The organism is Roseibaca calidilacus (assembly GCF_001517585.1).
In the GTDB taxonomy this organism is placed as follows: domain Bacteria; phylum Pseudomonadota; class Alphaproteobacteria; order Rhodobacterales; family Rhodobacteraceae; genus Roseinatronobacter; species Roseinatronobacter calidilacus.
Genome location: NZ_FBYC01000004.1, coordinates 281,961 through 504,537, shown reverse-complemented (window position 1 = coordinate 504,537; position 222,577 = coordinate 281,961). Strand labels below are relative to the sequence as shown.

General features: G+C 62.3%; 226 protein-coding genes, 3 tRNA genes and 3 pseudogenes (2 of these 232 only partly in view). 112 read left to right on the top strand and 120 right to left on the bottom strand.

Going from position 1 to position 222,577, the window contains the following annotated elements; genetic code table 11:
• From pyrC to phnE (AWT76_RS05955), 8 genes are all read left to right on the top strand, one after another.
• Positions 1-156: the 3' end of a dihydroorotase gene (pyrC, locus tag AWT76_RS05990; RefSeq protein ID WP_072245540.1), read on the top strand. 876 nt of this gene lie to the left of the window's left edge; 156 of the gene's 1,032 nt are visible here — the last part of the coding sequence; its start codon lies off the left edge, out of view; its stop codon occupies positions 154-156.
• Positions 157-169: 13 nt separating this feature from the next.
• Positions 170-838, top strand: coding sequence for an orotate phosphoribosyltransferase (locus AWT76_RS05985; RefSeq protein ID WP_072245539.1), 669 nt, complete (start codon positions 170-172; stop codon positions 836-838).
• A gap of 71 nt (positions 839-909) precedes the next feature.
• On the top strand, positions 910-1,224 hold the full coding sequence (locus tag AWT76_RS05980; protein WP_072245538.1) for a hypothetical protein: 315 nt from the start codon (positions 910-912) through the stop codon (positions 1,222-1,224).
• 53 nt (positions 1,225-1,277) lie between these two features.
• Positions 1,278-1,973 (top strand): L,D-transpeptidase, encoded by a 696-nt coding sequence (locus AWT76_RS05975; RefSeq protein ID WP_072245537.1) that lies wholly within the window; start codon positions 1,278-1,280, stop codon positions 1,971-1,973.
• Positions 1,974-2,161: 188 nt separating this feature from the next.
• Positions 2,162-3,106: a phosphate/phosphite/phosphonate ABC transporter substrate-binding protein gene (gene phnD / locus AWT76_RS05970; protein ID WP_072245536.1), complete on the top strand. Its 945-nt coding sequence runs from the start codon at positions 2,162-2,164 to the stop codon at positions 3,104-3,106.
• Positions 3,107-3,180: 74 nt separating this feature from the next.
• On the top strand, positions 3,181-4,008 hold the full coding sequence (phnC, locus tag AWT76_RS05965) for a phosphonate ABC transporter ATP-binding protein (RefSeq protein ID WP_072245535.1): 828 nt from the start codon (positions 3,181-3,183) through the stop codon (positions 4,006-4,008).
• Positions 4,005-4,811 (top strand): phosphonate ABC transporter, permease protein PhnE, encoded by an 807-nt coding sequence (gene phnE, locus AWT76_RS05960; protein ID WP_072245534.1) that lies wholly within the window; start codon positions 4,005-4,007, stop codon positions 4,809-4,811. The genes phnC and phnE (AWT76_RS05960) overlap by 4 nt, the downstream gene beginning before the upstream one ends.
• A complete protein-coding gene (phnE, locus tag AWT76_RS05955; RefSeq protein WP_072245533.1) occupies positions 4,808-5,620 on the top strand; it encodes a phosphonate ABC transporter, permease protein PhnE in 813 nt (270 codons plus the stop codon). Before phnE (AWT76_RS05960) ends, phnE (AWT76_RS05955) begins: the two co-directional genes overlap by 4 nt.
• 136 nt (positions 5,621-5,756) lie before the next feature.
• Here the strand turns inward: phnE (AWT76_RS05955) and AWT76_RS05950 are convergent, their stop codons facing one another.
• From AWT76_RS05950 to AWT76_RS05935, 4 genes are read right to left on the bottom strand one after another with little or no spacing between them, the layout of a single operon-like run.
• Positions 5,757-7,115 (bottom strand): M16 family metallopeptidase, encoded by a 1,359-nt coding sequence (locus AWT76_RS05950; RefSeq protein WP_072245532.1) that lies wholly within the window; start codon positions 7,113-7,115, stop codon positions 5,757-5,759.
• Positions 7,112-8,410, bottom strand: a complete 1,299-nt coding sequence (locus AWT76_RS05945) for a peptidase M16 family protein (protein WP_072245531.1) — start codon at positions 8,408-8,410, stop codon at positions 7,112-7,114. Before AWT76_RS05945 ends, AWT76_RS05950 begins: the two co-directional genes overlap by 4 nt.
• A gap of 23 nt (positions 8,411-8,433) precedes the next feature.
• Positions 8,434-8,643 carry a helix-turn-helix domain-containing protein gene (locus tag AWT76_RS05940; protein WP_072245530.1) on the bottom strand — a complete coding sequence of 70 codons (210 nt, stop codon included), beginning with the start codon at positions 8,641-8,643 and terminating at the stop codon, positions 8,434-8,436.
• Positions 8,643-9,170, bottom strand: coding sequence for a DUF2975 domain-containing protein (locus tag AWT76_RS05935; RefSeq protein WP_141655893.1), 528 nt, complete (start codon positions 9,168-9,170; stop codon positions 8,643-8,645). The genes AWT76_RS05940 and AWT76_RS05935 overlap by 1 nt, the downstream gene beginning before the upstream one ends.
• 376 nt (positions 9,171-9,546) lie before the next feature.
• On the opposite strand from AWT76_RS05935, the pseudogene AWT76_RS05925 reads away from it, so the two are divergent.
• A pseudogene (locus tag AWT76_RS05925) lies at positions 9,547-10,704 on the top strand (IS3 family transposase).
• Positions 10,705-11,567: 863 nt separating this feature from the next.
• Here the strand turns inward: AWT76_RS05925 and AWT76_RS05920 are convergent.
• From AWT76_RS05920 to AWT76_RS05910, 3 genes are all read right to left on the bottom strand, one after another.
• On the bottom strand, positions 11,568-12,491 hold the full coding sequence (locus AWT76_RS05920) for an FAD:protein FMN transferase (RefSeq protein ID WP_072245527.1): 924 nt from the start codon (positions 12,489-12,491) through the stop codon (positions 11,568-11,570).
• Complete coding sequence (locus AWT76_RS05915) at positions 12,488-14,581, bottom strand: 4Fe-4S binding protein (protein WP_072245526.1); 2,094 nt, start codon at positions 14,579-14,581, stop codon at positions 12,488-12,490. The genes AWT76_RS05920 and AWT76_RS05915 overlap by 4 nt, the downstream gene beginning before the upstream one ends.
• A gap of 120 nt (positions 14,582-14,701) precedes the next feature.
• A complete protein-coding gene (locus tag AWT76_RS05910) occupies positions 14,702-16,447 on the bottom strand; it encodes a PQQ-dependent methanol/ethanol family dehydrogenase (protein WP_072245525.1) in 1,746 nt (581 codons plus the stop codon).
• Between the two features lie 212 nt (positions 16,448-16,659).
• On the opposite strand from AWT76_RS05910, the gene AWT76_RS05905 reads away from it, so the two are divergent.
• From AWT76_RS05905 to AWT76_RS05895, 3 genes are all read left to right on the top strand, one after another.
• Positions 16,660-17,631, top strand: coding sequence for an ABC transporter substrate-binding protein (locus tag AWT76_RS05905; RefSeq protein ID WP_072245524.1), 972 nt, complete (start codon positions 16,660-16,662; stop codon positions 17,629-17,631).
• 80 nt (positions 17,632-17,711) lie between these two features.
• Positions 17,712-18,446, top strand: a complete 735-nt coding sequence (locus tag AWT76_RS05900; RefSeq protein WP_072247519.1) for an ABC transporter permease — start codon at positions 17,712-17,714, stop codon at positions 18,444-18,446.
• Entirely contained in the window at positions 18,443-19,036 is a 594-nt protein-coding gene (locus tag AWT76_RS05895; protein ID WP_072245523.1) for an ABC transporter ATP-binding protein, read from the top strand. Before AWT76_RS05900 ends, AWT76_RS05895 begins: the two co-directional genes overlap by 4 nt.
• A 45-nt stretch (positions 19,037-19,081) precedes the next feature.
• On the opposite strand, the gene AWT76_RS05890 is transcribed toward AWT76_RS05895, so the two are convergent.
• The 4 genes from AWT76_RS05890 to AWT76_RS05875 all read right to left on the bottom strand — a co-directional run bounded on the left by AWT76_RS05890 (position 19,082) and on the right by AWT76_RS05875 (position 21,803).
• Positions 19,082-19,978 carry a transporter substrate-binding domain-containing protein gene (locus AWT76_RS05890; RefSeq protein WP_072245522.1) on the bottom strand — a complete coding sequence of 299 codons (897 nt, stop codon included), beginning with the start codon at positions 19,976-19,978 and terminating at the stop codon, positions 19,082-19,084.
• 23 nt (positions 19,979-20,001) lie between these two features.
• Positions 20,002-20,715: a cytochrome c-550 PedF gene (gene pedF / locus AWT76_RS05885; protein ID WP_342667159.1), complete on the bottom strand. Its 714-nt coding sequence runs from the start codon at positions 20,713-20,715 to the stop codon at positions 20,002-20,004.
• A 109-nt stretch (positions 20,716-20,824) separates the two neighbouring features.
• A complete protein-coding gene (locus AWT76_RS05880) occupies positions 20,825-21,349 on the bottom strand; it encodes a hypothetical protein (protein WP_072245520.1) in 525 nt (174 codons plus the stop codon).
• A gap of 25 nt (positions 21,350-21,374) precedes the next feature.
• Positions 21,375-21,803, bottom strand: coding sequence for a cupredoxin domain-containing protein (locus AWT76_RS05875; protein ID WP_072245519.1), 429 nt, complete (start codon positions 21,801-21,803; stop codon positions 21,375-21,377).
• Between the two features lie 147 nt (positions 21,804-21,950).
• On the opposite strand from AWT76_RS05875, the gene AWT76_RS05870 reads away from it, so the two are divergent.
• The 6 genes from AWT76_RS05870 (at position 21,951) to exaC (ending at position 27,833) form a co-directional block, all read left to right on the top strand.
• A complete protein-coding gene (locus AWT76_RS05870; RefSeq protein WP_072245518.1) occupies positions 21,951-23,120 on the top strand; it encodes an ABC transporter substrate-binding protein in 1,170 nt (389 codons plus the stop codon).
• Positions 23,121-23,131: 11 nt separating this feature from the next.
• Positions 23,132-24,106: a PQQ-dependent catabolism-associated beta-propeller protein gene (locus AWT76_RS05865; protein ID WP_072245517.1), complete on the top strand. Its 975-nt coding sequence runs from the start codon at positions 23,132-23,134 to the stop codon at positions 24,104-24,106.
• Entirely contained in the window at positions 24,106-24,837 is a 732-nt protein-coding gene (locus tag AWT76_RS05860; RefSeq protein ID WP_072245516.1) for an ABC transporter ATP-binding protein, read from the top strand. The genes AWT76_RS05865 and AWT76_RS05860 overlap by 1 nt, the downstream gene beginning before the upstream one ends.
• Entirely contained in the window at positions 24,834-25,628 is a 795-nt protein-coding gene (locus AWT76_RS05855; protein WP_072245515.1) for an ABC transporter permease, read from the top strand. Before AWT76_RS05860 ends, AWT76_RS05855 begins: the two co-directional genes overlap by 4 nt.
• A gap of 15 nt (positions 25,629-25,643) precedes the next feature.
• Positions 25,644-26,180, top strand: a complete 537-nt coding sequence (locus tag AWT76_RS05850) for an SEL1-like repeat protein (protein WP_072245514.1) — start codon at positions 25,644-25,646, stop codon at positions 26,178-26,180.
• 132 nt (positions 26,181-26,312) lie between these two features.
• Positions 26,313-27,833, top strand: a complete 1,521-nt coding sequence (gene exaC, locus AWT76_RS05845) for an acetaldehyde dehydrogenase ExaC (protein WP_072245513.1) — start codon at positions 26,313-26,315, stop codon at positions 27,831-27,833.
• Here the strand turns inward: exaC and AWT76_RS05840 are convergent.
• From AWT76_RS05840 to tnpA, 3 genes are all read right to left on the bottom strand, one after another.
• Complete coding sequence (locus tag AWT76_RS05840; RefSeq protein ID WP_420493657.1) at positions 27,799-28,980, bottom strand: IS256 family transposase; 1,182 nt, start codon at positions 28,978-28,980, stop codon at positions 27,799-27,801. The genes exaC and AWT76_RS05840 overlap by 35 nt on opposite strands.
• Positions 28,981-29,189: 209 nt before the next feature.
• Positions 29,190-29,537 carry an IS66 family insertion sequence element accessory protein TnpB gene (gene tnpB, locus AWT76_RS05835; protein WP_037967155.1) on the bottom strand — a complete coding sequence of 116 codons (348 nt, stop codon included), beginning with the start codon at positions 29,535-29,537 and terminating at the stop codon, positions 29,190-29,192.
• Positions 29,534-29,914: an IS66-like element accessory protein TnpA gene (gene tnpA, locus AWT76_RS05830; protein WP_141655992.1), complete on the bottom strand. Its 381-nt coding sequence runs from the start codon at positions 29,912-29,914 to the stop codon at positions 29,534-29,536. Before tnpA ends, tnpB begins: the two co-directional genes overlap by 4 nt.
• A gap of 130 nt (positions 29,915-30,044) precedes the next feature.
• Here tnpA and AWT76_RS05825 point away from each other — a divergent pair, with 130 nt between their 5' ends.
• Positions 30,045-30,746 (top strand): recombinase zinc ribbon domain-containing protein, encoded by a 702-nt coding sequence (locus AWT76_RS05825; RefSeq protein WP_082700122.1) that lies wholly within the window; start codon positions 30,045-30,047, stop codon positions 30,744-30,746.
• Here AWT76_RS05825 and AWT76_RS05820 read toward each other — a convergent pair.
• The 12 genes from AWT76_RS05820 to AWT76_RS16900 all read right to left on the bottom strand — a co-directional run bounded on the left by AWT76_RS05820 (position 30,717) and on the right by AWT76_RS16900 (position 39,359).
• Positions 30,717-30,793 (bottom strand) — tRNA-Arg (locus tag AWT76_RS05820). The genes AWT76_RS05825 and AWT76_RS05820 overlap by 30 nt on opposite strands.
• A 45-nt stretch (positions 30,794-30,838) precedes the next feature.
• The gene (locus AWT76_RS05815; protein ID WP_072245511.1) at positions 30,839-32,059 is read right to left on the bottom strand and encodes a cysteine desulfurase; all 1,221 of its coding nucleotides are present in this window, start codon (positions 32,057-32,059) and stop codon (positions 30,839-30,841) included.
• Complete coding sequence (locus AWT76_RS05810; RefSeq protein ID WP_072245510.1) at positions 32,059-32,634, bottom strand: YIP1 family protein; 576 nt, start codon at positions 32,632-32,634, stop codon at positions 32,059-32,061. Before AWT76_RS05810 ends, AWT76_RS05815 begins: the two co-directional genes overlap by 1 nt.
• A gap of 9 nt (positions 32,635-32,643) precedes the next feature.
• The gene (locus tag AWT76_RS05805) at positions 32,644-33,141 is read right to left on the bottom strand and encodes a hypothetical protein (RefSeq protein WP_072245509.1); all 498 of its coding nucleotides are present in this window, start codon (positions 33,139-33,141) and stop codon (positions 32,644-32,646) included.
• Between the two features lie 90 nt (positions 33,142-33,231).
• On the bottom strand, positions 33,232-34,521 hold the full coding sequence (locus AWT76_RS05800) for a SufB/SufD family protein (RefSeq protein ID WP_072247515.1): 1,290 nt from the start codon (positions 34,519-34,521) through the stop codon (positions 33,232-33,234).
• Entirely contained in the window at positions 34,521-35,282 is a 762-nt protein-coding gene (gene sufC / locus AWT76_RS05795) for a Fe-S cluster assembly ATPase SufC (RefSeq protein ID WP_072245508.1), read from the bottom strand. Before sufC ends, AWT76_RS05800 begins: the two co-directional genes overlap by 1 nt.
• A 13-nt stretch (positions 35,283-35,295) precedes the next feature.
• A complete protein-coding gene (locus tag AWT76_RS05790) occupies positions 35,296-35,610 on the bottom strand; it encodes a heavy metal-binding domain-containing protein (RefSeq protein ID WP_072245507.1) in 315 nt (104 codons plus the stop codon).
• On the bottom strand, positions 35,607-35,966 hold the full coding sequence (locus tag AWT76_RS05785) for a DUF2513 domain-containing protein (RefSeq protein ID WP_072245506.1): 360 nt from the start codon (positions 35,964-35,966) through the stop codon (positions 35,607-35,609). The genes AWT76_RS05790 and AWT76_RS05785 overlap by 4 nt, the downstream gene beginning before the upstream one ends.
• Positions 35,963-37,471, bottom strand: coding sequence for a Fe-S cluster assembly protein SufB (sufB, locus tag AWT76_RS05780; protein WP_072247513.1), 1,509 nt, complete (start codon positions 37,469-37,471; stop codon positions 35,963-35,965). The genes AWT76_RS05785 and sufB overlap by 4 nt, the downstream gene beginning before the upstream one ends.
• A 26-nt stretch (positions 37,472-37,497) precedes the next feature.
• The gene (locus tag AWT76_RS05775; protein WP_072245505.1) at positions 37,498-38,562 is read right to left on the bottom strand and encodes a cysteine desulfurase family protein; all 1,065 of its coding nucleotides are present in this window, start codon (positions 38,560-38,562) and stop codon (positions 37,498-37,500) included.
• Positions 38,563-38,618: 56 nt separating this feature from the next.
• The gene (gene iscR / locus AWT76_RS05770; RefSeq protein ID WP_072245504.1) at positions 38,619-39,077 is read right to left on the bottom strand and encodes a Fe-S cluster assembly transcriptional regulator IscR; all 459 of its coding nucleotides are present in this window, start codon (positions 39,075-39,077) and stop codon (positions 38,619-38,621) included.
• A gap of 144 nt (positions 39,078-39,221) precedes the next feature.
• Positions 39,222-39,359 (bottom strand): hypothetical protein, encoded by a 138-nt coding sequence (locus AWT76_RS16900; RefSeq protein ID WP_176699347.1) that lies wholly within the window; start codon positions 39,357-39,359, stop codon positions 39,222-39,224.
• On the opposite strand from AWT76_RS16900, the gene AWT76_RS05765 reads away from it, so the two are divergent.
• The 4 genes from AWT76_RS05765 (at position 39,358) to typA (ending at position 42,847) form a co-directional block, all read left to right on the top strand.
• Positions 39,358-40,017 (top strand): alpha/beta hydrolase, encoded by a 660-nt coding sequence (locus AWT76_RS05765; RefSeq protein ID WP_072245503.1) that lies wholly within the window; start codon positions 39,358-39,360, stop codon positions 40,015-40,017. The genes AWT76_RS16900 and AWT76_RS05765 overlap by 2 nt on opposite strands.
• 6 nt (positions 40,018-40,023) lie before the next feature.
• On the top strand, positions 40,024-40,347 hold the full coding sequence (locus AWT76_RS05760) for a DMT family transporter (protein WP_072245502.1): 324 nt from the start codon (positions 40,024-40,026) through the stop codon (positions 40,345-40,347).
• Between the two features lies 1 nt (position 40,348).
• Positions 40,349-40,951, top strand: coding sequence for a YitT family protein (locus AWT76_RS05755; RefSeq protein WP_072245501.1), 603 nt, complete (start codon positions 40,349-40,351; stop codon positions 40,949-40,951).
• A 75-nt stretch (positions 40,952-41,026) separates the two neighbouring features.
• Positions 41,027-42,847, top strand: a complete 1,821-nt coding sequence (gene typA / locus AWT76_RS05750) for a translational GTPase TypA (RefSeq protein WP_072245500.1) — start codon at positions 41,027-41,029, stop codon at positions 42,845-42,847.
• Positions 42,848-42,971: 124 nt separating this feature from the next.
• Here typA and AWT76_RS05745 read toward each other — a convergent pair whose 3' ends face one another.
• The 4 genes from AWT76_RS05745 to AWT76_RS05730 are packed head-to-tail and all read right to left on the bottom strand — an operon-like array spanning position 42,972 to position 45,975.
• Positions 42,972-43,811, bottom strand: a complete 840-nt coding sequence (locus tag AWT76_RS05745) for a RibD family protein (RefSeq protein ID WP_072245499.1) — start codon at positions 43,809-43,811, stop codon at positions 42,972-42,974.
• A complete protein-coding gene (locus AWT76_RS05740; RefSeq protein WP_072245498.1) occupies positions 43,804-44,586 on the bottom strand; it encodes a class I SAM-dependent methyltransferase in 783 nt (260 codons plus the stop codon). The genes AWT76_RS05745 and AWT76_RS05740 overlap by 8 nt, the downstream gene beginning before the upstream one ends.
• Before the next feature lie 3 nt (positions 44,587-44,589).
• Positions 44,590-44,985, bottom strand: a complete 396-nt coding sequence (locus AWT76_RS05735; RefSeq protein WP_072245497.1) for a 6-pyruvoyl trahydropterin synthase family protein — start codon at positions 44,983-44,985, stop codon at positions 44,590-44,592.
• Between the two features lie 18 nt (positions 44,986-45,003).
• Positions 45,004-45,975, bottom strand: a complete 972-nt coding sequence (locus tag AWT76_RS05730) for a zinc-dependent alcohol dehydrogenase (protein ID WP_072245496.1) — start codon at positions 45,973-45,975, stop codon at positions 45,004-45,006.
• A gap of 141 nt (positions 45,976-46,116) precedes the next feature.
• On the opposite strand from AWT76_RS05730, the gene AWT76_RS05725 reads away from it, so the two are divergent.
• Positions 46,117-46,854 (top strand): FkbM family methyltransferase, encoded by a 738-nt coding sequence (locus tag AWT76_RS05725; protein ID WP_245638777.1) that lies wholly within the window; start codon positions 46,117-46,119, stop codon positions 46,852-46,854.
• Here the strand turns inward: AWT76_RS05725 and AWT76_RS05720 are convergent.
• Genes AWT76_RS05720 through AWT76_RS05705 form a run of 4 tightly spaced genes read right to left on the bottom strand, consistent with a single transcriptional unit; the run spans position 46,844 to position 50,893 of the window.
• On the bottom strand, positions 46,844-47,644 hold the full coding sequence (locus AWT76_RS05720; protein ID WP_082700260.1) for an inositol monophosphatase family protein: 801 nt from the start codon (positions 47,642-47,644) through the stop codon (positions 46,844-46,846). The genes AWT76_RS05725 and AWT76_RS05720 overlap by 11 nt on opposite strands.
• Positions 47,645-47,649: 5 nt before the next feature.
• The gene (locus tag AWT76_RS05715; protein ID WP_072245495.1) at positions 47,650-48,528 is read right to left on the bottom strand and encodes a lysylphosphatidylglycerol synthase transmembrane domain-containing protein; all 879 of its coding nucleotides are present in this window, start codon (positions 48,526-48,528) and stop codon (positions 47,650-47,652) included.
• Positions 48,525-50,132 carry an alkaline phosphatase family protein gene (locus AWT76_RS05710; RefSeq protein WP_072245494.1) on the bottom strand — a complete coding sequence of 536 codons (1,608 nt, stop codon included), beginning with the start codon at positions 50,130-50,132 and terminating at the stop codon, positions 48,525-48,527. Before AWT76_RS05710 ends, AWT76_RS05715 begins: the two co-directional genes overlap by 4 nt.
• Positions 50,129-50,893: a CDP-alcohol phosphatidyltransferase family protein gene (locus AWT76_RS05705; protein ID WP_082700121.1), complete on the bottom strand. Its 765-nt coding sequence runs from the start codon at positions 50,891-50,893 to the stop codon at positions 50,129-50,131. Before AWT76_RS05705 ends, AWT76_RS05710 begins: the two co-directional genes overlap by 4 nt.
• 141 nt (positions 50,894-51,034) lie before the next feature.
• Here AWT76_RS05705 and AWT76_RS05700 point away from each other — a divergent pair, with 141 nt between their 5' ends.
• From AWT76_RS05700 to AWT76_RS05685, 4 genes are read left to right on the top strand one after another with little or no spacing between them, the layout of a single operon-like run.
• A complete protein-coding gene (locus AWT76_RS05700; RefSeq protein WP_072245493.1) occupies positions 51,035-51,598 on the top strand; it encodes a cytochrome b in 564 nt (187 codons plus the stop codon).
• Positions 51,595-54,009 carry a glucans biosynthesis glucosyltransferase MdoH gene (gene mdoH / locus AWT76_RS05695; protein ID WP_072245492.1) on the top strand — a complete coding sequence of 805 codons (2,415 nt, stop codon included), beginning with the start codon at positions 51,595-51,597 and terminating at the stop codon, positions 54,007-54,009. Before AWT76_RS05700 ends, mdoH begins: the two co-directional genes overlap by 4 nt.
• Entirely contained in the window at positions 54,006-55,535 is a 1,530-nt protein-coding gene (locus AWT76_RS05690; RefSeq protein WP_072245491.1) for a glucan biosynthesis protein, read from the top strand. The genes mdoH and AWT76_RS05690 overlap by 4 nt, the downstream gene beginning before the upstream one ends.
• A complete protein-coding gene (locus tag AWT76_RS05685; protein WP_072245490.1) occupies positions 55,535-56,587 on the top strand; it encodes a glycosyltransferase family 4 protein in 1,053 nt (350 codons plus the stop codon). The genes AWT76_RS05690 and AWT76_RS05685 overlap by 1 nt, the downstream gene beginning before the upstream one ends.
• 240 nt (positions 56,588-56,827) lie before the next feature.
• Here AWT76_RS05685 and AWT76_RS05680 read toward each other — a convergent pair whose 3' ends face one another.
• On the bottom strand, positions 56,828-57,856 hold the full coding sequence (locus tag AWT76_RS05680) for an NAD(P)/FAD-dependent oxidoreductase (protein WP_342667157.1): 1,029 nt from the start codon (positions 57,854-57,856) through the stop codon (positions 56,828-56,830).
• 59 nt (positions 57,857-57,915) lie between these two features.
• On the opposite strand from AWT76_RS05680, the gene mnmC2 reads away from it, so the two are divergent.
• Positions 57,916-58,569 (top strand): tRNA (5-methylaminomethyl-2-thiouridine)(34)-methyltransferase MnmC2, encoded by a 654-nt coding sequence (gene mnmC2, locus AWT76_RS05675; protein WP_072245488.1) that lies wholly within the window; start codon positions 57,916-57,918, stop codon positions 58,567-58,569.
• The gene (locus AWT76_RS05670) at positions 58,566-59,444 is read left to right on the top strand and encodes a DMT family transporter (protein WP_072245487.1); all 879 of its coding nucleotides are present in this window, start codon (positions 58,566-58,568) and stop codon (positions 59,442-59,444) included. The genes mnmC2 and AWT76_RS05670 overlap by 4 nt, the downstream gene beginning before the upstream one ends.
• A gap of 29 nt (positions 59,445-59,473) precedes the next feature.
• Here the strand turns inward: AWT76_RS05670 and msrB are convergent, their stop codons facing one another.
• The gene (gene msrB, locus AWT76_RS05665) at positions 59,474-59,917 is read right to left on the bottom strand and encodes a peptide-methionine (R)-S-oxide reductase MsrB (protein WP_072245486.1); all 444 of its coding nucleotides are present in this window, start codon (positions 59,915-59,917) and stop codon (positions 59,474-59,476) included.
• 114 nt (positions 59,918-60,031) lie between these two features.
• Here msrB and AWT76_RS05660 point away from each other — a divergent pair, with 114 nt between their 5' ends.
• Together AWT76_RS05660 and AWT76_RS05655 are read left to right on the top strand one after the other, a co-directional pair.
• Positions 60,032-60,406 (top strand): NADH:ubiquinone oxidoreductase subunit NDUFA12, encoded by a 375-nt coding sequence (locus AWT76_RS05660; RefSeq protein ID WP_072245485.1) that lies wholly within the window; start codon positions 60,032-60,034, stop codon positions 60,404-60,406.
• Positions 60,407-60,411: 5 nt separating this feature from the next.
• Positions 60,412-60,798 (top strand): DUF2155 domain-containing protein, encoded by a 387-nt coding sequence (locus AWT76_RS05655; RefSeq protein WP_072245484.1) that lies wholly within the window; start codon positions 60,412-60,414, stop codon positions 60,796-60,798.
• Here AWT76_RS05655 and aat read toward each other — a convergent pair.
• Genes aat through ribB form a run of 4 tightly spaced genes read right to left on the bottom strand, consistent with a single transcriptional unit; the run spans position 60,762 to position 63,541 of the window.
• Complete coding sequence (aat, locus tag AWT76_RS05650) at positions 60,762-61,400, bottom strand: leucyl/phenylalanyl-tRNA--protein transferase (protein ID WP_141655892.1); 639 nt, start codon at positions 61,398-61,400, stop codon at positions 60,762-60,764. The genes AWT76_RS05655 and aat overlap by 37 nt on opposite strands.
• Before the next feature lie 5 nt (positions 61,401-61,405).
• Complete coding sequence (gene nusB / locus AWT76_RS05645) at positions 61,406-61,873, bottom strand: transcription antitermination factor NusB (RefSeq protein WP_072245483.1); 468 nt, start codon at positions 61,871-61,873, stop codon at positions 61,406-61,408.
• Complete coding sequence (locus AWT76_RS05640; RefSeq protein WP_072245482.1) at positions 61,870-62,412, bottom strand: 6,7-dimethyl-8-ribityllumazine synthase; 543 nt, start codon at positions 62,410-62,412, stop codon at positions 61,870-61,872. The genes nusB and AWT76_RS05640 overlap by 4 nt, the downstream gene beginning before the upstream one ends.
• A 1-nt stretch (position 62,413) precedes the next feature.
• A complete protein-coding gene (ribB, locus tag AWT76_RS05635; protein WP_141655991.1) occupies positions 62,414-63,541 on the bottom strand; it encodes a 3,4-dihydroxy-2-butanone-4-phosphate synthase in 1,128 nt (375 codons plus the stop codon).
• 163 nt (positions 63,542-63,704) lie between these two features.
• On the opposite strand from ribB, the gene AWT76_RS05630 reads away from it, so the two are divergent.
• Positions 63,705-64,304: a holin-associated N-acetylmuramidase gene (locus tag AWT76_RS05630; protein ID WP_072245481.1), complete on the top strand. Its 600-nt coding sequence runs from the start codon at positions 63,705-63,707 to the stop codon at positions 64,302-64,304.
• Complete coding sequence (locus tag AWT76_RS05625; RefSeq protein WP_072245480.1) at positions 64,295-64,795, top strand: holin family protein; 501 nt, start codon at positions 64,295-64,297, stop codon at positions 64,793-64,795. Before AWT76_RS05630 ends, AWT76_RS05625 begins: the two co-directional genes overlap by 10 nt.
• Here the strand turns inward: AWT76_RS05625 and AWT76_RS05620 are convergent.
• Entirely contained in the window at positions 64,783-65,112 is a 330-nt protein-coding gene (locus tag AWT76_RS05620) for a DUF3775 domain-containing protein (protein ID WP_072247502.1), read from the bottom strand. The genes AWT76_RS05625 and AWT76_RS05620 overlap by 13 nt on opposite strands.
• A gap of 181 nt (positions 65,113-65,293) precedes the next feature.
• On the opposite strand from AWT76_RS05620, the gene AWT76_RS17175 reads away from it, so the two are divergent.
• On the top strand, positions 65,294-65,422 hold the full coding sequence (locus AWT76_RS17175; RefSeq protein ID WP_281179084.1) for a hypothetical protein: 129 nt from the start codon (positions 65,294-65,296) through the stop codon (positions 65,420-65,422).
• Between the two features lie 112 nt (positions 65,423-65,534).
• Here the strand turns inward: AWT76_RS17175 and acpS are convergent, their stop codons facing one another.
• The 6 genes from acpS to folK form a co-directional block, all read right to left on the bottom strand.
• On the bottom strand, positions 65,535-65,948 hold the full coding sequence (gene acpS, locus AWT76_RS05615) for a holo-ACP synthase (RefSeq protein WP_072245479.1): 414 nt from the start codon (positions 65,946-65,948) through the stop codon (positions 65,535-65,537).
• Positions 65,949-65,955: 7 nt separating this feature from the next.
• Positions 65,956-66,714 carry a pyridoxine 5'-phosphate synthase gene (locus AWT76_RS05610; protein WP_072247500.1) on the bottom strand — a complete coding sequence of 253 codons (759 nt, stop codon included), beginning with the start codon at positions 66,712-66,714 and terminating at the stop codon, positions 65,956-65,958.
• A gap of 63 nt (positions 66,715-66,777) precedes the next feature.
• Positions 66,778-67,368, bottom strand: coding sequence for a DUF2062 domain-containing protein (locus tag AWT76_RS05605; protein ID WP_082700120.1), 591 nt, complete (start codon positions 67,366-67,368; stop codon positions 66,778-66,780).
• An 87-nt stretch (positions 67,369-67,455) separates the two neighbouring features.
• Complete coding sequence (locus AWT76_RS05600) at positions 67,456-69,573, bottom strand: RelA/SpoT family protein (protein ID WP_072247498.1); 2,118 nt, start codon at positions 69,571-69,573, stop codon at positions 67,456-67,458.
• Positions 69,574-69,630: 57 nt separating this feature from the next.
• Complete coding sequence (gene rpoZ / locus AWT76_RS05595; RefSeq protein WP_072247496.1) at positions 69,631-69,993, bottom strand: DNA-directed RNA polymerase subunit omega; 363 nt, start codon at positions 69,991-69,993, stop codon at positions 69,631-69,633.
• A 72-nt stretch (positions 69,994-70,065) separates the two neighbouring features.
• Positions 70,066-70,689: a 2-amino-4-hydroxy-6-hydroxymethyldihydropteridine diphosphokinase gene (gene folK, locus AWT76_RS05590; RefSeq protein WP_082700119.1), complete on the bottom strand. Its 624-nt coding sequence runs from the start codon at positions 70,687-70,689 to the stop codon at positions 70,066-70,068.
• Between the two features lie 62 nt (positions 70,690-70,751).
• On the opposite strand from folK, the gene AWT76_RS05585 reads away from it, so the two are divergent.
• Entirely contained in the window at positions 70,752-71,324 is a 573-nt protein-coding gene (locus tag AWT76_RS05585) for a LabA-like NYN domain-containing protein (protein WP_072245477.1), read from the top strand.
• A gap of 56 nt (positions 71,325-71,380) precedes the next feature.
• On the opposite strand, the gene AWT76_RS05580 is transcribed toward AWT76_RS05585, so the two are convergent.
• Positions 71,381-72,154 (bottom strand): sulfite exporter TauE/SafE family protein, encoded by a 774-nt coding sequence (locus AWT76_RS05580; RefSeq protein WP_072247492.1) that lies wholly within the window; start codon positions 72,152-72,154, stop codon positions 71,381-71,383.
• Positions 72,155-72,342: 188 nt separating this feature from the next.
• Here AWT76_RS05580 and AWT76_RS05575 point away from each other — a divergent pair, with 188 nt between their 5' ends.
• Positions 72,343-74,019 carry an acyl-CoA dehydrogenase family protein gene (locus AWT76_RS05575; RefSeq protein WP_072245476.1) on the top strand — a complete coding sequence of 559 codons (1,677 nt, stop codon included), beginning with the start codon at positions 72,343-72,345 and terminating at the stop codon, positions 74,017-74,019.
• A gap of 49 nt (positions 74,020-74,068) precedes the next feature.
• Here the strand turns inward: AWT76_RS05575 and AWT76_RS05570 are convergent, their stop codons facing one another.
• Genes AWT76_RS05570 through AWT76_RS05550 form a run of 5 tightly spaced genes read right to left on the bottom strand, consistent with a single transcriptional unit; the run spans position 74,069 to position 78,473 of the window.
• The gene (locus AWT76_RS05570; RefSeq protein ID WP_072245475.1) at positions 74,069-74,485 is read right to left on the bottom strand and encodes a VOC family protein; all 417 of its coding nucleotides are present in this window, start codon (positions 74,483-74,485) and stop codon (positions 74,069-74,071) included.
• A 48-nt stretch (positions 74,486-74,533) separates the two neighbouring features.
• Positions 74,534-75,271 carry a proteasome-type protease gene (locus tag AWT76_RS05565; RefSeq protein WP_072245474.1) on the bottom strand — a complete coding sequence of 246 codons (738 nt, stop codon included), beginning with the start codon at positions 75,269-75,271 and terminating at the stop codon, positions 74,534-74,536.
• Between the two features lie 28 nt (positions 75,272-75,299).
• Positions 75,300-76,097, bottom strand: coding sequence for a transglutaminase family protein (locus AWT76_RS05560; RefSeq protein WP_072245473.1), 798 nt, complete (start codon positions 76,095-76,097; stop codon positions 75,300-75,302).
• A 5-nt stretch (positions 76,098-76,102) separates the two neighbouring features.
• Positions 76,103-77,044: an alpha-E domain-containing protein gene (locus AWT76_RS05555; protein ID WP_072245472.1), complete on the bottom strand. Its 942-nt coding sequence runs from the start codon at positions 77,042-77,044 to the stop codon at positions 76,103-76,105.
• A 4-nt stretch (positions 77,045-77,048) separates the two neighbouring features.
• Entirely contained in the window at positions 77,049-78,473 is a 1,425-nt protein-coding gene (locus tag AWT76_RS05550; protein ID WP_072245471.1) for a circularly permuted type 2 ATP-grasp protein, read from the bottom strand.
• Between the two features lie 364 nt (positions 78,474-78,837).
• On the opposite strand from AWT76_RS05550, the gene AWT76_RS05545 reads away from it, so the two are divergent.
• The 4 genes from AWT76_RS05545 to AWT76_RS05530 all read left to right on the top strand — a co-directional run bounded on the left by AWT76_RS05545 (position 78,838) and on the right by AWT76_RS05530 (position 81,623).
• Entirely contained in the window at positions 78,838-79,869 is a 1,032-nt protein-coding gene (locus tag AWT76_RS05545; RefSeq protein WP_072245470.1) for an ATP-binding protein, read from the top strand.
• A gap of 62 nt (positions 79,870-79,931) precedes the next feature.
• Positions 79,932-80,639, top strand: coding sequence for a phosphate signaling complex protein PhoU (gene phoU, locus AWT76_RS05540; protein ID WP_072245469.1), 708 nt, complete (start codon positions 79,932-79,934; stop codon positions 80,637-80,639).
• Between the two features lie 5 nt (positions 80,640-80,644).
• On the top strand, positions 80,645-81,337 hold the full coding sequence (gene phoB, locus AWT76_RS05535; protein WP_072245468.1) for a phosphate regulon transcriptional regulator PhoB: 693 nt from the start codon (positions 80,645-80,647) through the stop codon (positions 81,335-81,337).
• Between the two features lie 4 nt (positions 81,338-81,341).
• Positions 81,342-81,623: a GNAT family N-acetyltransferase gene (locus AWT76_RS05530; RefSeq protein WP_141655890.1), complete on the top strand. Its 282-nt coding sequence runs from the start codon at positions 81,342-81,344 to the stop codon at positions 81,621-81,623.
• A 126-nt stretch (positions 81,624-81,749) separates the two neighbouring features.
• On the opposite strand, the gene AWT76_RS05525 is transcribed toward AWT76_RS05530, so the two are convergent.
• On the bottom strand, positions 81,750-83,189 hold the full coding sequence (locus AWT76_RS05525; RefSeq protein WP_072245466.1) for an IS1182 family transposase: 1,440 nt from the start codon (positions 83,187-83,189) through the stop codon (positions 81,750-81,752).
• An 81-nt stretch (positions 83,190-83,270) separates the two neighbouring features.
• On the opposite strand from AWT76_RS05525, the pseudogene AWT76_RS17265 reads away from it, so the two are divergent.
• Positions 83,271-83,522, top strand: a pseudogene (locus tag AWT76_RS17265) (GNAT family N-acetyltransferase); the annotation flags it as partial.
• On the opposite strand, the gene AWT76_RS16895 reads toward AWT76_RS17265, so the two are convergent.
• The 6 genes from AWT76_RS16895 to AWT76_RS05490 form a co-directional block, all read right to left on the bottom strand.
• Positions 83,486-84,109, bottom strand: coding sequence for a DedA family protein (locus tag AWT76_RS16895; RefSeq protein WP_072245464.1), 624 nt, complete (start codon positions 84,107-84,109; stop codon positions 83,486-83,488). The pseudogene AWT76_RS17265 and the gene AWT76_RS16895 sit on opposite strands and share 37 nt — an antisense overlap.
• The gene (locus AWT76_RS16890) at positions 84,106-84,417 is read right to left on the bottom strand and encodes a hypothetical protein (protein WP_176699346.1); all 312 of its coding nucleotides are present in this window, start codon (positions 84,415-84,417) and stop codon (positions 84,106-84,108) included. The genes AWT76_RS16895 and AWT76_RS16890 overlap by 4 nt, the downstream gene beginning before the upstream one ends.
• A gap of 59 nt (positions 84,418-84,476) precedes the next feature.
• Positions 84,477-86,627, bottom strand: coding sequence for a selenide, water dikinase SelD (gene selD / locus AWT76_RS05505; RefSeq protein ID WP_072245462.1), 2,151 nt, complete (start codon positions 86,625-86,627; stop codon positions 84,477-84,479).
• Between the two features lie 163 nt (positions 86,628-86,790).
• Positions 86,791-87,507: an endonuclease NucS domain-containing protein gene (locus AWT76_RS05500; protein ID WP_141655889.1), complete on the bottom strand. Its 717-nt coding sequence runs from the start codon at positions 87,505-87,507 to the stop codon at positions 86,791-86,793.
• A gap of 387 nt (positions 87,508-87,894) precedes the next feature.
• On the bottom strand, positions 87,895-88,731 hold the full coding sequence (locus tag AWT76_RS05495) for an MBL fold metallo-hydrolase (RefSeq protein ID WP_072245460.1): 837 nt from the start codon (positions 88,729-88,731) through the stop codon (positions 87,895-87,897).
• 104 nt (positions 88,732-88,835) lie between these two features.
• Positions 88,836-89,141: a DUF6476 family protein gene (locus AWT76_RS05490; protein ID WP_072247490.1), complete on the bottom strand. Its 306-nt coding sequence runs from the start codon at positions 89,139-89,141 to the stop codon at positions 88,836-88,838.
• On the opposite strand from AWT76_RS05490, the gene AWT76_RS05485 reads away from it, so the two are divergent.
• Both AWT76_RS05485 and rpoH read left to right on the top strand, forming a co-directional pair.
• Positions 89,107-90,177 carry an RluA family pseudouridine synthase gene (locus tag AWT76_RS05485; RefSeq protein ID WP_072245459.1) on the top strand — a complete coding sequence of 357 codons (1,071 nt, stop codon included), beginning with the start codon at positions 89,107-89,109 and terminating at the stop codon, positions 90,175-90,177. The genes AWT76_RS05490 and AWT76_RS05485 overlap by 35 nt on opposite strands.
• An 87-nt stretch (positions 90,178-90,264) precedes the next feature.
• Positions 90,265-91,161, top strand: coding sequence for an RNA polymerase sigma factor RpoH (rpoH, locus tag AWT76_RS05480; RefSeq protein WP_072245458.1), 897 nt, complete (start codon positions 90,265-90,267; stop codon positions 91,159-91,161).
• Between the two features lie 286 nt (positions 91,162-91,447).
• Here the strand turns inward: rpoH and AWT76_RS05475 are convergent, their stop codons facing one another.
• The 3 genes from AWT76_RS05475 to AWT76_RS05465 form a co-directional block, all read right to left on the bottom strand.
• A complete protein-coding gene (locus AWT76_RS05475) occupies positions 91,448-91,762 on the bottom strand; it encodes a Dabb family protein (RefSeq protein WP_072245457.1) in 315 nt (104 codons plus the stop codon).
• On the bottom strand, positions 91,759-92,730 hold the full coding sequence (locus tag AWT76_RS05470; RefSeq protein WP_072245456.1) for a DUF3179 domain-containing protein: 972 nt from the start codon (positions 92,728-92,730) through the stop codon (positions 91,759-91,761). Before AWT76_RS05470 ends, AWT76_RS05475 begins: the two co-directional genes overlap by 4 nt.
• 69 nt (positions 92,731-92,799) lie before the next feature.
• Positions 92,800-93,036 (bottom strand): DUF1674 domain-containing protein, encoded by a 237-nt coding sequence (locus AWT76_RS05465; protein ID WP_082700117.1) that lies wholly within the window; start codon positions 93,034-93,036, stop codon positions 92,800-92,802.
• 46 nt (positions 93,037-93,082) lie between these two features.
• Here AWT76_RS05465 and AWT76_RS05460 point away from each other — a divergent pair, with 46 nt between their 5' ends.
• The 9 genes from AWT76_RS05460 (at position 93,083) to AWT76_RS05420 (ending at position 104,543) form a co-directional block, all read left to right on the top strand.
• A complete protein-coding gene (locus AWT76_RS05460; protein ID WP_072245454.1) occupies positions 93,083-94,351 on the top strand; it encodes an RsmB/NOP family class I SAM-dependent RNA methyltransferase in 1,269 nt (422 codons plus the stop codon).
• 91 nt (positions 94,352-94,442) lie between these two features.
• Positions 94,443-96,194, top strand: coding sequence for a heparinase II/III family protein (locus AWT76_RS05455; protein WP_072245453.1), 1,752 nt, complete (start codon positions 94,443-94,445; stop codon positions 96,192-96,194).
• A 21-nt stretch (positions 96,195-96,215) separates the two neighbouring features.
• On the top strand, positions 96,216-97,805 hold the full coding sequence (gene purH, locus AWT76_RS05450) for a bifunctional phosphoribosylaminoimidazolecarboxamide formyltransferase/IMP cyclohydrolase (protein ID WP_072245452.1): 1,590 nt from the start codon (positions 96,216-96,218) through the stop codon (positions 97,803-97,805).
• Positions 97,806-97,814: 9 nt separating this feature from the next.
• Positions 97,815-98,294: a signal peptidase II gene (gene lspA / locus AWT76_RS05445; protein WP_072245451.1), complete on the top strand. Its 480-nt coding sequence runs from the start codon at positions 97,815-97,817 to the stop codon at positions 98,292-98,294.
• A gap of 74 nt (positions 98,295-98,368) precedes the next feature.
• Entirely contained in the window at positions 98,369-98,902 is a 534-nt protein-coding gene (locus AWT76_RS05440; RefSeq protein WP_072245450.1) for a DUF3035 domain-containing protein, read from the top strand.
• An 81-nt stretch (positions 98,903-98,983) separates the two neighbouring features.
• Positions 98,984-100,312, top strand: coding sequence for a M16 family metallopeptidase (locus AWT76_RS05435; protein ID WP_072245449.1), 1,329 nt, complete (start codon positions 98,984-98,986; stop codon positions 100,310-100,312).
• Complete coding sequence (locus AWT76_RS05430; protein ID WP_072245448.1) at positions 100,312-101,607, top strand: M16 family metallopeptidase; 1,296 nt, start codon at positions 100,312-100,314, stop codon at positions 101,605-101,607. Before AWT76_RS05435 ends, AWT76_RS05430 begins: the two co-directional genes overlap by 1 nt.
• Before the next feature lie 39 nt (positions 101,608-101,646).
• Positions 101,647-103,485 carry a DNA mismatch repair endonuclease MutL gene (gene mutL, locus AWT76_RS05425; protein ID WP_072245447.1) on the top strand — a complete coding sequence of 613 codons (1,839 nt, stop codon included), beginning with the start codon at positions 101,647-101,649 and terminating at the stop codon, positions 103,483-103,485.
• Positions 103,482-104,543 (top strand): DNA recombination protein RmuC, encoded by a 1,062-nt coding sequence (locus AWT76_RS05420; protein ID WP_072245446.1) that lies wholly within the window; start codon positions 103,482-103,484, stop codon positions 104,541-104,543. The genes mutL and AWT76_RS05420 overlap by 4 nt, the downstream gene beginning before the upstream one ends.
• Here AWT76_RS05420 and AWT76_RS05415 read toward each other — a convergent pair.
• From AWT76_RS05415 to AWT76_RS05380, 8 genes are all read right to left on the bottom strand, one after another.
• The gene (locus AWT76_RS05415) at positions 104,540-105,307 is read right to left on the bottom strand and encodes a LamB/YcsF family protein (protein ID WP_072245445.1); all 768 of its coding nucleotides are present in this window, start codon (positions 105,305-105,307) and stop codon (positions 104,540-104,542) included. The genes AWT76_RS05420 and AWT76_RS05415 overlap by 4 nt on opposite strands.
• A complete protein-coding gene (locus AWT76_RS05410) occupies positions 105,307-106,317 on the bottom strand; it encodes a 5-oxoprolinase subunit C family protein (protein ID WP_072245444.1) in 1,011 nt (336 codons plus the stop codon). Before AWT76_RS05410 ends, AWT76_RS05415 begins: the two co-directional genes overlap by 1 nt.
• Positions 106,314-107,069: a 5-oxoprolinase subunit B family protein gene (locus AWT76_RS05405; protein WP_072245443.1), complete on the bottom strand. Its 756-nt coding sequence runs from the start codon at positions 107,067-107,069 to the stop codon at positions 106,314-106,316. Before AWT76_RS05405 ends, AWT76_RS05410 begins: the two co-directional genes overlap by 4 nt.
• A 367-nt stretch (positions 107,070-107,436) precedes the next feature.
• Positions 107,437-108,876, bottom strand: coding sequence for a hypothetical protein (locus tag AWT76_RS05400; protein WP_072245442.1), 1,440 nt, complete (start codon positions 108,874-108,876; stop codon positions 107,437-107,439).
• 191 nt (positions 108,877-109,067) lie between these two features.
• Complete coding sequence (locus AWT76_RS05395; RefSeq protein WP_072245441.1) at positions 109,068-112,514, bottom strand: pyruvate carboxylase; 3,447 nt, start codon at positions 112,512-112,514, stop codon at positions 109,068-109,070.
• An 87-nt stretch (positions 112,515-112,601) separates the two neighbouring features.
• Entirely contained in the window at positions 112,602-113,765 is a 1,164-nt protein-coding gene (locus AWT76_RS05390) for an alpha-hydroxy acid oxidase (protein WP_072247489.1), read from the bottom strand.
• A gap of 90 nt (positions 113,766-113,855) precedes the next feature.
• Positions 113,856-116,231, bottom strand: a complete 2,376-nt coding sequence (locus AWT76_RS05385) for an ATP-dependent helicase (protein WP_072247487.1) — start codon at positions 116,229-116,231, stop codon at positions 113,856-113,858.
• Positions 116,232-116,569: 338 nt separating this feature from the next.
• On the bottom strand, positions 116,570-117,010 hold the full coding sequence (locus tag AWT76_RS05380; protein WP_072245440.1) for a helix-turn-helix domain-containing protein: 441 nt from the start codon (positions 117,008-117,010) through the stop codon (positions 116,570-116,572).
• A 49-nt stretch (positions 117,011-117,059) separates the two neighbouring features.
• On the opposite strand from AWT76_RS05380, the gene AWT76_RS16885 reads away from it, so the two are divergent.
• The 12 genes from AWT76_RS16885 (at position 117,060) to AWT76_RS05320 (ending at position 125,070) form a co-directional block, all read left to right on the top strand.
• On the top strand, positions 117,060-117,272 hold the full coding sequence (locus tag AWT76_RS16885) for a hypothetical protein (RefSeq protein ID WP_072245439.1): 213 nt from the start codon (positions 117,060-117,062) through the stop codon (positions 117,270-117,272).
• Positions 117,269-119,281, top strand: a complete 2,013-nt coding sequence (locus AWT76_RS05370) for a transposase family protein (RefSeq protein WP_141655887.1) — start codon at positions 117,269-117,271, stop codon at positions 119,279-119,281. The genes AWT76_RS16885 and AWT76_RS05370 overlap by 4 nt, the downstream gene beginning before the upstream one ends.
• A 35-nt stretch (positions 119,282-119,316) precedes the next feature.
• Positions 119,317-120,090 carry an AAA family ATPase gene (locus AWT76_RS05365; RefSeq protein WP_072245437.1) on the top strand — a complete coding sequence of 258 codons (774 nt, stop codon included), beginning with the start codon at positions 119,317-119,319 and terminating at the stop codon, positions 120,088-120,090.
• Positions 120,090-120,425 carry a hypothetical protein gene (locus AWT76_RS05360; protein WP_072245436.1) on the top strand — a complete coding sequence of 112 codons (336 nt, stop codon included), beginning with the start codon at positions 120,090-120,092 and terminating at the stop codon, positions 120,423-120,425. The genes AWT76_RS05365 and AWT76_RS05360 overlap by 1 nt, the downstream gene beginning before the upstream one ends.
• Entirely contained in the window at positions 120,422-120,736 is a 315-nt protein-coding gene (locus AWT76_RS05355; protein WP_072245435.1) for a hypothetical protein, read from the top strand. The genes AWT76_RS05360 and AWT76_RS05355 overlap by 4 nt, the downstream gene beginning before the upstream one ends.
• Positions 120,723-121,136, top strand: coding sequence for a regulatory protein GemA (locus AWT76_RS05350; RefSeq protein WP_072245434.1), 414 nt, complete (start codon positions 120,723-120,725; stop codon positions 121,134-121,136). The genes AWT76_RS05355 and AWT76_RS05350 overlap by 14 nt, the downstream gene beginning before the upstream one ends.
• A 244-nt stretch (positions 121,137-121,380) precedes the next feature.
• Entirely contained in the window at positions 121,381-121,575 is a 195-nt protein-coding gene (locus AWT76_RS05345; RefSeq protein ID WP_072245433.1) for a hypothetical protein, read from the top strand.
• A gap of 142 nt (positions 121,576-121,717) precedes the next feature.
• On the top strand, positions 121,718-122,173 hold the full coding sequence (locus tag AWT76_RS05340) for a hypothetical protein (protein WP_176699293.1): 456 nt from the start codon (positions 121,718-121,720) through the stop codon (positions 122,171-122,173).
• The gene (locus AWT76_RS05335; RefSeq protein ID WP_072244193.1) at positions 122,170-123,087 is read left to right on the top strand and encodes a Mu-like prophage major head subunit gpT family protein; all 918 of its coding nucleotides are present in this window, start codon (positions 122,170-122,172) and stop codon (positions 123,085-123,087) included. The genes AWT76_RS05340 and AWT76_RS05335 overlap by 4 nt, the downstream gene beginning before the upstream one ends.
• A 12-nt stretch (positions 123,088-123,099) precedes the next feature.
• Positions 123,100-123,717 (top strand): phage virion morphogenesis protein, encoded by a 618-nt coding sequence (locus tag AWT76_RS05330; protein WP_072245432.1) that lies wholly within the window; start codon positions 123,100-123,102, stop codon positions 123,715-123,717.
• Positions 123,714-124,697 (top strand): phage protease, encoded by a 984-nt coding sequence (locus AWT76_RS05325; RefSeq protein ID WP_072244191.1) that lies wholly within the window; start codon positions 123,714-123,716, stop codon positions 124,695-124,697. The genes AWT76_RS05330 and AWT76_RS05325 overlap by 4 nt, the downstream gene beginning before the upstream one ends.
• A 1-nt stretch (position 124,698) precedes the next feature.
• Positions 124,699-125,070, top strand: a complete 372-nt coding sequence (locus AWT76_RS05320) for a hypothetical protein (protein ID WP_072245431.1) — start codon at positions 124,699-124,701, stop codon at positions 125,068-125,070.
• Positions 125,071-125,146: 76 nt separating this feature from the next.
• On the opposite strand, the gene AWT76_RS05315 is transcribed toward AWT76_RS05320, so the two are convergent.
• The 4 genes from AWT76_RS05315 to AWT76_RS05300 form a co-directional block, all read right to left on the bottom strand.
• Positions 125,147-125,575: a hypothetical protein gene (locus AWT76_RS05315; RefSeq protein WP_245638776.1), complete on the bottom strand. Its 429-nt coding sequence runs from the start codon at positions 125,573-125,575 to the stop codon at positions 125,147-125,149.
• Between the two features lie 75 nt (positions 125,576-125,650).
• Positions 125,651-126,019: a thiol-disulfide oxidoreductase DCC family protein gene (locus tag AWT76_RS05310; RefSeq protein WP_072245429.1), complete on the bottom strand. Its 369-nt coding sequence runs from the start codon at positions 126,017-126,019 to the stop codon at positions 125,651-125,653.
• A gap of 30 nt (positions 126,020-126,049) precedes the next feature.
• Positions 126,050-127,153 carry an alkane 1-monooxygenase gene (locus AWT76_RS05305; RefSeq protein ID WP_072247485.1) on the bottom strand — a complete coding sequence of 368 codons (1,104 nt, stop codon included), beginning with the start codon at positions 127,151-127,153 and terminating at the stop codon, positions 126,050-126,052.
• Between the two features lie 108 nt (positions 127,154-127,261).
• Complete coding sequence (locus AWT76_RS05300; protein WP_072245428.1) at positions 127,262-128,296, bottom strand: A/G-specific adenine glycosylase; 1,035 nt, start codon at positions 128,294-128,296, stop codon at positions 127,262-127,264.
• Positions 128,297-128,386: 90 nt separating this feature from the next.
• Here AWT76_RS05300 and AWT76_RS05295 point away from each other — a divergent pair, with 90 nt between their 5' ends.
• From AWT76_RS05295 to AWT76_RS05285, 3 genes are read left to right on the top strand one after another with little or no spacing between them, the layout of a single operon-like run.
• The gene (locus AWT76_RS05295) at positions 128,387-128,926 is read left to right on the top strand and encodes a DUF721 domain-containing protein (RefSeq protein ID WP_245638775.1); all 540 of its coding nucleotides are present in this window, start codon (positions 128,387-128,389) and stop codon (positions 128,924-128,926) included.
• Positions 128,923-129,576, top strand: coding sequence for a DsbA family protein (locus tag AWT76_RS05290; protein WP_072245427.1), 654 nt, complete (start codon positions 128,923-128,925; stop codon positions 129,574-129,576). Before AWT76_RS05295 ends, AWT76_RS05290 begins: the two co-directional genes overlap by 4 nt.
• 5 nt (positions 129,577-129,581) lie before the next feature.
• Positions 129,582-130,691 (top strand): CaiB/BaiF CoA transferase family protein, encoded by a 1,110-nt coding sequence (locus AWT76_RS05285; protein ID WP_072245426.1) that lies wholly within the window; start codon positions 129,582-129,584, stop codon positions 130,689-130,691.
• 2 nt (positions 130,692-130,693) lie between these two features.
• Here AWT76_RS05285 and AWT76_RS05280 read toward each other — a convergent pair whose 3' ends face one another.
• Genes AWT76_RS05280 through AWT76_RS05255 form a run of 6 tightly spaced genes read right to left on the bottom strand, consistent with a single transcriptional unit; the run spans position 130,694 to position 135,129 of the window.
• Positions 130,694-130,963, bottom strand: a complete 270-nt coding sequence (locus AWT76_RS05280; RefSeq protein WP_072245425.1) for an HPr family phosphocarrier protein — start codon at positions 130,961-130,963, stop codon at positions 130,694-130,696.
• A gap of 22 nt (positions 130,964-130,985) precedes the next feature.
• The gene (locus AWT76_RS05275) at positions 130,986-131,375 is read right to left on the bottom strand and encodes a PTS sugar transporter subunit IIA (RefSeq protein ID WP_072247481.1); all 390 of its coding nucleotides are present in this window, start codon (positions 131,373-131,375) and stop codon (positions 130,986-130,988) included.
• A 9-nt stretch (positions 131,376-131,384) separates the two neighbouring features.
• Positions 131,385-132,281 (bottom strand): RNase adapter RapZ, encoded by an 897-nt coding sequence (rapZ, locus tag AWT76_RS05270; protein ID WP_072245424.1) that lies wholly within the window; start codon positions 132,279-132,281, stop codon positions 131,385-131,387.
• On the bottom strand, positions 132,278-132,730 hold the full coding sequence (locus tag AWT76_RS05265) for an HPr kinase/phosphorylase (protein ID WP_072245423.1): 453 nt from the start codon (positions 132,728-132,730) through the stop codon (positions 132,278-132,280). The genes rapZ and AWT76_RS05265 overlap by 4 nt, the downstream gene beginning before the upstream one ends.
• 2 nt (positions 132,731-132,732) lie before the next feature.
• Positions 132,733-134,385, bottom strand: a complete 1,653-nt coding sequence (locus AWT76_RS05260; protein ID WP_072245422.1) for a sensor histidine kinase — start codon at positions 134,383-134,385, stop codon at positions 132,733-132,735.
• Positions 134,386-134,430: 45 nt separating this feature from the next.
• Positions 134,431-135,129 carry a response regulator transcription factor gene (locus tag AWT76_RS05255; protein WP_072245421.1) on the bottom strand — a complete coding sequence of 233 codons (699 nt, stop codon included), beginning with the start codon at positions 135,127-135,129 and terminating at the stop codon, positions 134,431-134,433.
• A 344-nt stretch (positions 135,130-135,473) separates the two neighbouring features.
• Between AWT76_RS05255 and AWT76_RS05250 the strand changes: the two genes are divergently transcribed.
• Positions 135,474-137,072, top strand: coding sequence for a phosphoenolpyruvate carboxykinase (locus tag AWT76_RS05250; RefSeq protein ID WP_072245420.1), 1,599 nt, complete (start codon positions 135,474-135,476; stop codon positions 137,070-137,072).
• Between the two features lie 82 nt (positions 137,073-137,154).
• Here AWT76_RS05250 and aroA read toward each other — a convergent pair whose 3' ends face one another.
• Positions 137,155-138,498 (bottom strand): 3-phosphoshikimate 1-carboxyvinyltransferase, encoded by a 1,344-nt coding sequence (gene aroA, locus AWT76_RS05245; RefSeq protein WP_072245419.1) that lies wholly within the window; start codon positions 138,496-138,498, stop codon positions 137,155-137,157.
• 134 nt (positions 138,499-138,632) lie between these two features.
• Between aroA and AWT76_RS05240 the strand changes: the two genes are divergently transcribed.
• From AWT76_RS05240 to folD, 5 genes are all read left to right on the top strand, one after another.
• Positions 138,633-139,655 (top strand): aspartate-semialdehyde dehydrogenase, encoded by a 1,023-nt coding sequence (locus AWT76_RS05240; protein WP_072245418.1) that lies wholly within the window; start codon positions 138,633-138,635, stop codon positions 139,653-139,655.
• A 182-nt stretch (positions 139,656-139,837) separates the two neighbouring features.
• Positions 139,838-141,514 (top strand): formate--tetrahydrofolate ligase, encoded by a 1,677-nt coding sequence (locus tag AWT76_RS05235; protein ID WP_072245417.1) that lies wholly within the window; start codon positions 139,838-139,840, stop codon positions 141,512-141,514.
• A gap of 139 nt (positions 141,515-141,653) precedes the next feature.
• Entirely contained in the window at positions 141,654-141,965 is a 312-nt protein-coding gene (locus AWT76_RS05230; RefSeq protein ID WP_072245416.1) for a chorismate mutase, read from the top strand.
• Entirely contained in the window at positions 141,962-142,837 is an 876-nt protein-coding gene (locus tag AWT76_RS05225) for a bifunctional 5,10-methylenetetrahydrofolate dehydrogenase/5,10-methenyltetrahydrofolate cyclohydrolase (RefSeq protein WP_072245415.1), read from the top strand. Before AWT76_RS05230 ends, AWT76_RS05225 begins: the two co-directional genes overlap by 4 nt.
• A 17-nt stretch (positions 142,838-142,854) precedes the next feature.
• Positions 142,855-143,748 carry a bifunctional methylenetetrahydrofolate dehydrogenase/methenyltetrahydrofolate cyclohydrolase FolD gene (gene folD / locus AWT76_RS05220; protein WP_072247479.1) on the top strand — a complete coding sequence of 298 codons (894 nt, stop codon included), beginning with the start codon at positions 142,855-142,857 and terminating at the stop codon, positions 143,746-143,748.
• A gap of 4 nt (positions 143,749-143,752) precedes the next feature.
• Here the strand turns inward: folD and AWT76_RS05215 are convergent, their stop codons facing one another.
• The 4 genes from AWT76_RS05215 to cysD all read right to left on the bottom strand — a co-directional run bounded on the left by AWT76_RS05215 (position 143,753) and on the right by cysD (position 148,063).
• On the bottom strand, positions 143,753-144,466 hold the full coding sequence (locus tag AWT76_RS05215) for an SDR family NAD(P)-dependent oxidoreductase (protein WP_072245414.1): 714 nt from the start codon (positions 144,464-144,466) through the stop codon (positions 143,753-143,755).
• Positions 144,463-145,152, bottom strand: coding sequence for an SDR family NAD(P)-dependent oxidoreductase (locus tag AWT76_RS05210; protein WP_072247478.1), 690 nt, complete (start codon positions 145,150-145,152; stop codon positions 144,463-144,465). The genes AWT76_RS05215 and AWT76_RS05210 overlap by 4 nt, the downstream gene beginning before the upstream one ends.
• 77 nt (positions 145,153-145,229) lie before the next feature.
• Positions 145,230-147,128 carry a sulfate adenylyltransferase subunit CysN gene (gene cysN / locus AWT76_RS05205; protein WP_072245413.1) on the bottom strand — a complete coding sequence of 633 codons (1,899 nt, stop codon included), beginning with the start codon at positions 147,126-147,128 and terminating at the stop codon, positions 145,230-145,232.
• Positions 147,128-148,063 (bottom strand): sulfate adenylyltransferase subunit CysD, encoded by a 936-nt coding sequence (gene cysD / locus AWT76_RS05200; RefSeq protein WP_281179116.1) that lies wholly within the window; start codon positions 148,061-148,063, stop codon positions 147,128-147,130. Before cysD ends, cysN begins: the two co-directional genes overlap by 1 nt.
• A gap of 50 nt (positions 148,064-148,113) precedes the next feature.
• Between cysD and AWT76_RS05195 the strand changes: the two genes are divergently transcribed.
• Complete coding sequence (locus AWT76_RS05195; protein WP_072245411.1) at positions 148,114-148,965, top strand: helix-turn-helix transcriptional regulator; 852 nt, start codon at positions 148,114-148,116, stop codon at positions 148,963-148,965.
• Positions 148,966-148,969: 4 nt separating this feature from the next.
• Here the strand turns inward: AWT76_RS05195 and AWT76_RS05190 are convergent, their stop codons facing one another.
• Both AWT76_RS05190 and AWT76_RS05185 read right to left on the bottom strand, forming a co-directional pair.
• Positions 148,970-149,362: a hypothetical protein gene (locus tag AWT76_RS05190; RefSeq protein ID WP_072245410.1), complete on the bottom strand. Its 393-nt coding sequence runs from the start codon at positions 149,360-149,362 to the stop codon at positions 148,970-148,972.
• Complete coding sequence (locus AWT76_RS05185; RefSeq protein WP_072245409.1) at positions 149,359-150,393, bottom strand: alkane 1-monooxygenase; 1,035 nt, start codon at positions 150,391-150,393, stop codon at positions 149,359-149,361. The genes AWT76_RS05190 and AWT76_RS05185 overlap by 4 nt, the downstream gene beginning before the upstream one ends.
• A 139-nt stretch (positions 150,394-150,532) precedes the next feature.
• On the opposite strand from AWT76_RS05185, the gene ftsY reads away from it, so the two are divergent.
• Positions 150,533-151,534: a signal recognition particle-docking protein FtsY gene (ftsY, locus tag AWT76_RS05180; RefSeq protein WP_072247476.1), complete on the top strand. Its 1,002-nt coding sequence runs from the start codon at positions 150,533-150,535 to the stop codon at positions 151,532-151,534.
• Positions 151,535-151,565: 31 nt separating this feature from the next.
• Here ftsY and AWT76_RS05175 read toward each other — a convergent pair whose 3' ends face one another.
• The 4 genes from AWT76_RS05175 to lptF form a co-directional block, all read right to left on the bottom strand.
• A complete protein-coding gene (locus tag AWT76_RS05175; RefSeq protein ID WP_072245408.1) occupies positions 151,566-152,801 on the bottom strand; it encodes a peptidylprolyl isomerase in 1,236 nt (411 codons plus the stop codon).
• A gap of 113 nt (positions 152,802-152,914) precedes the next feature.
• The gene (locus AWT76_RS05170) at positions 152,915-155,101 is read right to left on the bottom strand and encodes an LPS-assembly protein LptD (protein WP_176699344.1); all 2,187 of its coding nucleotides are present in this window, start codon (positions 155,099-155,101) and stop codon (positions 152,915-152,917) included.
• Positions 155,101-156,195, bottom strand: coding sequence for an LPS export ABC transporter permease LptG (gene lptG, locus AWT76_RS05165; RefSeq protein ID WP_072245407.1), 1,095 nt, complete (start codon positions 156,193-156,195; stop codon positions 155,101-155,103). Before lptG ends, AWT76_RS05170 begins: the two co-directional genes overlap by 1 nt.
• On the bottom strand, positions 156,192-157,292 hold the full coding sequence (gene lptF, locus AWT76_RS05160) for an LPS export ABC transporter permease LptF (RefSeq protein WP_072245406.1): 1,101 nt from the start codon (positions 157,290-157,292) through the stop codon (positions 156,192-156,194). Before lptF ends, lptG begins: the two co-directional genes overlap by 4 nt.
• A gap of 132 nt (positions 157,293-157,424) precedes the next feature.
• Here lptF and AWT76_RS05155 point away from each other — a divergent pair, with 132 nt between their 5' ends.
• Complete coding sequence (locus tag AWT76_RS05155) at positions 157,425-158,627, top strand: cytochrome P450 (RefSeq protein WP_072245405.1); 1,203 nt, start codon at positions 157,425-157,427, stop codon at positions 158,625-158,627.
• An 84-nt stretch (positions 158,628-158,711) separates the two neighbouring features.
• On the opposite strand, the gene AWT76_RS16675 is transcribed toward AWT76_RS05155, so the two are convergent.
• From AWT76_RS16675 to AWT76_RS05140, 3 genes are all read right to left on the bottom strand, one after another.
• On the bottom strand, positions 158,712-159,059 hold the full coding sequence (locus tag AWT76_RS16675) for an MmcQ/YjbR family DNA-binding protein (RefSeq protein ID WP_072245404.1): 348 nt from the start codon (positions 159,057-159,059) through the stop codon (positions 158,712-158,714).
• 4 nt (positions 159,060-159,063) lie between these two features.
• On the bottom strand, positions 159,064-159,447 hold the full coding sequence (locus AWT76_RS05145; protein WP_072245403.1) for a VOC family protein: 384 nt from the start codon (positions 159,445-159,447) through the stop codon (positions 159,064-159,066).
• Between the two features lie 158 nt (positions 159,448-159,605).
• On the bottom strand, positions 159,606-161,024 hold the full coding sequence (locus AWT76_RS05140; RefSeq protein WP_082700113.1) for an MORN repeat-containing protein: 1,419 nt from the start codon (positions 161,022-161,024) through the stop codon (positions 159,606-159,608).
• Between the two features lie 182 nt (positions 161,025-161,206).
• Here AWT76_RS05140 and AWT76_RS17230 point away from each other — a divergent pair, with 182 nt between their 5' ends.
• From AWT76_RS17230 to AWT76_RS05095, 9 genes are all read left to right on the top strand, one after another.
• Entirely contained in the window at positions 161,207-161,686 is a 480-nt protein-coding gene (locus tag AWT76_RS17230) for a hypothetical protein (RefSeq protein ID WP_342667155.1), read from the top strand.
• Between the two features lie 73 nt (positions 161,687-161,759).
• Entirely contained in the window at positions 161,760-163,424 is a 1,665-nt protein-coding gene (locus AWT76_RS05130) for an NAD+ synthase (protein ID WP_072245401.1), read from the top strand.
• Between the two features lie 156 nt (positions 163,425-163,580).
• The gene (locus tag AWT76_RS05125) at positions 163,581-164,594 is read left to right on the top strand and encodes an SPOR domain-containing protein (RefSeq protein ID WP_082700112.1); all 1,014 of its coding nucleotides are present in this window, start codon (positions 163,581-163,583) and stop codon (positions 164,592-164,594) included.
• A 10-nt stretch (positions 164,595-164,604) separates the two neighbouring features.
• Positions 164,605-165,780, top strand: a complete 1,176-nt coding sequence (locus tag AWT76_RS05120) for a D-alanyl-D-alanine carboxypeptidase family protein (RefSeq protein ID WP_072245399.1) — start codon at positions 164,605-164,607, stop codon at positions 165,778-165,780.
• A gap of 2 nt (positions 165,781-165,782) precedes the next feature.
• Positions 165,783-166,409 carry a dTMP kinase gene (tmk, locus tag AWT76_RS05115; protein ID WP_072245398.1) on the top strand — a complete coding sequence of 209 codons (627 nt, stop codon included), beginning with the start codon at positions 165,783-165,785 and terminating at the stop codon, positions 166,407-166,409.
• Positions 166,406-167,509 (top strand): DNA polymerase III subunit delta', encoded by a 1,104-nt coding sequence (locus AWT76_RS05110; RefSeq protein ID WP_072245397.1) that lies wholly within the window; start codon positions 166,406-166,408, stop codon positions 167,507-167,509. The genes tmk and AWT76_RS05110 overlap by 4 nt, the downstream gene beginning before the upstream one ends.
• Positions 167,506-168,294 carry a TatD family hydrolase gene (locus AWT76_RS05105; RefSeq protein ID WP_072245396.1) on the top strand — a complete coding sequence of 263 codons (789 nt, stop codon included), beginning with the start codon at positions 167,506-167,508 and terminating at the stop codon, positions 168,292-168,294. Before AWT76_RS05110 ends, AWT76_RS05105 begins: the two co-directional genes overlap by 4 nt.
• Positions 168,294-169,091: an MBL fold metallo-hydrolase gene (locus tag AWT76_RS05100; protein ID WP_072245395.1), complete on the top strand. Its 798-nt coding sequence runs from the start codon at positions 168,294-168,296 to the stop codon at positions 169,089-169,091. The genes AWT76_RS05105 and AWT76_RS05100 overlap by 1 nt, the downstream gene beginning before the upstream one ends.
• 1 nt (position 169,092) lies before the next feature.
• Entirely contained in the window at positions 169,093-170,022 is a 930-nt protein-coding gene (locus tag AWT76_RS05095; RefSeq protein WP_072245394.1) for an AEC family transporter, read from the top strand.
• Between the two features lie 99 nt (positions 170,023-170,121).
• On the opposite strand, the gene murJ is transcribed toward AWT76_RS05095, so the two are convergent.
• From murJ to AWT76_RS05080, 3 genes are read right to left on the bottom strand one after another with little or no spacing between them, the layout of a single operon-like run.
• On the bottom strand, positions 170,122-171,666 hold the full coding sequence (murJ, locus tag AWT76_RS05090; protein ID WP_072245393.1) for a murein biosynthesis integral membrane protein MurJ: 1,545 nt from the start codon (positions 171,664-171,666) through the stop codon (positions 170,122-170,124).
• Between the two features lies 1 nt (position 171,667).
• Positions 171,668-174,412, bottom strand: a complete 2,745-nt coding sequence (locus AWT76_RS05085; RefSeq protein ID WP_072247471.1) for a [protein-PII] uridylyltransferase — start codon at positions 174,410-174,412, stop codon at positions 171,668-171,670.
• A gap of 41 nt (positions 174,413-174,453) precedes the next feature.
• Complete coding sequence (locus AWT76_RS05080) at positions 174,454-175,623, bottom strand: penicillin-binding protein activator (protein WP_072245392.1); 1,170 nt, start codon at positions 175,621-175,623, stop codon at positions 174,454-174,456.
• 159 nt (positions 175,624-175,782) lie between these two features.
• Between AWT76_RS05080 and rsmI the strand changes: the two genes are divergently transcribed.
• From rsmI to AWT76_RS05060, 4 genes are all read left to right on the top strand, one after another.
• Positions 175,783-176,631: a 16S rRNA (cytidine(1402)-2'-O)-methyltransferase gene (rsmI, locus tag AWT76_RS05075; protein ID WP_072245391.1), complete on the top strand. Its 849-nt coding sequence runs from the start codon at positions 175,783-175,785 to the stop codon at positions 176,629-176,631.
• On the top strand, positions 176,628-176,981 hold the full coding sequence (locus AWT76_RS05070) for a YraN family protein (protein WP_072245390.1): 354 nt from the start codon (positions 176,628-176,630) through the stop codon (positions 176,979-176,981). Before rsmI ends, AWT76_RS05070 begins: the two co-directional genes overlap by 4 nt.
• A 73-nt stretch (positions 176,982-177,054) precedes the next feature.
• The gene (gshB, locus tag AWT76_RS05065) at positions 177,055-178,002 is read left to right on the top strand and encodes a glutathione synthase (RefSeq protein WP_072245389.1); all 948 of its coding nucleotides are present in this window, start codon (positions 177,055-177,057) and stop codon (positions 178,000-178,002) included.
• Positions 177,999-178,916, top strand: a complete 918-nt coding sequence (locus AWT76_RS05060) for an alpha/beta hydrolase fold domain-containing protein (protein WP_072245388.1) — start codon at positions 177,999-178,001, stop codon at positions 178,914-178,916. The genes gshB and AWT76_RS05060 overlap by 4 nt, the downstream gene beginning before the upstream one ends.
• On the opposite strand, the gene AWT76_RS05055 is transcribed toward AWT76_RS05060, so the two are convergent.
• On the bottom strand, positions 178,873-180,396 hold the full coding sequence (locus tag AWT76_RS05055; RefSeq protein ID WP_072245387.1) for a YifB family Mg chelatase-like AAA ATPase: 1,524 nt from the start codon (positions 180,394-180,396) through the stop codon (positions 178,873-178,875). The two genes, AWT76_RS05060 and AWT76_RS05055, sit on opposite strands and share 44 nt — an antisense overlap.
• Positions 180,397-180,570: 174 nt before the next feature.
• On the opposite strand from AWT76_RS05055, the gene AWT76_RS05050 reads away from it, so the two are divergent.
• The 5 genes and pseudogenes from AWT76_RS05050 (at position 180,571) to AWT76_RS05030 (ending at position 184,446) form a co-directional block, all read left to right on the top strand.
• Positions 180,571-181,449 (top strand): RNA polymerase factor sigma-32, encoded by an 879-nt coding sequence (locus AWT76_RS05050; RefSeq protein WP_072245386.1) that lies wholly within the window; start codon positions 180,571-180,573, stop codon positions 181,447-181,449.
• Entirely contained in the window at positions 181,446-182,240 is a 795-nt protein-coding gene (locus tag AWT76_RS05045) for a ChaN family lipoprotein (RefSeq protein ID WP_072245385.1), read from the top strand. Before AWT76_RS05050 ends, AWT76_RS05045 begins: the two co-directional genes overlap by 4 nt.
• A gap of 63 nt (positions 182,241-182,303) precedes the next feature.
• A pseudogene (locus AWT76_RS05040) lies at positions 182,304-182,945 on the top strand (phosphopantothenoylcysteine decarboxylase domain-containing protein); the annotation flags it as partial.
• Positions 182,942-183,406 carry a dUTP diphosphatase gene (dut, locus tag AWT76_RS05035; RefSeq protein WP_072245384.1) on the top strand — a complete coding sequence of 155 codons (465 nt, stop codon included), beginning with the start codon at positions 182,942-182,944 and terminating at the stop codon, positions 183,404-183,406. The pseudogene AWT76_RS05040 and the gene dut, both read left to right, overlap by 4 nt.
• The gene (locus AWT76_RS05030; RefSeq protein ID WP_072245383.1) at positions 183,406-184,446 is read left to right on the top strand and encodes a HesA/MoeB/ThiF family protein; all 1,041 of its coding nucleotides are present in this window, start codon (positions 183,406-183,408) and stop codon (positions 184,444-184,446) included. The genes dut and AWT76_RS05030 overlap by 1 nt, the downstream gene beginning before the upstream one ends.
• Here AWT76_RS05030 and AWT76_RS05025 read toward each other — a convergent pair.
• On the bottom strand, positions 184,438-186,366 hold the full coding sequence (locus AWT76_RS05025; RefSeq protein WP_072245382.1) for a bifunctional 2',3'-cyclic-nucleotide 2'-phosphodiesterase/3'-nucleotidase: 1,929 nt from the start codon (positions 186,364-186,366) through the stop codon (positions 184,438-184,440). The genes AWT76_RS05030 and AWT76_RS05025 overlap by 9 nt on opposite strands.
• Before the next feature lie 211 nt (positions 186,367-186,577).
• Here AWT76_RS05025 and nudC point away from each other — a divergent pair, with 211 nt between their 5' ends.
• From nudC to AWT76_RS05005, 4 genes are all read left to right on the top strand, one after another.
• Positions 186,578-187,513, top strand: a complete 936-nt coding sequence (gene nudC, locus AWT76_RS05020) for an NAD(+) diphosphatase (protein WP_072245381.1) — start codon at positions 186,578-186,580, stop codon at positions 187,511-187,513.
• A gap of 75 nt (positions 187,514-187,588) precedes the next feature.
• On the top strand, positions 187,589-188,254 hold the full coding sequence (pgsA, locus tag AWT76_RS05015; protein ID WP_072247469.1) for a CDP-diacylglycerol--glycerol-3-phosphate 3-phosphatidyltransferase: 666 nt from the start codon (positions 187,589-187,591) through the stop codon (positions 188,252-188,254).
• Complete coding sequence (gene moaD / locus AWT76_RS05010) at positions 188,251-188,502, top strand: molybdopterin converting factor subunit 1 (protein ID WP_072245380.1); 252 nt, start codon at positions 188,251-188,253, stop codon at positions 188,500-188,502. The genes pgsA and moaD overlap by 4 nt, the downstream gene beginning before the upstream one ends.
• 5 nt (positions 188,503-188,507) lie before the next feature.
• Positions 188,508-188,951, top strand: coding sequence for a molybdenum cofactor biosynthesis protein MoaE (locus AWT76_RS05005; protein WP_072245379.1), 444 nt, complete (start codon positions 188,508-188,510; stop codon positions 188,949-188,951).
• 136 nt (positions 188,952-189,087) lie between these two features.
• Here AWT76_RS05005 and rplA read toward each other — a convergent pair whose 3' ends face one another.
• The 11 genes from rplA to AWT76_RS04950 form a co-directional block, all read right to left on the bottom strand.
• Complete coding sequence (rplA, locus tag AWT76_RS05000) at positions 189,088-189,786, bottom strand: 50S ribosomal protein L1 (RefSeq protein ID WP_072245378.1); 699 nt, start codon at positions 189,784-189,786, stop codon at positions 189,088-189,090.
• 4 nt (positions 189,787-189,790) lie between these two features.
• On the bottom strand, positions 189,791-190,243 hold the full coding sequence (gene rplK, locus AWT76_RS04995; RefSeq protein ID WP_072245377.1) for a 50S ribosomal protein L11: 453 nt from the start codon (positions 190,241-190,243) through the stop codon (positions 189,791-189,793).
• Between the two features lie 111 nt (positions 190,244-190,354).
• Complete coding sequence (gene nusG, locus AWT76_RS04990) at positions 190,355-190,888, bottom strand: transcription termination/antitermination protein NusG (RefSeq protein ID WP_072245376.1); 534 nt, start codon at positions 190,886-190,888, stop codon at positions 190,355-190,357.
• A 144-nt stretch (positions 190,889-191,032) separates the two neighbouring features.
• The gene (gene secE / locus AWT76_RS04985) at positions 191,033-191,230 is read right to left on the bottom strand and encodes a preprotein translocase subunit SecE (protein ID WP_072247467.1); all 198 of its coding nucleotides are present in this window, start codon (positions 191,228-191,230) and stop codon (positions 191,033-191,035) included.
• Positions 191,231-191,282: 52 nt separating this feature from the next.
• On the bottom strand, positions 191,283-192,176 hold the full coding sequence (locus AWT76_RS04980) for a hypothetical protein (protein WP_072245375.1): 894 nt from the start codon (positions 192,174-192,176) through the stop codon (positions 191,283-191,285).
• Positions 192,177-192,202: 26 nt separating this feature from the next.
• A tRNA-Trp gene (locus AWT76_RS04975) sits at positions 192,203-192,278 on the bottom strand.
• A 40-nt stretch (positions 192,279-192,318) separates the two neighbouring features.
• Positions 192,319-192,996 carry a CatB-related O-acetyltransferase gene (locus AWT76_RS04970; RefSeq protein WP_072245374.1) on the bottom strand — a complete coding sequence of 226 codons (678 nt, stop codon included), beginning with the start codon at positions 192,994-192,996 and terminating at the stop codon, positions 192,319-192,321.
• A 74-nt stretch (positions 192,997-193,070) separates the two neighbouring features.
• Entirely contained in the window at positions 193,071-194,915 is a 1,845-nt protein-coding gene (locus AWT76_RS04965) for an ABC transporter ATP-binding protein (RefSeq protein ID WP_072245373.1), read from the bottom strand.
• A gap of 73 nt (positions 194,916-194,988) precedes the next feature.
• The gene (tuf, locus tag AWT76_RS04960; protein ID WP_072244306.1) at positions 194,989-196,164 is read right to left on the bottom strand and encodes an elongation factor Tu; all 1,176 of its coding nucleotides are present in this window, start codon (positions 196,162-196,164) and stop codon (positions 194,989-194,991) included.
• Positions 196,165-196,280: 116 nt separating this feature from the next.
• Positions 196,281-196,976: a hypothetical protein gene (locus AWT76_RS04955; protein WP_245638774.1), complete on the bottom strand. Its 696-nt coding sequence runs from the start codon at positions 196,974-196,976 to the stop codon at positions 196,281-196,283.
• Between the two features lie 30 nt (positions 196,977-197,006).
• Positions 197,007-199,310 carry a DNA topoisomerase IV subunit A gene (locus AWT76_RS04950; protein ID WP_072245372.1) on the bottom strand — a complete coding sequence of 768 codons (2,304 nt, stop codon included), beginning with the start codon at positions 199,308-199,310 and terminating at the stop codon, positions 197,007-197,009.
• A 161-nt stretch (positions 199,311-199,471) separates the two neighbouring features.
• Here AWT76_RS04950 and AWT76_RS04945 point away from each other — a divergent pair, with 161 nt between their 5' ends.
• Positions 199,472-201,319, top strand: coding sequence for a hypothetical protein (locus tag AWT76_RS04945; protein ID WP_072245371.1), 1,848 nt, complete (start codon positions 199,472-199,474; stop codon positions 201,317-201,319).
• Positions 201,320-201,368: 49 nt separating this feature from the next.
• Here the strand turns inward: AWT76_RS04945 and AWT76_RS04940 are convergent, their stop codons facing one another.
• Positions 201,369-201,617 (bottom strand): accessory factor UbiK family protein, encoded by a 249-nt coding sequence (locus tag AWT76_RS04940; protein ID WP_072245370.1) that lies wholly within the window; start codon positions 201,615-201,617, stop codon positions 201,369-201,371.
• A gap of 117 nt (positions 201,618-201,734) precedes the next feature.
• On the opposite strand from AWT76_RS04940, the gene lgt reads away from it, so the two are divergent.
• The 3 genes from lgt to pgeF are packed head-to-tail and all read left to right on the top strand — an operon-like array spanning position 201,735 to position 204,456.
• The gene (lgt, locus tag AWT76_RS04935; RefSeq protein ID WP_072245369.1) at positions 201,735-202,640 is read left to right on the top strand and encodes a prolipoprotein diacylglyceryl transferase; all 906 of its coding nucleotides are present in this window, start codon (positions 201,735-201,737) and stop codon (positions 202,638-202,640) included.
• On the top strand, positions 202,637-203,701 hold the full coding sequence (locus AWT76_RS04930) for a class I SAM-dependent methyltransferase (protein ID WP_072245368.1): 1,065 nt from the start codon (positions 202,637-202,639) through the stop codon (positions 203,699-203,701). Before lgt ends, AWT76_RS04930 begins: the two co-directional genes overlap by 4 nt.
• Positions 203,698-204,456: a peptidoglycan editing factor PgeF gene (gene pgeF / locus AWT76_RS04925; RefSeq protein WP_072245367.1), complete on the top strand. Its 759-nt coding sequence runs from the start codon at positions 203,698-203,700 to the stop codon at positions 204,454-204,456. Before AWT76_RS04930 ends, pgeF begins: the two co-directional genes overlap by 4 nt.
• Here the strand turns inward: pgeF and AWT76_RS04920 are convergent.
• Positions 204,453-205,583, bottom strand: a complete 1,131-nt coding sequence (locus AWT76_RS04920; protein WP_072245366.1) for a carboxylate-amine ligase — start codon at positions 205,581-205,583, stop codon at positions 204,453-204,455. The two genes, pgeF and AWT76_RS04920, sit on opposite strands and share 4 nt — an antisense overlap.
• 80 nt (positions 205,584-205,663) lie before the next feature.
• Here AWT76_RS04920 and AWT76_RS04915 point away from each other — a divergent pair, with 80 nt between their 5' ends.
• Positions 205,664-206,440, top strand: a complete 777-nt coding sequence (locus tag AWT76_RS04915) for a heme-dependent oxidative N-demethylase family protein (protein ID WP_072245365.1) — start codon at positions 205,664-205,666, stop codon at positions 206,438-206,440.
• A gap of 36 nt (positions 206,441-206,476) precedes the next feature.
• Here AWT76_RS04915 and AWT76_RS04910 read toward each other — a convergent pair whose 3' ends face one another.
• The 4 genes from AWT76_RS04910 to AWT76_RS04895 all read right to left on the bottom strand — a co-directional run bounded on the left by AWT76_RS04910 (position 206,477) and on the right by AWT76_RS04895 (position 210,790).
• Positions 206,477-206,770 carry a hypothetical protein gene (locus tag AWT76_RS04910; protein ID WP_176699343.1) on the bottom strand — a complete coding sequence of 98 codons (294 nt, stop codon included), beginning with the start codon at positions 206,768-206,770 and terminating at the stop codon, positions 206,477-206,479.
• 101 nt (positions 206,771-206,871) lie between these two features.
• On the bottom strand, positions 206,872-208,740 hold the full coding sequence (locus AWT76_RS04905; RefSeq protein WP_141655883.1) for a TadE/TadG family type IV pilus assembly protein: 1,869 nt from the start codon (positions 208,738-208,740) through the stop codon (positions 206,872-206,874).
• On the bottom strand, positions 208,727-209,269 hold the full coding sequence (locus tag AWT76_RS04900) for a TadE/TadG family type IV pilus assembly protein (RefSeq protein ID WP_072245362.1): 543 nt from the start codon (positions 209,267-209,269) through the stop codon (positions 208,727-208,729). The genes AWT76_RS04905 and AWT76_RS04900 overlap by 14 nt, the downstream gene beginning before the upstream one ends.
• A 144-nt stretch (positions 209,270-209,413) precedes the next feature.
• The gene (locus AWT76_RS04895) at positions 209,414-210,790 is read right to left on the bottom strand and encodes a Tad domain-containing protein (RefSeq protein WP_072245361.1); all 1,377 of its coding nucleotides are present in this window, start codon (positions 210,788-210,790) and stop codon (positions 209,414-209,416) included.
• A gap of 285 nt (positions 210,791-211,075) precedes the next feature.
• On the opposite strand from AWT76_RS04895, the gene AWT76_RS04890 reads away from it, so the two are divergent.
• The 5 genes from AWT76_RS04890 (at position 211,076) to AWT76_RS04870 (ending at position 217,375) form a co-directional block, all read left to right on the top strand.
• On the top strand, positions 211,076-212,506 hold the full coding sequence (locus AWT76_RS04890) for a Glu/Leu/Phe/Val family dehydrogenase (protein WP_072245360.1): 1,431 nt from the start codon (positions 211,076-211,078) through the stop codon (positions 212,504-212,506).
• A 314-nt stretch (positions 212,507-212,820) separates the two neighbouring features.
• Positions 212,821-213,924: an ABC transporter ATP-binding protein gene (locus tag AWT76_RS04885; protein WP_072245359.1), complete on the top strand. Its 1,104-nt coding sequence runs from the start codon at positions 212,821-212,823 to the stop codon at positions 213,922-213,924.
• A gap of 94 nt (positions 213,925-214,018) precedes the next feature.
• A complete protein-coding gene (locus tag AWT76_RS04880; RefSeq protein ID WP_072245358.1) occupies positions 214,019-215,119 on the top strand; it encodes an extracellular solute-binding protein in 1,101 nt (366 codons plus the stop codon).
• A 92-nt stretch (positions 215,120-215,211) separates the two neighbouring features.
• The gene (locus tag AWT76_RS04875) at positions 215,212-216,513 is read left to right on the top strand and encodes an ABC transporter permease (RefSeq protein WP_072247464.1); all 1,302 of its coding nucleotides are present in this window, start codon (positions 215,212-215,214) and stop codon (positions 216,511-216,513) included.
• Positions 216,514-216,523: 10 nt separating this feature from the next.
• Positions 216,524-217,375: an ABC transporter permease gene (locus tag AWT76_RS04870; protein WP_072245357.1), complete on the top strand. Its 852-nt coding sequence runs from the start codon at positions 216,524-216,526 to the stop codon at positions 217,373-217,375.
• Positions 217,376-217,507: 132 nt separating this feature from the next.
• Here the strand turns inward: AWT76_RS04870 and AWT76_RS04865 are convergent.
• The 3 genes from AWT76_RS04865 to AWT76_RS04855 all read right to left on the bottom strand — a co-directional run bounded on the left by AWT76_RS04865 (position 217,508) and on the right by AWT76_RS04855 (position 219,940).
• Positions 217,508-217,594, bottom strand: a tRNA-Leu gene (locus AWT76_RS04865).
• Between the two features lie 132 nt (positions 217,595-217,726).
• The gene (locus tag AWT76_RS04860; protein ID WP_082700109.1) at positions 217,727-219,349 is read right to left on the bottom strand and encodes a peptidoglycan-binding domain-containing protein; all 1,623 of its coding nucleotides are present in this window, start codon (positions 219,347-219,349) and stop codon (positions 217,727-217,729) included.
• 84 nt (positions 219,350-219,433) lie between these two features.
• The gene (locus tag AWT76_RS04855; RefSeq protein WP_072245356.1) at positions 219,434-219,940 is read right to left on the bottom strand and encodes a DUF2306 domain-containing protein; all 507 of its coding nucleotides are present in this window, start codon (positions 219,938-219,940) and stop codon (positions 219,434-219,436) included.
• Between AWT76_RS04855 and AWT76_RS04850 the strand changes: the two genes are divergently transcribed.
• The 3 genes from AWT76_RS04850 to ctaD form a co-directional block, all read left to right on the top strand.
• Positions 219,933-220,826, top strand: a complete 894-nt coding sequence (locus tag AWT76_RS04850) for a LytTR family DNA-binding domain-containing protein (RefSeq protein ID WP_176699342.1) — start codon at positions 219,933-219,935, stop codon at positions 220,824-220,826. The two genes, AWT76_RS04855 and AWT76_RS04850, sit on opposite strands and share 8 nt — an antisense overlap.
• Before the next feature lie 4 nt (positions 220,827-220,830).
• Entirely contained in the window at positions 220,831-221,481 is a 651-nt protein-coding gene (gene lipB, locus AWT76_RS04845) for a lipoyl(octanoyl) transferase LipB (protein ID WP_072245354.1), read from the top strand.
• A 239-nt stretch (positions 221,482-221,720) separates the two neighbouring features.
• Positions 221,721-222,577: the 5' portion of a cytochrome c oxidase subunit I gene (ctaD, locus tag AWT76_RS04840; RefSeq protein WP_072245353.1), read on the top strand. The gene runs 811 nt beyond the window's last position; the window shows 857 of its 1,668 coding nt (coding positions 1-857); its start codon is at positions 221,721-221,723; its stop codon lies beyond the right edge, outside the window.

The following is a 222,577-nucleotide window of genomic DNA, read 5'->3' as shown; positions in this document are numbered from 1 at the left end:
AACGGGCCTGCCTATTACCGTCTGCCGGTAAATTCCGGCACCATCACGCTAGAAAAGACCGACACCCCCGTCGCCTATCCCGCCAAGATCGAAACCGGCGCGGGCCCCGTGACCGTGTTCGACCCCGGTTTCCCGCTCTATTGGCGCGTTCTGTAACAAAGGCCCTGACATGATCCCGACCACCTATCCTGACCGCGCCACCGCCGCACGCCTGACCGCGCGGATGCTCCTGGACATCAAGGCCGTGCATTTCAACGCGGCCGAGCCGTTTACCTTGGCCAGCGGGCTGAAAGCGCCGACCTATATCGACTGCCGCAAGCTGATATCCTTCCCGCGCATCCGCAGCACGCTGATGGATTTCCTGACCTGCCGCGTGCTGGAAGATGCCGGGATGGAAGCGTTCGACAATATCGCGGGCGGTGAAACCGCGGGCATTCCCTTTGCCGCGCTTGTGGCCGAACGCATGGCGCTGCCCATGACCTATGTGCGCAAAAAGCCAAAGGGCTACGGGCGCAACGCGCGGATTGAAGGTGCGATGCATGAGGGCCAGCGCGTGCTTTTGGTAGAAGACCTGACCACCGATGGCGGGTCCAAGCTGAGTTTTGTCGATGCGATCCGCGACACCGGCGCGACCTGCGCGCATACGGCGGTGATCTTCTATTACGGTATTTTCCCGGAAACCGAGCCGCGCTTGGCAGAGCACGGGGTCAGCCTGCATTACCTGTGCACATGGTGGGACGTGCTGGCCGAAGCCCGGCGCGGAAACGATTTCGACACCGCGACGCTGGATGCGGTCGAGGCGTTCTTGCGCAACCCGCGCGACTGGGGCCAAGCCTGACACGCGCAAACGTGATCGGACCGGCTGCCGCGCCGCTTGCGCAGGCGCGCGTCGTGGCGCAGGGATAAACCATGCAACTTCGGTCTGCCCTTATGGCCCTGATGATGTTCCTGATACTGCCCTTGGGCGCGCTGAATGCGTGGCTTCCCGCCATGGCCGATAGCGCGCCGGCACTCCACCAGACTGCGGCGCAGAGCAAGGTGCAGACCCCACGCACCTGTCGCAGCGCGTTTCTGCCGGGGGCAAGCTGCGCCAAATTCCTAGATCTGGCCGCACAGCCAGAAGTCGACATACCGCGCAGCGCGGCATGGCTTTTGCCGCAGGCGCGCATCTGGCCGGTGCAGGATCGTCCTGCCCCACCCAAAGGACCACCTCGGACGGCGTGACATGGCATCGGCGCGCGACGCGCCAAACCCTGTGACATTCCGAAGGAATCCCCATGTTGACCCGCAGAGCTTTCACCACTTCGGTGGTGGCGCTTGGCCTATCGGCCTGCGCCAAACCCCAATCTACACCGGCCACACGGGCTGCGGCGCCGTCCAAGCCGCCACCTTTGCCGTCGTTCTACGACGCGATTGCGGACGAACCCTACCCGGTGCCTGCCATTGAACCCGGAACGCTGCCGCCGCGCCACTGGCGGCAGCAGGTGGCAAACCCTTGGCCAGAAAGGCCGGAAGGCACAATCATTGTGGACCCCGACGCAGGGAACCTGCATTTTGTGCAAACACGCGACACAGCGCTTCGCTACGGCGTCAGCGTGGGGGCCGAAGGTTTCGCATGGTCGGGCACGGCCCGCCTGCAATTTTGCCGCACATGGCCGCGCTGGAAAGTGCCCGATGCGATGATCGCGCGCCAGCCCGAGCTTGCGCCCTATTCGGTCGCCAATGGCGGCATGGCCCCCGGCCCCGACAATCCGATGGGCGCGCGGGCGCTATACCTGTTCCAGAATGGCAAGGACACGCTCTATCGCATCCATGGCGGGGCACAGGCGCGCGACATCGGGCGCGCGGTGTCTTCGGGCTGCATTCGATTGCTGGATCAGGATGTGATTCATCTGCATGAGATTGCGCATCATGGCGCGGATGTCATTGTGCTGCCCGCTCTTGCCCCCAAAGGGCTGACCCCGCTTTACTGATCGCGCGTCATAGCAGGCGGCAGGCGCGCCCCGGTCGTGGGGGCGCGCCCCAAAGACCCGTGGTAAACCGTGACAAGCCGTGTCAGCCGCCCGCGCAGACTGTCACGATAATGTCATGTCTCCGTGATGCCACTGTCAAAACACATCCCTACAAGCTGCGCCATACTGAAAACCTAGGGGAGACTACGATGTCCAAATTCCTGACCACGGTCGCGGCTGCTGCCTTGCTGGCCCTGCCTGCCACCGCTTTCGAGATCGACTCGCGCTACACCGACGCCGATGGTGACCTGATTGCCGATATCCCCACCGACGAATCGCAGTGGCTGGACCCGTCGACGCTGATCTTCGCATACACCCCGGTTGAAGACCCGGCCGTGTATGCCGAAGTGTGGCAGCCCTTCCTGGATCACATGTCCGAAGTGACCGGCAAGCCGGTGCAGTTCTTCCCGGTTCAGTCGAACGCCGCCCAGATCGAAGCAATGCGCGCAGGCCGTCTGCATGTTGCCGGCTTCAACACCGGGTCCAACCCGCTGGCCGTGGCATGTGCAGGCTTCCGCCCCTTCACCATGATGGCGCGCGCAGACGGCTCTTTCGGCTACGAGATGGAAATCATCACCTATCCCGGTTCCGGCATTTCCAGCGTCGAGGACATCAAGGGCCGTCAGTTGGCGTTCACCTCGGAAACCTCGAACTCTGGCTTCAAGGCCCCGTCGGCCATTCTGGCGTCGGAATTCGACATGATCCCCGAGCGCGATTTCACCCCCGCCTTCTCTGGCGCGCATGACCAGTCCATCCTTGGCGTGGTCAACAAAGACTATGATGCCGCTTCGATCGCCAACTCTGTCCGCAAGCGCATGATTGCCCGTGACGTGATCTCCGAGGATGGCTACGAGATCGTCTACACCTCGCAGACCTTCCCGACCACGGGTTACGGCACCGTTTACAACCTGCACCCCGACCTGCAGGAAAAGGTGAAAGAAGCCTTTGAAACCTTCGTTTGGGAAGGCACTTCGTTGGAAGAAGAGTTCAAGAACTCTGGCGAAGCACAGTTCATCCCGATCACCTTCCAGGAAAACTGGGCCGTGATCCGTCAGATCGACGAAGCAAACGGCGTCAGCTACACCTGCAACTAAGGTTTGCTGGCACTATGACCCAAGACAGGCAGGGTTCGCCCTGCCTGTTCTTTACTGTTTGAAAAGGGCGCAAGATGCTGAAAATCGACGGTCTGGGCAAGACCTACAAAACGGGTGACAAGGCGCTGAGCGATGTGTCTTTTGAAATCCCGAAAGGGCAGGTTCTGGGCCTGATCGGCCCGTCCGGCGCGGGTAAATCCACGCTTATCCGCTGCATCAACCGCCTTGTTCAGCCCACAACCGGCAAGGTGCTGCTGAACGACCTGAATATCACGGGCCTGCGCACCGGCGAATTGCGCCGCGCGCGCCGCCGGATTGGCATGATCTTTCAGGAATACGCGTTGGTCGAACGCTTGACCGTAATGGAAAATGTGCTGTCCGGGCGCTTGGGCTATGTTGGCTTCTGGCGGTCCTTCCTGCGCGCATACCCCGCCGCCGATATTGCCAATGCCTACCGCCTGCTGGACCGCGTGGGGCTGATGCAGCACGCCGACAAGCGCGCCGATGCGCTGTCGGGCGGGCAACGCCAGCGCGTGGGCATTGCGCGCGCATTGGCGCAAGACCCCGAATTGCTGCTGATAGACGAGCCAACCGCCAGCCTTGACCCGAAAACCAGCCGCCAGATCATGCGTCTGATTGTCGAGATCTGCCGCGAGCGTGGGCTGCCCGCGATCATCAACATCCATGACGTGGTGTTGGCGCAGCAATTCAGCGACCGCATTATCGGCCTTCAAGCCGGCCGCGTGGTGTTCGACGGCCCGCCATCCGAGTTGACCGAAGACGCGCTGACGCTGATCTATGGTGCCGAGGACTGGACCGCCATGCGCAAGGGGGCCGCCGAAGATGCCGCCGCAGAGGCCGAAGAGCGCGCCGAAGCGCAAAAGATGATGGGCGCACTATGAGCGACGCTGCCTACCCGACACAGTGGCGCCGCCCACCGATGATGGTCAAATCGCGCTTCTGGCGCATTGCATTGACGGTTGGTGCCATCATCTACCTTGTGCTGGCACTTGGCACGATTGAAGTGAACTATACCCGCGTGGTCGAAGGCCTGTCGCGCGCGCAACGCTTTATCGCGGGCTTCCTGCAACCCGATTTCACCTCGCGCTCGCGCGATATCTGGATCGGGATTGCCGAAAGCCTGACCATGACCTTCACCTCGACCGTGGTGGGTGTGCTGATCTCTATTCCCATCGGGCTGGGGGCCGCGCGCAATATCGCACCGCGCCCGGTCTATCTGGTTTGCCGTGCCATCATCGCGGTCAGCCGCTCGTTGCAAGAGGTGATTATTGCCATCTTCTTCGTGGCGCTGTTTGGCTTTGGGGCGTTTGCAGGCTTTTTGACGCTGTCTTTCGCCACGATCGGTTTTATCGGCAAGCTGCTGGCCGAAGATATTGAAGACATTGACGAAAGACAGGCCGAAGCCATACGGGCCACCGGCGCAAGCTGGGTGCAATTGGTCAATTACGGCATTCAGCCGCAGGTCATGCCGCGCCTGATCGGGCTGTCGCTGTATCGTCTGGACATCAATTTCCGCGAATCCGCTGTCATCGGCATTGTCGGCGCGGGCGGCATTGGCGGCACGCTGAACACGGCGCTGGGGCGCTATGAATATGACACGGCGGGCGCGATCCTGCTGATCATCATCGCGATTGTCATGGCGGCCGAATATTCGTCCGGCTACCTGCGGAGGTTCCTGAAATGAGCGTGACCGACGCGCAAACCCCGATCTGGCGGCATCGCACCCCCAAGGCCCGCCTTGCGCTGTGGGGCGGTTGGCTGGCCTGCGTGGCCCTGTTCGTCTGGTGCTGGGAGATGATGACAGAGCGCACCATGTGGGTCTTTGTCTATGATGCCCCGACCGCGGCAAATGACCTGCTGGGCCGGTCCTTCCCCCCGAAATGGAGCTATATCGAAAGCCTGCTCTGGCCCTTGTGGGACACGATGAACATTGCCACGCTGGGCACGCTTCTGGGCATTGTGCTGGCGGTGCCGCTGGCCTTTCTGGCGGCCAGCAACACCACGCCATCGCGTCTGGTGCTGCGCCCCATCGCGCTGTTCATCATCGTGGCGACACGGTCCATCAACTCGCTCATCTGGGCGCTGTTGCTTGTGTCCATCCTTGGGCCGGGCATTCTGGCCGGGATCATCGCGATCGGGCTGCGCTCGGTCGGCTTTATCGGCAAGCTGCTGTATGAAGCGATCGAGGAAACCGATGTGAAGCAGATAGAGGCCGTCACCGCCACAGGGGCCAGCCAAGCACAGATCCTGAATTATGCCATCGTGCCGCAGGTGCTGCCCAGTTTCTATGGTATCAGCGTGTTCCGCTGGGATATCAACATCCGCGAAAGCGCCATTCTGGGGCTGGTGGGGGCTGGTGGCATCGGGTTGCAACTGCAAGCCAGCATGAGCGTTCTGGCCTGGAACCAGGTGTCGCTGATCCTGCTGGTCATTCTGGGCACCGTGGTGGTCAGCGAATGGGTGTCGGCCAAGGTGCGCCACGCGATTATCTAATCGCCCCCCGATCTTTGCATGGCCGCATAGGCGAACCTGCGGTCAACACCCACCGACCATGGTGATGTGACGCCTTGTTGCCCCGGCAGGCTGGTGGTTTTGCCTGCCGGGGCAGTTTAGGTCTGGTCTACGAACGTCAGCAGTCTTTCGCGTCTTCAGCTTTTGCAATCACGCATGCCCCCGGCAGCGCATCCGCTTCGGGAGAGACGGCCAAGATGACGAAATCCTGCGCCTGTGGCCAATGGCCTTGCAACCGGTCGCGCAAGCTGGCCGTGGTGAGCGCATCACTCATTGCAACCATCGACAAGGAATGCCCGGCGGCAAAACCGTCCAAGGTTGTTTCCAGTTCCATCCCGCCCTGATCCACAACATAGTCTTGGTTTTGCTCGAACGCGGCGCGATAGGGCGCGACAAGGTCTTCAATCTGGCCCTCTGGGCCAGCCTCGCGAAAGCCTGCATAGGCGCTGTGCACCACGTCAACAGCCTCGGCCAGTTTGGTCGCATCCAGCGCGCCGGTCATAACCAGAAAGCGGTTCTCGCGCGTGTAGTTTCCGACCCCGGCGTCAAAGCTGTAGCTTGCGCGCAAACCATCGCGCACAGCGGCAAACAGAACACTGTCTTCGCTTGCCCCGAGCGCGGTGGTAAGGAGCAGATCTTCCAGATCGCCGCCGTGGCGCGTGGCAGGCAAGGGCGCGATAAAGGCAAGATGCGCCTCTGTCGCGTTGGGCAGATGCAGCAAAATCTGGCGCGGGCGATAATCCAACGTCATGTCGCGCGTGCCCGGCTGGCCTGCGGGCAAACCAGCCAATAGCCGGTCCAGTGCCGCGCCTGCCCTGTCCGGCGACAGATCGCCGATGACGATAACGGCCTCTGGCTGCGCGATCACAGTGCCGCTGTGCCAGTTGCGCACATCCTCAAGCGTCAGCGCGTCGAACTGCGCCCAGTCATCCAATGACAACAGCGCGCGCAGCGGATGATCCCCCATCACGGCCCAACGCAAGGCATCAAACCCTTGGTGGCTGGGCTGCGATCGGGCTTCCGACATGTTCTGCGCAAGCCCGGTGCGAATGCGGTCGAACCAATCCGCGTCAAGGCTGGGGCGGGTCAGATGCGCATTGGCAATAGTGATGGCTTCGTCGAAATCCTGTTTCCTGCTGACCACGCGACCATACAGATGGTCTGATGTTGCGAACAATCGCCCCTCGCCATCCATATCGGCGAAGCGCTCGACAACATCGCCAGCGGGGTAGCCCTCTGCACCGCCTGCAAGGATCAGATCGGCCCCGACATAGGCGGCCACCGGGTTATGCCCCGACCGCCAGCCCCAATCGCTGGGCCATGCGGCAAAAATGGCGGCATACTCATTGCCGCGCATCTGGATCAGGCGATAGGGTGTGCCATTCGGGCTGGTCTGCTCGGACGCGACAGGCGTCGTGTCCCCCGCGCAAAAGGACAGTCCAAGGACAAGCGGCAGGGCAAGGGCGAAACGGATCATTTCAAAAACTCCTGTGGGGCAATAAAAGCTATGGCGGTGCGACCGGGGCCTGCCAGCGCCGCAAGCAGGCTGTTCAGGCTGTCGCGGGTGATATCTGGCGCGATCTGTCGCAACGCGCGTTTGGATTGCGGCGCGCGCAGTGCCAGCGCGCGGTTCAAGGTATAGTCGGCCATCCAACTGCGGCTGGACTCGCGGTCGCCCCAGTTATGCCAATAGCCTTTCATCCGCTTCTTCACGCGCTGATAGGTCGGACCGGGAATGCCACGCGCGGCGCTTTCAGCCAGCGTCGCCTCGAATGCGGCGCGCAACTCTGTCAGGCTGACATCCGCATCGGGGCTGGCCTGAAAGCGCATCTCGATATGGCTTTCATCATGCGCGGTCAGAGTGAGCTGGTAGTCGCGCGCGATCCGCGCATCAAAGCGCAAAGGGCCTGCAAGCCCGCCGGGCAGATTGGTGTCAAGCATGTCGCGCAGGTGGTCAAGCTGCGCCGTCAACAGGTCGAACGGTACGGGCACATCCAACGCCACCACCCGCCGCCAGATCATGCGCGGTGCCGCGCGTTCGTCGGGAAATTCGGCCAGATGCACCAGTTCTGGCCCCATTTGGTAAGCGGATGGGGTATGGGCTTGGCCCGTCACCTCCAATTGCAGACCCATCAAGGCGCGCCAGACCTGCACCCGCCCGACATCGCCACGAAACAGAAAAACCGCATGTTCGGGGCGGTGCGTGGCGCGGTGGTAATCGCGTGCAGCATCATAGGTCAGCGCATCTATGTCCGCAGGTGCGCCTATAACCGACGGGCCAAGCCGTGTGCCTTCGTGCAGGATCGCCGACAGCGCTTCATCCGCCCGCCACGAGATACGCTGCCCGTGATGCATCTGATATTCGCGATGGATGATCTCGCGCTCTTCCTCGGCAAAGCGCGGGTCAAGCGCGATCGGGTCGAACACGCGCGCCAAGGTGGCGGTCAGTTGGGCCAAATCCTCTGTCTTGCCGCCAAGGCTGTAGAAAACAGTATATGGGCTGGTCCATGCGCCCGAATGCCGGTCCGGCCCCCGCGCATCTGCCCCAAGGGCGCTATACCACGCCAAATGTTCGGCATAATGGGCAAGACCAACCTGTTCGCCGGGGTCAAAGGGCCGCGCAATGCTCAAGATGACCTCGACCCGTCCGGGGGTATCTGTGGGGGTGATGTGATGATTGATGGCCCTGATGGGCTGCGCCATATACCACGCTGCCCCCGCAAGCAGGGCAAGGCCAAGGGCAACAGGAAGCAGTCTCTTGAAATAGATCATTGAAATCACCTAGAAATTACGGGTTACTCTTCGGGGACAGCCTCCAGCAGGTCGCCCGGTTGGCATTCAAGCGCGGCGCAGATCTTCGCCAGCGTTTCAAACCGAATACCGCGCACCTGACCAGTTTTCAGCAGGCTCAGGTTCTGGGTGCTGATGCCGATATGCTCGGCCAAATCCTTGGATTTCATCTTGCGCTTGGCCAGCATCACATCCAGCCGGACGATGATCTGCATCAGACAAAACCTTCGTTGTCATTTGCGATGCGAATCGCCTCGCGCATGATCCAGCCGACAAGCCAGAACATGGCCCCGCAAACGATCAGCCCAGCCGTGTCAGAATGAAAATAAAATCGCGGCGCCAGCGGCCCGGACGGGTTGTGCCACGAAAAGATCATCGGGGCGAGGCACACCATCAGCAGCCCAAGGCCGCCCGACAAGGCCGTGGCCAAACCCGCGAAACGAAAGCCGCGCGCAATGCGTTCGTCGAACAAGACGCCCTGCCGCACAAGGTTTAACACATAAATCGCCATGAAGACTGCGGCCAACCCCGCGATCACCGGCAACACCCATAGCACGGCCGCAACACCGCGCGTAAACGCCGTGATTTGCGCGGCAGGATCGGCATAGCGGCTTTCATACCAACGGTCGGGCGACCACAGCGCCTGATCCAGCGCGTCATGCCCGGTCACGAAGATGTAAAACAGGCAGAATACCCCCATTACGGGTAAAAGCGCGGTCGCCATATACTGAATGCGCTGCATCACATCGTCCTAAAAAATTCATGTTTAACGATAATTAATGATTGCAGAATGCGTGAACTCTTCGGCCCCGACAAGCCCGAATCCCACGCGTGTTCGCAAAATTTATGCGTTCCATGGAAGTGGATCGCGCCGGGGCCAAACGACACACCTACCCACGCAGGCAACCGCCCCCACAGGCGCATTTCGGCAAGTCTTTTGCATGTGTGAAAGTGGCGCACCGTGGCGGTAGAAGATGAGAACTGGCAAGTTGTTTTAAAACGGTAGGTTGGATTGTGCTTCAGATGGGTGATGATGGTTGAGCTACCCCCCGAAAACCCGACCCTGACGTAAGCTATGATTTGCTGTCTGCTGATCTTTGATGAGAAGGAGATCAGAGATGTCGAAACGAAAGCAGCATTCGCCTGAGTTCAAGGCGAAGGTGGCGCTTGAGGCGCTGAAGAGCGAGCAAACGGTGGCCGAGCTGGCAAGCCGGTTCGGGATTCATCCGACGATGATCCACACCTCGAAGCGGGCGTTGCTGGAAGGCGCATCCGGCGTGTTCGAACGTGGCGGCAAGAAGGCCCCCGAGATTGACGAGGAGCAGGTCAAGGAGCTGCCCGCCAAGATCGGGGAGCTGGCTGTGGCCAACGATTTTTTGTCCAGAAAGCTCAAGCCGTGGACCGGAAGGTGAGAAGGAAGATGGTTGAGCCCGCCAATCCCGACCTGTCGATCGACAAACAGTGCAAACTGCTGTCGATCTCGCGGTCGACGTTTTACTACCAGCCCACGGGTGAGACGGCGCTGAACCTGGTGCTGATGCGCCAGATCGACGAGCAGTTCCTGGAAACGCCGTTCTTCGGGGTGCGGCAGATGACCTGGCACCTTCGCAACGAGGGTCATCTGGTCAACGAGAAGCGCATCCGCCGGCTCATGCGGTTGATGGGGCTCATGCCGATCTACCAGAAGCCCAACACCAGCAAGTCGGCGATGGGGCATAAGACCTACCCCGACCTGCTGAAAGGGCTGCGCGTGATCCGCCCAAACCAGGTCTGGGCCGCCGACATCACCTATCTTCTCTTCCGATGCAGCGAGGCTTTTTGTATTTGGTCGCCATCATGGACTGGCACACCCGCAAGGTGCTGGCCTGGCGGATATCTGATACGTTGGAGGCTGACTTCTGCGTCGAGGCGCTAAACGAGGCGATCTACCGCTTCGGCCCGCCGAGATCATGAACACGGATCAAGGTTCGCAGTTCACGTCATTTGCCTGGACCGACCGGCTGCGCCGATCCGGCGTGCGCATCTCGATGGATGGCAAAGGCCGGTTCCTTGACAACATCTTCGTGGAACGGCTCTGGCGGAGCCTGAAATACGAGTGCGTCTACCTGCATGCCTGGGAAACAGGGTCAGAGGCAAAGGCGGGCGTCGGAAGTTGGATCGAGTTCTACCACCGAAAACGCCCATACTCCGCCCTTGGCGGCAGACCACCAGCCGCGGTCTATTGGCTGAGAGAAGACAGAAACCAAACCGATCAGCAGGAGCAAAGAGTAGCTTAAATTACGCTGAAAACTGTCCAAGGTTTGGGGAGTAGCTCAGAGAAATTTTCAGGGATTGCCCGGAGGATTACTCACTATTGTTTTTGCAGCCACGGGTACCCCGAGGCCGCAAAAACTTCGTTCGCGAGGGGGATACCCCCTCGACCCCTCCTCGCGATAAACCCTCGCCTGACGGCTTGGACTTATCGCTGCGACCAGCAACGTGCTGGACCCGTGAACCCTGTTTTTGGATGGATTGTCTTTTGTTTGGGGCTTTTCCTGTTTTGGGGATTTTCCGTTGAATGAATGGCTGCCCTTTTGATCTTGGTTGACCCAGTTGATCAGCGAAAAACGGTCTGGACGGCTTCGGATTCATGCCCCAACCTGATCGCCACCGAGGACAACATCGAAAATCTGGCGGATAGGCGGAAGGCGAGGGCGAGAGAACACTGACGATGAATTCACCATGACGGCCCTTCCCTTTACAGCCCCCTGCGATGGCGATGTCAGGATCAACGCACCCGGCCCATTCCGGTCGGTCGAGCTGATCCAAGCTGCCGCATACTTCGCTAAGGCCGCCTTTCAAACGCGGTTGCAATGATTCATGGCTTGAGCGACTAGCAGGATCGAGAACCACAATGTCAATCTTGTCAACAAGCTCGACGGGTAGGCTTTCTTCAAGTTTCTTCTCCAGATCAGAAGCTTGCAAGTTCCCGCGATTCTTCAGACCTGCGATCTTTTCTTCGGCGCCTAACCAGAGGACCAAATTGACACTTTGTTCTTCTGCTGTTGGACGTACGGGCCAAAGTGGCAACATTCTACGCTGCCCGAAGCGAGATTATCACGCCTCTTTCGTGGCTAACTTTTGCACTGCCGTTCTCATCTCAAAGCGGGATCGAAAATGCACGCTCGTTCCCCTGCCCATGGGCCACAAGCACCTGATGGACCTGTGGCAATTGGCGGGCGCAACGCTGAAGCTCTGCCGCGCGCATGAAACAGCCCGCTGTGGAAAGCCCGTCCGCGACAGCGGCAGACCGCGCGGCCACGGCCACGCTTGACCAGCGCGGGCGCAAATCGCCCTTGGGATGCAAAATATGATATGCACCCGCACCAAGGCGCAACGCCGCCGGGCTGGAGACAGCAAGCGCCATATCCTTCAGCTTCAGCGTTGCAAAATGGCCTGCCGTGGGATCGGACAGACCGATGCGCCATGGCCCGCCCAGCGTTGCCACCTCGCCAATATCGATCATCACGCGGGTCAATCCAGAGGCTTTCAGACTGTCCCTGACGGCATCCGTCGCGGCTCCTTGTGCAATGCCGTTGAAACTCAGCGCCTGCCCTGCATCCAGATGCAGGCCACGCTGCATCGGGGTTGGAAGCGCCAAGCGCCGCCATCCGACCAGCGCGCGGGCTGCCTCGACATCACCTCCGAACGCATGGGCATGCCACAGCGGCTGGATCGTGGGGTCGAACGCGCCATTGGTCGCGTGGTGCAACTGATCGCAAAGGGTCAGCAGGTTTCGCCAGCGCGCATCCAGATCAGGCAAGCCCCCTTGCGCATTCAGGCGCACCAGATCGGAGTCGAGCCGGAACAGGCTGAAGCGGCGCTCATGGGCTTCGATCTCGTGGCGCGCACGGGCCAGCGCGGGGCGGGTTATCTCTTCGGGCCCGTCCAGCGTGATCGACACATCTGCGCCGAAGGCCACGCCGTGCCATGTCAGGCGCGGCAATGGCTCACTGCGGCTGGACGCGGCCAAAGCGGCGCAGGCGGCGATGCTGAGCAGGCGACGGCGCGACAGCGTGCTCATGCCGGGGCCTCATGCGGTGGGGCAGAGAGGTCAGGGGTTGGTCGTCCGGCGCGGCGCGCGGCCAGAACCAGCGGCACGCAGCGTTTTTCATCGTCATGGATGGCCACGCAGTCAAGGCATTGGAAACATTCGGAATAGGCGATCTTGCCGGATTTCTCGATTGCGCCATACTGGCATTTCACCCGACAAAGCTGGCACGGGCTGCCACATTCCTTGCGCCGTGCGATCCAGTTGCGCCCGCGGATCAGCCCGCCGATGGCCATGACGGCTCCAAGCGGGCAGAGGTAGCGGCAAAAGCCCTTGAACAACACCATTCCAAGCGCGAGCCAGAACACGGCATAGGCCACAAAAACCCATTCCCGGACGAAAAACACGCTTATTGCGGTCTTGAAGGGCTCGATTTCAGCAGCAGTATCGACATGCTGCGGCGCGAAGGCAACCAGACCGACCAAACCACCAAGGGCCACATATTTCAGTGATTTCAGTCTCTTGTCCCATGCAGCGGACGGATTGATCTGTGGCAGGCGCAGCGCGCGGCCGAAGTGATGCGCGAATTCCTGCAACGCGCCAAAGGGGCATAGCCAGCCGCAAAACAGCCCCCTACCCCAGAGCACGAAGCCAAGCCCTGCCGCCGCCCAGACCATCAGCGAGAACGGGTCATAAAGCAGGAATGTATATGTGCCGCCTTCAAGGGCGGTGCGCAGCACGCCTAGCGGTGTCACGATGGACAATTGCCCCTGCCCCCAGAACCCCACAAAGCCTGTCATGACGGCCAGGATCAGCAGGCGCGCGGGCGTGAAATGGCGCCAGCCTGCGAAGCGGTTCATCCGTGCACCAAGCGCCCAGACCAGCGCGGCAAGGCCGATTGCCAGCGCGATCAGGTCAATCTGGCGATTATAGAGCGCTTCCAGCCAGGGCGGCATGGGCGTGACGACTTTTTCGCGCAGGAAGAAGCGATCATCAGTCTGGTGCTCCAGTTCAAGCTCCACCCGCCCGATTTCGGGCGTGATGAAGCCATGTTCACGCACAGCCTCAATGATCAGGGTGTAAGGCTCGGCGGGGTTGAAGCCCAGCCGCCGGTCGGTGCGCAGGATCATGGCGGTGCCTTCGGGCGCATCCGGGGCGAGATCGACCAGAAAATCGGCGTCGCGCAGCGCGATGGGAAAGCCGCCCTGTTCGGCCTTGATCTGATCGGGCGAGGTATTGCGCACGAAGGTGTCGCTGACCAGCCCATGACGGCCAGCATCGATCACGAGCAGGAATTCATCGGTGGGCGCGACACCGCGAAACCGTGTCATCTGGTCGATCGTGCCCTGATCGAGCGCCGCGCGGGCCAGTGCGGGCGGGGTCACATCGACCAGCCACAGGTCGAGATACAGCCCATCGGGGTCAGACTCCGCGACTGGATCGGAATAGGCCCAGCGCGTGCCCTGAAACATGGCGTCGATCTCGGCATTTGTGACGCGCAGATGGCTGGCCAGCCCCTGTTCGACCAGATCGGCCCATGTCAGCGGCTCGTCATGGTCGAAATCGGGCCGCGCGGCGGGTGCGGCAACCCGGCCCTGCATATGTTCGCGCGCGACCGCGTGGGCGGCGGCCATGATCGATTCATGCGCAATCCGCACCGAGGCGGTGGCCTTTGTGATCCCGTCGAGCGCGACCAGCGACGAGCCTGCATCCGCGCCGCCATAGGGCGTGCCGATGGTCATGGGCGACCAGATCGACTTGCCGGCATACTGCTCGAAAAACTCGCGAAACGGGCCTTCGCCCATGCCGGAAATGAAGATCGGCTCATTGTGATGGACCACGCGCACTGTGACGAAGGTGCCTTCCCGGTCCAGCACGACCAGCGCATTGACGGGGGCGCCCGCAAAGCCCGGCAGGGGCGCATAGGGCTGGGTGGTGAAGGCATAGCCCGCAGGCGCGCCACCGGAATTGACGACACGGTAAAGCCCCTTGTCATTGAGCGCCTCGCCCAGACCGAAAGGCGGCGGTACATGGGCCTGCATCTGCTCCGGCGTCAGCACTTGCGCCCGCGCGGGCAGAGCAAGCAGCAAGGACAGGATCAGGAGGCGCAGCATCGTCAGCATGAGGGTCAGGATATGTGAGGGTCGCGCCTGCGCATATGCGACTTTCGGCTATGGTGGCGGGACGGAAAAAAGACCCCGGCCACTGGGCCGGGGTCGTTGCAGATCATATCAAGGGCAGAATCAATCCGCCGAGGCCAGAAGCGCGTCAGGGATGCGGAAGGTCACGACCGACCCGCCCTGATTCAGATAAGCAACCTGTTGCGCGACTTCGCCCCCCCAGAGCGGCACAGCCCCGCCCCAGCCGGACACGACCGATAGCCATTGCACGCCATCTTCATCTTCCCAAGTGATCGGCTGGCCCACCACACCGGAGCCTGTCTGATACTGCCAGACGACATCGCCTGTTTCATCGTCGATGGCCTTGATATAGCCCTCTGGCGTGCCGTAGAAAACCAGCCCGCCTGCCGTGGCCATGGCCGAGCCCCAGAGCGGTGCGGCATTGTTGACCTGAAACTTGATTTCCATCGTGTTGGGGTCAATCGCCTTCAGCGCGCCGATATGGTCTTCAAACAGCGGTTTGATGGTGAAGCCCGCACCAAGGTAAGCCGCGCCCTGACGGTAGGTGATCGGCTCGTTCCAGATATCCATTCCCCATTCATTCGCGGGCACATAGAAATAGCCGGTGCGCTGCGAATAGGCCATATGCTGCCAGTTCTTGCCACCAAGGAAGCCCGGCACCGCCCAGACAACTTCACCACGTTCGCCATCTGCCGAGTCTGCCGGGTTGCCGGGACGGTTGTCCGGGTTGTAGATCGGGCGGCCATCTTCACCAATGCCACTGGCCCAGCTGATTTCCTCGACAAACGGCATCGCATCGACAAAGGCCCCGTCCTCGCGGTTCAGCAGGTAGAAAAAGCCGTTGCGATCTGCGGTGGCCAGCCGCCCGTTGCCATTCGCATCAGTGAAGGGAATGACTTCGTTCACACCGTCATAATCCCAGCCTTCCCAAGGGGTTGTCTGGAAATGCCACTTGATTTCGCCTGTGGCCGGATCAAGCGCCACACGGCTGGCTGCATAAAGGTTGTCGCCTTCGCGCAGGTGGCTGTTCCAAGGCGCGGGGTTGCCGGTGCCGAAAATCAGCGTGTCGGTTTCGGCATCATAGGTGCCGCCCAGCCAAGGCGCGCCACCCCCCGTCTTCCAAAGATCACCGGGCCATGAGGCGTTCAGCGTGCCGGTCATGGTGCTTTCTTCGCCGTTAAGTTCACCCATGTGACCCTCGATCACCGGACGCCGCCAGACCAGATCACCGTTTTCGGCGTCCCGAGCCTCGACTGCACCGACAATGCCAAATTCACCGCCTGAATTGCCGGTAATGACCAGCCCGTTCACGATAAGGGGCGCGGCCGTGTAGCTGTAGCCTTCGCGGTAATCGGCAATGCGCTTGTTCCAGACCACAGCCCCGGTTTCGCGGTTCAGCGCCACGATACGCGCGTCCAGCGTGCCGAAATAGATATTGTCGCCATAGATCGCAGCCCCACGGTTGATCACATCACAGCAGGGCAGAATCCCTTCGGGCAGGCGCGCATCATATTGCCACAGTTTACGCCCTGTTTTCACATCCAGCGCAAACACGCGACTGTAGGAGCCGGTGACATACATCACGCCATCATAGATCAGCGGCTGGCTTTCCTGTCCGCGCTGGCGTTCGCCCCCGAAGCTGAAGGTCCAGGCCGGGAACAGGTTTTGCACTGTGTCCTTGTTGATCTGATCGAGCGGGCTGTAGCGCTGCATGTGGCGGCCCATGCCATTGGTCAGAACGCTGGTTGTCACCACGTCATCTTGCGCAAGATCGGCCTCCGTGACCTGGGCCATGGCCATCGGCGCTGCCATGATCCCGGCGCACACGGCCAGCAGAAATCTGTTCATCCTTATTCCTCCCAACAGGCCGGGCATGGCCGGAAATCGGCAAAGCGCGGCAATTCAGTGTCGGGAAGTATCGCGAAACCGTGAGGATTGCGAAATTGGCCTTTCGTCTAACAAGCGTTTAATGCACCAAGCCGCCTCCGTTGGTCTTTGGTCGAATAGTCCGCGGGGCCATCTGCGCATAGGCTGCCTGCATCGGATCGGGAGGAAAGACCATGACACTATTCAGAAGCCTGAAACGCGCGACCCTTATGTTGGCCGTTGCCGTGACCCCGGCATTGGCGGAATTGCCTGTGCTGACGATCGCAAGCCAGGCGGGCGGCACAGTGGCATGGGAGCTTGACACCATCCGCCATCACGGCTTCGACGAAGCGCATGGCTTCCGGCTGGAGGTTCAGGAGGTTGCGGGCAAGGCGGCAGGCCAAATCGCCTTTCGGGGCGGCGAGGTCGATGTGATCGTTGATGATTGGATCTGGGTCGCCCGGCAGCGCGTGGCGGGTCATGATATCACCTTCATTCCCTATAGCCGCGCTGTGGGCGGTGTGATGGTGCCGCAGGACAGCAACGCGCAAGCCTTGAGGGATCTGACCGGCACCAAGATCGGCATTGCAGGCGGTCCGAATGACAAAAGCTGGATCATCCTGCGCGCCTATGCAGCACAACAGGGCTTTGATCTCTTGGCCGAGACCGAACAGGTCTATGGCGCACCGCCATTGATTTTCCAGACCGCGCGGTCAGGCGAGATGGGCGGAGCGATCAATTTCTGGCATTTCATGGCCAAGCAGGAAGCCGCAGGCATGCGCCATCTGATTTCGGTCGCAGAGGCTGCAGAAGCTCTTGGCATGGACCCGGCCATGCCGCTTCTGGGGTATGTGGTGCAATCGGCACTGGTGGCCGAACAACCTGAGCTGGTGGAAGCCTTCGCCAAAGCGTCGCGCGCGGCAAAGACATTTCTGGACAGCAAAGAGGCTGACTGGGACCGGCTCCGCCCGATGATGAATGCGGCTGATGAGGCGGAATATCAAAGCCTTGTCGCAGGGTGGCGTGCCGGCATTCCAGAAGCCGGGCCAGTTGACGAAGGATCGGCGCGTGCGATGTTCCGGCTGATGGTCGAACTTGGCGGCGAAGACCTTGTCGGCACGGCCACTGATCTGCCCGAAGGTGTGTTCGTGCTGCTGGGGTCGTAAGCGACGTGGCGCTGAGCGACAAGTCCAGTGTTGCAGGCGGGCTGGACGTTGTGACAGCATCCCGCTCGCTGTCTGATGGGATGGTGCGCGTGCTATCGCTTTCGGGCTTGCTGATCTTCTGGTGGGCGCTGGCCTGGCTCAAATCGGACCCGATAGTGTTACCTGGTCCGCAAATCGTGCTGCCCCGTCTTGGGGCCGAGGCTCTGTCGGGCGTGCTCTGGACGCATCTTGGCGCAACGCTGTGGCGTGTCGCGCTGGCTTTCTTGGCCGCGATGTCGCTGGGGCTGGTGCTTGGGATACTGATGGGGCTGATGCCCCGGCTGAACCGCTGGCTTGATCCGTGGCTGGTGTTTTTCCTGAACCTGCCTGCGCTGGTGGTGATCGTGCTGTGTTTCTTGTGGATCGGGCTGAATGAAACCGCCGCGATTGTGGCCGTGGCGATCAACAAGATCCCGCTGGTCACCGCGATGATGCGCGAAGGCGCGCGCGCGCTGAACGGCCCGCTTGCCGATATGGCGCAGGTTTTCGGCATGTCGCACATGGCGCGCCTGCGCCATATCCTGTTGCCCCAGCTTGCGCCGCATCTGGCCTCGACAGCGCGCTCTGGTCTGAGCCTGATCTGGAAAATCGTGTTGGTGGTGGAATTTCTGGGACGTGGACAGGGGGTCGGCTTCAAGATCCACCTGTATTTCCAGATGTTCGATGTCACCATGGTGATGGTCTATGCACTGAGCTTCATCGCGGTGATGCTGGCGATTGAAACGCTGATCCTGCAACCGCTGGAGGCCCGCGCACGGCGCTGGAGAGACGCATGAGCCTTCAGGTCGCCATCCGATTCAAGCGCTTCGGCGCTGCCACTGTCCTGCGCGACTTGACCTTTCAGGTTGCGCGCGGCGAGGTTCTGGCGGTGCTGGGGCCATCGGGTGTGGGCAAATCGACGCTTCTGCGCCTGATCGCGGGGTTGGATACAAAATTTGACGGCCAGATCCGGACCGAGGGGCGTCTTGCAATGGTGTTTCAGGAACCTGTCCTGATGCCCTGGCGCTCAGTGCTGGACAATCTGCGGCTGACCGCGGGCGTAGAGGCCGCGAAGGCCGAAGCGGCGCTTGCGAGGGTCGGGCTGGCGGGTAAGGGGGCGCTGTTTCCGGGGCAGTTGTCGCTTGGCCAGCAACGCCGCCTGTCACTGGCGCGTGCATATGCGGCCAAGCCCGATATTCTGTTGCTGGATGAACCGTTTGTGTCGTTAGACGAAGCTCTGGTGACAGATATGCTGGCACTTACCGAAAGCGTCCTTGCAGAGCAACGCCCTGCAACCGTGTTTGTCACTCATGCGCGCGCGGAAGCGGATCGCCTTGCCACACGACAGATTGTACTCTCGGCTCAGGACGCAGAACAACGCGTGTAGGCTATGTGCTCAGCACGCGCCCAAACTCAACCGGCACACACCCGCTCACCGACCAGGCGCGTCCCAGGTCAGGCCATGCGCACGGTAGATCGCCTCGACCCGACCATCGCGGACTGCGGCTGTGAGAATATCATCGACTTCATAGCTCAGCATCCGCGCGGTGTAAAAGGCCGTGGCGATCCCGATGGGCCATGACCCGATCGACAGCCCGGGCAGCGGCCCGCTCTCGACTGCAAACTCCGGGTCATCACGCAGAAAATGCTCCAGCCGGGCCCGAATGCCCATCACCGCTGTCACATCACCATCGCGCAACAGCGCAATCGCCTCTTCCAGCGTGCGCCGACGCGAAATATTGGGGATCAGCGCGCCCTGCTGCAACCCGGTCAGGTAGAAATCCGGCAGACTATGGTTTTCCACCGCGACTGTTTTCGAGGTGAAGCTGCCCGGCCACGGGGCCTCGTCGGGATATTCTGACACCCGGTAGGCAATGGCGACACGCTCTTGCGCATAGCGCCCGGTCAATCCGGCCAGTTCATTGCGGTAGTCCAGTTCGCGGTTATAGGGCACGCGCATCAACACATTGACCACACGTTGCCCCATATAGTGCCCACGCCAGACATAGTTTCGCAGATCTGTATCGACATTTTCATCGGCTGGCAGATCAATTACCCTCAGGTCTACCCCCAGACCATCGGCGATCAGTTGCGCAAGTTCCACATCGACACCGACCAACTGGCCCGCGCTATCGCGCCACGAATAGGGTGCAAAATCCTGATAGACGCCGATCTCGATATAGCCGCGCTCGATGATCGAGTCGTAGTCAATTCCGACCCGGTCGCGGCCTGAATCGTCTGACGGGTATTCACGGGCAAAAAGTCCCGACCCGGTCAGGGTCAGGACAGTCATCAGCACCAGGGCTGACAGGGAGGTTCCGAATGTCATTCACATCTCCGTTTTAATCCGGTCTAGCGCGCGACAGACAGCCCGATGGTTAGCGTTTCATCTGCATCACGCAAGAAGCGCTCGCCGCCGCGTTCCAGAATAACGGCCGCGCGCCGGGCAATACTGTCGGCCTTCGGCGCCCCTGACATCGTAGGCACCGCCAGAGCGATTTCCATAAGCTCGGCCTGCAATGCCTTGATTTCGGCGGCGTAGTCCTCTTCGGTTGCCGTGCCCGCTGCAATGGCTTCCTGCTTGTCGCGCAACCCGTCGCGAATTTCGCGCAGTCGGGGAATGAATTCGACGATACCATCGGGGTCGGGGCGGGTCTCTATAAAGGTGCGGATCGCCCACATGGCCTGTTGGTTCATCAAGTCCTCATAAGCGGGCATCCGATCACCGGAACCACGGCGGATGCGCTCCATGAACCATTCGTCATCCATTTCTTCAGCCATCAGGAAGCGCAGATCCGGGGCCAACCCGCCGGACACGACTTCGAGCCCATGGCAGCGCGCGCAGTTCTGGTTGTAAGCGCTGTCCCCGATGCGCAGCGCGCGTTCCCAATACTCACCCGCCGGGTCACGGAACGGGTTTTCAAACTCCCAACCGCCCGTCATTTCGGGCAAGCCTTCCGTGTTCACCGGTTGCGGTGCGACATCACCATGGGCAAGGGCCATGGTGGCGGACAGACACAGAGCAACTGTCGAGGTTATCACGGTTGTCAGGGGCGTTTTCATCATCTTTCCTCCGGTATTTGAAGCTTGGCACGACCCTACCGAAGCCATATTGCCTGCGCTATTCGACCATGGGCTATGCGACGAAGGGATAAGATTCGCCACAGATACAGCTTCATTCAACGCGGTCCAGGACAAGAATTTGTCCAACCATGCCCGGCAAGCGCTGTGTCGAGACGAATTCATGAATTCCGGCCATGTTCGGCGAGAAGGGAACTTGCGCGATCTCGCCGCGGGCAACCTCGAACTCGGCGATTACTGCACCATCGGGAGCACGGATTTCGCTCGGATGCTGTTCGCCATTGATGCCGAAAAACTCCAGAAGGACCGTTTCTCCGAGGTGCATGACCATCATGGACGGTGCCCAGAGATAGGTCCGCGCATACCATTCATTCTCCTCATTGGGTGGCTCCATCCGATACCCCCCCAGCGCAAAGAGGTCTTCGAAGCGTTCGAGAGTATCGGGATAGGCTGTGCGCTCGGCACTCCGGTAGATGCGATGCTCGAATGTGGTGATGGCAAATACGCGGTCGAAATCCGCATGGGCCAGAACCGGGTGTTCCTCGGCATGGGCAGGCGTCAGGCTGGCAATCGCACAGGCCAACGCCACCGCCAGAACCGGGCGGTGGGGGTGGGTCATGTTGACCTCCTCAGGAAATGGTCAATCATTCCACAACAAACGAGCCGCTCATCCCGCGATCTTCCAAACCCCGGCAATGAAAGCTGTAGGTGCCCGGACGGATAGGCACGAAGAAAAGATCGACCTCGCCATCGCTGTCCATTTCCAGCTCGTTCAACTGCGCGACCTTGATTTCCATGCCGCCCGCCTCGATCTTGCGCAGCCATGAATTCTTGAAGAAGGACGGGGCTTCCCAGTTGCATTCGTGCCAGCCCACGGCCTTGACGTTCAGGTGATAGGCTTTGCCAGTCTGCATCTGGAATTCGTTCGGCGTCATCCCGAAGCCGTTGTCGCCGGTGCCGACTTCGAGGGTTTCGAGCTGTTCGGGCAGCGATGAGAGATCGCCCCCGACGGCGTGTGCGGCGCTCGTCAGGGCCAGCAGGGATGCTGCGGCCAAAGTCGTGATGCGTGTCATGTCTGTCTCCTCCGGTTGCATGATCCGGGCAGCGTAATCAGCTTCGTGCGATTTCGGGAATACGACCATGGTGTATCGGACCAAAGTCCAACTTCGCGCCAGTGCAGTCGTCAGCTAGCGTGATGGAAGCCTTTGGGAGGAGGCCCCATGACACATATTCCCCTGCCCATTCCCGCAACCCTTGCCACGTTCGCTGCCACCACGGCGCTGGCAAATATCGACGTGCCGATTGCCTATCTGGAACTTCAGGTCGAACGCCCGCCGGTGCTGACCAATCTGGACCCGATCCCCGAGGATCTGGGCCGCATGGGGGCGCATCTGGGATTGGCCGACAATATCACGACAGGCGGGTTCATGGGGCACAATTACAGCGTCAGTGATGTGCTCGTGCCCATGGGAGATGACTGGCTGGAGGCCGGGCGCAGCGTGTTAGGCGACTATCGCATCCTCGTTGTCAACGCCCCTGCGGACGCGCTTCTGGCGCTGGCCGACCTGCCCGAAGCCGAGGGCGCGCTGATCTTCAACGCCAGTGCTGAAGTGGAAGCGCTGCGCGAAGGTGACTGCCGCGCCAATGTCCTGCACACCATGCCCAGCTACGCCATGCGCGCCGATGCGCTGATGCAGTTTCTGGTCACGAAACGCTGGAGCGATCTGGTCATGATCACAGGCCAGCGCGAGGGTGACATGGCATTCGCAGAGGCGCTGCGCAATTCCGCCACCAAATTCGGCGCGCGTATCCTAGCGGAAAAAGAATGGGACATGTCGTCAGACATGCGCCGCAATATCGGGCAGGAATTCCCGGTTTTCACACAGGATTTCCCCAACCATCATGTGATGCTTGTGGCCGATGAAGCAGGCGATTTCGGCCCGTTTCTGGAATTCAACGCATGGGAGCCGCGCCCTGTGGCGGGGTCCGCTGGCGCACGCCCGGATGCGTGGTCAGACCGCGTGGAAGCCTATGGCGCGGCGCAGTTACAACTGCGCTTCAAGCGGCTGGCCGACCGCCCGATGGGCGCTGTGGATTATGCCGCCTGGGCGGCTGTGCGGTCGGTCGGTGAGGCCGTGACGCGCACCGGCAGCAATGATGCGAATGAGCTCCGCGACTATATTCTGAGTGATGCGTTTGAACTGGCCGCCTTCAAGGGCGCGGCGATCACCTATCGTGACTGGAACGGCCAGATGCGCCAGCCGATGCCCGTTGCCACAAAAACCGCGCTTGTGGCCATGACGCCCATGCCCGGCTTTCTGCACGAAGTCAGCACACTTGACACGCTGGGGCGAGACCGCCCTGAAACGGCCTGCAAGGCCTTTGACTGAAAGGAAATAACATGATCCGCAGCACAGTTTCCGCGATTGCTCTGAGTGTCCTGATGGCCGGGCCGGCCATGGCGCAGGAAGTCTGGGTGTCAAACGAGCGCGACAACACAATCAGCATCATTGATGTGCCCACGATGGAGGTGATCGAGACGATCGAGGTCGGCGCGCGCCCGCGCGGGATCATGTTCAGCCATGATCACAAGGTGGCCTATCTCTGTGCATCCGATGACAGCACCATTCAGGTGATCGACGTGGCCACGCGCGAAATCTTGCACAATCTGCCGTCGGGCGAGAACCCTGAAACCTTTGCGCTGCATCCCGACAACCGCCATATCTATATCTCGAACGAAGATGACAACATCACCTCGGTTCTGGATGTTGTGGATCGCCGGATCGTCGCGCAAATTCCGGTGGGGGTGGAACCTGAAGGCAAGGCCATCAACCGCGCGGGCACCATCGCCATCACCACCTCTGAAACCACCAACATGGCGCATTGGATCAACACTGAAACCTTCGAGATTTTCCAGAACTCGCTGGTCGGATCGCGCCCGCGCCATGCGGAATTCACCAGCGACGACAAGCGCCTGTTTGTCAGTGCCGAAATCGGCGGTGGGCTGCATGTGTTTGACACGGAAACCTTTGAAGAACTGGCCGAAATCCGCTTTGAGATCCCCGATGTGCACCCCCATGATGTGCAGCCTGTGGGTTTCAAGCTGACCGAGGACATGAGCCGCGCCTATGTGGCCCTTGGTCCGGCCAACCACATTGCCGTCGTGGATGCTGAAACCTACGAGGTGCTGGGCTATCATCTGGTGGGTCGTCGTGTCTGGCACATGGCGATCTCGGATGATGAAACCAAGCTGTTTACCACGAATGGCGTGTCCGGCGATGTGACGATCATTGATCTGGAACGCGAAGAGCCCGTCAAGACCGTGAAGGTAGGGCGCTTCCCATGGGGCGCGGCGTATCGGCCTGCGGATAGCTGATGGGCGATCCTGCCGCGCTTGAAGTTGCAGAACTGAGCTTTCGCTACGGCAGGAAAGAGGCGCTTCAAAGCGTCTCTTTTTGCGTTCAGCCGGGGGAATTCTGCGCCCTGCTTGGCCCCAACGGGGCGGGCAAATCGACGCTCTTTGCGCTGCTGACGCGGCTGTTTGTGGCCCGACAGGGAAAGATTGCCGTGATGGGGCAGGATTTGCAGGCGGCCCCGCGTGCGGCGCTGGCGCGCATGGGGGTCGTGTTTCAGCAGATGACGCTTGATCTGGACCTGAGCGTGGCGCGCAATCTGGCCTATTTCGGCGCGCTGCACGGGCTGTCGCGGCGCGAGGCTGCATTGCGCGCGGGCGAGGTTCTGGAGCGGCTGGATATGGCGGAACGCGCGCGAGAGAAGGCGCGCGATCTCAATGGCGGCCACAGACGGCGGCTGGAGATTGCGCGCGCGCTGATGCACCGCCCGCGCCTGCTGTTGCTGGATGAACCGACCGTTGGGCTGGACGCACGCGCGCGTGCCAGCATCACCGCCCATGTCCATGCGCTGACGCGCGACGATGGGCTGGCCGTGCTCTGGGCCACGCATCTGGTGGATGAGGTAACCCCCGGTGATACCGTGCTGATATTGCATCGAGGCCAGATCGTGCAGCGCGGTCGCGCACAGGATATCACCCCGGAACATGGCCTTGCCGCGCATTTCATGGCACTGACCGAGGACACCGCCGCATGAGCCTCTACTTGCGCGCCATGACTGCGATTCTTGTGCGCGAAGCGCTACGTTTCGTCACCCAACGCGAGCGATTCCTTGCAGCACTTGTGCGCCCGCTGGTCTGGCTGATCGTTTTCGCCGCTGGCTTTCGCGCCGCCCTTGGCCTGTCGATCATCCCGCCCTATCAGACCTATATCACCTATGAGGTCTATATCATCCCGGGCCTTGTGGCGATGATCCAGCTTTTCAATGCGATGCAATCCGCGCTCAGCCTTGTCTATGACCGCGAAATGGGGTCGATGCGGCTTTTGCTGACCGCGCCGCTGCCGCGCTGGTGGCTCTTGTTCTGCAAGCTCTTGGCGGGGGTGCTGGTGTCGATCCTGCAAGTCTATGCCTTTCTTGGGATTGCCTATCTCTATGGCATCAAGCTGCCGTCGATGGGCTATGTCTGGGTCTTGCCCGCGCTACTGGTGTCGGGGCTGATGCTGGGGGCGGTGGGGTTGTTTCTGGCCTCGACCATCCGGCAGCTGGAGAATTTCGCAGGCGTGATGAATTTTGTCATCTTTCCGGTGTTTTTCCTGTCGACGGCGCTTTATCCACTGTGGCGCATGGCGGAATCCTCGACCCTTTTGCGCGATATCTGCGCGTGGAATCCGTTTTCACATGCGGTCGAACTGATCCGCTTCGCGCTTTATCTACGGCTGAATACTGAAGCCCTTGGCTGGGTCGCGCTGACCTTTGGCGTCTTCATGGCGCTTGCCCTTTGGGGATTTGACCCCGCCCGTGGTATCATGACCCGTAAAGCCCGCTGACCGAGAGGATCTGACATGCGACTGCTTGCCCCTTTGCTGCTACTGGCCCTGCCTGCCATCGCGGAAGAAGATTTCTCGCAATATGGCACCACAAACCCCGAAGAAATGACGCTGGAACGGTTGGTTGAACGCGCCAGGCGCGGGGACGTGGACATGATGGTCTGTGCCAACGGCTATCTGGCCACCAAGGCGGGCCGCCACGAACAGGCGCGCATCATCTTTGAAGCCTGCGCCGCTGCGGGCTGGACACAGGCGATGAACTGGATGAGCCAGCTTGATCACAACGGTCTGGGCGCCGATGAAGACCCCGACCGCGCGACGGAATGGAGCAGGCGGGCGGGCGAGATGGGCGACGCGGTGGGCATCTATAACCACGGCATCGACATGATCCGCGGGCGCGGTGTCGCGCGCGATGTCGAGGGCGGGCGCGCGCTGGTGGACCGCGCGGCAAATGAAGGACTTGGCATCGCGAGAAGGTTGCAAGCGGCTGGCTATGACCTTGATGAGGTTACACCGGACGCAGATGCGTGGAAATACGCGCCGATGTTCTAAACATCTATTAAGAATGAAGAAAATTACGACCAAAGTCGCGTAGACTATGGTCGCGCAGACATGCGCGGGCATCGTGAATATGGTGCGCGCATGCTGCCCCCGATGGGCAGTCTTTTCAGGAGGAGAGACCCCATGAACCAGATGACTCAGGCCGATTTCCGCGTCACATCGCCTTTCAAACAGCGCTACGACAATTTTATCGGCGGCAAATTCGTGGCCCCGGTGAACGGGCGCTACATGGACAATATCACGCCCATCACAGGCCAGAAAGTCTGCGAGGTTGCGCGGTCCGATCAGGCCGATATCGACTTGGCGCTGGATGCCGCGCATGCGGCCAAGGACGCCTGGGGCCAGACAAGCGTGGCGGAACGGGCGAATACACTTTTACGCATCGCAGACCGGATCGAGCAGAACCTCGACCTGATCGCAGCTTCCGAGACATGGGACAATGGTAAGCCCATCCGTGAAACAACTGCCGCCGATATTCCGCTGGCGGTCGATCATTTCCGCTACTTCGCGGGCACCTTGCGCGCGCAGGAAGGCACTATGTCGGAAATCGACAATGACACGGTAGCCTATCATTTCCATGAACCGCTGGGCGTGGTCGGCCAGATCATCCCGTGGAATTTCTCGATCCTGATGGCGGCCTGGAAACTCGCACCTGCCTTGGCTGCGGGGAATTGCGTCGTGCTGAAACCTGCCGAGCAGACCCCTGCCGCAATTCTGGTGCTGATGGAAGTCATCGCTGATCTGCTGCCCGCAGGCGTGCTGAATATCGTCAACGGTCTGGGGGCAGAGGCCGGTGATGCGCTGGCGCGCTCGAACCGGATTGCCAAAATCGCCTTCACCGGGTCCACCGCCACGGGCCGCAAGATCATGGAAGCGGCGACCGTCAATCTGATCCCGGTCACGCTGGAACTGGGCGGCAAATCCCCCAATATTTTCTTCAAAGATATCATGGCGGAAGATGACGCCTATTTGGACAAGGCGGTCGAGGGCTTCGTTCTGTTCGCCTTCAATCAGGGCGAAGTCTGCACTTGCCCATCGCGCGCGCTGATCCATGAGGATATCTACGAGGAATTCATCGCCCGCTGCATCGCGCGTGTGAAAGCGATCAAGCAGGGCGATCCGCGCGACATGACCACGATGCTGGGCGCGCAAGCCAGTCAGCAACAGCACGAGAAGATCCTGTCCTATTTCAGCATTGGCGTTGAAGAAGGCGCGGAAGTGCTGACCGGCGGGGCCTCGGCCAGAATGGAAGGCGATCTGGAGGGCGGCTTCTACATCGAGCCGACGATCCTGAAGGGCCATAACAAGATGCGCGTGTTTCAGGAAGAAATCTTCGGTCCTGTCGTTTCAGTGACGACCTTCAAGACCGATGAGGAAGCCTTGGCCATCGCCAATGACACCATGTATGGCCTTGGTGCTGGTGTCTGGACCCGCGACGGAACGCGCGCTTACCGCTTTGGTCGTGCGATTGAAGCTGGGCGCGTCTGGGTGAACAACTATCACGCCTATCCTGCCCATGCGGCTTTCGGCGGCTACAAGCAGTCCGGCATCGGGCGCGAGACCCACAAGATGATGCTGGACCACTACCAGCAGACCAAGAACATGCTGGTCAGCTACAACCCGAACAAACTGGGCTTCTTCTGACGCCTGACATGATTTTTGGCTCCGCCCGCGCACCACGGGCGGGGCTTGCACAGACTCCGGGCCGACGCTCTAAAGAAACGCGGGAAAGTTGGTGATAGATCAGCTTTGTGGCGGCCTCCACGGTCGGGAACGAGCCGCGCGTCTTAATGGATTTTCGGATCACCCGGTTCAGGCTTTCGATCGCATTCGTGGTGTAGATGATCTTGCGGATGGCCGGGTCGAAGGCGAAGAACGGGATCACCTCCTGCCACGCCCGCCGCCACGCCGGCACGATTGAGGCGTATTTTCCGGCCCATTTTCCCTCGGAGGCATCGAGCTCGGCCTCGGCCATATCGGCGGTCGGTGCGCTGTAAATCCGGCGCAGGTCAGCGGCCACGGCCTTGCGATCCTTCCAGGAGCAGAAGTTCAGGCTATGGCGCACCAGATGCACGATGCAGGTCTGAACCAGCGTTTCAGGAAAGGCCGCCGTGATCGCATCTGGGAAGGCCTTGAGACCGTCCACGACGGCGATCAGGATGTCCTGGAGCCCCCGGTTCTTCAGCTCGTTCATCACCGAAAGCCAGAATTTGGCGCCCTCGTTCTCAGCGATCCACAAGCCCAGGACTTCGCGGCTCCCGTCGCGGGTGACGCCAAGGGCCACGTAAACCGCCATGTTCTTGACCGTCCGGCTGTCGGCATCGCGGCTCTTCACCCGTAGCGCGTCAAAGATCACGATGGGATACATCCGCTCCAGCGCGCGGCTTTGCCATTCCCGGACCTCGTCCAGCACCGCGTCGGTGACGCGGCTGATCAGGTCAGGCGACACCTTCGGGCCATAGAGATCAAGCAGATGGGCCTGAATGTCCCGCACCGTCAGCCCGGCGGCGTAGAGCCCGATGATCTTGTCATCCATCCCGTCGATCCGGGTCTGGCCCTTCTTCACCAGCTCCGGCTCGAAGCTGCTGTCGCGGTCCCGGGGGAACGCCACCGGCAATTCCCCGTCCTGCCCTTTCAGCACCTTGGCTGATGTCCCGTTGCGGCGATTGGATTGGCTCGACGGCGCACTCTCGCCTTCTTCATAGCCAAGATGCGCAGTCAGTTCGGCCCCCAGCATCCGCTCCATGAGCTTGATCTTCAGCTCTTTCATCAGCCCGGCGTCGCCAAGCAGTGCCTGAATCAGCTGATCATGGACGCGCAACGTCGCCGATATCTTGGCGTTCTCTGCTGCGATCCGGGCATTTTCTGCCTGCAAAGCCGCGATCATCGCGCGCAATTCAGCGGGATCATCAGGCAGATTTTCGGCAGGTTCCGACATACACCTTATTACCAAAAATCAGGCTCAAGCGCCATATAAATAACGATAATTCGAGTGCAGAATTACCCCACGCGCGCTGGCGGCGCGCCCCAATCCGGACGTCGCCAGTCGATCCCTTCCCACAGCATCGCGAGCTGCGCTGATGTCAGCCGCATCGACCCATCTGCAGCATTCGGCCAAGGGAAGCGGCCACGCTCCAAGACTTTGTAGTAGAGGCAAAACCCCTGCCCATCCCAGAACAGAAGCTTGATACGATCCCCGCGTCGCCCACGGAACGCAAATACCGCACCATTGGCTGGTTTCTGACGCAACACATCCTGCGCCAAAGCGGCCAGCCCCGCGATTCCCTTTCGCATATCTGTGACACCACACGCCAGATACACACGCACACCAGTGCCGGGACCGATCATGTGGCGTCCACCGCGCGGATCAGCACCGACAGCGCAGTCGGATCAATCGTGCTTTCAAAATGCAAGCTACGGCCGCCACGCAGACGCAATTCAACTGCAACAGGTGGCGACGTTTCAGCGACCGTATCCTGCGCTGTCGGCACTCCAGCCGCTACTGACATATCCAAAGGGTAGAAAAGCGCCCCGGCATCCGGCGACCAAAGACCCTTCTTCTTCAGGTCGTGCCGCCAAGCGTAAATCTGCTGCCGCGTCACTTCATGGCGCTGCGCCACCTGCGTCACCGTTGCGCCGCCCACCCCGACCGACATGATGATCTCGAGCTTGTCCTCGTCACGCCAGAAGCGCCGTCGCTCCAGCCCAAGAATTTCACCACGCATCAATGACCCCGCATAAGACACGTCGTTAACGACGTAGTTAAACACGTGTCTTACATCAACGCCCCTCCGTCAGGCAGGCGCTTCCAATGGCGCGGTTACGGTCGTCAATGGCCCGACCTTCCTCGCAGGGCTGGCGAAATGCGGATATTGCGGGCTGGCCCTGATCCAGAACACCGGAAAAGGCGGTGCTTACCGTTATTACTGCTGTTCCAAAAAGCTGAAACAGGGTCCTTCGAGCTGTCGCGGATTGCGTATGCCGATGCAGAGCCTGGACAAAATCGTGATGGCGCATATTGAGGCTAATATCCTGCCGCCTGATCGTCTGGAGGATATGCTGAAAGATTACATCGCATCAGCCCGTGATCGCGAGGCGGCAACCAAGGCCGCCCTTACCCTAAAGCGCACGCAACTGACGGAAACCAAGGCGGCCATCACCCGCTTGCTGGAACTGGTTGAAAAGGGCTTGGCCGATCTGGAAGCCCCCGAATTCCGCGAACGCATGGTTGCCTTGCGGTTCCGCCGCGACGAACTGAGCACTGACATCACTGATCTAAATCGCCGCCTGAATGAGGAACGCCCCGACATCACCCGGGAAAAGCTGAAGACACTCTCAAACCTGCTGCGCAGACAGTTCGACTCAGGCGATCACCAGGTTCGGCAAGCCTATGCCCGCCTGATGCTCGACGAGGTGCGGGTATGGGATGGGGAAATCCACGTCACAGGATCAAAAAGGCGCCATGCAAAAAAGGCTTCTGACCCGACCGGCACCACTGCGCCCAAAGTTCTCTCTTTTGTTCGGAAATGGCGCACCCAAGAGGATTCGAACCTCTGACCTCTGCCTTCGGAGGGCAGCGCTCTATCCAGCTGAGCTATGGGTGCTCTGCCCTTCGTATAGGCGCGCCGACCCGCCGATGCAACGGGGTTTCATGCGAAAAGATCATGACACAGTTCCAGCCCGTCGATCAGCGCATCCACCTCATCGCGGGTGTTATACATGGCGAAAGACGCGCGGCAGGTGGCTGTCAGGTCCAGATGTTCCATCAACGGTCCACAGCAATGCTGGCCCGCGCGCACGGCAATGCCTTTTTGGTCCAGCACGGTCGAGATGTCATGCGCATGTGCGGCACCGTCCAGCACAAAGCTGAAGATCGCCCCTTTGCCCGGCGCATGGCCTTGCACGCTGACCCAGTTCAGCCCGGCCAGCCGGGTTTGCGCGTAATCGCGCAAATCGGCCTCATGCGCGGCGATCGTGTCCAGCCCGATCGCCATCATGTAATCAATGGCCACGCCAAGCCCGATCTGCTGCACAATGCCGGGGGTGCCGGCCTCGAACTTGTGGGGCGGGTCGTTATAGACCACGCCGTCGCGCGTGACCTCGCGGATCATGTCGCCGCCACCCATGAAGGGGCGCATCTGGGCCTGCCGGGCGCGGCTGATATAGATCGCGCCGGATGCGGACGGGCCGTATAGCTTGTGCCCCGTGATGGCATAGAAATCGCAGCCAATCGCCTGCACATCAACCGGCATATGCACGGCAGCTTGGCTGCCATCGACCAGAACCGGCACGCCCTTGGCGCGCGCGCCTGCACAAATTGCGGCCACATCGACCACAGTGCCCAGCACGTTCGACATATGCGTAACCGCAGCCAGCTTGGTGCGCGGGCCAATAGCGTCAATCACCGCTTGGGGGTCAAGGCTGCCATCGGCAGCGGTTTCGACCCATTTTATGACCACGCCCTGCCGCTCGCGCAGGAAATGCCACGGCACGATATTGGCGTGGTGTTCCATGATCGACAGCACGATTTCGTCGCCCGCTTCCATACGCGGCATGGCCCAACCATAGGCAACAAGGTTAATGCCCATGGTCGTGCCGGTGGTATACAGAATCTCTTCCTCATGCCCCGCGTTCAGGAACCGCTGCAATTTGCCACGGACGCTTTCATATTTGTCGGTCGCAAGGTTCGACAGGTAGTGCAAGCCCCGGTGCACATTGGCATATTCCTCGGCATAGCCGCGCGTGACCGCATCAATCACTGCGCGCGGTTTCTGGGCCGACGCGCCATTGTCCAGATACACCAGCGGCTTGCCGTTCACCTGCCGCGACAGGATGGGGAAATCAGCGCGAATTTTGTCTACATCCAGCATCACTGCATGTCCTGCGGAACGAGGCCCAGAAATGTCAAAACGATGGCAAACACCACCGCCAGCGCGAAAAACGCGAACACCGTGCCCACCGCCACCTTCAGGGCAGAGGTGAACCCGTGCAGCGCCATGGTGAAATTGACCAGCAACCACATGAAAATCGCCAGCGACGCCATGGTGACAAGGCCAAATAGCGGCGGCACCACCAGAAGCACGACAAGCTGCGCGATCTGCACCGCGATCATGACGAATTGCAACCACGCCAGCAGCAGCAACGCGTCAGGAAACGTTCCGCTGCCCCCCGCACGGCGACCAATGGTTTGAACAGCCACGACCAGCCCCAACAGGATCATGGTCTGGAACACCGCCATGAAGATCAGGCTGCCACCGAACGCGGCCTCGCCCAACAGCAGGACAGACGCCTGTCCCACCAGCACAGACAGGACCACGACAATTACGAAGCCCAGCCAACGCGCATCGTCGGGCGGGTTCATGTCCATGATCCGGGTGGCCGTGTCGCGCGGGGCGACCAACGTGTCCCGCATCAGCGCGGTGACCGAAGCCAAGGTCAGGTCCATGCTTTTCTCCTAGCCCAGCGAAATCGCAACTGCGCGCACCGCCGCAACAGTCCTTGCCAGAATGTAAAGGAACACCAGCAAGACCACAAACCCGAAGCCCTGCGACACAAGACCCAACCCCAAAAAGGCCGATAGCCCCCCTTGCAACAGCATCAGCGGTGTCACCGTCAGCAGAGACCAGAACAGCGCCAAGCGCACCAGAATGCCCGGCACATTGGCCCCTGACAGCCGCAAGCCCAGCTTCAGCACAGCGGCGCAGCCATACAGGATCAGCGGCAACAAGAACATAATGCCGAACATGGCGCCGCCCATGCGCTGCTCGAAGGTGACAGACGTGTCAATCGTAGCCGCGCGCGACAGGCCGGGCCATTGGGCAACGAAAATCAGCCCGCAGGCCAGCAGCGCGAAGAACATCACTTGTGGTTCGCGCAAATCGCCTTGCGCCAGCCCCCGCACCACGCCAGCCGGGTCACGGTAGCTGCGCAATATATTCTGCGTCAGGGACATTGCGCCGCCCGCTCCTGCTTCATCTTGCCCAAAATACTCCGGGGGAGTCTGGCCCAGGGGCCAGACGGGGGCAGCGCCCCCTACCCTGCATTACTTATGGCGCTGAAGCCAGGCTTCAAGCCGGTCGCGCAGGTCGCCCGCCAGATCGGGATCGGAAATCTCGTCCAGCGCTTCGGCCAAGAAAGCCAGCACCAACAACATCTTGGCTTCGGCTTCGGGAATGCCGCGCGCGCGCAGGTAGTAAAGCTGCGTCGCGTCAATCTCGCCAGAGGTCGAGCCATGGCTGCATTTCACGTCATCGGCGTAGATTTCCAACTCTGGCTTGGCAAGGAACTGCGCATCCTCGTCCAGCAGCAGCGCTTGGCTGATCTGGTAGCCATCGGTTTTCTGCGCCAGTCGGTCCACAAGGATCTTGCCTTGGAACACGCCCACCGCACCGTGACGCAGCACCTTCTTGTAAACTTGGCGGCTTTCGCAGCCGGGCGCGTTATGGGCCACGAATACCGTGTCATCGGCGTGGAACGCGCCGTCACCTACGCTGGCCCCGGCCAGATGGGCCGAACCGTCTGCCCCGTCCAGCCAGATTTGCGCCTCGTTGCGGGTCAACTGGCCATTCACAGTCAGGGTAAAGCTTTTCAGCTGCGCCCCGGCCCCAAGCTGCGCGAAAATATGCGCCGCGCCCAGCCTTGCATGGTCGCGGCCTTGGCTGCGAATATGGTGCAGGGTCGCACCATCGGCGATATCGGCCTCGATCACCGTGTTCGACCGCGCCGCCAGCGGGCCGTTTTCGAGCAGTGTCAGCTCTGCCCCGGCGTCCAGCCGAATGACATGGTGCAGCAGCGCATCCGCATCCGTGGCGCTGCGCCGATAGATCAGCGAGATGGGCTTGGCGGGCGTGCGCGTTACCCGGATCAACACACCTTGCGTGGCATAGGCGGTGTTGAAGCTGGCCAAGGGGCGCTCCACCGGGGTTTGTGCGCGCGCGTCCAAGGTGCCGAACACCTCGCGTGCCCAGTGCAGATCGCTGCGGGCGGCGTCTGCCAATAGTTCAATCTCGACCCCGTCCAGCGCCAGCGCGTCAGACGCCTCGGCATCGAAGACGCCATCGGTAAAGACCAGCTTCACCCGGTCGAACGCGTCGAATACCGGGGCTTCGTCGCTGGTATCCAGCAGGTCGGCATCGGCGATATCGGCCTCGATCAAGGCGCGCGGGTCCGTGTATTTCCAATACTCGTCACGCTTCAGCGGCGCGCCCATGTCGGACCAGCGCGCCAGCGCGGCCTCGCGGGCTTTCGTCGCCCAAGCGCCGCCTTCGGGCAAAGGGCGCACCAGCTCTGCCGCGCGCGCTTGCTTTTGCGCTTTCAGCTTCGCCTTGGGCATCATGCCTTTGCCTCCGCCAGCAGGTCGCCATAGCCGTTATGTTCGACTTCCAATGCCAGTTCGGGACCACCAGTTTTGATAATGCGGCCTTCGGACATGATATGCACCACATCGGGTTTGATATGGTCCAGCAGGCGCTGGTAATGGGTGATGACCAGAAACGCCCGGTCGGGCGCGCGCAGCGCGTTCACGCCGTCGCTGACCAGTTTCATCGCGTCCACATCCAGACCCGAATCCGTTTCATCAAGGATGCACATCTTGGGTTCCAGCATGGCCATTTGCAGGATCTCGTTGCGCTTCTTCTCGCCGCCGGAAAAGCCCACATTTACGGGGCGTTTCAGCATATCGGCGTCGATCTGCAAATCCTTGGCCTTGGCGCGGACCAGTTTCAGGAAATCGCCCGCCGACAGCTCTTCCTCGCCGCGCGCTTTGCGCTGCGCGTTCACGGCGGTGCGCAGGAAGGTCATGTTGCCCACGCCGGGAATTTCGACCGGGTATTGAAAGGCCAGAAACAGGCCAGCGCTCGCGCGCTCTTCAGGTTCCATCTCCAGCAGGTCTTCGCCTTCCAGCGTGGCGCTGCCTTCGGTCACTTCGTAGCCGTCACGGCCCGAGAGCACATAGGACAGCGTGGACTTGCCCGACCCGTTCGGCCCCATGATGGCATGCACTTCACCGGGATTGATGGTCAGCGACAAGCCCTTGAGGATTTTCACCTCTGCGTCGTCCTCAAGTTCGGCGTGCAGGTTTTCGATCTTCAGCATGGTTCCAGTTCCTTCAGTCTATTGTCACGGCGGTGCCGGAAATCGACACCATCAGCATCGAATCCCCCACCACTTCATAATCCAGATCAACGCCGACAACGGCATTCGCGCCCAAAGCGCGGGCGCGCTCTTCCAATTCGCGACAGGCCTCGGTCCGGGCGTCGGCCAGTTTGGTTTCATACACGCCAGAGCGCCCGCCAATGAGGTCGGTAATCGACGCCACGAAATCGCGCAGGAAATTCGCCCCCATGATGACCTCGCCCACAACCAGCCCGTGATAGGCGGTGATGCGATGGCCTTCGATGGTTTGGGTGGTGGTGACGATCATGGCAGGTCGATCCCAGTCGCTTGTTTTAATTCTCGTTTCCCATATGCGAGAGCCACTTCAAACAGCATCGAAACCGTTGCTGTGCCAGCGTTGGAGGCAGCAGCTTTAGCCTTTGCCCAAATGCTCTCAGAACGAACAGCCGCGATGAAGTCATGGCCGCGGTTTGTTATTCTGACAGTATTTCGATATCTGCCGCTGAGTTCGATCAGTCCATCATCGTCTAAGAGAAGCAGATGCCCGTATTCTACGCGCCCCTGATCGGATGAATCTTTGTCGACATCGACATGCGAAACATAATCCCTCTCTTGCTCAAGTTTGAACAAAAGCTCTCTTAAAAGATCAGCGTCACGCTTCACCCCACCGACCCCTCAAGCGAGATCGCAACCAGCGCCTGCGCTTCCATGGCGAATTCCATCGGCAATTCTTGGAGCACTTCCTTGCAGAAACCGTTCACGACAAGCGCGACCGCCTCTTCCTCGTCCATGCCGCGCTGGCGGCAATAGAACAGTTGATCGTCATCCACCTTGGACGTGGTCGCCTCATGCTCGACGCGGGAAGAAGCATTCTTCACCTCGATATACGGCACCGTATGCGCGCCGCACAGATCGCCGATCAGCAAGCTGTCACATTGCGTGTAATTGCGGCTGTCGCGCGCCTTGGGGTGCATGGACACCAAGCCGCGATAGGTGTTCTGCGCGTGCCCTGCGGAAATGCCCTTGGACACAATGCGCGATTTCGTCCGCTTGCCCAGATGCACCATCTTGGTGCCCGTATCGGCCTGCTGCCAGTTATTGGCAATGGCGATGGAATAAAACTCGCCCTGCGCATCATCCCCGCGCAGAATGCAGGACGGGTATTTCCATGTAATCGCAGACCCGGTTTCGACCTGCGTCCACATCACCTTGGCGCGGTCCTCGCGGCAATCGGCGCGCTTGGTGACGAAGTTGTAAATGCCGCCCTTGCCGTCTTCATCGCCGGGGAACCAGTTCTGGACGGTGGAGTATTTCACTTCGGCATCTTCCAGCACGACGATTTCCACCACCGCCGCATGAAGCTGCGCTGTGTCGCGCTTGGGCGCGGTGCAGCCTTCCAGATAGCTGACATGGCTGCCCTTTTCGGCCACGATCAGCGTGCGCTCGAACTGGCCGGTGTTTTCGGCATTGATGCGAAAATAGGTGCTCAGCTCCATCGGGCATTTCACGCCCTCGGGGATGTAGACAAAGCTGCCATCGCTGAACACGGCGGAATTGAGCGCGGCGAAATAGTTGTCATTCTGCGGCACAACGCTGCCCAGATATTTCTTGACGAGTTCCGGATGCTCCTGCACGGCTTCGGAAATTGAGCAGAAGATCACACCGGCCGCCGCCAGTTCCTTCTTGAAGGTGGTGCCGACGCTGACCGAATCGAACACGGCATCCACCGCGACCTTGCGCGGCGCATCCGCGCCTTCGACCCCGGCCAAAACCATCTGTTCTTTCAACGGGATGCCCAGCTTGGCATAGGTTTCCAGCAGCTTTGGGTCAACTTCGTCCAAGCTTTTCGGCTTTTCTTCCATCGACTTGGGCTTGGCGTAATAATATTGCTCTTGGTAGTCGATGCCCGGCACGTTCAACATGGCCCAATCGGGGCTTTCCATGGTCAACCAGCGGCGATAGGCCTCCAGCCGCCATTCCAGCAGCCATTCGGGTTCGTTATTCTTCTCGGAAATCAGGCGCACGATGTCTTCGTTCAGACCTTTCGGCGCGAATTCCATCTCGATATCGGTGTTCCAGCCGTGCTTGTAGGTGCCGGCCATGGATTGCACGGTTTCGACCGTCTCGCGGTCCACGCCATCACGCACTTCGGTATCCAATGCAGCCATGTCTTTCCCCTTTTCCTGCCGCGCTGTCAGGCCGCGCGCGCCTTGAACCGCCGATAGTCTTTCAGCCACGCCTCGGCAAAACGCAGCACATCTTCTTCCGTCACATCCGGCCCAAGCGAGACGCGGATCGCGCCCTGCGCCGTGGCCGCATCGAACCCCATCGCGCCCAGAACGTCCGACCGCCGCGCCTTGCCCGACGAACAGGCAGACCCGGCCGAAACAGCGAAGCCCGCAAGGTCCATCTGCATGACCTGCGTTTCGCCCTTCCAGCCCGGCGTGGCTAGGCAAAGCGTGTTGGGCAGACGCGGCGCGCCTTTCCCGACAGAAATAGTCATATCAGCGGCAGCGTCCAGAGTTTTTTCTAGAATATTTCTAATTTCAGAAACCCGATCCCAAACCCCGCCTGCCAGATCACGCTGCGCGGCCTCTGCCGCGGCACCAAAACCGGCAATGCCGATCAGATTCTCGGTGCCCGCGCGGCGGCCCATCTCTTGCCCGCCGCCCCGGATTTGCGCCGCAAGTTCGGTGCCGCGCCGCAGGATCAGCGCGCCGATGCCTTTTGGCCCGCCCAGCTTATGGGCCGAAACAAACCCCATCTGGACTCCCAACCAGTTGAAGGCGAAGGGGATTTTTCCGAAACCCTGCGTCAGGTCACTGACCGCCAGCCCCTCGGGCAAATCCTGCACGATCCCGGTTTCCGAATTGGCCAGTTGCAACGTGGCATGGGCGGGGTCGGGCACGTTTACGCGGCCATCCGCCCCGACCGCCAGCGCGCCATCGGTCCACGCGCGCACCGCGTCATGTTCAAGAAGCGCGCCGGACAGCCCACGCCCTGCCAAAGCCAAGGCCGCCGCCTCTGTCGCGCCAGAGGTGAACACGATATCCGCACCATCTGCCCCAAGGGCCGCACCAATCTGCGCGCGCGCCCGCTCGACCAACGCCCGCGCCGCGCGACCTTCGGCATGAACCGAAGACGGGTTGCCAACCACGTCCATCGCCGCCACCATCGCCGCGCGTGCTTCAGGCCGCAGCGGTGTCGTCGCGTTCCAATCCAGATAGACCCGCTTAGCCAAAGCCCAAGCTCCATTCATCCTTGCACAAATATCCCGGGGGAGTCGCGGCTCCGCCGCGACGGGGGCAGCGCCCCCTATTCATCCACCACTTGAAACAGGTTGGGCACGGCGGGGCATGGCGTCATCGCGTTTCCGGCCACATCCGACAGCCGCGCTTGGTGCAGAAACACATAGACATGCGCTGACAGCCCTTCCCATAACCGGTTGGTCAGCGATTGCGCGCGCGAGCCGGTCACGGCCCCTTTCGCCCCGGCGCCCTTGTCCATGGCGCTGACGGTTTCATCCACCGCTTCCAGAATATCTGAAACCCGGATCGAATCCGCCGCCCGCGCCAGCCGGTAGCCGCCGCCCGGTCCGCGCACAGAGGCAACAAGCCCGGCGCGCCGCAGCTTCACGAACAGCTGTTCCAGATACGCCAACGACACGTTCTGCCGTTCCGCGATCTCACCCAACGAGACAAGGTGGCCATCAGGGGCCAGCGCCAGATCAACCAGCGCAATCATCGCGTAACGGCCTTTTGTCGAAAGCTTCATCGTCAATATCCCCGTATCGCGCAGACAACCCTGCGCGAATGCTATCCGGTTGACCTTTGACACCCCCCGCCCTAAAGCTGCAAGCTGCCGTGGGTCTGCCTGATACGCCGCAACCCAGCGCCAATTTAGAATGGATCTAAAATATCAGATCATGAAAGTCAAGAACACCCCCGCGTGGTTCAGTCGCTTTTCCGGTGCCAGCCCCGAGCGCGCCCAAAGTTGCGCGCGACTGACCAGCCCCGCCCTGAACCATCCCGTCATCCCCGTATAAGGCTTCTCCATGCCAGAGATCATTTTCGCCGGCCCCGAAGGTCGCCTCGAAGGGCGCTTTCACCCGCAGCGCAAGCCAGACGCGCCGATTGCCATCGTGCTGCATCCGCATCCGCAATTCGGCGGCACCATGAACAACAAGGTGGTCTATAACCTGCATTACGCCTTTCACAAGATGGGGTTTTCGGTTCTGCGCTTCAATTTCCGGGGCGTGGGCCGCAGCCAAGGCGAATATGACCAAGGCGTCGGCGAATTGTCCGATGCGGCGGCCGCGCTGGACTATGTTCAGGCGCAAAACCAGAACACGCGGCATTGCTGGGTCGCGGGTTTCAGCTTCGGCGCGTGGATCGGGATGCAACTTCTGATGCGCCGCCCCGATATCACAGGGTTCGTGTCGGTCGCGCCGCCCGCCAATCTTTATGATTTCAGCTTCCTTGCGCCCTGCCCGGCTTCGGGTCTTGTCATCAACGGCACAGCTGATCGCGTCGCGCCGCCGCAAGATACCCGCACGCTGGTGGGCAAGTTGAAGGAACAACGCGGCATCACCATCACCCATGCGGAAATCGAGGGCGCGGATCATTTCTTCCAGAACGAGGAACACCATATGCAGCCCATGCTGTCGACGGTGACGGAATACGTCACGCGCCGCCTGACCGAAGGCACGCGGTAGGCCCGGATGCACTGGGTCTTTCTGGGCTTCGCCATCCTGTTCGAAACCCTTGGCACCACCCTGCTCAAGGCCAGCGACGGGATGACACGCGCGGCCCCCGGCATCGGGGCCTTTGCCGCATATGCGCTGTCCTTCTGGCTGCTGTCGCTGGCCTTGCGAATCATTCCTGTCGGCGTGGCTTATGCCATCTGGGCCGGGCTTGGCATTTGCCTGATCGCGGCCATTGGCTGGGTCATGTTCGGGCAAAAGCTGGACTGGCCCGCATTGTTGGGCATTGCATTGATCCTGTCGGGTATACTGGTCATCAACCTGTTCAGCGCCAAGGTCTGATATGTCCGCCCCCGTGCCGCATAGCCCGTTCGAAGATGCCCAAGGGCTGCTGGTGGGCAGCGCGCTGTGTGGCTTTGGAATACATATCCTTGCCAGCGCGGGCTTGGTAACAGGCCAAACGGCGGGGCTGGCGGTGCTGTTGTCCTATGCAACGGGCGTCGGCTTCGGCGCGATCTTCTTTGCCATCAACCTGCCCTTCTATTGGCTGGCCTATCGCCATCTGGGCCGCGCTTTCACGCTCAAGACCTTCGCCGCCGTGGCCCTTGTGTCAGGCTTTGCCGAACTTGCCGCGCGCCTTGTGCAGGTCATGCCAGCCCACCCCGCCGTGGCCGCCGTGCTGTTCGGGCTGGTCGCCGGGGCCGGGCTGCTGGCGATATTTCGCCACCGTGCCAGTTTGGGCGGTGTGGGCATTCTGGCCTATTACCTGCAAGAGCGTATGGGCTGGCGCGCAGGCTGGGTGCAATTGGCCTTCGACCTTGTTCTGTTCGGGGCGGCGCTTTTGCTTATGGCGCCCGATCTGGTAATGTGGTCCCTGTTGGGGGCTGCAATCCTGAATGCCATCATCGGGGTCAACCATCGGCGGGATCGCTACATCGCCACCTGATGCGACATTACAGGGCTGGCCAGAGGCCGCGCAATCGGCTAATGCGGCGGCGCAGCACAAAAAGGCACTTCTGTTATGGACCTTCGCAATATTGCGATTATCGCACATGTTGACCACGGCAAGACGACGTTGGTGGACGAACTTCTGAAGCAATCGGGCACCTATCGTGACAACCAGGCCACGACGGAACGCGCGATGGACAGCAACGATCTGGAACGCGAACGCGGGATCACCATCCTTGCGAAAGCCACCTCGGTCGAGTGGAAGGACACCCGCATCAACATCGTCGATACCCCCGGCCACGCCGATTTCGGCGGCGAGGTCGAGCGCATTCTGTCGATGGTCGATGGCGTGGTGTTGCTGGTGGACGCCGCCGAAGGCCCGATGCCGCAAACCAAATTCGTGACCTCGAAGGCGCTGGCGCTGGGGCTGCGCCCGATCGTGGTGCTGAACAAGGTCGACAAGCCCGCCGCCGATGCCGATAATGCTCTGGATCTGGTGTTCGACCTGTTCGCCAATCTGGGCGCAACCGATGAACAGCTTGATTTCCCTGTGCTTTATGCATCCGGCATCAATGGCTGGGCCGATGCCGAACTGGACGGGCCGCGCAAGGACATGTCGGCCTTGTTCGATCTGGTGGTGCGGCACGTGCCTGCCCCCAAGCAGGTGGCCGACCGTGACGCGCCCTTCCGGATGCTGGCGACAACATTGTCGGCCGACCCCTATCTGGGCCGCATCCTGACGGGCCGGGTGGAAGCGGGCACGCTGAAACCGGGCGAAACCATCAAGGCGCTATCGCGTGACGGCACCAAGATCGAACAATTCCGCTGCACCAAGGTGCTGGCCTTCCGTGGCTTGGGCCAACAGCCGATCGACGCTGCCGAGGCGGGCGACATCGTCACCATCGCGGGCATGACCAAGGCCACCGTGGCCGATACGCTCTGCGCGCTGGACGTGGACACCGCCCTGCCCGCGCAGCCCATCGACCCGCCGACCATCAGCGTGACCTTCGGGATCAATGATTCGCCGCTGGCGGGCCGCGACGGGTCCAAGGTGCAAAGCCGCGTCATCCGCGAACGCCTGATGCGCGAAGCCGAGGTGAATGTCGCCATCAAGGTCAGCGATACGCCGGGCGGCGACGCGTTCGACGTGGCGGGCCGGGGCGAATTGCAAATGGGCGTCCTGATCGAAAACATGCGCCGCGAAGGGTTCGAGCTGTCGATCTCGCGCCCCCGCGTGCTGATGCGTGAAGAAGACGGTCAAAAGCTGGAACCCATCGAAGAAGTCACCATCGACGTGGATGACGAATATACCGGCACCGTGATCGAGAAACTGACCGGCCCGCGCCGCGGCGATCTGGCGGAAATGAAACCCGCAGGTGCAGGCAAGACTCGGATCATCGCGCATGTGCCCTCGCGCGGGTTGATCGGCTATCACGGCGAATTCCTGACCGACACGCGCGGCACCGGCGTTCTGAACCGGGTGTTCCACGAATGGGCGCCCTATAAGGGGCCGATTCCGGGCCGTCGTCAGGGCGTGCTGATCTCTATGGAAGATGGCACCGCCGTGGCCTTCGCGCTGTGGAATCTGGAAGATCGCGGCAAGATGTTCATCAACCCGCAAGACCCGGTCTATCAGGGCATGGTCATTGGCGAGCATAGCCGCGACAACGATTTGGAAGTGAACCCGCTGAAGGGCAAGAAGCTGACCAACGTGCGCGCGTCGGGCACCGATGACGCGGTCAAACTGACGCCGCCAACCATCATGTCGCTGGAACAGGCCATCTCGTATATCGACGATGATGAACTGGTCGAGGTTACACCCAACGCGATCCGCCTGCGCAAACGCTTCCTTGACCCGCATGAGCGCAAGCGCCAGTCGCGCGCCAGCGCCTGACGCAAGATCGGCCTGAGATATGGCCATGTCTGACAATCCCCCGCGTGCGCCCTTATCCGGGCCGCGCGGGTTTTGTCATTCCATGCCCGGTTTCAGGCGGCTTTCGGACTGCCACCGCCGCGCCCTAGAAGCGCCGCGCGGTCCTGTCGGCAATATCGGTCTGATGCCAGTTTTCGCAGCGCTCGCGGGCAGCATCTGTCAGCGCGCAATTGAACAGGATATCCGAGCCCATATCGCAAACCTGCGTGTCTGGGCGCGGCGCATCGGCAAGGCTGCCGACCTGCGTGATACGGTTGAACCCTTGCGGTCCACCGCCGATCAGCAGCGGCGCGACGGCGACATGCAGATGCGATAGCAACCCGGCTTCGAAAAAGCGCGACACGGTGATCCCGCCGCCCTCGACCAGCACAGCATTCAGGCCAAACTCTAGCAAGGCTGACAGAATCTGACGCGGTGCAAGTGTGCCATCGGTCAGGCTGGGCAGGCGCACGATCTCGACCCCCTCTGGCCGGGCACGCGCCACCGTCTGCACGACAATCCGGCGCGCGCCATCGTCGCGCAATGCTGGGGCGTCATCGGGCAAGCGCCCGCGCGGGTCGATGATAACGCGCGCCGGGTTCTGCCCCGGACACAGCCGCACCGTCAGGCGCGGGTTGTCATGCAACGCCGTGCGCACCCCGATGACAACGGCATCGACCAGCGCGCGCAGCCGGTGCAAATGGCGCAGCCCGTCCGGCCCGGAAATATCGCGCGCATCGCCCGACACGGTTGCCACCCGCCCATCCAGCGATTGCCCGATTTGCCCGATGGCGATCGGCCCCATATCGCGCCGTGCAAGCGGGGCGTAGATGTTCAGGGCGGTCTGCTCCCCATCGGTCCAGTCGCCGCAACAGGCGCAGCCCTTCCCCGCGCGTATATCCAAAATACGCTGCCAGACCCGCGGGGTGACGTCAGCCTTATCCATGCGCTTTCCTTTCCGGTGCTTCCGGTGGCACAGCCAGCAAATCTATATGTCCGATCAGGGCTTGGGCGTGGCCCAGCGCGGCGTGGCGCGCGGCAAGCCAAGCCGGGCTGCCTGAATACCCCGCGCGGGTGGCAGCGGCGGCGATCCCGTCCAGCAGTTCTGCCTGAAGCGCGCGGTCTTGCGGGCCAAGCACCCATGGGCTTTGGGCCAGTTCGACCGTGTAACCTGCCGCTTGGAACAGGCGAGCCGCGCGCGTGGCGCCGTCCGGCCCAAGCGCGGGGCCAAAGCCCTTGTCGCTGCGCTGATCGGCGTTGAAGGCATGGGTTACATCGGCATCGGCTGGGTCAGGCGGGGTCCATGACATTGCCCCATCATAGCTAAGCGCCGCGTAAAACGGCAGCCCATGCTCTGCCAAACGCGCCACAAGCCCGCCCAACCAAGCATCCGACACAAGGTCCAGCAGCGCCGAGGCCGTGACAAGGGACGCGCCGTGCAACGGCAGCGCCCCCAGGTCGGTCAGGTCGGCCTGAATACAGGTCACACGCCCCTCCAGACGCGGCGCAAGCGCCAGCAGGGCAGGGTCATTGTCCACCAAGGTCCAGCGCGCCCGCAGGGGCTGTGCGGCTTTCATGGCGCGCAGGGTCGCGCCCGTGCCCGCGCCCAGATCGACAATCTGCTCGGGGCCAAGCGCCAAGGCACGCGCAAGCAACCCGGCATCTCGCGCGGCGCGATCTGCGGGGGCCCGCAAGCTTAGCCAGTCAGGCGCAAACCCCATGCGTTACACCTGCCCTTCGAACCAAGCACGCGCCATATGGCTTTCGTGCAGCAGGATGCGCAGCTTCTTCACCCGGCCCCCATCGTTCAGATCACCCGCCGCGATCCGCGCTTTCATACTGTCGAAAATATGCTTGCACAGAAATTCGGTCGTGGTGAATTTGCCTGTGAATTCAGGCACTTCGTCAAGGTTCTTGTAGCGCAAGGGCGCAAGCGTGTCGGCCAGCGCTTCGGTGGCAAGGCCGATATCGACGACCAAGCCATGCGCGTCGATGTCCTCGGTGTAAAAGGCGGCATCGACGGTAAACGTTGCGCCGTGCATGCCTTGCGCGGGGCCAAAGACCGGCGATGGCAGGGAATGGGCAATCATGATGTGGTCGCGAACTTCGACAGCGAACATGGGGCGTCCTTTCAAGGGTCAGGTATAGCGAATGCGGTGGCACAACGTGGCCGGGTCGGCCAGAATGGCGGCATAGTCGCGCGGCAGGTCGGCAAAGGCGCTCTCGCCCGAGATCAGGGCATCCAGCCGTGGATCGGTCAGCATGTCGAGCGCCTTGGTCAAGCGGCGGCGGAAATCCCAGCGCGGCAGACGGTCGGGCGGCACCGCGCCCACCTGAGAGCTGACAAGCCGCAAACGCTGGCTGTGAAACCGCCCGCCCAAGGGCAAGGCCACCGGTGTGGCGCCGTGCCAGCTTGCCTCGACCACCGTGGCACCCGGCCCGGCATGCTCTAGCGCAAGGGCCAATCCAGCGCCCGAAGCAGAGGCATTCACAATGACGTCATATTCGCCAGATAGCCGGTCTGGCGCGGCAAAATCGCAGCCCAAGCGCGCCGCCAACTCCCCGCGCGCCGGGTCCAGATCGCACAGCGTGACATCGGTTCCGGGCATGGTGGCAGCAAGGTAGCCGACCAGCGCACCCACCACGCCCGCGCCGATGACCGCCACCCGGTCGCCTGCGGACATGGCACTGTCCCAGACCACGTTCAGCGCGGTTTCCATATTGGCCGCCAGAACCGCACGGCTGGGCGGCACACCCTGCGGCAGCGCGATGGTGTTGTCCGCTGGCAGGCGAAACATGTCCTGATGCGGGAACAGCGCAAACACCATTTCCCCGGCATTTGGCCCTTCTGCACGCTCTGCAACGGCGCAATAGCCATATTTCACGGGAAACGTGAATGCGCCTTCCTGAAAGGGCGCACGCATCCGGTCTTGTTCGTTAGCGGGAACATTACCTGAAAGCACCAGACGTTCCGTGCCCCGGCTGATGGCACTGAACCGCATATGCAACAAATCGCCCGTGCCAAGCTCGGCGGGCAGCAGGCATGCTTCTCCCGGCGCTTTGATCCAAAGCGCGCGGGGAGCGCGAGTGTGGTGCAAGGCCTGCGTCATGGTGCTCCTTTTGGTTACCGAACGTAGTTAGGGCTTGACCCGCCTGTGCCAAGACTGGGCCATCTTGAAAAACAGTGGCGCACTGGCTGGATATATTGGCAATGGGCCTAGTTAAACGGTGTCTGAAGCAGGGGGTGCGCGGTGCAGTTGAGCAGTATTCTAGGCGTCTTGCGGTCGGTGGTGATTTACTACAACCCGGCGCTGATGCGCAGAAACCGCGCCTTATATCGCGAGCTTATCGGACCGGGCGACCTAGCCTTTGATGTGGGCGCGCATGTGGGCACCCGCGCGCGGGCCATGCGGCATTACGGGGCGCGCGTGATCGCCTTCGAACCGCAGCCGGTCTTTGCGCGTTTCCTGCGCTGGGCCTTGCCGCGCGATATCGTGCTGGTTGAAGCTGCGCTGGGCCGGGCAGAGTCGCGCGCGCAAATGGCGGTATCGCGGCGCCATCCGACCGTGTCCTCCTTGCGCGACAGCTTGCCCGACGAGGCCCGCGCCATGCCCGGCTTCGAACATGTCCGCTGGGACAGTCGCGCCGAAGTGCATGTGACCACGCTGGATGCGATGATTGCCGCGCATGGCCTGCCGCGTTACATCAAGATCGACGTGGAAGGCTATGAGGCAGAGGTGCTGTCCGGTCTTAGCCAGCCGGTGGACCTTGTGTCTTTCGAATACCTGCCGGGCCTGCCGCAGGCCAGTGCGGCGGTGTTGGCGCGTCTGGCAGAGCTGGGCACTTATGAATTCAACGTGGTGCGGGGCGAGAATGCGGGCTTTGACTGGCCCGACTGGCGCGACCTTGCGCAACTGCGCGCATGGCTGGCCCGACAGGCACCCGATAGCGGGTCGGGCGACATTTACGCGCGGCGGATCACGACGTAACGTCTTGGCCCGCGCGCAAAATTTGCGCGAAAGGCTGGAACACACCCGGCGCCGCAGTCAGCACCGTGCCGGTCTGTTCGGGGGGCAGGCCGGGGTCCAGCCCCGCGACAACCGCGCCCGCCTGTTGCAGCAGAACCAGCCCCGCAGCAATGTCCCAAGGCTGCAAGCGGCGCTCCCAGAACCCGTCCAGCCGCCCGCAGGCGACATAGGCCAGATCCAGCGCCGCCGCCCCCATCCGGCGCAGGCCCGCGCAATGCGGGGCAAGCCGGGCGATATCGGCGGCATGATCCGCGATATGGTCCATGGTCCCAAACGGAATGCCGGTTCCGAACAAGGCATCGCGCAGGATAGCGGTGTCAGAAACCCGGATCGGCGCGCCATTCAGCCACGCGCCCTGCCCCGCCAAGGCGCAGAAACATTCATCACGCGATGGGTCATAGACAACACCCATGATGCGCATGCCATCGACCTCTAGCGCGATGGATACTGCCCAATGCCCGATACCGCGCAGGTAATTGGTGGTGCCATCCAACGGGTCCACGATCCAGACCTGCGACGCGGCGCGCGGGGGCGTGCCGGTTTCCTCGCCCAGCCAATGGTCATCGGGGCCGCACAGGCGCGTGCGCAACAACGATTCGGCGCGCAGATCGGCCTCTGACACGAAATCCCCCGCTCGTTTGCTGCGCGGGGAAAGCCCGTCTTGCCCCTGCCGCATCTGAAGCAAAAGCCTGCCTGCGTCGCGCGCGGCAGCAAGGGCGGCGTCTAGCGCCGGATCGTGTGGCATGGCCATTGTGTTCATGTCCTCAATTTGTCACGCCGCGCGCCCCAAAGGCGCTGCGCCAAAGGCACAAGCCCGCTCAGCGCCGCAAGAACGGCACATAGCCCGAAGGCGACACTTGCCGCCACCGCGTCGGATGCGGACACACCCACCAGCGGCCACAGCCCGGCTGCAAGCCCTTCGCGCAGGCCCCAGCCATTGACGGTCAGCGGCACCAGCATGGCCAACAAGGTCAGCGGAATGACGAACAGCGCCTGCCCCATGTCCAGCGACACACCAACCGCCCGCGCCGCCGTCCAGACGCCCAGCAGGTTGCAGGCCAGCACCAGCGCGCTGAGCCCGATCTGTGCAGCCGCATGGCTGCCCCATGCCCGATGCAGCAAAGCGCGCCAGCGCCGGGGCGTGACGCCGATCAGCGCGGCAAGCACCGCCGCGCTGCCGATCAGCACCGCAACCGCTGCCGGGGCGCCAAAGCGCGTGCCAAGCCACCAGCACGACCCTGCAAGGCCGACCAAAAGCAGCGCGATCTGTCCGGCCAACCGCTCCAGCACCACAGAGGCGGCGGCGGGGCGCCACCCCCCCATGCTGCCCCGCGCGCGCGCCGCACGGCCCAGATCGCCCATGACCCCCCCCGGCAAAAGCGTATTGCCCAGAACCGACAGGTGGTATTCCGCAATTGCCCAGCCGCGCGGGACGGGCGTGCCCAGCGCCTGTGCGGTCACCTGCCAGCGAAGCGCCGACAGCCATATTTGCGCAACCAGCATCAGCGCCGCCAACGCCACCCATGCGGCATTGGCCGTGCTCAGCCGCTCTAGCAGCAGGCTTGGTCCCGCAAGCCAGACCACCGCCGCCAGAACCGCCAGCGTGGCCATCGCGCGACATGCCCGCGCGCTCATGGTGCGGGCTCTGCACTCAGGCGCGACAGCAACAGGTCGCGCAGCGCATCCATGGGCAGGCTTGGGGTCGCTGGGTCGGGCAACAGCCCTGCGGCCCAATCCAAACCGTCAAATCGGGCCACAAGGTCGGCCGGGCCGATGATGTGCAACGGCACATCGAACCCCTCCACCCCCGACACGAAGCGTGCCGGTTCATGGTCGCCCATGACCACGATCAGCGGGGCGCGGTCGCCTTGGCGCGCGGCCCAATCCCCGACGGTTTCAAGGCTGTAATCAATCGCCTGCCGAAACTGGTCGCGCACCCGGTCGTGATCGCGCCAGACGACCTCTGGCGGATCACCCGACAGCGCCCATTGGTCGAATTCCTGCCCGTCCCCCAGCGTGTCCCATGGCAACAGTTCGGGCACCGGCACCCAAGGCGCGTGGGACGAGACGAGCGCGATCTGGGCCACCAGCGGGGCGCGGTCGGGGCGCGACAGCTCCAGCCGCTCGAAAGCCGCCAGCGTGAACTGGTCGGGCATCGTCACCCAATTGAATGGCTGGCCCTGATAGCCAAGATCATCTGCGTTATAAATCGCGTCAAACCCGAAATAAGACCCTTCCGGCCATGGCAACACATGCGCCGGCATGATCGCCACATTACGCCGCCCGGCTTGGGCTGCGAAATGAAACAAGGTCCGGCGCGGGCTGGCCAGAAGCGCGCGGTAGCGCGATTGGGTGTCCAGCCACAGGCCAGAGGCGACAGAGCCATGTGTCAACCAGCTTTGCCCGCCCACCATCGGCGCACGCGCCCAACCCGAGCGCATGGCCATCCCGGCCTGCGCGATTTTGTCCTGCGCCTTGCGCAGGGTGTCACGGTGGGTCTGGGCATATAGCGGGTTGTCATGGCTGGAGCGGCCATAGCTTTCAACATAGATCAGGATCAGGTCACGCGGGCCAAGCGCGTCCAGTTGCGGGGCGCGGTCGCGCATCGGATCGCGCTGCGCGGCTTGTGCAAAGCGTGCAAGATCCTGCCGCGCGATCAGCGCCTGTTCTGCGCGTTCCAGCCCGACCCGCGCGGTAAAGGCCGCGCCGGGTGGGTCGATCGCCTCTGGCAAGGACCACGCGCCGCGTGCCGCGCCGATCTCTGCCACGGCAACGGCAGCGGTCACCGGGGCAAGCGCCAAGGCCAGAATGCGCGCCGCCCGTGGCAAGCGCAGCGCGGCCAAAACGCCGGTGGCCCACCATAGCCCCCATGCAAGACCGCCCAGCGCCAAAACCGCCGCGCCCAGTGCCAACCATGCCAGACCGGCACCAAGGCTGCCTTCCGCCAGCATCCATGCGGCGGGCAAAAGGTGGTAATCCACAACAAGGTTGAAACCCCGGTTGAACGCCATGAAGGTCGCGAAATCGGCCAGTTTCAGCAACAAGATGACCCAGACCACCGCAATCAGCGCGATGCGCAGTGCCGTTGCCGCCCGTCCCGACCCCAGCGCCAGCAACGCCGCCACGATGACCGGCAATTCCAGCGGGAAGACCGCCAGCGCACCCCATGTCATCGCCTGTGGATGGTTGGGCTGGACCAGCACCAAATACAAGATGGCCAGAGCCGCGCCAAGTTTCATGGCTGTCGTTCCGCCTGCGCGTGTAGGCTCCGGATATCATACAGGAAAGACGCCAGCACGACCGTCAGAATCGCAAGGCCCAGACCCTGCGCCAGCGCCCCGCTTAGCACCGGCAACAGCAAACAAACCTGCCCGCCCATTTGCAGGCCTGCCACGAAACGGCGGCGCTGTGACGGCGCAAGCGGGCCGTGCAACCATGGCCAGACAAGCCCGCCCAGCAAAAAGATCGGGCGCAGCAGGCCCAGAAGCAAGAACCATGGCCCCACCTTGTCGAGCGCAACTGCAAGCGCGGCCATCACCAGCGCGAAGGCCACGTCGGTTTCCACGTCCAGCCGTGCCCCGAAATGCGAGGCAAGCCCGGCACGGCGCGCAGCCCACCCATCGACCCCATCAAGCGCCAGCACAAGTGCTGCCAAAGCGGCAAGCGGGTATCCAAGCACGGCCAGCGCATCGGGCACAGCCAGCAACCCGGCAAGCGCCGCGATGACCGCACCGCGCATCAGCGTCACGATATTGCACATCCCCAGCCGCGCGTGCGGATAGGCCAGCCGTTGAAATCCACGCAGCACCAGCACGCCGGCGGGCAGCACCATGCAGGCTGCCAGAAGTGCCGCAACCGCCGCATGCTCTGCGCCACCGTGGCTGGCCAGACCGAACGCGCCGCCCGCCGCCAGCGGCAGGCCGGCCGCGACAGCAACCCAAGCTTGCCGCAAGGCTTGCGGGGCAACGGTGGTGCCAAAGGGTTTGTCGGGTCTTGTCATGCTGTGTCGATTTAGCCCATCGACGCAAGGATCAATGCCGAAATTGGCCTTAAACCCGCACGATCACGCGAGTTTGCCTTTTCCGGGCGCGGCCTAGCTTTTACGCGAGATGTAGCACGTTCCACACCGCCGGGAGCATCCATGACCGACCTGACCTTCAGACCGGCCCGCTATGCCGCCACAAGCCGCGCCCTGCATTGGATCGTCGCGGTACTGGTCCTCACGACACTTCCCATCGGGGTTGTGATGTTGCAGGATGGCCTTTCGCGCGATTTGCAGAACACGCTGTTCATACTGCACAAGAATGGCGGGGTTTTCATTTTGGCGTTGGTGGTCTTGCGGCTGGTATGGCGGGTCTGGGCACCCGCGCCGCCACTGCCTGCCAGCGTGCCGCCACTGCAAGCGCGCATTGCGCGGCTGGCGCATGGCGCGCTTTATGCCCTGCTGCTTGTCATGGCGATCAGCGGCTATATCCGTGTCCGCGCGGGCGGTTTCCCGATAGAGATGCTGGACGCCATCGGCTTTCCGCCCCTTGTGCCGCGCTCGGATGCGCTGGCGGACACGGCGAAATGGGTCCATGGCACGGCGCGCTATGCCTTGGCGGCCCTGATCTTGGCGCATATCGCGGCGGGGCTGAACCATCTGCGCCTGCGCGATGGGGTGTTTGACCGGATCTGGCCCCCGTTTGGGCGCGGTCGGGTATGAGCCGCGCATCGCTCCCCTTTGTCGGTATCCTTGGCCTGACCGCAGGGCTATCTGGGCTGTTCTGGGCCGGAATAGACCATGCGGCGACCGCGCCCGCGCTGGCTGTCATGGTTTCTGTGTTATTTGCCGCGAATGCATTGGCCTTGTCCGCGGCGGCTGTCACCGCCCTGCTGGGCCTGCGCCAAGCCGGACCTTTGCCCGAGGTCAGCACCACCCCGGATGACCACTGCGCCGTCTTGTGGCTGATCTGCGGCGAAGCGCCGGACTCCTTGGCCGCGCGTGCCCGCGATTTCATGACCGCCCTGCAAACCCGCCCAGAGGCGCTGCGAACGCAGGTTTTCATCCTGTCTGACACCGCCGATGCAGATGCGGTCGCGCTGGAGCGTGACCTGTTCGGCGCGCTGCCCGGCGTGATCTACCGCAACCGCGCGGCGCCAAAAGGGCGCAAGCCCGGCAACTTGCGCGATTGGCTGGCCGAACATGGTGACGATTTCGACACAATGCTGGTGCTGGATGCCGATAGCAGCCTGACCGTGGAACGGCTGGCCCGAATGCGCCGGATCATGGCGCGCAACCCGCGACTTGGGCTGTTGCAGGCCGGGATCGCGCTGCGCCCCGGCCCTACCCGGCTGGCGCGGTTGCAACGCCTGTCGGTGCGGATGACAGGCCCGGTTTTTACCAGCGGGCTGGCCCAGATCAGCGGCGCCTGCGGCAATTACTGGGGGCATAATGCCCTGCTGCGGGTTGCGGCCTATCGCAAGGTGGCCGATCTGCCCGCCTTGCCCGGGCGCGCGCCTCTTGGCGGGCCGATCCTGAGCCATGATTTCGTCGAGGCTGCGCTTATGCGCGCTGCCGGGTGGGACTTGCGCATCTGCCCCGACATGCGCGGCAGCGCAGAGGACGCGCCCACCACCACAAGCGCCTATACCGCGCGCGACCGTCGCTGGGCGCAGGGCAATCTGCAACATATGCGCTTTGTGGGCGCGCGCGGGCTGCATGTCGGCAGCCGCCTGCATTTGTTGGCTGGCATTCAATCCTACCTGTCCGCGCCGATCTGGCTGGCGCTGGTGCTGCTGCTTGGCTCTGGCGCGGTCCATGCCCGGCCCGAAGCATGGGTTGCCCTAAGCGCCATGCTAACGGTGCTGCTGGTGCCCAAATTGGCCGGATTGGCCCGGTTGCGCCGCCTGCTTGCGCGCCGCCCCGGCACTGTGCTGCGCGGGTTCTTGGCAGAGTTGGCCCTGTCAACGGTCATCGCGCCGATCTGGATGCTGCGACGCGCCGGGCATGTCGCGGCCGTGCTGGCCGGGCGCGATGCTGGCTGGCAGCCATCCGGCATAGCACGCGCGCGCCGCGACACACCCGGACGCAGCGCGCAGGTTGCGGGGCTGGTGATCTTGCTGGCCGTCACCCTGCCGCAGGCTCTGCTGGCCTCTGGTGCTAGTGCGGCACTGTCGGGCGCGATGGTTCTGCCGGTGGTCGTGCCGCTGCTGGCCGCGCCTTGGCTTTTGGCCTGGTTTGATGCCCCGGCGCGCCCCAACGCGGTCGCCGCCTATTACGACACCAGCACAAAGCGCTTTCTGGTCGTTGGCGGCAGTGGCAAGGCGTTGGCGATTCACCGACCGCTCTGGGCCGATGGTGTTACAACCTCGGAACAAGCGGCTGCCCATGTCAACACGCTGATCGCCAAGGCTGCCGAGCAGGCGCTGGGACGTGTGCCAGAGCACCTGTGCGACCTTGGCTGTGGCGTGGGCGGGACGGTGTTTCAGCTGGCGCGCCGCTGGCCGGAGACCCGCTTTTCGGGCCTGACCCTGAGCGCCGAGCAAGTGCGCCTTGCGCGGGACCATGCCCGCGCGCAGGGGTTGGCCGAGCGCTGCCATTTCCTGCAAGCCGATTTCACGCGCCATGCCAGCCTGCACAAGGCCGACGTCGCGGTCGCCGTCGAAAGCCATGTCCACGCCCCCAGCGCCGAGGCGTTCTTGCGCGCGGCGCTGGACCATCTGGCCCCCGGCGGCGTGCTGGTGTTGGTTGATGACATGTTGGCGGACATAGATGCACTGCCCCCAGACCACGCCCGGTTGATCGACAGTTTCCGCAAGGGCTGGCGTCTGGGCCATGTCAGCGCCAGCCGCACCATTGCCGCGCAAGCCGAAGAGCTGGGCTATGACCTGCTGGCAGAGCGTGACCTAAGCCACTATCTGCACCTGACCCGCTGGCGGGACCGCGCCTTGCGGCTGGCCGGGCCCATGGCAGAGCGCTTCGGGCTGCATGGGCATCCGTTGTTTTCCAACATGATCGGCGGCAATGCCCTGACCGAAGCCTACCGACAGGGGATCATGCGTTACACGCTTCTGGTTCTGCGCGCCCCGCAGGCGGCGCGCCTGCCCCAAGATAGGACGGACACGGCAGCATGAAACGGCGGGCCTTTTTATGGGGCAGCGCGGCCAGTCTGGCGCTGCCGCCGGTGATGTCGCGGGCGCAGGATCAGGACGCCGAACACCGCCTGATCGAAACCGCGCGGGCCATCGCGGGCCGCCCTTACCGCCCCGACACGACCAAGCTGTCCGCGCCCTTTGAGCGTGCCAACTATGACAGCTATCGCGGCATTCGCACGCGACCGGGGGTCAGCGGCGATCTGGCGCTGGGATCGGACTATCGCGCCGACCTGTTGCCACCGGGCTGGCTGTTTCGTGAACCCGTGGCGATTGGCCTTCCGGGGCATGACACGCGCTTCTCGCCTGCGCTTTATACATTTGACCAGCGGTATTTTACCGCCGATGCCGCCACGCAAGATGCCGCAGATATGGGCTTTTCCGGGCTGCGCTTGCGCCATAGGCTGAACGTGCCCGACCGTTGGGATGACGTTCTGGTGTTGCAAGGCGCCAGCTATTTCCGGGCGCTTGCCAAGGATACGGTCTATGGCCTGTCAGCGCGCGCACTGGCGCTGGGCACCGGCGGGCCTGCGCCAGAGGAATTTCCGCGCTTTACCCGGATCGAAGTGTTCGGCACGCAAGCTGACCTGCGCTTTGGTTGTCTGATCGACAGCACGCGCGCCAGCGCCGCGCTGGTTGCCACGCTGCGCCCCGGCACGCGCACGGTTCTGGAGTGCGCCTTGCACCTGTTCCCGCGCGTGCCGCTGGCGGATGCCGGGATCGCCCCGCTGACATCCATGTTCCAGCACAGTGACATGGGCCCTGCCCGGATCGACGATTTTCGCCCCGCCGTGCATGACAGCGACACGCTTGTCATCGACAATGGCGCAGGCGAACGGCTATGGCGCCCGCTGGCCAACCCGGCGCAGGTGCAGATGTCGGCCTTTTCAGATTCCGGCCCGCGCGGTTTCGGGCTGGTGCAAATGCCGACCGATTTCGAACGGTTCCGAGATCAGGAAGGGGCCTATCACCGCCGCCCCTCAGGGTTTGTCACGCCACGGGGCGATTGGGGCGCAGGTGCGGTGATGTTGCTGGAAATCCCGACCGAGAACGAATTTGCCGACAATATCGTGGTGTTCTGGCGTCCCGACCGGGTGCTGGACCCCGGCGCACATCGTTTCGACTACCGGCTGGACTTTACCGCGCCCGGCCCGGCCACATTGCCGCCGCGGCCGGAACCGTTATCGCCCGTGCGCAGCGCTTCGGGGCTAGAGCCGAATGCAGGTGATGCCCGGCTGTTTGTCATTGACTACACCGAAACCGGGCCAATGCCCGATATGTCGGGCGCGCGGCTAGAGGTGGCGGGCGCTGCACCGGGCGCGGTCACGGGCGAAGCGCTCTACCCGTTGGCGGCGCGGGCGGAAGGCTGGCGCGCGAGTTTCGTCTTCACACCCCGCCCCGGCCAAGAGGTCGCGGAATTGCGCTTGCGCCTGCGCGCGCAGGATGGCACGCCACTGGCACCGGTCTGGCTGCACCGCTGGACCCGAACCGTGGACGGGGGTGTCTGATGCAACTGGCCTTTGCCATACCGGGCGACCCAGAGGCGCGCACCGGTGGCACGCTTTATGATCGCAAGGTGATTGACGCCCTGCGCGCTGCCGGGCAGGACGTGACGCTGATAGCGCTGCCCGGGGATTGGCCGAACCAGACCAAGGCGCAAGAAAGCGCGGCCTTGGCGCGCTTGGGAGCGCTGCCCGCCGGGTGCCCGGTGGTGATCGACGGTCTGGCCTTTGGCGCCTTTTCCGAAAGATGTGTCGCAACGCTGGCGCGCCCCATGATTGCGCTTGTGCATCACCCGCTTGCGCTGGAGCCGGGCCTGTCGCCCGATCTTGCCACAGACCTGCACGCGCGCGAGCGGGCGAATTTGGCCTATGCAGCGCAGGTGGTCGTGCCCTCAGCGCATGTGGGCGGGCTGCTGCGCGACCAGTTCGGTGTGCCAGCCAGCCGCATTCATGTCGCCCATCCGGGCTTCCAGCCTGCGCCCCCGCGCGCCCCTGCCGCCACTGACGGGCCGCCGCTGATCCTGTCGGTCGGGCTGCTCTGCCACCGCAAGGGCCATGACGTGCTGTTGCGCGCGCTGGGTGCGGTTGCCGATCTGGACTGGCGCGCGGTGATCGTGGGCCGCCACCATGAGGCCGACCATGTCGCAGAATTGCAGGGTCTGCGCAGGGCGTTGGGCTTGACCGACCGTGTCATGCTGCCCGGTGAACTGGACGCCGACGCTTTAGCCGCGCTTTATGCCCAAGCCAGCCTGTTTGCGCTGGCCACCCGCTACGAGGGCTACGGCATGGTCCTGTCAGAAGCGCAACAGCATGGCTTGCCGGTGATTTCCTGCGCCACGGGGGCCGTGCCCGAAGCGCTGGACGGCAGTGGCCTGCTGGCCCCGCCGGGTGACGCGTCCGCCTTCGCCGCCCATTTGCGCGCAGTCCTCAGCGATGCTGACCTGCACGCGCGGCTAAGCGCGCAAAGCCTAGCGCGCGCCGCCTGTCTGCCCGGGTGGAAGGACACGGCCAGCATTCTGGCAGGGGCGGTCAAGGCTGCATTGTCACCGCAGGGTTAGCGCCATAGGCCATTGCTTCTGACACATGGCCCCGCCGAAGCAAGGCAATCGCGCCAAATACCAGAAACAGCAAAGCGGCGAGAAGGCATGGCAAGGAAGCTAGATGCCGCCCGGTGGGCTGCCGACAATGTGTTCGTATCAAGATCCTCTCTCGCAACGAATTCATGGTGCTGCGGCTAAGCTTAGCCATTTCGGCACTAATTGCATGTTTTGCCTGCGGCGCGGCTTTGCCCGACCCGGTTAGGCAACCAGCCCGAACCCGTCTGGCACGCGGTCGCGCCGGTCCAGAACCAGATCGGCCATGATCTGCGCCAGCGCCGGTGCCATGGCAAAGCCGATCTTGAAACCGCCGTTGAATACGAAATGCCCATCGCGGCCCGGCCATGCCCCCATCAGCGGGGCGCGCGATTGGGCGCGCGGGCGCACCCCGGCCCAGCGCGCGATGACTGCGGCTTTTGCCAGTTCGGGACAGGCGGCACGTGCACGGGCAAGAAGCGCCTCGCATTGCGCATCGGTCGTGTCGGGGGCGTCGAATTCGCGCTCGCTGGTGGACCCGATGGCAACTGTCCCATCGGCATGGGGCACAATATGCAGCCCTTCGGCAAAAACCTGCGGCAGGTTTGGGGCAGCATGGGCCAGAAGCAAGGATTGCCCTTTCACCCCGCCGCCCATGTTGCGGGCCAGATCGCGGGACAGGTCCGCCAGCCCCTCATACCCCGTGGCCCAGATCACGGTGCCGCCTTGGGGCGAGTCACCTTGTTCGACCGTCACACCTTGGGCGGACAGCGCCGCCACCAGCGCCGCGCCTGCCCGGCGCGGGTGCAGCCGCGCGGTCAATGTGTCATGCACCACAAAGCCCGAGGGCGCGTCCACCGCCAGCCCCGGCGCATCCGCCACGGGCAGCACGCGCCATGTGGCAAAGCCCTGCCACAGATCGCGGGCCTGCGCTTCGCGTGAGCGGGCCAGATCGACCGCGCCATGCGCCAAGGGCTGCACGCGCCCCGTGCGGGCATAGCCCGGATCGACGCCGCCGCGCGCGGCGATATCGGCCCAGTAGTGTTCGGCCATGCGCAGGGCTTCGAACTGCATGGCTTTCTTGGCGTTCCAGTTCTCTGGCACATGCGGGGCCAGCGCGCCGACAATCCCGCCGCTGGACCCGGCACCGGGGGCGCGCTTTTCGATCACCCGCACGCGCGCACCCCGGTCAGCGCAGGCCAGCGCCACCGTCAGACCGAAGACCCCTGCCCCCATGATCGTCACATCGGCCATTGTCATTTCCCTGCGTCCCCGCCATGACTTGCTGAACATGTGACATAAAGCAGACGCCCATGCAGGACCAGAGCGCAGAGTTGGAATGGCGGGACGGGACGATCCCGGTGGCGCGCCGGTTCGATGACCCGTATTTCTCGCTGGCCGATGGGCTGGCGGAAACAAGGCATGTGTTTTTGGCCGGAAACGACCTGCCCGCGCGTGCGGTCCCCGGTTTTCACATTGCCGAATTGGGCTTTGGCACCGGTTTGAACCTGCTGGCCACGGTTGCCGCGTCGCCCCCTGTCCCGATCCGCTACACCAGTTTCGAAGCCTTCCCCATGACCGCGGCTGACATGGCCCGCGCCTTGGCGGCCTTTCCAGAGCTGGAGGCAAGCGCGCTTGTCACCGCATGGGCCAGCGGGGCGCGCGCCTTCACGCTTGGCGCGGTGGCGGTCGAGGTGATCGTGGGCGACATCGCCACCACCCTGCCGGCATGGCAAGGCCGCGCAGATGCATGGTATCTGGACGGGTTTTCGCCAGCCAAGAACCCCGAGATGTGGGCACCAGAGATCATGGCAGAGGTCGCGCGCCACACCAATCGCGGCGGCACATTCGCCACCTACACGGCGGCAGGGGCGGTGCGCCGGGCTTTGGCGGATGCAGGTTTTAGCGTTACCCGCGCGCCGGGCTTCGGGCGCAAACGACATATGAGCCGGGGCATCCTGCCATGACCGAACAGGACACCACCAAGGGCATCTGGCTGATGGTCGCGGTCGCGCTGATCTTCGCGCTGCAAGACGCGTTCTCGCGGCATCTGGCGGGCGAATACAACGTGCTGATGATTATCATGATCCGCTATTGGTTCTTCGGGGCCTTCGTGATCGCGGTGGCCACGCGCAAGGCCGGGGGGCTGCGCCGCGCGGCAGCCACCAAGCAACCCATTGTCCAAGCTTTGCGCGGGCTGATTCTGGCGGCAGAGGTGTGCGTCATGGTCACGGCTTTCGTGCTGCTGGGCCTGACAGAGGCGCATGCCGTATTCGCGGTCTACCCGCTGCTGATTGCGGCGCTGTCCGGCCCGATCTTGGGCGAAAACGTCGGCTGGCGGCGCTGGGCCGCAATTGGCATCGGGTTCGTAGGCGTGCTGATCATCTTGCAACCGGGCTATGGCGTGTTCCAGATTGAAGCGCTTGTGCCCTTGCTGGCTGCGACCATGTTCGCGCTTTACGGGTTGCTGACACGCTATGTCGGGCGGCAAGACCCGGCGGCGGTCAGTTTCTTCTGGACCGGCACGGTGGGCGCGGTCGCCATGACCGCCGTGGGCATCTGGTTCTGGGAACCGATGGCGCCGGGCGATTGGGTCTGGATGGGGGCGCTTTGCGTCAGTTCCGCCTTCAGCCATTTCCTGCTGATCCGCGCCTATGAACTGGCAGAGGCCAGCGCGGTGCAGCCCTTTGCCTATTTGCAACTGCCCTTCGCGACCGGCTTGGGGATTATGCTGTTTGACGAAACCCTGCGGCTGAACGTGGCCCTTGGTGCGGCGGTCGTGGTCGGCGCGGGCGTGTTCACGCTCTGGCGCGCACGGCAAGCGGGCAAAGCGCCAAGTTAGGCGCGGGTCATGGGCGGCGCGCGTCGCGCCTACCCCTCGACCTGATCCAAATATGCGCCATAGCCCTCTGCCGCCATCTCCTCGCGCGGGATGAAGCGCAGTGACGCAGAATTGATGCAATAGCGCAAACCACCGCGGTCGCGCGGTCCGTCATTGAACACATGGCCCAAATGGCTGTCGCCATGCTTGGAACGCACCTCGACCCGCCGCATGCCAAGGCTGTTATCGGGCAGCTCTGTCACATGCTCAGGCTCGAGCGGTTTGGTAAAACTGGGCCAGCCGCAACCCGATTCGAACTTGTCGGATGACGCGAATAACGGCTCTCCCGAGACGATATCAACATAGATCCCCGCGCGTTTTTCGTCATTGTACGCCCCCGTCCATGGGCGTTCGGTGCCGTTTTCCTGCGTCACGCGGTATTGCTCGGGGGTTAGCGCATCGATCACTTCGGGGCGGCGTTCGTATTTGGGCATGGCTCTCTCCGGTTTCCATACTAGATTTAGCCCCGCCGCGCCCGCGTGCAAGGGTCTGGATTTCCGCCCTTGGCTGGTGCATAAGCGGGCAAACATGACCGGAACAGGTGCCCCATGAAATTCCTGCTGCGCTTACTGACATGGTGGAACACATCCACGCTGAACACCGCGTTCTTCACATGGCGTAACGGCGTGAAAGTGGGCGAAGACGATCAAGGCAATATCTTCTACCAAACGCGCGACAAGAAGAAGCGCTGGGTCATCTATAATGGCGAATCTGAGGCCAGCCGCGTCTCGCCTGACTGGCATGGCTGGCTGCACCATACATGGGACGAACCGCCAACCGACAAACCATTGCCCCACAAAGCATGGGAAAAGCCGCATCAGGAAAACCTGACCGGCACCGCGCTGGCCTATGCGCCCGCCGGGTCCATTCGTCGTGCGCAGCCGACCGAGCGCAGCGACTACGAGGCCTGGAGCCCGGAATAACCCCCATGCGTGCCCTTGTCCTAGCCATGGTCTGCGCTTTGGCACCCGCCACACTGCCCGCGCAAGACATTGCCATTCCCGGCCAGCCCGAACGCGTGCTGACCGGCGAAGGTGCAATGTTGCGCGGCTTGGACAAGGTAGCGGGCAACAGCCGCGATATTCGGCTGATGAATGGTGAAAGCGACATGATCGGTCATTTACAGGTCACGATGTCCGAATGCCGCTACCCCGATGACAACCCGACCGGCGAAGCCTATGCGTGGATAGAGGTGCAGGATACCCGCGCGGATGCCCCGCTATTTGCCGGGTGGATGATCGCCTCTAGCCCGGCGCTAAGCGCGCTGGATCATGCCCGTTACGATCTTTGGCTTCTTAGCTGCATCACGTCCTGAACGCTGGGCAGCGGGTGGGCGCGGATATCGGCCCGCAGTTTCAACGCCTGCGCCAGAGCTTTGCGATACTCCATGCGGGGAATTTCCACACCGCCCAAGCGGGCCAGATGGTCGTTCAGGTATTGCGTGTCGAACAGCACGAAACCGCAGCGCTTCAGATGCGCGACCAGATAGGCCAGCGCGACCTTGGACGCGTTGGTGCGGCGCGAGAACATGCTTTCACCGCAGAACGCGCCGCCAATGGCCAGCCCATAGATGCCGCCGATCAGGTCGTCCCCGTCCCGAACTTCCAGCGCATGCGCATGGCCCATGCGGTGCAGCGCGGTGAACAGGTCGTTGATCTCTGCATTTATCCAAGTGTTGTGGCGGTCGGCGCAGCCATCAATCACAGCTTCGAAATCGGTGTTCAGCGTGACGTGCCATGGCATATCGCGGATGTGTCGCGCTAGCGACCGTGACAGGTGAAAGCCGTCAAGCGGCATGATCCCTCTGGCGACCGGGTCGAACCAATACAGCACCCGCCCCTCGCGGCTTTCGGCCATCGGGAAGGTTCCCAACCGATAGGCTTCCAGCAGCATTCGCGGGGTCAGGCGCAGATCCATTGGGCCTAGAACTCGTCCGCGCGCACCTCGCGCGCCATGTGGTCCAGAACCGCGTTGACGAATTTCTGCTCGCGCGAGTCGGGGAAGAAATCGCCCGCCAGCGTGACGTATTCGCTTAGAATAATGCGGGCGTCGCGCTCTGTGGTCAGCAGCTCGGCCCCGGCGGCGCGGAACAGCGCGCGCAAGGTCGGGTCAATGCGGGCAATCGGCCATTTCGCCACCAGCGCACGGTCGGTCAACTGGTCGATGGCCGCCTGACGGTCCACGGCGGCTTCGACTACGCGGCGAAAGAAGTTGATATCGGCTTCGGCCCATGCCTCGCCCTCGACCTCTATGCCGATGCGATGGTCCTCGAATTCGCGCAGCACAGTGCCGATGGCACTGTCAGAGGCTTCCATCTGGAACAGCGCCTGCACGGCATAGAAACGCGCAGCGCTGCGCAAAACACGGCGGGCTTTGGAATCGAGCTTCATAGCTTGTCCCCGCCAGTCGCGATCTGGAATTCATCTGCCTTTGGCATGAAGCCCACGCTACGCTTCGTGCCGCCCCAGCGACGTGCCAGTGCGATCAGGTGCAACGCTGCGGCCGCAGCACCCCCGCCCTTGTTCTGGCCAGCGGCGTCGGCGCGAACCTCTGCCTGCGCGCGGTTTTCCACGGTCAGAATGCCGTTGCCAATGCAAGCCCCTTGCAAGCCCAGCAGCGTAATCGCGCGCGAACTGTCATTACAGACCGTGTCGTAATGCGTCGTCTCTCCCCGGATGACGCAGCCCAAGGCCACGAAGCCGTCGAAATCTGACATGCGAAACGCCTGCCCGATGGCGGTGGGCACTTCCAGCGCGCCGGGCACTTCGATGGTGTCATGGGTGCCGCCGACCGCTTCAATCTCTGCCCGCGCACCGGCAACCAGTTGATCGGCGATGTCCTTGTAATAGGGTGCCACCACGATCAGCAGTTTTGGGGCGCGGTCAAAGGACGGGCGCGGCAAGCTGTAATGGGATTCGTTTGCAGCCATGTCAGGCGCCTTTCCGGGGTGGGATTTTGCGGGTGCCGACAATGGACAGACCATAGCCTTCCAGCCCGACCACACGCGGGGTTTTGGAATTGGTCAGCAACACAAGGTCGTGCATGCCCAAGGATGACAAGATCTGTGCGCCAAGCCCGTATTGCCGCAAGGTCTGGGGCGAGGCATCGGACATCGCCATCTTCATATGCGTGTCGCGCAACAGCACCAGCACGCCGCGCCCTTCATCCGCGATCAACTGCATTGCGTCGGAAAACTCGCCCGCGCGGCCCGGACCACCGGTGCCAACCATGTCCAAAAGCGGATCGAACGCATGCATCCGCACCAGCACCGGGTCGGGCGTGGTGATGTCGCCTTTGATAAGCACGACATGCTCTGCGCCTTGGGTGGTGTCGGAATAGACCCGCATCTGCCATTCGCCCCCGAATTCCGAGGTGATGACCTGTTCCGCCATCTTGCGCACAAGGTTGTCGTGGCGGCGGCGATAGGCGATCAGGTCGGCAATCGTGCCGATCTTGATACCGTGTTTCTGTGCAAAGGCCACAAGGTCGGGCAGACGCGCCATGTCGCCGTCTTCTTTCATGATCTCGCAGATCACGCCAGACGGGTTCAGCCCCGCCAGCCGCGAGATATCGACCGCCGCTTCGGTATGGCCCGCGCGCACCAGCACGCCGCCATCGCGCGCGCGCAACGGAAACACATGGCCGGGCGTGGCAATATCGGCCGCGCCCTTGGACTGGTCAATCGCCACCGCCACGGTGCGGGCGCGGTCATAGGCGGAAATACCCGTGGACACGCCTTCGCGCGCCTCTATCGACACAGTGAAGGCGGTTTCATGGCGCGACGAATTGCTGGAGGCCATCAGCGGCAAGCCAAGCTGGTCAATGCGTTCGCCCGGCAGGGTTAGGCAGATCAGCCCCTTGCCATGGGTCGCCATGAAATTGATCGCCTCTGGCGTGGCCATCTGCGCGGGAATGACCAGATCGCCCTCGTTCTCGCGGTCTTCGTGGTCCACAAGGATGAACATCCGGCCCTTGCGCGCTTCCTCTATGATCTCTTCGGTCGAGGATATGGCGTCACGCCAGCTTTGCTCGACCTCGCCGGGCTTTTCATATTGCATCTTGCGCGCTTCCTTATCTGCCTTGCGGCCCAGATAGCCCAAAGCCGGGCCTTGGAAAAGGGGCATCGCGCCCGGCGCCAAGGTTAACGCGGCGTGCGCGCCGTTCAGCGTCGGTTTGCCCAAGACTGGCAAAACACAGCATCCCGCACCGGAGCTTGCCGCCATGACCAGCGTTCAAAACCTAGCCGAGCAGATCGTCGCCCGTGAAGGCGGTTTCGTCAATGACCCCGATGATCCGGGTGGCGCGACCAATTTCGGCGTAACCCTGCACACGCTGCGCCGCCTGCGCCCGCACCAGCAGGTCTGCGTGGACGATGTGCGCGCCCTGACCCGCGACGATGCCGTCACGATCTATGTCGAGCATTATTTCACCCGCCCCCGCATTGGCGATCTGCCCGAACCGCTATGGGCCACGGTGTTCGACATGTATGTGAACGCAGGGGCCAATGCGGTGCGCATCTTGCAACGCTTGTTGAATGAGATGGGGCAGGATGTGACCGTGGACGGCGTGATCGGGCCGCAAACGATTGCCGCCACGCATTGGGCTTTCGACATGGCCCCGAACCATATGGTCGATGCTTACGGCATTGCACGGCGAGACTATTACTACCGCATCGCCGACCAGCGCCCGGCCAGCCGCAAATTCGCACGCCGGCGCGATGGCGGCAAAGGCGGCTGGATCATACGGGCCGAAGAATTCATCAGCCCGCGCTACCACCTGACCGACGCGCAGCACCGCGCGCGCACCGGGGCATGGGCATGATCCGCTCACTCTTCGGGGCGCTGTTCGGGTCCGCGGGCGGCGCGCGCGCCCTAAGCGATGGTGTGACCAAGGTCGCCGAAGTGTTCCGCCCCAATGCCACCCGCGCGATGGAATTGGACCATGACGCCTATACCGCCGCCCATGCCAGCCATCTGGCCGAATTCCAATATGCGCGGCGGGGCAGGTTCGACACTTTCGTAAACGGGTTGAACCGTCTGCCCCGGCCCATGCTGGCCATCGGCACGCTGGCCTTGTTCGTTTACGCCATGGCCGACCCGGACGGCTTTGCCCGGCGGATGCAGGCTTTGGCACTGGTGCCAGAACCCTTGTGGTGGTTGCTGGGCGCGGTGGTCGCGTTCTATTTCGGCGCAAGAGAGGCGCATCATGCCCGTCTGGGCAAGTTCACACCACCGCCCCTGCCCCGCAAATTGCCCGACACAGCCCCCGGCAACCCAGCGCTGGCCGATTGGAAAGCCGCTCAGGACCCTTGACGCAGGAAATCTTCTTCCTCGCCGCTTGGGTCCAGCCCCAGTTCTTCCAACCCGTTTTCCAAATTCTCGGCCAGATGTGGCATGCCCAGCAGGTAATCTGCTGTGGGCGTGGTTGCTTCCGCTTCGGCGGTGGCGACGGCCTCGGCATATTCATCGGCCTCGAATGCGCCGCGCCCGATCCAAGCCACGGCGGTCAGGCTGGCCTGTTCATCCGAATTCAGCGCATCGATAAAGGCATGGGCCTCGTCCTCTCCGACCGCGCCTTCGCGGGCCAAATAGATGATATGCACAATCTTGCGCAGGCTGATTGAAAGCATCGCACCCTCCGTTCTTGAACGCTGATGATGGCGTATCGTCTGGGGCCGCGCAATCGCAATCGGCATCAAGCGCGCGGGCCGTGCCGCGCATTTTTCATGCTCGCGCCATATCTGTGCCGGATTCGGGCACGATACACAGGGGTGTCGCAACAGCAATCACAGTCGAAGGAGCGCACGAAACATGCCCTATGATACACATAATCGCTGGGTCCATGGCGTTCTGGCAGAGGCCTCGCAAGCCTTGCCCGCCCTTCCATGGTCACGCGCGGCGAAACGCGCCAGACGGCTGGCTGTAGCACGCTCACATTAACCAGTAGATTCCTGTTTTCGTAAGCATTGATTTTAACGAGTGATTTGACGTCAAATTTTGAGTGCGATTACCAAAGGCGCCCCCCTTTCGGGGCGCCTTTGTCCTGTTTGGATCACATCACATGTTGGTCGAGGGGCCGGGCTTCGATCACGACAAATGCCTGCGCCCAAGGATGGTCATCTGTAATGGTGACGTGAATCACCGCCCGATGGCCCGGCGGGGTCATCTGGCGCAGGCGGTCTTCGGCCCAGCCGGTCACATGCATGACAGGCTGGCCGCTGCGCAGGTTCGTCACCCACATGTCGCGCCAAGCAATGCCCATCGACAGCCCCGTGCCCAGCGCCTTGGAACAGGCTTCCTTCGCGGCCCAACGCTTGGCATAAACGGCAGGAGCATCGCCTTGTCGGGCAGCGCGCGCCAATTCGTCCGCGGTAAACACCCGGTTTCGGAACCGATCGCCAAAGCGCGCAAGCGTGCCCGCAATCCGGTCGATATTGGCAAGATCGCTGCCGATGCCAAGGATCATTGCCGTCTCAGTCGCGGGCCAGATTCATCAGGCGGCGCATTTCGGCCAGCGCGGCTTCCAGCCCTGTGAACACCGCCTCGCCAATCAGGAAATGCCCGATATTCAACTCTACCAGTTCCGGAATGGCCGCGATCGGGCCAACATTGTCGAAATTCAGCCCATGACCGGCGTGAACCTCTAGCCCGAGTTCATCGGCCAAGGCGGCGCAAACGAACAGGCGGCGCAATTCGGCATCGCGCGCGGCAGTGTTCCCGGCTTCCACATGCTCGCAATAAGCGCCGGTGTGCAATTCGACCACCTGCGCGCCAACGCGCGCGGCGGCTTCGATCTGGGCTTCATCGGGGGCCACGAACAGCGACACCCGGCTGCCAGCCGCGCGCAACGGGGCGATGTAGTCGCGCAGACGTGCCTCGTCGCCCGCCACGTCCAGCCCGCCCTCGGTCGTGCGTTCTTCGCGGCGTTCGGGGACAATGCAGATAGCCTCTGGCCGATGCGCCAACGCGATTGCGGCCATCTCGTCGGTCGCCGCCATTTCAAGGTTGATGGGAATGCTCACCGCCGCCTGAATGGCGGGCAGGTCCGCGTCGCGGATATGGCGGCGATCTTCGCGCAAATGCAGGGTTATGCCATCCGCCCCGGCGGCCTGCGCCAATTTCGCCGCACGCACCGGATCGGGCATCGCACCGCCACGCGCGTTGCGCAACGTGGCCACATGGTCGATATTGACGCCAAGGCGCAACATAGTGTCGGATGTGGAATCGCTCATCATCGTCCCCGCTGGTTTGGTGCCTAACATACGCCGCGCCATGGCAAACTCAATGGTGTGCGCTCAATTGCGCTGGCCGGTTTTCTGCGCCGCACGTCGGGCGCGCTCGAACCGCTTTTGCAGCTTGCGCTCGCGGCGAGCCCGGTAAGCGCGGATAATCGGCAGCGACACCGCATAGGCAATCACGCCAAAGATGCTGCCGACAACAAGCCCCCCCAGCATATAGGGCAAAAACACTTCTGCATAAAAGCTGCGTGTCTGCTCCCAGCTGGCCGTCGCTGGCGTGATCAGCGCATGAAGATTGGCCATGGTTTCGGTCCAGACACTCTTGAAGCCCGACATCACCCGGCGCGGTGTGGCCATATGCCCCTGCCCCAGAATGAGGCTGCCAGTTTCCATGGCGCCGACCACGATAAGTGGGAAGGTGAACGGATTGCCGAAGAACGTGCCCAAAAGCGCCGCCAAGATATTGCCGCGCAATACCCAGGCCAAGGCCGCCGCCGACAGAAAGTGAAACCCGAAAATCGGCAGGAAGGACACCATCACCCCTGCGGCAATCCCCTTGGCAATACGCTCGGGTCGGTCGGGCAAGCGGCGAAGGCGGTGCCAGACATAGCTGCCCGCCCGCTGCCAGCCCCCGTCAGGATAGGCCATGTTCTTCAACCACTGAAGAAAAGATCGAGGGCTGCGTCGTTTGAAAACCACCCGGTAAGCCTTGGTTTCGCGCCTGCTCTGGCGCGTTTAGGGTCGCTGTGAAGGATCGCGCACTCTGGCGATTTGCGCAACTGCCGTTTCGGCTTCAAGCGCGGTCATCACCTGATGCAGATGCGAAACGCCGCGCAGTTCCACCATAATACGCAGCAAGAAGAAATCCGGCTTGCGGTCCAAGAACCGCAGGTCCGAGATATTTGCCTTATGCTCGCCGATCAAGCTGCACACGCGGCCCAGAACGCCCGCGTCGTTGGAAATGGTCATTTCCAGCATGACCTCGTATACTGACGGGTGGGTGCCGTCCTGCCAGCGCAGTTCAACCCAGCGGTCGGCCTGATTGTCGAATTCCGCCAGCGCCTCGCAATCCATGCTATGGGCCACGACACCCTTGCCGCGATAGGTGATCCCCACGATCCGCTCGCCCGGAAGCGGCTGACAACAGGCGGCCCGCCGAAAGGACTGGTCCGCGGCAAGACCAACCACGGGGCGCGTGGCGTCCACCTCGGGCTCGACTTGCACACCTTCGGGATACAGCGTGCCGACCACTTTGCGCGCGCTGATCTCGGCAGAGCCGACCTGCGCGCGAAGTTCGGATTCAGACGCAATGCCCAACATGCGCGCGGCGGTGGCTATGGCTTTGCCAGTCATCTCGCGGCCAATCGCGTCGAACGCAGCGCGCAAAAGCTCCGTGCCAAGCCGCACGAAGCGTTCGCGGTCCTCGTCTCGCAAGGAACGGCGAATGGCGGATTTTGCGCGCCCTGTCACCACAAGGTCGATCCAGCTTGCCTGTGGGCGTTGCCCCTCGGCGGTAATGATGACCACCGATTGCCCGTTGCGCAGCCGCGTCCAAAGCGGCACGCGCAGCCCATCCACCTTGGCCGACACGCATTTGTCGCCAATGCGCGTATGAATCGCATAGGCAAAATCCAGCGGCGTCGCCCCGCGCGGCAGCTGGATTACATCGCCCTTGGGCGAGAAACAGAACACCTGATCGGAATACATCTCCAGCTTGACATGTTCGAGGAAGGCGCCGTGGTCCTCCTCGTTCTGCAAACCTTCGGTCAGCGTGGCGATCCAGCGTGCGGGGTCCACCGCGAAAGGGTTTTCCGACCGCGCGCCATCACGATACGCCCAATGCGCGGCGACACCCGCTTCGGCCACTTCGTGCATCTCGCGCGTGCGGATCTGGATTTCCACACGCTTGCCGTCGCGGCCCGACACCGTGGTGTGAATCGACCGATACCCGTTCGATTTCGGTTGGCTGATATAATCCTTGAACCGCCCCGGCACCGCGCGCCACCGCTGATGCATGATGCCCAGCACCTTGTAGCATTCGGCCACATCGCCAGTGATGATGCGAAATCCGTAAATGTCCGACAGGCGCGAGAACGCAAGTTCTTTCTCCTGCATCTTGCGCCAGATGGAATAGGGTTTCTTGGCGCGTCCGTAGACATCGGCCTCGACACCTGCGCGGTCCAACTCGGCGCGGATGTCGTTGCTGATGCGATGCACCACATCGCCCGCTTCGCGCTGCAAGGTGATAAACCGGCGCAGAATGGAATTGCGCGCTTCGGGGTTCAGCACGCGGAAGGACAGGTCTTCCAGTTCCTCGCGCATCCATTGCATACCCATGCGACCGGCCAGCGGCGCGTAGATATCCATCGTCTCGCGCGCCTTTTGCGCCTGCTTTTCAGGCCGCATGGAACGGATGGTGCGCATGTTGTGCAGCCGGTCCGCCAGCTTGACAAGGATCACCCGCAAATCGCGTGACATGGCGATCAAGAGCTTGCGGAAATTCTCGGCCTGCTTGGCTTCGGACGAGGAAAGCTGAAGATTGGTCAGCTTGGTGACACCATCCACCAATTCGACGATCTCGGTGCCAAATAGGCGCTCAACCTCTGAATAGGTGGATTTGGTGTCTTCGATCGTGTCATGCAGAAGCGCTGTGACAAGGGTCGCGTCATCCAGCCGCATTTCGGTCAGGATGGCGGCAACAGCGACCGGATGTGTGAAATACGGCTCGCCCGAATGCCGGAACTGGCCTTCATGCATCGCCTCGCCATAGGCCCAAGCCCTGCGCACAAGGTCTTGGTTGCAACCGGGATTGTAGTTGTGGATCAGGGCGATCAGGTCATCAACTGCGATCACCGGCACCTCTTGTGGCAAGGCCCGATAGGATGGGGCGAAACGGCCAAGGCGCGCGCCTTACCCGTTTTGCTGGCTGTGCACTTCCATCAAGGCGCGCAGCATTTGCTCTTCGCTCATGTCGCCGTCGGTCGGCTTGTCATCAGAGGACGCCCCCATCAACAGCGACATGTCGTCATCTTCGGGCAGATCGACCTCGATCTGGGTCTGCAAGCTTTCGATCAACCGCTCACGCAATTCATCGGCGCCTTGGGTTTCTTCCTCGATCTCGCGCAGGGCAACGACCGGGTTCTTGTCGTTGTCGCGATCGACAGTCAACGCGGCGCCAGCGGCAATTTCGCGTGCGCGGTGCGCAGCAAGAGCCACCAGTTCAAACCGGTTCGGGACCTTGTCAACGCAATCTTCGACGGTTACGCGTGCCATCGGTGCACTCCATATCAAGCTGGGCAGGAAGCGGCCTTCTACCGCCCAAGCAGACATAATACAAGGGCCGAATCATTCTGTCAGCGGTTGGATTTGCGCAAGCTCGGCAGGGTCCAGCGCAGCATGCATCTGGCGCACCGTCTGGCCTGTGACCGGATGCACCCAATCGGGCGCGACATCCATCAACGGGACCAGCACGAAACCGCGTTCATGCAGGCGCGGATGCGGCAGGATCAAGTCCTGCGGCGCGCGCACGGCCTGCGCTTCGGGCGCCAATGCGGCCCAATGGGCGTATCCGGCACGGTCGGGCAAGACTTGATCGCCATAGGCCAGAAGGTCGATATCAATCACCCGCGCCCCCCAGCGGACCTGCCGCACCCGGCCCATGCGGACCTCTATTTGGTGCAACCTGTCCAACACCTCTGACGGAGAAAGCGATGTGCGGCACCGCACCGCCGCATTCACGAAATCCGGCCCTGCGCCGGGAGGAAAACAGGGCGTGCCATAGAGCCGACTCTGTGATAGTACTGCTAAGGTTTCAGTAACCAATTCGGAAATAGCCGAAACCACCTGTCCTTTTGGGCTATCCATTTGCCCCGGCAAGTTGGCCCCAATTGCTACCAAGACCGAATTGCATTCTGTCACGTTCGTCACGATAATCTCCTTATGAATGTGCCGAACTGGGATACATAACATCCGGTTGTATAAGACCGCACTCAATAAGCGGATATCGGCACGCCACCCTTAAGGAAGTAGACATGTTTTACAAGGACGAGCGTCTTGCGCTCTTTATTGATGGTTCCAACCTATACGCTGCCGGCAAGGCGCTGGGGTTCGACATCGATTACAAGCTGCTTCGGCAGGAATTCATGCGCCGTGGCAAATTGCTGCGCGCCTTCTACTACACCGCGCTTCTGGAAAACGACGAGTATTCCCCCATCCGCCCGCTGGTGGATTGGCTGCATTACAACGGTTACAGCATGGTGACGAAAGCTGCCAAGGAATACACTGATTCCATGGGCCGCCGGAAGGTGAAGGGCAACATGGATATCGAACTGGCGGTTGACGCAATGGAACTTGCGCCGCGTCTGGACCATGCAGTGCTGTTTTCCGGCGATGGCGATTTTCGCCCGCTGGTGGAATCGCTGCAACGTCAGGGCGTGCGTGTTTCTGTCGTGTCCACCATTCGCAGCCAGCCGCCGATGATCGCGGATGAACTGCGCCGTCAGGCCGACAATTTCATCGAGCTTGACGAATTGCGCGATGTTATCGGCCGCCCCCCGCGCGAGCCGCGCTATGATGCGCAATCCGAACGCGCCGAGGTCGAATAAAGCACCCAAAAGCCCGCCTTTCGGCGGGCTTTTTTGGCCCGTTTACGCAGCCCCGGCTAAAACCCAAGGGCGCGGCGCAGCAGGTTCAGCCCCAGAAACACCATCATGACCAATGTCCAGCGCCGGAAGCGCGCGGCATCCAGACGGTCCTGAATGCGGTATCCGATGGCCAAGCCCAACATCGCAGGCACCACCAACAACGCCGAGAAAGCCAGACTCTGCGCCGTCAACACGCCCGATGCCGCATGTCCTGCCACCATGGCCACCGCCCCCACGAGGAACACCACGCCAAGAATGCGAACCATGTCGTGCTTGGACGTATCGAGCGCGATCAGATAGGCCATGATGGGCGGCCCCCAGACCCCGGACAATCCGCCATAGGCCCCGCCAATGGCCCCGCTAATCCACTGCCCACGGCGCCGATGCGCGACCGGCACCACGATTGTCTTGCCAGCAAGTTGCGACAGCGCAAACAGGCTGATCGGAACACCAAGGATTGCCAGCAAGATCGGCTCTGACACGAAAGGAACAAGCTGCGCGCTGACCAGCAGGAGCAGCACCATCACCAGCAACATCCGCCAGAACACTTGCACAGAGCCCAAAGCCGCGCGCCAGCCTTGGCGCAAGGCTTGGCTAAGGTTGGTAATAAGCGTGGGCAGGATCAGCCCGGCCAAAGCCAGTTCCACAGGCATCAGGCTGCCCAAGCCAGAGATCATGATCATCGGCATGGCAAAGCCCAGCGCACCTTTGACCACCCCGGCAAAAAGCGTGATTGCAACCGCACCCGCAAGCATGGCGACCGTCAAGACATCTGGCAGAAGTGCAAACATTTGGCAGGCTTCCCCATTTTTTGATATGCTATACAGGTGAAGCATCGGCGCTGCACGCCCGAAAAGCGGTGCGACATTTTTGGCAAGTTTTGCCGCATCGATTGAATTTTTCTTGCTCTGGCGTAGCGAAGGCTCTATGTCATGCTGCAACTGCAAAGATTGATCCCAACCAAATGTGGAGAGTGACCATGCCCCATGATGGCCAGACAGTGCCCACGACCCTGCTGCCCGACCTGCTGGCGCTGACACGCGCCGCGATTGCCCCGGCAGAGGCTGTGCTGGGCAAAGCGACCGAGGCGCTGCGCAGCCGCGTGGCCCCGGCGGGCAAGGTCGATGCAACCCTGCTGGAAGCGGATCAACACGCGGCACATGGGCTGGCTTGGCTTGCGACCTATGTCGAAAGTCTGCGCCAGATGCAGGCTTGGGCCGATGCGCTGCACACCGAAGGCCGCTTCGGAGAGATGGAAGCCCTGATCCACCAGATCGCTTTTGGCGAATATCTGCAACAGATCGCCGGTGGCATCCCGATGAACCAAGGCGAAATCGTGCGCATGGCCGATATGGGCTTGGACTGGACCGACCTGTCGGAATTCCAGACCGACGCGGTGCGCAGCCTGCGCGAAAGCGGCAACACAGATGCCGCGCGCCTGCGTCTGGTCGCGCTGATGCGCGAGAACCATGGCCGCGCGACCTTTGGCGCAACCGGTCTGGATGAAGAACTGGAAATGATCCGTGACCAGTTCCGCCGCTACGCGGACGAACAGATCGTGCCCCACGCGCATGAATGGCACCTTAAGGACGAATTGATCCCGATGGAGGTCATCGAACAACTGGCCGAAATGGGCGTGTTCGGCCTGACCATTCCGGAAGAATTCGGCGGCCTTGGTATGCCGAAATCCGCCATGGTGGTTGTGTCGGAAGAACTGTCGCGCGGCTATATCGGCGTGGGCAGCCTTGGCACCCGGACCGAGATTGCCGCCGAATTGGTCATCTGCGGCGGCACGCAGGACCAAAAAGAGCATTGGCTGCCCAAACTGTCCTCGGGCGAGATTTTGCCCACCGCCGTGTTCACCGAACCCAATACCGGGTCCGACCTTGGCGCATTGCGCACCCGCGCGGTCAAGGTGGGCGATGATTGGGAAATCACCGGCAACAAGACATGGATCACCCATGCCGCGCGCACCCATGTCATGACCGTGCTGGCGCGCACCATCCCCGACACGCAGGATTATCGCGGGTTGTCGATGTTCTTGGCCGAAAAAGAGCCGGGCACCGATGAGCACCCCTTCCCCACCCCCGGCATGACCGGTGGCGAGATCGAGGTGCTGGGCTACCGCGGCATGAAGGAATACGAACTGGGCTTCGACGGCTTCAAGGTGAAGGGCGAGAACCTGCTGGGCGGCGTCGAAGGCCAAGGCTTCAAGCAGCTTATGCAGACCTTCGAGTCCGCCCGCATCCAGACCGCTGCCCGCGCCATTGGCGTGGCGCAAAACGCGCTGGAAGTGTCGATGCAATATGCCGAAGACCGCAAGCAATTCGGCAAATCATTGATCGAATTCCCCCGCGTGGCCAGCAAACTGGCGATGATGGCGGTGGAAATCATGGTCGCGCGCCAGTTGACCTATTTCAGCGCCGCCGAAAAAGACGCCGAGCGCCGCTGCGATCTGGAAGCGGGCATGGCCAAGCTGCTGGGCGCGCGGGTGGCATGGGCTGCCGCCGATAACGGTTTGCAGATCCATGGCGGCAACGGCTTCGCGCTGGAATACCAGATCAGCCGCATCCTGTGCGACGCGCGCATTCTGAATATCTTTGAAGGTGCCGCCGAAATTCAGGCGCAGGTCATCGCCCGCCGCCTGCTGGGCTGACCTTCACGAAACCGAAAACACCATTCCCCGCAAGACGTTGCGGGGATTTTTACACCGCCTTCGCGCCGGTTAAATCCAGCATCCAAGGCGTGCCGAACCGGTCGGTGAACATGGCAAATCGCTCGGACCACATGGTTTCGGATGGCGCCATGGCAATGTCGCGCGCATCTTTCGCCAAAAGATCGTGCAACCGGTCGAACTCGGCCAGCGATGTCACCTCTATATGCAGCCGCATTCCTTGCGGGCGCTCGTAATACTCCGCCGGGTTGTCAGAGGCGTAGATCATACCCCCATCAGTCTGCACCGCCATATGCATGATCATCTCGTCGCCGCCGGGCATTTGATCCTCTGGCGGGGCATCGGAATTGCGCATAACGGCAACCACCTTGCCGCCGAGCCCGTCTGCATAAAGCGTCATCGCTTCAAAACAATCACCTTGGAAAAACAGATAGGGTGTAGGGTGCATGGACAACCCCCCGGAAATAGAGGCCTAGCCTAGCACGATATGCGCGTTTTAGGACGTGAAACTAAAATCCGGCAAACTGTCGAGCGCGGCTTTCAGCTTGTCGCCCCAATCTTGTGACACGGATTGCAGATATGGGTCATCCAGCGCAATCCGCCCGGTGCGCCCGGTGGTCAGGCTGTCGGCGGGATAGAAATGATAATCAAACGGCGCGCCCACACTTAGATTGGCCTTCACGGTGGAATCGAAGCTGACCAGAAGCAGTTTCATCGCCTCCTCAAAGCTCATACCAGCGTCAAACGCCCGCACAAGGATGGGACGGCCATATTTGGTCTCACCAATCTGGAAGAAGGGTGTGTCGGTGCTGGCTTCGATAAAGTTACCTTCCGGATAGACAAGGAACAGGCGCGGCGGGCTGCCCTTGACCTGACCGCCGACCAGAAGCGTAGCCTTGAACGCAGATTCAGATTGCAGGCCGCCGGAACTGTGCTGGCCGATCACCTCGCGCAGGGTTTCGGCCACCATGCGCACCGCTTGGAACATGGACGGCACGCTCAAAAGCGCAGGCGTGCGCTCGTCGGGTGATTTGGCGCGCTCTTGCAGCAGGCTGACCACGGCTTGTGTGGTGGCCAGATTGCCTGCCGACATAACCGTGATGACGCATTCGCCGGGGTTTTCCCAGATCGTCATCTTGCGAAAGGTCGAGATATTGTCCAACCCGGCATTGGTGCGGGTGTCGGACATAAAGACCAACCCGCGCTCAAGCACCATACCCACACAATAGGTCATGCCCGTTATTCCTTGTTACCTATGGGCGCTACTGTTGCGCGACATCTATGCAAACGCTCAACGATTCTGCCGATCCGCCCGCATATCGCCCAGATACAGGCGCGGCTTCGGTATAGTCCAGCCCCGTCGCAACGCGCACATAGCGCATGTCGGGCGATTGCCCGTTCGATATGTCAAAACCCACCCAGCCCAAGCCATCGACATGCGCTTCGGCCCAAGCATGCATGGCGTCTTGGGCGGTCTGGTCATCCAACATCAGGTAGCCAGAGACATAGCGCGCGGGCACACCCAGACGGCGGGCACAGGCGATGAACACATGGGTATGATCCTGACAGACACCGCGCTCGGCCGCGATCGCGTCTTCCGCGCTCCAACTGGATTCCGAGGCACCGAGTTCATAGGCGATCCGCTCTCGAATGCCCGCGGACAGCTCGTGCAAGCCGGCAAGGTCGGCGCCCGCCCCGATATCGCGCGTCAATGCCCGGACACCTGCACGGGCCATCGTGCGCGGTGTTTCGCGCAGGTATAGCCACAAGGGCGCAGGCCCCCGATGCGGGCCGACAACGCCAGAATCGTCGGATAACTCCACCTCCCCGCGGCTGGTCACGGACAAGGTCTGCGTGCCGGGCTCGAAACTAACCAGTTCGACGATATTGTGATGGTGGTCTAGGTAGCTCACTTCCTTGATCCCGCCGGTCACGTCAATTTGCCAGTTCAACACATTCTGAAATCGCGCCGCTTTCGGCGTTTTTCGCAACTGTTGCAGACCGTAGCTGACCGGGGTTTCAAAAGAATAAACTGTCTGATGTTCGATTTTCAGGCGCATGGCACTCACTGGTAAAAGCGGAAGTCGATCTCGATCTGCCGGGCGATCAGGCCCAGTTGACCAAGGATTTCCTCGATGAATTCATGCAGGCCGCATTCGAACACGGCACCGATGTCATGGCTTAGATACTGGCGTTCCAGATGGTCAACCATAGCCATAGAGGGCAATTGCCCGTCCACCCCCTTGTGCAGGTAGCGCAGGTTAGAGCGCAGTTTATCCACGCAAAACGCCAAGGAGCGCGGCATCCGCTTGTTCAGGACAAGGAATTCCGTAATCTCTGCCGGGCCGCCGCCCGCGCCATATTCCATGCGAAAGCCGCCGCGCGCCGACACTGCGCGCAAGATGGTTTCCCACTGCACATTGTCCAAAGACGTGCCCACCGCGCTGACAGAGGGCAAGAGCACATAATATTTCACGTCCAGAATGCGGGCGGTATTGTCGGCGCGTTCCAAGAAGGTGCCAAGGCGCACGAAATCATAGATTTCATTGCGCAGCATGGTGCCATGCGTCATGCCGCGCACAAGCGAGGTGTGCTGGCGGATATCGCGCAGCACATCGGGCAGGTCGCGCTCGGACACTTTGCGCGCCAGCTTCTCGCGGATGCGCATATAGGCGGCATTCGTCGCGCTCCAGACTTCGCCGGTCAGGGCGGTGCGCACCAAACGCGCGTTTTGCCGCGCGGATTCGATGCAGGACAGCACAGAGGACGGGTTCGCCTTGGAGCGCAGCATCCAATCCACTGCCGCATCGCGCGTGACCGCATCATATTCGCGGTCAAATGCGGATTTCACGCCCCCCGCTTGCAGAATGGATGTCCATTCGCTGTCACCTGCTTCCAGACGGGTCAGGGCAATGCGCTGGCCTGCTTCGATCAGGCGGGCGGTGTTTTCGGCGCGTTCAAGATAGCGATACATCCAGAACAGGCCGCCGGCGGTTTTTCCTAGCATTGCGTTACTCCTCCAGCACCCAAGTGTCCTTGGTGCCCCCGCCTTGGCTGGAATTGACCACCAAAGAGCCCTTTTTCAGCGCCACCCGCGTCAGACCGCCGGGGGTAATTTTAACCCCTTCGGGGCTGACCAGCACGAAAGGCCGCAGATCGACATGGCGCGGCGCAAGGCCAGAGCGCGCAAAAATCGGCACGGTCGATAGGCTGAGCGTGGGCTGCGCAATGTAATTTCCGGGCCGCGCTTTCAGCTTGCGGCGGAATGCGGCGATTTCCTTCTTGCTGGCGGTTGGGCCGATCAACATGCCGTAGCCGCCGGAACCGTGCACTTCCTTCACCACCAGATCTGCCAGATTATCCAGCACATAGGCCAGATCACCGGGTTCCGAACAGCGCCATGTCGGCACGTTCTGCAACAAGGGCCGCTCGCCCGTGTAGAATTCGACAATATCCGGCATGTAGCTGTAGATCGCCTTGTCATCGGATATGCCCGTGCCCGGCGCGTTGGCTATGGTGATGCCGCCCGCGCGATACACATCCATGATGCCGGGAATGCCCAGCGCGCTATCGGGGTTAAAGTTCAGCGGGTCCAGAAATTCGTCATCCACCCGGCGATAGAGCACATCAACCGGCGTGTAACCGCGTGTGGTGCGCATGGCGACGCGCCCATCGACCACGCGCAGATCGTGGCCTTCTACCAGCTCAACCCCCATCTGGTCGGCCAAGAACGCATGTTCGTAATAAGCGGAATTGTAGATGCCCGGTGTCAGCACCGCAACCACGGGTTTGCCCGATGTCCCCGATGGCGCGCAAGCCGCCAGCGAACGGCGCAGGTCCAGCGGATAGTTTTGCACCGGGCGCACCCGGTTGCGCGAAAACAGTTCCGGGAACATCTGCAACATCGTCTCGCGGTTTTCCAGCATGTAGCTGACCCCCGAGGGCGTGCGCGCATTGTCTTCCAGCACAAAGAATTCGCCGGGGCCTGTGCGCACAAGGTCGATCCCCACGATATGCGTGTAAACACCGCCGGGCGGCTGCACCCCGATCATCTGCGGAAGATAGGCTTCGTTGGCCGCAATCATTTCTTCGGGCAAACGTCCTGCCTTCACGATCTCTCGATTATGGTAGATATCGTGCAAGAAAGCGTTGATCGCCCGCACCCGCTGCTCGATTCCACGCGACAGTTTGCGCCATTCATTGCCAGAGATGATACGCGGGATAATGTCGAAGGGGATCAGACGTTCTTCGGCCTCTGCCCGGCCATAGACATTGAAGGTAATGCCGGTCAGGCGAAAAATCTCTTCAGCCTCGCGTTGCTTGGCGCGCAAGCGTGCGGGGTCTTCTTCGGCGAACCATTCGTGGAAATCTTGGTATGGGCTGCGAAGGGTCGCATCATGGCCCCACATCTCATCGAATGTTTCCCCATCACTCATGAACGAACCCCTCTGTCCGATGCCCGTTGGCAAGCACGCCCTGCCCACTTAGTGAACTGTTCATCACCTTTGATGGGTTGTAAATGCCCATGCGCCGTGTTTCCCCTTTGCGCGAAAAAACGGCACGGCTTGCCAAAGAATTCGGCAATCCCGTTACTGCAACCCTACTGCCCGCCCCGCGCCGCCCAGCACAGACGGCCCGATCAAGGCGGCATTCGGTATAATTGTCATCGTTTTGTTACAATAATTCATGAAACAGTTGCATGTGTCTCAAATCCATAGCCAAGCCTCGTTGCCGCCCTGACAAAGCACCCGCATTCCGCCCCGCGCGCCCTGTCGCCCCGCGCCCAAAAAGTTAGACGCCATGTCGCCAACAGCTTTTACCGCCCTGCTTGAAGCCTTCAACGAACCGGTCCTTGTGGTTCGGCAGGATGGAACTGTCGAAACCGCGAACACCGCCGCGCTGGAATTGTTCGGCAAACGGATATTGGGCGCGCAGCTTCGGGCGCTGCTGCGCCAACCGGATGTGACCGCCTTGCTTGAGCGCATGATCGCAGGCGCGGAACAGGGCGCCGCCGCATATGCGACCTCTGACTCGAGTGTCGAACGGCACTGGCAGGTCACCGCCCGGCGCATGGATGCTCAGGCTTTCGTGGTCAGCCTGCGTGACACGTCAGAATTGGAAGCGGCCGAAGCACAGCGGCGCGATTTCGTGGCCAATGTCAGCCATGAATTGCGCTCGCCGCTGACGGTTCTGGCGGGATTTCTGGAAACCCTGCAAGGGGCTGCCGCTGATGATCCGCAAGCGCGCACGGAGTTCTTGTCGATCATGCAGGCCGAAACCGAACGCATGACCGGGCTTGTGGCGGACCTGCTGTCACTGTCACGGGTCGAGGCCAGCGCCCGCATCCGCCCGCGAGAGCCTGTTGCAATTGACATGGTGCTGCATGCGACCTTGGCCGCGCTGCGCCCGCAGATAGAACAAGCGGGCCTGAATGTGACATGCGACCTGCCCGACGACCTGCCCCCGGTGCCGGGCGATTACGATCAGCTTGTGCAAGTTTATCACAACCTTGTGGAAAACGCCCTGAAATACGGGGCCGATGGCGGCGAGATAGAGATTACCGGCGTGATCGTGCCGCGTTTGCCGGGGCTGGATGGCCCTGCCCTGCGCCTTGCTATCCGCGACCATGGCGAGGGGATTGACCCGATTCACATCCCCCGCCTGACCGAACGCTTCTACCGGGTGGACCGCGCGCGCTCGCGCCAAAGCGGCGGCACCGGACTGGGGCTGGCCATTGTCAAACACATTCTGGGGCGGCATCGCGGACGGCTGATTATCCGCAGCCATCCCGGCGAAGGCTCGACTTTCGAAACCATTCTGCCGCTAAGCTGACAACTGTCACGCAAACGTCACATATAGGCGTTAGGGCTGCACCACGCAAAAGGATTCACCTCATGGAACCGCATATCGCCTCTGCCTTTGATAAGGATTTGGAAACTATAAACCTGAGCGTTCTGCAAATGGGCGGACAGGTTGAAGCCGCGATCCTAGATGCCGCGCGCGCGCTGGAAAGCCGCGACGAGGAACTGGCACAGGTCGTGGTGGACGGTGACAAGGCAATTGATGCCGCCGAAGAAGAAATCAACAATCAGGTCGTGCGCCTTCTGGCGCTGCGCCAGCCGCAAGCGGGCGATCTGCGCACCGCCGTCGCGGTCATGAAAACCGCGGGCGATCTGGAACGCTTGGGCGACTATGCCAAGAACATGGCCAAGCGCGTGCCGGTTCTGGCCGCCAGCCCAATCATTGACGGGGCCGCGGGCGCCCTGCGCCGTCAGGCCCGACTGGTCGGCCAGATGTTGACCGACATGCTCGACGCTTTCGCGCGCGGCGACACCGATCTGGCGCGCGATGTCATCACCCGCGATGTCGAGGTTGACGACATGACCAATGCGCTGTTCCGTGAGTTCATCACCCATATGATGGAAGACCCGCGCAACATCACGCCCTGCCTGCATTATGTGTTCATCGCCAAGAACATCGAACGCATGGGCGATCTGGTCACGCATGGCGCGGAAAACATTATTTTCGTGACCGAAGGCGAAACCGGCATCGAACGCGACAAGGGGCATTCCACCGCCACCATCGCCGCGCCCAAGGACTGAAACAGATGGCCGACGCAGATACGCCGCTGGTGCTGATCGTCGATGACGAACTCGCCCAGCTTGCCCTACTTAGCTACAACCTGAAAGCCGCCGGGTTTCGGGTTGCAACGGCCAAAGATGGGGATGAGGCGCTTCTTGCGGTGGCCGAACAGGGGCCTGACGTGATCTTGCTGGACTGGATGCTGCCGCGCCTGTCGGGGCTGGAAGTCTGCCGCCAGCTCAAGGCCACGCCCAGCGGGCGCGAAGCCGCGATCATCATGGTCTCTGCCCGCTCCGAGGAAGCCGACCGCGTGCGGGGGCTGGAAACCGGGGCGGATGACTATATCGTGAAACCCTATTCCGTGGCCGAACTGGTTGCGCGTGTGCGTGCCAATTTGCGCCGCTTGCGCCCCACGGCCTCGGGGCAGGCGCTGCAAGTGGGCGATATCCGGCTGGACCCGGACAGCCACCGCGTAACACGCGGCGAGCAGGTGCTGCATCTTGGCCCGACCGAGTTTCGCCTATTGGGCGCGCTGATGGAACGCCCCGGCAAAGTCTGGACCCGCGAGGCGCTGCTGGACCGTGTCTGGGGCCGCGACATCTATATCGACACCCGAACGGTCGATGTGCATGTCGGGCGCCTGCGCAAGACCCTGCTGTCGCAAGGCGGCGAAGACCCGATCCGCACCGTCCGCGGCGCGGGCTACGCGATGGGCTGACCGCTTGGTGCAGCTTCGCCCCGCTGGCATGGCAGATGCCCCTGTCCTTGCCGCCCTATCGGTCGAAACATGGTTGAACACCTATATCCGTGCGGGGCTTGGCCCGGTTATGGCGGAGTATGTTCTGCGCGAATTCAGCCCCGAGGCCATGGCGCAGGCCATCAGCGCCGAACAGATCACGGTAGCGCAGGGCGATGGCGGCATCACCGGCTATGCCCGCGCGCGGCACGATCAGGCCGCACCGGGCGGAGGCTGTGTAAAAACCCGACCATATCTGCGAGTTTGAGTGCGGAAATAGCGTGGGACGCGATTTGCGGCCGAATTGGTCGCAAACCCTTTTCTGGGCGCATTTGGGTGCGAAGAGAGCAGATTTGGGGACGATATCGGTAATTATCGACAGGCATTCCCCCTTTCACCCCGGGATTGCGACCATCAGCCCCTTGATCCCGACCAAGGCGACCATTCGCTTGATGTTGTAGGCCAGCACATTCAGCGCCATTTCGGTACCCACGCCACCCAGCCGCCGGGTCAGGAAATGGCAGGGTCCGGTCCAGGACTTGATTGTGCCGAACGGATGTTCAACCGTTGAGCGGCGCACATTCATCGGGGCGGCCGGGCTGCGGCGGCGGGCATTCGAGGCTTCGACCAGATGTTCATGTTCCCATCTTGAGACCCGCCGCTCATATCCTGTGGTGCAACGTTTCTTGATCTCGCAACTCTTGCAGGCGTTTGTCCAGTAGCGCCGCATCTGCAGCCCCTGCTGTTCGGTGGTGGTGCGATGCGTCAGCGCCTGCCCAGCTGGACAGCGATAGACATCATTCTCATGCTCATACGCGAAATCGGCCTTCACAAAACGTCCCTTTGAGCGGGCGCCGGATGTGTCCGATCGCGGCACAGTCGCGGTGATGCCGGCCTTGTGACAGGCGAGAATTTCAACGCCGCTGAAATATCCTTTGTCCGCGATGATGTGCAGCTCCTCACGCTGCAATGCAGCTTTTGCCTGTGTGGCCATCTTTGTGAGCAGGTCCCGGTCATGCCCCTTGTTTGTGACCTCATGCGCGACAATCAGATGGGTTTCGGCATCAACCACGCTCTGGACGTTGTAGCCGACATGCCCGCTGTGCTGCGCGCGTGTCGCCATGGCGCGCGCGTCAGGGTCGGTCAGTGATATCTGCCCGTCAGGCGCATCGGCCAGTTTCTCTTCCATCGCTAGCAGGCGCTCGATCTCTTTGCAGATGCGGTGATATCGGCCGGTCAGATGCGCGGCACGCTCGGCGCGCGCAGCACCGGTTTCCTGACGATCAATCCGGTCGGCCTCCTCGATATAGCGGCCAACCTCGGCTTCCAGATGCGCCATGCGGCTGGCGATCTTGCCCTTGGTGAAGTTCCGGTCGCGATTGTTGACCGCCTTGAACTTGCTACCATCGACGGCCACGACCTCGCCCTTTAGAACGCCGATCCGGCGGCACAATTCAACGAATTTTGCGCAGGTCTTGCGGATGGCCGGCCCGTTCTGACGCCGGAACTCCGCGATGGTCTTGTGGTCGGGCACCAGCCGACCGGTCAGCCACATCAGCTCGACATTGCGCCCTGCCTCGCATTCCAACCGGCGGCTCGACGGGATCCGGTTCAGATAGCCGTAGATGAACAGTTTCAGCAACACTGCCGGATGATACCCAGGCCGCCCCGTGCGCGCAGCGGCATGGCGTTGAAACCCAAGCGCGCCCAGATCAAGCTGGTCAACGAACAGATCGACCACGCGAACAAGATGATCTTCCCCGATCCAGTCATCCAAGCGCTCAGGGAAAAGCGTCGTCTGATCCCGGCTGATGCCCTCAATGAAACCTGCCATCCGAACCCTCCAAACCATGGGTAAGCATAGCATAAATCTGGGTTTTTACACAGCCTCGGCGGGGAGTGTTACGGCACCGAACTTGTCACGCTGTATATTCGGCCCGCCATGCACCGGCGGGGCATTGGGCGGGCCTTGCTGTCAGAACTTGCAACACAGGCTGGGCATAAAGGCAGCCCCGCACTGTGGCTCACGGTAAATTGCAAGAACCAGCACGCGCAGGCCTTTTATGCGGCAAATGGTTTCGCGGTCGCCGGCAACACCAATTTCATGCTGAACGGCCAAGCCTACCCAAATTACCTGCTGCGGCGCGACCTGACCCTCACCGGGTAACGCCGCCGCACCCGTTGCACCAGCAGCACTGCCGCGCCCAAGCCAAGCCCCAGCGCCAGCACCAATCCCGACCAGTCCACGACGATCGGGATCAACGCGTCAAGGCGTCCGGCAAAAGCGTAGCCCAGCCCAACATAAAGCGCGACCCAGACCGCTTCTCCCAAAGCGCCCCAAAGGGTGAACCGTTTGCGGGGCAGATCCGCAGCGCCTGCGATCAGGTTCACATAAGGCCCCAAGGGCGAGAACAGCCAGCGCGACAGGAACACGCCTATCCCGCCATGGCGCAGCACCGTGGCCCGCGCCCGCGCGATCACCCGCGCCCGCGATGGGCGGTTTTGCAGCCTTGCGATCAGCGTCGCACCCCCGGCCCGGCCAATCTGGAACCCGGTCTGATCTCCGATCATCGCGGCGATCCATGACACTGCCAGCACCTGCCACAGCATGAAATCGCCCGAAGCGGCAAAAGCGCCCGCGCCCAGCATCAGCACAGAGGCCGGGATCGGCAGCGCAATGCAGGACAGAAAGACCGAGGCGGCGACCACCCACAGCCCGTAATTGGACACAAGTGCAAACAATGTGTCCGTCACGGCACAGGCTCTGCCCGGTGCGCGGCAATATCCGCGCGCAACTCTTCCAGCAACAACGGCAGCGGAATATTCTGTGCCTTGGCCAGTTCCGCCAAGGTGATCCGCCGAGCGGGTCCGTCCGGCCCAAGCATCAGGCTTTGCCAGACCACCTCTGACGGCACATCCCACGAATGCGCGACAAAACGCGGGGTCATCCAACCGGCCAAATGCGGATCGGATGGGACCGCGCCCCAGTGCGAAACCGCGATGGCCAAGCGCAACGCCGCGATCAGCGCCACGACAAGCGCGGCACCGATAACCAATGTCACGACCGGTGCGCGGCGCCACAGGTGGTGTATCCTGCGGCCAAACGTTGGGCTGCGCCGGGTCATGGCGCGCAGGGCACGACATGACCCACATGTCGCGCGGGCGCCCCGGCCTTGGCGAGTTCCGCCAACACGGCCTCTGCCTGCGCTGCCGGGACCGCCGCCAACAGCCCGCCGCAAGTTTGCGGGTCGACCAGCAGATCGGCCAGCGGCCCGTCCCATTCGGGCCGAAGCGCCGCGCGGTTGGCAGGCGCAAGGGTGGACTGCACGCCTTGCCGCGCCAGCCCCTCTGCGCCTTCCAGCACCGGCAAATTGGCGTGGTCAAGCGTTGCGGTCAGCCCCGCGCCCAGCATCTCGGCCAAATGCCCGGCCAGCCCAAAGCCGGTGACATCGCTCATGGCGCGTGCAACCGGCGCAAGGATCGCGGCATCGCGCCCCATGGGCCGGGCCATGTTGGCCACGCAATTTGCCCAGACAGGGCCCAGCAAGCCCGATTTGGGGCGCGTGATCTGCATTTCGGCGGCAAGGATAATCCCGGTGCCCAGTGGCTTGGTCAGGATCAGCGCATCGCCCGCCTGCGCGCCGCGCTTGGTCACGGGGCGGTCACAGCACCCGGTTACGGTGAACCCCACCGTCAACTCGGCCCCCATGGTCGTATGCCCGCCTCCCAAGGCAGCCCCCGCCGGGCCAAGCACAGATTGCGCGCCCTCCAAAATCTCTGCCAGCATGCGCTCTGCGACCGTGTCGGACGCGCGCGGCAGGATGATCTGCGCCAGGGCCAGCTGCGGCGCAGCCCCCATGGCCCAGATATCGCCCAAGCTGTGAATGGCCGCCAGCTGGCCCATGCGCCACGGATCGCCCAGAAAAGCGCGCAGATGGTCGGTGGATAAAACCTGCACGCCTTGTGGCCTGCGCAGAATAGCGGCGTCATCGCCAGGCGACAGATCGGCACTCTGCCCCGGCAGGCATGCCAGCCCCCGGCCCAGCGCACCTGCGGGCAATTTCGCCCCGCAACCGCCGCACATGGGCTTTGCGCCCATCACCGCGCCCAGATCGCGCGGCCGCAAGTCGGGCAGCTTGGGCGCGGGCATGGCGGGATAGTCGCGGAACTTGGCCATGAAGCGCGCGTCGATAGTGTCTTTCAGCCACCACAACCACGCACCGCCGCTGCGCAGGCCGAATTTCTCGGCCAGCGCACGCTTGTCGCCCAAGGATGCCAGCTTCAGATAGTCGCGCTGCGGCTGATAGCGGCGCAAGGGCGCGCCCGACGCCCGCGCGCGCAGGTTGTGAAACAGATAAGGGGCCTCACGCACGGCATAGACGCCCGATTTGGGGCGCGGCGCATGGGACAGATGCGCGCAATCGCCGACCGCGAAGATATCGCGCGCGGACGATTCCAGCGTCGGCCCGACCGTGATGAACCCCTCATGCAGGTCCAGCCCGGTCTGCGCCAACCAGCCTTGCGGGCGCGATCCGGCCACGGACAGCGTGAAATCGGATTGCAGCCGCGTGCCATCATCCAGCACGACCGCATCGGCCTCCAGCCGCACGGGCGCGGCGTTCAGATGCAGGCCCACACCGTAGCGCCGCAGCGCCGCGATCATGCCCGCGCGCGCTTTTGGCCCCATATTGCCCAAGGGCTGCGCGTTGCGGTCAACCACGGTGATGGTGGGGCTGCGCCCGGTCTGCTGCATCCGGTAGGCTTGCGCAAGCGCCAGTTCCACGCCGCCCACGCCGCCGCCGATGATGACAAGGTTGGGGGCTTGCGGGGCGGTTTGCAGGAAATGTTCCCACCGCGCGGCATAGCCCCCCAAGGGTTTGGCGCTTACACCATGGGCGATGAACCCATCGACCTGCGGCAGATCGGACGTGATGCCAATGTCGATAGAGGCAATGTCGAACGCCGCTTGCCGCCCGCTGGCGAGCGTCACGGTCTTGGCTTCGGGGTCCAGGCCCACCGCCTTGTCCAAGATCACATCTGCGCCGGCAAAACGGCACAGGCGCACAAGGTCGATCATGATTTCGTCGATAGTGTAATGCCCCGCGATGGCACCGGGGAGCATGCCGGTATAAGGCGCGATGGGGCTGGGGTTGATGACCCGCAGCCGCACCCCCGCCATGGGCTTCATCCCCCATTGCCGCAACACCAGCGCATGGGCATGACCGCCGCCGATGAGCAGGATGTCGCGGGTGATCGGGAAGTCTGGCTGCATCTGTGGCCCCTTGGTTTCGGGTATGCTTACGCCGAAGGGGGGACATATGCGAGGGGCGGAATGTCACAAGATGGGGATGGGGGGTAAGGTGTGACAGTCTGCTAAGCGGACGGAGCGGACATTATCGAATGCATGAACAGAGCGTAGTGGTAGTTTGTTTACCTCAAGCGGCGCGGATCAGATTGAGGGGCCAACTGACTTCGTAAACAGCCACTCCTTCAGCTTTGGCCAGCGTCCTAACAGTTGGTGGAATTCGTTCTGCCACAAGGACACCGTTGAGCCGACCATGTGCGAATTTGTCTTGCTTGCCGAGTGCGAGCAGATAGTCAGCCACTTGGCGGACAGCCGCAGGCTTTGCTTCGGCTCGTTTTAGCTCGAAGATGAGCCAGTCTCCGGTCATTCGGTCACGGGCAAGAATGTCGATTCGCCGCGAAGTAAGGCCGCCGTCCACAGGGAATTCGTCTTGCACAACATCGTAGCGAGCACTCCAAGGTGTCTGATCCCAGTTCGTGAGTATCTCGCGCTGAATCACATACTCCGTTGTGAAACCCACACCATCATGGGCGTTACGGTTAAGAGCAAGGACTGAGTGGTCGAATCCCGACAGCGCTTCAAGTGTTGAGATCACATGTTGACGCGTTACGACAAGATGGCCCGCTGTCTTGTTGCGTCCTTCGAAGACGAAAGGAAGTTCTGCTGCGGCAAACTGCTCGTGATATTTTCCATTGAAAACAGCATGTCCGTAGTCGCCCCTGCCCGCGCGAAAAGTGTCAACTGCGAGAGACCACTGCCCCCCCGACCCCGGCGAGAACGCAAGGTAGACGACCCCCCTCGGGTTCGGCCAGCGGGCATTTTGGCGAGGATGTTCATCGCGGATCATGCAGTCCAAACCACTCGCGAATGCTGTCTCAATCAGCTGTTCGACGGGCTTGGTGAGACGCCAATTTCGGGCGACGTAAGCCACTGCTCCTTGTCGCACGAGAAGGCCGCCCTCTACTTCCTCGACCTCAATCCCATTTGAATATGCCCTGAACACCACGTCTTCCTCATGCAACTCTCGGTAGCAAGTTGACCTATCGTGATTGTTAACACCCAGCGAACACGGAAGCTAGAATGCGCTTTCGTCCCAATCCAGAGAATTCTCGGCACGGCACTTCCAAGCAAAGGTCGCTTGCACTTCCTGACAGGCAGCTCTGGGCTCAAGGCGATCTCCATCGTCAGCCGCGCCACCGCCCGCGACGGCACTGGCGCGGCTTTGCGCGAAACCTCAAACCCCCGGCACCAGTTTGAACCCCAGCCCTTCGCGCTTCAGCCTGTTAAACGCGGGCGACAGGAAGTGCCCGCCGGTGAACAGTGCGCGGTCGGCGTAGATCTCTTCCAGCACCTGCCGCCGCGTGTCGCGGGCGGTGTTCATGTCGATATCAAAGGAAATCGCCACAGTCGGGTCGGCCAGTTGCAGCGCGGGCGCGTGGATGATGTCGCCCGCGTGGATCAGCATCTCGCCGCCCGACTCCAACCGCCATCCGGCGTGGCCCGGCGTGTGGCCCGGCAGGTCCATGAAGGTCAGTCCCGACGCAACTTCGGACCCGTCCCGCGCCATGACCAGACGGTCATCATAGGCCGCCAGCACCGCCTGCGCCAGTTTCGCCCAATCGGCAATGCCCGACAAAGCGCGGCGGAAATGCGCGTCATCCGACCAGAAGGCGCGGTCGGCCTCTGTCACATGCAAGGTCGCGTTCGGGAAGACCGCCGCCCCATCTGCCGTAATCATCCCCGCCACATGGTCGGGGTGCAGATGCGTGGCGATCAGCGTGTCCACATCATCTGGCGCGACGCCCAGTTCCGCCAGCCCTTCGGCCAGATGCCCGCAGGCCGGGCCGAACAGGTCGCGCGGCCCGGCATCTGCCAGAATGGTGCGCCCACCCATGCGGATCAGGACCGCGTTGAAATTCGTCTCTATCTGCTCGGCCCCCGCTTCGGCCAGCAACGCGCCGATCTGCGCCGCGTCGGTTTCGGGAAACAGGTCGGGCGTGAAACTGGTTGCGCCATCGGTGATGATGCTGACCTGCGCGTCGCCAATGGTCTGGGTGATGGTGCGGCTCATGGGTCCTCCGGGGTTTTCGTGCCATGGTAGAGGGCTGCGCGCGCCGCTTCAATGCCGCTGTTGCGCGGTTGGTTTATGAGCCAACACCACGCACGGTGCCGGGGTCAGGGCAGCGTGATCCGATGGGCAAGCGCGCCGGTGTCGCGGTCGAACAGCAGAATTTCATCCGCTACCAGCACCAGCACCCAGTCGCGCGCAAGGGTCACGGCCTCTGGCGTGGTGTCTGCGGGCAGGTCTATACTGTCGGGCAGGGCGACAGGCGCGGGCGTTTGCGTGATCCGCGCCACCAGAAGCCCCACGATCAGAACCACCCCCACGATCATGACACTGGTCAAAACCACCACCAACCGCTTGACGAAACGGACGTCGGGGGGCATGGCGGTTGTTTCATCTTCTGGGGGCATGGACATGGCGCAGGCACCTTTCACCGAATTGCAGGTCGTGATCGCCGCGGACCCGCCTGCACGGCTTGATAAGGCCTTGGCGCGCGATGTGCCAGAGGCGGCGGCACTGTCGCGCTCACGCCTGATGCGGATGATTGCCGAGGGCTGCATTTCGCGCGAGGGCGTCGTGGTGGATGACCCGCGCGCGAAAGTGGCAGAGGGCGATGTGCTGGTCTTGCGGCTGGAAGCCGCGGCAGAGGTCGAGACCGTCGCGCAACAGATCGCCTTGGATGTGGTCTATGAAGATGCGGCGCTGATCGTGGTGAACAAACCCGCGGGCATGGTGGTGCACCCTGCTCCCGGCTCGCCCGACCGCACCTTGGTGAACGCGCTGCTGCACCATTGCGCCGACAGCCTGTCAGGCATTGGCGGCGAGAAGCGGCCCGGCATTGTCCACCGCATTGACAAGGACACCTCTGGCTTGCTGGTGGCGGCCAAGTCGGACCATGCGCATCATCACCTTGCCGCGCAATTCGAGCGCCACAGCGTGATGCGGCGTTACCTTGCCCTTGTGCATGGCCTGCCCGATGCGGGTGATCCGCGCCTGCGCGGCGTGCGCGGGGCCAGTTTCGAGGCCGGGAATATCCTGAAGATCACCTCGCAACTGGCGCGGCACAAGACGGACCGGCAAAAGCAGGCCGTGGTCTGGTCGAACGGGCGACATGCCGTGACGCGCGCGCGGGTTTTGGCGGGCTATGGCACGCCCCCTGCCCTGTCGCTGTTGGAATGCTGGCTGGAAACCGGGCGCACACATCAGATTCGGGTGCATCTGGCCCATGCGGGGCATGGGCTGGTGGGCGACCCGGTCTATGGCGGGCGCCGCAAGCTGTCGCCTGCGGCCTTGGGGGAAGAGGCGGTCGCAGCGGTCGGCGCGTTTTCCCGGCAGGCCCTTCATGCCGAAACTTTGGGCTTCGAGCATCCCGACACGGGCGAGTCGATGGCGTTTCACGCCCCCCTGCCCAAAGATATGCAGGCCTTGATCGCAACGCTGCCCAGCGCCTGAACGCTTAACGGATTTGTTACGCTTTGTTGCAACACTTGAAGCCGCGCGGGCCGGGGCTTACTTGCGGGGCCTGACAGGAGGGTTCGAATGTCCAGTTACGCAAACCTACCGGCCCCAAGCCCCGAACAGGGGTTGAACCGTTACTTGCAGGAAATTCGCCGGTTCCCCATGCTGGAACCGGAACAGGAATACATGCTGGCGAAACGCTGGGTGGACCATCAGGACACCGATGCAGCGCATCAGCTTGTTACCAGCCACTTACGGTTGGCAGCGAAAATCGCCATGGGGTATCGCGGCTACGGCCTGCCGCAGGCAGAGGTGATTTCCGAAGCAAATGTGGGCCTGATGCAAGCGGTCAAGCGGTTCGACCCGGAAAAGGGCTTTCGACTGGCCACCTATGCGATGTGGTGGATTCGTGCCAGCATTCAGGAATACATCTTGCGGTCGTGGTCGCTGGTCAAACTGGGTACAACCAGCGCGCAAAAGAAGCTGTTTTTCAACCTGCGCAAGGCGAAGAACAAGATCGGCGCGCTGGAAGATGGCGATATGCGGCCAGAGAATGTGGCCCGCATTGCCACTGAACTGAATGTGACCGAGGAAGAAGTGATTTCGATGAACCGTCGCCTGTCGGGCGGGGATTCGTCGCTGAACGCCACGGTTGGGTCAGAGGACGGGACGGCAAGCTGGCAGGATTGGCTGGAAGATGAAAGCGCCAATCAGGCAGAGGATTACGCCGAACGCGACGAGTTGGACCTGCGCCGAGAGTTGCTGGCCGCAGCTATGGACGCGCTGAATGACCGCGAGCGCGATGTGTTGTCCCAGCGTCGTCTCAGCGATGATCCGGTCACGCTGGAAGACCTGTCGCAACGCTACGACGTGTCGCGCGAACGCATTCGGCAGATCGAAGTGCGCGCTTTCGAGAAGCTGCAAGCGCGCATGCGCACGCTGGCGCGCGAAAAGGGCATCTCCGTTCCCGTGTCATAATCTGGCGCACAGGCGCCGACTTTCAGTTGGCGGGGCTCTGCGCGGCGCATGTCACGGCGATTGGAAACGCTTTTCGGAACCAAGGTGCATTGGGGCAGGTCGATGCCTGACGCGCGCTGTTTGAACATTTGACGAATTCGGTGTCGATGCACTGCCGAGCATCAACACCCCGGCGAGCGGACCGTGTTTGGTCGGCTGGGTTTCATCAACTTGGGCCGGCCCGACTGGGTTGCGGCGGTTTCAGGGCTTTGGCCGGGTGGCCGACACGGATTGCGCCGCGCCAACGCTATTGCGGCACCTCAATATCCAGCACGATCAGCCCGTCCAACCCATCTTGCGCAAGGGCAACAAGTTGCGCGCCCAACGCGCGGTGTTCGGGGTCTTGCGCATAGGCGTCGAGTGCGGCCCAATCGTCAAAATCTATGGTAAACCCGTGCCCGTAGCCGCGTTCCATCTGTTCGGGGCTGGCAGAGCGCCCAGCGCAGAAATTGCGCGCGCCGGGGTGGCACGCCACCACGGCCGACAGCCCGGCATAGACAGCCGCGATGGCGGTTTCCTGCACGTCCGGCTTCAGCCGTGTCAGCACGATATGCCGGATCATGGCGCGACCATCCAACGCCCATTCGGGTGAAAGGCGTGAAACGCGAAGGCGAAGGGGATGTCATGTGCCACCGGGCGCCCCCGCGCGTCCGACACGCGGACATTGCCCACCTCGCGCCCCGCGCCAATCTCACGCGTATCCAGCGCCGAGGCTTGGCCCGCGCGCCATGTCAGAACCATGCCGCCTTCCCGCAATTCGCCCGCCGCGCGCAGCCGCTCTAACGGCCAAGCCCGGTCGCCCACACGCACCACGCGCGCCAGCGGATGAATGCCATGCGGCGGGTCCTCACCACGATACATGAACGGGCGGTCCGATGTGTCATAGGCGGCATAGGGGTTTGCGCCATAGCGCCGGGGCGCGGGGGGTTCATCCATAACCAGCCCATCCGGGTAGGCGGCCAGAAAACTATCCCAGCTTTCCATCCATGCCGGAAGCTGCGTCAGCCTTGCGCCCTGCATCTGCCCCACAATCGAATTTGCCGTGGCCTGCTGCCACCAGCTTTCGGTCTGCCGGTCATACATGATCATGTCGGAATGGCGCAGCTTGCCAGAAACACCAAAGGTCAGCGCCGTGCCATCCACCCGCGCATCGAACACCATGCCGGTATTGCACAAGGGGCAAAATGTGACGGCAATAGGCTGCCCCGCGACCACGTCATTGACGATTTCATGCCACATCAGGTAGCGCAGCGGGTAGGCGCGGGCGGGGGCACCTTCGGGGGCATAGGTCATGACAGGTTCGCGCGGCGACAGGCGAGTTTCATCTGCCGCCGCCAAGAAACGCGGCGCATCAATGGCCGGAATGCCATCCTTGGGTGGGCCGCCCGACATAATCTCGGAAAACGCAACGCTGGCGCGGGCGAAATCGGTGTTGGGCCATTCAGCTTGCCAACGGGCAGGATCGGCCATGGCCGGTAGGGTCAGGGCCAGAGTAGCAAAGGCCAAGATCAAGCGGCGCAAGGGGGTCATGGCGGCATCTCCGGTTGCGGTCTGCTGCCCCGTTCTACGCCGGGCCGTGCGCAGATGTTACGCGCCGCGTCAGAAATCTATGGCAATGCCTTTTTTTTCCCAGTCGCCATAGCGGATGGGTTCGGGGCCTTTGCGCCCGCCAAGCTCGCGTGGCATCTCTATCGCAGCTTCGGCCGCGCGGCGCGCATCCGCTTCGGCCAGCGCGCGTTGCGCGGCTTCGGGCAGCTTGGCACGGCGGGTGGCTTCGTCTTCGGGCGCGGCGTCTGGGGTGTCGGGGTGATCGGTCATGGTCGCTCTGCTTGTCATGGCGTCTTGCCTGATATACCGCAGCCGCAGGAAAGGACAAGAAACCATGCCAGATGCCCAGCCCTCGCACGCCCCCCGCGCTGCCGCGCATGCGCTTGTCATGGCGGTCGTGTCCGAGGCGCGCAGCTTGGCCGAAGTGCAGCCGCGCCCCTATGCCGCACTGCCGCCAGAGGGGCAGGCCCGTGCGTTGCGCTTGGCGTTGGCCGGGTTTCGCCACCATGGCCGCGCCGACCATTTGCTGCGCGGGCCCCTGCGCAAAACCCCGCCCGAGATCGTGCTGTGGGCCTTGCGGCTGGCTGTGGTCGAGATGGGCGCAATGCAGGCCCCGGCGCATGGTGTCATCAACGATACGGTCGCGTTGCTGAACCGGGTCGCGCCGAAATTTGCCGGGCTGGGCAATGCCGTGCTGCGCCGCGTGGCAGATGGCTTGCCCGGCGCTTGGGCGGCGGCCCCCGCGCCCCGTTTGCCCGGTTGGCTGCGCGGCGCGTTGCAAAACGCCTACGGCAATGCCGCGACGGTAGCGATTGAGGCGGCACAGGAAATCGCGCCGCCGCTGGACCTAAGCCTGCGGGGCCCCTGCCCCGAAGGACTGGACGGGGTGAGTTTGCCCACCGGCACGCTGCGCCTGCCCGCGGGGCAACAGGTCAGCGCGCTGCCGGGCTACGCGGCGGGCGCGTTCTGGGTGCAGGATGCCGCCAGTGCCTTGCCCGCGCGCTGGCTGGCCGGACATGCCCGCGTGCTGGACCTATGCGCCGCCCCCGGCGGCAAGACCATGCAGCTTGCAGCGCAAGGCGCCGATGTGACCGCGCTGGACCTGTCGGATACGCGGCTGGAGCGACTGCGCGCGAACCTGTCACGCACCGGGCTGGCCGCGACGGTGGTCTGTGCCGATGCGCTGACATGGACCCCCGACCAGCCTTTCGACGCGGTGCTGCTGGATGCGCCCTGTTCGGCCACTGGCACCATCCGCCGCCATCCGGAACTGCCGCTGCTGAAAACCAAGGAGGGGCTGCACGCCTTGCGCGATCTGCAAACACGACTGTTGGACCGGGTGCTGGACCCGGCAAGCGGTCTGGTCAAACCGGGCGGAGAGGTGGTTTACTGCACCTGCTCGCTGCTGCCTGCCGAGGGCGAGGAGCAGATCACCGCCGCCCTGCAACGCCACCCCGGCGCGCGGTTGCTGCACCGTGCAATCACGGGCGTTCCACCGGCATGGCAAAGCCCCCAAGGCCCGATCCGCACCCGCCCCGATTACTGGCCAGAACATGGCGGGCTGGACGGGTTCTACATGGCGCTGATTGCGACATCGGCATGACCGCAGCCGCGCCAATTTCGGTGACAGCGCCGCGCAAGGGCGGTATGCTGGGCCTGCGAGTGACAGGCACGCCCGCAAGACGACAAGGGACATGGCACAGGTGAGCAGGCCGGCGTCAACAGGAACCGAGCGCATCAGCGCCATGGACAGGCTGGCCGCGCGTTGGCTGGGCCGGGTGCGCGCGCCCGTGGCCATCACCTCGCAACCCGAACCGCGCAGCCTTGGGATGTTTGCGCGTGGCCAACAGATGCTCGCGGGCAATTTCTTGGTGGCCGGAGAGTTGCTGAACAGCCAAGGCACGGTCCCGTTCGACGCCAGCACCCCCGAAGCGGTGGATGAATTGCATGGCTTCGGGTGGCTGGACCATCTGGCCGCCGTGGGCGACCGGCCCGCACGCCAGCTTGCGCAAGCGGGGCTTGGCGATTGGGCGTTTCGTTTCGGGCGCGGTGGCGGTCCGGGCTGGGCACCGGGGCTGGCAGGGCGGCGGCTTATCCGGCTGATCAGCCATGCGGTGTTCGTCATGCAAGGTGCCACCCAGCAGGACCAGACCGCCTTTCTGCGGATGTTGGCGCATCATGCGAATTTCCTGCGCAGGCGCGCGGCCCATGCCGCCCCCGGTCTGCCCCGAATAGAGGCCCGCACGGGGCTGCTATACGCCGCCTTGTCACTGGAAGGCTGGCAGGACCGCGCGCAAGGCGTGATAACAGCCTTGGCGCGCGATTGCGCCGACCAGATCGGGCCGGATGGCGGCATTGCCACACGCAACCCCGAAGAATTGCTGGATGTGTTCGAATGCCTTGGCTGGGCAGGCCAGCTATTGGCCGAAAATGACCAGCCCCTGCCCGATACCTTGATCGATGTCATGGGCCGCATGGCCGGTGCCTTGCGCTGTCTGCGCCATGCCGATGGCGGGCTGATGCGCTGCCATGGCAGCGGGCGCGGGCGCGACGGCGCATTGGCCGCCGCGCTGACCGCGCAAGATGCCTTGTCGGGCCTGCCCCCGGCCCCGGCCCCGGAACAAAGCATGGGCTATATTCGTCTGGCCGCGGGCCGCACCAGCGTGATTGCCGATGCCGCCCCTCCGCCGCTGCAAGCCGCGCCCGGTCGCGCCCATGCTGCAACATTGGCGTTCGAGCTGACCTCGAACCGCCGACCCGTAATCGTGTCATGCGGCGATGGGCGCAGTTTCGGCCCGGAATGGCACCGCGCCAGCCGCGCCACCGCCAGCCATTCCACGCTGGCACTGGATGGGTATTCTTCAGCCCGCTTCGGCACACCCGGCGGGCGGCGGCTGGAACTGACCGACGGACCGCGCCATGTGGGCGTAGAGTTCCGCCACACCCCCTATGCCCGCGCGGTCGCGCTGTCCCATGACGGCTATGGCGAAAGCCATGGGCTGGAACATCTGCGCTATCTGGACCTGTCCAAGGATGGGCGCGTGCTGTCGGGCGAGGATATGCTGATCGCCTCTGGCCGGGCCGCGCAAAAGCGCTTTGACGAGGTTCGCACCCGGCTTGGCGGTGCCATCCCTTATGCGCTGCGCTTCCATCTGCACCCAGAGGTCGAGGCATCGCTGGATATGAACGGCACGGCCGTATCCTTGACGCTGCGCTCGGGCGAGATCTGGGTCATGCGCGCCGAAGGGGCGGCACTGGCGCTGGCACCCTCGGTCTATCTGGAAAAGGGTCGCATCAAACCCCGCGCCACACAACAGATTGTGTTGTCCTTGAGCGCAACAAGCTATACCAGCCAAACCAACTGGACATTGGCCAAGGCGCATGACACGCCGACCGCCTTGCGCGACCATGCGCAAGACGAGCTTTTGGCCGTGCCAGACCTGTGATGTTGTATAAGGACTGCCCCGATGACCGACCTTGTTCCGCTAAAACGCGCGCTGATCTCTGTCTCTGACAAGACCGGGCTGATCGACCTTGCCAAGGCACTGGCCGCGCGCAAGGTGGAACTGGTTTCGACCGGGGGCACCGCGCGGGCGCTGCGCGAAGCGGGGCTGGCGGTGCAAGACGTGTCGGACCTGACCGGCTTTCCCGAAATGATGGACGGGCGCGTGAAAACCCTGCACCCCATGGTTCATGGCGGGCTGCTGGCCTTGCGCGACAATGAGGAACATCTGGGCTCGATGACCGCGCATGGCATCAAGGCCATCGACCTGCTGGTGGTGAACCTTTACCCGTTCGAGGAAACCGTCGCGCGCGGCGCGGACTATGCCGAAGCGGTCGAGAATATCGACATCGGCGGCCCCGCCATGATTCGTGCCGCCGCCAAGAACCACGGTTTTGTCAGCGTCGTGACCGACCCCGAGGATTACATCCCGCTGCTGTCGGAACTGGACACGAACGAAGGCCGCACGCGCCTGACCTTCCGCCAGACGCTGGCGCAGCGCGCCTATGCGCGCACGGCCGCCTATGATGCGGCGGTTTCGACATGGATGGCCGGGGCGCTAGACACCCCTGCCCCGCGCCGTCGCGCCTTTGCAGGCACGCTGGCGCAAACCCTGCGCTATGGTGAGAACCCGCACCAACAGGCGGCCTTCTACCGTGATGGCAGCGACCGGCCCGGCGTGGCCACGGCCAAGCAGCATCAGGGCAAGGAATTAAGCTATAACAACATCAACGACACTGACGCGGCGTTCGAACTGGTGTCGGAATTTCTGCCCGCAGATGGCCCGGCCTGCGCGATCATCAAGCACGCCAACCCCTGCGGCGTGGCGCGCGGCGCAACGCTGACAGAGGCCTATAGCCGCGCCTATGATTGCGACCGCACCTCGGCCTTTGGCGGCATCATCGCGCTGAACACGCGGCTGGATCTGGAAACGGCACAGGCCATCACCGGCATTTTTACCGAAGTGGTCATTGCGCCGGGTGCTGATGACGACGCGATTGCGCATTTCGCCACCAAGAAAAACCTGCGCCTGCTGACCACCAAGGGGCTGGCCAACCCGGCGGCAGGCGGTCTGGCTTTCAAGCAGGTCTCGGGCGGGTTTCTGGTGCAGGACCGCGACAATGGCATGATCGGGCCGGACGATCTGCGCGTTGTCACCAAGCGCGCGCCCACCGACGCCGAACTGGCCGATATGCTGTTTGCGTGGAAGGTCGCCAAGCATGTGAAATCGAACGCGATTGTCTATGTGAAGGACCAAGCCACCGTGGGCATCGGCGCGGGCCAGATGAGCCGGGTCGATTCGACCCGCATCGCCGCGCGCAAATCGCAAGACATGGCAGAGGTGCTGGGGCTGGACGCCGCCCTGACCCAAGGCTCTGTCGTGGCCTCTGACGCGTTCTTCCCCTTTGCCGATGGGCTTCTGACTGCCGCCGAAGCGGGGGCAACCGCGCTTATTCAGCCCGGCGGTTCCATGCGCGACGAAGAAGTGATCGCCGCCGCAGATGCGGCAGGGCTGGCCATGGTCTTTACCGGGCAGCGCCATTTCCGGCACTGAGGGGGCGTGATGAAAGCGATGATCGGCACCGGCGCGACCATTCTGGTCGCCGACCAAGCGACCAAATGGTATATTCTGGGGCCCTTGGCGCTGGACCAGCGCCTGTTCGTGCCGGTGCTGGACCCTTATGTGAATTTTGTCATGGCGTGGAATACCGGCATTAATTTCGGGCTGTTCGGGTCCGAATCCGACGCCATGCGTTGGGTGCTGATCGCACTCGCACTTGCGATTTGTGGCTTTGTTCTTGTCTGGCTGAAACGCGAAGGCGCGCCCCGCAACATGCAGATTGCTACGGGGTTTCTGATTGGCGGGGCCATCGGCAATGTCATTGACCGAATCCGCTTTGGCGCAGTCGCCGATTTCTTGAATGTCACCTGTTGCGGGTTCAGGAACCCGTATGCGTTCAACATCGCGGATATCTCTATTTTTCTGGGCGCGGCGCTGCTGATCTTGTTCGCGGGGCCACGCGAAAGCGCCCGGCGCAAATAGCGCAACGCAAGGGCGTGACGTCGGCGCAGTGATGCGCTAAACAGTTCTGGCAAAGGGCATTTGGGGAAACGATAATGGCACTCCGGCATGGGATCTTGGCGATTGCGGGCTGCGCTGTTCTGGCGCTGGGCGCCTGTTCGGATACGGACCAGCCCATTCTGATGCACGCAGCCGCGCAAGACCGCGAACCCGACGAATTCGGGATTCTGCCCACCAAGCCGCTGGAAATGCCCGATAGCCTTGCAGACCTGCCCGCGCCCAACCCCGGCGGCGCAAACCGGGTTGACCCGCAGCCGCGCGCAGATGTGGCGCGCGCGCTTGGTGGCAACCCGGCCCGCGCCATGGCCGGGGGCGGTGTCGATGGCGGCATCGTGAATTATGCAGCCCGTTTCGGGCGCAGCGACGGGATTCGCGACCAGCTTGCCGCCGAAGACCTGCAATTCCGCCGCGACAATGACGGGCGCCTTCTGGAACGGCTGTTTTCCGTGAATGTCTACCACAATGCCTATGAAGGCATGTGGCTGGACAAATATGCCGAGTTGCAACGCTGGCGCCGCGCCGGGGTGCAGACGCCCAGCGCCCCGCCAGAAGGCCAGCAGGCAGAGTAAGATCGCTCTCACATTCGTGTTTCGGGGCTTGAATGCGGGGCAATCCGCAGTAGCTATGCGCCAGATGCGAAAGGAACGATAATGCGGAATGTCATTGCAGCAGTTGGCTTTATTCTGACAGCTTGCGCGGCGCAGGCCAGCACGGTCACCCAAGGCTCGCTGGAAAACGGCATGGACGTGCTGGTGATCGAAGACCGCCGCGCGCCCGTTGTGGTGCATATGGTCTGGTATCGTGTGGGCGCGGCAGATGAACCCGTCCTGAAATCCGGCATCGCGCATTTCCTGGAACACCTTATGTTCAAAGGTACGGATGATCTGGCCCCCGGCGAATTCTCTGCCGTGGTCGAAGCCAATGGCGGCCGCGATAACGCTTTTACATCATGGGATTATACGGGGTATTTCCAGCGCGTGGCCTCTGACCGTCTGGGGTTAATGATGCAGATGGAAGCCGATCGCATGACCGATCTGACCTTGTCGGAAGCCGAATGGCGGCCAGAGCGCGACGTGATCCTGAATGAACGCGGACAGGTCGTGGAAAGCGAACCGGGGCGGGTGTTCAACGAAGCCATGATGGCCGCGCTGTACCAAGCGCACCCCTATGGCACCCCGATCATTGGCTGGCGGCATGAAATGGAAACGTTGAATGGCGACGATGCCAAAGCCTTCTACCGCCAGCACTACGCGCCCAACAACGCCATACTTGTGGTCGCGGGCGATGTCGATTTTGACGAAGCCATGGAGCTTGCACGCACCCATTACGGTCCGATCCCGGCCAATCCTGACGTGACCACACGCGCCCGCCCGATGGAGCCACCCCACACCGCCGCACGCCACCTGACACTGGAAGATGCGCGCGTGGGAACGCCCTATGTCAGCCGCATGTATCTGGCACCCACCCGGCACAACACCGAAGAGGCCGCGGCCCTGCAAATACTCGCGGCGCTGCTGGGCGGCAGCGCGTCAACCTCTGTTCTGGAACGAAAGTTGAATTTTGAACAGGGCGTGGCGCTGTCGGCTTGGGCCAATTACAGCGGCATGGCGCGTGATTATGGCACATTCAGCGTAGGGATCGCGCCGGTTGACGGGGTATCTTTGGAAGATGCCGAGGCCGCGCTTGACGCCGCGATTGTTGAATTTGTGGAAGAGGGTGTCGACCAGAAACAATTCGACCGTGTGCGCCGACAGATCCGCGCCTCGGAAATCTATGCGCTCGACAATGTGCAGGGCCGCGCGCGGCAATACGGCGTTGGCTTGTCGGTGGGCCTGAGCGTGGACGAGATCGACGACTGGATCGATGCGCTTGAAGCCGTCACACCAGAACAGGTGATCGAGGCCGCCAACCTGCTTCTGGACCGTAAAAGTTCCGTCACCGGCTATCTGACCCGCCCCGAAACAGAGGCTGTGAATTAATGCGCTTGATCCTTGCAATCTGCCTGCTCTTCGCCTCGCCCTTGCGCGCCGAGGTGGATATCACCCCAGTCACCAGCCCCGGCGGGTTGGAAGCGTGGTTGGTTGAAGAACGCTCGATCCCCATCATTGCCGTGGACCTGATTTTTGAAGGCGGCGCAGCGCTGGACAGCGACGAAAGCCTTGGGGCGGTCGCTTTCATGACCGCGCTCTTGAACGAGGGCGCGGGCGAGATGGATGCGCAAGGCTTTGCCATCCGGACGGAAGAATTGGCCGCGCGCATCAGCTTCGATTCGGGGCGCGATACGGTCAGCGTATCGGCGCAGTTTCTGACCGAAACCGCAGAGGAAACGATCGCGCTTCTGAACACCGCCCTGACCAAGCCGCGCTTTGACGCCGACGCCATAGAGCGGGTGCGCGCGCAACTGGTCGCCAGCCTGCGGCGCGATGCGCTGGAACCGAACGCCATTGCGAGCCGTGCTTTTGCCGAAGCCGCTTATCCCGACCATCCCTATGCGCGCCCGTCCGATGGCACCGCCGACAGCGTCAGCGAATTGACGCGCGACGACCTTCGCAAGGCGCATCAGGCCGCGATCACGCGTGATCGGGTTCATATTGGCGTGGCGGGCGATGTTGACGCCGAAGCCCTTGGTCCGATGCTGGACGCGCTGTTCGAAGACGTGCCCGAAAGCAGTGTTCCGCTACCCGGGCGCGCAAGCTTCGCGGCCCAGCCCGGCGTAACCCATGTGCCCTTTGACGGCCCCCAATCTGTGATTGCCTTTGGCCATCGCGGTATCCCGCGCGATGATCCCGATTTCCTGACCGCTTTTGTGGTCAATGAAATTGTGGGGGGTGGCCGGTTCGGCACGCGCCTGATGACAGAACTGCGCGAAAAGCGCGGGCTAACCTATGGGGTTGGCGCGTTTTTGGCCTCTGGCTTTCTGGGCGAAAGTTATCAGGGCCGGTTGTCGGCCAGCAATGCCGATGTGGCCGAAGTGATCGACCTGATCCGCGCTGAATGGGAAAAACTGGCATCAGACGGCGTCACGCAAGAAGAGCTTGGGCGCATCCAGACCTATCTGACAGGCGCCTACCCGTTGCGCTTTGACGGGAATGGCGCGATTGCGGGCATCATGGCGTCAATGCAGTTTCAAGGCTTCGACGTGGATTATGTCAACATCCGCAACACGTTGGTTGAAGATGTGACGCTGGAAGAGGCCAACGCCATGGCGCAGCGGCTTTATGATCCAGAGGCCTTGCGCTTCATTGTTGTTGGGCAGCCCGAGGGCATAAACTAAGCTTGGCAGTGCCTTTGGGGGCATGCTATATCCTGTAGCATGAACCGACCCAACCGCAATATACGGCCAGAAATTCGGCAACTTGATGAAGCTGCGGTCAACCGGATCGCGGCTGGCGAAGTTGTGGAACGCCCGGCTTCGGCGGTGAAGGAACTGGTGGAAAACGCGCTTGATGCCGGGGCAACACGGATAGAGGTGGACTATGCCGATGGTGGCAAAACCCTGATCCGCGTGCGCGACGATGGGTGTGGCATGGCAGGGGATGACCTGCCACTTGCACTTTTACGACATGCCACCAGCAAGATCGACGGGTCTGACCTGTTGAACATTCATTCTTTCGGCTTTCGGGGCGAAGCGCTGCCTTCGCTTGGCGCCGTGGGACGATTGCGGATTGTCAGCCGCATGGCGGGAAGCGACGGCGCAACCATCGCGGTTGAGGGCGGGCGCATGACCCCGGTGCGGCCCGAAGCCGCGCAATATGGCACTGTCGTCGAATTGCGCGACCTGTTCCACGCCACCCCGGCACGGCTGAAATTCATGCGCTCTGACCGGGCCGAAGCGCAAGCGATTGCCGACACGGTCAAAAGGCTGGCCATGGCGGAACCCTATGTCAGCTTTACCTTGTCCGATGTTTCGGACGGTGATTCCCGCAGCATTCTGCGTCTGGACGCGGCCCAAGGTGCGCTGTTCGATGCACTGGAAGAGCGGTTGGCCGCGGTCCTTGGCCGCGAATTTACCGAGAACGCGCTGCGGATTGACACCGAGCGCGAAGGGTTGCGCCTGACCGGTTTTGCCGCCCTGCCCACCTATTCGCGCGGCGCTGCGGTTGCACAGTATTTCTTCGTTAATGGCCGCCCGGTGCGCGACAAGATGCTGCTAGGCGCTTTGCGCGCGGCCTATATGGACCTGCTATCGCGCGATCGGCACCCGGTTGCCGCATTGTTCATAACCTGCAACCCGGAACTGGTGGATGTGAATGTGCATCCGGCGAAATCCGAAGTGCGCTTTCGCGATCCGGGGCTGGCGCGCGGGCTGGTGGTCAGCGGGTTGCGCCATGCGCTTGCTGGGGCCGGGCACCGCTCCAGCAGCACCAACACGGGCGCTATGCTGGGTGCGTTTCAACCAGCGGCTGCGCGCACCTACCAGATGGACCGGCCATCGGGGGCGGCGCGCGCGACCGCCTATCAGTTGCAGGCGCCACAGGGCATGGCCGAAAGCGCGGGGTTCTGGGACGCAGGCGCGACCATGGCCGCGCGCAGCGATACCGCGCCCGACATACCGGCCCCCCCCCCGAGTTTGGCACCTCTTGGCGCCGCGCGCGCGCAGTTGCACGAAAATTACATTATCGCGCAAACCGAAAGCGGCATTGTGATTGTCGACCAGCACGCAGCGCATGAGCGGTTGGTGTATGAAAAGCTGAAACGGTTGCGCGCGAAAAACGGCGTGCCCTCGCAAGCGCTTCTGATCCCTGAAATCGTGGAATTGTCCGCAACCGAAGCCGCCACATTGCTGGAAATCGCACCGCAACTGGCCGTGCTTGGGCTGGTGGTGGAAGCATTTGGCGGCGCGGCGGTCATATTGCGCGAAACCCCTGCCCTTTTGGGCGCGATCGATGGCCGCGCGCTGATCCGCGACATTCTGGACGAATTGGCGGATCAGGGGGCTTCGACCGGGCTGGAGGCACGGATTGACGCGGTGCTGTCGCGCATGGCCTGTCATGGATCTGTCCGCTCGGGCCGCCAAATGCGCCCAGAGGAAATGAACGCCCTGCTGCGCGAGATGGAAGCGACGCCGCATTCCGGCCAGTGCAATCACGGGCGACCCACCTATGTGGAATTGTCGCTGGCCGATATTGAAAAGCTGTTCGGGCGGCGATGAGTTTCGACCCGCAGACTTGGCCGGTGGACCCGTGGTTGGTGGCGCTTGCGGTTTTGGGGTTGGTCGTGTTGTGGCGCGTGGCCCGCGTGATGGGCGATCTGGCGGCCCGGCTTTCGGCGCTGGACACGCGGTTGACCCATCTGGCCGACACGCAAAACCAGCTATCGGGTGGGTTGGCGCAGGTCGCGCATGGGCAAACACAAACCGTTGGGCTGGTCGAATCGCGGCTGGCCGATCTGGGGCGCTACATGGGGCAATCGCTAGCCGGGTCCGCCGAAAGCACGGCGGCCAGCGTGGGTGCGCTGCGCGAACGCTTGCAGGTGATTGATGCCGCGCAGGCCAAGATAGAAGCGCTGTCGTCGAACGTGCTGGGGTTGCAGGATATCTTGTCGAACAAGCAGGCACGCGGGGCCTTTGGCGAGGTGCAGTTGGAAGCGCTTCTGTCCGACGCGCTGCCGCCCGATGCCTTCAGCCTGCAAGCCACCTTGTCGAACGGGCGGCGGGTTGATGCGCTGATACACATGGCCCAACCCATCGGGGTGGACGCGAAATTCCCGCTGGAAGCCTATCGCGCGCTGATCGCGGCCCCGGATGACAGCGCGCGCACCGCCGCGCGCCGGGCCTTGGCGCAGGCGTTGCGGGCGCATATTCGCGCCATTTCGGAACGCTACATCCTGCCCGGCGAAACCGCCGAAGGTGCGCTGATGTTCCTGCCCTCGGAAGCGGTCTATGCAGAATTGCATGCCACCTTGCCCGATGTGGTGCGCGAGGGTTTTGCCGCGCGTGTCTGGGTCGTGTCGCCCACAACCTTGATGGCCACGCTTATTACGTTGCGCGCGACGCTCAAAGACACCCGCCTGCGCGCCGAAGCGCAGGCCGTGCGCCGCGAGATTGCCCTGATGGCCGCCGATGCCGAACGCCTTGGCGGGCGTGTGGCCAAGCTGGAACAGCATATTCAGCAGGTGCAGGGCGATCTGGGCGAGATTCGCATTTCCGCCGACAAGATCACCCGGCGCGGCGCGCGGCTGGACAGCTTCGATTTTGCGCAAGGCGGTTAGCCGCGCGCACCGTCGAATTGCGCCAGCGTCACACCTGCGTCTTGCAGTGTATCGCGCAGCTTTTGCGCCGCAGCCACGGCAGACGGCCCATCGCCATGCAGGCAGATCGTGTCGATGCGCGCGGGCAGATGCGTGCCCTGCGCCGTGATGATCGCGCCCGCCCGCAGCATGGCCAAGATGCGCGCGGCCATCTCATCGGGGTCATGCAGCACCGCGCCGGGCTGGCGGCGGTCCATCAGCAGGCCATCCTCGGTATAGGCGCGGTCGGCAAATATTTCGCAGGCCATGCGCGCGTTAAGTGCCCGCGCGGCGCGCTCTTGCGCGGTGCCGGAAATGACCATGATAATGATATCCGGGTCCACCGCCAGCGCGCCCTCGTAACAGGCGGTTGCCAGTGTTTCATCTTCGGCGGCCATATTGGCCAGTGCGCCATGCAGCTTCAAGTGGCGCACCTGCCCGCCCGCAGCCCGCGCCATGGCTTGCGCCGCCCCCAGTTGGTAAGCGGTCAGGTTGCGCGCGGCGGCGAGTGATATCTCCATCCGTCGCCGCCCGAAGCCTTGCAGGTCGGGCAAGCCCGGATGCGCGCCGATCCCAACGCCGTTGCGCGCGGCCTGCGCCATTGCCGCAGCCATCACATCTGGGTCGCCCGCGTGAAAGCCACAGGCAATATTGGCCGAGGTGATGATGTCCAGCAGCGCGCCATCCGCGCCCATTGGCCAAGGCCCGAAGCTTTCGCCCAGATCGGCATTCAGATCGACACGCATCAGCGCTCCTCCAATTCATCGCCCGCGGTCACGCCGCTGACCAGTTGATAGCGCAGCAAATCGGGCATGTCGCGCGGGTCGCGCAGCAGCGGTTGCAGCGCGCGCGACAGGCCCGCGCGGCGCGTGGCTTCGGCCCGTTCCAGTGCTGCGCCTTCTTGTAGCGACACGAACCGTAGCTGAAACACCGCCCCCGGCCCAGCGCGCAGCAGCTTGGGCAGATCGCAAGGCAGCACCGTGCCAATACGCGGATAGCCGCCCGTGGTCTGGCATTCGGCCAGCAGCACATAGGGCATACCATCGCCGGTGATCTGCACATCACCCGGCACGATGGTTTCGGACAGAATGCTTAGCCCCGCTTCGGTGGCGAAACCGTCGCCCTGCGGCACCAGCCGTTGTCCCATCCGGTTGCCGCGCGCATCCTTGGTGAAGCGGCTCGTTTCCAGCCGGGCAAGGGCCTCTGGCCCGAACAGGGCGGTTTGCAAGCTGGGCACAAGGCGCAAGCCGTGGTCCATAGGCGCGCTTGGCAATGCCAGCCCGGTGCGCTGGCCCGCGTCGGGGCCAACCGCGATCGTGTCACCCGCCTGCACGGCTTGGCCAATCCCGGCGGCCAGATGCGCGCTGACCGCGCCAAGCTGTTCGGGCAAGCGCAACCCGCCGCCGACATGCAAATACCCAAAACCGCCGCGCAAAGGGGCGATATTCAGCCGCGCGCCCTTGGGCAGCGCATGGCTTGCGCCCCAGACCAGCGGCGTGCCATCGCGCGTAGCGCGCATCTCGGCCCCGGTCAGCGCCACGCGCATTGTGGCCGAAACGGTAAGCGCCACAGCGCCGCCTGCCAGTTCCAGAACCGCGCAGCTGTCAGACTGGCCCAACAGCGCCGCCCCCTCGGCCAAGGCCAGCAGGTCGGCGGCCCCGCCGCGCGACAGCCCCTGCGCCAGATAGCCCGGGCGGCCCTTGTCCTGCACCGTCACGCCGGGGGTTGCCTGAAGGATGCTGAGCATTCGGGTCATGCCAGCGCCTCTGCCACAGCGCCACCGTCAGGGGCCGCGCGCAGGCGGTCCAGATCATGGGCGGGATGGAACAGCACCTCATCACCGGGGCGCAGCAGGAAGGGGTCTGGCGTATCCGGCCGGAACAAGCGCAGCCCGGTCTGGCCAATCTGCCGCCACCCGGTCGGCATGCCCACGGAAAACACGATAAGTTGCCGGATCGCCACCACCAGCGCGCCCTGTGGCACCAAGGGCGTCAGGCTGGTCTGGCGGGGAATATCCCAGTTTTCGGGCAATTGCCCCAAATAGGGCTGGCCCGGGGCAAAGCCGATGGTCTGCACCCGCACGGGGGCCGCGCAGAGCGTGGCAATCGCCTGTTCCACCGATTGCCCGGCCAATGCCGCCGCGTCCGCCAGATGCGGACCATTCTTACCCCCGAACACCACCGGCACGCGCCACAGCCGCCGCCCGCCGGGCAAGGGCGCATCATACCAGTCGCGGCTGGCCAGCAAGGTTTCCAACCGCGCGCGCAAGCTGTCATGGTCGCTGCCCGCAAGGTCAAACCGCAAAAAGGCAGAAACCAGCGACGTGGCGCATTCTTCAACACCGGGCCAGTTCTCTCGCTCCACAACCGCGCGAAAGGCGAGCGCTGCACGATTCGCGCGCTCCTCCAGACGCCCGGCAAAACTGACCAGAAACCCATCCACACCCACAGTGCGGATGGCCGGATAGCCCGTGTCTACGGGGGGGGCGGACGGGGTTGTGACGGTCATTGCATGGTCCTTGCGCCAGAGGTCAGGCTGTTTGCAGGTTTGCATCTAATGCTGACAGCGCCCGGGTTGAAGCAGCGGTGCTGGGTTGGGTGCTGTCAGGCTATCGCCAAAGCCTGCGCGAACCAACAGTTGCGCCCTGATTTGCTGGTGGCAAGACCTTGGGCGGAGGTTTGCATCCGGGCAGTCCGCGCAACAAGAGTTGCCGATGCTCGTCGCAGGGCAAACACGCGACCAGCTTAGGGGGCAAATGCTGCGATCTGGCCCAACTTGCGGCGGGTGCCCGCATTGGCGAAATGACTGGGCATTGCCGTGGCACACGGGGTCCAGCACAGAAACCCGGCGAGACAGAATGCGCCGGGTCAGTTTTCTAGCGGGTCGCGAAGGGTATTTTCAAACCCAGCGTGCCGATAGTGCTGTCCAACCCATTGCCACGCAACGCGCGCATCTGTCCCACGCCCACCGACAGCGCCAGCCGGTCGGTGATACGGTAGTCAATCTCAGCGCGCAGGCTGCCCAGAACGCCACCGGCCACGTTGACACCGCCACCCCCTGCGGCCCCGACATGCCCTTCCAAAGACACGGCCCAGCGCGGGGTGATGTCGAACTGATAGCCAAGCCCCAAAAGCCCCACCGCATAGCCTGCAACCCCGCCATGCAGCGCGGTCTGGCCATTGCCGGACACATACAGGTTCTGGCCCAGAAAATAATCGAAAGAGCTTTCCTGCATCACGATGAAACTGGCGGTATTGCTGTTCAGGAAATAATTGCCACCGGTCTGCTGCACCGAGATGCCGCCACTATAGGCCCAGCGGTTGGGGCGTTCGCCCAAACCCTCATCGCCCCGCGTGCGGGCAAAATTGCGCAGAATCGACAGCGACACAGCAGCGGCGCGGAAATCGCCCGTTGGCGCGGCCTTGCCGCCGATGGACAGTTGCGCATCCAGCGCCCGCGTGACCGGCAGGCTGACACCCGCCGACGCTTCTATCAACGGCCCCGCGCCCGTGTCGACCAAGCCACCGCCGCCAAAGCCGACACCGCCTTCGATGAACAGCGTGGTCGGGCCAAGCGCGAAATTGCGCCGTAGGCCAGCCATGACCTGCATATACCCCTGTGCCCCAGAGCCCGCGCCATCGGCCCCAAGGCTAAGCTGCGTGTTTTGGCCCAAGCCATACAAAGCGCGCGCGCCCACCAACACAACGCTATCCTGAGGGTTGCCGTCGCGGTTCAGGACGCCGTTTTGCGGGGACAGGGCCGTGACAGTGCCGCCCGCGGCATCCAGCTTGGCATCCCAGCCGCCGGGCGTTTTGGTGCCGATCTGGCGGCGCAGCCCAACCCCGAAGGCCGGCCCGTCAATTGGCGCGCCATCGATCGAAATCCACGCGCCTGTCAATTGCACCGCCCAAGACTCTGCGATCTGGTAGTCCAAGGCCAGCCCCGCGCGGACCATGGTGCCATCGCCAATCACCTGCGCCGCACCGCCCCCACCGCCGATGAAGCCAGAGGCCGACAGCGACAGCCCGGTCGACAATGGCAGGCGCGCGACACCTTCGAAGCCCCAGAAGAACGCGCCCCCCGCATCGCCCAGCGCCCCGGAGTAGAAACTTTGCCCAAGGCTCAGCGTCTCGGAGAACTGGTAGCCGACATACAATCGGTTCAACCCTTCGATCAGGGTTTGCGGCGACGACAAGCGTTCGAACCCGGTCTCGACACTAAGGCCTTGGGCCGAAGCCTCTTGCCCGGTCAAGGCACCGCCAAGGGCAAGCGTCAGGGCCAAAGCCTTGGCAGGGCGGGTGCAGGGAATCGGCATCGCTGTATTCCTTTGGGCGTATCTGTCTTTAGCCAGCGGCAGTAAATAAACTTACGTCGTCATGGGTAATACATCCGTTTCAAACGGCCTAGCCCCAACCGTTGTTTTCAAGGTCTTTTATCCCTGTTCAGCCATGAAAAAGCCCCGCGCGGCGGATTTGCTGCGCGGGGCTTGGGGGAGTCGAGGTTCGCTTATTCCTCGAATTCGATCAGCAGGTCTTTGGCTTCGATCTGCGCGCCGGGTTGGACATGCACGGCCTTGACCACCGCGTCGCGGTCGGCATGCAGGCCGGTTTCCATTTTCATCGCCTCGATCGTCAGCAGCAGATCGCCCGCCTTGACCTTCGCGCCCGGCGTCGCGGCCACGGTGGCGACAGCGCCGGGCATCGGTGCGCCGATATGGGCGGGGTTCGACATATCTGCCTTCAGGCGCTGTGCGGTCTTGGCCGCGATTTCGCGATTGGCCACGCGCACCGAACGGGGTTGGCCGTTCAACTCGAAGAACACCTTCACCTCGCCATCATCGCCGGTTTCCCCCACGGTAATCAGGCGGATTTCCAGCGTCTTGCCGGGGTCAATTTCGGCGGAAATCTCCTCACCCGGTTCCATCCCGTAGAAGAAGGTTCGCGTGGGCAAGGTCCGCACCGGACCATAGATGCGGTGGCGGCCCATGTAATCCAAAAACACCTTTGGATACATCAGGTAGCCGTTCAGATCCTCATCATCAACATTGAACCCGTCTAGATCTGCGATCAGTTGCGCGCGCACCTCTTCCAGATTGACCGGGGCCAAATGCTTGCCGGGGCGGTCGGTGATGGGCCGCTCGTCTTTCAGCACCTTGCGTTGCAGCGCTTCGGGCCAGCCACCGGGGGGTTGGCCCAGATTGCCCTTCATCATGTCCACGACGGAATCGGGGAAGCTGACATCCTTGGCAGGGTTTTCCACGTCATCGCGTTTCAGACCTTGGCTGACCATCATCAGCGCCATGTCGCCCACGACCTTGGACGATGGCGTGACCTTGACGATATCGCCGAACATCTTGTTCACATCGGCATAGGTCTGCGCCACTTCGGGCCAACGTTCTTCCAGCCCCAAGCTGCGCGCCTGCGCTTTCAGGTTGGTGAACTGGCCACCGGGCATTTCGTGCAAATACACTTCGGAGGACGGCGCCTGCTGCGCGCTTTCGAACGCGGCATATTGCAGGCGAACCTGTTCCCAGTAATCCGAAATCTGCCGGATCGCGCCCATGTCGAGGCCCGTGTCACGCTCGGTAAAGCGCAAGGCTTCGACAATCGACCCCAAGGTCGGCTGGCTGGTATTGCCCGAAAACGCATCCATTGCGGCATCGGCGGCATCGACACCGGCTTCGGCGGCGGCCAGAATGGTCGCACCGGCAATGCCGCCAGTGTCATGCGTGTGGAAATGGATAGGCAGGCCCACCTCTTCCTTCAGCGCCTTGATGAGGATGCGCGCACTGGCAGGCTTGAGCAGCCCCGCCATGTCCTTCAGCCCCAGAACATGCGCGCCCGCGTCGCGCAGGGCCTTGCCCATTTCGACATAGTATTTCAGGTCGTATTTCGCGCGGTCGGGGTTCAGGATGTCGCCGGTATAGCACACAGTGCCTTCGCAGACCTTGTTCGCCTCTATCACGGCATCCATGGCGACACGCATGTTCTCAACCCAGTTCAGGCTGTCGAACACGCGGAACACATCGACCCCGCTGGCAGCGGCTTGTTTGACAAAAGCCTGCACCACGTTGTCGGGGTAATTGGTATAGCCCACCCCGTTCGAGGCGCGCAGCAACATCTGCGTCATAAGGTTGGGCATGGCCGCGCGCAGGTCGCGCAGGCGCTGCCATGGGCATTCCTGCAAGAAGCGATAGGCCACATCAAAGGTCGCGCCGCCCCAGCATTCCATGCTGAACAGGCTGGGCATCATATGCGCATAGGCAGGTGCGACCCGGATCATGTCGATGGACCGCATTCGCGTGGCCAAAAGCGATTGGTGCCCGTCGCGCATGGTGGTGTCGGTCAGCAGCAGCTTCTTCTGCGCCGCCATCCAGTCGGCCACGGCCTGCGGACCTTCTTCGTCCAGAATTTGCCGCGTGCCGCGCGGCGGCGCTTCGGTCGAAACCTTGGGCGCAATCGGGGTTTTCAACCCGGCGGGCGGCTTGGCGCGACCCTTGGTTTCGGGGTGCCCGTTCACGGTAATATCCGCGATATAGGTCAGAACCTTGGTGCCCCGGTCCCGACGCTTGCGGAAATTGAACAGCTCATCCGTGGTGTCGATGAACTTGGTCGTATAGGTATCGTTCAGGAATGTCGGGTGTTTCAGCAGGTTCTCGACAAAGGCGATATTGGTGCTGACCCCGCGAATGCGGAACTCGCGCAAGGCGCGGTCCATCCGCGCGATGGATTCCTGCGGCGTCGGCGCCCAAGCGGTGATCTTGACCAGAAGCGAGTCGTAATAGCGCGTAATCACGCCCCCCGCATAGGCCGTGCCGCCATCCAAACGAATGCCCATGCCGGTGGCAGAGCGGTAGGCGGTCAGACGGCCATAATCGGGGATGAAGTTGTTCAGCGGGTCTTCGGTCGTGATCCGGCACTGTAGCGCGTGGCCCGACAAGGTGACATCCCCCTGAGACGGCGTGCCCGTCGCATCCGACAACGTCGCGCCTTCAGCAATGCGGATCTGCGCTTTCACAATGTCAATGCCCGTCACTTCTTCGGTGACGGTGTGTTCCACCTGAACGCGGGGGTTCACTTCGATGAAGTAGAATTTCTCATCGTCCATATCCATCAGGAATTCGACGGTGCCTGCGTTCTGATAGCCCACGGCGCGGCCAATCTTCAGGCCCAGCTCGCAGACCTCTGCGCGCTGCGCTTCGGTCAGGTAGGGGGCAGGCGCGCGTTCAACCACTTTCTGGTTGCGGCGCTGCACGGTGCAATCGCGCTCATATAGATGATACAGGTTGCCATGCGTGTCGCCCAGCAACTGCACTTCCACATGGCGGGCGCGCAGGATCATCTTTTCCAGATAGCCCTCGCCATTGCCGAAAGCGGCCTCGGCCTCTCGGCGGCCCTCGCGGACCTTCGCCTCGACCTCGTCCTCGGACAGGATCGGGCGCATACCCCGACCGCCGCCGCCATGGCTGGCTTTCAGCATCAGCGGAAAGCCCACCTCGCGCGCCATGGCCTTGACCGCGTCCATGTCATCGCCCAGCACCTCGGTTGCGGGAATAACCGGCACGCCCGCCGCAATCGCCACTTTCCGCGCGCTGGCCTTGTCGCCAAGCGCGCGCATGGTTTCGGCCTTCGGCCCGATAAAGGTGATCCCGTTAGCCACGCAGGCATCGACCAGTTCGGGGTTTTCCGACAACAGCCCGTAGCCCGGATGCACGGCATCCGCCCCGCTGGCCTTGGCCACACGAATGATCTCGTCAATCGACAGATAGGCGGCGACCGGTCCCATCCCCTCGCCAATGCGGTAGGCTTCGTCTGCCTTGAAGCGGTGCAGGCCCAGCTTGTCTTCTTCGGCATAAACCGCAACCGTGCGTTTGCCCAACTCATTGGCAGCGCGCATGATGCGGATGGCGATTTCACCACGGTTCGCGACGAGGATTTTCTTGAACTCGGCCATTTCGGTCCTTTCCGGAGAGGTATGGCTAATTTTATTGCGTGTATTAGACAGATTATTGCGCGCAGGTAAAGCGCCCGTGAGGTTCCGTTACATTTCGTCGCGCCTGTCTTGACGTGGCGCAAGCTGGGTTGCGACCTGTTCGGGGCGGGTTGCGCCCATCTGCACCATGTTGGCGATCAGGTCATCTTGCAACAGCGTCGCAAGATGATCCGCACCCCCTGCCCCCAATGCCCCAAGCGCGTAATGCCAGCCCCGCCCCAGCATGGTGAAATTCGCCCCCAGCGCCAGCGCGCGCAGGACATCAAGGCCAGATTCAACCCCGCCATCATAGATCAGCGGCATGTCCGGGCCAACGCTTGCACGGATGTCTTGCAGCGCATCCAACGCCGCCAATGCACCATCAAATTGCCGCCCGCCATGGTTGGACACCCAGATCGCATCGGCCCCTTCTGCGCGCAGGCGGGGCGCATCCTCCGGGTCCAGCACGCCCTTGATAACCAAAGGACCGTCCCACATGTCGCGCACCGCGCGCAGATAGTCCCAATCGGGGGCGGCGCGCAGCAGATAGCCCGGATGCGCCGTAGACGGCGCGTTGCCGTCAAGCTTCAGATATTCCTCCATCAGCCGCAGGCGGGGCGTGCCCGCACGCAGCGTGCCCAAGCCCCAAGCGGGACGCTGCGCGACTTGCCACAGCATTGATGGCGTAACTTTCGGTGGAATGGCCAGCTGCGCGCGCAACTGCCGTTCGCGCCGCGAGGGGCCGGGCAGATCGACCGTCAGCACCAGCACGCGAAAGCCCGCATTTCGCGCACGGGTCAGAATATCGGCCCGGATCGACGGGTCTTTGGGCGGATATAGCTGGAACCAACCCATGTCCCCCGCAACCGGCCCGATGGTTTCGGGCGTTTGCGTCGCCACCGTGCTAAGCGAATAGGGAATGCGCCGCGCTTGCGCCATGCGCGCCAAGGCGGCTTCGGCCCCCGGCCAGATCAGCCCCGACATGCCCACCGGGGCAACCCCCACGGGCATGGCGTAATCCTGCCCCAGAAACCGCGTGGTCAGGTCCGGCGCGATCGGCCCGCGCAGGATGGCGGGGCGGAATAACACCCGCTCCAGCGCCGCCCGATTGCGCGGCTTGACGGATTCGCTGCCGGTGGCGCTGTCCAGATATTCCCACACGAACCAAGGCACCCGCGCCTTGCAGGCGGCTTTCAGGTCAGACAGCGCGGGATATTTCTGGGCCGGGTCCATGGCGCGCATAAAACGCGGGGAAAGCCGGATTGTAAACCGTGACATGGCAGGCAGGGGCACCCACCCTTGGTCAGCCCCTTCGCCTTCAGGTCAGAAGGGCACATCCCCCGCCGCTGCATCGGCATCTTGCAGATAGCCCGCCATGACATGCCGGGGCGAAGATTTCTCAAACTCCACGAACAGCTTGTCACCATCGACCGAGGCCACGCGCCCATAGCCGAATTTCTGGTGGAACACCCGTGCGCCCACATCGAACTCGGGCACAACCGTGCCATGCACCAGCTTGGGCTGGCTGCGTTCGGCGTTTTGCAACCGCCGCCAACCGGGCGAATTGTAGGCATCAGCCTTGGAGGCGCGTTCTTCGACCGCGCTGCCAAAGCCCGTGCTGCCCATCCCCGCACCGATCCCGCCATAGAGGCCCGGGGGCGTCAGCACCTCGACATGATCGCCGGGCAATTCATCGACAAAGCGCGAGGGCAGTTGCGACTGCCATTGCCCGTAAACCCGGCGGTTCGCGGCGAAGCTGATGGTGCAGAGCTGCTCGGCGCGGGTGATGCCGACATAGGCCAAGCGGCGTTCTTCTTCCAAGCCCTTCTGGCCGCTCTCATCCATCGAGCGTTGCGAGGGGAACAGCCCTTCCTCCCATCCCGGCAAGAACACGGCAGGAAATTCCAACCCCTTGGCCGCGTGCAGCGTCATGATGCTGACCTTGTCTTCGGCCCCGTCGCTGTCATTGTCCATAACAAGCGCGACATGTTCCAAAAACCCTTGCAGGTTTTCAAAATTCTCCAGCGCCTTGACCAGTTCCTTCAGGTTGTCCAACCGCCCCGGCGCTTCGGGCGTCTTGTCGTTCAGCCACATCTCCGTGTAGCCGGACTCTTCCAGAATTTGCTCTGCAAGCTCAATGTGGCTGCCGGGGGGGGCATCTTCCGACACGGGTTCAATCAGGGCATCATCCTCTGGGACAAGCCCCAAACCCAACACGGCCCGGTGCCAGCGGTCCACCCCGTCCAGAAAGGCGCGCAACTGGCCCGCGCCCCGGCCCTTGATCTCTCCCGCGTCGATGGCAAGGGCAGCCCCCTGCACCAGCGGCACATCATTGGCGCGGGCATAGCGCTGGATGGTCTGTTGCGCCTTGTCGCCCAAGCCGCGTTTGGGAGTGTTGACCACGCGCTCGAATGCCAGATCATCGGCAGGGCTGACAGCCAGCCGGAAATAGGCCATGGCATCGCGGATCTCCATCCGCTCGTAAAAGCGCGGCCCACCGATCACGCGATATGGCAGGCCGATGGTCAGAAACCGATCCTCGAAGGCGCGCATCTGGTGGCTGGCGCGCACCAGAATGGCCATCTGTTCCAGATTGAAGGGCTGCAATCCGCGCGTGCCGCGTTGCAAATCCTCGATCTGCTCGCCGACCCAGCGCGCTTCTTCCTCGCCATCCCAATGGCCGATCAGCCGGACCTTCTCGCCCGCTTGCGCTTCGGTCCAAAGCGTTTTGCCCAAGCGGTCCTGATTGCCGGAAATGACCTGCCCCGCAGCGGCCAAGATATGCGGGGTAGAGCGGTAATTCTGCTCCAGCCGCACCACCTTGGCACCGGGAAAATCACGTTCAAAGCGCAGGATATTGCCCACCTCTGCCCCGCGCCAGCCATAGATGGATTGGTCATCATCCCCCACGCAGCAGATATTCTTGTGCCCCGCCGCCAGCAGGCGCAGCCATAGATACTGCGCAACGTTCGTGTCCTGATATTCGTCCACAAGGATGTATTTGAAGCGGCGGTGATAGTCTTGCAGCACATCCGGGTGCGCCTGAAAGATCGTCACGCAATGCAGAAGCAGATCGCCGAAATCGCAGGCGTTCAAGGTTTTCAGCCGGTCCTGATAGGCGGCATAAAATTCTGTTCCGCGATTGTCGAAAGCACCCGCTTCTGACGAAGGCACCTGTTCCGGCGTCCAAGCGCGGTTCTTCCACTGGTCAATGATATTGGCCAGCAGGCGTGGGGGCCAGCGTTTTTCGTCAATATTCGCGGCGGCGATGATCTGTTTGAGCAGCCGCAACTGGTCGTCCATGTCCAGAATCGTGAAGCTGGATTTCAGCCCAACCAATTCGGCATGCCGCCGTAATAGCTTGGCGCTGATGGAATGGAACGTGCCCATCCACGCCATCCCTTCGACCGCGTCGCCCAGGTAGCCGCCCACGCGCAGTTTCATCTCGCGCGCGGCCTTGTTGGTGAAGGTCACGGCCAAAATTTGCGACGGAAAGGCGCGGCCCGTGTTCAGCAAATGCGCGATGCGCGCGGTCAGGGCCTTGGTCTTGCCCGTGCCCGCGCCTGCAAGCATCAAGACTGGGCCATCAAGCGTTTCGACCGCTTCGCGTTGCGCGGGGTTCAACCCATCCAGATACGGGGCTGGGCGCGCGGCCATGGCGCGGGCGGACAAGGGCAAGTCGGTGTTGAAATCGGACATGGGCGAAGCATAGCGCGGGGACAAGGCGAAATAAAGCCGATGTTCAGGAATTGTTCCAGAGAATTTCGCCTTTGTCAAAAACGTGGCGTGTCGTCTTGCACCAATGCTCCAAGATCACAGCGCGCGGCACTGTTGCCATCTTGTGGAATGTTGAAGCGGAACTTATGAAACTGCAACGAGCGGCACCAATGAAACTGCAACGACACTTACCTAAAGCTTTGAAAATAAAGGGCTTATAGTGCGCGAACGTGTCCGCAATGCATTGGATACCCTTGTTTTGTAAGTCATTGATTTATTGAGCTAAGTGGCGCGGGTTTAACCACTTGCGGCCATGCGGCCTAGTTCGGCTTCCGGGGATCGTGGAGCGAGAGCAAGGCGCGATACTTCTGGGTGGCGTTATTCGCGATGCGCATTGCGAACGCTTCGGGCTCGCTTCCATAAATCTTGCCCTGGTCGATGACCGGTTTCCCTGATGAAGTGTCTCGGACCATATCACAAAGATACTCGCGCACCGCCTGCCAGACCGCTTGCGAAACTATGTCCGCGTGGTCTGTTCGGTGCCATTCTTCGTCACCGAGCAGCCAATCCACCGAGACATCCAAACCGATTGAAAGGGCCATCAGCGCATCTATGCCCGGCTTGTGACCCTTGAAGTAGTTTTCGAGGGTTCGCGGCGGTAGGCCGCACAGACGGGCCATCTCAGCCTTGGAGATGCCGCGCTCTTCCCTGATCAAATCAAGCCTCTGACGAAAGCCCTCGCTCCAAACGTCATTACCCATTGCGCATACTCCAAGTTTGGTGCATATTGCTCCACACTAGGAGCGAAGTATGTCACAGGCTAGCACACCAACCGAACTGACGGAACGGTATAATGCGGTACGCGGCGCATTCACCGCTCAAGGAAGCAGCCTCCACCAGTGGTGCAAAAGTCACGGTGTGAACCATCAGAATGCACGGAAAGCGCTGATCGGGCAGTGGCAAGGACCGAAGGCAAGTGCGCTTGTCGAACAAATTCTCAAAGCCTCAGGTTTCGAAAAATGAACGCCTTTATGGATGCCAACGCCTTTTCGGACGTTAGCGGCCTTTCCGCGCGGCACGCAAGGCGCATCCTTGGGGAAGCATCGAAGGGTGAGGTATTCCAAGGTTGCCAACTTGAGGTTCTTGCCACCAGTGGCCAGGGTGGCGCTGGCGGCAGGCAATACCTTGTCGCGCTGTCCAGCCTTCCCGCTGAGATGCAAGAGCGGGCGAAATCCCTCGATCTTCCCTTGCGAGCGCCGTTCGACCGGCTTTCCCATGGTGAGATCGCTGAATGGCAGCGCGAAGAGGCGAAGTTCCGGCTGCATGTCATCAGCCCGGCGATAAACACCACACCAAGGAGCTCTGAACGCGCTCAGGCGCTCAAGCAGATTGCCAAATGCACCCATCGCGACCGCAACGGCGCGGCAAAGACGGTTTCTGAGCGCACGGCGCGGATTTGGCTTGATGCCTATGAGGAAAAGGGCCTTTCCGGCCTTGTCCCGAAGGCCTCGCCCGTTCGGGGCGCGCGCCGAGTGCTGATTTCTCGGCGATGGGATGCCGAAATCGACCTGGACAACACGGCACGGGCGACCGTCGCTTCAGAGCTGGAGCAGTATGGCCGGGACGGGACGGCGGCGGGCTGGTCAACGCGGACCGTCGCACGGCAGTGCGGCCAGAAGCTGGCCGAACTGTCGAAGAAGCATGGATCGCAGCTTTCCCGGCAGAAGCTGACCGCGATTTGCGCCCTGACCAAGAAGTGGGCGTCCCGGTTCGATGAGTTCCGGCGTGTTGATCGCTTCCGCCACGATAACAAGGCATGGGATGACCGCGACAAGCCCCGGATACTCCGGAAGCTGTCTGATAAGCCCATGGATGTTGTTTTCGGCGATGTTCACCCGATCGACATTGACATGCGGCTACCTGACAACCCGAAGCGTCAGCTTCGCCTGCGCTTGATTGCCTGGATGGACGATGCCACCCGGTTCATCTGGGGCAAGCTCGCCGCATTCGGCCCGGGAACCGGTGTTCGAAAAACCGACATCGCCGATAGCCTCTACGATTTGGTGGTCAGCGAGCAGGGTGGCGGATTGCCCGTGACCTTCTACTTCGACAATGGCGGTGAGTATAACGATGTAGCCAAGGCTATCGCGGATTTCCCAGAACTGTCAGGCTTGATATCTGGTCGCGGCCATATCCGTGCCCAGCCGTACAATGGTGCTGCAAAGCCCATTGAGGGCACCTTCAGGATACTCGAACAGAACTACTTCAGGTTCCTTCCAGGCTGGATAGGCGGGGATCGTAGCAACAAGAAAACGCAGCAAGTCGGTAAGCCGGTTCAGCCATTCCAAGGCACCCTGGAAGAACTGGCGGCGCTGATCCAGAAGGCAATCGCGACCTATAACGACACTCCGCAGGAAGGCGGGAAGCTGGAAGGCCGCTCGCCGCGAGAAGCCTTCGAGGCGGCGATAGCAAATGGCTGGGAGCCACAACGCACTGATGCGCGCAGCTTCGACGAAATCTTCAGCGAACGTCATACGCGCTTTGTGAAACAGGGGCGCATCGACTTTCGAAACGCACAATACACCTCTGAGCTGATCGGGAAACTGGGTTATCGTACTCCTGTCGAGGTGCGCGCGCCCCTGCGCACTGGCGTGGACCATGTGTTCATCCGGCGCAATGGCATACCCTGCGGCGAAGCAAACCCCGATCAGGCCTACGATACACAGGACAGGCGGGGCGCGGAAGAAGCAGGGCGGCGCATTAAGGAGCACAAGGGCGCTATCCGGGAGCTCGAAGCGCAGCTCACGCCGGGCTTCGATGGCTTCGAAGAGCTCACACGCAACACAACGGCCTTCAGCCCTGGTCAGGAGCAGCCGGGCATCATCATGCGCCTGGCCGGTGAGGAACCTGAAGCTCGAATTGCCCGCGAAGCGATGGAGAAGGAGGCCGAAAGCAAGAGATGGAAGGAAATCATGGCCCAAGCCAATGAAGTGGACGGCCAGACTAGAAAGGCCAGCGGCGGCAACCGCTGACCCTTCAACAATGTGCAGCACAACGGAGATGAAGCATGCATCACACACCTGAGCATACACCTATCATCGAAACGGAGGCGAGCGAAACGATAAAGTTTGTCGTCCGACAGATCGCGCTAACGGCGGGAATTGGGATCATCAAAGGCCCTGTGGGGATTGGCAAGACCCGGACCCTTAAGGGGCTGGTAACCGAATGGGAACGTGAAATCCGAGTGATTTACCTTCGGTCGAGCCCGGAAATCGACGGCTCCATTCTTGCCTTCACATCGGCGCTCCTGGAGCATTTCAATGTCTACGAAGGGCGCACACGCGAAGCCGTTCAGGCGCTTGCCGGCTTGCTGGGCAGCTATCCCTTCCAGGAAGGTCGCCGACCCACCGTCCTTGTAATTGATGAGGCCCAGGGCCTGAAGGTCAATGTGCTGGAAACGCTCCGTCGCCTCTATGACGATGGTGATAAGGCCCGCGAGGGAGATCGCTTTCATCCAGCCTTCGGAATGGTCTTCTGCGGAAACAAGCAGTTCTTGGGCCGCACCGGGCGCAAAAAGGAAATGGACTACGACCAGTTCCTGACAAGGATCGACGTTAGGCGCGTTCTTCCCGCGCCCAGCCGGGATGAGTTCGAGGCCCTGGCCGCTGCACTTTGCCCCACCGACAATTCGGCTGCGGCTGCACTGGCGCGGCATGGCGAAACCCAAGGCAATTTCCGGTTGATGGTCAAAGCCTACCGGCAAGCACGGATGCTTGCGGCGGGAAAGCCTGTGACGCTGAACGAAATCGAGAACGCAATTTTCATGATGGGAGATATCTGATGCAAAACCACCAACTGAATGTGAAAGACGAGCTCACACCTGAGGAGGCGCAAGACTTTGCCGGGCGCGACCTGCTTGTCACGCCATTGACGGCCGATGAGCTTGCGCAGCTTCAGACCGCTCTTGCTGGGGCGCAGGGCACCCTTTTCCGGCTACGTGAACTCATCAGCGAATGGGATGCCGCAAATGAAGGCGGAGCGGACGAAGAAACCGAAGCGGGCGCTGCGCTTTTGTCTGCTGACATCTCAGCCACTCTTGGCGCGCTCACCATTGTTCGGGGCATTCTTGCCCGCTCGAAGTTCATCCCTGTCCTGCCTGAAGGAATTGTCCAATGATCACTTCTTCTGAAAACCCCAAGGCAACGCTGACCCTGTGCCGCGACGGCCTTTACATGGCATCCAATGACGCAATCGCGGACGTGGGGTCTCTGGCGGCGCTCCTGAAGCTGCTGGATGACCTGGTGACCGAACTCGAGGTTTCCCCGCGCCACTCGCACAAGATCGACATGATCAGCGCCGCCGCGAAGGCGGGCGCGGAGATGGGCGTGCGCGTCCAGGCCGATCTTGAAGGCATGCACAAGCAGATCGTGGATCTGATCAGCGCCACCACGCGCAACGGAAAGGAGGCCGGCAATGTCGATCAGTAACAAACAGATCGCCCTTATCCATGTGGCCAAGAGCAAGCTGGGGCTGACCGAAGCGGAGTTCCGGTCTGGCCTGGTCGATCTTTGCGGGGTCACTTCCGTGACGGAGCTCGACCAGGACGGGTTCACGGCGCTCATGGGCTTGTTCGAATATCTGGGCTTCAAGCCGTTGACCGCCAAGGGGCCGGACTATGGCGCGCGGGAAGGCATGGCCAGCTTCGCCCAGCTCGAACTGATCAGGACGATCTGGAAGGAGTGGTCAGGTGCCGATGTTGAAGACGGTCTGTCGGTCTGGCTGGAACGGTACTTCGGCATGTCCAGCCTGCGCTTCGTGACGGCCCACGACGCGCGCAAGGTGATCACCGCCCTGAAGAAGATGAAGGCCCGCGACAAGGCCGCATGACCTGCGCGGCGCGACAAACGTTGAAGGGGGCGGTGCGCGGCATCGCCCCTTTTTTGCTCCAAGCCCCTCAGCGGCCCGCTGAGCGGCTTCCTGTCTCTCGGCACCCCTCACCGCCAGAAATTTCTTAAACGCCTGTTAAACGCGTTTAAGGGGGGTCTGTGGGGCGTTTTGGGTGCGGCCTTCGATGGGCATTGAAATGCGCGCCGTGTTCCGCCTATCCTGACCGCTGACAGAAAGATCACAGATGGAAGCCTTCGGACCCTTTTTACTGTTCTTCGGCATCGGCGCGCTTCTCGGGATTGCGTTCGCGGCGCTGATGCTTGCATGGGTCTTGGTGGGGCTGTTTTGCAAGTTCTTCCTGTTGCCCGCCCTGGAAGGCTTGCGCGCGGCGCTGGTCGCACTTCAGGAGCGCCGGGAAAAGGAAAGCGGCGGCAGTTGACCCGCCGCCGCCCAGTCCAGTCCGGGGCAACCTTCATTCACCCACAGCACGATAACCGGAACGCTGTCCGGGGTGATCAGGGACATACGTCCGGATAGCGTCGCCTGCATTGATGATCATGCAAGCGAGGCGGGCGGCACCAGTGCTTTCCAACGAATACCCTTCCATCGCCGAAAGGCGAAAGCTCGGTCTCTATGTCACGTACATGGAGGTCGAGCTTGCTGAGCGGTTCGGGGAGCATGCCGCCCGCCTCTTCCTTGAGAACTTCGGCGGCGGAGAATTGTTCGTTCCGCTGAAGGCCACCGATGACCATCCCGTGAGCAAGCTGGTTGGTCGGGATGTGCTGGAATGGCTGATCACCAAATATGGAAGCGGTGCAGTCGAAGTCCCGCACGGGGCCATGTCGAGCAAGAATGCGCAGGCTATCCGTATCCGTCGCCTGATCGTCAACACCACCCTCAGCACGGTCGAAATCGCAAAGCTGACGCGCGTCAGCCGCAGAACCGCGCGCCGTACCATCTGCACCATGCGTGAAGCGGGCGTTGCCCTGCCGCATCGCCCCCAGAACCCCAAATCGAAAGAGAAGTTCGAGCAATGATCGTCAATTCCGGAAACCTTTCCACCGTCTTCCGTGGCTTCCAGACCGTCTTCAACGAGGCGTTCGACAATGCGCCAAGCCACTTTGAAGAGATCACCATGCGGGTGCCCAGTTCGAACGCCGAAGAAATCTACGGATGGCTGGGCAGCTTCCCGCGCCTGCGCGAGTGGATTGGTGATCGCGTCATCCGCAACCTGTCGGTGCATGACTGGCGCATCAAGAACCGCAAGTTCGAAAGCACCATCGCCGTGCCGCGTGATGCTCTCGAAGATGACACCTATGGTGTCTTCGGGCCGATGATCTCGGAAATGGGCCGCGAAGCGCGCGACCATCCCAACGAGCTGGTATTCCGCCTTCTGGCCAACGGCTTCAGCACGGCTTGCTATGATGGTCAATATTTCTTCGATACCGATCACCTGGGCACGAATGCCCAGGGCGAAGAGGTCAGTGTTTCGAACATGCAGGCGGGCAGTGGTCCTGCCTGGTATCTTCTCGATCTGAGCCGCGCAGTGCGTCCGATCATCTGGCAGGAGCGTGTGCCCTACAAGTTCACCGCCCTGGACCGCGACAACGATGAGCATGTGTTCATGCGCGACGAATACATCTACGGGGTACGGGCGCGCGTCAATGCCGGGTTCGGCCTGTGGCAACTGGCCTATGCCAGCAAAGCCGATCTGACCAAGGACAATTACGAAGCGGCCCGCACGGCGATGATGACCCTGCGCGGGGATCACGGCCAGCTTCTGAACGTGCGCCCCACGGCCCTGGTTGTTCCGCCGGAACTGGAAGGTGCGGCGCTTCGGCTTCTGAAGAACGGCTCCACCATCGTCGAGGTGGGCGGGCAGCATGTTGCCGTGACCAACGAATGGGCAGACAGCGCCAAGCTGATCGTCACGTCGCATCTGGCAGCATAAGGGGGATACGCCATGGCAGGGCCGATCTTGGGTGTCGTTCTGCGGGCGATGGCGGGCGGCGGGGCGCGGCGCGGTGCAAGCCAAGCCGGTCGGGGCGGCCGCAATGTTGAAGCCGGTGCCATAGGAGGCGATGTTGCGGGTGGCCTGGTCGAACTGGGGCGCATCGCCCAGGGCGACCGTCAGATGATTATCCAGGTGGTCGATAGAGACGGCTTCATGGCTGCGCTGCAACGCCTTGCGGAACGCGGCTCCAACATGCAGTCGGTGTTCCAGGAAATCGGCAGCTATCTTCAGTCTGAGGTCGAAAGCAATTTCGAAAGCGAAACCGCCCCGGATGGAACCGGATGGGCGGGCCATTCCACCGCCACCCTTTTGCGGCGCGGTGCCGGGGCAAAGAAGTTGCGCGACCGTGGTCACCTCTATGGCTCCCTGAGCTACAGCGCCTCGCATTCGCAAGTCGCGGTCGGGACGAACCGCGCCTATGCGCGCATTCACCAGATGGGCGGACAAGCGGGCCGGGGCCGTCAGGTCACAATTCCCGCGCGTCCCTTCCTCGGATTGAACGAGGAAAACCGGCAGGAAATCGGGCGCATCGTCAACGACCACATCACAGAAGGGCTTCGCCGATGACTTCCATTCACCAGTCCGCCTGGTCTGTCGAGCTGGCCACATCCGGCCAGGCGCAAGACTGGGTTCACCTTCTGCCTCTCGGCACCTTCAACGGGCGCGATGGGCGCGGCCCTTACATGGTGCGCGATGCCGCCGACATCATCGCTGCGACCCGCAAGCTCGGCATGGATTTGCCGGTCGATTATGAACACCAGATCGACCACGCCACCAAAAACGGCCAGCCCGCTCCGGCGGCGGGCTGGATCAAGGAACTGAAGGCCGATGCCCAGGGCATCTGGGGACGTGTCGAATGGACCGACAAGGCGCGCCAGCATCTTGCCAGCAAGGAGTACCGGTTCCTCAGCCCTGTCTTCACGTTCCACAAGACCACAGGAGAAATCATGCGCCTTCACCGCGCCGCGTTGACGAACAACCCCAACCTTCAACTCACTGCGCTCGCCAGTCAGGAAAACCCACCGGCTGATCCGCCCGAACTGGCGGCGGCTGATCTGCGCGGGCAGCTCATCCAGATGCTGGCCTTGCCGGAGGACATCGCGGATGACGCGTTGCTGCAAGCGGTGTCGGCCCTGGTCAATCGTGAAAGCGAGCCTGCGCCGGAGCCGTCGCAGCAACGTCAGGAGACGGATGGCGGCACGATGGAGCTGGCGCTTGAACTGAACCGGGCACGGGCGCGCGAAGCCGAAGGCAAGGCGCTTGCCGCCGTGGATGGCGCAATCACCTCGGGCAAGTTGCCGCCCTACCTGCGCGAATGGGGCCTCGCCCTTTGCCGTGAAAACCCGGAACGGTTTGACGAGTTCGCCCGCCAGATGGTGCCGGTTCTGACCCCCGGCAGTCAGATCGCGGGGCGCGGTCTACCCCGTGACCGGCAAGAGCTGGCCCTCATGACCAGCGGCGGGACGGGTGATGAACAGGAAATCCTGTCGCGCCTGGGCGTGTCGCAAGAGGCGTTCCGCAAGACGCTTCAGCGCGAAGGCGGCTGACATGCCCACCTTCGGCGCGAGGGACATGGAGATTGCCAGTTGGCTGATCGTTCAGCCCGCTGGCCTTTGCCATGCTGAAATCGCCCAGGAATGTGCGGCCCGCTTCGGCTCCGATGCCTGGGGCGAAGATCGCATCCGCGCCACGCTGGTCAGCCTCCCCCGGAAGGGTGGAGCAATGCCTATGGCCATGCGGAATGCGGAGGTTCTGGCGTTCGTCAATGCCCGGATCGGCACGATGACCTTCAGCGCGCTGGCCGAAGAATGTCGCGCGCGCTTCGGTGACAAGGCTCCAAGCCGCAGTGGTCTGCATCGCTACGCGCACCGGATCGGCGGTCTGAAACGCACCCTCAACCGGCAGTTAAACGGCCTGTAACCGGCGTTCGAAAACGGCATCCAGTCCCACCAGATGCCATCACGTCCAAGATAATCCCGGCCACCTCAGTGCAGTTTCATTGGTGCCAGTGCAGAATGGTAAGTACCAGTACAATGTCATCGGCGGTGGGATCACGCGGTATGTCACGCAGCCCAGAGGTGGCCGCCCATCGCAGGATCACATCTTTCGCGCAGCGAATATAAGTCACTCCGGCGGCTCTGGTGACAGGGCGCATTTCATATTCGAAGCGGCCGACATAGCCGTCCCTGTCTATCATGATGACGGTGGGTTCCTTGCCGGTCAGATGCGCGGCAAATAGCGCCTGATGCACGCTGTCGCGCGCCGAGGAGGTTCCATCAAGTGCGACCTCGATCACATGAGAATCGGTTTCGCAATCCACCCGGATATGACGCGTCATCTCGTAAGTGTCGAAATACTTGCGCGTTTCGGCTTCGCTGCCGCCAAGAAAGGTGCAAAGAATGGCGGCAAGTTCCAATTCGCCCATGATGCGCTTCCGTTAACAAAGGTTAACGAAAAGTTAACGCGCCGCAGGCACAACATCAAGCGGCACGGCAATGGGTCAACAGGCTTTGCGACGCGCCTCGCGACGCAGATGCAAACGATACAGGATCGGGGCGGCCAGTTTGTCATAGACGATCCCGACCAGGCTTCGCAGACCGGGCAGACCGACAAGCCTTGCCAGCCACCGCCAGCGCGGCAGGGCTTGCCAGATCAGCAGGAACGCCGGAAAGCCCGACAGAATGCGCCCGTCATGGCGCGCGTGCAGGCGGCGCATGGCCTGATCGGCACTGATACCCCAGCCATCCAGCGGCGCGGTGTTCAGATCCGTGAAATGCAGATCCGCCCCTGTTGCTGCTGCGCGGGCGCGGTAATGGGCGATCTCTGCGGAACAGATCGGGCAGCGCCCGTTATACAAAATCTCGGTCATACAGCACAGGTAGCGCCCTGCCCCGCCCGCTCAAGCAGCACTCTTGGGCCAGGGTGTCGCATGGCGGTCATAGGGCGACCAGTCGTCGATATCGGGGTAAAATTGCCGCCGCCACGCGCGCACTTTCGGGTCCATGAAGCGCCGCCATAGCGGCGGAACCATGGCCAGCGTGGTCAGTGCAGGGTAGCCATAGGGCAGTTGCGGCGCATCTTCGCGGTCATAGGTTTGCAGCAGCGGAAAACGGCGGTCTGGCTTGAAATGGTGGTCCGAGTGGCGTTGCAGGTTAATCATCAACCAGTTTGACGCTTTATGCGCGGCATTCCAGCTATGATGCGGGCGGACGGGTTCGTATTTTCCGTCCCCGATATAACGCCGGGTCAGGCCGTAATGCTCAATATAGTTGGTCAGTTCCAACTGCCAGATTGCAATCAGCGCCTGCCATGCGAACAAGGCCACCCCCCACCAACCCGCGATAATGAACGCCAGCGCCAGCATCCCCCCTTGCAGCGCAGCATAGCGCCAGAACGGGTTAGAGCCATGCCACGCGCTCACGCCCTTGCGCTTGAGCATCGCCGCTTCGGCCCGCAGGGCAGAGCCGGGACAATCGCGCAAAACCCGCCAGAAATAGGCCTGGAAGCCCTCTCCCATACGCGCCGTCACAGGGTCGCGCGGGGTGCCGACATAACGGTGATGGACCTGCAAATGTTCCGACCGGAAATGGCTATAGAGCACAGAGGCCAGCAGCAAATCGCCCAGCCAGCGTTCCAGCTTCGTTTTCTGGTGCATCAATTCATGGCTGTAGACGATCCCGATAACCCCCGACATGACACCCACGCCGAACATCAGCGACAATTCTTCGAACCAATGCAGATGGTCGGTCGCGGCAACCCACCAGAGCGTTCCGAAAATGACCGCGAATTGCACCGGGAACCAGACAAGCGTGATCGCGCGATACCAGAACAGGTCTTTCAGCGGGGTTTCGGTGTCGGGGTTGTCAAGGTTCAGGCCCGTCAGGAAATCCATCGCGGTGAACACGCCCCAGCCATAGATCGGCATCAGAAGCAGCCACCAACCGCCCTGCATGGCCGCAACCGCAATCAGCGGCACGAACCCGAGCGAGGCCCAAAACGGCATGGCGGCGGAAAAGCGGCGGAACTGGTCTGGTGTCACGCGGGGAACCCCATGTTTTGGCGCGAAAATAGCGCAACTTTCAATCCAATACAGCCCCCAACAGGTGCGACATCATACACCCAGCACAGGCGCGGCCAAGGCATGGGCCTTGCGCATCAGCGTGGGCAGATCGCGCGGGTTGAATGCCGCTGGGGCAACGAAATTGCCGGGCGCATCCATGGGCAGAGCAGCTACCCGCAGCGACAGGCGCAGGTGGAAATGGGTGAAGGTGTGGCGGACCTCTGCATCCAGCGCGCGCCAGTCAGCGAGGATGGGCGGGGCATCAATCGGGTCGGACGTGGCCCAATCGGTCCCCGGCCAGCCCAGCGTGCCCCCCAGCAGGCCCTTGGGCGGGCGGCGTTCCAGCAGCCACGCGCCATCCGCGCGCCGCCCGATATAGGCAATCCCGAAGCGCACAGGCTTTGCCGCTTTCGGCGTTTTGCGCGGCAGGTCCGGCGCGGTGCCATTCGCGCGCGCCGCACATGGCCCGCGCCAAGGGCAAATGCCGCAAGCGGGGTTTCGGGGCGTGCAAATGGTCGCCCCCAGATCCATCACTGCTTGCGCATAGTCGCCGGGGCGCTGGTCGGGCGTCAGCCGCGCGGCATACCCGGTCAGAACCGGCTTGGCGGCGGGCAACGGCGTGTGCTCATCGAATATCCGCGCCATAACGCGTTCGACATTGCCATCCACGACGGTTTCGGCACGGTTGAACGCAATGGCGGCAATCGCGGCAGAGGTATAGGGGCCGATCCCCGGCAAATTTTGCAAGTCCGCGCGCGTGTCGGGGAACTCCCCCAGTTCTGCCACGGCCCGCGCGCATTTCAGCAGGTTGCGCGCACGGGCATAGTACCCAAGCCCGGCCCATTCGGCCATAACATCGGCATCTTCCGCCGCGGCCAATGCCTGCACGGTGGGCCAACGCGTTGTAAAGCGGTGGAAATACGCTTTTACCGCGGCAACCGTGGTTTGCTGCAACATCACCTCGGACAGCCAGACACGATACGGGTCCGCCTGCCCGCCATTGGGCGGCACACGCCACGGCAATGCGCGGGCATGGCGGTCATACCAAGCCAGCAATTGCGCTGCCATCGTCTTGTTGTCACGCATCTTTGACGCACCATCCCACAGAAATGCCGCGTCCCCCTCTGGCCACGCGCGCCCAGAAGGATAAACTGCGCCAGACAGGAGACAACCGCAATGCCGCCCCCAAATTCGCAAATGCCCCCGCGCAAGGCCCGTGGTTTTCAGGCAGCTTCCAGCCTGCTGGGCGCGCAAATTCGCAAGGTGGGCGAAGCGCGCGGCTTTGCCGTGTCGCGCCTGCTGACACATTGGTCAGAAATTGCGGGGCCAGAGATTGCCGCCTGCGCGCGGCCCGTCAAGATTGGCTATGCCAAGGGCGGTTTCGGCGCCACGCTGACCCTGCTGACCACTGGCCCGGCGGCCCCCATGGTGCAAATGCAGCTTCCGCGCCTGCGCGAGAAGGTGAATGCCTGCTACGGCTACAACGCGATTTCGCGCATCACGATCACCCAGACCGCCCCCACCGGCTTTGCCGAAGGGCAGGCCCAATTCACACCTGCGCCCAAGCCCGTGCCAAAAGCGCCCGCCCCGCAGGTCGTGACGCAGGCCCGCGCCGTCACCAACGATGTGGCGGACGACGCCTTGCGCGCAGCGCTTGAATGTCTGGCCACGAATGTCCTAAGCAAACACGAGCGAACACAAGGAAAGACCCGATGAACAAATTCGTCCTGCCTGCGATTGCCGTGGCCGCTGCCTTGGGCGCGGGCGGCTGGTGGTATAGCACGCAATCCGCGCCTGCTGCGACCGAAACCGCCAGCACCGCTGCAAGCCCGGTTCAGGCGCAAGAGCTGGATTTTCCGCTGGGCAACCCCGATGCAACTGTCACGGTGGTGGAATATTCGTCTTTCACCTGCCCGCATTGCGCGACCTTCAACCAAGGCCCCTATGAGCAGTTGAAAGAAGAATTCATCGACACCGGACGCATTCAATACATCAAGCGCGAAGTGTATTTCGACCGCTACGGCCTGTGGGCGGGCATGGTCGCGCGCTGTGGCGGCGGCGCGCGTTACCACGGTATTGTCGAGATGCTGTATGAACAACAGCGCGATTGGGCGGGCGCGAATGACCCCGCGCAAGTGGCCGACAACCTGCGCCGCCTTGGCCGCAGGGCTGGCATGAACGATGCAGAGCTAAGCGCTTGTCTGGAAGATGCCGACACGGCACTGGAGCTGACAGAGTTCTACCAAGCCAATGCCGAGGCCGACAATATTCGCGCAACGCCCACATTCATGATCAACGGGCAGCAATATGAAAACATGCCCTATGACGAATTCGCCCGCGTGCTAAACGAAAAGCTGGACGGCTAAGCCCCGTGCCGGGACCATTGCAAGGGCTGCGCGTTGTGGAACTTGCGCGCATCCTCGCCGGGCCATGGGCGGGGCAGACCTTGGCCGATCTGGGTGCAGAGGTCATCAAGGTCGAAGCACCCGAAGGCGACGACACCCGCCGCTGGGGGCCGCCCTTTGTGACCCGCGCCGATGGTAGCCAAGAGGCCGCGTATTTCCACGCCACCAACCGTGGCAAAGCATCGGTGACGGCCGATTTCCGCACCGAGGAAGGGCGCGCCAAGGTGCGCGCGCTGGCCGCCGATGCCGATATCCTGATCGAGAATTTCAAGGTCGGCGGCTTGGCCAAATACTGGCTGGATTATACCAACCTGTCGGCGCTGAACCCGCGCCTTATTTACTGCTCTATCACAGGGTTCGGACAGACCGGGCCATATGCCCACCGTGCGGGGTATGATTACATCATCCAAGGCATGTCGGGGCTGATGTCCATCACAGGTCCGGATGATGGGCCACCCTACAAGGTGGGCGTGGCCGTGACGGATATCATTACCGGCATTTATGCCAGCACGGCTATTCTGGCGGCGGTGCAGGAACGCCACCGCACGGGCCGGGGGCAACATATAGATATGGCGCTGCTGGATTGCGCCGTGTCCGTCATGGCCAATCAGGCGATGAACTACCTTGCGACCGGAAGCGCACCGGGGCGCTTGGGCAATTTCCACCCCAATCTGGCACCTTATCAGGTTGTGCCTTGCGCCGATGGGCATATCATCATTGCCACCGGCAATGACGGGCAGTTCCAGCGGCTTTGCGCGCTTTTGGCCCGGCCCGATCTGGGCGAAAGCCCCGATTACGCCACCAATGCAGACCGCGTGGCGCGCCGTGCGGACCTGTCCGATTCGCTGTGCGCCGAAACCATGGGCTGGACCAAAGCTGCGCTGCTTGCAGCCTGCGAGGCGCATGGCGTGCCCGCCGGCCCCATCAATGACATGGCAGAAGTTTTTGCCGATCCGCAGGTCCAAGCCCGTGGGCTACGATTGGACATGGACGGGCTTGCCGGGGTGCGCGCGCCATTTCAGCTTGCCGATCCCCCCGCCGCGCGCCCCGCCCCCATGCTGGGGCAGGACGACTAGGGCTACATCCCCTCGCCGAACTTGTCGGCCACGAGCGCGGCGAGGGCGTCCATGACCTCTGCCTCTTGCGCGCCAGAGATTTTTACCTTGATCGAGGTGCCACGCGACGCCGCCAGCATTAACAAACCCATGATGGAATCGCCCGGCACGCTCATGCCGTCTTTCATGACCTCGACATCGGCCTCGAATCGCTCGACCACTTCCACGAATTTCGCCGATGCGCGGGCATGAAGCCCCTTTTCGTTCACGATTTCAAGATCTTGTTCAATCATGCGGCCTGTCGTCCATGTCGTATCAGTTTCCCAACTCGATAGAGTTGATGTATTTGCGCCCCGACTCCAACGCCGCTGCGGTCGCCTCTGGCAAGGACAGGTCACGCGATTTTGCCAGCTTTATCAGCATCGGCAAATTCGCCCCATACAGGATGCGCCGGTTTGGCGACGCGCAGGCGGGCAGCGACAGGTTCGAAGGCGAGCCACCGAACATATCCGTCACAACGACCGTCCCTTGCCCGGTATCGACCGCTTCGGCGGCGGCCGTGATCTCGTTTTGCTTGGCGTTGCGGTCATGGTCATATTCTATGGAAATCGCCACCATGCCGGTTTGTTTGCCGATCACGTGCTCGATCGCAGCCAGATATTCGCGTGCCAAGCCGCCATGCGCGACGATCACGATCCCGATCACGCCCAAACCCTACTCGTTTGCCGGGGGTTCCATCCCGGCCTTGCGTTCCAATTCTCTATGACGTTTAGACACGCGCCATGGTCCCCGTGCAAGCGCATTTGCCAGTTTTTCGGCCATTGCGACAGAGCGGTGTTGCCCGCCCGTACACCCAAGCGCCAGCATGACCAGCGGTTTACCCTCTTTGGCGAATTCAGGCAGCAAGCTATCCACCATAGCGTGTATCTTCTCAAAATACGGCTGCGCGCGGCTGTCTTGCATGATGAACTCTGCCACGGCCGGGTGGCGCCCATCGAGACGGCGCAAATCCGGTTGCCAGTGCGGATTGTTCAGAAAACGGCAGTCGAACACCATATCCACGCCGCGCGGAATGCCGCGCTTGTAGGAAAAAGACTGCACCTGCACGCCCATCGCCCCGCGACCTTGCGGGGCGAAAAGTTGAACAATCTCTGCGCGCAGATCATGCGGGCTTAGGGCCGATGTGTCGACCAGCATGTCCGCGCGGCTGCGCACCGCTTCCAGCAAGCGCGCTTCTAGGGCAATCCCATCGGCAGGCGGCAAATCGGGCCGCAGCGGGTGGCGCCGCCGCGTTTCCGCAAACCGCCGGATCAGGACATCTTCCGCACAATCAAGGTAAAGCAGGTCGAACACCGTATCGGGCAGGCTTGCCAATTCCTCGACAAGGCGCAACAGCGCATTGACGGAAAAATCCCGGTTGCGCGTATCCAGACCCAAAGCCAGCGGACGCTCCAACCGCGCGCGCACAAGCCGCGGCACCAGCGACGACGGCATGTTGTCGATCGCTTCAAAGCCGATATCCTCCAGCGCCTTGAGCGCCGTGCTACGCCCGGACCCGGACGGGCCAGTCACCAGAACCAGCCGCGCCGCAGTTTGCGCAGGATCGGTCATCTCATGTTCTCGCATCCTGTGATCCATGCTTGCCCCAACATGTATTGCCGAAGGCCCGATGCGGTAGCCCCCTTGGCGGGGATGTGAAGCCGCGCCACCCGCAAGCCAAGCATTTCGTGCCATTGCGGCGCGGGCAGGCGGTTCTGAGCGGAATTGTCCATGTCTACCCATAACACGACGGGCGCCTGCGCCAAATGGGCGACAGGCAACAAACCGACGCCCCGCCATTCGATCAATCCGGCAATCGCAGGTGGGGCCGAAGCGATCAACCGATCCCCTTCCACGTGAAACACGGTCTGGTCATCGCTGACCAGCCGCGCACCAAGGGCCAACAGGTCCAGCGCCAGCGCAGATTTTCCACTTCCGGAGCGCCCGCTTAACACCAGCGCTTGGGGACCATCTGGCAAGTCGAAGGCAACCGTGCTGGCGTGAACCGTCGCCTGCCCCATGGTCAGAGCGGCAAGCCCACGACAAAGCGTGCGCCAAGCGGGGGGCTGTCTGGCTCTGCATCGGGCAGACGAATATTCTCGGCCCAGATCACACCCTGATGCGCTTCGACAATTTGTTTCGAAATCGCCAGACCAAGCCCGGAATGGTTGCCGAATTGCTGGACGGGGCGTTCGGAATAAAAGCGTTTGAACACTTTCTTCAGCGCGTTATCCGGAATGCCCGGCCCGGTATCTTCAACCACGATCAGCACACGGTCGGCCCGCTTGCGCGCCCAAACACGGACCGCATCGCCATCTTCGCAAAACGAAATCGCGTTGGTAATCAGATTGACGAAAACCTGCGCCAAGCGCGATTCCAGGCCGGTAATGATGACCGGTTCTTCCGGCAACAGCTTGACGAACTCGACACCTTTTTCCTCGGCCTCAGAGGCCAGGTGCTCGCACAGGTTCTCTAGCAACTGATTGAGGTCGAATTCCTCCTCCTCTTCCTTCACCAGTTCTGCATCTAAGCGCGACGCATTCGAGGTGTCCGACACAAGCCGGTCCAGCCGGCGGACATCATGCTCGACCACATCAAGCAGGCGCTGCACCTGATCTTCGCGCTTGGCCATGCGCAGGCTTCCGACGGCAGATCGCAAACTGGCCAGCGGGTTCTTGATTTCATGCGCGACATCGGCGGCAAATTGTTCATTCGCTTCGACGCGATCATAAAGCGCGCCAACCATGCCACGCATGGCGCGCGACAAATCGCCAATTTCGTCGGGGCGGCCTGTCAGATCGGGGATGCGCACGCGACCGGGCCGCGACTTGCGGGCATCGCGGTTCTTGCCAAGCTCTGCCGCCACGGCCAGATCGGCCAGCGGATTGGCGATTGTCGACGCAAGCACAAAGCTCAGGCCAATAGACACGACCAACGCGATCAGGAAAAACTGCAAGACCTGTTCCCGGTCATACCGCATAAGGCGTGCGGTATCAGCGGCGTCGCGCCACATCACGACAGCGCCTTGCACCTGCCCGTTCACCTTGACCGGCGCGCTTGCGGCAATCCACATCACATCGTCGCTGCGATGCGTATGCGCGGCAGGGGTGCCATCAAGATTGCGCGCAACCAGATCGTCAAGCAATTCATCAAGCGTTGCGGGCTGCGGGTCTATCCCGGTGGCGCGTGACAGGAAAGACACGCTGTTCCAGATACCGCCCAAGATATCGCTGATCGCGGTAGAGCGGTCCGGCACCTCTGACGGTGGCGGCGGCAGCGCGCCGCGCGTGCGCGCCTGTTGCTGGCCCGCCGCGTCAAAGAACAGCAGTTCAAAGCGCTCATCAAGCGCAATGCGCTGCGCCACGACCTGCGCCGATTGTTCGACCCCGCCCGCAGCCGCCACAATATCGGCCACGATCTGCACACTGGTGCCCAACATCTCTTCCTGTTGGCGCAAGAGCGAGTCGCGGAATGGATTGGTGAACAGAATTCCGCCCACTAAGATGATCAAGGCCAGCAGATTGAACAAGGTGATCTTGCGCGCCAACGGCGAGCTTGAGATGCTCAGCAGCCCGCGCCGTGCGCGCGTGGCGCGGACTTCGGATTCAACGGCATCGCCGGGGCCGATCCAGTCATCGCCCAGTACAACGTCATTCGGCGCTGTCACTACGTCCATTTTCACGGCGTCACCTGCCCGACAACGTGCGTCACAAGCGTTGCGTCACGCTTCGTTATACTTGTAACCGATCCCATACAGCGTTTCGATCGACGAGAATTCAGTATCAACCGAACGCATCTTCTTGCGCAAACGCTTGATGTGACTGTCGATCGTGCGATCGTCAACATAGACTTGGTCATCATAGGCCACGTCCATCAATTGATCGCGCGACTTCACAACACCGGGGCGCTGCGCAAGCGCTTGAAGCAGCAAAAATTCGGTGACGGTCAGGGTGACATCTTCACCTTTCCACTTCACCTGATGGCGCAGCGGGTCCATTTCCAGGTTGCCCCGCACAAGGATCTTGGCTTCCTCGCCCGCTTCAACCACACCTTCATTGGCCTGTTTGCGGCGCAGCAAAGCGCGGATGCGTTCGACCAGCAAGCGCTGCGAAAACGGCTTCTTGACATAGTCATCCGCCCCCATGCGCAGGCCAAGCACCTCGTCAATCTCATCATCTTTCGAGGTCAGGAATATGATCGGCATCTGGGTTTTCTGACGCAACCGTTGCAACAATTCCATGCCATCCATGCGTGGCATCTTCATGTCCAGCACGGCCATATCCGGCAATTTGCGATTGAACGCATCCAAGGCTTGTTGACCGTCATTATATGTCTCAACCTCGAACCCTTCGGCTTCCAGGCAAATCGACACTGAGGTCAAAATGTTGCGGTCATCATCAACCAATGCGATTTTCGACATCTGCCTGTCCTTTTTTCACTGCTCTAGCCTGGCGAATTTGCCTTATTTTTGCCACAACTATGCCGAAATCAGCGTTCCGTGCAACAAAAATTGTGCAATACCCCCTTTACAGCCCGATTCGCCTCGGCAGACATGCCGATCTGCAACAGGATCGTGCATGCCAAAGATTGATATTGCGCTAACTTTGGGTTGGTTGCGCTAACGGCAACAATCTCGCCTATGAATCGCCTCAATCGTGGTGTTAAAGCCAATGCGTGGACAGTCGCGCTTGCCGCGGCGCCGCGTATCAAGCTATTGCGCAGCCCTTGCGCAGCATTTCCTTACGCCAGATGGAGCAGGCACCCATGTCACACCCCCGCGTAAACCCGAACCAACGCTTGGAAGATCAAGGCATCATCGGCGTTGCGCGGGCGTATTACAACTTGCTGGAACCCGCGCTGATGACCGAAGCCATCGCGCGTGGCGAGGGCAAGCTGGGTCTGGGTGGCGCGTTTTTGGCCACGACTGGCGCGCATACGGGCCGCTCGCCCAAGGATAAATTCGTTGTCCGCCGCCCCAGCGTGGAATCCGAAATCTGGTGGGACAATAATGCGCCCATGGACCCTGACGCGTTCGAGCGGCTGTATCAGGACATGCTGGCCCATGTTCAGGGCCGCGACATGTTCGTGCAAGACCTGTATGGCGGCGCTGACCCCGCGCATCGGCTGGACGTTCGTGTCGTGACGGAACTGGCATGGCATGGGCTGTTCATCCGCCACCTGCTGCGCCGCCCCGAAGCCGCAGAGCTGGAAAGCTTCGTGCCCGAATTCACCATCATCAATTGCCCCAGCTTCAAGGCCGATCCGGCCCGCCATGGCTGCCGGTCGCAAACCGTGATCGCGCTGGATTTCGAACGCAAGCTGATCCTGATCGCGAATACCGCCTATGCGGGCGAGAACAAGAAGTCCGTCTTTACTCTGCTGAACTACCTGCTGCCCCAGAAAGGCATCATGCCAATGCATTGCTCGGCCAACCACGCCATTGGCAACCCGGATGATGCGGCCGTGTTCTTTGGCCTGTCGGGCACCGGCAAAACCACCTTGTCGGCGGACCCCGCGCGCATTCTGATCGGGGATGACGAACATGGCTGGTCCGACAGCGGCATCTTCAACTTCGAGGGCGGCTGCTACGCCAAGACCATCAACCTCAATGCCGAAGCCGAACCCGAAATCTACGCCACGACCCACCGTTTCGGGTCGGTCGTGGAAAACATGGTCCACGATCCCGATACGCTGGAGTTGGATTTCGAGGATGACAGCCTGACCGCGAATACCCGCGTGGCCTACCCGCTGGATGCAATTTCGAACGCGTCCGAAACGTCTTTGGGCGGGGTGCCGAAAAACGTCATCATGCTGACCTGCGACGCGTTCGGCGTGCTGCCGCCCATTGCACGGCTGACCCCGGCACAAGCGATGTATCACTTCCTGTCGGGCTTCACCTCGAAAGTGGCGGGGACCGAACAAGGTGTCACCGAACCGCAACCGACATTTTCCACCTGTTTCGGCGCACCGTTCATGCCGCGCCGCCCCGAAGTTTATGGCAAGCTGCTGCAAGAAAAGATCGACCAGTTCGGCGCGGAATGCTGGCTGGTCAATACCGGCTGGACAGGCGGGGCCTATGGCACCGGCTCTCGTATGCCCATCCGGGCCACACGGGCGCTGCTGACAGCCGCGCTGGACGGATCATTGAAGGATGTCGAATTCCGCCGCGATGAGAATTTCGGCTTCATGGTGCCAGTGTCGGTGCCCGGCGTGGCCGATGTGCTGCTGGACCCGCGCCGCACTTGGGACAACCCCGAAGCCTATGACGCCCAAGCGCGCAAACTGGTCGAGATGTTCGCCGAGAATTTCGCGCAATATGTGCCTTTTATTGACGACACGGTGAAAGAGGCCGCGATCGGCTGATTGCAGGAATCGACTGAAAGAAACCCCGGCAGCCCTATGGTTTGCCGGGGTTTCTTATATCAAGCGCTTGGACAATCGTGCGTTACCGGTTCGCGCGAATGATGTTGGCACCAAGCCCGGTCATCAGCCCTTCAAACACCGGGAAGGACGTGGCAATCGGGCTTGCGTCATCGACCGTGATCGGTTTGGCGCTGACCATCCCCAGACACAGGAACGCCATGGCAATGCGGTGGTCCAGATGGCTGGCCACGGTCGCCCCGCCCGGCACCTGCGCCATGCCATAAACGGTCAGGCTATCCTCGGTTTCGTCCACGCGCACACCGCAGGCTTCCAAGCCGCGCGCCATGGCGTCGATCCGGTCGGATTCCTTGACACGCAATTCCTTGATGCCGGTCATGACGGTCACGCCTTCGGCGGTCGCGGCCAGCGCGGCAAGGATCGGGTATTCATCGATCATGCTGGCGGCGCGTTCGGGCGGCACGTTGATGCCTTTCAGCGCACCGAACCGCACGCGCAGATCGGCGACAGGCTCGCCCCCTTCCTCGCGCGGGTTTTCCAGAACCAGATCGGCACCCATTTCCTGCAATGTCAGGAAAATGCCATTTCGCGTGGGGTTTTGGCTAATACCAGGCACAAAAATGTTCGAATCTTGCACCATCAGCGCCGCGCAAACCGGAAAGGCGGCAGAGCTTGGGTCACGCGGCACAGCCACATCCTGCCCAGTCAATTCGGGCTGGCCGGTCAGGGTAATGACGCGGCCCTCATCCGTATCCTCCACCGTCAGCTCTGCCCCGAACCCGCGCAGCATCCGCTCGGTATGGTCGCGGGTCGGCTCGCCCTCGATGACCACGGTTTGCCCCGGCGCATTCAACCCGGCCAAAAGCACTGCCGATTTCACCTGTGCAGACGGCATGGGCACGCGGTAGCGCACCGGCACGGGGTTCGCCGCGCCAACCACCGTCATCGGCAAGCGCCCACCATCGCGGCCCACCGCCTGCGCGCCAAACAGTGCCAGCGGGTCGGTCACGCGGCCCATTGGGCGTTTCACAAGGCTGGCATCGCCGGTGAAACTGGCCGTGATCGCGGTCGTGGCCATCGCCCCCATAATCAGGCGCACGCCAGTGCCGGAATTGCCGCAATCGATAACGCGGTCGGGTTCGGCAAAGCCGCCAACGCCCACGCCCTGCACCGTCCAGTCGCCGGGGCCATGCTGGATCACCTCTGCCCCGAAGGCGCGCATGGCGCTCGCGGTGTCCAGCACGTCTTGGCCTTCCAACAACCCGGTGATGCGGGTTTCGCCCACCGAAAGCGCACCCAAGATCAGCGCGCGGTGCGAGATGGATTTATCGCCCGGCACCTCTGCCACGCCCGAAAGCGGGCCGGATTTGCGGGCGGTCATGGGGATCGCGGGGCCGTGGCCGGACATGGGGCAACCTTTCGAAAGACGGTTTGCGGGGCTGATAACGCAACCCGCCTGCCCCGTCCATAACCTACACCGCCCACTATACCTTGCCGCGCGAATGCGGTATGTGCCGCCGAACCTGTCAATAGGAGACCGACATGGGCTATAAGATCGTCGTCGTTGGTGCCACCGGCAATGTGGGCCACGAAATGCTGAATATCCTCGCAGAGCGCGAGTTCCCGGTCGATGAGATCGCGGCACTGGCCTCGCGCCGGTCGCAAGGGACCGAGGTCAGCTTTGGCGATCGAACTTTGAAATGTCAGGATCTGGAACAGTTCGATTTCACCGGCTGGGATATCGCGCTGTTTGCGATTGGCGGCGAAGCCACCAAAACCTACGCGCCCCGGGCCGCCAAGGCGGGCTGCGTGGTGATCGACAATTCGTCGCTGTATCGCTACGACCCCGACGTGCCGCTGGTTGTGCCCGAAGTGAACGCCGCCGCCGTCGACGGCTACACCAAGAAGAACATCATCGCGAACCCCAATTGTTCGACCGCGCAGATGGTCGTGGCGCTGAAGCCGTTGCATGACCGTGCGCGCATCAAGCGTGTCGTTGTCAGCACCTACCAATCCGTGTCGGGCAGCGGCAAGGAAGCCATGGATGAGTTGTGGAACCAGACCAAGGGCATGTTCGTGCCCGGTCAGGAAGTGGCGCCCAGCGTTTACCCCAAGCAGATCGCCTTTAACGTGATCCCGCATATCGACGTGTTCCTGGACGATGGGTCGACCAAGGAAGAATGGAAGATGGTCGCGGAAACCAAGAAAATCATGGACCCTTCGATCAAGCTGACCGCAACCTGCGTGCGCGTGCCGGTTTTCGTCGGCCATTCGGAATCGATCAATATCGAATTCGAGGATTTTCTGGACGAAGACGAGGCCCGCGACATCCTGCGCGAAGCGCCGGGTATTCTGGTGGTCGATAAGCGCGAAGCGGGTGGCTACATCACCCCGGTTGAATGCGTCGGCGAATATGCGACCTATATCAGCCGCATCCGGCAGGACAGCACCATCGACAATGGCCTGAACATATGGTGCGTGTCGGACAACCTGCGCAAAGGGGCTGCGCTGAACGCGGTGCAAATTGCCGAAGTGCTGGGACAGCGCTGCCTGAAAAAAGGCTGATCTGTTCAAGATGACATCAAGGCGCGGGGTGCGCGACCCCCGCGCCTTTTTCCTGCGTGGCCGCATAGCGGAAAACCACCACGGCGGAACTGACGCCAAAACTGTCGCAATCGCCCCTGTTCGACCCGCGCGGCCCCGATATAGCCATAGCAGAACGCGACACCATACCGCAGGGGGGACACATGAGCTTCAAGACAGATATCGAAATCGCCCGCGAGGCGCAGAAACGCCCGATACAAGAGATCGGCGCGAAACTGGACATTCCGACCGAACATCTGCTGCCCTTCGGGCATGACAAGGCCAAGGTCAGCCAAGAATTCGTGGCGCAGGCGCGCGCGGCCAAGCGTGGCAAGCTGATCCTTGTGACCGCGATCAACCCGACCCCTGCGGGCGAAGGCAAGACCACCACCACCGTGGGCTTGGGCGATGGGCTGAACGCAATCGGCAAGAAAGCGGCGATCTGTATCCGCGAAGCCTCGCTTGGGCCAAACTTCGGCATGAAAGGGGGTGCTGCGGGCGGTGGCATGGCGCAAGTCGTGCCGATGGAAGACATGAACCTGCATTTCACTGGCGATTTCCACGCCATCACATCGGCCCATAATCTGCTGTCGGCGATGATCGACAACCATATTTACTGGGGCAACGCGCTGGACATCGACGAACGTCGCATTGTCTGGCGGCGGGTGATGGACATGAATGACCGCGCGCTGCGGGATATGGTGGTCAGCCTTGGCGGCGTGTCGAACGGTTTTCCGCGCCAAACCGGCTTTGACATTACCGTGGCGTCCGAGGTCATGGCGATCCTGTGCCTGGCCGCCGATCTGGACGATCTGCAACGCCGTCTGGGCGATATTGTCGTGGCCTATACCCGCGAGAAGAAAGCCATCACCTGCCGCGATATCGGGGCCGAAGGCGCGATGACCGTGCTGTTGAAAGACGCGATGCAGCCCAACCTTGTGCAGACGCTGGAAAACAATCCCGCCTTCGTGCATGGCGGCCCGTTTGCCAATATTGCGCATGGCTGCAATTCGGTGGTGGCAACACAAACCGCGCTGGGGCTGGCCGATTACGTCGTGACCGAAGCGGGCTTTGGTGCGGACTTGGGCGCAGAGAAGTTCTTCGACATCAAATGCCGCAAAGCAGGGCTGGCCCCGTCGGTTGCTGTGATCGTGGCCACCGTGCGCGCGATGAAGATGAACGGCGGCGTGGCGAAAGCTGACCTTGGTTCGGAAAATGTAAGTGCAGTGGAAAAAGGCTGCCCGAATCTGGGCCGCCATATTGAGAATGTGAAAGGGTTTGGTGTTCCCGTGGTGGTCGCCATCAACCATTTCCACAGCGATACCGAAGCCGAGGTGCAGGCGGTGAAGGATTACGTTGCCGAACAAGGCGCCGAAGCAATCCTGTGCCGCCACTGGGCCGAAGGGTCCAAAGGGGTGACGGAACTGGCCACCCGCGTGGCGGAACTGGCCGATGCCGACCAAGCGCAATTCGCCCCGCTCTACCCCGACGAGATGCCGCTGTTCGACAAGATCCAGACCATCGCGCGGCGTATCTACCGCGCCGATGATGTGCTGGCGGATGACAAAATCCGCGCGCAGTTGAAAGAATGGGAAGCGGCAGGCTATGGCAACCTGCCGATTTGCATGGCCAAGACGCAATATTCCTTCACCACCGACCCAACCCGGCGCGGCGCGCCCACGGGCCATTCGGTGCCAGTGCGCGAAGTGCGGCTATCGGCGGGCGCGGGCTTTATCGTGGTGATCTGCGGCGAGATCATGACCATGCCGGGCCTGCCGCGCAAACCGGCGGCCGAGAGCATTCGCTTCAATGAGGAAGGGCTGATCGAGGGGCTATTCTAAAAGGAATGACGGGACGCCGCTCGCCGGGCCGGTGCGGCCCGGCGTCGCCCCGCCCGCCATCCCGTATTTCCACATTTGCAGTTGCAGCATGACCGGTCTAGGACAGCAGGGCATGATCCGTTCATAAAGGCCAACTGCAATGCTCAACCCGAAAACCTGCACCGATATGGCGCAACTTCGCGCTCAGATCGACCAGATTGACAAAGAGCTTGTCGCGTTGCTTGCGCTGCGCGCCAAGCATATCGACCGGGCCATAGAATTGAAACCGGGCGAAGGGCTGCCCGCACGGATTGACGCAAGGGTGAATGATGTTCTGGACAAGGTCACATCACACTCCCAAACCAATGGGCTGGACCCGGCGCTGGCGCGCGCGCTGTGGTCTGAACTGATTGACTGGTCCATCGCCCGCGAGGAACGGGTTTTGGGACGCAACGAAAAGGGCTGCGAATGACCGCCACGCTGATTGACGGGAAAATCATTGCACAGGCCATGCGCGACGAGGTGGCGCGCGATGTTGCCGAGTTGGATCGCAGTGGCTGGGCCCCCAAGCTGGTGTCTATCACTGTGGGCGATGGGGCGGCCTCGGCGCTCTATGTGCGCAACCAGCAAAAACAGGCCGAAGCCTCTGGCGTGGAGTTCGAGCAGCGCACCTACCCGGCCGAGATTTCGCTGGAGCAACTGACCGGTGTTCTGAACGGGTTGAACAGCGATCCGCGCGTGCATGGCATTATCATCCAGCGCCCCTTGCCCGCGCATATCCCTGTCAAGGCACTGCAAAAGGCGGTGCATCCGCTGAAAGACGTCGAGGGGATGCACCCCGCATCGATCGGCAATATCGTCTATAACGATCTTGCGCTTGGCCCCTGCACCGCTGTTGCGGCGGTCGAGATGCTGAAAACCCTTCCCTTGCAGGTTGAAGGGTTGGACGTTGTCGTTATCGGCCATTCCGAGATCGTGGGCAAACCCATTGCCTTTCTGATGATGGGGCTGGGGGCGACGGTCACCGTCTGCCACCACATGACGCGGCAAGTGGCGGTGCATTCGCGCCGCGCCGATGCCGTTTTCGTGGCCGTGGGCCGCCCCGGTCTGGTGACAGGAGAGATGTTGAAACCCGGCGCAGCGCTGATTGATATCGGGATAAACCGGGTCGATGGCCGCACCGTGGGCGATGCCGATTTCGACAGCTGCGCCGAGGTCGCGGGCTGGATCACGCCGGTTCCCGGCGGCGTTGGCCCGGTCACGGTCGCAACATTGTTGAAGAACGCGGTTCTGGCGGCGCAGATGCAGCGGGACCATTATGCGGCAAGCTACGCCGCCGGTTGACCAGCAAGGAGAGCATGATGTCTGCCACCCTGATTGACGGAAAAGCCTTTGCCGCGCGTGTGCGCGCCAAGGTTGCGGATCATGTCACGCGGCTGCGTGAAGAACATGGGCTGGTGCCCGGTCTGGCGGTGGTTCTGGTCGGTGAAGACCCGGCAAGCCAGGTCTATGTGCGGTCCAAGGGCAAACAAACAGTCGAAGCCGGAATGGCATCTTTCGAACATAAGCTGGATGTAGACACATCAGAGGCCGATCTGCTGGCGCTGATCGCCAAGCTGAACGCCGACCCCAAAGTTCATGGTATTCTTGTGCAGTTACCGCTGCCCGCTCATCTGGATTCGGACCTTGTTATCAACAGCATTGTCCCGGCCAAGGATGTCGATGGCTTTCACATTTCGAATGTCGGCCTGTTGGGCACGGGCCAGAAAAGCATGGTGCCCTGCACCCCCTTGGGCTGCCTGATGATGCTGCGCGACCATCATGGCAGCCTGTCGGGGATGACCGCGGTGGTGGTCGGGCGCTCGAATATCGTGGGCAAGCCGATGGCGCAACTTTTGCTGGGCGAAAGCTGCACGGTCACGATTGCGCATTCGCGCACCAAGGATCTGGCCGATGTCTGCCGCCGCGCCGATATTCTGGTCGCCGCCGTGGGCCGCCCCGAGATGATCCCCGGCGATTGGGTGAAACCCGGCGCGACCGTGATAGACGTGGGAATCAACCGGGTCGAGGGAGCCGAGGGCAAGACCAAGCTGGTGGGCGATGTGGATTTCGAAAGCTGCGCCAAGGTCGCCGGGGCCATTACCCCCGTGCCCGGCGGTGTTGGCCCGATGACAATTGCCTGCCTGCTGGCCAATACCGTCACCGCCTGCTGCCGCGCCAATGGGCTGACCGAACCCGAAGGGCTGACCGCCTAAGCGCCTATTTCAGCTTGGAAAACAAGACCCGACCCATCAGTCGGGTCATGCTTTGCGGGGCCACGCGCCCCGCCAATACGGCGAGCTTCGGACCGAGGCCGGGAACAACAACAAAACTACGACTGCGCAGCACCGCCTGCGCGGCGCGCTCGGGCGACATGCGCCCCTTGGCACTGGAACCTTCGGGCGCGTAGCGGGTCGCATGGGGCGTGTCCATCGGGCCGGGGCAAGCCAGTTGCACGCGCACCCCGCGTTTGCGCATTGGCGCGCGCAAGCTGCGCGCGAACCCGGCCAGCCCATCTTTGCTGGCCGCATAGCTGGCGGCACCCGGATAGCCGGTAAAGCAGGATAGCGACGCGATGAACACCAGCCGCGCGCCGGGGGCAAGCGCGTCTTTCTCCAGCATCTGCACAAGCCGGATCACACCTGCCAAGTTCACTGCCGTGACCTTGTGATGGTCCTGCAACGGGATGTCTTCGAACCGCCCGGTGGCGCTGATCCCGGCGGATAGCACCACAAGGTCAAACGGCCCCTGCGCGGCCAGCCAATCCGCCAGCGCGGCCCATGCGGCGAGGTCTGGGCTGGCCATATCATGGGCGTGAAAAACACCCGGCCCCGGCACCCGATCCAGCACATACACGATATCGCCGCGCGCCGCACAGGCGCTGGCCACAGCCGCGCCAAACCCGCTGGCCCCGCCAGTTATCAGAACCTTCATGCCGCCCCCTTCACCAGCCGGTGCAAGCCCACGCGCAGGAAGGACACGGTTTGCCTGTCTGCGCCGCGCGGGGCGCCAAGCGCGGATAGAAGCGCGGCAGCGGTCTGGCGCGGCGGCAGGAACAGGCGGTCTGCGAAATCGGGGTTGCGCCCGGCGCGCGCAGACATACCGGTCGCGACCGGGCCGGGGTGCAACACGCGCACCGTGGTCCGCCCGCGCCATTCCTCTGCCAAGGCGCGCCCGAAGCCGTCAAGCGCGGCCTTGCTGGCGGCATAGACGGGCATTCCCGCCGCGCCCTTATGCGCCACGGACCCGATCAGACCAAGCCTACCGCCGGACAAGACCGGGTGCAGCGCATGGGCAAGGGTTATATTGGCGTTCAGGTTAGTTGCCAGCACGCGAGCCATCGCATCGGGGGTTTCTTGCGCCAAGGGGCGGTAAAACCCCGCGCCCGCGCTCAGAACCGCGGCGTGCAGCGGCCCCTGCCCCGCAACCCACTCGGCCAGTTGCATGACGGCGGCCAAATCCGCCAGATCGCAGGGCAGATAAGCGCAATCGGGGAAATCTGCGGGCAGTTCAGCCAGCGCGCGACGCCCCGAGGCCAGCACGGTGTCACCCCGCGCCGCCAAGATACGAACCATTTCCAGCCCCAAGCCGGACGAGGCCCCGGTCACGAACCACACCATATTTGCCCCTTGCTGCGCCTTCATGTCGCTACAAGGTGCGGCCCGGCCCAGCAAGAGCGGGCCGGATCACAAGCCTGTCACGGAATCAGCTTGGCGACGATCAGATCGGCGGCTTCTCCGGCGCTCAACTGCGTGGTGTCGATGCGGATCTGCGGCGCTTCCGGCGGCTCGTAGGGCGAATCGATGCCTGTGAAGTTCTTCAACTGCCCGGCGCGGGCCTTCGCATACAGCCCCTTCACGTCGCGCTTTTCCGCCTCTGCCAGCGGGGTGTCGATGAATATCTCCATGAACTCTCCCGGCTGCATCATGCTGCGCACCATCTCGCGTTCCGACCGGAAAGGAGAGATGAAGGCTGTGATCACGATCAGGCCGGCATCGGTCATCAGGCGGGCCACCTCGCCCACACGGCGGATGTTTTCTACCCGGTCGGCATCGGTAAAGCCCAGATCCTTGTTCAGCCCGTGGCGCACATTGTCGCCATCCAGCAGATAGGTGTGACGGTTCATCCGTGCGAGCTTCTTTTCCACAAGATTCGCAATGGTGGATTTGCCCGACCCGGACAAGCCCGTCATCCACAGCACCATTGGCTTTTGGTTTTTCATGCTGGCATGATGTTCGCGGCTGATATCGGTCGCTTGCCGGTGAATATTCTGCGCCCGGCGCAACGAGAAATGGATCAACCCGGCCCCCACGGTGCGGTTGGTCATCTTGTCGATCAGGATGAACCCGCCAAGGTCGCGGCTCCCCTCATAGGGCACGAACGGAATGTCGCGGTCGACAGTCACATTCGCCACGCCGATCGCGTTCAGGTCCAGCGTTTTGGCGGCCAAATGGTCCATCGTGTTGACATTGACCTGATACTTGGGCTGCGCCACCGTCGCGCTGACGGTTTGCGGCCCCAGTTTCAGCCAATAGGCACGACCGGGGGTCATTTCGACCTCGTCCATCCAGATCACGGTCGCTTCGAACTGGTCAGCCACTTCAACCGGGGTCTGCGCCGCACAGATGGTTTGGCCGCGCGAACAGTCGATTTCATCACTCAGGCACAGCGTGACCGCTTGGCCCGCCACCGCTTGCGGCAGATCGCCATCCATGGTGACGATCCGCGCAATGGTCGATGTTTTGCCCGAGGGCAGCACGCGCACGCTGTCGCCCACAGCCACGCTGCCAGTGGCGATGGTGCCGGAAAAGCCACGAAAATCCAGATTCGGGCGGTTCACCCATTGCACGGCCATGCGGAAGGGTTTGTCTTGTTCGACCGATTGGTTCAGTTCGACCGTTTCCAGATGCTCTAGCAGGACCGGGCCGTCATGCCACGGTGTGTTGTCGCTGCGGGTGGTGATGTTATCGCCCGCAAGCCCCGAGATCGGGATCGCGGTAAATTCAGTTATGCCAATGCTTTCGGCGAAGTCCCGGTAGTCGGCGACAATCGCGTCATATTTCGCGCGGTCATAGCCGACCAAATCCATTTTGTTCACGGCCAGCACGATGTTGCGAATGCCGATAAGATGGGCAAGGTAGCTGTGCCGCCGCGTCTGGGTCAGCACGCCTTTGCGCGCGTCGATCAGGATGACGGCCAGATCGGCGGTGGACGCCCCGGTGACCATGTTGCGGGTGTATTGCTCATGGCCCGGCGTGTCGGCCACGATGAACTTGCGCTTTTCCGTCGCAAAGAAACGATACGCCACGTCAATGGTGATGCCCTGCTCGCGTTCCGCCGCCAGACCGTCAACCAACAGCGCGAAATCAATGCCTTCGCCTTGGGTGCCAACACGCTTGCTGTCGGCTTCCAGCGTGGCCAATTGATCCTCGAAAATCATCTTGCTGTCATACAGCAAGCGCCCGATCAGGGTCGATTTGCCGTCATCGACCGATCCGCAGGTGATGAAGCGCAGCATGGTCTTGTGCTGGTGAATTTCCAGATATTTATCAATATCTTCGGCAATCAGCGCGTCGGTTTGGTAAATATCGGACATCAGAAATACCCTTCCTGCTTCTTCTTTTCCATCGACGCGGCTTGGTCATGGTCAATGGCGCGACCCTGCCGTTCCGACGTGGTGGTCAACAGCATTTCCTGAATGATCTGCGGCAAGGTCGTCGCGGTCGATTCCACGGCTCCCGTCAGCGGGTAGCAGCCCAAGGTGCGGAACCGGACAGAGCGCATGACGGGTTCTTCGCCGTTCAGCGGGAAGCGGTCGTCATCAACCATCAAGAGCATGCCGTCGCGTTCCACGGTCGGGCGCGGGGCGGCATAATACAGCGGCACAATGTCGATGTTTTCCAAGTGGATATACTGCCAGATATCCAACTCGGTCCAGTTCGACAGCGGAAAGACACGCATGGATTCACCCTTGGCCTTGCGGGCGTTGTAGTTGCGCCAAAGCTCTGGACGCTGGTTTTTCGGGTCCCACCGATGCGCGGCGGTGCGGAAGCTGAGAATGCGTTCCTTGGCGCGGCTCTTTTCTTCGTCCCGGCGCGCGCCACCGAAAGCGGCGTCAAACCCGTGCAGGTCCAGCGCCTGTTTCAGCCCTTCGGTTTTCCACATATCGGTGTGCAGGCCGCCATGGTCGAACGGGTTGATACCCTGGCGCAGCGCATCGGGGTTCTGGTGCACGATCAGTTGCATCCCGGCCTTGCGCGCGGCGGCCTCGCGCATGGCATACATGGCCTTGAACTTCCATGTCGTATCCACATGCAATAGCGGGAAGGGCGGCGGCGAAGGAAAGAACGCCTTTTTCGCAACATGCAGCATGCAAGCGCTGTCCTTGCCGACGCTATACAGCATGACCGGGTTCTCGGCCTCTGCGACAACCTCGCGCATGATGTGGATGGCTTCGGCTTCCAGCCGTTGCAGGTGGGTCAAATTCGTTTGGGTCATATCCGCTCCGCCAGTTGGGCTTGGATATTGGATAACCTTGCGCTAATTTGCCCAAACCCCCCAAATGGGGGTAAAGGCGTGAAATGATCGCAAACGAAGACACAGAGATCCTGCTGGCGCTGGGACATGCCACGCGCGATGGCCATGCTTGGGGGCATGTCTTGGCGCTTCTATGCGGCCAGATGCAGGCCAGCCGCGCCACGCTGTTCACCGAAAGGGCAGTCCATGGCGCCGCCGTGCCGCACCCCGATTGCTTTGCCGTGTTGCGCCCCAACCGGGTGTATACCGCCGAAGAGCTGACAGACCGCGCGGGGCCGTTTGACCCCGATTTCAGCACGGGTGACCATAGGGTGATTGCGGCACAAGGGCCGCGGATCTGTCTGTGGCTGCACCGGGCGCGCGGCGTGTTTCGCGCGCGTGACAGCTCGCGTCTGTCCAGCCTGATCCCACATGTGGCGCAGGCCGTGGCGCTGGCGCAAGAGCGGGCCACCCTCGCCGCCGCGCTGGACCGCGCGCAAAGCCTGCAATGGCGTGCGGGCTTGGGGTTGATCGGGCCAGAGGGGCCTGACAGCACCGCCGCGCGCCTGCTGGCCGAAGCGGGCACCCATGCGCCAAGCCTTGCACCCGGAACACTGGCCAAACCGCCGGGCGGTCTGTCGGCTTATGGCCTGCCCGATGGCAAAACCTTGCTGCGCTTTAACCGCCCCCTGCCCGCGCCAGAGCAGATTGCCCCTGCCCTTGGGCTAACGCTATCGGAAGCGCGGCTTGCCCGGGCCTTGGGGCAAGGTCAGTCCTTGCAAAAAGCAAGCGCCGCCCTTGGCCTAACCCGCGAGACAGGGCGCAGCTACGCCAAGCAAATCTATGCGAAAACCGGGGTTTCGGGGCAAAGCGGGTTGATGCGGCTGCTGTGGAGCAGCGCCTTGGCCTTTGGATAGCCGGTCACACCCCGACTTCGGGCCCCGGACAGATCAGCGGACGGGGGCTTTGCTGCACTTCATAAAGCTCGGTGTCGCCGTCACCCATGGAGCGCGCGTTCAGCCCGTCCTCACCTTTCCAGAAGATCCAGCAATGCTCTTCGGACGGATAATTGTCATAAACAAAGCAGATCTGCTCACCGCGCGGAAACCAGCTTCCCTCAAGGCATTCTTCCTGCATGAAGGCCCAAGTGGTGCGGCGGCCTTCACGAAATTCTTCTACGCCGTAGGATTGCCCGTCAAAGCCGAAGGTCAGGGTGCGCCCCGTGACATAGGCTTCAAACTCGGCCGCAGTCATCGGGGTTTGCGCCTGCGCGGGCAAAGCCAAAACCAAAAGCGCCAACAGGATACGGATCATGCAGCCTCCATCCGGGCCAGAACCTTGTCGACCCGTTTGTCCATCAGTTTGAACCACAAGGGCGGGATCAGTGCAATGATCCCCATCGCGGGCAGCGAATAGGGCAAAACCGGCATATCCTCGGGCAAGCGCAGCGCAGGGTAGACACGCCCCGGATTGGCGTGATGGTCAGAATGCCGCGAGGCATTGACCATCATATGCGACGAGAACCAATGCGGGCTGTTCCAGCTATGGTGAATCGTCTGCGGCTCATAGCTGCCATCGGGCCGCTTGCGCCGCGCCAGCCCGTAATGTTGCAGGTAATCCACCATCGCCAGTTGCGATTGCGCGTAAAAGCACAGGCCCAGATAGGCCAGAACGCCCGCGCCCCCAAAAGCCAGCCAAAGCACCAGCACAAAGGCCAAAGCGCCCCCCACATATTCGACATAGGGGTTCATCCGCCCCGCGCGCGCCGCGCGCGCACGCTCGACCGCATAGCCACGCGTGAAACTGCGCACCCAGCCGCGCGGGAAATAGGCGTAAAAGCTGCGGCCCTTGGGCGGGAAATTCGGGTCCAGCGGGGTTGCCACATGGGCATGGTGCAACAACCGGTGCGCCGTGGTGTGATGGCCATAAAGCATGGAGATATAGACCCATTTGCCAAGGCCAAAGAGCGCTTTCTGGCTGCGGTGGATCAGCTCATGCGCGTTGGAATTGCTGACTTGGCCAAAGAACAAGCCAAAGCCGAAAAAGGCCAGAACCTGTTCCAGCATGCCCAAGCCCGTCGCGCCCGATACCGTCGCCACGCCCAAGGGGATAAGCGCCAGATGTGCCAGCGCCAACACGACCGACAGCCGGTTTGCCGCGCGTTCGGTGCTTCCGGGCGCGCCGTCGCGGCTGGCCATGGCAAGGGCTTCATCCAGCCCGAAGGCAAAGAACGACGTGTATAGCGCGGCGGCCCACAGCCACAGCCCGCCGTTAAAGGTGCCGATTGTCAGGAACAGCACAGGCGGCAAGCTGGCAAGGGCGAAGGGCAAGACAGGGTGTTTCATGCAACGTGACCGGATTGATTTTGCCGCAAGATAGCACAGCCGCCCGAAACCGCCATGCGGCGCGTTGCAAGGCGCGTGCATCTTCCCCTTTGATGCGCAATGCGGTAGCCCTGTTGTGAACAATCAGGGCGCGGATCGCATGTCGTTTTTCAAAAAACTCAAAGATCGTATGTTCAAGTCTTCCTCGAAGCTGAAGGACGGGCTGGATGCGCTGGTCGAAGACGGCGCCGAGCACGACGCCCCCAAGCCCGAGCCGGGGCTTCTGGGCCGGGTCATGGGCACGGCCCCGCGCCGGGTGCTGGATGACGACATGCTAGAGCAGTTGGAAGACCTGCTGATCGCCGCTGATATGGGCGTAGAGACGGCGGGCCGCGTAACTGCGAACCTTGCCGAGGGGCGGTTCGGGCGCAAACTGTCAGTGCCAGAGATAAAATCCGCGTTGGCCGCCGAAATCGCCCGCATCATGGACCCCGTGGCCAAGCCCCTGCCGCTTTACCCCGCGCGCCCGCAGGTGGTGCTGGTGGTGGGCGTGAACGGTGCGGGCAAGACCACGACCATCGGCAAGCTGGCCAGCCAGTTCCGCGCGGCGGGCAAATCGGTAATGATCGCGGCGGGCGACACGTTTCGCGCCGCCGCCGTCGAGCAGTTGCAAGTCTGGGGGCAGCGCGCCGGCGTGCCGGTGATGACCGCGCCCGAAGGGTCCGACCCGGCCAGCTTGGCGCATGACGCGCTTGTCCGCGCGCGGGCCGAGGGCGTGGATTTGCTGATGATCGACACCGCCGGGCGGCTGCAAAACCGCACCGACCTGATGGAAGAGTTGGCGAAAATACTGCGCGTGCTGCGCAAGCTGGACCCGGACGCGCCGCATAACACGCTGCTGGTGCTGGACGCGACAACAGGCCAGAACGCGCTGAACCAGGTCGAGATTTTCCGCAAATTGGCCGATGTGTCTGGGCTGGTCATGACCAAGCTGGACGGCACGGCGCGCGGTGGTGTGCTGGTGGCCTTGGCCGACCGCTTTGGGCTGCCCATTCACGCCATCGGGGTGGGAGAGCAGATTGACGATCTGCAAGCCTTCGACCCGGAAGAATTCGCGCAAGCCCTTGTCGGCGGCGAGTTAACCGGCGCGGACGCCGACTAACCCCTACCGCTTGCCTTGCGCCAAGGCTGGATCAGTAATCGACAATAACCGTGTCGGCGATCAATTCATCCAGCATTATGTCAGAGCGCGCGCTCAGCCGGTCGTTGAACAGGCTGTTCTCGATCTGGCTATCTCTTGGGCGTGGGTCTTGTTCCAGCTCGCGGCGGCAAAGCATCAGAACGACCAGATTGTCGCCTTCGACCGTGTTCGCCGATGTCTCAAACCGGTCCAGCCGCGCCAGTTCCACCGCGTCGCTTTGCGGGATGGACTGCATCAGCGCCTCGTGGTCGGTGATGGACCCATCTGGCAGGCCCGCGGCATAAGGGTCCAGACCGTCGCAATGCTGCACGCGGTCACGGATATCGGCATAGGTCGCCAGCGTTTCCGGGCTGCGGCCACCGGGCAGAAGCAGGCGCTTGTAGGTCAGCTTCACCCGCTCCGCCGGAATGTCGCGCGTGCTATCGACTGCGCGCAACTGGAAGAAAGCAATCGCACCGCTCAATTCGATCGGGCCAACAATCTGGCCCGGCTCTGCGGCACCAATCGGGCCGCCGATCTGTCCGGGCAACTGCTCCAGCGCCACCCAATCCAGCCGCCCCCCGCGCTCTCGGCTGCCTGCCAGCGAATATTCCCGCGCAATTTGCGAAAACTCTTCAATGCTGCGCGCATTCTCGATCAGCCCCACGATTTGCGCGACCGGATCTGCGTATTGCGGGTCTGCGGGCAGAAATATCTCGGAAATCAAAACCCGCTTCGTGCCCCGAATTGCGGCGACATCGCGCGCGCGGGCAATCTCTGTGGCGGTCACGTTAGTGGTTGGGCCAAGCTCTGGCCCCACGATCTTGCGCCACAACAGCCCCACCTCGACAAAGGCCTCGAACGACTCGCGGTCCACACCGCCGTCTGCAAGCTCTGCGATGAAGGCTTCGGTTTCCAAATCGGCACGGCCGGCAAATTCGGCCATGCCTTCGACCAATTCATCGGGTGTCACCCGCACGCCCATGCGGCGCGCGTGGTTACGCTGCACGGCCTCTGCGGTCAGGCGCGAAATCGCCTCTGCACGGATATCGGTGGCGCTGGCATTCAGCAATTCAAGGAATGCGATGCGCTGTGACACGTCATATTCGGTGATAACCCGATCCCCGACCTTGCGCACCGCCGAAAACGGGCTTTGGGCCAATGCGGGGCCCGCTGCAATCTGGAACACAGCCAGCACGACAAGGGCAAGGCCGATCAGGCTGGCGCGAAAAGACAATGTGTCAGGCATCTGAATTTGATCCGTTTTGCTGCAAGGCGCGCCGGGTCAAACTGCACCGGCGCAACCGCTTTGCTAGGGCATACACCACCCTATGCGTGATGTCATGCCCTGCAAGCCCGCTTCTAAGAGCCATCAGAGCAACTTTTTCTGGCGCGCGACGGGTTTCCGCCGATCCCCAGAATATCGACCGACAGACCAAGACGCGTTGAATTCGCATTGGTGGTGGCTGAATACTCGCGCTCGACCTGCATGGCCATGCGCAGGCACTCATTTTCATAATCCAGCCCGACAACGGTGCGCGCCGCACGTTTTTGCGCGACATCATAGCGCCAACCAACGCGCGCGGTCCAATTCTCGTCCAAGGCGCGGGCACCGTCAAAGCTCCATTCCGATGCCGTTTCGGCGCGGTTTTCAAACGGGTCCGCCTGAATGCGCATATAGCTGGTCGAGATGCTGAAATCATCCGTCGTCCAATCCAACTCGATCGCGCTGCGCGTCAGGTCGAAATCACTCGAAAACAGCGACCGGCTGGACAGGGTCAGCCCGGCCGCCGTGTCGACACTGGCCGCCAGCAGCCAGTCCGAGTTGCGCCCTGCAAGCGGCGAATCCGTGGAAAACTGGTTCAGGTCGCGCTCGCGGATAATCCGCCCCAAGGTGATGGTGCTGGACCAGCCATCGGGGTCATAGCGTGTCCAGCTTAGGCCCAGATTGGCGCGCAGCCCGGCTTCGCGCGCGTCGCCGCCCGCGAAACGGTCGAAGCTGAACAGGTTGCCCTCGTCTAGTTCGGGCATTCGGCTGGTGGCGTTGGGCAGGCCATAGAGCCGATCATTGCTCCAGATCACTTGCGCGACCGGTTCGATCACATGGCTGGCCCCGCCGTTCGTTGTCCGCACCAAGGGCCAGCGCAATTCGGCCATGACCGATGGGCGCAGGCGTGTGGTGGTGGGGGCAAAGCCGCTTGCAGCCGGAGCAATGCGGAAATGGTCAAGGCCCAGATTGACCCCCACGGCCCCCAAAACGCCGCCGGGCAGCACGGTATCGCGCCGCCAGCCCAGATCGGCAGAGAATCGGGCAACGCGTTTGGGATCACGGTCGGCGATTGGGCCGGTTGAAATGGGCGCGCGGCGCGCATAGCCCTCGCCTTCCAGCCGGATGCGGCCCACACCGCCCAGAACCGGCATATCGAAGCGCCGGTCATACAGGCCCTGCCCCACGCTATTGGGTAGCGTGTCGTTCACATCGTTAATGCGCAGCGACCGGAATTGCAGAGCTTGCACCCGGATACGTTCGTCGCGGCGCACCCGTTCCAGCGTAATGTCGCTGGTCAGCCGCGGCTCTCCTTGGTCGTAATCTTCCAGCAGGTTGTCATCTGACGGATGGATAATGTTGAAGCTCAACTCATAGCCGCGCGGCATTGCGAAATCGCCCTCGGCATAGACCATTCCGCGAAATTCGCCGCGGCGGATGGAATCGCGCGCGACCAGTCCGCCAAGCTCTAGCAAGCCGTTGGAAAATGCCTGCCGGTAGCGCGCTTCCAAAGCGTAGGTTCCCTTGGTGCCCAAAAACGGCGTCAGCGTCAGATCCTTGTCGCTGGATAGGGCAATGAAATACGGCGCGCGCAAGCCGAACCCGTGATCCGTATCCAACGAAAAACTAGGGCTAAGAAAGCCGGTCGTCCGCTCTAGGCTGGGATCGGGCACGCGCAGGCGCGGGATGTAGGCCACGGGCAGGCCGAACATGCTAAACCGCGCGCCTTCGAAATATAGCTGGCGTTCTTCGGCATCATGCACCACGCGATTGGCCCGCACTTCCCACAAGGGCGTTTCGGTGTCGGGGCAGATTTCGCAGGCAGAGGCGATGACATTGTTCATCTCTGTGAACCGCTCGGAACGCCGTTCGACCGAATGCGCCGCGATCTGAAGTTGCTGCTCCATCACGACCCGCGCGGAACGGATAAGCCCCAGCCGCAAGCCTTCGCGCAGGTCTGCGCTATCGGCCAGCAAGACGGTGCTGGTGCCTTCGGTCAGCACCAAGGGACCAGTGATCTGCATGGCCCCGGTCGCGCGATCATAGACAACCCGTTCGGCGGTCAATCGCGTCTGATCTAGGACGGCTTCGACATTGCCCTCTGCAATCAGGCGGTTTGGACCAGCAAGAAACAAGCGGTCCGCCAGTAGCGTTGCAAACCCGTCCTGTTCTTGCGCAGCCGCCGGCATAAGCACAGCCGGACCAGTCACCCCAAGCCCCAGCACACAGGCCAGCACGCGACCAAGGCCGCCGCACCGAGGCAGGAGCGACCAAGCGCCCATCAATATTCTTCCTGATTCAGCATCACACCCATGGCAAGCAGCATCGTGGCAACTGGCAATCCCCATGCCGCGAGCAACACGGGAATCTGCCCGGTCTCCCCCAAGACCTGTGCGAAGTTACGCAAAAAGAACAGTGTAAATCCAGAGAGAATCGTGACAAGCGCCCGAATTCCGACCCCGCCCGCGCGCGCATGATGTATGCTGAGCGCCAAGGCCAACAACATCATGCCCGTCAGCAACACTGGAAGCGCCAGTTCCATATGCAACCGCATCCGGTGTTCGAGCGCTGAAAACCCCGCGCGCTCTAACGTGGCGATGAAACCGGGAAGCTGGAACAGCGGAACGGTGCGCGCCTGCGCAAAGCTGTCGCGGATTTTCTCGGGCGTAAGGTCAGTTGCAATGGCAAGGCTGGACAAGGTGGTCGCTTGTGCTTCGGGATTCAGGTCGGACAAGCGCCAACGCTTCACACCAGATAGCCGCCACGATCCGGGGCGCAGATCGGCCCGGTCGGCTTGCAGCCGCACCGACAAGCCGCGCTCGGCGTGAAACACGAAAAAGCTGGCATCGAACAGAACGGTTCCGGTGTCTTCGGCGCGGCGCGCGTGGATCACGGTCTGACCCAGCCGGTCGGCCTGCCGCAGCCACAGCTCATCGCCTGCCAAGGCCACCACAGCGCCACTGCCGCCCTGAAGCGCGGCCAAGCTGCGCTGGTATTCCCGCACGGAACTGGCCACCAGCGGGTTCATCAGCGCGACAAAGCCCGACGCCGCCAGCAGCAGCACCAGCCCCGGCACAAGCAGCAGACGCGGGACAGACCGGCCCGCCGCACGGATGACCACGAATTCCGAACTGCGCGACCAACCCAGCCCCAGCCACAGCGCGGCCAGCATCATGACCAAGGGCGCGATTTCATAAAACGCCTCTGGCGTGTTCAACAGCGACAGGCGCAAGACAGCCCCGAAGCCTGCATCCTGTCCTGACAGGCGGCGCAATTGCTCGACCATGTCCAGCAGCAGGATCATGCCCAGAAACACCCCAGAGACCATGGCCGCCGTGCCCAGCAGACGACGCAGGAAATACCGCGCAAGGATCATAGTCGCCCCTTTCGCCGCGTCGCGCTCCAGAGCATGGCGCCGACCACCGCCAAACCGGCCACCACCGGCGTAAAGGCCAATGCCGCAAGCTCTGCCCGGCGCAACGCGACCCCGGCGGTGGCATTGGCCAAAAGCTGAATGACGATCAAAACCATAATTGCCGCCAAAACCTGCCGCCACGCGCCAAGGCGGCTGAATTGCCCCAGAAACAGCGCCGTGAACCCGACCAAGGCCGTGATGACCGCCAAGAGCGGCTGCGCCACGCGCGAGGCCAATTCAAACCGCACCTCTGCCAGCGTAACGCCCAGCGCCGCGCGCGCGGCGGCATTGACCCCCAAAAGCGTTGCCGTGGGCAATTCCACCACATCAACCCGCCGCCCGCCGGGGGCGATCAGCGCGCCGATGTCATAGGTCAATTCATCAAAACCCAGCGTTGTCAGCCGCCCGTTGGACCCTTCATAGGCAAGCGCCACGCCATCCAGCATGACCAGCACGGCACTGCCGGTAACGGTGACAAGCAGGGCCTGTTTGGCGTTATAGTCCACCCGGCGCTCGGCCGCGCGCGAATCCGACAGGAAAACATCGTTCAGCGTGCCATCCTCGGAGATCTCTCGGATGAACACCACGATGCCATCGGCGGGTTGCAGGAACTCTCCCGCGCGGAGCAGCCGCGCGCTGATATTGCCCGCGATGGCCACCTGCCGTTCGGCCAACTGCGCGCGCGACATGGGGCTGAGCACATGCATCAGCGCACCCAGCATAAGGGCCACGATCAGCCCGAACACGGCAACCGGGCGCAACAGCCGCGTAAAGGAAATGCCGGTGCCTTGCAGCACCACCATTTCATTGTCGCGGGTCATGCGGATCGCCACATAGACCGCAGCCGCAAAGGCCGATAGCGGCAACACCACGCGGAACACATTGGGCAAGGTCAGCGCCGAAAGTTCCAGAAACACCCAGAAACTTTGCCCGTCCCCCACCACCGCGTCGAACAGGCGGGCCGCGCGGTTCACCCAATAGACCGCCACCAGAACCAGCGTGAAAAACGCGAAGACAGACAGAAGCTGTGCCAGCAGATATCGGTCAATGCGGCTCACGCGGGGTCGGTCCTTCAAATTCACTTGGCAGACCTTAACCTGCCGGGCGCATGAATGCCACGGCGAACACGCGGGCCGGGGCTTGTGACACGGGCGAAACTTGCGCAGTCTGCCGGAAAGGGAGGAGTATTCATGCAGGACATCGCCGCATTCGATTTGGCCAATCCGCCGCCGGGCTTTCTGGACAATCCGTTCCCGACCTATGCGGCCTTGTTGCGGGGCGCACCCGTGTTGCGGCTGCGCGACGGGTCGGTGCTGCTGTCGCGCCATGCCGATCTGGACCGCGTGTATCGCGACACGGTGCGGTTTTCCTCTGACAAGCGCGCCATGTTCGCGCCGATCTTTGGGCGGGATGCCCCGCTCTATACCCATCACACCAATTCGCTGGTGTTCAACGACCCGCCTTTGCACACGCGGGTGCGCCGGATCATGGCCTCTGCGCTGACGCCGCGCGCGATTGCGCGGATGGAGCCGGGGCTGGTGGCAACCGTGGACCGCTTGCTGGACCGGATGGAGCATCGGGTGGACCTGATCGAAGATTTCGCCGCCGCCATCCCGGTCGAGATTATCGGCAACCTGCTGGATGTGCCGCTGTCAGAGCGCGGCCCTTTGCGCGACTGGTCGCTGGCGATCTTGGGCGCGCTGGAACCCGCGCCGGGGCCAGAGGTGCTGGCGCGCGGCAACCGGGCGGTGGCGGAATTCACCGCCTATCTGCAAGGGCTGGTCGCGCGGCGGCGCGCAGCCCCCGGCGACCCGGAAGTGGATGTGCTGACCCGGTTGATCCACGGCACGCGCGAGGGCGAGACGCTGTCGGAAACAGAGCTGTTGCAGAATTGCATTTTCATCCTGAACGCGGGGCATGAGACGACGACCAACCTGATCGGCAACACTTTGGCCTTGTTGGAAGATTTCCCCGACCAGCGCGCGCGGCTGCTGGACGACCCCGACCTGATCGGCCCCGCGATAGAGGAAAGCCTGCGGTATCTGTCGCCCAACCAATTCGGCAACAGGCAGGCGGTCGAGGATGTCGAGATCGGCGGCGTCGGGGTCGCGGCGGGGACGGTGCTGCACCTGTGCATCGGGGCGGCGAACCGCGACCCTGCGGTGTTCGACGCGCCCGACCGCTTCGACATTGCCCGCAAACCGAACCGGCATCTGGCTTTTGCCGGCGGCCCGCATGTCTGCGTGGGGCTGACACTGGCGCGGCTGGAAGGGAAAGTGGCCGTCAGCCGGTTTTTGCAACGCTTCCCCAGCTACCGGCTGGAGGACGCACGGATTGCGGGCGGGCGGATACGGTTTCGGGGGTATGCGCGGTTGGAGGGGGTGGTGGGGTGAGGTGGTAAGCGGTTCCTACATCTATGCGCACCGGCGACGCAAAGAGCCCAAACTGCGTGATGCTGCGGGGAGAATGAATGTCTGTTATTGCGCAGTTCGGTTTTTGAAATTGGTGACCGAACGCTTGCTTGCGGAGTTTCTCCACCTCCGCTCTAAAAGCCGTTCAATGACATCAACCGGTGCATGTTCGAGATAAGCCAGCACAATTTCATGGCCGTGGTAGTGTGGTTCGCAAAAGAATACCTCTGGCATGATCTCTATCAGGTGCGCGCGTTCCTCTGCCGGGACGTCAAGAAGGACAATGGTGTCGTCGTCGAGACGGTGCCTTGCCAGCAGTCGCTTGCGGATTTTCAGTGACGGCTCGCCATAGGACGTCGCCTCGCTGACTTCCGGCCATTTCATTGCAAGCGTTACAGCATCATTCCAAAGCATTGGCCTAGTTCCGATATTCTTCTTGCGTAGAAATCCACCAGACGATGCCATTCCCGTCAGCGATCCCACCGCGATAGTCCCCATCCCCTGAGCGAGTGAGGTCTTGGACCACTTTCCCACCTTCGGCCACTGCCTTTGCAAAGGTCTCCTCCGCGTTCGGGACATAAACGTGAATGTGTGCTTCACTGGCGTCGGGCACCTCGCCCATCATGATGATGCTGTCATCTATCCGGGCTTCGGCATGTGCCACGCCTGGCCCATTTTCCCGAGGGTGCAGGCGCAAACGCGTCGCCGCGAACACAGCTTCCATGAACTGAAGGGTCTTTTCCGCGTCGCGCACCATGAGGTAGGGGCTGATGGTCGAATAGTTTTTTGGTTTCCAAGTCATGTTCAAATCTGCCTTTCTGATGGTTTGGTTTGGCAGTTGAGTATAGCAGACATAGGATCAAACGCAGCGAAAGACCGCTTCGTCCGCAAAGCGGCCCTAAGCCGCTTCTAATTTGACCGCCCCACTACCCGGCACGACCATCACAAAGCGCGGCGGGATCACTCCCCATCCCGCACCGTCATCACCCCGTCTTCCCAGTCGCCCGACAGCACTTCGCCGGTCGCGTAGCGTAGCACGCCGCTGCCATTGCGTTGGCCATTCACGAATTCGCCCTCATAGACATCGCCTGTCGCATAGGTCGCAACGCCGGTGCCGGTGATCTCTCCTGCCAGCCATTCGCCTTCATAGACAAAGCCATCCGCCAGTTCGATGCGCCCCTGCCCATCGCGCAGCCCTTCGACGAATTGGCCGGTATAGACCGACCCGTCCGGATAGGTCATCTCGCCCTCGCCGTGCAATTCACCGCCCAAGAGTGTTCCGGTATAAACGCGGCCATCGGCGAAGGTCATGGTGCCCTGCCCTTCGGCCAGCCCTTGCACATGTTCGCCGTCATAGCTGGAGCCATCCGCGAAGGTGGCGCTGCCTTGCCCGTGGAACTGCCCATCGCGCCACGCGCCGTCATAGGTCGCGCCATCGGCATAGGTGATGCGGCCTTGCCCATCGGGCAGGCCCGCGCGGAACTGGCCGACATACTCGGACCCGTCGGGCTGCACCAGCCGCCCGTCGCCCGCGATCTGGCCCGCGACCCAAGTGCCTTCGTAAAGGTAGCCCTCTGGCCCGGTCAGCTTGCCCGGCCCTTCGCGCTGGTCGGCCACGAATTGGCCTTCAAAAATCAGCCCATCGGCTTGTTGCACGGTGGCCGCGCCTTGGCGCAGGCCGTTTTCGAACGCGCCGGTATAGACATCGCCATTGGCCTGCGTCAGCACGCCTTGCCCGTGCAGCGCGCCCTCTTGCCACTCTCCTTCATAGCGCAGGCCATCCGGGCGGGTCAGCGTGCCGGTGCCATGGCGCAGATCGGCCAGCATCTCTCCCTCATAGACAGCGCCATCGGGATAGGTGATGCGGCCTTGCCCTTCGCGCGCACCGGCGACCCAAGTGCCGGTATAGGCATAGCCATCTTCACGGGTCAGAGTGCCTTCGCCTTCGGGTTCACCATTGACCATCGCGCCTTCATAGACCGCGCCATTGGCAAAGACCCGGCGGCCTTGCCCGGTGATCGCACCGGCCACCCAGTCCCCTTCATAGGTGGACCCGTCGGCAAAGGTCATCATGCCCTGACCTTCGGGCCGGCCAGCGACAAAGCTGCCCTCGTAGACGGCACCCGAAGGGTAGCGCGCAACACCCTCGCCGGTGATCTGCCCATCCAACCATTCGCCCGAATACTCGAACCCATTGGGCAGTCGGTAGGTGCCTTGGCCATGTTGCAGCCCGTCGCGGAATTCCCCCTCATAGACGCCGCCATCCTCGTATTGGCGCGTCAGAACGCCATCGGTCTGGGCAATGGCAGGTGCAAGGCCAGTCGTGGACATAATAAGCGCAGCGACCAGCGCGCGCGGCAGGGCAGAGTTGAAAGCCATAATGCAGAAGTCCCCTTGGGATTTTGGCCATAGCCTAGTCGGGGGCACATGTTCGCGCAAGGGGGCCGGGCAAGTCGAGGGCTGTCATAGTTGTAGCGCAGCGGCACAAACTCGCCATGAAAATGTCATGTCCAGACCACGTTGCGGCGAAACACTGGCACGTTCATCAAGGGATCGCGGCTATGACTTTGCGCAAGACTACCAGCTACACTCGGGTGCTCGCCGCGTTGCACGATGAAAGCGGGGCGGTCAGCGTGGATTGGGTTGTGCTGAGCGCGGCCACCCTGACGCTGGGAATGGGTGCGGCGACCCTTGTGCAAACGGGGACGGTCAGCCTTGGCGAAGCGATTAACGCCACGCTGTCTTCGACCCAATCAAACGATTCTGGTTTCAGCTTTTATCGTCTGACAGAGCAGCAACAGCAGGAGATGCTGGCAAGCTACATGGACCGCACGCCAGAGCAGTTGCGCGAGAATTCAAGCTATATGAGCGCGCAATTCCTGTCGCGGCTTGAAAGCGGCAATCTGGACGAGGCCGCGCGCTGGATCGACCGACGCCAGTTGAACCAGACGGCGCTCGACGCGCGCGGGCTTGACGCGGATGAAGGTGCTATGACGGTCGCCCAGATGGAACAGATGTTTCGGGATGCAGGTGGCACCTAAGCGGGCGGCCCTTCCCATGGGCGGCCAGCGTGATATGTGAAGGCATTCTTGCCAGACACCCAAGGCCCGACACATGTCCAACCGCTTTCGCCTGACGCTTGCGCAACTGAACCCGACCTTGGGCGATCTTGCGGGCAATGCCGCCAAGGCGCGCGCTGCATGGGACCGCGCCAAGGCTGACGGTGCGGATATGGTCGCGCTGCCGGAAATGTTCCTGTCGGGCTATCAGACACAAGATCTTGTGCAACGCCCCGCCTTTCTGGCCGATCTGCGCGCCATGCTGGACAGGCTTGCGCGCGATTGTGCCGATGGGCCGCTGTTGGGCATCGGCCTGCCCATGGGCGCGCGCGGCGCGATCTATAACTGCTGGGCGGTTCTGGGCGGCGGGTCGGTGCGCGCCGTGATCCGCAAGCACCATCTGCCCAATGAACAGGTGTTCGACGAGAAACGCGTGTTCGCTTCGGGGGACATATCCGGTCCGTTCGTCGCTGGGCCGCTGCGCATTGGAACCCCCATCTGCGAAGACGCTTGGCACGAGGACGTCGCCGAAGCGCAAGCCGAATCCGGGGCGGAACTGCTGCTTGTGCCCAATGGCTCGCCCTATGCGCGGGGGCGGTTCGACACCCGCATGACCCATATGGTCGCCCGCGTGGTCGAAACCGGCCTGCCATTGGTCTATCTGAATCTTGTTGGCGGACAAGACGATCAGGTATTCGACGGGGCAAGTTTTGTTCTGAACCCGGGCGGCAAGCTGGCGGTGCAACTGCCCGCGCATGAGGAAGCCCTTGTCTCGGTCGATTTCACCCAAGGCCCGGATGGCTGGCGCGCTGAACCTGGGCCGCGCGCCGCCTTGCCCGATGATCTGGCGCAGGATTATCGGACCATGTGCATGGGGCTTGGCGATTACTTGCGCAAATCGGGGTTTGGCCGCGTCGTGCTGGGGCTGTCGGGGGGCATTGATTCTGCGCTTGTGGCCACCATTGCCGCCGACACGCTTGGCCCCGACAACGTGCATTGCGTGATGCTGCCATCTGAATACACATCACCCGCCAGCCTGTCGGATGCCGCCGATCAGGCCCGGCGCTTGGGCTGCAAGCTGGACGAGGTCAGCATCGAAGGCCCGCGGCGCGCCATGAGCGACGCGCTGGCACCCCTCTTCGCCGGGCTGGCAGAAGATGTGACAGAGGAAAACCTGCAATCGCGCCTGCGCGGCACGATCCTGATGGCGATTTCCAACAAGACCGGGGCGATGCTGTTGACCACCGGCAACAAATCCGAGGTCGCGGTGGGCTATGCCACGATCTATGGCGACATGAATGGCGGCTATAATCCGATCAAGGACCTGTATAAAACCCGCGTCTTCGACATCTGCCGCTGGCGCAATGCTAATCACGCCCCATGGATGAAAGCGCCCAGCGGCGAGGTCATCGTGCCCGGCATCATCGACAAACCCCCATCGGCGGAGCTGCGCGCCGACCAGCGCGATGATGACAGCCTGCCGCCCTATGATGTGCTGGATCCGATTCTGGAAGGGCTGGTGGACCATGACCTGTCAGTGGCCGATCTGGTCGCGCGCGGTTTCGGACGCGCTACAATCGAGCGCGTCGCCCATTTGGTCCAGATAGCTGAATGGAAGCGGTATCAGTCGGCACCGGGGCCAAGGCTTAGCCTGCGCGCCTTCTGGCTGGATCGGCGCTACCCGATGGTCAATCGCTGGCGCGACCGCTCTGGGGCCTAGGCGGCGCGCGGTCTATTGCGCAAATGAATCACAAGACGGTTTATAGCGGCTTGCAGGGCTGTTCTTGCGCGGGTTTTGGCGTATAAAACGCGCAAAGACACCGCTTGCCGCTAAACCCGCCATCAGAGCGGATGCGCGACGCGAGAGAGAGGCAGAATGATCAGTAACAGAGTAGCCAGTATATCGCTTGCCCTGTGCCTTGCCCTATCGGGCTGTTTGCAGGGCACGGATGGCACCGAAACCAGACCTGTCGCGCAAGCTGGCGGGGGTGTGGTCGAACGCGATGTCGAAGCGCCCGATGTCTTTTCCCAAAGCGACAAGGGCCTGTGGGATGGCCGCCCGTCGCTTGGCGGGGTCTGGGTCGCACATCCGGACGTCAAGGCGCCCGAACGCGTGATTATCCGCAACACGGACTCCGGGCGTGAAACCGTGGGCGCGCTGTTCAAGCGCGAGAGGATGAATCCCGGCCCGGTATTTCAGGTGTCTGCCGAAGCGGCCGAAGCCGTTGGAATGCTGCCCGGTGCACCGACCCCGTTGGAAGTGGTTGCCCTGCGCACGGAAGAGCAACGCCCCGCGCCCGAAGCTGCGCCCGACGCCACGGCAGAGCCTGCATCGGAAACCGCGTCAGCCCCGCCCGCCGAAGCGGACAGCGAAACTGCGGCACAGGCCACCGCCGAATCGGCACCGGACGGCACCGCCGAAGCCGATGCCGCAAGCGAAACCATGATCGCCCTACCGGACGCAGAAGAGCCGCGCAAACGCGGGTTCTTCGCGCGGCTGTTCGGGCGCGATGACGCGGAACCGTCAGAGATCACCACGGCCACGCTGGATGCGGCACCCTCGGCAACCGATGCCCCCGCAGTCGCGGCAGACGCCGTCCCGACCATGCCAACACCCATGGCGGGGGCCAGCACGGACACACCCGCGCCCAGCGCGCTGGACCGTCCTTTCGTGCAGATCGGCATTTTCAGCGTGGAATCGAACGCCGACGGTGCCACCGAAACCATGCGCAAGGCGGGGCTGACGGCCAGCATCAAACCCGGCCGCACGCAGGGCAATGCGTTTTGGCGCGTTGTGGTCGGCCCGGCCAGCACAGCGGCAGAGCGCCGCGACATCCTTGCCCAAGTCAAGAAACTGGGCTTTGCTGATGCATATGCCGTCCGTCGATGAAGGAGTTGCCATGCCGATCCGTCTAATTGCCAGCATCCTTGTGGGGGGTCTTGGGCTGGCCGCCCCGACTGCGCTTTTGGCGCAGGACGGGCCGGGGGGCTTTAGCACCCGCGCCACATCGGCCTATGTGCTGGACCTGAGCACGGGCACGGTGCTTCTGGACAAGAACGCAGACCAGCCGCTGGCGCCTGCATCCATGTCCAAGCTGATGACGCTGGAGATGCTGTTCGAAGCCATCAAGGAAGGCCGCCTTGCGCTGGATACGACATTCTCCGTGTCGCAACGCGCCTATGAGATGGGCGGGTCGCGGATGTTTCTGGAAATGCGCGACCGGCCCACGGCCAAGGACCTGATCCGCGGCATCGCCGTTCTGTCAGGAAATGACGCCGCGGTGGTCGTGGCCGAAGGGCTGGCCGGGACAGAGGACGCCTATGCCCGCATGGCCACACAGCGCGCGCGCGAATTGGGCATGACCAACACCAATATCACCAATGCCTCTGGCTGGCCGGAACCGAGCCACCGCATGTCAAAACGCGATCTGGTCACGCTGGCCACCTATATGATACGTGAACACCCCGAATTTTACCCCTATTTCAGCGAACGCGTGTTCACTTGGAACGGCATTGAACAAGAAAACCGTCTGCCGCTTGTGGATGCTGGCATCGGGCTGGACGGGTTGAAGACCGGTTTCACCTCTGATGCGGGCTATTCGCTGACCGGATCGGCGCAGCAAGGCGACAGACGGATCGTTTTCGCCTTTGGCGGCCTGAACAGCGCCGCCGAACGGGTGCAAGAGGCGGAATCGATCATAAACTGGGCATTTCGGCAATTCGCCGAGGTGACGGTCGCCGTTCCCGGCACCGTGCTGGCGGCCGCACCGGTCTGGCTGGGAGAGGCCTCTACCGTGCCACTGGTCGTGGCCGAAGACGCCCGCGCGCTGGTGCCGGCAATCGGCGCGGCGCAGCTTGATGCGCGCGTGGAATATGACAGCCCCCTGCCCGCCCCGATCGTGGCGGGCGATGTGATGGGACGATTGGTTGTCACCCCGCCAGAGATGGAACCGCTCAGCTTTGATTTGGTGGCCGGGGCCGATGTGCCAGCAGGCGGCTTCATGGTGCGCGCGCAAGCCGCTGCGCTGCGGCTGATTGCGCTGGCCCGGGGCGAGACTGAAACGGCGCTGAACTAAGGATGCGCGCGCAGGGCCTGTTCATCAGCGTCGAGGGGATTGATGGCAGCGGGAAATCCACACAGGCGCGGCTTTTGGCCGAAGGCTTGGCAGCGGCAGGGCATGATGTTGTCGTCACACGAGAGCCGGGCGGCGCACCGGGTGCCGAAGCCATCCGCCGCTTGCTGGTCGAAGGCGACCCGGCGCGCTGGTCGGCAGAAACCGAAATATTGCTGTTCAACGCCGCGCGCCGCGACCATCTGGAACGCACCATCCAGCCTGCGCTGGACCGGGGCGCGGTGGTCATAACCGACCGTTTCGCGGATTCGACACGCGTTTATCAGGGCGTGGCGCGCGCCAACCTGCGCCCGTTGGTGGACCGCCTGCACGATCTGGTCATCGGGATCGAACCGGACCTGACCTTTGTCATCGACATGGATGCGCGGGCGGCTTTGGCGCGTGGGCTGGCGCGGCGCTCGGGCGAGGATCGGTTCGAAGAACTTGGTCTTGGCTTTCAGGAAGCGTTGCGCGCCGGGTTTCTGGCACTGGCGCAAGAATATCCCGCCCGCGTGCAGGTTATTGATGGCACGCGCGCGCCGGATGTCATCGCGCAGGACATGGCCGCGCGGGTCACGGCGCATCTGCGATGACAGAAATGCCGGACCTGCCCGACCAGCGCGAGGGCGCGCCGCACCCTTGCGCAACCCCGGTTCTGTTCGGCCAAGCGGCGGCAGAGGCCGCGTTCCTGCAAGCATACGGGTCGGGTCGGATGCACCATGCATGGTTGCTCAGCGGCCCGATGGGCGTTGGCAAGGCAACCTTGGCGTGGCGCATCGCGCGGTTTCTGCTGGCCGGTGACACTGGCGGCATGTTCGGCCCGCCGGACACGCTGGATGTGCCCGAAGACAACCCCACCGTGCGCCGGTTGCGCGCGGGCGCGGATGGCGGGCTGTTGGTAGTCCGGCGCGGCCCCGACGACAAGGGCAACCTGCGGCGCGATATCACGGTCGATGTCATGCGCCGGTTGCACGGGTTTTTCGGGCTATCGGCAGCGGATGGCGGGCAGCGCGTGGTGATCGTGGATGCCGCCGACGAGATGAACACCAACGCCGCCAATGCGTTGCTTAAGGCGCTGGAAGAACCGCCCGCCAATGCCACGCTGCTGCTGGTGTCGCATCAGCCCTCGCGGTTGTTGCCCACAATCCGATCGCGCTGCCGGGATCTGCGGCTGTCGGCGCTTGGCGCGGATGATTTCGCCGCCGCCCTTGCCCAAGCCGGGGTCGATGGCGACCCGGCGACCTTGGCCGAACTGTCCGGCGGGTCGGTCGGCCAAGCGGTGGAACTGGCACTTGGCGGCGGGGCAGAGATTTACGCCGAGATGGTCGCGCTATTCGCCACCCTGCCCCGCATGGACCGCGCGCGGGCGCTGCGACTGGCAGAATCGATGACCGGCAAGGGCAATGAAACCCGCTTCGCGCTGTTCCTGCGCCTGTTCGATCTGTTCATGGCGCGCGCGGCGCGCGCAGGCATCATGGGGCCAGGGCCAGAAGCGGTGGAAGGCGAAGCGGCCCTTCTGGCGCGCATTGCGCCGCACCAACAGGCCGCGCAAAGGCTTGCCGAACTCGCCCCCGCGCTGTCGGCCCGCGCAAGGCATGGCCGCGCGGTGAACCTTGACCCTGCGGCGCTGGTGCTGGATATGGTGCTGAAAACCGAAGAGGGGTTACGCCCCGTATTGGGACAAAGTGCATGACCCAGCCGCAGCTTGTCGACAGCCATTGCCACCTCGATTTCCCCGATTTCGACGGAGAGCATGAGGAGCTAATCGCCCGCGCCCATGCGGCGGGCGTCGCGCGTATGGTCACGATCTGCACCAAACTGTCGGCCCTGCCCAAGGTGCAAGCCATTGCAGAGTCACACCCCAGCGTGTTTTTTGCCGCCGGCACCCACCCGATGAGCGTGGCATCCGACCCCATGGTCACGGTGGATGAATTGGTCGCGCTGGCGGACCATCCCAAGATGGTCGGCATTGGCGAAACGGGGCTGGATTATCATTACACCGCCGAAAGCGCGGATGTGCAACAAAAGAGCCTGCGCATTCACATAGAGGCCGCGCGCCAAACCAAGCTGCCGCTGATTATCCATGCGCGCGACGCCGATGAGGATATGGCGCGTATCTTGACGGAAGAACACCGTGCGGGTGGGTATAGTTGCGTGATGCATTGCTTCTCAAGCAGTGCGGCACTGGCGCAAGCCGCGCTGGACCTGGGCTTTTACCTGTCCATGTCGGGCATCGCGGCTTTCCCCCGCAGCACCGATTTGCGCGCGATTTTCGCGAGCGCCCCGGTGGACCGCATTCTGGTGGAAACCGACGCGCCCTATCTGGCCCCGCCGCCGCACCGGGGCCGCCGCAATGAACCTGCTTATACCGCCCATACTGCCCGTGTCGGCGCAGAGCTTTTCGGGATGAGTGAAGCAGACTTCGCCGCCCAGACCAGCGCGAATTTCGACCGCCTGTTCTGGAAGGCGGTGGCCTGATGGCGGAATTGCGCGCCACGATCTTGGGCTGCGGGTCGTCTGGCGGGGTGCCGCGCCTTGGCGGGCATTGGGGTGCGTGCGACCCGGCCAATCCGCGCAACCGCCGCCGCCGCTGCTCGCTATTGCTGGAACGGTTTGGGCCGGACGGCATAACACAGGTGCTGATCGACAGCGGCCCCGACATGCGCGAGCAATTGCTGGACGCAGGCATCGGGCGGCTGGACGCGGTGGTCTATACCCATGCCCATGCCGACCATGTGCACGGGCTGGACGATTTGCGCCAGATCGTTTTCAACATGCGCGAAAAGCTGCCCGTCTGGGCTGATGGTCCGACACAAGATTCGTTGTTGTCGCGGTTTGGCTATGCGTTCATCCAGCCGCCGAATTCGCCTTACCCGCCCATTCTGGGCATGAACAGCATTGACGGCGCTTTTACCGTCGAGGGGCCGGGCGGGCCGCTGGTGCTGCACCCGATCCGGCTGAACCATGGCGGTATTGATGCGCTTGGCTTTCGCGTGGGGGGGCTGGCCTATTGCCCCGATGTCGTTGGCATCTACGACGAAAGCTGGCCCTTGCTGGAGGGGCTGGATGTCTGGATCATCGATGCGCTGCGCCGCACCCCGCACCCGACCCATGCCCATCTGGAGATGACATTGGACTGGATCACCCGCGCGCGCCCCGCCCGCGCTGTGCTGACCAACATGCATCTGGATCTGGATTATGCGACGCTGGATGCGGAAACGCCCGACCATGTCACCCCCGCTTTCGACGGGATGACCGTGACGCTGGCGCTGTGACATGCAGGCACTGGCCGATGTCATATTGCCTGTCTTTCTGGTCATCGGTTTTGGCTATGTCGCACGCTGGCGCAACCTGATTTCCGACACCCAAGTCGAAGGCGTGGTCTGGTTTACCCAGAGTTTCGCCATCCCGTGCCTGCTTTTTGCCGCCATTTCCCGGTTGGATCTGGGGCAGGAATTTGACTGGCGCTTGCTGGTCAGTTTCTACACAGGGGCCGTGGTCAGTTTCGGCCTTGGCTTTGCGGGGGCACGCCTGTTCTTCAAGCGCGACTGGGAAGATTGCGTGGCCATCGGCTTTGTCGCGCTGTTTTCCAACACGGTGCTGCTGGGCCTGCCGATATCAGAGCGCGCCTATGGCCCAGATGCGCTGGCGGCAAACTACGCCATTATCGCGCTGCATTCGCCGATCTGCTACGCCATCGGCATTACCACGATGGAGCTGATGCGCAACCGCGGCGGGCGCTTGCGCGATACCGGGGCGCGCGTGCTGCGCGCCATGTTCCACAATGCGCTTGTGATCGCGATTGCGCTGGGCTTTGCCGTGAACCTGTCGGGCCTGCCCGTGCCGGAGGTGATGGAAGATGCGCTGGACATGATGGTGCGCGCAGCATTGCCTGCGGCATTGTTCAGTCTGGGGGGCGTGCTGTATCGCTACCGGCCCGAAGGCGATTTGCGCACGATTGCCTATGTCGTGGCGCTGTCGCTGGTGGTGCACCCGGCAATCACCTACGGGCTGGCCAAAGCGTTCGGGCTGTCCACCGAGGCGCTGCGCTCGGCCGTGGTCACGGCAGCCATGGCACCGGGCGTGAATGTCTATGTTTTTGCCAATATGTATGGGCGCGCGAAACGGGTGGCCGCATCCTCTGCGCTGATCGGAACGGGGCTGGTCATGCTGACCGGCTGGGTCTGGCTACAGATCCTGCCCTAGCGCACGTCGCGCAAAAGTGCTTCCCAGTTTTGCTCAGAAAGACGTGCGATCATAGAAGGTTAGAGTGGGGCGCGTGAACGCGAATGAACGCGGCGCGCCCTAGCGCCCCCGGCGCAGGCTGGCGCGAATCTCGCGCGCGTCATAAGCGCCGATCACCTGCCCCAGCCCCAGATAGACCGCGCTGCCCACGGCGATCAGCCCCAAAAGCGCAAGGTAGCGCCACCCGGCCATGGCAAGCATGGGCGCGACAAGCTGAGCCGCCCCAAAAAGTGCCGCCCCCATCGCAGCAGAGGCCAGAGCGATACGCCAGACGCGCCCGCGCAGTTGCGGGTCAATCTGCGCGGCCGGGCCCATCGCCCGCGCGCCCCGCCAGAGCTGCCCGACCATGACCCAAGCCGCGAATGTTGTGGCCAAGGCGGCTGCGACAAAGCCGATTAGCGGCATCAGGCCGACGGCAACGGCCGCATTCACCACCATGGACGTAACCGCGAATTGAAAAGGGCGTTTCGTATCATGGCGCGCGTAATACAGCGGTTGCAGCACCTTTTGCAGAACAAAGGCAGGCAGGCCCAGCGCGTAGACGGCCAGCGCAAGCGCCGTGGCCTGCGTGTCGGCATCCGTCCATGCCCCGCGCCCAAACAGCACCGCCACGATGGGCGCGCCGATCACGGCCAGCGCCACCGCCGAGGGCACGGTCAGGAACAGCGAAAATTCCATCCCGCGGTTGAAACTGTGCCGCCCGCCGTCCGTATCGCCCGCCGCCAAGCGGCGCGACAATTCCGGCAACAGCACCACGCCGACCGCAATGCCCACCACGCCCAAGGGCAATTGATACAGCCGGTCCGCGAAATTCAGCCAAGAAATCGCGTTCTCGGTAAAACTGGCGACCTGACGGCCCACCAGCAGGTTAATCTGCACCACGCCGCCGGCCAGAACGGCTGGTGCGGCAATCACGGCAAGGCGCTTCAATTCGGGCGTAAGTCTGGGACGCTGAAACCGCATGGCAAAGCCCGCGCGCCGCACCGCCACCCACAAAAGCGCCAGTTGCGCCACACCCGCAACCGGCACACACCACGCAAGCGCCGGACCAATTGGCCAGCCCATGGCCCCGGCAACCACGATGCCGGTGACAAAGATGATGTTCAAAAGCACGGGCGCTGCCGCGGCGGCTGTAAAGCGCCCCACGGCGTTCAGCATTCCCGACAGCAACGCGGTCAGCGAGATGAACAGGATATACGGAAACGCCACGCGCCCGAAATCGACCGCCATATCGAAACGTGCATCCTGCGCAAACCCTGCCGCCATGGCCCAGACCAAAAGCGGCATGGCCAGCACCGCCAGCACCGAAAACACCGCCAACAGCGCGGCCATGCCCCAAAAAGCGTCGCGCGCGAAGCTTTCGGCACCTTCACCCGCTTGGTATTTCTTGGAAAACAGCGGCACGAAGGCAAAATTGAACGCCCCTTCGGCAAAAAAGCGGCGGAACATATTGGGCAGTGAAAAGGCAACGAAGAACGCGTCCGCCACGGCCCCCGGCCCTAGGTAGGCCGCGATCATGATATCGCGCGCAAAGCCGAACACGCGCGACAGCAGCGTCCACAACCCAACCGTCAGGAAGCCCTTGACCATGCGGATGGCGGCCATGTCAGGCGACCGAGCGCTCTGCGCCCGCCTTGATCGCCGCGCGCAGCTTGCGTTCCAACGATTCCTGCTTGGATTTGGCGTGCAGTTTCAGCCCGAACATGTCTTTCACATAGAAAGTATCAACAACCTGCACGCCATAGGTGGCAATCACCGCGCTGGCAATCGAGATATTGCTATCGGCCAGCGTCCGCGCCAGATCGAACAGCAGGCCGGGACGGTCGCGGGTATCGACCTCTATGATGGTGTAGATTTCCGAGCCTTCATTGTCGAAGCTGATATTGGTCGGGACGCGGAAATCGCGCTCGCGTTTCTTGACCTTGTCACGGTTCTCCAACGCTTCCGAAGCGACCACCTCGCCCGAGAAGGTCCGCTCGATCATCTTGCGCAGACGCGGCAGGCGGGATTCCTCGAACGGATGACCGTCGGCATCCTGAATCCAGAACGCCGCGGTCGCGTAACCATCCTTGGTGGTATAGGTTCGCGCATCGACGATATTCGCGCCGACCAAGGCCAGCGCGCCAGCGAAACGCGCAAAAATACCGGCATGGTCGGACAGCACGAAACAGGCGCGCGTCGCGTCGCGGTCGGGTTCGGGATGCAGGTCAACCCGGATGGTGGCCGGGGTCACATCGCGCAAAAGCTGGGCAAATACAGCATGGGTCGTGGTGGGCAGGCCCTGCCAATAGGGGTCGTAATGGCGCGCAAGTTCCGCCCGGCGATCTGCAGAGGGCCAATCGGCCAGCACGGCGCGAAGGGCGCGCTTGGCTTCGTCAGAGCGGTTCTCGCGGTTCAGTTCTTCCAGCCCGTTTTCCAGCGCATTCGCGGTTTCACGGTAAAGCTGGCGCAAAAGCTGCGCTTTCCAGTTGTTCCACGTTCCCGGCCCGACGCCGCGAATGTCGCACACGGTCAGCACCGTCAACAGGTCCAGCCTTTCGCGGGTTTTCACCAGCTTGGCGAAATCGCGCACCGTGCGCGGGTCGGAAATGTCGCGTTTCTGCGCGGTGTCCGACATCAGAAGATGGTAGCGCACCAGCCATTCGACAGTGTCGCATTCGGCACGTTTTAGCCCCAGCGCGGGCGCGACGCGCCGCGCAATCTGTGCCCCAAGAACAGCATGATCTTCCGGCCGCCCTTTGCCGATATCGTGCAACAGCAGCGCAATGAACAGAACCCGACGGTTCACCCCATCGCGCAGGATGCGCGAGGCGATGGGCAATTCTTCGTCCAGTTCTTCACGTTCGATCTGCGCCAGCGTGCTGATGCATTGAATGGTATGCTCATCGACCGTGTAGTGATGGTAGACATTGAATTGCATCATCGCCACGATTGGCTCGAAATCGGGGATGAAAGCTGCGAGCGCGCCCAGTTCGTTCATCCGCCGCAGCGCGCGTTCTGGGTTGCCATGTTTCAGCAGCAACCGCATGAATATCTTATGCGCCTCGGGTTCGGCCCGCAGTTTCGCGTCGATCATGTGCAGATTGGCCGCGACCAGCCGCATCGCATTGGGGTGCATCAGGTAGCCTGTGACCAGCGCTTCTTCGAAGATGCGCAGCATGTTCAGCGGGTCGGACAGAAACGCTGCCTCGTCTTCTATGTCCAGCCGGTTTTGGACCACACGCAGACTGTGGCGCATTTTCTTGCGCCGGTTCAGGAAGTTACGCAGCAAAGGCTCGCGCTTGACGTGGCGCGCTTCCAGTTCGGTCAGGAAGATGCGGGTCAATTCGCCCACGCGGGTGGCATTGCGGAAATAGTCCTGCATGAAATGCTCGACCCCGCGGCGTCCTCCATGGTCCTTGTAGCCCATGCAGTCGGCGACCCCGACCTGAATGTCAAAGGTCAGCTGTTCAACCGCCCGCCCGGCAATGTGGTGCATATGGCAGCGCACCGCCCATAAAAAGGTCTCTGCCTCGCGGAAAGCCTCGTATTCCTCGGGGCGGAAAAAGCCCAAGCCCACCAGCTCGCGCGCCTGATCGACCTCGTGAATATATTTTGCGATCCAATACAGCGTTTGCAGGTCGCGCAGCCCGCCCTTGCCTTCTTTCACATTGGGTTCCAGCAGATAGCGCTGATTGCCGATCTTGCTTAGCCGCGCATCGCGTTCGGCCAGCTTGGCCTCGACGAAATCGGCATGGGTCTTGGCGAATAATTCGGACCAAAGCCGCGTGCGCAGCGTGTGCGCCAATGCGGCGTTGCCATGCAAGAACCGATGTTCCAGAAGCGCCGTGCGGATGGTGATATCCTCTTTACCAAGGCGCAGACATTCATCAATGCTGCGGCTGGCATGGCCCACTTTCAGCTTAAGATCCCACAGCACATAAAGCGTCGATTCAATCACCTGCTCGACCCAGCCGGTAACCTTCCACGGCACAAGGAACAACAGGTCAATATCGGAATGCGGCGCCATCTCGGCCCGGCCATAGCCACCGACGGCCAGCGTCGCGATCCGCTCGCCATCGGACGGGTTGGGATTGGGGTGCATCCGGGTTTGCACCGCCTGCAACGCGGTGGTCACAATGCAATCCGTCAGCCACGAATTGGCGGCGGTAAAGTCGCGCGCGTCGCGCGGATGGGCGCGGTAAATCGCTTCCAGCCTTGCGCGCCCATCGGTCAAAGCGGCTTTCAGAACGCCGACCAATCCGCCCCTCATGGCGCGTGCATCGGGCGCGGCAGACAGCGCCTGCGCAAGCCTCAGGTCCAGCGCGGCCTGATCCAGAATTTCCGCTGCGGCAAAGGGCCCAAAGGTCAGCGGCGCGGCGCCCTCCGTGGCCGATTTGGCGAATCCCACGCTCAGAACCCGCCCCCATCAAAGCTGCGCGGGGCCGGGCTGATGACCACGCTCTCGCCATCGCGGATCTCTGCAATCGCAAGGCCACGCTCGTTAGAGCCGTCGGGCCGGAAACGGAACACGCCTGCTGCGCCGCTGAACCCGTTGCCCTGTGTGATCCGCGCCGCACTCAATGCATCCGATCCGCCAGACGTCAAAAGTGCCCCGACCGCGGCGACCGCATCGAACCCCAGAGATGCCACGGGGTGTGGGGCCTCGCCATAGGCGCCTTGGTAGCGGGCCTCGAATTGACGCATCACCGAAGGATCGGGCAAGGTGAACCAGCCGCCCTGCAAGCCCTTGAACGACATGGTGCTGGCCGGAAGGTCCCAGCGTGTCAGCCCGGCATATTGAAAGGTCTCTGGCGACAGCCCGTTTTGTGGCAACAACTCTGCCAACAGGGGCAAGGCGCCTTCGGACCCGGCGGTGAAAATCAGCGTCTGCGCATTGCTCGCGCGGGCCTCTGAGGCGATATCCGGCAGCGCCTGCACAACGCCCTGCTGCGAGAACGAATAGCTTTCTAACGCAACCAGCTCTGCCAAGCTGCGGCTGGCCGCCCGCTGCACGGCAGATGTGGCGGCATCTCCGGCTTCGTTCCTCTCGGCCACCAGCATAACGCGCCCCTTGCCTTGGGCAGCGGCGAAATCCATCAGACGGCTTGCCGTGTTCTCGAACATCGGGCCAAGCAAAAAGACATTTCCAGCCGCCGCCGACGGGTTGTTGGAAAAGCTCAACACATTCACGCCCGCAGGTCTGACCGCCTGACCAACCGCGCGCGCGGCATCGGCAAAAAGCGGACCCAGAATGATCTTCGCGCCATCGTCGACCGCCTGCTGGGCTACGCTGGCAGCCCGTTCCGCGTCGCCCGCCGTCTGGTAAACCCGCAGATCAATCTGCACCCCCTGCAAATCGGCAACCGCAAGCCGGGCCGCGTTTTCCAAGCCCTCGGCCAGAACGGCGCGCCCTTCATCCTCGGACCCGCCCGGAACCAGCAATGCCACCGTCACCGGGCGATCAGTGTTTACGCGGCTGCCGCCACCGACAGGCCCTAGCCCCCCCTCGCACCCGGCCAGCACGAAAGCCGACACAAGGCCAGCGGTGACGGTGCGACGCCCTATCAAGTTCCGAAACATTTTCTGCACTCTCCCGAACACGCGAATTTGGGCGAAGACTACGCAAGCACCGGCTTGAAGTAAACGCCCCAAGACCGACGACGGCGGCGCTACGCTTGCGGTGCCGCGTTGTGCGGGGCACAAGGGCGTAAGTCGATCAGACGCGAAAGAAGTGATACCATGCCCGCGATTGCCCCAGGTCTGCACCTGATTGCCACTCCTATCGGCGCGGCGCGCGACATCACTTTGCGCGCGCTTGACCTGCTGGCCGGTTGCGATCTGCTGGTCGCAGAGGACACCCGCAGCCTGCGGCGGCTGATGGAATTGCACGGGGTCGCCCTGAACGGACGCCGCGTGCTGCCCTATCACGACCATAACGGCGCGCAAATGCGGCCGAAATTGCTTCAAGCGCTGCGCGAGGGGCAATCGGTGCTCTATGCGTCAGAGGCCGGAACGCCGCTCGTCTCGGACCCCGGATTCGGCCTTGCCCGCGCCGCGATTGATGCCGGCCTTCCGGTGCTGGCAGCACCGGGCGCCTCTGCGGTCATGGCGGCGCTTTGCGTGGCGGGCCTGCCAAGCGACAGGTTTTGTTTCTTGGGCTTCCCGCCTGCTCAAGCCGGGGCGCGCAAACTTATGCTGGCAGAGGCCGCAGCCGTACCCGCCACGCTTCTGTTCTACGAATCGCCCAAGCGGATTCACCGATTCTTAAACGAACTCTGCGACAGTCTTGGAGCAGACAGGCAAGCCGCGCTTTGTCGTGAATTGACCAAGCTGCATGAAGAGGTGTTGCGCATGCCCCTGGGCGAATTGGCACTGGCAATCAAGGATCGGTCGCTCAAGGGCGAAATCGTGCTGGTCGTGGACCGCGCCGCGCCGTTCCGCGCGGATGAAGAAACGCTGGATGCAGCCTTGGATGCAGCATTGCGCGACATGTCGGTGAAGGAAGCGGTCGCTCAGGTGGCGCGTGATCTGGGGCTGCCACGTCGCGACGTGTATCAGGCCGCCCTTGCGAAAGGGACAGAGACATGAACCACGCCCGCAACCATTACGCCGGTCTGGCCGCCGAAGACAGCGTCTTGCGCGACTATACAGCCAGAGGTTATCGGCTATTGGAACGGCGCTATCGCGGACGGGGCGGCGAAATCGACTTGGTGCTTGGCCTTGGCGACGAGGTCATCTTTGTTGAAGTAAAGAAAAGCCGCAGTTTCGATGCCGCGCGCGCAAGATTGGGACAGCGCCAGATTGCGCGGGTGTTCGCGGCCGCGGCCGAATTTCTGGGCGGGCAGCCCAACGGACAATTGACGCAAACACGCTTCGATCTTGCGCTGGTCAATACGCAAGGCGACGTCGCGATCATGGAAAATGCGCTCTGGCCCTGACCGGCTGCCATTGCAAGAGGCCAGTTCCTCGTCCATCTAAAGCCTAACAGCAGTTTGGCACAGGACGAATGACATGGCGCTACGCGTTGCCTTTCAGATGGACCCGATCGAAACCGTCAATATCGACGGTGACAGCAGTTTCCGCATTGCACTGGAAGCGCAGGCGCGCGGGCATAAGGTGTTCGTCTACACGCCCGACAAGCTTTGCTACCGCGAAGGGCGTGTGATGGCGCAAGCGCAAGCGGCAACCTTGCAGCGGGTTGCCGGCAACCACGTGGCACTTGGTCCGGTGCAGGACTTGGATCTTGCCGAGGTCGATGTGGTCTGGCTGCGGCAAGATCCGCCTTTCGACATGGGCTACATCACCACCACTCATCTGCTGGACATGATCCATCCGCAAACGCTGGTGGTCAATGATCCGTTCTGGGTGCGCAATTACCCCGAAAAGCTGCTGGTCTTGCGCTTTCCAGAATTGACACCACCGACCATGATCGCGCGCGATCTGGCGACCATCCGCGCCTTCAAGGCAGAACATGGCGATGTGATCCTGAAACCGCTTTACGGCAATGGCGGCGCAGGCGTGTTCCGGTTGGACGCGGGCGACCGCAACCTTGCCTCGCTGCACGAATTATTCACCGGCATCAACACAGAGCCGCTGATCGTGCAGAAATACCTACCTGCCGTGACGAAAGGCGACAAACGGGTCATTTTGGTCAATGGAGAGCCCATCGGCGCTATCAACCGCGTGCCAGCCGAGGGCGAGACGCGCTCGAACATGCATGTGGGCGGACGTGCCGAAAAGGTCGCACTGACCGATCGCGACCGCGAGATTTGCGCCGCAATCGGGCCTTTGCTGCGCGAGAAAGGGCAAATCTTCGTCGGTATCGACGTGATTGGCGACTGGCTGACAGAGATCAACCTGACCTCGCCCACCGGCTTGCAGGAACTGGAACGGTTTGACGGCACCAATGGCGCGGCGCTGATCTGGGACGCGATCGAGACCAAGCGCGCCACCGGATGAGCTGGCAACTCAAGGTCTTGCGCGTGTTCCTGCGGCGCGTGGCGCGCCGCTCGCTGGCGCGCCAGCCCGACAGCGCGGGCGCGCGCAAATGGTTCGAGCGTGGCGCATGGCTGAACGCGCGCGGGCGGCCATGGCAGCACTTCACGCCCGACAGGTTGGGCGATATACCCGCGCTCTGGACCGCCCTGCCCGCCCCCGGCGCGCCGATGATCCTGTATTTGCATGGCGGCGGTTATGTCATGGGCAACCCGCACACCCATGCGGCACTGGCAGGTTACCTGAAGCGCAAGACGGGGCTGGAGGTCTGCCTGCCCGATTACCGTCTGGCCCCCGAACACCCGTTTCCAGCAGCGTTTGAGGATGCGCTGGCCGCCTGGCGCGCCTTGCTTGCCAAAGGCCATGCACCGGGAAAAATTGTGCTGGCAGGCGATTCGGCAGGCGGGGGGCTGGCGCTGGCGCTGCTTGGCCATCTTTGCGCGACAGGCCAACCGCGCCCCGCCTGCGCCGTGACCTTTTCGCCCTTCACCGATTTCGCGTTTGAAGGCCCGTCGATTGTTCAGAACGCGCGCAGCGAAATCCTGCTGCCAATCACCCGGTTGGAACGGCTGCGCGACCGTGTACTGCAAGGGGCGGACCCGCGCGACCCGCGCATCTCGCCGCTTTACGGCACCTTTGTCGGCGCGCCGCCGGTGCTGATACAGGTGGCGCGCACCGAAATCCTGCATTCGGATTCCACGCGCATGGTCCAACATCTGCGGGCGCAAGGGGTTGATGTGACGCTGCAAGAACGCGGCAACCTGCCCCATGTCTGGCAATATTTCCACGGCTGGTTGCCAGAGGCGCGCGCATCCCTGACAGAAGCCGCCGCCTTCATACGCGCGCAGGCTGGTCCAGCCCCATCAGCCGGAAGCTGATCGCCTCTGCCATATGCGGCGCGCGCACCGTGTCGCAGCCATCCAGATCGGCAATCGTGCGCGCAACGCGCAGCAGGCGGTGATAGCCGCGCGCGCTCAGGCCCAAACGGTCGGCGGCGCGGGTCAGCAGCGCGCGGCCCTCTGTGTCGGGGGCCGCGATGTCTTCCAACAGCGCGCCTTCGGCATCGGCATTCACCCGCACCGCCCCATGCCCTGCATAGCGCGCAGCCTGAGCGCCCCGCGCGCGGGCCACACGCGCCGCCACATCGCGCGACGCTTCGCCCGTGGCGGGCAGGTCCAGATCGGCCAGCCCCACGGGCGGCACTTCGACCCGCAAATCGAACCGGTCCAGCAGCGGGCCGGAAATGCGGCCCATGTAATCCTCGCCACAAGCAGGCGCGCGGGCGCAGGCGCGGTGCGGGTCGGACAAGTAGCCGCATTTGCAGGGGTTGGCGGCGGCGACAAGCAGGAACCGGCAGGGGTAACGCACATGCGCGTTCGCGCGGGCGACGACGACTTCGCCGGTCTCTATCGGTTGGCGCAGGGTTTCCAACACCGCGCGGGGGAATTCCGGGAATTCATCAAGGAACAGCACGCCGTTATGGGCCAGCGAAATCTCTCCCGGTTTCGCGCCCTTGCCGCCGCCCACAATCGCCGCAACGGATGCGGTGTGATGTGGTTCGCGGTAGGGGCGTGCGCGAGAAATGCCACCTTCGTCCAAAAGCCCTGCGATGGAATGGATCATCGAGGTTTCCAAAGCCTCGGCGGGTGACAGCGGCGGCAATATCCCGGCCAGCCGCGCCGCCAGCATGGATTTGCCCGAACCGGGCGGGCCGACCATCAGCATGTGGTGCCGTCCAGCGGCGGCGATTTCCAAAGCACGTTTCGCGCGCTCTTGTCCTTTCACGTCGAACAGGTCACGCGCGCCGGTATCGGTTGTTACCTCTCCCGGTTTGGCGGGGGCAAGCGGCGCTTGGCCGGTGAAATGGCGGATCAGCTGCGATAGCGTTTCGGGGGCGAGAACGCGGGCAGCATCGACCCAAGCCGCTTCGGGCCCGCAAGGCGCGGGGCAGACCAGCGCAAAGCCCGCTTCGGCGGCGGCCATGGCGGCGGGCAAAGCGCCCACCACGGGCACGAATGCCCCATCAAGCGAGAGTTCGCCCAGCGCGACGCTTTGGGCCACCTCCTCGGACGGCAAGATGTCCAAAGCTGCAAGCAAGGCCATGGCGATGGGCAGGTCGAAATGCGACCCTTCCTTCACGATATCGGCGGGCGACAGGTTGACGGTGATCCGCTTTGACGGCAGCGCGATTGACAGGGCCGACAGCGCCGCGCGCACCCGTTCGCGCGCTTCGGACACCGCCTTGTCGGGCAGACCGACAATCTGGAACGCAGGCAAGCCCGGAGACAGCGCGCATTGCACTTCGATAAGGCGGGCCTCAATCCCCTCGAAAGCGACAGTGAAAGCGCGTGCGACCATGACCCACCCCGGTTGACCGGGAAAGGTTAACGTCAAACTGGTTTCCAACTGGTTAACACATCCAGATCACGCAAGCGTGTTGCCCCCTGCGGCGGGCTGCCGCAGGGAAAAAGTGAACCGGTACCGCCCACGGGGCGTAAAACTTGCAAACAAAGCGCACAGCCGGGGGAAACAATGGCACTTGATTTCAGTGACGACCGCAAGTTTTCGCGTCAGGCCATGAAGGCCGAATTGCTGGATGCGGAGACCGAATTGAAACTGGCCTATGCGTGGCGCGACCACCGCGACGAGGCTGCGCTGCACCGGCTGATCACGGCCTATATGCGGCTGGCGATTTCGATGGCGGGCAAGTTTCGCCGCTATGGCGCGCCCATGAATGACCTGATTCAGGAAGCCGGGCTGGGCCTGATGAAAGCCGCCGACAAGTTCGATCCGGATCGTGGCGTGCGGTTTTCGACCTATGCTGTTTGGTGGATCAAGGCCAGCATTCAGGATTATGTCATGCGCAACTGGTCCATGGTGCGCACCGGGTCGACCAGCAGCCAGAAATCGCTGTTCTTCAATCTGCGGCGCGTGCAGGCCAAGCTGGAACGCGAAGCCATGGCGCGCGGCGAAACGCTGGACCCGCACCAGCTGCGCGAGATGGTTGCGCATGAGGTGGGGGTGCCCCTGCATGATGTCGAGATGATGGAAGGCCGCCTGTCCGGGTCCGACTATTCGCTGAACGCCATGCAATCCAGCGACGAAGACGGGCGCGAATGGATTGATGTGCTGGAAGATGACAGCGAACAAGCATCGGTCGGGGTGGAGCACGCCCATGACACCGCCCAATTGCGCGAATGGTTGTTGGCCGCGCTTCAGGGGCTCAGCGAGCGCGAACGCTTTATCGTGCGCGAACGCAAGCTGCGCGCAGATCCGCGCACGCTGGAAAGCTTGGGCGAAGAATTGGGCCTGTCGAAAGAGCGCGTGCGCCAGTTGGAAGCTGCGGCGTTCCAGAAAATGCGCAAGAGCCTTGAGACCCAGTCCAAGGAAGTGCTGAACTTCCTCGCATGAGGTGGATGGTCCTTTGCGCCGCTCTGGCCCTGCCCGCGCAGGCAGAGCAAATTGCGCCGGACGGGCTGGACAGCTTGCCCGGCGCAGATGTTTATTTTCTGGGCGAAGTGCATGACCATCCCGACCACCACCTAAACCAAGCGCGCGCAATCGCTGCGATCAAGCCCAGCGCCATGGTATTCGAGATGTTGACCGAGGGGCAGGCCGCCAATGCACCCGCAACATGGGAGAGTTCTGACGCATTGGCCGAGGCCTTGGCATGGGACGGAACCGGCTGGCCCGACTTTGACATGTATTATCCGATTTTCGAAGCCGCCCCGGCCGCGCGCATCTACGGTGCGGCAATCCCGCGCGACCAAGCGCGTGCCGTATTTGAGCAGCCCGTGGCAGAGGTGTTCGCCGGCGACGCCGTGCGTTTCGGGCTGGACCAACCGCTGACCCCGGAAGAGCAGGCCACGCGCGAAGACCTGCAAGCCGAAGCCCATTGCAACGCCTTGCCCGCAGACCTTTTGCCCGGCATGGTCACAGTGCAACGCTTGCGCGACGCCGAACTGGCGCGCGTGACGGAACGGGCCTTGCGCGACACTGGCGGGCCTGTGGTGGTGATTACCGGCACCGGCCATGTGCGCCGCGACTGGGGCGCCCCTGCCGCCTTGGCGCTGGCGGCACCGGGGGTCACAAGCGTTGTGGTTGGCCAGTATGAAAGCGCAGCACCCGACCCTGCTTTGACCGATTTCTGGATCGTCACCGAAGCCGCCCCGCGCGACGACCCTTGCGCCGCGTTTCAATAGGGCTTTTGCCCGGCCGCCAGAGCCGCTATCCCAAAGCATGAAGTTACAGAAAGGCCTGCCATGCTGTCGGGAAAGCGCATTTTGGTCACATCCGGCCCCACGCATGAACCGATTGACCCGGTGCGCTACATTGCCAACCGGTCCTCTGGTGCCCAAGGCACGGCGATTGCAGAGGCATTGCGCGATCTGGGCGCGGATGTTGTATTCGTGAGTGGCCCGGCGCAGGTGCCCGCGCCGGCAGGCGTGGCTGTGATGCGCGTGGAAACCGCGCTGGAAATGCTGGCTGCAGTGGAAGCCGCGCTGCCGGTCGATGCCGCGGTGATGGCCGCCGCCGTGGCCGATTGGCGCGTTAGGAATGCCGCCGACCAAAAGATGAAGAAAACCGCCCAAGGTATTCCAATGCTTGAATTTGTTGAAAACCCGGACATTCTGCAAACGCTGTCGCATCATGCGCAGCGCCCCGCGCTGGTGGTGGGGTTTGCCGCCGAAACCGAAAACGTTATCGCCCATGCGCAGGCCAAACGTGCGCGTAAGGGCTGCGACTGGATCTTGGCCAATGATGTCTCTGCCGCCACCGGCATTATGGGCGGCACGGAAAACGCGGTGCATCTGATAACCGCCGATCATGTCGAGCATTGGCCACGCATGGCGAAATCCGACGTGGCTGCACGTCTGGCCACCCGCATTGCACAGGCGCTGGCATGACCGACATTCTGTTCCAGTACCTGCCCGATGCGGACCAAGCCGTGCCCCTGCCCGCCTACGAAACCGCCGGGGCTGCCGGGGCCGATATTCGCGCCAATCTTGCGCCGCAGGACCGCGCAAGCGGGCTGGCGCTGGCGTCCATGGCGCGGCTTTTGATCCCGACCGGGCTGGCCTGCGCCATACCCGAAGGATTTGAAATGCAGATCCGCGCGCGCTCTGGTCTGGCGCTGAAACACGGCCTGACCCTGCCCAATGCGCCCGCTACCATCGACAGCGATTACCGCGGGCCTTTGGGCGTGATTTTGCAGAACCTTGGCGACGCGCCTTTCACGGTGGAACACGGCATGCGGATTGCGCAAATCGTGATCGCGCCCGTGGTGCGGGCGCGCTTTGTCGCAACCAATACGCTACCCGACACTGCGCGCGGCGCGGGCGGATATGGCTCTACCGGGGTGACGTGATGGGTTTGGTTCTGTTCCTGATGGCCGGGCTATGGGTGCTGGGCTGGGCGATGAAAACCCCCAAACGCGCGCGGTTCATCATGATCGGGCTGGTCTATGTGGTCGTCGTGATCGCACAGCTTGTGTTGCCCGAAACCACGCCCATCCGGGTGGCAACGGGGGGCGATGTGCGCCCATGGCTGGTGCTGGGCGGGGCCGTTGGGCTGGTCGTGCTGTATGTCTGGGGCCTGAAACGGTTGCGCCGCCTTGCCCCGGAACCGGCCCAGTCCGCGCCCCCCCAAACCGGCCCGTTCCGAGAGGCGGAACTGAACCGCTACGCCCGCCACATCGTTCTGCGCGAATTGGGCGGCGCGGGGCAACGCAAGCTGAAAGAAGCGTCGGTTTTGGTTATCGGCGCGGGTGGGCTTGGGTCGCCCGCCTTGCTGTATCTGGCTGCCGCAGGGGTGGGCACGATCGGGGTAATTGACGATGACAGCGTTGACGGGTCGAACCTGCAACGTCAGATCATCCACCGCGACCGCGACATCGACACGCCAAAAGTGTTTTCCGCACAGGCCGCGATGCAGGCGCTCAACCCGTTCATAATGGTCAAACCGTATCATCGGCGGCTGACCGCAGAACTGGCCGCTGATCTATTCGCCGAATATGACCTGATTCTTGACGGCAGCGACAATTTCGACACGCGCTACATGGTCAATCGTGCTGCCGTTGCCACGGGCATGCCGCTGATTTCGGGTGCCATCACGCAATGGGAAGGGCAGATCAGCCTGTATCATCCCGCAAGCGGCGCGCCCTGCTACGAATGCCTGTTCCCCGCGCGCCCTGCCGAAGGGCTGGCCCCAAGCTGTGCCGAAGCCGGGGTGGTGGCCCCCCTGCCCGGCATTATCGGCAGCCAAATGGCGCTGGAAGCGATCAAGGAAATAACCGGCGCAGGGCAGTCCTTGCGCGGGCGTTTGATGTTGCATGACGCGCTTTATGGCGAGAACCGGGTCGTCACGATCAGCCGACGGCCCGATTGTGCCTGCTGCGGGTCAGCTTAGGGTTAGACGCAGACGCAAAAAGCCCTTCTTGTCTGCCCCCATCACTTCGGGGGCAAAGCTGGCAATCTGGCGCAGATGGTCCAGTGCCGCAGGGGCGGTGCGCAACACAACGCTGGCCCCCTCTACCGGCATCAGGCGGAAGGGTGCGGTGGCATCGACCTGCAAGACATCTTGCTTCTCGACATGTTCGCGCAGCACGTCGCGCACGATGGCCGGATGCTCGAAGCAGATAGAGGATGGCTTTGCCCCCGGATAATTCCCCGCACCCTGCGCGCGGAAATTATTGGTGCACAGGATGAATTCGGCAGTCATGTCCAAGGGCGCCCCGGCATGGCGCAAATTGCGGATGCGGCTATGCGCCGGGTTCAGCTTTGTCCCGTCGGGACCAAAGCGCGGCGGTTGCGTCAGGTCGATCTCATAGGTCAGACCATAGATGATTTCGAAATTATAGCCCGCGAAGGCCGGGTTCATCAACGGCTGGTCCTGCACATGCGGATGTATCTGGTTGAAGGCAGAGGCAGAGCGCTCCAGCCACTGGGCGATCTGCGCCCCGGTCAGGCGCGACGCGGCAACCTTGTTGGGGTAAACATACAGATCCGCCATGCTGCGCAGGGTCAACTGCCCTGCCGCGATATTGGTATAATTGCGCGCGCCGCCCAAGCCCCCGGCCTTGGACGGAGAGACAGCCGACAAAACCGGAAGCCCGGCAAGCTCTGGCCCGATGCGCCCGGTCACGAATGATTTTTGTGCCTGCGCCACAAGGGCCGCCGCGGCAGAGCTGCCAAGATACACGAAAAAACTGTGGATCGGCGTGTCGCAGCGCCCGATAGGCTGGCGGATGCTGGCCAGAACCGCATCATGTGCGCGTTCGACGATCTTGCGCACCTTGGGGCTGCGCATGGGCTGACTGCGATCTGCCGCCACTTGTGGAAAATTCATGGCCGCATCGCGCAAGGCGCGGGTTTCGACATTATGGTTGATCACGCGCCATTTACCGCCTTCGCGTTGCAGCGACAGATCAATCACCCCCAGATGCGACCCGAAGAACCCGCTCATAACTGCAGGTTTGCCCGCAATCGTGCCGCGCTCAACATCGACCGAGGGGATATCCGCAAACGCGCGCGACGGGAAAACCTGATGCGTGTGGCCCGACAGAACCACATCAACCCCCTCTATCCGGGCCAAGGGAATGACCGCGTTCTCCATACCATGCGTGTAGCGCAACGGCCCAATCCCGGTATGCGCCAACAGCACGATCAGATCTGCACCGGCCTCTCGCATTTCCGGCACCCAAGCGCTAACGGCTTCGACCATGTCGCGCACGCCCAGCTTGCCCTGAAGCTGCTGGCGTTCCCATGTCATGATCTGCGGTGGGGCCACACCCAGAACGCCGATGCACAAATCATGCATCAGCCCGATACGGTCGCGCACCTGCCGGCGCAGCAAGCTGTAGGGCTTGACCAACATCCGGTCTTCGCGCGGTGTGCGGCCGATCTGCTTGGCAATATTAGCAGAGACGACCGGAAATTCCGCCCGCGCCAGTGATCTTTCCAGAAATTCCAGCCCGTAATTGAATTCATGGTTGCCGATCGTGATGGCATCGTAGCGCATGGCGTTCATCGCGGCCAAGACCGGGTGCAGATCGCCCTCGCGCAACCCCATGTCATAGGCAAAAAAATCGCCGACCGGCGTGCCTTGCAGGAAATCGCCATTGTCGAACAACAAGGTTGTCCCGGCCTCTGCGCGGGCGCGGTCAACCAGTTCGGCCAAGCGCGACAGGCCGAAATCCGGGTTCGGACAATCCGCATAATAGTCGTAGGGGTGTAGGTGGACATGCAGATCCGTCGTCTCCAGAATACGGAGATCGACGGTCTGCCTTACATCTGAAACCGGCATGAAGCGCAGCTTTTCCTGTCCCATGACAAACTTTTTCTGTTACGAGCGTTAACCAAGTTACACAGGGGATAAGAGAGAAATCTGGCCATCATCGCGCAGGAATATGGCATTTGGGCGTTTGGTGCCGTATTTGCGAGGATGAGCGACATACTAACACAACCTTTAATTGAGCATCGTTTTCCAGACAACACAAGTCTTTACGGGAAATGAAGACTGCTCGAAACGGAAAAACACCATGAAAGCGCTTGAAATGGCCTTTGCCGGGCACTGGGACAGCCGCGCTGCCGAAGAACGGGCAACATCAGACAGCTTGCGCGCGGGATCGCAGGTCTTGCCACTGTGGCGGGGCAAACCGCAGATCGCCCAAGATTGCCTTGCATGGGTCGCCGCCGACAGCCCGGTGTTGCGCCACGCGGGCGATAGCTGGCTTTTTCTGGGCCGACAGAACGGGCAACCGCGCTTTGCCGCCGACATCTCTGGCTGGGAACCCGACGGGCTGGACAGGGCCGCTTTGGAAATGTTCGCCGACCCGTCGGAACAAACCTATCCCGGCGCAGCCCCCGGCGCGTGTTTTGCGGAATTGCGCTTGGCCATGACAACGCTATCTGCGCCAGAAGCGGCCTTGGCGGCAACCGCGCGCGCCGTGTTCAACTGGCACCGGTCGCACCGGTTCTGCGCTGCGTGTGGCTCGACCAGCCAGATCGCGCCCGGCGGCTGGGAACGCCACTGCTCAAGCTGCGGCGCCAAGCATTTCCCACGCACCGACCCGGTGGTCATCATGCTGGTCACATATGGCAACAAGCTGCTTCTGGGCCGGTCGCATGGCTGGCCAGAGGGCATGTATTCCGCGCTTGCAGGCTTTGTCGAACCCGGAGAGACGCCCGAGGGCGCGGTCGCCCGCGAGGTTCTGGAAGAAACCGGCATCCGCATCGGGCGCGCGCGCTACCTTGGCGCGCAGCCATGGCCCTTTCCGAATTCGCTTATGCTGGGCTATCTTGCCCAAGCCGAAACCGACCAGATCATCCTTGATGACGAATTGGAAGACGCGCTCTGGATCAGCCGGGAAGACCTGCTGGCCGTCATGGCTGGCGAGCGCAGCCACCCAAGCCCGGCGCGCAAAGGGTCTATCGCACATGCGATGATCCGCCACTGGCTGGCCGGGTATGCCTAGCATGCTCTTGCCTTTCACGCGGGAAATAATCAGGTTAGGACCATGACAGACAGCCCCCTGACAAAGCCCCCCGCCATGCTCTGGAACCTTCCGAATATCCTGACTATTCTGCGGCTGCTGGCCGCGCCGGGGATTGCTGTCCTGTTCCTGTATTTCCATCGCCCCTTTGCCGACTGGTTCGCACTGGCCTTATTCGGGTTGGCAGCGCTTACGGATTTCTTCGACGGCTACCTGGCCCGCGCCTGGAAGCAAGAAACCCGGCTGGGCGCCATGCTGGACCCGATTGCCGACAAAGCGATGGTGGTGATCGCGCTTCTGGTCATTACCGGCTATTCCGGCATGGACCCATGGTTGATCCTGCCCGCTACGGCCATCCTGTTTCGCGAGGTCTTCGTTTCTGGCCTGCGCGAATTCCTTGGCGACACGGCGGGTCTGCTGAAAGTGACCAGATTGGCAAAATGGAAAACCACGGCGCAGATGACCGCCATCGCGGTGCTGTTTCTGGCGCTGGGGCTGGACTACACGCGTGAGGCCAGCAGCACGCGGCTTGATATCGACCTTTTGGACACGCTCGGCCAAATCGGGACGACCGATGTTTCGGTAATCGACCTTGCCACCTATGACGGCGGGGTCGTCTGGATCATCGGACTGGCGCTGATCTGGATCGCGGCCCTTCTGACCTTGCTGACGGGCTGGGATTACTTCCGCAAAGCCCTTCCCCATCTCGGAGCGAAACCATGAAACGCGAGATCCTCTATTTCGCTTGGCTGCGCGAACGCGTGGGCCTGCCTCGTGAAACCATCGAAACCAGCGCGGGCACGGTGGCTGAACTCGTGGCCGAACTGGCCGCGCGCGAAGATCGCTATGCGCTTGCCTTTTCGGACCCAAGCGCCTTGCGCGTGGCAATCGATCAGGAACTCAGCGATTTTACCACACCGCTTGGCGACGCGCGCGAAATCGCCTTCTTCCCCCCTATGACCGGCGGCTGACCGCGATGGATATTCGCGTGCAACAGGCACCGTTCGACTTCGGGCAGGAATGCAACAGCTTTGCACAGACCCAAAGCAATATCGGCGCAGTCGTCACCTTCTGCGGCATCGTGCGCAACAATGACAGCGGCACGCTGCGCCAGATGGAAATAGAACATTACCCCGGCATGACCGAACGCGCGCTTGAAGATATCGCACAACAGGCGCAGTCGCGCTGGTCGCTGTCCGATTGCAAGATCATCCACCGCTTCGGCCCCCTTGCCCCCGGTGACACCATCATGATGGTCGCTACGGCCAGCGCGCACCGCGCAGACGCCTTTGCCGCCGCCGATTTCCTGATGGACTATCTCAAGTCCCGCGCGCCGTTCTGGAAAAAAGAGATCACCGATCAAGGCGCAGACTGGGTCGCGGCAAAAGACAGCGACGAAGCCGCCCTTACCCGCTGGTAGCCCTTCATCCTTGCCCAAATATCCCGGGGTGAATGGGGCCGACAGGCCCCAGAGGGGCAGCGCCCCTATAACCTTCAAGCATCACGCAAAAAGGCGGGCACTTGGCCCGCCTTTTTTCAATTCGGTCAAAGCTGGGTCAGCCCTGGGTGGCGCTTTCCACGCTCACCGATACACCCGGACCCATGGTCGAGCTTAGGAAAACCTGCTTCATATAGGCACCCTTTGCGCCCGTCGGCTTGGCTTTGGCGACCGCATCGACAAAGGCGCGGATATTCTCGGCCAGTTTGGTGTCGTCGAAGGACACTTTGCCAACACCGGCATGAACCACGCCCGCTTTTTCGGCCTTGAACTGCACCTGACCGCCCTTGGCGGCTTCTACGGCGGCTTTCACGTCCATCGTGACCGTGCCGACCTTGGGGTTCGGCATCAGGTTGCGCGGGCCAAGAATTTTGCCCAAACGGCCCACGATCGGCATCATGTCCGGCGTTGCGATGCAGCGGTCGAACTCGATCTTGCCCGATTGGATGGTTTCCATCAGGTCTTCGGCACCCACGATGTCGGCGCCAGCGGCGGTCGCTTCATCAGCCTTCGGGCCGCGTGCGAACACGGCCACGCGCACGGTTTTGCCGGTGCCGTTGGGCAGCGACACGACACCGCGCACCATTTGGTCGGCATGGCGCGGGTCAACGCCCAGGTTCATCGCGATCTCGATGGTTTCATCGAATTTCGCGGTGGCGTTCGCCTTGATCAGGCTGACGGCCTCTTCCACGCTCAGATTTGCTTTGCCGGCAAAGGCTTCGCGGGCGGCTTTCACGCGTTTTGCAATTTTAGCCATTGGATTACCCTTTCACCTCGATGCCGATCGACCGGGCAGAGCCCGCGATGATCTGCATGGCGCCTTCGATCGTGGTCGCGTTCAGATCTTTCATCTTCGCTTCAGCGATTTCACGGATCTGCTTGGTGGTCACGGTGCCTTGCACGGTGCGGCCCGGCATGGGCGAACCTTGCGCGCGGTTCCGCTTGCCAACAGGCTTCAGGCCAGCGGCGCGCTTCAGATACCAAGACGCAGGCGGCGTCTTCAGGTCCATCGTGAACGATTTGTCCTGATAGTAGGTAATCACGGTCGGAATAGGGGCGCCCGGCTCCATCTCTGCGGTGCGGGCGTTGAATTCCTTGGTGAACATCATGATGTTGATGCCGCGCTGACCCAGTGCGGGACCAACGGGCGGCGACGGGTTTGCTTTACCCGCCGGAATTTGCAGCTTCAGCTGCCCAACGACTTTCTTGGCCATCTGGCCTCTCCTTCTTGTCACCTCGCCCCCGGTCGCGACCGGCGGGCTGCTTGCGGTTTAGTGGTGCGGTCTGACCGGGCGCGCCCGGCGACCTCCCACAACACTCATGCGTTAGACGTCTTTCGACACCTGCATGAATTCCAGATCGACCGGGGTGGCCCGGCCAAAGATCGACACCATCACCTTCAGGCGGTTGTTGTCGGCATCCACTTCCTCGACCATCCCAGAGAAACCCTCGAACGGTCCGTCATTGACCTTGACCTGCTCGCCGACCTCAAAATGGATCAGCGTGCGCGGTGCTTCCTCGGTTTCCTGAACACGGTTCAGGATGGCATTCACCTCGTCATCGCGCATGGGCATGGGTTTGCCCTGCGTGCCCAAGAACCCCGTCACGCGGTTGATGGAATTGATCAGGTGGTAGCCTTTCGGCGTCATTTCCATACGCACCAGAACGTAACCCGGCATGAAGCGCCGCTCGGTCGTCACTTTCTTGCCGCGACGCACTTCGATCACTTCTTCGGTCGGCACAAGGACTTCTTCAATCATGTCCTGCATCCCGGCCTCTTCGGCGGCGGTGCGAATGGCTTCCGCGATCTTCTTTTCGAAGTTCGACAAAACGCTTACCGAATACCAGCGTTGGGCCATGATGCTCTTTCCTGTCTCGGGCCAGAGGGTGGCGGCAGGCGCGCACCGTCCAGATGAAATAAAACAGCGCACCGAGTCGGTGCGCCTTTCGTGGTTCTGTTACAGCCGTGGCGCGCAGGTTTCAAGCCCTACGCGCACCCCAGCTTAACCGAACATTCCCAACAGCCCACCAAGGCCGGTGCGGATCAGCAGATCAACCAGAAAGAAGAACACGGCAGTCAGTGCAGCCAGTGCCAAAACCATCAATGTGGTGATGACCACTTCGCGCCGATTGGGCCATGTGACCTTCGCGGTCTCGGCGCGCACCTGTTGCATGAACTGAAAAGGATTCGTCTTGGCCATGGGTCCGCCTGTCACTTGCTTGACCCCCACATACGCAGCCATCGGGCCGGTTTCAAGCGTGTTTCGAAGCGTCTTCGCCAGTGCCCGCCTCTGGCAGGCGCAGGAATGTCACCTTCGCCATCGTCGCCAGCCGCGCGCAATCCTCGTGGTAGCGGTCCAGATCCGTCTCCAATGCGGCGGGGTCGAACGGGGCCGGGCCGGGAAATGCATCGGATTTTGGGTAAAGCGCGCGCGCCTCTTTGATGACCTCTGTCACATTGCAGGCAGGGTCATTGGCCAGCACCTCGCGCGCATGCTCTAGCGCACGAAGCGATGTGCCGACCAGCCGTTTGCGCTCTGGCAACTCGAAGCGCCGACCACAGCCCAGCATGGTGTCCAGAAGCGTCGGCACGATGGCCGGGTAGTCCTCGTAGCGCCAGACCACGACCCGTGCCACCCCCGGCACCGCGCCCAAGCGCTGGACCAATTCCGACCAGCGCAAGGCATCGGTGCGCACCTGCGCCAGATAGTCGTCTATTGAGGTGAACCGGCCGGCATTCTGCTGCTGACCATGCGCCGAGTTCAGGAATGACAAAGGCGCACGGATCGACAGGTAAACCGTCGCATCATCACAACCCAAGCTTTCCAGCAAGCGTGTCAAGCGCGGGGCGGCTGCGGGGTAGAACCGCGCGCCCTTGGCCACAAGATCGGCGCGGGTGGTGCCAAGGATATTTTCTTCCGACAGGACAAGGCGGCACATACGGTTGCGCGCAAAGGCGGCCAACAGGTCCGTGGGGGGCTTGGTGCCAGAACCGCCAAGCGCGGGCAGCCGCAATTTGCCGCGCAACAATTCGGGGCCGAAATAGGCCACGCCTTTTTGCCGCAGAATACCGCGGGCCTTGCTGAAACCGTGCTGCAAATGCGAGGTCGCGGTTTTATGCGCGCCAACATGGATCGACAGCGACAAGCGCTCTGTGCCGACCTGTTCCAGACTGGCAGGGGCGGAGGGGCTCGAACCCCCGACCCTCGGTTTTGGAGACCGATGCTCTACCAACTGAGCTACACCCCTACGTCTGTGCCGCGATGGGTATGACAGCCCCTTGCCAAGATCAAGAGGGAAATGCGCCCCCCGCGCCGCCGATTTCCGCTTTTGCGGCCTCTAGCAGGGCCAGGTTGGCCCCGCAAATTGCGACCTCGTGCTGTTCTACCTTTTCTATCGGCCAATCCCACCATGCAAGATCTTGCAAGCGGGCGGCCACATCTGCGGGAAAACGCGTGCTCACCACCCGCGCGGGGTTGCCCGCAACGACCATGTAGGGTGCCACGGTGCCAGCCACGACCGCGCCCGCCCCCACGATCACCCCATCGCCAATGCGCGCGCCGGGCAGGATGCGCGCGCCCTGCCCGATCCAGACATCATGGCCAATGACCGTATCAGGCCCCGGTCCGGGCAAGGATGGCGCGTTTTCAAACCGCCTATGGAAAATGGCAAAGGGAAAGGTCGAAAACCCGTCGCGGCGGTGGTTTGCGGATGCAGTGATGAACTGCACCCCATCCGCAATCTGGCAAAATTTGCCGATGACCAGCTTCTCGGGCGAAAACGCATATAAATAGGGTGCCAGATGCACCGCCCAATCGGATGGCGGAACATGCGCGCTGGCATAGCTGTAATCACCCACGCGCCACCGCGGATGGTCAATAACCGCCCGCAAGAACACCGTGGAACGATGCGGCATGCCATCGGGCTGCGTGACCGGATAGGCCGTATCGGGAAGCGGAAACGCCATGTGACCCCACAAGATTGCCCATTATGGTTAACCTCTGGGATGGCACCGGGCAAGCCCGGCACGCGACACATGTATCAGGCCTTGATAAACCCGCCCGATTGCCGCGCCCAAAGCCGGGCATACAGCCCATCCCGCGCCAGCAATTCGCTATGGGTGCCGCTTTCCACAACGCGGCCCGCTTCCATCACCACCAGCCGGTCCATAGCGGCAATGGTGGACAGCCGGTGCGCGATGGCGATCACGGTCTTGCCCTGCATCAGCCGTTCCAATTGCGACTGGATCGCGGCCTCGACTTCGGAATCCAACGCCGAGGTCGCCTCGTCCAGCACCAGAATAGGCGCGTCCTTCAACGCGGCGCGTGCGATGGCGATGCGCTGGCGCTGCCCGCCCGACAGTTTCACCCCGCGCTCGCCCACATGCGCGTCCAGCCCCCGGCGGCCCTTGGCATCTTCCAGCCCCGCAATGAAGTCGCGCGCTTCGGCAAGATCGGCGGCGGCCCAGATTTCGGCATCGGTGGCTCCGGGGCGGCCATAAGCAATGTTGTCGCGCACAGACCGGTGCAACAGCGCCGTGTCCTGCGTGACCACACCAATGGCCGCGCGCAAGGATTCTTGCGTGACCGCAGAAATATCCTGACCGTCAATCTCGATGCATCCGCCGCTGACATCGTAGAACCGCAACAGCAGGTTCACCAGCGTCGATTTTCCTGCGCCAGACCGGCCCACAAGCCCCAGCTTCTCTCCCGGGCGCAGATGCAGGTCCAACCCGTCCAGCACGGCGGGCGCATGGGCGCTGGCCGCGTCGTAATCGAAGCGGACATTTTTGAAGCGGATCTCACCCTTGGTCAGTTGCAACGGGGCGGCACCCGCCTGCTCGACCACGCTGCGCGGTTGCGACAAGGTGGACAGACCGTCGCGCACCGTGCCGATATTCTCGAACAGGGCCGCGAATTCCCACATCACCCAATGCGACATGTTCCCAAGCCGCAAGGCCAGCGGGATCGCAACCGCCAAAGCCCCAAGCGCCAGCGCCCCGTCCAGCCACAGCCACAGGCCAATCCCGGCCACCGCACCCGTCAGCAGCGAATTGAGCGTGTTCACGCTGACATCCTGCACCGCGACAAGACGCATCTGGCGGTAGACGGTTTGCAAGAACCCATCCATGCCGTCGCGGGCGAAGGCCTCTTCGCGGGCGGCATGGCTGAACAGCTTGACCGTGGCGATATTGGTATAACTGTCGACAATGCGGCCCGTCATCTCGGCGCGGGCATCGGCCTGCGCCTGCGCCACCCGGCCCAGACGCGGCACGATGATGGACAACAATGCGCCATAGCCCACTGCCCAAAGCGCAAAGGGCAGCGCCAGACGCCAATCGAGCGTGGCCGCAAGCGCCAGCGTGCCGACGAAATAGGCAAGGATATAGACCGCCACATCCATCAGTTTCATGACCGTCTCGCGCACGGCAAGGCTGGTCTGCATCAGCCGCGTGGCAATCCGGCCTGCGAATTCGTCCTGAAAATAGTGCATCGATTGCCCGATCAGCCAGCGATGGCCCATCCAGCGCACGCGCTGCGGGAAATTGCCCATCAGCGCCTGATACATGATAAGCGCCCCGATCACCGAAAGGGCGGGCAGCACGATCAGCAACAATGTGCCCATCAGCGCCAGCCTGCCCCCTTCCATGGCCAAAAACCGTTCTGGCCCCAGATCTGACATACGGTCGATCAAGGTGCCCAGATACCCCAGCAGCACGATTTCCAGCGCCGCGAAAGCTGCCGCGACCAGCGACATCGCCAGCAGCCACGGGGCGAGCGGACGCGCATAATGCCACAGGAACGCCCAAAAGGCACCGGGCGGCTGGCCGGGCGGGTTGGCCGGATAGGCCGGAACGCGGGATTCGAAATAAGAGAACAAGCGCATGGGTCAGCCTATAGCACAAGAAAAGGGCGCGCGGTTGCCCGCGCGCCCTGTGATCTAGATCGCAGTTGCGCGATTACTTGATGATTTTCGACACGACGCCTGCGCCGACGGTGCGGCCGCCTTCACGGATGGCGAAGCGCAGCTTCTCTTCCATGGCGATGGGCGCGATCAGCTCGACCTCGAATTTCAGGTTGTCGCCGGGCATCACCATTTCCGTGCCTTCGGGAAGCTGGACCGTGCCGGTCACATCCGTCGTGCGGAAGTAGAATTGCGGGCGATAATTCGCGAAGAACGGGGTGTGGCGGCCGCCTTCTTCCTTGGTCAGGATATAGGCCTCGGCTTCGAAATGCGTGTGCGGCGTCACCGATTTCGGCTTGCACAGCACCTGCCCGCGCTCGACATCTTCACGGCCAATGCCGCGCAGCAGCGCACCGATATTGTCGCCAGCCTCACCACGATCCAGCAGCTTGCGGAACATTTCCACACCCGTGCAGGTCGTGGTCTTGGTGTCGCGAATGCCCACGATCTCGATCGAATCGCCCACATTGATGACGCCACGCTCCACGCGACCGGTCACAACCGTGCCGCGGCCGGAAATCGAGAACACGTCCTCGATCGGCATCAGGAAGGGCTGGTCCACGGCGCGCTCGGGCGTCGGGATGTAGCTGTCAACAGCGGCCAGCAGCTCGCGGATCGAGTTCTCGCCGATTTCCGGGTCACGCCCTTCCATCGCGGCCAGAGCCGAGCCTTTGATGATCGGAATATCATCGCCCGGGTAGTCGTAGGAGGACAGCAGCTCGCGGATTTCCATTTCCACCAGCTCCAGCAGTTCCTCGTCATCGACCTGGTCGACCTTGTTCATGTACACAACCATGAACGGAATGCCCACCTGACGGCCCAGCAGGATGTGCTCGCGCGTCTGCGGCATCGGGCCGTCAGCAGCGTTCACCACCAGGATCGCGCCGTCCATCTGCGCCGCACCGGTGATCATGTTCTTGACGTAGTCGGCGTGGCCGGGGCAGTCCACATGGGCGTAATGACGCGCTTCGGTTTCATATTCCACATGCGCGGTCGAGATCGTGATCCCGCGCGCCTTTTCTTCGGGCGCACCGTCAATCTGGTCATAGGCCCGGAAATCACCGAAATACTTCGTGATCGCCGCCGTCAGCGTCGTCTTGCCATGGTCAACATGGCCAATCGTGCCGATGTTCACATGCGGTTTCGTCCGGTCAAACTTTGCTTTTGCCATGGATAGGGCACCCTTTGTTGATGGGCCATTATTGGCTGGCCCGAAATGACACGCGCGCCAGTTACCGAAGCGCGCGCGGGAAATCAAGCGGGAACGGCGTAAAAGCCGGTCCGCGATCAGGCGTCAGGATCGACCGGGACCGGCAATTCCAGATCCGACTCGGCCGGAAGCGGCGCGTCCTGTGCCGGCGCGGTGGCTTCGGGCGCGTCCGCCGCCGCTTTGGGCGGGAACCAATCCTCTTGCGTGGCCAGCCAGCGTTCGATCGCCGCCACCCCGTTTTGCGACAGGTTCTGCATCTGCTCTTCGGCGCTTTGGGTCAGGCCCGAGCTGATGGCGGTTTCCCCGGATGGCGCCTCGAACACGATGATACGATGCGGCTTCTCGTTCAGCTTCTTGCCCGCGGCATCGTCCCAGACCGTGACCCCAAGGATCAGGAAAGACTTGGGCGCGGCGACCAGCGGAATGCCGGGAATGGCCAAGACATAGCCCTGCACCGCGACGCCAAGGTGATAGAGTGAATCGCCTTGGTAGCGCGCGAAACGGCGCTGCATCTCGGCTTCCAGACTGTCTTTCCAAGCGCCCGGTTCCGCCTTGCGCGAAGCCGGTCCTCGCACGGCGTTTTCCTCGACCACAATGGCATGGCCCAGCAGGAAATCGCCCAGTTCGGCGCGCTCTTCCCCCAGTTTCGCGCCGCTGGCACAGGCCGATAACAGCCCAAGTGCCGCGACAAGCGCAACCGCCCGCAATGATCCGACCGAAAAACCCATGGCACCGTTCCCGTAGCTTTCAACACCCGTGGCATACCCGATCATGGGCGCAGGCGCAAACCCGCAGGCGCGGCACTACACGAAGCGGTTATCGCGCGGAAAACCGCGCGGGGCCATTCGGCCCGCGCTGGCGCGTTTGCCCAGCCATTCGGTCAAGTCGGCTTCATGCCGGGTCCGCCCGGCCGGGTCCAGCCAGCGCAACCCCTCGGCCAGCGTGATCGTGGTCAGGTCGGACAGCCCGCCATCCTTGTAGGATTGCAGCCGCACGCCCTTGCCACGGCCCATTTCAGGCAAATCCTGCAAGGGGAATACCAGAAGCTTCCGGTTTTCACCCACGCAGGCCAGATGATCGCCTGCAACGCGCCGGCAGACCAGCGCGCGCACCCCGTCCTTGACGTTCAGCACCTGTTTGCCGCTGCGGGTCTGCGCGATCACCTCATCTGCGGGCACGACGAACCCGTCGCCCGCGGTCGAGGCCACGACCAATTTGCAGCCCGGCCTATGGATGAAAAGATCGACGATCTCGGCCTCGTTGGGTAGATCGACCATCAGGCGCACCGGTTCGCCCATGCCGCGCCCGCCAGGCAGGTTGGCGGCCAAAAGCGTGTAGAACCGCCCGTTTGACCCAAACAACACAATCTTGTCGGTGGTTTCCGCATGGAAGGCAAAACGCCCTTCATCGCCATCCTTGAACTTGAACGACTGGTCCAGCGCGACATGGCCTTTCATCGCCCTGATCCAGCCCATTTTAGAGCAAACGATGGTCACGGGTTCGCGTTCAATCATGGCTTCAAGCGGCACATCCTCGACCTCTGCGGCCAGTGCGAAATCGGTGCGTCGGCGGCCCAGATCGGTGTTCTTTCCGAATTCCGCCTGCACATCCCGCAATTCGGTGCCAATGCGCTTCCATTGCAGTTTGTCAGACCCCAGCAGGTCTTCCAGCGCGGCGCGTTCTTTCAGCAACTCGTCCCGCTCGCGGCGCAGTTCCATCTCTTCCAGCCGCCGCAAGCTGCGCAGCCGCATGTTCAGGATCGATTCGGCCTGAAGTTCGGACAATTCCCCGTCGCCTTCAGGCGGGGGAACATAGTCCTTCTCGGATGTGGCGCGCGCGAACGCGCGGCCCCAAACCTCGCGCATCAGCGCGGCGCGGGGGCTTTCATCATAGCGGATAATATCGATCACGCGGTCAAGGTTCAGAAAGGCGATGATGAAGCCTTCCAGCACTTCCAGCCTATGGTCAATCTTGTCCAGACGGTGCTGGCTGCGGCGCAGCAACACCTCGCGCCGATGGTCAAGGAATGCGCGCAGCACCTCGCGCAGGCTGCAAACCTTGGGCGTGACCCCGTCGATCAACACATTCATGTTCAGGCTGAAGCGGGATTCCAGATCGGAATTCTTGAACAGCATCCCCATCATCAGTTCCGGGTCAACCGTCCGCGCCTTGGGTTCCAGCACGATCCGCACATCATCGGCGGATTCGTCGCGCACATCGGCCAGAAGCGGCACCTTGCGGGTCTGGATGACCTCTGCCAGTTTCTCGATCAGGCGGGATTTCGGCACCTGAAACGGAATTTCCGTGACCACCACCTGCCATTGCCCGCGGCCCAGATCCTCGACCTGCCACCGCGCGCGCAGGCGGAACGCGCCGCGCCCTGTGGCATAGGCGCTGCGAATGGCCTCTGGCGGTTCCACGATCACGCCACCGGTTGGAAAATCGGGGCCGGGGATCAGCCTGACCAAGTCATCATCGGGCAGATCGGGATTGCCGATCAGCGCCAGACAGCCTTCGATCAATTCATCCAGATTATGCGGCGGAATGTTGGTGGCCATGCCCACCGCAATGCCGCTTGCGCCATTGGCCAGCAGGTTCGGAAAGGCCGCGGGCAACACCACGGGTTCGCTGAGCGTGCCGTCATAATTCGGGCGGTAATCGACCGCGTTTTCGGCCAACCCTTCCAGCAGCAACTCTGACGCGCGCGCCATCCGCGCTTCGGTGTAGCGCGCGGCGGCGGGGTTATCGCCGTCGATATTGCCGAAATTGCCCTGCCCGCTGACCAAAGGGTAACGCAGGTTGAAATCCTGCGCCAAGCGCGCCATTGCGTCATAGATCGCGGCATCGCCATGCGGGTGGTAATTGCCCATCACGTCACCGGTGATCTTGGCAGATTTGCGGAAACCGCCGGTGGGCGACAATTTCAATTCACGCATGGCGAACAGAATGCGCCGATGCACCGGCTTCAACCCGTCGCGCGCATCGGGCAAGGCGCGGTGCATGATCGTGGACAGCGCATATTGCAAATAGCGTGACCCCAGCGCGCGGCGTAGCGGCTCGGACGTGTTCAGTTCGGGCGTGATGTCATCATCTTGGGGCATGTCCATCGCATACCCCTACGGATTGGCTGCGTCCAGCCCCCGCGCGTGCTCTGGCGCGCGGCACGGCGGCGAATGTTTGCCGGCGTGCCGCGCTCGGCACGGCTTGGCGGTTTTCTTGGCTCAGCACCCGGTCTACGATCGGCCCGTGTATTGTGAAGGAAACCCCGATGCGTTCCATTTCTGCGCTGGTGCTGTGCACCGCCCTGACCACCCCCGCCATGGCCGAGACCCAGTTGCGCGCGGTCACGCTATCGACCGCCGGGGTCGCGATGCTCGACGCCGAAGGGCAAATGGGTGCGGACGGCCTGCGCCTGACGCTGCGGCGCGCCGATATGGACGATTTTCTGAAATCCTTGCGGCTGGCCGACCCGTCGGGCGCCACCCCGCGCCTGACCATGTCCGGCCCCGGCGGGCTGGAAGATGCCTTTGCCACCCTGCCCTTCAGCCCAGAGGCGCTGTCGGACCTGAGCGCCCTGATTGACGCAATGCAAGGCGCGCCTGCGCGGCTGACGCGGCGGGCGGCAACCGTCGAAGGGCGGCTGATGGGCACGGGGGCGACGCCTTGTGACGATGGGCGCGCGGGCTGTATCGCAGTGTCGCTGATGGATGCCGAAGGGCAGATCGTGCAGCTTCCGCTTGATGACGCGACCACGCTGGTGCTGGACGATCCCGCCGACCGCGCAGCGCTGGCCAGCGGTTTGGATGCCATCCGCACGCAAGGCCGCGCCAGCCGCGTCGAGGTCACGATTGACAGCAACGACCCCACACCCCGCAACGTGGATTTGGGCTGGTTGCAACCCGCACCGGTCTGGAAAACCGCGTGGCGCGCGGTCGATGGGCCAGAGGGGTTGGCGCTGACTGGCTGGGCAGTGATCGAAAACACCACCGGGCAGGATTGGAACGATGTGTCGCTCACATTGGCCACCGGTGCTGTGCGCGCATTGGATGCGCGGCTCTATGACCGCGTTGACGCGCCCCGCGAAAAAGCGCCGCAATTCGCGCCAATGCTGGCTCAAAGCGCAGTAACACGCGAATTGGCCGCTACCCCCATGGTCGAGGCCGCGCCTGTCCAGATGACCGAAGGCAGCAGTTTTTCCGCCTATACGCTGTCAGAGCCGGTCAGCTTGGCCAGTGGGCAGATGCTGTCGCTGCCCTTCTTGCAAGAACAGGCCGCGACCGAGCGGTTGACGCTTTATCGTGGCGGCAGCCATGCGCCGCACCCGATGATGGCGCTGGACGTCACAAACCCCCTGCCCCTGCGCCTGCCCGCCGGGGTGGTCACGGTCTATGACGCGCAGCGCGGACATGCTGGCGACGCGATGATGCCAGAACTTGCCCCCAAGGACAGCGCGTTGGTGGAGTTTGCCGAAGACAGCGCCATTCGCATCCGTGAAGATCTGGCAGAGCAAGCGCGCATTACCGAGGCCCGCATCCGCGACGGGGTGCTGATCGCCTCGGAACGCACCGAACGGACGACCAGCTACCGCGCAGAGGGGGCAGAGGATGGCGCGCGCGTGCTGACCTTGCTGCACCCGCAACGCCCCGGCTGGGACATGCAGACCGAAGGCGGCACGAGCGCGCTGGACGCCACGCGCTTTACCGTCGATTTGCCACAAGGCCAGATCACCCAATTCAAAGTGATTGAGACCCGCACCAGCCGCACACAACTGGCGCTGTTGGATCTGTCGCGCGACGATCTGGCCTATTGGGAAGGCCGGATGCCCGATGCCGAGACCCGCGCCTTCTTTGCCGATCTGCGCGATCTGCGCCAGCAGCAGGCGGCGCTTCGCACCCGTATTGCCGAAACCCGCAGCGCCGAAGAAACGCTAATCGCGGACCAAGACCGGCTGGCGCGGCTTGTCGATCAGCTTGGCGATGAGAGCGATGCGAACTTTGACCGTTTGGCCCGCATTGATGCCATAGACGCAGAAATCGACAGCGTCCGGCAAGAGCGCGCAACGCTTGAAACACAGCTTCGCGCCAGCGAAGAGCGCATGGGCGCGCTGTTGCGCTAAGTGGGTAGGGCTAAGGGCGACACAGCCCTTACGCGCCGCCCGAACCAGATTAGCCGTCTTTGCCCGCTTCAAGCGCGTCAATCCGCGCCTGAAGGGCCGCGTTTTCCTCGCGCGCCTTCTGCGCCATGGCGCGCACCGCGTCGAATTCCTCGCGGGTGACAAAGTCGCGATCCGCCAACCAGCGGTCCAGCAGGCTTTTCATCGCGGTTTCCGCTTCCGTGCGCGCGCCTTGCGCCACGCCCATGGCATTGGTCATCAGTTGCGACATGTCGTCCAGAAACTTGTTGCGGCTTTGCATGGCGATGTCCTTTACAAACGCTTTTGCTTGATATGTGACCAGAGCGACCGAAACGCAAGGTTGACTTCCCCTTGCCTGGCGCGCCAGACAGTCGCAACCCTTGTCCGGACAGGTGTCATGCTTTCGCCTCTTGCCATACTCTTTCCCGATCTGCGCCCCGAGATTTTCTCGATCGATATCGGCACCTTCACCTTTGCGCTGCGCTGGTATGCGCTGGCGTATATCGCCGGTTTCCTGCTGGGCTGGTGGATTATCATGCGGCTGATGACGCGGCCCGCGCTATGGCCAAATGGCACCGCCCCCATGCCGCCCGCCAAGGTAGAAGGGTTGCTGACATGGGTGATTGTCGGGGTCATTCTGGGCGGAAGGCTGGGCTTTGTGCTGTTCTACCAGCCGGCGTATTACCTAGAATACCCCGCGCAAGCCCTGCGCATCTGGGAAGGTGGCATGTCGTTTCACGGCGGGTTTGCCGGTGTGATCGTGGCCGGGCTGCTCTACTGCCGCCGCCATTCTGTGCCGCCGTTGCAATTGGCCGATGCCATGGCGCTGGTCGCGCCCATCGGGATCGGGCTGGGGCGTCTGGCCAATTTCATCAATGCCGAACTATGGGGGCGGCCCACGCTTGCGCCTTGGGGTGTGGTGTTCCCCGGCCCTGCCGCGCAAGACTGCCCGTGGGACTGGCCCAGCACGCTGTGCGCCCGCCACCCCACGCAGCTCTACGAAGCGGCGCTTGAAGGCGCGCTGCTCTTCGCCGTGCTGGCCTATCTGGTCTGGCGGCGCGGGGGCTTGCGCCAGCCGGGGCTGGTGACGGGCGTCTTTGCCGCGGGTTACGGGCTGGGGCGTTTTACGGTCGAATTCTGGCGGCAGGCGGATGCGCAATTCATCACGCCCGACAACCCGCTGGGCCATGTGCTGGCGCTGGGTCCGGTCGGGGTCAGCATGGGGCAAGTGCTGTCGCTTCCGATGATCGCGGTCGGGTTGGCCTTGATCTTGCGCGCGCGGCAGACCCGCGCCCCGGCATGACCGCGCTGGCCAAGATCCTGCGCCGTCAAATCGCAGCGCAAGGGCCGATCACCGTGGCCGAATATATGGCGCAATGCCTGCTGCACCCGCGCCATGGCTATTACATAACGCGTGACCCGTTGGGACAGGCAGGCGATTTCACCACTGCGCCAGAGATCAGCCAGATGTTCGGAGAGCTGTTGGGCCTTTTGATCGCGCAGGTCTGGATGGACCAAGGCGCGCCCAGCCCCTTCACCCTGGCAGAGCTTGGCCCTGGTCGCGGCACGCTGATGGCCGATATCTTGCGTGCAACCGCACGGGTGCCGGGGTTTCAGGCGGGCGCACAGGTGCATCTGGTCGAGGCATCGCCCGTCCTGCGCACCGCCCAAGCCAGGCGCGTGCCCGGCGCTGTTTGGCATGACACGGCAGATAGCCTGCCCGACGACCGCCCGCTTTTCGTTTTCGCCAACGAGTTTTTCGACGCGCTGCCGATACGGCAATTCCTGCGCCACCCGAAAGGTTGGGCCGAACGCGTGGTGGGGCTGGAGGGTGACAAACTGGTATTCGGCCTGACGCCGCCCGCGCCGCTTGCCGCGCTGGATGACCTGCTGGACCAAACGCCCGAAGGGGCAATGGTGGAAACCTGCGCCCCTGCCCTGCCGGTAATCGACGCGATCAGCACACGGATCGCCGCGCAGGGCGGTTTCGCGCTGATCGTGGATTATGGCGATTGGGGCAGCACAGGCGACACGCTGCAAGCGATCTGGCAGCAACAGAAGGACGCGCCCCTTGGCCATCCGGGAGAGGCCGATCTGACCGCGCATGTGGATTTCCGCGCCTTGGCCAAGGCCAGCGCATTGGCCGCCACACCGCTGACCCCGCAAGGCGCGCTGCTGGCGCGTCTGGGCATTGCGCCGCGCGCCGAGGCGCTGGCGCGCGGCCTGTCCGGCCCGGCGCTGGAAAGCCATCTTGCCGCATATCGGCGCTTGACCGACGCGGGCGAAATGGGTCAGCTATTCAAGGCGCTTGGGCTATACCCGCCCGGCGCACAACAACCGCCCGGTTTTGGACAGGTCACGTGACGCTCGAAATCATCACCTCTGATGCGCTGACACCGGCGCTGCACGGGTTTTTCACCCGGCGCGGCGGGGCGTCTTCGGGCATTTTCGCGGGGCTCAATTGCGGCCCCGGATCGTCCGACCAAAGCGACAGCGTGCGCATGAACCGCGCCCGCGTGGCCGACGCCATGGCAGTGGATGCGGGCGCGCTGGTGACGGTGCACCAAGTGCATTCCGCCGATGTCGCTACCGTCAACGGCCCCATCGCCGAGGCTGAGCGCCCGCGCGCCGATGCGGTGGTCACCGCCACGCCCGGTCTGGCGCTGGCCATTCTGACCGCCGATTGCCAGCCGGTGCTGTTTGCAGATACCAAGGCGGGCGTCATCGGCGCGGCCCATGCCGGTTGGCGCGGTGCGTTGGACGGGGTGCTGGAGCAGACCATCGACGCGATGATCGCGCTGGGCGCCACGCGCACGCGCATCGCGGCGGTGATCGGGCCGTGCATCAGCCAGCGCAATTACGAGGTCGGGCAGGATTTTCTGGAAAGGTTTCTGGACGCGGACCAAGGCCATATGCGCTTCTTCGCCAATGGCGAGAATGGGCGCTACCAGTTCGACCTGCCCGGTTTCGGGCTGGCACGCCTGCGCGCGGCGGGGGTAGACGCACATTGGACCGGCCATTGCACCTATGCCGACCCGGCGGCGTTCTATTCCTATCGGCGGTCCTGCCACGAAGGACAGGCCGATTACGGGCGGTTGATTTCGGTCATCCGGCTTTAATCCAGCCCTTGGGTAAATTCGGCCATCAGCGATCCGACCACGGCACGCAAGGCTTCTGACGCGTCCGCACCGTCATCTGTGGCCTGTGCGTAAACCGCGCGCTGGCGCTCTGCACTGGTGCCGTGTGCGACAATATCCTGTGCGCCGCGCAATTCGTTCAGGCAGCCAAGCGCCATGGCATCGACACTGAGCAGTTCGATCAACTCGGCCACCAACTCGCCCATCGGCACAAGGGCGCCGCGCCCGATATCCAGCAGCCCTTCGCGCGGGCCATAGCGCTGCGCGCGCCATCGGTTCTCGGCTATCAGGAAGCGATCATAAATGCGCCAGCGCTGGTTGCGGCGGCGCAATTCGACCAGCAACCGCATGATGGATTGCACCAGCGCGGCCACGGTCAAGGTATGCTCCATAATTGGCATGACATCGCAAATCCGCGCTTCCAGCGTTGGAAAGCGGGCCGAGGGGCGAATATCCCACCATATTTTCGACGTGTCTTCGATCAGCCCCGCGCCAATCAGCATATCGACCGAGCGGCGATATTCGGCATAGGCAATGAAATCGGGCGGCAGTCCGGTGCGCGGCAGGTTGTCGAACACCGACAAACGGTAGCTGTTCAGCCCTGTATCCTGCCCACCCCAATAGGGCGAGGATGTGGACAGCGCCAGCAGATGCGGCAGGAAGTAACTGAACTGGCGCATGATATCCATGCGCAGATCGTCATCCGGCAGGCCGACATGGACATGCGTGCCGCAAATCAGCATCCGCCGCACCACCCCGCCCAGATCGCGGGCAAGGTCGTTATAGCGCTGTTTTTCCGTATGTTTGCGTGATTGCCAATCCGCGAACGGGTGGCAGGACACCGCCAAGGGGGCCATGCCGTATTCGGCCGCGCAAGCAGCAATCGTGCGGCGCAAATGCCCCAGATCGGCACGCGCTTCGGCGATATTTGCGCACACGCCGGTGCCCACTTCGATCTGGCACGCCAGAAACTCTGGCGAGACCTGATCGCCCAGCGCCTGCACGCAATCTTGCATCAAAGCATCGGGCACATCGGCAAGGGCGCAGGTCTGGGCGTCGACCAGCAGGTATTCTTCTTCAATGCCAAGCGTATACTCTGGCGTTTCCATAGGGTCATGCTGCCGCGAAAATCGCCCCTGCGCAAGAAAATGCTATGGCGGCACGCCATCTGGCACGATAGCGATACAGCATGATCCTGAACGCCCGCCTGCCCTTTGCCCCATGGGTGGACCCCACCCGCCGCCGCCTGCCCGGTGTGATGCCGCTGGCGCGCGCAGATTGGCTGCTGATCTCGGACGCCTACGCAGCCCAGATGTCAGAGCGCGCGCGGCTGCTGGACGACCGGGCGGGCGACGTTCTGGCTTGCTTGCCGCAGGCGCAGACAGCGGCGGCCGAATTGCTGGAGGCCGTGTTGCACGACCTGCCCGAACTGGGCTTTGACGTCACGCAAACCCATGTCACCTGCCCCGATGGCCGCGTCGTTGCCTTGGACCGCGCGCGCCCGCTGCGTAGCCTTGGGCTGCTGGTGCAGGAAGATTTCTGCATTCTGCAAAAACCCCAAGGGTCGGATGAACATGTGCTGACCGGGGCGGTGCTGTGTTTTCCGTCCAGTTGGACCCTTGCCGACAAGCTGGGCAAACCCTTGCTGCGCATTCATGCCCCGGTGGCCAGCTATGACGCGCAGATGGGTGCTCGCGTGCAGCGCATGTTCGATGCGATCCGCCCCGAACAGCCGCTATGGCGCGCGAACCTGCTGCGCTACACGAACCCCGCGCTGTATCAGCCGCGCCCGGAATTCGCGCCCAAGGACAAGCGTGACGATGGCGATTTTGTGCGCTCGGAGCGGCAATGCCTGCTGCGTTTGCCGCTCAGCCGCGCAGTGGTGTTTTCCATTCATACCGCACAAATCCGCCGCCATGACCTGCGCCCTGAAGAGGCCCGCGCTTTGGCAGAGATCGGGCACTAGCACCTGTCGCACGGCCTCGGCATTGCGCAACCTGCATTAGCGCAGCCGGCTGTCAGAGGCCAACAGCCGCGCCCGATCCCCAGAGGCGATGACCGGTCCGCGCAACTGCGCCGCGCGGGCCCGCAACCTTTCCGCCCGCGCAGCGGGAGAGGCGGCAAACTCGGTTTCGGGCGCATCGCCCTGCGCCGATGATTGCGCCAGCAGGCCCGAGATCGGCACAAGGCGCGGCACCTCTCCACGGGCTTGGCGGTCAGCGGGCGGCAGGTCCGGACTGGCCATGCAGGCCGCAAGCCCGGCAATCAGGCAGCAAGACAAAATGGCGCGGCGCATAAACTGATCCCCAGACATTACCAAGCGCAGCTTAGCCCCGGACATGTGCAGGGCGCAAGGCGATGATGCTTGCGCCCGCAGGCAGACGTCAGGGCAGCCCGTCAATATCTCTCGAAGATAATGTCGGTCTGGCAGTTTCCACGATACCAGTTTCCGACATAGACCTGATAGGTGCCGCTTTGTGCATTCTCTAGGTCCAAACGGGCGTTGAAGTCGTCGAAAAACAATGTACCCCAACTGGTCCAGCCATTATAGTTCCACTGGCCGCCGGGATCCCTGACCGCAAGGATTGCGTCGCAGGTAAACCCTCTGTTCCCGTCATCTGTTCGAATCCGCAAACGGTTTCCGGGGCCGGACCGGTTTTCGTTGTCCCAGTTGAAAAGCAGGGTCGGGTTGGCGTTTACATACCCATAATCGTTGTGATCGAAGCCATTGCAAGCCGTCAGGTCCGAACGGCCCCCAGCCTGAACCCGGTGGCGCAAAGACGACCCCGACGCTTCAAGCGCAGATTGCGTTACATGATGGGTGCGCGCGGCAAGCCTTGGCTCTGGGCAGCCCCGAAACTTCTGAAACCCAGAGAACGGGTCGGTGTTGATTTTGGTTTGGGACGGAATGAAGTGTCCTTGGGTTTGCGTGCCCGCAGTCGCGCTGATGCGGAAGTTGTCAATCCCGAAGCTCTCATTGTCTCTTGCTTCATCGCTGAGCATCTGGAAGCCAAGGTCAAAAACCTCGTTTGGGTCGGTAATGTCGATCGTGACGCGCCATGCCTGATCGGACCAGCCCGAACCGCCAATCGTCATATTGTCGCCGACCAGTTCCATTCTGGTGCGGAACTCTCCCTCTTCGCGGGACGCTGTGGTGTCGCGTGCTGCACGCATGATCCCCAATGGATTCACCTGAAAGGCCTCTGCGGCTATGCTGGTGCCATCGACGCCAATCCAAAGCTGTTCGCCACCGTCTGGCGACCAGTTCGGATCATAGCCATCCCAACTGTCCAGCAGATACAGGTCGAATTCGATACGGGCCGCAACCATCTCGCGGCCAAGGTCCACCTCGAAGGTCACGGGGTTGCCATGGGTTTCGCCGCCGAATGGCCCAAGGAAACGACCGATTGATCCGTCACTGCTGCTCGTGACCGTGGTCTGGGACCAACCATCGGTATCGTTGGTGGTAAAATCATTGTCCACGATGACAAGTCCACCGTCCGGCTCTGTTGGCTCTTCGGGTTCCTCTTCGTCGCCGGTTCCAGGTTCGACATCCGGACCTGCGAATTCATTGGCATCGGGCGGTGCGGCGACGATCGCGCCCTCGAAATTGATGAAGGGCGAGAAACGCGGGCGCACAACCGCAATCGGGCTAAGACGCGTATCGTCCAGAATGTCGAACCCCAAGAATACCCCGCGTAGCGGCGTTTCCCACATGGTAAAGCTTTCGACCAAGATCAGCGCTTCGCCCGGCATAACGGGCGGAATACGATTGTGCAGATCGACATTGGGCATTTGCGTAAAACCCGCGATCAGATCGGTGCCGTCCTCGCCATCCATCAATTCGCGCAGCACACCAAGATCGTCAGAGGCCAGCAGTTCAAATGCGTTCTCTGGCAATGGGTTCATGCCGCGCGTGCCGTGGGACCAAAGCACCATCGGGCGGTCGGCATCGCGATCCCAAGCCACAGAGGTAATCCGCAAGCGAGAGGTCTGCTGCTCTGCAAGCAGGAAGTCATAAACATCGTTCATGCCTTCCAGATAATCCTCTGTCAGAATGGTCGTGCTGCGCGAGATCGCATCGGCCACATGCAGCGCCGCGGATTGCGCCAATGTGCGGACGCGGTAGGCATCGTTGAAGATCATCGTGGCGAAAAAGGCCCAGATCAGCAGCGGCAGGATCAGCACCATTTCAACGGTGACGGCTGCCCGCGCGTCAGTCGCGAAATCGCGCAGAAGGCGGGTGAAACTCTTAACTCGGCTCATTTACAAATACCCCCCTTGAAACAACAACATACTGGCCCTCTGAATTGATCGGCATGGACGTGAAGAACCCGGTCATCCGGATCAGGGGCTCGGCCGCGACGCAGGTGCGGATCAGCATCAATTCCTGTGCGTTCGCCCCAGCCCCGACATTGAAGGTAACGGCAGGCGTCAGGTCCAGTTCCCGGTTCACGCATTGCACCGCCGGGGTCAGCCCGGTGAAATCCTGCGTATCGACGGGCTGCATTTCGACCGTGATATTGTTTATGCAATCGGGCAACAGCGCCGTGCGGGCGCAGATAAGCTGCGCCATCGTGACCGAACCATCACTGGGCACGCGCCCAAGCCGCACCTCGCGCACCGCAAGGTCCATGGCGCGGTCCAGCATGACCTGCCGCAACATGGAAATGCCAACATCGACCGAAGCGAAGAACAGGCTCAGAATAAACGGCACGGCAATCACGAATTCGGCCGTGACGGCACCATCCTGCCTGAATGCCCAATTACGAAGTGATTTCAACGCGATACTCATAATCCAATCCGTTCATTCCATGCATCAGCCCAAAAAGGCACAAGCCAGCATTGCAAGAAATTGCGGCAAATTTCGGAAAGCACCGTGGCATGAAGCGACGGTTTTGGCGCGGCAGGCCGTAACCCATCGCACCCGGTGCATCGGCTACTCTGTCAGGCGCAGCGCCTGCACCTGCACATTCGTGGCAATCGCGTCGAACGCCGTCACCAGCGCGTCACCGCCAGAGTTGAAGAAATGGTTGGGCGAGGATGCGCATTGCGACAGCAGGTCGATCGCGCCGGCTGGGGCGTCGAAGGACACGGTATAGACCGTCACGTCATTGGCGCGCATCCCCTGACAGACCGCCAGAGTATTGTCGTCCTGAACAGGGGTGCTGAACCGCGACCCGCAGCAATTTTCGCCATCGGTCAGCAGCACCATCACCCGTTGCACGCCCGGTTCATCCCAGTCGAAGGGGCGGCCCCGCATGGCCTCTGGCAAGGTTCCGTCATCGATCAGCGAGTCGATGAAGCCGCGCATGTCCGGGTCCAGCATCATCGCCCCGAAACGCGCGCCAAGGTCGATGGACGTGGTGCCGCGCGTGGTGATCGAATCGATATTCTGCTCGAACGTGACAAGATCGTTCATCATCGGCTTGATCTCAAAGGTCGGGTCGGTCGAGCAGTGCCGGCGCGAGGCGGGAGCGTTGGTACTGTTCCGTCCGACCGTTGCCCATGGCGGCCCATTTCCGTTGCCCGACATGCCGCCATTGCCATTGCCACCGGCATTGCTATGCGCTGGCGGTCCGTTGCCCGCGCGCACATCTGCCCAGTCGTCGAATTCCAGACAGGCGCCGGTGCCGCTGACATCCAGCATGTGGTTCAGCATCCCCGTCGTGGGCAGCACCCACGAATCGTAGGTGACAAGCGATATAGACACGTTTTCCGGGTCGTTATTGGTCAGAATTTCGTCCGCGAAGGATTTTGCAGCCAGTTTCATCTCTTCCAGCCGGGTGTTGCCGGTGGACGTGTACGACCCCATGGACCCGGACGCATCCAGCACCATGACAATTTCGATCTTCGTTGCAATGCCCGTGCCTTCGACCGCAGCCGCCGGGGCGATCATATCCAGATGATCGACCGCCGACATGCGCAAGAACATCGTATCCATCTGCGCCGACGGGGTCACCCGCACCGTGCGTCCGGTTTCTGGCGTGCCGGACACTTCAATGTTGCCAGACGCAAATTCGCCCAGCCCCTCGGCATCGAAATAGGCCTGCACAAGTTCTTCCGGTGTCATACTGGCATTGCTGTTCTTCAAAGAGGTCGCAGCCAATACCGCACGGTCCGACGTGCCTTGCAGCCGCACCCGTTCGCTTTCATAGCGCATCATATCCACGGCCATACCGCTGACCATCAGCATCAGCACAAAGATAATCAGGCCAAAGACCACGATCGTGCCATCTTCTGTGCGGATATATGTTTGGGCCATCCGTGACAGCGCCTTGCGCATTGGCCCTTTGAAACGCGTATACTTGTTCATCACTTACACCTCTTGAACGCCGCAACTGCCCGCAGCGCACAGACGGGCAGTAAGCAGCAACCTCTTGGTGTCACTACGCCTGTCAGATGGCTTTTTTTTGGCGGAAGGACGCGGGTTCGTGGCCAAATTAAGGCAAATTTTAATGAAACAGGTCTATGGAACCAGAATGCGTCGCAAGAAGCTAAAAGCAGGTCATGGCGGGGTTTCAACCCACGGCAGACCTGATAGTCTTGGAATCAATGTAGCAAATTGACGCAGAATTCGCGTCACTCTTGGGAGGATTTCATGCGCGATGTGACAGAACCCGGCTTTCGCGAGAATGTGGATATCATGTTCCGCCGCGCGGTTGGCTATCTCGACCTGCCGCCGGGGCTGGCAGACAAGATCCAGATCTGCAATTCGACCTACACGGTGCGCTTCGGCGTGCGGTTGCGCGGCAAGATCGAAACCTTCGTGGGCTATCGCGCGGTGCATTCCGAACATATGGAACCCGTAAAGGGCGGCATCCGCTACGCGCCAGAGGTGGACCAGAACGAGGTAGAGGCGCTGGCCGCCCTGATGACCTATAAATGTGCGCTTGTGGAAACGCCGTTCGGCGGGTCGAAAGGCGGGCTGTGCATTGACCCGCGCAAATACGAGGAACATGAGCTGGAACAGATCACCCGCCGCTTCGCCTATGAACTGGCCAAGCGCGACCTGATCCACCCGGCGCAGAACGTCCCTGCCCCCGACATGGGCACGGGCGAACGCGAGATGGCGTGGATCGCCGACCAATATGCGCGGATGAACACGACCGACATCAACGCCCGCGCCTGCGTGACCGGCAAACCGCTGAATTCGGGCGGCATTAAGGGCCGGGTCGAAGCGACGGGGCGCGGCGTGCAATATGCCTTGCGCGAATTCTTCCGCCATCCCGACGACATGGCCAAGGCCGGGCTAACCGGCACCCTTGCGGGCAAGCGCGTTATTGTTCAGGGCTTGGGCAATGTGGGCTATCACGCCGCCAAGTTCCTGCGCGAAGAAGATGACGCGCGCATCACCGCTATCATCGAACGCGACGGCGCTATCCTTAACGACAGCGGGCTGGACCCGGACGCGGTGCGCGACTGGATCGGCCAGCATGGCGGGGTCAAAGGGTTCCCCGGTGGCGAGTACACCGAAACCGGCGCGGCGGTGCTGGAACGGGATTGCGACATCCTGATCCCAGCGGCGCTGGAAGGGGTCATAAACCGTGGCAATGCCGACCGTATTCGCGCGCCCCTGATTATCGAAGCCGCGAATGGCCCGATCACGGCAGGGGGTGACGAAATCCTGCGCGAAAAGGGTGTCGTCATCATCCCTGACCTTTATGCGAATGCCGGCGGCGTGACAGTGTCCTATTTCGAATGGGTCAAGAACCTGTCGCATATCCGCTTCGGGCGCATGCAGCGCCGCAACGAGGAAGCCCATGCCATGGCGCTTGTGCGCGAATTGGAACGTCTTTCCGCTGACAAGGGTTTAGGTTGGGAATTGGCGCCCGATTTCAAGAAGAAATACCTGCAAGGTGCGGATGAAATACAACTCGTGCGCTCGGGCTTGGATGACACGATGCGCACCGCTTATCAGGCAATTTCGGAAGAATGGCACCGCCGAAAGGACGTGACAGATTTGCGCACGGCGGCCTTTATCGTGTCGATCACGCGGGTCGCGGACAGCTACCGCGCAAAGGGCCTTTAACCCGCGTCGCAGTCTGTGCCCGGCCATCTGATTGGCCGGGCGCGCCTGCTCTTGGCGGTGGCACTATAAGCGCAATCGCGCGCCACAGTGGGTACGCGACTCGGTCAAATGACAATTTCGTATGACGCTTTTCTTTCAAAAAGGTCGCTTTTTGCAGTCCATTTGGCCCTATTGCTCATAACATACAGAACAACAGACCGAAAACCAAGCGATAGCCACCAATTTCAAGTTATCGGTTGCAATGCTAAACCCGGTTCGTTTTATTCGAATAAGGAAGAGAGCGGATTACCGCCGGTCCACACAGGGAGATAAGCGTGAGCGCATCTGCATCGCAGGATGGCTTCGTCGTATTCGACAAAGTTCAAAAAAGTTACGATGGCGAAACACTTGTCGTCAAGGATCTGAACCTCTCGGTCGGCAAGGGCGAGTTTCTGACAATGCTGGGGCCGTCCGGGTCTGGAAAGACGACCTGCCTGATGATGCTGGCCGGCTTCGAGACCGCCACCAACGGCGAAATCATGCTGGATGGCAAGCCGATCAACTCGGTCCCACCGCATAAACGCGGCATCGGCATGGTGTTCCAGAATTACGCGTTGTTCCCGCACATGACCGTGGGCGAAAACCTGTCCTTCCCGCTGGAAGTGCGTGGCATGGGCAAATCCGATCGCGAGCGCAAGATCAAGCGCGCGCTGGATATGGTGCAAATGGGCGGCTTTATCAGCCGCCGCCCGGCGCAGCTTTCGGGCGGTCAGCAGCAGCGCATCGCCTTGGCCCGTGCCTTGGTCTTCGAACCCGAATTGGTCCTGATGGACGAGCCCCTAGGCGCGCTCGACAAACAGCTTCGCGAGCACATGCAATTCGAGATCACGCGCCTTGCACATGATCTGGGCATTACCACCGTCTATGTGACGCATGACCAAACCGAAGCCCTGACAATGTCCGACAACGTGGCCGTGTTCGATGACGGGCGCATCCAGCAGCTTGATCCGCCCGATGTGCTGTATGAAGAGCCGAAGAACAGCTTCGTGGCGCAGTTTATCGGCGAAAACAACACCTTGGACGGCGTTGTGAAAGAGATCAAGGGCGAGGAATGCGTCATCCAGCTGGATAGCGGTGATCTGATCGACGCCAAACCCGTCAATGTCGAAAAAGTGGGTGAGCGCACCCGCGTGTCTATCCGGCCCGAGCGGGTCGAGGCGAACAAAGACCGCCTGAAAGAAGGGGCGCATACCATCAAGGCCGAGGTGAAAGAATTCATCTACATGGGCGACGTGTTCCGCACCCGCCTGAAAGTGGCCGGAAACGAGAATTTCATCATGAAAACCCGCAACGCGCCCGACCAAGTGCGCCACAAACCGGGTGACATGATCGAAATCGGCTGGTTGCCGAAAGATTGTCGCGCGCTGGATCATAGCTGATCCGGCCCGGCCAATAATTGCATGACCCGAGGGACGGGCACGCAACAAAGCATACCGGCACAACCCGGTATCAAAACAACCTAGGAGGTTAAGAATGACTAGAACATTGAAGTTGATCGCGCTGAGTTCTGCGGCAAGTGTCATCGCGCTGAGTGCTGCGGCGCAAGATCCCATTTCTTTGACCGTCGTGTCTTGGGGCGGGGCCTATACCGAAAGCCAGCAGCGCGCCTATCACGAGCCCTACATGGCCGAAAACCCGCATGTCACCATCATCAATGACGATGGCTCGGCAAACGCTTTGGCCGGTCTGCGCGCCCAAAGCCAGGCAGGCAACGTGACCTGGGATCTGGTCGACATGCTGCCGTCTGACGCACAGCTTGCCTGTGACGAAGGCATCATCCTCGAAATCGACCATGACGAGATGCTGGCCGCCGCGCCCGACGGCACCCCCGCAACCGAAGATTTCCTGCCGGGCAGCCTTGGTGACTGCTTCATCCCGCAGATCGTGTATTCGACCATTCTGGCCGTGCGCCCCGGTGCTTTCGAAGGGGAACAGCCCGACTCGATCGAGGATCTGTTCGACCTTGAAAACTTCCCCGGCAAGCGCGCGCTGCAAGACCGTCCCGGCACCAATCTGGAATGGGCGCTCTATGCCGATGGCGTGGCACCCGAAGACATCTATGACGTGCTTGCAACGCCCGAAGGCGTAGACCGCGCTTTCGCCAAGCTCGACACCATCAAGGATGAGATCATCTTCTGGACTGAAGGCGCGCAGGCACCGCAGCTTCTGGCAGATGGCGAAGTCGCGTTTGCAACCGGCTATAACGGCCGCATGTTCGATGCGATCGAGGTCGAAGGCATGGATGCCGCAATCGTCTGGGACGGCCAGATCGTGGAATGGGACGGCTGGGTCGTGCCGGCCGACGGTCCGAATGTCGATGCGGTCATGGACTACCTGATGTTCGCAACCGACACGCAGCGTCTTGCAGACCAAGCCAAGTTCATCAGCTATGGCCCGGCGCGCGCTTCGTCCGCGGCACTGGTGGGTCAGCATGCCGATCTGGGCATCGACATGGCGCCGCATATGCCGACCGCGCCGGACAACTACTTCGCCCCCATCGTTCTGGATAACGACTTCTGGGCCGATTATGGCGACGAGCTGCGCGAGCGTTTCGCAAACTGGATGCTTCAGTAATCTGAACTCCATATCGGGGCGCGCGGCCAATGCGCGCCCCTTTTTGGGCCTTTTGGCACCCCCGGAATTTCCTGAAGGATGAAGCCATGGCAATGTCTGACGCATCGGGCAGTGACGTCGCAATCGGTAATGAAACAGACAGCAAGGGACGGTTGCTGACCTCGGATGGCCGCCCGCTGCGCGCCGCGCTGGAACGCGCAAACCGCCGCCGCAAGCTGACAGCATTTGGACTTGTCGCGCCGCTTCTGGCCTTCATCCTGATTTTCTTCGCCTATCCCATCATGCAAATGATGATGCGTTCGGTCGACAATCCAGCCGTGGTCAATGCCCTGCCGCAGACCCTTGAAGCCTTGGAAAGCTGGGACGGGCAAGACCTGCCCGGCGAGGACGTCTACGCCGCGCTTTACCGGGACATGATGGCGGATAAAGAGCTTCCGCGCCGCGAGCAAAAGATCGGCCCGCTTGCCGTGCGGCTGAACTACGAAATTTCAGCGGCCCGCGGCGCAATCTCGCGCACGGCCCGCACGGTGGACGAGTTCGAGGCCCCCTACAAAGAGGCCTTCATGGATGCGCACCGTTTGTGGAATGACACGACAATCTGGCAGATCATCCAGCGCGAAGGTCGGCCTTTGACCGCATCCTATTACGTGGCAGCACTTGACCGCGAATACAATGCCGAGGGCGAGATCGTGTCGGTGCCAGAGAACCGACAGATCTATGTGTCCTTGTTCGGGCGTACTTTCTGGTTGAGCATGGTCATCACCTTCATGACTTTCGCGCTGGGTTTTCCGATTGCCTATTACCTGTCCAGCTTGCCGATGAGCAAAGCAAACCTGCTGATGATCGCGGTGCTGCTGCCCTTCTGGACGTCGCTCTTGGTGCGCACAAGTGCGTGGATTGTCCTGCTTCAGGGGCAAGGGGTTATCAACGAGATGCTGGTCGCGCTTGGGTTGATCGGCGACGAAGAGCGCCTGAGCATGATCTATAACCAAACCGGCACGATCATTGCCATGACGCATATCCTGCTGCCCTTCATGGTGCTGCCGCTATATTCGGTGATGAAAACCATCCCGCCCAGCTATACACGCGCCGCCAAGAGCCTTGGGGCCACACCTTGGACCGCGTTCCGCCGGGTCTATTTCCCGCAGACGCTGCCGGGTATCGCCGCAGGCGGTGTGCTGGTGTTCATCATCTCTATTGGCTATTACATCACGCCCGCGCTGGTGGGTGGGCAAGATGGGCGCATGATCTCTAATGAAATCGCACGCCATATCCAGTCGTCCTTGAACTGGGGTCTGGCGGCGGCGCTTGGGTCTATGCTGCTGGTCAGTGTGCTGATCCTGTATTGGCTGTTCAACAAGCTTGTCGGCACCGACAGCCTGAAATTCGGATAAGGGGGCGCGCATGTCACTTCCGGCCTATTACACCACCAAGGACAAGGTCTGGCATTACGCCTTCCGCGTGATCTGCTTTGCGATCTTCTTCTTCCTGCTGGCGCCGATCCTGATCATGATCCCGCTCAGCTTCAATGCGCAGCCCTACTTCACCTTCACCCGTGAAATGCTGACCCTGAACCCCGAAGGCTATTCCCTGCGCTGGTATCAGGATTTCTTGGGCGATGAAGGCTGGATGCGGTCGATCCGCAATTCCTTTGCCATCGGGATTGCGGCAACGATCCTGTCGACCAGTTTGGGCACGCTGGCGGCGCTTGGCCTGTCGCGCGCCGAAATGCCCGCCAAAGGGCTTATCATGGGCATCCTGATTTCGCCCATGATCGTGCCGCTGATTATTTCGGCGGCAGGCATGTTCTTCTTCTTCTCGCAAATCAACATCTCGCAGACGTTTTTCGGCGTTGTGTTGGCCCATGCGGCACTTGGCACGCCCTTCGTGGTCATCACGGTGACGGCCACGCTGGTGGGTTTTGACCAGTCGCTAACCCGTGCGGCAGCCAATCTGGGGGCATCGCCCGCGACGAATTTCTTCAAGATCACGATGCCGCTGATTTTGCCGGGCGTCATTTCGGGGGCGCTGTTCGCCTTCATCACCTCTTTCGATGAAATCGTCGTCGTGCTGTTCGTCGCCGGGGTAGAGCAACGCACCATCCCGCGCGAAATGTGGTCTGGCATCCGCGAAGATATCAGCCCCACCATTCTGGCCGTGGCGACAATCCTTGTGCTGATCTCTATCGCGCTGCTGACAGTGGTCGAACTGTTGCGCCGGCGGGGCGAGCGGATGCGGGGCCTGACACCGCAGTAAGCACACGCGGAACGACCCGAAAGGCGCGTCACCCGACGCGCCTTTTTCTATGCGCGGCCACGGGCCATACGCCAGCAACAGGGCCATGTCATAGCCTGACATTGCATTTCACGCTGAACATGAAGGAATGAATGGTGCGGTCGAGAAGACTCGAACTTCCACGGGAGTTACCCCACAGCGACCTCAACGCTGCGCGTCTACCAATTCCGCCACGACCGCACGTGGTTGGTATGCGGCCTGATACTCATTTCGCGGCTAGTTGAAAAGAGGAAAAAAGCCACTGGCGGGCGGGACATGAAAAAGCGCGCCCGGTTGGGGCGCGCTTGCGGTGCAACGACGGATGACCGCGCTTTATTGCAAGCTGAACACGGGCAAGGCGGTGCTTCCGGCTTTCTCGGCCTCCCCGGACTCTGGCTCGAACACCGCGGCGCGCAGCAGGTCGTCACGTTCCGGCTGCATGGGCGCGAAAACGGCGGTTTTGGCCGGGTCCAGCCCGAATTCATACCATGCCAGCGAAAGATCATCACGCTGCGTGGCGCCAAAACCTTCGGTCAGGTGATGGCCCATCAATTCGCCATAAGCGCGCTCCCCCATCGCGACCAGCAACAGGCCAGACCCGATGGCAAGCACCATGTCATCCTGTTTATACCCCACGGCCAGACAGATGCGGGCCGTCGCGCCAAGCTGCTCCGGGTTCATGCCGGTTTGCAGGATGAAGGCCCCCACATCGCGCATCACCTCGTCACGCGGCTTGACCGACAACGCAGAAACATGAGGTTGCAGGCTGGGCGCGAAACCGGCGCATTGTGCGGCAATCTGATCGGGCGTGGCGCCCTGCACCTTGGCAATCAGGGTTTCACCATCTGCCATTGCGTAGGTGCGGGCCAGACAGAACTGTTCTGCGATCACGACGGCGCGGTCGTTCATCGTTTCCAGCGTGGTGAAACCGCCATTGGCGCTGGTCAACAGATTGACCTTGTTGCAATGCGAGGCAAGCGACCGCGTGGCCTGACCGCCGCCGAAAAAATTCGGAACTTCTGCGGTGCCAGCGGCCTGAGTGCCGGGGTTGCGTGCTGCCGGTTGCGCAGAAGGCACCGAAAGCGCCACTTCTGTCGTGGGCGATGGCTGCTCGGGGGCGGCAGGCGCAGCAACGCTGACGGGCGCGTTTGTGTCGTTCAATTCACAAGTGCCGCGCGTGCAAGTGAACATGGCCGGGGTCACGTTGAACGCTTGGAAGTCATTGCGCACATATCCGTCCGGCGTGGACAAGAAGGCCTGCACGGTGCAAGCCTGCGCAGAGCACCAGAACGCAGATCCGGTCACGGATGTATCAAGAATGTAATCCGTGCGCCCGTCGCCGTTCATATCGGCCAGTTGGACAAAACCCGCGCGCTGCACAAGCTGTTCGGCATTGGGATCGGAAGAGGCTGCGATTTCATCAACCGCTGCGGCCACAGGCCCGGGCAGGCCGTAATTGCCAGCACTGCGCGCCGGGCTGCGGCCCGACATCTCGTCGCGCACAACCAAGATCATCCCGCGCATCCCCTGAGGGTGGCTAGACACTGTCTGCGCCACCTGCGGTCCGCCCATGATGGCGCGCTGATGGGCGGTCAAAAGAATATTGCGTTCGAAATCGCTTAGCGTGCCGGTTCCGGAAAAGCCTGCAAAGACCTGATACTGCGAAATACCCTCGCGCGATCTGCGCCCCAGAACACCATCCGCGCCGCCCACATTCCATCCGAAATGGTTGAGCGCGGTCTGCACCGAACGGTTCTGCTCGCGCTGCGCGGAACTGACGCCCGAAGACCGCACAACGCGCTGAGGTTGCGAACTGCGCTGCCCATTGGCGATTGCGCCGCCGATGATGCCGCCAATGATGCCGCCCACAATCCCGTCCTGCGCGCGCGCTTGTTGCATGGGAAAGGCCGCGACACTGAAAGAGAGAACTGCAACTACGCTGAATTTAGCAATCATTTGACTTCTCCAGAAAAAGGACTCAGTCAGAATACCTCAGGTTTCGCAGAGCAGGTAACGAAAAGTTCAACATGCCTGCACGGATCAGGACCAGATCGTAACAAGCCGCCGTAGACGACCGGCATAAGGGCGGATCACGGCGACGGCCGCTACCGCCAAGCCCAAAGCGATCAGGGCGTAGCCAAGCTCTGGCGACTCTGGCAGCAGGGCGCGGTTTATGGTCCGCCCCGGCAGAAAATTGAACAGGCCCGCAATCATGACGCCGAACCAGTACAAGCTGCGAAACACGCGTCGATGTATCGCGATCTCTCCGGCTTGGGCGCGGCGGATGCCTTCGTAAAGCGACCACAGAGTAAAGAGCGCAAGCCCGTGCAGCGGGCTGAAGGGGCCGATCACCGCAAAGCTGTGGATGCCGAAAGATGACAACGCCAGCACGGCCATGGCGCAGGCCCAGATATACCCGGCGGTCTTGTGCAGCCTTGTGCCTTGGCGCCAATACAGGGCCAGCGGGCCAAGCAGGATGGCCACAACCGCAGCGGCAACATGCAGTTGGATGATCGGTGCGGCGCTAAGGATGGGGGACATGCTCATATCAGTTTCCGTGGTTGGGGCGTTGGGAATTGGCGTTTCAGTTTCGCTGCGCTATGACCTGCCAAAGGGATGCCCCCCGCTAAAGCCCGCATTCGGCAGCCACAGGGATCACTTCGTGAATGACGCAGGCCCGCAATCCGCGCTTCGTGAATGGCGCGGCCATATCCGCCAGCCAGCCACGCTTGTGGCCTTGGGGGCTGTTGCACTGATTCTGGCTTTGGTCGGTCCATACGGCACATCCGATCTGCTGGCCCCCCTGCCCCGCGCGGGCTATTGGGCACTGATCGTGTTTGCGACCTATGGCAGCGGCAGTCTGGTGGTTACGCTGCTGCGCGCAGTTCTGCCGCCCACGCTTTTGGCGCTGCGGATGGCATTGGCCGGGTTGGCCGCAGGGCTTGCGGTGGCGGGCGTCGTGCTGGCCCTGAACGCGGTCACGCTTGGGTTTGTTCCGGCACCGACGGACCTGCCGGGCTTTGTGCTGAACGTGGCCGGGGTGGCAATGGTGGTGACACTGGCCATCAGCTACATCATGCGCCAGCAAACAAGTGCCGCCCCCGCGCCACCAGTGCCCCCCGCGATTTTGCAGCGTGTGCCGCTGGAAAAACGGGGCGCGCTGCTGGCCCTGTCGGTCGAGGATCATTATGTGCGGGTGCATACCGCGAAAGGCACGGACATGGTGCTGATGCGCCTGTCCGATGCCATGAAAGAGACCGGCGATCTGCCCGGCGCGCAGGTGCATCGTTCGCATTGGGTGGCGTTCAGCGCGGTGCGCGCGGCCCGACGCGACGGCGACCGGGCCATCCTGACGCTGACGTCGGGCGTGGAAATACCCGTCAGCCGGGCCAACCTGCCCAAGGTGAAGGAGGCGGGGCTTCTGCCCCGGTAACGCAATGGTGGACTGGATCACATCGGACGGGCTGACCGACTACGCCGACGCCTGCGCCTTCATGGAGGACCGCGCCGAAGCCATCGCCCGTGGCGAAGCCGCGGAATGCATCTGGCTGGTCGAACACCCCCCGCTTTACACCGCCGGGACCAGCGCCAAGCCCGAGGATCTGACGCAAGCTGACCGCTTCCCGGTCTACCCGTCCAAACGCGGCGGGCAATACACTTATCACGGCCCCGGTCAGCGGGTGGTCTATGTCATGCTGGACGTGGGCAAGCGCGGGCGCGACGTGCGCTGCTTCGTGCGCGACCTAGAGGCGTGGGTCATCGCCACCTTGGCCGAATTCGGTCTGACCGGCCATATTCGCCCCGGCCGAGTGGGCGTGTGGATAGAACGGCCCGACAAGGCCCCCCTGCCCGATGGCAGCCCGCGCGACGACAAGATCGCCGCGATTGGCATTCGCCTGCGGCGTTGGGTCAGCTTTCATGGCCTTTCAATCAACGTGGAACCGGACCTGTCGCATTTTGACGGCATCGTGCCTTGCGGCATTCGCGGGCATGGCGTGACCAGCCTTGTCGATATGGGTTTGCCGGTCACAATGGATGATCTGGACAGCGCCTTGAAGCGCAGTTTCAACGCCACGTTCCACCCCTGATTCGACCAAAGACCGGCCCTGTGCTGCACCGCGGCAGGCAGGTGCCTTGATGTAGATCAAAAAAATTGAATATGCGTCACTTCGTTCGTTGCCACACGAAAACAGACATTCTAAAAGCATAGTATGCCGTGCCATGCCGTTTAGGCTGCATGGAAGGGAATCGGGCGCGCGGCTTTCGCCGGGTGCACCTGAAACGAGCCGCCAAAAAGCGCGGCAGGAAACGGGAACTGGAGTAGCCAATGGCCGACGCAGCCACCCATGACCACGGGCACGAGGACAACCGCTCGTTCTTTACCCGTTGGTTCATGTCCACCAACCACAAGGATATCGGTATCCTTTACCTGTTCACCTCCGGGATTGTCGGGTTCATCGCGGTAGCCTTCACGGTCTACATGCGCATGGAACTGATGGAACCGGGCGTGCAATACATGTGCATGGAAGGCGCCAGCCTAATCGCACAGGAAGATTGCACGCCGAACGGGCATATCTGGAACGTGCTGATCACGGCGCATGGTATCCTGATGATGTTCTTCGTGCTGATCCCGGCGCTGTTCGGGGGCTTTGGCAACTATTTCATGCCCTTGCAGATCGGCGCGCCGGACATGGCATTTCCGCGCCTGAACAACCTGTCCTACTGGCTGTTCGTGGCGGGCTCTGCGCTGGCTGTGGCCTCGGTCCTGTCGCCCGGTGGCAATGGCCAGCTTGGTTCTGGCGTGGGTTGGGTTCTTTATCCGCCGCTTTCGACCAACGAAGCAGGCTATTCGATGGACCTTGCGATTTTCGCGGTCCATGTGTCGGGCGCGTCCTCCATCCTTGGCGCGATCAACATCATCACCACCTTCCTGAACATGCGTGCGCCGGGGATGACCCTGTTCAAAGTGCCGCTGTTTGCATGGTCGATCTTCATCACCGCATGGATGATCCTTCTGGCGCTGCCGGTTCTGGCAGGGGCTATCACGATGCTGCTGACCGACCGGAACTTCGGCACCGCCTTTTTCGACCCGTCGGGCGGCGGCGACCCGGTGCTGTATCAACACATCTTGTGGTTCTTCGGTCATCCGGAAGTGTATATCATCATCCTGCCCGGCTTCGGTAT

Excerpts from the sequence above, each read along its gene's own strand:
- AWT76_RS05985 (WP_072245539.1), top strand. The coding sequence starts at position 170 with ATGATCCCGACCACCTATCCTGACCGCGCCACCGCCGCACGCCTGACC.
- AWT76_RS05980 (WP_072245538.1), top strand. The coding sequence starts at position 910 with ATGCAACTTCGGTCTGCCCTTATGGCCCTGATGATGTTCCTGATACTG.
- AWT76_RS05975 (WP_072245537.1), top strand. The coding sequence starts at position 1,278 with ATGTTGACCCGCAGAGCTTTCACCACTTCGGTGGTGGCGCTTGGCCTA.
- phnD (WP_072245536.1), top strand. The coding sequence starts at position 2,162 with ATGTCCAAATTCCTGACCACGGTCGCGGCTGCTGCCTTGCTGGCCCTG.
- phnC (WP_072245535.1), top strand. The coding sequence starts at position 3,181 with ATGCTGAAAATCGACGGTCTGGGCAAGACCTACAAAACGGGTGACAAG.
- phnE (WP_072245534.1), top strand. The coding sequence starts at position 4,005 with ATGAGCGACGCTGCCTACCCGACACAGTGGCGCCGCCCACCGATGATG.
- phnE (WP_072245533.1), top strand. The coding sequence starts at position 4,808 with ATGAGCGTGACCGACGCGCAAACCCCGATCTGGCGGCATCGCACCCCC.
- AWT76_RS05950 (WP_072245532.1), bottom strand. The coding sequence starts at position 7,115 with ATGATCCGTTTCGCCCTTGCCCTGCCGCTTGTCCTTGGACTGTCCTTT.
- AWT76_RS05945 (WP_072245531.1), bottom strand. The coding sequence starts at position 8,410 with ATGATCTATTTCAAGAGACTGCTTCCTGTTGCCCTTGGCCTTGCCCTG.
- AWT76_RS05940 (WP_072245530.1), bottom strand. The coding sequence starts at position 8,643 with ATGCAGATCATCGTCCGGCTGGATGTGATGCTGGCCAAGCGCAAGATG.
- AWT76_RS05935 (WP_141655893.1), bottom strand. The coding sequence starts at position 9,170 with ATGCAGCGCATTCAGTATATGGCGACCGCGCTTTTACCCGTAATGGGG.
- AWT76_RS05920 (WP_072245527.1), bottom strand. The coding sequence starts at position 12,491 with ATGAGCACGCTGTCGCGCCGTCGCCTGCTCAGCATCGCCGCCTGCGCC.
- AWT76_RS05915 (WP_072245526.1), bottom strand. The coding sequence starts at position 14,581 with ATGCTGACGATGCTGCGCCTCCTGATCCTGTCCTTGCTGCTTGCTCTG.
- AWT76_RS05910 (WP_072245525.1), bottom strand. The coding sequence starts at position 16,447 with ATGAACAGATTTCTGCTGGCCGTGTGCGCCGGGATCATGGCAGCGCCG.
- AWT76_RS05905 (WP_072245524.1), top strand. The coding sequence starts at position 16,660 with ATGACACTATTCAGAAGCCTGAAACGCGCGACCCTTATGTTGGCCGTT.
- AWT76_RS05900 (WP_072247519.1), top strand. The coding sequence starts at position 17,712 with ATGGTGCGCGTGCTATCGCTTTCGGGCTTGCTGATCTTCTGGTGGGCG.
- AWT76_RS05895 (WP_072245523.1), top strand. The coding sequence starts at position 18,443 with ATGAGCCTTCAGGTCGCCATCCGATTCAAGCGCTTCGGCGCTGCCACT.
- AWT76_RS05890 (WP_072245522.1), bottom strand. The coding sequence starts at position 19,978 with ATGACATTCGGAACCTCCCTGTCAGCCCTGGTGCTGATGACTGTCCTG.
- pedF (WP_342667159.1), bottom strand. The coding sequence starts at position 20,715 with ATGATGAAAACGCCCCTGACAACCGTGATAACCTCGACAGTTGCTCTG.
- AWT76_RS05880 (WP_072245520.1), bottom strand. The coding sequence starts at position 21,349 with ATGACCCACCCCCACCGCCCGGTTCTGGCGGTGGCGTTGGCCTGTGCG.
- AWT76_RS05875 (WP_072245519.1), bottom strand. The coding sequence starts at position 21,803 with ATGACACGCATCACGACTTTGGCCGCAGCATCCCTGCTGGCCCTGACG.
- AWT76_RS05870 (WP_072245518.1), top strand. The coding sequence starts at position 21,951 with ATGACACATATTCCCCTGCCCATTCCCGCAACCCTTGCCACGTTCGCT.
- AWT76_RS05865 (WP_072245517.1), top strand. The coding sequence starts at position 23,132 with ATGATCCGCAGCACAGTTTCCGCGATTGCTCTGAGTGTCCTGATGGCC.
- AWT76_RS05860 (WP_072245516.1), top strand. The coding sequence starts at position 24,106 with ATGGGCGATCCTGCCGCGCTTGAAGTTGCAGAACTGAGCTTTCGCTAC.
- AWT76_RS05855 (WP_072245515.1), top strand. The coding sequence starts at position 24,834 with ATGAGCCTCTACTTGCGCGCCATGACTGCGATTCTTGTGCGCGAAGCG.
- AWT76_RS05850 (WP_072245514.1), top strand. The coding sequence starts at position 25,644 with ATGCGACTGCTTGCCCCTTTGCTGCTACTGGCCCTGCCTGCCATCGCG.
- exaC (WP_072245513.1), top strand. The coding sequence starts at position 26,313 with ATGAACCAGATGACTCAGGCCGATTTCCGCGTCACATCGCCTTTCAAA.
- tnpB (WP_037967155.1), bottom strand. The coding sequence starts at position 29,537 with ATGATCGGTCCCGGCACTGGTGTGCGTGTGTATCTGGCGTGTGGTGTC.
- tnpA (WP_141655992.1), bottom strand. The coding sequence starts at position 29,914 with ATGCGTGGTGAAATTCTTGGGCTGGAGCGACGGCGCTTCTGGCGTGAC.
- AWT76_RS05815 (WP_072245511.1), bottom strand. The coding sequence starts at position 32,059 with ATGCTGGATGTAGACAAAATTCGCGCTGATTTCCCCATCCTGTCGCGG.
- AWT76_RS05810 (WP_072245510.1), bottom strand. The coding sequence starts at position 32,634 with ATGGACCTGACCTTGGCTTCGGTCACCGCGCTGATGCGGGACACGTTG.
- AWT76_RS05805 (WP_072245509.1), bottom strand. The coding sequence starts at position 33,141 with ATGTCCCTGACGCAGAATATATTGCGCAGCTACCGTGACCCGGCTGGC.
- AWT76_RS05800 (WP_072247515.1), bottom strand. The coding sequence starts at position 34,521 with ATGCCCAAGGCGAAGCTGAAAGCGCAAAAGCAAGCGCGCGCGGCAGAG.
- sufC (WP_072245508.1), bottom strand. The coding sequence starts at position 35,282 with ATGCTGAAGATCGAAAACCTGCACGCCGAACTTGAGGACGACGCAGAG.
- AWT76_RS05790 (WP_072245507.1), bottom strand. The coding sequence starts at position 35,610 with ATGATCGTCACCACCACCCAAACCATCGAAGGCCATCGCATCACCGCC.
- sufB (WP_072247513.1), bottom strand. The coding sequence starts at position 37,471 with ATGGCTGCATTGGATACCGAAGTGCGTGATGGCGTGGACCGCGAGACG.
- AWT76_RS05775 (WP_072245505.1), bottom strand. The coding sequence starts at position 38,562 with ATGAATGGAGCTTGGGCTTTGGCTAAGCGGGTCTATCTGGATTGGAAC.
- iscR (WP_072245504.1), bottom strand. The coding sequence starts at position 39,077 with ATGAAGCTTTCGACAAAAGGCCGTTACGCGATGATTGCGCTGGTTGAT.
- AWT76_RS05765 (WP_072245503.1), top strand. The coding sequence starts at position 39,358 with ATGCCAGAGATCATTTTCGCCGGCCCCGAAGGTCGCCTCGAAGGGCGC.
- AWT76_RS16900 (WP_176699347.1), bottom strand. The coding sequence starts at position 39,359 with ATGGAGAAGCCTTATACGGGGATGACGGGATGGTTCAGGGCGGGGCTG.
- AWT76_RS05760 (WP_072245502.1), top strand. The coding sequence starts at position 40,024 with ATGCACTGGGTCTTTCTGGGCTTCGCCATCCTGTTCGAAACCCTTGGC.
- AWT76_RS05755 (WP_072245501.1), top strand. The coding sequence starts at position 40,349 with ATGTCCGCCCCCGTGCCGCATAGCCCGTTCGAAGATGCCCAAGGGCTG.
- typA (WP_072245500.1), top strand. The coding sequence starts at position 41,027 with ATGGACCTTCGCAATATTGCGATTATCGCACATGTTGACCACGGCAAG.
- AWT76_RS05745 (WP_072245499.1), bottom strand. The coding sequence starts at position 43,811 with ATGGATAAGGCTGACGTCACCCCGCGGGTCTGGCAGCGTATTTTGGAT.
- AWT76_RS05740 (WP_072245498.1), bottom strand. The coding sequence starts at position 44,586 with ATGGGGTTTGCGCCTGACTGGCTAAGCTTGCGGGCCCCCGCAGATCGC.
- AWT76_RS05735 (WP_072245497.1), bottom strand. The coding sequence starts at position 44,985 with ATGTTCGCTGTCGAAGTTCGCGACCACATCATGATTGCCCATTCCCTG.
- AWT76_RS05730 (WP_072245496.1), bottom strand. The coding sequence starts at position 45,975 with ATGACGCAGGCCTTGCACCACACTCGCGCTCCCCGCGCGCTTTGGATC.
- AWT76_RS05720 (WP_082700260.1), bottom strand. The coding sequence starts at position 47,644 with ATGGCCATGCCACACGATCCGGCGCTAGACGCCGCCCTTGCTGCCGCG.
- AWT76_RS05715 (WP_072245495.1), bottom strand. The coding sequence starts at position 48,528 with ATGAGCGCGCGGGCATGTCGCGCGATGGCCACGCTGGCGGTTCTGGCG.
- AWT76_RS05710 (WP_072245494.1), bottom strand. The coding sequence starts at position 50,132 with ATGAAACTTGGCGCGGCTCTGGCCATCTTGTATTTGGTGCTGGTCCAG.
- AWT76_RS05705 (WP_082700121.1), bottom strand. The coding sequence starts at position 50,893 with ATGACAAGACCCGACAAACCCTTTGGCACCACCGTTGCCCCGCAAGCC.
- AWT76_RS05700 (WP_072245493.1), top strand. The coding sequence starts at position 51,035 with ATGACCGACCTGACCTTCAGACCGGCCCGCTATGCCGCCACAAGCCGC.
- mdoH (WP_072245492.1), top strand. The coding sequence starts at position 51,595 with ATGAGCCGCGCATCGCTCCCCTTTGTCGGTATCCTTGGCCTGACCGCA.
- AWT76_RS05690 (WP_072245491.1), top strand. The coding sequence starts at position 54,006 with ATGAAACGGCGGGCCTTTTTATGGGGCAGCGCGGCCAGTCTGGCGCTG.
- AWT76_RS05685 (WP_072245490.1), top strand. The coding sequence starts at position 55,535 with ATGCAACTGGCCTTTGCCATACCGGGCGACCCAGAGGCGCGCACCGGT.
- AWT76_RS05680 (WP_342667157.1), bottom strand. The coding sequence starts at position 57,856 with ATGGCCGATGTGACGATCATGGGGGCAGGGGTCTTCGGTCTGACGGTG.
- mnmC2 (WP_072245488.1), top strand. The coding sequence starts at position 57,916 with ATGCAGGACCAGAGCGCAGAGTTGGAATGGCGGGACGGGACGATCCCG.
- AWT76_RS05670 (WP_072245487.1), top strand. The coding sequence starts at position 58,566 with ATGACCGAACAGGACACCACCAAGGGCATCTGGCTGATGGTCGCGGTC.
- msrB (WP_072245486.1), bottom strand. The coding sequence starts at position 59,917 with ATGCCCAAATACGAACGCCGCCCCGAAGTGATCGATGCGCTAACCCCC.
- AWT76_RS05660 (WP_072245485.1), top strand. The coding sequence starts at position 60,032 with ATGAAATTCCTGCTGCGCTTACTGACATGGTGGAACACATCCACGCTG.
- AWT76_RS05655 (WP_072245484.1), top strand. The coding sequence starts at position 60,412 with ATGCGTGCCCTTGTCCTAGCCATGGTCTGCGCTTTGGCACCCGCCACA.
- aat (WP_141655892.1), bottom strand. The coding sequence starts at position 61,400 with ATGGATCTGCGCCTGACCCCGCGAATGCTGCTGGAAGCCTATCGGTTG.
- nusB (WP_072245483.1), bottom strand. The coding sequence starts at position 61,873 with ATGAAGCTCGATTCCAAAGCCCGCCGTGTTTTGCGCAGCGCTGCGCGT.
- AWT76_RS05640 (WP_072245482.1), bottom strand. The coding sequence starts at position 62,412 with ATGGCTGCAAACGAATCCCATTACAGCTTGCCGCGCCCGTCCTTTGAC.
- ribB (WP_141655991.1), bottom strand. The coding sequence starts at position 63,541 with ATGCAATATGAAAAGCCCGGCGAGGTCGAGCAAAGCTGGCGTGACGCC.
- AWT76_RS05630 (WP_072245481.1), top strand. The coding sequence starts at position 63,705 with ATGACCAGCGTTCAAAACCTAGCCGAGCAGATCGTCGCCCGTGAAGGC.
- AWT76_RS05625 (WP_072245480.1), top strand. The coding sequence starts at position 64,295 with ATGGGCATGATCCGCTCACTCTTCGGGGCGCTGTTCGGGTCCGCGGGC.
- AWT76_RS05620 (WP_072247502.1), bottom strand. The coding sequence starts at position 65,112 with ATGCTTTCAATCAGCCTGCGCAAGATTGTGCATATCATCTATTTGGCC.
- AWT76_RS17175 (WP_281179084.1), top strand. The coding sequence starts at position 65,294 with ATGCCCTATGATACACATAATCGCTGGGTCCATGGCGTTCTGGCAGAG.
- acpS (WP_072245479.1), bottom strand. The coding sequence starts at position 65,948 with ATGATCCTTGGCATCGGCAGCGATCTTGCCAATATCGACCGGATTGCG.
- AWT76_RS05610 (WP_072247500.1), bottom strand. The coding sequence starts at position 66,714 with ATGAGCGATTCCACATCCGACACTATGTTGCGCCTTGGCGTCAATATC.
- AWT76_RS05605 (WP_082700120.1), bottom strand. The coding sequence starts at position 67,368 with ATGGCCTATCCTGACGGGGGCTGGCAGCGGGCGGGCAGCTATGTCTGG.
- rpoZ (WP_072247496.1), bottom strand. The coding sequence starts at position 69,993 with ATGGCACGCGTAACCGTCGAAGATTGCGTTGACAAGGTCCCGAACCGG.
- folK (WP_082700119.1), bottom strand. The coding sequence starts at position 70,689 with ATGTTATGTATCCCAGTTCGGCACATTCATAAGGAGATTATCGTGACG.
- AWT76_RS05585 (WP_072245477.1), top strand. The coding sequence starts at position 70,752 with ATGTTTTACAAGGACGAGCGTCTTGCGCTCTTTATTGATGGTTCCAAC.
- AWT76_RS05580 (WP_072247492.1), bottom strand. The coding sequence starts at position 72,154 with ATGTTTGCACTTCTGCCAGATGTCTTGACGGTCGCCATGCTTGCGGGT.
- AWT76_RS05575 (WP_072245476.1), top strand. The coding sequence starts at position 72,343 with ATGCCCCATGATGGCCAGACAGTGCCCACGACCCTGCTGCCCGACCTG.
- AWT76_RS05570 (WP_072245475.1), bottom strand. The coding sequence starts at position 74,485 with ATGCACCCTACACCCTATCTGTTTTTCCAAGGTGATTGTTTTGAAGCG.
- AWT76_RS05565 (WP_072245474.1), bottom strand. The coding sequence starts at position 75,271 with ATGACCTATTGTGTGGGTATGGTGCTTGAGCGCGGGTTGGTCTTTATG.
- AWT76_RS05560 (WP_072245473.1), bottom strand. The coding sequence starts at position 76,097 with ATGCGCCTGAAAATCGAACATCAGACAGTTTATTCTTTTGAAACCCCG.
- AWT76_RS05555 (WP_072245472.1), bottom strand. The coding sequence starts at position 77,044 with ATGCTAGGAAAAACCGCCGGCGGCCTGTTCTGGATGTATCGCTATCTT.
- AWT76_RS05550 (WP_072245471.1), bottom strand. The coding sequence starts at position 78,473 with ATGAGTGATGGGGAAACATTCGATGAGATGTGGGGCCATGATGCGACC.
- AWT76_RS05545 (WP_072245470.1), top strand. The coding sequence starts at position 78,838 with ATGTCGCCAACAGCTTTTACCGCCCTGCTTGAAGCCTTCAACGAACCG.
- phoU (WP_072245469.1), top strand. The coding sequence starts at position 79,932 with ATGGAACCGCATATCGCCTCTGCCTTTGATAAGGATTTGGAAACTATA.
- phoB (WP_072245468.1), top strand. The coding sequence starts at position 80,645 with ATGGCCGACGCAGATACGCCGCTGGTGCTGATCGTCGATGACGAACTC.
- AWT76_RS05525 (WP_072245466.1), bottom strand. The coding sequence starts at position 83,189 with ATGGCAGGTTTCATTGAGGGCATCAGCCGGGATCAGACGACGCTTTTC.
- selD (WP_072245462.1), bottom strand. The coding sequence starts at position 86,627 with ATGCAGCCAGACTTCCCGATCACCCGCGACATCCTGCTCATCGGCGGC.
- AWT76_RS05500 (WP_141655889.1), bottom strand. The coding sequence starts at position 87,507 with ATGATCCGCGATGAACATCCTCGCCAAAATGCCCGCTGGCCGAACCCG.
- AWT76_RS05495 (WP_072245460.1), bottom strand. The coding sequence starts at position 88,731 with ATGAGCCGCACCATCACCCAGACCATTGGCGACGCGCAGGTCAGCATC.
- AWT76_RS05485 (WP_072245459.1), top strand. The coding sequence starts at position 89,107 with ATGGCGGTTGTTTCATCTTCTGGGGGCATGGACATGGCGCAGGCACCT.
- AWT76_RS05490 (WP_072247490.1), bottom strand. The coding sequence starts at position 89,141 with ATGTCCATGCCCCCAGAAGATGAAACAACCGCCATGCCCCCCGACGTC.
- rpoH (WP_072245458.1), top strand. The coding sequence starts at position 90,265 with ATGTCCAGTTACGCAAACCTACCGGCCCCAAGCCCCGAACAGGGGTTG.
- AWT76_RS05475 (WP_072245457.1), bottom strand. The coding sequence starts at position 91,762 with ATGATCCGGCATATCGTGCTGACACGGCTGAAGCCGGACGTGCAGGAA.
- AWT76_RS05470 (WP_072245456.1), bottom strand. The coding sequence starts at position 92,730 with ATGACCCCCTTGCGCCGCTTGATCTTGGCCTTTGCTACTCTGGCCCTG.
- AWT76_RS05465 (WP_082700117.1), bottom strand. The coding sequence starts at position 93,036 with ATGACAAGCAGAGCGACCATGACCGATCACCCCGACACCCCAGACGCC.
- AWT76_RS05460 (WP_072245454.1), top strand. The coding sequence starts at position 93,083 with ATGCCAGATGCCCAGCCCTCGCACGCCCCCCGCGCTGCCGCGCATGCG.
- AWT76_RS05455 (WP_072245453.1), top strand. The coding sequence starts at position 94,443 with ATGGCACAGGTGAGCAGGCCGGCGTCAACAGGAACCGAGCGCATCAGC.
- purH (WP_072245452.1), top strand. The coding sequence starts at position 96,216 with ATGACCGACCTTGTTCCGCTAAAACGCGCGCTGATCTCTGTCTCTGAC.
- lspA (WP_072245451.1), top strand. The coding sequence starts at position 97,815 with ATGAAAGCGATGATCGGCACCGGCGCGACCATTCTGGTCGCCGACCAA.
- AWT76_RS05440 (WP_072245450.1), top strand. The coding sequence starts at position 98,369 with ATGGCACTCCGGCATGGGATCTTGGCGATTGCGGGCTGCGCTGTTCTG.
- AWT76_RS05435 (WP_072245449.1), top strand. The coding sequence starts at position 98,984 with ATGCGGAATGTCATTGCAGCAGTTGGCTTTATTCTGACAGCTTGCGCG.
- AWT76_RS05430 (WP_072245448.1), top strand. The coding sequence starts at position 100,312 with ATGCGCTTGATCCTTGCAATCTGCCTGCTCTTCGCCTCGCCCTTGCGC.
- mutL (WP_072245447.1), top strand. The coding sequence starts at position 101,647 with ATGAACCGACCCAACCGCAATATACGGCCAGAAATTCGGCAACTTGAT.
- AWT76_RS05420 (WP_072245446.1), top strand. The coding sequence starts at position 103,482 with ATGAGTTTCGACCCGCAGACTTGGCCGGTGGACCCGTGGTTGGTGGCG.
- AWT76_RS05415 (WP_072245445.1), bottom strand. The coding sequence starts at position 105,307 with ATGCGTGTCGATCTGAATGCCGATCTGGGCGAAAGCTTCGGGCCTTGG.
- AWT76_RS05410 (WP_072245444.1), bottom strand. The coding sequence starts at position 106,317 with ATGACCCGAATGCTCAGCATCCTTCAGGCAACCCCCGGCGTGACGGTG.
- AWT76_RS05405 (WP_072245443.1), bottom strand. The coding sequence starts at position 107,069 with ATGACCGTCACAACCCCGTCCGCCCCCCCCGTAGACACGGGCTATCCG.
- AWT76_RS05400 (WP_072245442.1), bottom strand. The coding sequence starts at position 108,876 with ATGCCGATTCCCTGCACCCGCCCTGCCAAGGCTTTGGCCCTGACGCTT.
- AWT76_RS05395 (WP_072245441.1), bottom strand. The coding sequence starts at position 112,514 with ATGGCCGAGTTCAAGAAAATCCTCGTCGCGAACCGTGGTGAAATCGCC.
- AWT76_RS05390 (WP_072247489.1), bottom strand. The coding sequence starts at position 113,765 with ATGGACCCGGCCCAGAAATATCCCGCGCTGTCTGACCTGAAAGCCGCC.
- AWT76_RS05385 (WP_072247487.1), bottom strand. The coding sequence starts at position 116,231 with ATGTCCGATTTCAACACCGACTTGCCCTTGTCCGCCCGCGCCATGGCC.
- AWT76_RS05380 (WP_072245440.1), bottom strand. The coding sequence starts at position 117,010 with ATGGGTAATGACGTTTGGAGCGAGGGCTTTCGTCAGAGGCTTGATTTG.
- AWT76_RS16885 (WP_072245439.1), top strand. The coding sequence starts at position 117,060 with ATGTCACAGGCTAGCACACCAACCGAACTGACGGAACGGTATAATGCG.
- AWT76_RS05370 (WP_141655887.1), top strand. The coding sequence starts at position 117,269 with ATGAACGCCTTTATGGATGCCAACGCCTTTTCGGACGTTAGCGGCCTT.
- AWT76_RS05365 (WP_072245437.1), top strand. The coding sequence starts at position 119,317 with ATGCATCACACACCTGAGCATACACCTATCATCGAAACGGAGGCGAGC.
- AWT76_RS05360 (WP_072245436.1), top strand. The coding sequence starts at position 120,090 with ATGCAAAACCACCAACTGAATGTGAAAGACGAGCTCACACCTGAGGAG.
- AWT76_RS05355 (WP_072245435.1), top strand. The coding sequence starts at position 120,422 with ATGATCACTTCTTCTGAAAACCCCAAGGCAACGCTGACCCTGTGCCGC.
- AWT76_RS05350 (WP_072245434.1), top strand. The coding sequence starts at position 120,723 with ATGTCGATCAGTAACAAACAGATCGCCCTTATCCATGTGGCCAAGAGC.
- AWT76_RS05345 (WP_072245433.1), top strand. The coding sequence starts at position 121,381 with ATGGAAGCCTTCGGACCCTTTTTACTGTTCTTCGGCATCGGCGCGCTT.
- AWT76_RS05335 (WP_072244193.1), top strand. The coding sequence starts at position 122,170 with ATGATCGTCAATTCCGGAAACCTTTCCACCGTCTTCCGTGGCTTCCAG.
- AWT76_RS05330 (WP_072245432.1), top strand. The coding sequence starts at position 123,100 with ATGGCAGGGCCGATCTTGGGTGTCGTTCTGCGGGCGATGGCGGGCGGC.
- AWT76_RS05325 (WP_072244191.1), top strand. The coding sequence starts at position 123,714 with ATGACTTCCATTCACCAGTCCGCCTGGTCTGTCGAGCTGGCCACATCC.
- AWT76_RS05320 (WP_072245431.1), top strand. The coding sequence starts at position 124,699 with ATGCCCACCTTCGGCGCGAGGGACATGGAGATTGCCAGTTGGCTGATC.
- AWT76_RS05315 (WP_245638776.1), bottom strand. The coding sequence starts at position 125,575 with ATGGGCGAATTGGAACTTGCCGCCATTCTTTGCACCTTTCTTGGCGGC.
- AWT76_RS05310 (WP_072245429.1), bottom strand. The coding sequence starts at position 126,019 with ATGACCGAGATTTTGTATAACGGGCGCTGCCCGATCTGTTCCGCAGAG.
- AWT76_RS05305 (WP_072247485.1), bottom strand. The coding sequence starts at position 127,153 with ATGCCGTTTTGGGCCTCGCTCGGGTTCGTGCCGCTGATTGCGGTTGCG.
- AWT76_RS05300 (WP_072245428.1), bottom strand. The coding sequence starts at position 128,296 with ATGCGTGACAACAAGACGATGGCAGCGCAATTGCTGGCTTGGTATGAC.
- AWT76_RS05295 (WP_245638775.1), top strand. The coding sequence starts at position 128,387 with ATGCCGCCCCCAAATTCGCAAATGCCCCCGCGCAAGGCCCGTGGTTTT.
- AWT76_RS05290 (WP_072245427.1), top strand. The coding sequence starts at position 128,923 with ATGAACAAATTCGTCCTGCCTGCGATTGCCGTGGCCGCTGCCTTGGGC.
- AWT76_RS05280 (WP_072245425.1), bottom strand. The coding sequence starts at position 130,963 with ATGATTGAACAAGATCTTGAAATCGTGAACGAAAAGGGGCTTCATGCC.
- rapZ (WP_072245424.1), bottom strand. The coding sequence starts at position 132,281 with ATGACCGATCCTGCGCAAACTGCGGCGCGGCTGGTTCTGGTGACTGGC.
- AWT76_RS05265 (WP_072245423.1), bottom strand. The coding sequence starts at position 132,730 with ATGGGGCAGGCGACGGTTCACGCCAGCACGGTTGCCTTCGACTTGCCA.
- AWT76_RS05260 (WP_072245422.1), bottom strand. The coding sequence starts at position 134,385 with ATGGACGTAGTGACAGCGCCGAATGACGTTGTACTGGGCGATGACTGG.
- AWT76_RS05255 (WP_072245421.1), bottom strand. The coding sequence starts at position 135,129 with ATGTCGAAAATCGCATTGGTTGATGATGACCGCAACATTTTGACCTCA.
- AWT76_RS05250 (WP_072245420.1), top strand. The coding sequence starts at position 135,474 with ATGTCACACCCCCGCGTAAACCCGAACCAACGCTTGGAAGATCAAGGC.
- aroA (WP_072245419.1), bottom strand. The coding sequence starts at position 138,498 with ATGTCCGGCCACGGCCCCGCGATCCCCATGACCGCCCGCAAATCCGGC.
- AWT76_RS05240 (WP_072245418.1), top strand. The coding sequence starts at position 138,633 with ATGGGCTATAAGATCGTCGTCGTTGGTGCCACCGGCAATGTGGGCCAC.
- AWT76_RS05235 (WP_072245417.1), top strand. The coding sequence starts at position 139,838 with ATGAGCTTCAAGACAGATATCGAAATCGCCCGCGAGGCGCAGAAACGC.
- AWT76_RS05230 (WP_072245416.1), top strand. The coding sequence starts at position 141,654 with ATGCTCAACCCGAAAACCTGCACCGATATGGCGCAACTTCGCGCTCAG.
- AWT76_RS05225 (WP_072245415.1), top strand. The coding sequence starts at position 141,962 with ATGACCGCCACGCTGATTGACGGGAAAATCATTGCACAGGCCATGCGC.
- folD (WP_072247479.1), top strand. The coding sequence starts at position 142,855 with ATGTCTGCCACCCTGATTGACGGAAAAGCCTTTGCCGCGCGTGTGCGC.
- AWT76_RS05215 (WP_072245414.1), bottom strand. The coding sequence starts at position 144,466 with ATGAAGGTTCTGATAACTGGCGGGGCCAGCGGGTTTGGCGCGGCTGTG.
- AWT76_RS05210 (WP_072247478.1), bottom strand. The coding sequence starts at position 145,152 with ATGGTGTGGTTCGTGACCGGGGCCTCGTCCGGCTTGGGGCTGGAAATG.
- cysN (WP_072245413.1), bottom strand. The coding sequence starts at position 147,128 with ATGTCCGATATTTACCAAACCGACGCGCTGATTGCCGAAGATATTGAT.
- AWT76_RS05195 (WP_072245411.1), top strand. The coding sequence starts at position 148,114 with ATGATCGCAAACGAAGACACAGAGATCCTGCTGGCGCTGGGACATGCC.
- AWT76_RS05190 (WP_072245410.1), bottom strand. The coding sequence starts at position 149,362 with ATGATCCGTATCCTGTTGGCGCTTTTGGTTTTGGCTTTGCCCGCGCAG.
- AWT76_RS05185 (WP_072245409.1), bottom strand. The coding sequence starts at position 150,393 with ATGAAACACCCTGTCTTGCCCTTCGCCCTTGCCAGCTTGCCGCCTGTG.
- ftsY (WP_072247476.1), top strand. The coding sequence starts at position 150,533 with ATGTCGTTTTTCAAAAAACTCAAAGATCGTATGTTCAAGTCTTCCTCG.
- AWT76_RS05175 (WP_072245408.1), bottom strand. The coding sequence starts at position 152,801 with ATGCCTGACACATTGTCTTTTCGCGCCAGCCTGATCGGCCTTGCCCTT.
- AWT76_RS05170 (WP_176699344.1), bottom strand. The coding sequence starts at position 155,101 with ATGGGCGCTTGGTCGCTCCTGCCTCGGTGCGGCGGCCTTGGTCGCGTG.
- lptG (WP_072245407.1), bottom strand. The coding sequence starts at position 156,195 with ATGATCCTTGCGCGGTATTTCCTGCGTCGTCTGCTGGGCACGGCGGCC.
- AWT76_RS05155 (WP_072245405.1), top strand. The coding sequence starts at position 157,425 with ATGCAGGACATCGCCGCATTCGATTTGGCCAATCCGCCGCCGGGCTTT.
- AWT76_RS16675 (WP_072245404.1), bottom strand. The coding sequence starts at position 159,059 with ATGCTTTGGAATGATGCTGTAACGCTTGCAATGAAATGGCCGGAAGTC.
- AWT76_RS05145 (WP_072245403.1), bottom strand. The coding sequence starts at position 159,447 with ATGACTTGGAAACCAAAAAACTATTCGACCATCAGCCCCTACCTCATG.
- AWT76_RS05140 (WP_082700113.1), bottom strand. The coding sequence starts at position 161,024 with ATGGCTTTCAACTCTGCCCTGCCGCGCGCGCTGGTCGCTGCGCTTATT.
- AWT76_RS17230 (WP_342667155.1), top strand. The coding sequence starts at position 161,207 with ATGACTTTGCGCAAGACTACCAGCTACACTCGGGTGCTCGCCGCGTTG.
- AWT76_RS05130 (WP_072245401.1), top strand. The coding sequence starts at position 161,760 with ATGTCCAACCGCTTTCGCCTGACGCTTGCGCAACTGAACCCGACCTTG.
- AWT76_RS05125 (WP_082700112.1), top strand. The coding sequence starts at position 163,581 with ATGATCAGTAACAGAGTAGCCAGTATATCGCTTGCCCTGTGCCTTGCC.
- AWT76_RS05120 (WP_072245399.1), top strand. The coding sequence starts at position 164,605 with ATGCCGATCCGTCTAATTGCCAGCATCCTTGTGGGGGGTCTTGGGCTG.
- tmk (WP_072245398.1), top strand. The coding sequence starts at position 165,783 with ATGCGCGCGCAGGGCCTGTTCATCAGCGTCGAGGGGATTGATGGCAGC.
- AWT76_RS05110 (WP_072245397.1), top strand. The coding sequence starts at position 166,406 with ATGACAGAAATGCCGGACCTGCCCGACCAGCGCGAGGGCGCGCCGCAC.
- AWT76_RS05105 (WP_072245396.1), top strand. The coding sequence starts at position 167,506 with ATGACCCAGCCGCAGCTTGTCGACAGCCATTGCCACCTCGATTTCCCC.
- AWT76_RS05100 (WP_072245395.1), top strand. The coding sequence starts at position 168,294 with ATGGCGGAATTGCGCGCCACGATCTTGGGCTGCGGGTCGTCTGGCGGG.
- AWT76_RS05095 (WP_072245394.1), top strand. The coding sequence starts at position 169,093 with ATGCAGGCACTGGCCGATGTCATATTGCCTGTCTTTCTGGTCATCGGT.
- murJ (WP_072245393.1), bottom strand. The coding sequence starts at position 171,666 with ATGGCCGCCATCCGCATGGTCAAGGGCTTCCTGACGGTTGGGTTGTGG.
- AWT76_RS05080 (WP_072245392.1), bottom strand. The coding sequence starts at position 175,623 with ATGTTTCGGAACTTGATAGGGCGTCGCACCGTCACCGCTGGCCTTGTG.
- rsmI (WP_072245391.1), top strand. The coding sequence starts at position 175,783 with ATGCCCGCGATTGCCCCAGGTCTGCACCTGATTGCCACTCCTATCGGC.
- AWT76_RS05070 (WP_072245390.1), top strand. The coding sequence starts at position 176,628 with ATGAACCACGCCCGCAACCATTACGCCGGTCTGGCCGCCGAAGACAGC.
- gshB (WP_072245389.1), top strand. The coding sequence starts at position 177,055 with ATGGCGCTACGCGTTGCCTTTCAGATGGACCCGATCGAAACCGTCAAT.
- AWT76_RS05060 (WP_072245388.1), top strand. The coding sequence starts at position 177,999 with ATGAGCTGGCAACTCAAGGTCTTGCGCGTGTTCCTGCGGCGCGTGGCG.
- AWT76_RS05055 (WP_072245387.1), bottom strand. The coding sequence starts at position 180,396 with ATGGTCGCACGCGCTTTCACTGTCGCTTTCGAGGGGATTGAGGCCCGC.
- AWT76_RS05050 (WP_072245386.1), top strand. The coding sequence starts at position 180,571 with ATGGCACTTGATTTCAGTGACGACCGCAAGTTTTCGCGTCAGGCCATG.
- AWT76_RS05045 (WP_072245385.1), top strand. The coding sequence starts at position 181,446 with ATGAGGTGGATGGTCCTTTGCGCCGCTCTGGCCCTGCCCGCGCAGGCA.
- dut (WP_072245384.1), top strand. The coding sequence starts at position 182,942 with ATGACCGACATTCTGTTCCAGTACCTGCCCGATGCGGACCAAGCCGTG.
- AWT76_RS05030 (WP_072245383.1), top strand. The coding sequence starts at position 183,406 with ATGGGTTTGGTTCTGTTCCTGATGGCCGGGCTATGGGTGCTGGGCTGG.
- AWT76_RS05025 (WP_072245382.1), bottom strand. The coding sequence starts at position 186,366 with ATGGGACAGGAAAAGCTGCGCTTCATGCCGGTTTCAGATGTAAGGCAG.
- nudC (WP_072245381.1), top strand. The coding sequence starts at position 186,578 with ATGAAAGCGCTTGAAATGGCCTTTGCCGGGCACTGGGACAGCCGCGCT.
- pgsA (WP_072247469.1), top strand. The coding sequence starts at position 187,589 with ATGCTCTGGAACCTTCCGAATATCCTGACTATTCTGCGGCTGCTGGCC.
- moaD (WP_072245380.1), top strand. The coding sequence starts at position 188,251 with ATGAAACGCGAGATCCTCTATTTCGCTTGGCTGCGCGAACGCGTGGGC.
- AWT76_RS05005 (WP_072245379.1), top strand. The coding sequence starts at position 188,508 with ATGGATATTCGCGTGCAACAGGCACCGTTCGACTTCGGGCAGGAATGC.
- rplA (WP_072245378.1), bottom strand. The coding sequence starts at position 189,786 with ATGGCTAAAATTGCAAAACGCGTGAAAGCCGCCCGCGAAGCCTTTGCC.
- rplK (WP_072245377.1), bottom strand. The coding sequence starts at position 190,243 with ATGGCCAAGAAAGTCGTTGGGCAGCTGAAGCTGCAAATTCCGGCGGGT.
- nusG (WP_072245376.1), bottom strand. The coding sequence starts at position 190,888 with ATGGCCCAACGCTGGTATTCGGTAAGCGTTTTGTCGAACTTCGAAAAG.
- secE (WP_072247467.1), bottom strand. The coding sequence starts at position 191,230 with ATGGCCAAGACGAATCCTTTTCAGTTCATGCAACAGGTGCGCGCCGAG.
- AWT76_RS04970 (WP_072245374.1), bottom strand. The coding sequence starts at position 192,996 with ATGGCGTTTCCGCTTCCCGATACGGCCTATCCGGTCACGCAGCCCGAT.
- AWT76_RS04965 (WP_072245373.1), bottom strand. The coding sequence starts at position 194,915 with ATGCGCTTGTTCTCTTATTTCGAATCCCGCGTTCCGGCCTATCCGGCC.
- tuf (WP_072244306.1), bottom strand. The coding sequence starts at position 196,164 with ATGGCAAAAGCAAAGTTTGACCGGACGAAACCGCATGTGAACATCGGC.
- AWT76_RS04955 (WP_245638774.1), bottom strand. The coding sequence starts at position 196,976 with ATGATCGGGTATGCCACGGGTGTTGAAAGCTACGGGAACGGTGCCATG.
- AWT76_RS04950 (WP_072245372.1), bottom strand. The coding sequence starts at position 199,310 with ATGGACATGCCCCAAGATGATGACATCACGCCCGAACTGAACACGTCC.
- AWT76_RS04945 (WP_072245371.1), top strand. The coding sequence starts at position 199,472 with ATGCGTTCCATTTCTGCGCTGGTGCTGTGCACCGCCCTGACCACCCCC.
- AWT76_RS04940 (WP_072245370.1), bottom strand. The coding sequence starts at position 201,617 with ATGCAAAGCCGCAACAAGTTTCTGGACGACATGTCGCAACTGATGACC.
- lgt (WP_072245369.1), top strand. The coding sequence starts at position 201,735 with ATGCTTTCGCCTCTTGCCATACTCTTTCCCGATCTGCGCCCCGAGATT.
- AWT76_RS04930 (WP_072245368.1), top strand. The coding sequence starts at position 202,637 with ATGACCGCGCTGGCCAAGATCCTGCGCCGTCAAATCGCAGCGCAAGGG.
- AWT76_RS04920 (WP_072245366.1), bottom strand. The coding sequence starts at position 205,583 with ATGGAAACGCCAGAGTATACGCTTGGCATTGAAGAAGAATACCTGCTG.
- AWT76_RS04915 (WP_072245365.1), top strand. The coding sequence starts at position 205,664 with ATGATCCTGAACGCCCGCCTGCCCTTTGCCCCATGGGTGGACCCCACC.
- AWT76_RS04910 (WP_176699343.1), bottom strand. The coding sequence starts at position 206,770 with ATGCGCCGCGCCATTTTGTCTTGCTGCCTGATTGCCGGGCTTGCGGCC.
- AWT76_RS04905 (WP_141655883.1), bottom strand. The coding sequence starts at position 208,740 with ATGAGCCGAGTTAAGAGTTTCACCCGCCTTCTGCGCGATTTCGCGACT.
- AWT76_RS04900 (WP_072245362.1), bottom strand. The coding sequence starts at position 209,269 with ATGAGTATCGCGTTGAAATCACTTCGTAATTGGGCATTCAGGCAGGAT.
- AWT76_RS04895 (WP_072245361.1), bottom strand. The coding sequence starts at position 210,790 with ATGAACAAGTATACGCGTTTCAAAGGGCCAATGCGCAAGGCGCTGTCA.
- AWT76_RS04890 (WP_072245360.1), top strand. The coding sequence starts at position 211,076 with ATGCGCGATGTGACAGAACCCGGCTTTCGCGAGAATGTGGATATCATG.
- AWT76_RS04880 (WP_072245358.1), top strand. The coding sequence starts at position 214,019 with ATGACTAGAACATTGAAGTTGATCGCGCTGAGTTCTGCGGCAAGTGTC.
- AWT76_RS04875 (WP_072247464.1), top strand. The coding sequence starts at position 215,212 with ATGTCTGACGCATCGGGCAGTGACGTCGCAATCGGTAATGAAACAGAC.
- AWT76_RS04870 (WP_072245357.1), top strand. The coding sequence starts at position 216,524 with ATGTCACTTCCGGCCTATTACACCACCAAGGACAAGGTCTGGCATTAC.
- AWT76_RS04860 (WP_082700109.1), bottom strand. The coding sequence starts at position 219,349 with ATGATTGCTAAATTCAGCGTAGTTGCAGTTCTCTCTTTCAGTGTCGCG.
- AWT76_RS04850 (WP_176699342.1), top strand. The coding sequence starts at position 219,933 with ATGCTCATATCAGTTTCCGTGGTTGGGGCGTTGGGAATTGGCGTTTCA.
- AWT76_RS04855 (WP_072245356.1), bottom strand. The coding sequence starts at position 219,940 with ATGAGCATGTCCCCCATCCTTAGCGCCGCACCGATCATCCAACTGCAT.
- lipB (WP_072245354.1), top strand. The coding sequence starts at position 220,831 with ATGGTGGACTGGATCACATCGGACGGGCTGACCGACTACGCCGACGCC.